This window comes from Brakhagea baltica (assembly GCF_052161605.1).
Classification (GTDB): Bacteria; Planctomycetota; Planctomycetia; order Pirellulales; family Pirellulaceae; genus JBKCUI01.
In genome coordinates, this window is sequence record NZ_CP197409.1 from 2,364,533 (window position 1) to 2,595,218 (window position 230,686).

General features: G+C 51.8%; 160 protein-coding genes, 3 tRNA genes and 2 rRNA genes (2 of these 165 cut by a window edge). 69 read left to right on the forward strand and 96 right to left on the reverse strand.

Annotated elements, in window-relative coordinates; genetic code table 11:
- A protein-coding gene (trhO, locus tag SH449x_RS08705) for an oxygen-dependent tRNA uridine(34) hydroxylase TrhO (protein WP_482380947.1) crosses the window boundary here: on the reverse strand, window positions 1-654 show its 5' end (the start). 1,173 nt of this gene lie to the left of the window's left edge; the window shows 654 of its 1,827 coding nt (coding positions 1-654); the start codon lies at window positions 652-654; its stop codon lies beyond the left edge, outside the window.
- Window positions 655-962: 308 nt separating this feature from the next.
- Between trhO and SH449x_RS08710 the strand changes: the two genes are divergently transcribed.
- Window positions 963-1,529: an RNA polymerase sigma factor gene (locus SH449x_RS08710; RefSeq protein ID WP_482380948.1), complete on the forward strand. Its 567-nt coding sequence runs from the start codon at window positions 963-965 to the stop codon at window positions 1,527-1,529.
- 48 nt (window positions 1,530-1,577) lie between these two features.
- On the opposite strand, the gene SH449x_RS08715 is transcribed toward SH449x_RS08710, so the two are convergent.
- Window positions 1,578-4,001, reverse strand: a complete 2,424-nt coding sequence (locus SH449x_RS08715; protein ID WP_482380949.1) for a PVC-type heme-binding CxxCH protein — start codon at window positions 3,999-4,001, stop codon at window positions 1,578-1,580.
- Window positions 4,002-4,117: 116 nt separating this feature from the next.
- Between SH449x_RS08715 and SH449x_RS08720 the strand changes: the two genes are divergently transcribed.
- Both SH449x_RS08720 and SH449x_RS08725 read left to right on the forward strand, forming a co-directional pair.
- Window positions 4,118-4,525, forward strand: coding sequence for a hypothetical protein (locus SH449x_RS08720; RefSeq protein WP_482380950.1), 408 nt, complete (start codon window positions 4,118-4,120; stop codon window positions 4,523-4,525).
- 946 nt (window positions 4,526-5,471) lie between these two features.
- Window positions 5,472-8,222, forward strand: coding sequence for a cation-translocating P-type ATPase (locus SH449x_RS08725; protein ID WP_482380951.1), 2,751 nt, complete (start codon window positions 5,472-5,474; stop codon window positions 8,220-8,222).
- A gap of 22 nt (window positions 8,223-8,244) precedes the next feature.
- Here the strand turns inward: SH449x_RS08725 and SH449x_RS08730 are convergent, their stop codons facing one another.
- Window positions 8,245-10,041 (reverse strand): hypothetical protein, encoded by a 1,797-nt coding sequence (locus tag SH449x_RS08730; RefSeq protein WP_482380952.1) that lies wholly within the window; start codon window positions 10,039-10,041, stop codon window positions 8,245-8,247.
- Window positions 10,041-12,131 carry a hypothetical protein gene (locus SH449x_RS08735; protein WP_482380953.1) on the reverse strand — a complete coding sequence of 697 codons (2,091 nt, stop codon included), beginning with the start codon at window positions 12,129-12,131 and terminating at the stop codon, window positions 10,041-10,043. Before SH449x_RS08735 ends, SH449x_RS08730 begins: the two co-directional genes overlap by 1 nt.
- 211 nt (window positions 12,132-12,342) lie before the next feature.
- Between SH449x_RS08735 and SH449x_RS08740 the strand changes: the two genes are divergently transcribed.
- Window positions 12,343-12,831, forward strand: coding sequence for a hypothetical protein (locus tag SH449x_RS08740; protein ID WP_482380954.1), 489 nt, complete (start codon window positions 12,343-12,345; stop codon window positions 12,829-12,831).
- A gap of 240 nt (window positions 12,832-13,071) precedes the next feature.
- Here the strand turns inward: SH449x_RS08740 and frr are convergent, their stop codons facing one another.
- Window positions 13,072-13,632, reverse strand: a complete 561-nt coding sequence (frr, locus tag SH449x_RS08745; protein ID WP_482380955.1) for a ribosome recycling factor — start codon at window positions 13,630-13,632, stop codon at window positions 13,072-13,074.
- A gap of 61 nt (window positions 13,633-13,693) precedes the next feature.
- A complete protein-coding gene (gene pyrH / locus SH449x_RS08750; RefSeq protein ID WP_482380956.1) occupies window positions 13,694-14,479 on the reverse strand; it encodes a UMP kinase in 786 nt (261 codons plus the stop codon).
- Window positions 14,480-14,647: 168 nt separating this feature from the next.
- On the opposite strand from pyrH, the gene SH449x_RS08755 reads away from it, so the two are divergent.
- Entirely contained in the window at window positions 14,648-15,391 is a 744-nt protein-coding gene (locus tag SH449x_RS08755; protein ID WP_482380957.1) for a hypothetical protein, read from the forward strand.
- 12 nt (window positions 15,392-15,403) lie between these two features.
- Here SH449x_RS08755 and SH449x_RS08760 read toward each other — a convergent pair whose 3' ends face one another.
- Entirely contained in the window at window positions 15,404-16,510 is a 1,107-nt protein-coding gene (locus tag SH449x_RS08760) for a hypothetical protein (RefSeq protein WP_482380958.1), read from the reverse strand.
- A 267-nt stretch (window positions 16,511-16,777) separates the two neighbouring features.
- Here SH449x_RS08760 and SH449x_RS08765 point away from each other — a divergent pair, with 267 nt between their 5' ends.
- Window positions 16,778-17,461 carry a transcription termination/antitermination NusG family protein gene (locus SH449x_RS08765; protein ID WP_482380959.1) on the forward strand — a complete coding sequence of 228 codons (684 nt, stop codon included), beginning with the start codon at window positions 16,778-16,780 and terminating at the stop codon, window positions 17,459-17,461.
- A gap of 92 nt (window positions 17,462-17,553) precedes the next feature.
- On the opposite strand, the gene SH449x_RS08770 is transcribed toward SH449x_RS08765, so the two are convergent.
- Complete coding sequence (locus SH449x_RS08770) at window positions 17,554-19,161, reverse strand: prenyltransferase/squalene oxidase repeat-containing protein (protein ID WP_482380960.1); 1,608 nt, start codon at window positions 19,159-19,161, stop codon at window positions 17,554-17,556.
- Window positions 19,162-19,437: 276 nt separating this feature from the next.
- Between SH449x_RS08770 and upp the strand changes: the two genes are divergently transcribed.
- From upp to SH449x_RS08785, 3 genes are all read left to right on the forward strand, one after another.
- Window positions 19,438-20,124 carry a uracil phosphoribosyltransferase gene (gene upp / locus SH449x_RS08775; protein ID WP_482380961.1) on the forward strand — a complete coding sequence of 229 codons (687 nt, stop codon included), beginning with the start codon at window positions 19,438-19,440 and terminating at the stop codon, window positions 20,122-20,124.
- A 272-nt stretch (window positions 20,125-20,396) separates the two neighbouring features.
- Complete coding sequence (locus tag SH449x_RS08780) at window positions 20,397-21,932, forward strand: DEAD/DEAH box helicase (protein ID WP_482380962.1); 1,536 nt, start codon at window positions 20,397-20,399, stop codon at window positions 21,930-21,932.
- Between the two features lie 215 nt (window positions 21,933-22,147).
- Window positions 22,148-22,561 carry a response regulator gene (locus SH449x_RS08785; RefSeq protein WP_482380963.1) on the forward strand — a complete coding sequence of 138 codons (414 nt, stop codon included), beginning with the start codon at window positions 22,148-22,150 and terminating at the stop codon, window positions 22,559-22,561.
- Between the two features lie 92 nt (window positions 22,562-22,653).
- Here the strand turns inward: SH449x_RS08785 and SH449x_RS08790 are convergent, their stop codons facing one another.
- Both SH449x_RS08790 and SH449x_RS08795 read right to left on the reverse strand, forming a co-directional pair.
- A complete protein-coding gene (locus tag SH449x_RS08790; protein WP_482380964.1) occupies window positions 22,654-22,989 on the reverse strand; it encodes an Hpt domain-containing protein in 336 nt (111 codons plus the stop codon).
- 90 nt (window positions 22,990-23,079) lie between these two features.
- Window positions 23,080-26,628: a PAS domain-containing hybrid sensor histidine kinase/response regulator gene (locus SH449x_RS08795; protein ID WP_482380965.1), complete on the reverse strand. Its 3,549-nt coding sequence runs from the start codon at window positions 26,626-26,628 to the stop codon at window positions 23,080-23,082.
- A 540-nt stretch (window positions 26,629-27,168) separates the two neighbouring features.
- Between SH449x_RS08795 and SH449x_RS08800 the strand changes: the two genes are divergently transcribed.
- Together SH449x_RS08800 and SH449x_RS08805 are read left to right on the forward strand one after the other, a co-directional pair.
- A complete protein-coding gene (locus tag SH449x_RS08800; protein ID WP_482380966.1) occupies window positions 27,169-28,164 on the forward strand; it encodes a hypothetical protein in 996 nt (331 codons plus the stop codon).
- 164 nt (window positions 28,165-28,328) lie between these two features.
- Window positions 28,329-28,919 (forward strand): hypothetical protein, encoded by a 591-nt coding sequence (locus SH449x_RS08805; RefSeq protein ID WP_482380967.1) that lies wholly within the window; start codon window positions 28,329-28,331, stop codon window positions 28,917-28,919.
- On the opposite strand, the gene SH449x_RS08810 is transcribed toward SH449x_RS08805, so the two are convergent.
- Together SH449x_RS08810 and SH449x_RS08815 are read right to left on the reverse strand one after the other, a co-directional pair.
- On the reverse strand, window positions 28,909-30,627 hold the full coding sequence (locus tag SH449x_RS08810) for an amidase (protein ID WP_482380968.1): 1,719 nt from the start codon (window positions 30,625-30,627) through the stop codon (window positions 28,909-28,911). The genes SH449x_RS08805 and SH449x_RS08810 overlap by 11 nt on opposite strands.
- A 288-nt stretch (window positions 30,628-30,915) precedes the next feature.
- The gene (locus SH449x_RS08815) at window positions 30,916-31,101 is read right to left on the reverse strand and encodes a hypothetical protein (RefSeq protein WP_482380969.1); all 186 of its coding nucleotides are present in this window, start codon (window positions 31,099-31,101) and stop codon (window positions 30,916-30,918) included.
- 216 nt (window positions 31,102-31,317) lie between these two features.
- On the opposite strand from SH449x_RS08815, the gene msrA reads away from it, so the two are divergent.
- The 3 genes from msrA to SH449x_RS08830 all read left to right on the forward strand — a co-directional run bounded on the left by msrA (window position 31,318) and on the right by SH449x_RS08830 (window position 36,159).
- Window positions 31,318-32,130, forward strand: coding sequence for a peptide-methionine (S)-S-oxide reductase MsrA (gene msrA / locus SH449x_RS08820; RefSeq protein ID WP_482380970.1), 813 nt, complete (start codon window positions 31,318-31,320; stop codon window positions 32,128-32,130).
- A 187-nt stretch (window positions 32,131-32,317) separates the two neighbouring features.
- Window positions 32,318-34,690, forward strand: a complete 2,373-nt coding sequence (locus SH449x_RS08825) for a PSD1 and planctomycete cytochrome C domain-containing protein (RefSeq protein WP_482380971.1) — start codon at window positions 32,318-32,320, stop codon at window positions 34,688-34,690.
- A gap of 23 nt (window positions 34,691-34,713) precedes the next feature.
- Window positions 34,714-36,159 (forward strand): DUF1501 domain-containing protein, encoded by a 1,446-nt coding sequence (locus tag SH449x_RS08830; protein WP_482380972.1) that lies wholly within the window; start codon window positions 34,714-34,716, stop codon window positions 36,157-36,159.
- Window positions 36,160-36,362: 203 nt separating this feature from the next.
- Here SH449x_RS08830 and SH449x_RS08835 read toward each other — a convergent pair whose 3' ends face one another.
- The gene (locus SH449x_RS08835) at window positions 36,363-37,781 is read right to left on the reverse strand and encodes an inorganic phosphate transporter (protein WP_482380973.1); all 1,419 of its coding nucleotides are present in this window, start codon (window positions 37,779-37,781) and stop codon (window positions 36,363-36,365) included.
- Window positions 37,782-38,211: 430 nt separating this feature from the next.
- On the opposite strand from SH449x_RS08835, the gene SH449x_RS08840 reads away from it, so the two are divergent.
- Both SH449x_RS08840 and SH449x_RS08845 read left to right on the forward strand, forming a co-directional pair.
- Window positions 38,212-39,135 (forward strand): dihydrodipicolinate synthase family protein, encoded by a 924-nt coding sequence (locus tag SH449x_RS08840; RefSeq protein WP_482380974.1) that lies wholly within the window; start codon window positions 38,212-38,214, stop codon window positions 39,133-39,135.
- Window positions 39,132-41,120: an FG-GAP repeat domain-containing protein gene (locus tag SH449x_RS08845; protein ID WP_482380975.1), complete on the forward strand. Its 1,989-nt coding sequence runs from the start codon at window positions 39,132-39,134 to the stop codon at window positions 41,118-41,120. Before SH449x_RS08840 ends, SH449x_RS08845 begins: the two co-directional genes overlap by 4 nt.
- A gap of 26 nt (window positions 41,121-41,146) precedes the next feature.
- Here SH449x_RS08845 and SH449x_RS08850 read toward each other — a convergent pair whose 3' ends face one another.
- Both SH449x_RS08850 and SH449x_RS08855 read right to left on the reverse strand, forming a co-directional pair.
- Window positions 41,147-43,837 carry a YncE family protein gene (locus SH449x_RS08850; protein ID WP_482380976.1) on the reverse strand — a complete coding sequence of 897 codons (2,691 nt, stop codon included), beginning with the start codon at window positions 43,835-43,837 and terminating at the stop codon, window positions 41,147-41,149.
- A 3-nt stretch (window positions 43,838-43,840) separates the two neighbouring features.
- Window positions 43,841-45,391 (reverse strand): hypothetical protein, encoded by a 1,551-nt coding sequence (locus tag SH449x_RS08855; protein WP_482380977.1) that lies wholly within the window; start codon window positions 45,389-45,391, stop codon window positions 43,841-43,843.
- Window positions 45,392-45,670: 279 nt separating this feature from the next.
- On the opposite strand from SH449x_RS08855, the gene SH449x_RS08860 reads away from it, so the two are divergent.
- The 6 genes from SH449x_RS08860 (at window position 45,671) to SH449x_RS08885 (ending at window position 55,581) form a co-directional block, all read left to right on the forward strand.
- Window positions 45,671-47,881 (forward strand): S1C family serine protease, encoded by a 2,211-nt coding sequence (locus tag SH449x_RS08860; protein ID WP_482380978.1) that lies wholly within the window; start codon window positions 45,671-45,673, stop codon window positions 47,879-47,881.
- Window positions 47,878-49,992 carry a hypothetical protein gene (locus tag SH449x_RS08865; RefSeq protein WP_482380979.1) on the forward strand — a complete coding sequence of 705 codons (2,115 nt, stop codon included), beginning with the start codon at window positions 47,878-47,880 and terminating at the stop codon, window positions 49,990-49,992. The genes SH449x_RS08860 and SH449x_RS08865 overlap by 4 nt, the downstream gene beginning before the upstream one ends.
- An 83-nt stretch (window positions 49,993-50,075) precedes the next feature.
- A complete protein-coding gene (locus tag SH449x_RS08870) occupies window positions 50,076-51,257 on the forward strand; it encodes a hypothetical protein (RefSeq protein WP_482380980.1) in 1,182 nt (393 codons plus the stop codon).
- An 11-nt stretch (window positions 51,258-51,268) separates the two neighbouring features.
- Window positions 51,269-53,221 (forward strand): hypothetical protein, encoded by a 1,953-nt coding sequence (locus SH449x_RS08875; protein ID WP_482380981.1) that lies wholly within the window; start codon window positions 51,269-51,271, stop codon window positions 53,219-53,221.
- Between the two features lie 611 nt (window positions 53,222-53,832).
- Window positions 53,833-54,030 (forward strand): hypothetical protein, encoded by a 198-nt coding sequence (locus SH449x_RS08880; protein WP_482380982.1) that lies wholly within the window; start codon window positions 53,833-53,835, stop codon window positions 54,028-54,030.
- A gap of 831 nt (window positions 54,031-54,861) precedes the next feature.
- Window positions 54,862-55,581 (forward strand): RHS repeat domain-containing protein, encoded by a 720-nt coding sequence (locus SH449x_RS08885; protein WP_482380983.1) that lies wholly within the window; start codon window positions 54,862-54,864, stop codon window positions 55,579-55,581.
- Window positions 55,582-56,553: 972 nt separating this feature from the next.
- On the opposite strand, the gene panC is transcribed toward SH449x_RS08885, so the two are convergent.
- Both panC and purQ read right to left on the reverse strand, forming a co-directional pair.
- Entirely contained in the window at window positions 56,554-57,417 is an 864-nt protein-coding gene (panC, locus tag SH449x_RS08890) for a pantoate--beta-alanine ligase (protein WP_482380984.1), read from the reverse strand.
- A gap of 47 nt (window positions 57,418-57,464) precedes the next feature.
- Entirely contained in the window at window positions 57,465-58,250 is a 786-nt protein-coding gene (gene purQ, locus SH449x_RS08895) for a phosphoribosylformylglycinamidine synthase I (protein ID WP_482380985.1), read from the reverse strand.
- Between the two features lie 171 nt (window positions 58,251-58,421).
- Here purQ and SH449x_RS08900 point away from each other — a divergent pair, with 171 nt between their 5' ends.
- Entirely contained in the window at window positions 58,422-59,303 is an 882-nt protein-coding gene (locus tag SH449x_RS08900) for a polyphosphate kinase 2 family protein (RefSeq protein WP_482380986.1), read from the forward strand.
- 106 nt (window positions 59,304-59,409) lie between these two features.
- Here SH449x_RS08900 and uvrA (SH449x_RS08905) read toward each other — a convergent pair whose 3' ends face one another.
- The 3 genes from uvrA (SH449x_RS08905) to SH449x_RS08915 form a co-directional block, all read right to left on the reverse strand.
- Window positions 59,410-65,802 (reverse strand): excinuclease ABC subunit UvrA, encoded by a 6,393-nt coding sequence (gene uvrA, locus SH449x_RS08905; protein ID WP_482380987.1) that lies wholly within the window; start codon window positions 65,800-65,802, stop codon window positions 59,410-59,412.
- 9 nt (window positions 65,803-65,811) lie between these two features.
- On the reverse strand, window positions 65,812-66,882 hold the full coding sequence (locus SH449x_RS08910) for an NAD(P)/FAD-dependent oxidoreductase (protein ID WP_482380988.1): 1,071 nt from the start codon (window positions 66,880-66,882) through the stop codon (window positions 65,812-65,814).
- Window positions 66,883-67,037: 155 nt separating this feature from the next.
- Window positions 67,038-69,980, reverse strand: coding sequence for a CHAT domain-containing protein (locus SH449x_RS08915; RefSeq protein ID WP_482380989.1), 2,943 nt, complete (start codon window positions 69,978-69,980; stop codon window positions 67,038-67,040).
- Between the two features lie 332 nt (window positions 69,981-70,312).
- Between SH449x_RS08915 and SH449x_RS08920 the strand changes: the two genes are divergently transcribed.
- Window positions 70,313-70,552 carry a hypothetical protein gene (locus tag SH449x_RS08920; RefSeq protein WP_482380990.1) on the forward strand — a complete coding sequence of 80 codons (240 nt, stop codon included), beginning with the start codon at window positions 70,313-70,315 and terminating at the stop codon, window positions 70,550-70,552.
- Between the two features lie 489 nt (window positions 70,553-71,041).
- On the opposite strand, the gene SH449x_RS08925 is transcribed toward SH449x_RS08920, so the two are convergent.
- From SH449x_RS08925 to SH449x_RS08935, 3 genes are all read right to left on the reverse strand, one after another.
- A complete protein-coding gene (locus SH449x_RS08925) occupies window positions 71,042-72,193 on the reverse strand; it encodes an IS110 family RNA-guided transposase (RefSeq protein ID WP_482378499.1) in 1,152 nt (383 codons plus the stop codon).
- Between the two features lie 195 nt (window positions 72,194-72,388).
- A complete protein-coding gene (locus SH449x_RS08930) occupies window positions 72,389-73,849 on the reverse strand; it encodes an alpha-amylase family glycosyl hydrolase (protein WP_482380991.1) in 1,461 nt (486 codons plus the stop codon).
- Between the two features lie 58 nt (window positions 73,850-73,907).
- The gene (locus tag SH449x_RS08935; RefSeq protein WP_482380992.1) at window positions 73,908-74,630 is read right to left on the reverse strand and encodes a metal-dependent hydrolase; all 723 of its coding nucleotides are present in this window, start codon (window positions 74,628-74,630) and stop codon (window positions 73,908-73,910) included.
- Window positions 74,631-74,883: 253 nt separating this feature from the next.
- Between SH449x_RS08935 and SH449x_RS08940 the strand changes: the two genes are divergently transcribed.
- The gene (locus SH449x_RS08940; protein ID WP_482380993.1) at window positions 74,884-75,762 is read left to right on the forward strand and encodes a CvpA family protein; all 879 of its coding nucleotides are present in this window, start codon (window positions 74,884-74,886) and stop codon (window positions 75,760-75,762) included.
- A gap of 5 nt (window positions 75,763-75,767) precedes the next feature.
- On the opposite strand, the gene SH449x_RS08945 is transcribed toward SH449x_RS08940, so the two are convergent.
- From SH449x_RS08945 to SH449x_RS08965, 5 genes are all read right to left on the reverse strand, one after another.
- Window positions 75,768-76,850, reverse strand: coding sequence for a DUF2891 domain-containing protein (locus SH449x_RS08945; RefSeq protein ID WP_482380994.1), 1,083 nt, complete (start codon window positions 76,848-76,850; stop codon window positions 75,768-75,770).
- 423 nt (window positions 76,851-77,273) lie between these two features.
- On the reverse strand, window positions 77,274-77,543 hold the full coding sequence (locus SH449x_RS08950) for a hypothetical protein (protein WP_482380995.1): 270 nt from the start codon (window positions 77,541-77,543) through the stop codon (window positions 77,274-77,276).
- 965 nt (window positions 77,544-78,508) lie between these two features.
- Entirely contained in the window at window positions 78,509-79,519 is a 1,011-nt protein-coding gene (locus tag SH449x_RS08955) for an acetyl-CoA carboxylase carboxyltransferase subunit alpha (protein WP_482380996.1), read from the reverse strand.
- A 55-nt stretch (window positions 79,520-79,574) separates the two neighbouring features.
- Window positions 79,575-80,477, reverse strand: coding sequence for a serine/threonine-protein kinase (locus SH449x_RS08960; protein WP_482380997.1), 903 nt, complete (start codon window positions 80,475-80,477; stop codon window positions 79,575-79,577).
- Window positions 80,478-80,647: 170 nt separating this feature from the next.
- On the reverse strand, window positions 80,648-83,782 hold the full coding sequence (locus SH449x_RS08965) for a PVC-type heme-binding CxxCH protein (RefSeq protein WP_482380998.1): 3,135 nt from the start codon (window positions 83,780-83,782) through the stop codon (window positions 80,648-80,650).
- Between the two features lie 251 nt (window positions 83,783-84,033).
- Between SH449x_RS08965 and SH449x_RS08970 the strand changes: the two genes are divergently transcribed.
- On the forward strand, window positions 84,034-84,693 hold the full coding sequence (locus SH449x_RS08970; RefSeq protein ID WP_482380999.1) for a DUF502 domain-containing protein: 660 nt from the start codon (window positions 84,034-84,036) through the stop codon (window positions 84,691-84,693).
- Here SH449x_RS08970 and SH449x_RS08975 read toward each other — a convergent pair.
- Window positions 84,617-85,231 carry a hypothetical protein gene (locus tag SH449x_RS08975; protein ID WP_482381000.1) on the reverse strand — a complete coding sequence of 205 codons (615 nt, stop codon included), beginning with the start codon at window positions 85,229-85,231 and terminating at the stop codon, window positions 84,617-84,619. The two genes, SH449x_RS08970 and SH449x_RS08975, sit on opposite strands and share 77 nt — an antisense overlap.
- Window positions 85,232-86,370: 1,139 nt before the next feature.
- On the opposite strand from SH449x_RS08975, the gene rpsB reads away from it, so the two are divergent.
- From rpsB to SH449x_RS08990, 3 genes are all read left to right on the forward strand, one after another.
- Window positions 86,371-87,147, forward strand: a complete 777-nt coding sequence (gene rpsB / locus SH449x_RS08980) for a 30S ribosomal protein S2 (protein ID WP_482381001.1) — start codon at window positions 86,371-86,373, stop codon at window positions 87,145-87,147.
- A gap of 114 nt (window positions 87,148-87,261) precedes the next feature.
- Entirely contained in the window at window positions 87,262-88,242 is a 981-nt protein-coding gene (tsf, locus tag SH449x_RS08985; protein ID WP_482381002.1) for a translation elongation factor Ts, read from the forward strand.
- Between the two features lie 268 nt (window positions 88,243-88,510).
- Window positions 88,511-90,244 (forward strand): RHS repeat-associated core domain-containing protein, encoded by a 1,734-nt coding sequence (locus SH449x_RS08990; protein WP_482381003.1) that lies wholly within the window; start codon window positions 88,511-88,513, stop codon window positions 90,242-90,244.
- A gap of 786 nt (window positions 90,245-91,030) precedes the next feature.
- Here the strand turns inward: SH449x_RS08990 and SH449x_RS08995 are convergent.
- Window positions 91,031-91,753, reverse strand: a complete 723-nt coding sequence (locus SH449x_RS08995; protein ID WP_482381004.1) for a transposase — start codon at window positions 91,751-91,753, stop codon at window positions 91,031-91,033.
- 770 nt (window positions 91,754-92,523) lie between these two features.
- On the opposite strand from SH449x_RS08995, the gene SH449x_RS09000 reads away from it, so the two are divergent.
- Entirely contained in the window at window positions 92,524-92,853 is a 330-nt protein-coding gene (locus SH449x_RS09000; RefSeq protein WP_482381005.1) for a hypothetical protein, read from the forward strand.
- A 638-nt stretch (window positions 92,854-93,491) separates the two neighbouring features.
- Here the strand turns inward: SH449x_RS09000 and rrf are convergent.
- From rrf to SH449x_RS09025, 5 genes are all read right to left on the reverse strand, one after another.
- Window positions 93,492-93,599, reverse strand: a 5S ribosomal RNA gene (rrf, locus tag SH449x_RS09005).
- A 101-nt stretch (window positions 93,600-93,700) separates the two neighbouring features.
- A 23S ribosomal RNA gene (locus tag SH449x_RS09010) occupies window positions 93,701-96,583 on the reverse strand.
- 597 nt (window positions 96,584-97,180) lie between these two features.
- A tRNA-Ala gene (locus SH449x_RS09015) sits at window positions 97,181-97,253 on the reverse strand.
- An 11-nt stretch (window positions 97,254-97,264) separates the two neighbouring features.
- Window positions 97,265-97,338: transfer RNA gene (locus SH449x_RS09020), tRNA-Ile, on the reverse strand.
- A 233-nt stretch (window positions 97,339-97,571) separates the two neighbouring features.
- Window positions 97,572-97,847 (reverse strand): ferredoxin family protein, encoded by a 276-nt coding sequence (locus SH449x_RS09025; RefSeq protein WP_482381006.1) that lies wholly within the window; start codon window positions 97,845-97,847, stop codon window positions 97,572-97,574.
- A 140-nt stretch (window positions 97,848-97,987) separates the two neighbouring features.
- Between SH449x_RS09025 and SH449x_RS09030 the strand changes: the two genes are divergently transcribed.
- Window positions 97,988-98,677, forward strand: a complete 690-nt coding sequence (locus SH449x_RS09030; protein ID WP_482381007.1) for an RNA polymerase sigma factor — start codon at window positions 97,988-97,990, stop codon at window positions 98,675-98,677.
- Window positions 98,678-98,702: 25 nt separating this feature from the next.
- On the opposite strand, the gene SH449x_RS09035 is transcribed toward SH449x_RS09030, so the two are convergent.
- Together SH449x_RS09035 and SH449x_RS09040 are read right to left on the reverse strand one after the other, a co-directional pair.
- Window positions 98,703-99,992 carry an adenylosuccinate synthase gene (locus SH449x_RS09035; RefSeq protein WP_482381008.1) on the reverse strand — a complete coding sequence of 430 codons (1,290 nt, stop codon included), beginning with the start codon at window positions 99,990-99,992 and terminating at the stop codon, window positions 98,703-98,705.
- A 114-nt stretch (window positions 99,993-100,106) separates the two neighbouring features.
- On the reverse strand, window positions 100,107-101,243 hold the full coding sequence (locus tag SH449x_RS09040; protein ID WP_482381009.1) for an aromatic ring-hydroxylating oxygenase subunit alpha: 1,137 nt from the start codon (window positions 101,241-101,243) through the stop codon (window positions 100,107-100,109).
- 209 nt (window positions 101,244-101,452) lie between these two features.
- On the opposite strand from SH449x_RS09040, the gene SH449x_RS09045 reads away from it, so the two are divergent.
- Window positions 101,453-101,965 (forward strand): hypothetical protein, encoded by a 513-nt coding sequence (locus SH449x_RS09045; RefSeq protein WP_482381010.1) that lies wholly within the window; start codon window positions 101,453-101,455, stop codon window positions 101,963-101,965.
- Window positions 101,966-101,992: 27 nt separating this feature from the next.
- On the opposite strand, the gene SH449x_RS09050 is transcribed toward SH449x_RS09045, so the two are convergent.
- Window positions 101,993-102,685: an orotidine 5'-phosphate decarboxylase / HUMPS family protein gene (locus SH449x_RS09050; RefSeq protein WP_482381011.1), complete on the reverse strand. Its 693-nt coding sequence runs from the start codon at window positions 102,683-102,685 to the stop codon at window positions 101,993-101,995.
- 260 nt (window positions 102,686-102,945) lie between these two features.
- On the opposite strand from SH449x_RS09050, the gene SH449x_RS09055 reads away from it, so the two are divergent.
- Entirely contained in the window at window positions 102,946-104,730 is a 1,785-nt protein-coding gene (locus SH449x_RS09055) for a tetratricopeptide repeat protein (protein ID WP_482381012.1), read from the forward strand.
- Window positions 104,731-105,120: 390 nt separating this feature from the next.
- Here the strand turns inward: SH449x_RS09055 and SH449x_RS09060 are convergent, their stop codons facing one another.
- Window positions 105,121-105,318, reverse strand: coding sequence for a hypothetical protein (locus SH449x_RS09060; RefSeq protein WP_482381013.1), 198 nt, complete (start codon window positions 105,316-105,318; stop codon window positions 105,121-105,123).
- A gap of 430 nt (window positions 105,319-105,748) precedes the next feature.
- Here SH449x_RS09060 and SH449x_RS09065 point away from each other — a divergent pair, with 430 nt between their 5' ends.
- The 3 genes from SH449x_RS09065 to SH449x_RS09075 all read left to right on the forward strand — a co-directional run bounded on the left by SH449x_RS09065 (window position 105,749) and on the right by SH449x_RS09075 (window position 109,183).
- Window positions 105,749-106,630, forward strand: coding sequence for a universal stress protein (locus SH449x_RS09065; protein WP_482381014.1), 882 nt, complete (start codon window positions 105,749-105,751; stop codon window positions 106,628-106,630).
- Between the two features lie 215 nt (window positions 106,631-106,845).
- A complete protein-coding gene (locus tag SH449x_RS09070; protein WP_482381015.1) occupies window positions 106,846-107,502 on the forward strand; it encodes a sigma-70 family RNA polymerase sigma factor in 657 nt (218 codons plus the stop codon).
- Between the two features lie 7 nt (window positions 107,503-107,509).
- Window positions 107,510-109,183, forward strand: coding sequence for a serine/threonine-protein kinase (locus SH449x_RS09075; RefSeq protein ID WP_482381016.1), 1,674 nt, complete (start codon window positions 107,510-107,512; stop codon window positions 109,181-109,183).
- Window positions 109,184-109,208: 25 nt separating this feature from the next.
- On the opposite strand, the gene SH449x_RS09080 is transcribed toward SH449x_RS09075, so the two are convergent.
- From SH449x_RS09080 to SH449x_RS09095, 4 genes are all read right to left on the reverse strand, one after another.
- Entirely contained in the window at window positions 109,209-110,030 is an 822-nt protein-coding gene (locus SH449x_RS09080; protein WP_482381017.1) for a sulfite exporter TauE/SafE family protein, read from the reverse strand.
- 26 nt (window positions 110,031-110,056) lie between these two features.
- Window positions 110,057-111,487, reverse strand: a complete 1,431-nt coding sequence (locus SH449x_RS09085; protein WP_482381018.1) for a rhodanese-like domain-containing protein — start codon at window positions 111,485-111,487, stop codon at window positions 110,057-110,059.
- 84 nt (window positions 111,488-111,571) lie between these two features.
- Window positions 111,572-112,168: a rhodanese-like domain-containing protein gene (locus SH449x_RS09090; protein ID WP_482381019.1), complete on the reverse strand. Its 597-nt coding sequence runs from the start codon at window positions 112,166-112,168 to the stop codon at window positions 111,572-111,574.
- Between the two features lie 176 nt (window positions 112,169-112,344).
- Window positions 112,345-113,625: a cation:proton antiporter gene (locus tag SH449x_RS09095; RefSeq protein WP_482381020.1), complete on the reverse strand. Its 1,281-nt coding sequence runs from the start codon at window positions 113,623-113,625 to the stop codon at window positions 112,345-112,347.
- Window positions 113,626-113,906: 281 nt separating this feature from the next.
- Here SH449x_RS09095 and SH449x_RS09100 point away from each other — a divergent pair, with 281 nt between their 5' ends.
- A complete protein-coding gene (locus tag SH449x_RS09100; RefSeq protein ID WP_482381021.1) occupies window positions 113,907-115,592 on the forward strand; it encodes a potassium channel family protein in 1,686 nt (561 codons plus the stop codon).
- Between the two features lie 20 nt (window positions 115,593-115,612).
- On the opposite strand, the gene SH449x_RS09105 is transcribed toward SH449x_RS09100, so the two are convergent.
- Window positions 115,613-116,437: a sugar phosphate isomerase/epimerase family protein gene (locus tag SH449x_RS09105; RefSeq protein ID WP_482381022.1), complete on the reverse strand. Its 825-nt coding sequence runs from the start codon at window positions 116,435-116,437 to the stop codon at window positions 115,613-115,615.
- 135 nt (window positions 116,438-116,572) lie between these two features.
- Here SH449x_RS09105 and SH449x_RS09110 point away from each other — a divergent pair, with 135 nt between their 5' ends.
- From SH449x_RS09110 to SH449x_RS09120, 3 genes are all read left to right on the forward strand, one after another.
- Entirely contained in the window at window positions 116,573-117,904 is a 1,332-nt protein-coding gene (locus SH449x_RS09110; protein ID WP_482381023.1) for a DUF1552 domain-containing protein, read from the forward strand.
- A gap of 66 nt (window positions 117,905-117,970) precedes the next feature.
- The gene (locus tag SH449x_RS09115; RefSeq protein ID WP_482381024.1) at window positions 117,971-119,098 is read left to right on the forward strand and encodes a ferredoxin family protein; all 1,128 of its coding nucleotides are present in this window, start codon (window positions 117,971-117,973) and stop codon (window positions 119,096-119,098) included.
- Between the two features lie 68 nt (window positions 119,099-119,166).
- Window positions 119,167-119,673: a hypothetical protein gene (locus SH449x_RS09120; protein WP_482381025.1), complete on the forward strand. Its 507-nt coding sequence runs from the start codon at window positions 119,167-119,169 to the stop codon at window positions 119,671-119,673.
- A gap of 34 nt (window positions 119,674-119,707) precedes the next feature.
- On the opposite strand, the gene argF is transcribed toward SH449x_RS09120, so the two are convergent.
- From argF to SH449x_RS09145, 5 genes are all read right to left on the reverse strand, one after another.
- Window positions 119,708-120,631, reverse strand: coding sequence for an ornithine carbamoyltransferase (gene argF, locus SH449x_RS09125; RefSeq protein ID WP_482381026.1), 924 nt, complete (start codon window positions 120,629-120,631; stop codon window positions 119,708-119,710).
- A gap of 7 nt (window positions 120,632-120,638) precedes the next feature.
- The gene (gene argB, locus SH449x_RS09130) at window positions 120,639-121,556 is read right to left on the reverse strand and encodes an acetylglutamate kinase (RefSeq protein ID WP_482381027.1); all 918 of its coding nucleotides are present in this window, start codon (window positions 121,554-121,556) and stop codon (window positions 120,639-120,641) included.
- A 216-nt stretch (window positions 121,557-121,772) separates the two neighbouring features.
- A complete protein-coding gene (locus SH449x_RS09135; protein WP_482381028.1) occupies window positions 121,773-123,332 on the reverse strand; it encodes an MFS transporter in 1,560 nt (519 codons plus the stop codon).
- A gap of 43 nt (window positions 123,333-123,375) precedes the next feature.
- Complete coding sequence (gene leuA, locus SH449x_RS09140; RefSeq protein ID WP_482381029.1) at window positions 123,376-125,037, reverse strand: 2-isopropylmalate synthase; 1,662 nt, start codon at window positions 125,035-125,037, stop codon at window positions 123,376-123,378.
- 200 nt (window positions 125,038-125,237) lie between these two features.
- Window positions 125,238-126,215, reverse strand: coding sequence for a UDP-glucuronic acid decarboxylase family protein (locus tag SH449x_RS09145; protein WP_482381030.1), 978 nt, complete (start codon window positions 126,213-126,215; stop codon window positions 125,238-125,240).
- Window positions 126,216-126,447: 232 nt separating this feature from the next.
- On the opposite strand from SH449x_RS09145, the gene SH449x_RS09150 reads away from it, so the two are divergent.
- From SH449x_RS09150 to SH449x_RS09160, 3 genes are all read left to right on the forward strand, one after another.
- Window positions 126,448-127,092 (forward strand): hypothetical protein, encoded by a 645-nt coding sequence (locus SH449x_RS09150; protein WP_482381031.1) that lies wholly within the window; start codon window positions 126,448-126,450, stop codon window positions 127,090-127,092.
- Window positions 127,093-127,551: 459 nt separating this feature from the next.
- Complete coding sequence (gene bcp / locus SH449x_RS09155; RefSeq protein WP_482381032.1) at window positions 127,552-128,028, forward strand: thioredoxin-dependent thiol peroxidase; 477 nt, start codon at window positions 127,552-127,554, stop codon at window positions 128,026-128,028.
- Window positions 128,029-128,042: 14 nt separating this feature from the next.
- On the forward strand, window positions 128,043-129,026 hold the full coding sequence (locus SH449x_RS09160; RefSeq protein WP_482381033.1) for an ABC transporter permease subunit: 984 nt from the start codon (window positions 128,043-128,045) through the stop codon (window positions 129,024-129,026).
- Between the two features lie 412 nt (window positions 129,027-129,438).
- Here the strand turns inward: SH449x_RS09160 and tnpA are convergent, their stop codons facing one another.
- From tnpA to SH449x_RS09175, 3 genes are all read right to left on the reverse strand, one after another.
- Complete coding sequence (gene tnpA, locus SH449x_RS09165; protein ID WP_482381034.1) at window positions 129,439-129,921, reverse strand: IS200/IS605 family transposase; 483 nt, start codon at window positions 129,919-129,921, stop codon at window positions 129,439-129,441.
- A gap of 335 nt (window positions 129,922-130,256) precedes the next feature.
- The gene (locus SH449x_RS09170; protein WP_482381035.1) at window positions 130,257-133,697 is read right to left on the reverse strand and encodes a protein kinase domain-containing protein; all 3,441 of its coding nucleotides are present in this window, start codon (window positions 133,695-133,697) and stop codon (window positions 130,257-130,259) included.
- 315 nt (window positions 133,698-134,012) lie between these two features.
- Window positions 134,013-135,017, reverse strand: a complete 1,005-nt coding sequence (locus SH449x_RS09175) for an AAA family ATPase (RefSeq protein WP_482381036.1) — start codon at window positions 135,015-135,017, stop codon at window positions 134,013-134,015.
- 267 nt (window positions 135,018-135,284) lie between these two features.
- On the opposite strand from SH449x_RS09175, the gene fhcD reads away from it, so the two are divergent.
- Both fhcD and SH449x_RS09185 read left to right on the forward strand, forming a co-directional pair.
- Complete coding sequence (gene fhcD, locus SH449x_RS09180; protein ID WP_482381817.1) at window positions 135,285-136,193, forward strand: formylmethanofuran--tetrahydromethanopterin N-formyltransferase; 909 nt, start codon at window positions 135,285-135,287, stop codon at window positions 136,191-136,193.
- A complete protein-coding gene (locus SH449x_RS09185) occupies window positions 136,190-137,644 on the forward strand; it encodes an excinuclease ABC subunit UvrC (protein ID WP_482381037.1) in 1,455 nt (484 codons plus the stop codon). Before fhcD ends, SH449x_RS09185 begins: the two co-directional genes overlap by 4 nt.
- A 119-nt stretch (window positions 137,645-137,763) precedes the next feature.
- On the opposite strand, the gene SH449x_RS09190 is transcribed toward SH449x_RS09185, so the two are convergent.
- Window positions 137,764-138,132, reverse strand: coding sequence for a diacylglycerol kinase family protein (locus SH449x_RS09190; protein ID WP_482381038.1), 369 nt, complete (start codon window positions 138,130-138,132; stop codon window positions 137,764-137,766).
- 18 nt (window positions 138,133-138,150) lie between these two features.
- Window positions 138,151-139,455, reverse strand: a complete 1,305-nt coding sequence (locus SH449x_RS09195; protein WP_482381039.1) for a hypothetical protein — start codon at window positions 139,453-139,455, stop codon at window positions 138,151-138,153.
- On the opposite strand from SH449x_RS09195, the gene SH449x_RS09200 reads away from it, so the two are divergent.
- Window positions 139,436-139,735, forward strand: coding sequence for a hypothetical protein (locus SH449x_RS09200; RefSeq protein ID WP_482381040.1), 300 nt, complete (start codon window positions 139,436-139,438; stop codon window positions 139,733-139,735). The genes SH449x_RS09195 and SH449x_RS09200 overlap by 20 nt on opposite strands.
- A gap of 38 nt (window positions 139,736-139,773) precedes the next feature.
- Here the strand turns inward: SH449x_RS09200 and SH449x_RS09205 are convergent, their stop codons facing one another.
- Entirely contained in the window at window positions 139,774-143,658 is a 3,885-nt protein-coding gene (locus tag SH449x_RS09205; RefSeq protein ID WP_482381041.1) for a PDZ domain-containing protein, read from the reverse strand.
- 330 nt (window positions 143,659-143,988) lie between these two features.
- Between SH449x_RS09205 and SH449x_RS09210 the strand changes: the two genes are divergently transcribed.
- On the forward strand, window positions 143,989-144,954 hold the full coding sequence (locus SH449x_RS09210; RefSeq protein ID WP_482381042.1) for a DUF1559 family PulG-like putative transporter: 966 nt from the start codon (window positions 143,989-143,991) through the stop codon (window positions 144,952-144,954).
- Complete coding sequence (locus SH449x_RS09215; protein ID WP_482381043.1) at window positions 144,938-146,170, forward strand: endo-1,4-beta-xylanase; 1,233 nt, start codon at window positions 144,938-144,940, stop codon at window positions 146,168-146,170. Before SH449x_RS09210 ends, SH449x_RS09215 begins: the two co-directional genes overlap by 17 nt.
- 283 nt (window positions 146,171-146,453) lie before the next feature.
- Here the strand turns inward: SH449x_RS09215 and SH449x_RS09220 are convergent, their stop codons facing one another.
- On the reverse strand, window positions 146,454-147,386 hold the full coding sequence (locus tag SH449x_RS09220; RefSeq protein ID WP_482381044.1) for a leucine-rich repeat domain-containing protein: 933 nt from the start codon (window positions 147,384-147,386) through the stop codon (window positions 146,454-146,456).
- A 242-nt stretch (window positions 147,387-147,628) separates the two neighbouring features.
- Between SH449x_RS09220 and SH449x_RS09225 the strand changes: the two genes are divergently transcribed.
- Together SH449x_RS09225 and SH449x_RS09230 are read left to right on the forward strand one after the other, a co-directional pair.
- Window positions 147,629-149,770 (forward strand): redoxin family protein, encoded by a 2,142-nt coding sequence (locus SH449x_RS09225; protein ID WP_482381045.1) that lies wholly within the window; start codon window positions 147,629-147,631, stop codon window positions 149,768-149,770.
- The gene (locus SH449x_RS09230; protein WP_482381046.1) at window positions 149,760-152,060 is read left to right on the forward strand and encodes an efflux RND transporter permease subunit; all 2,301 of its coding nucleotides are present in this window, start codon (window positions 149,760-149,762) and stop codon (window positions 152,058-152,060) included. Before SH449x_RS09225 ends, SH449x_RS09230 begins: the two co-directional genes overlap by 11 nt.
- A 67-nt stretch (window positions 152,061-152,127) precedes the next feature.
- Here the strand turns inward: SH449x_RS09230 and SH449x_RS09235 are convergent, their stop codons facing one another.
- Together SH449x_RS09235 and SH449x_RS09240 are read right to left on the reverse strand one after the other, a co-directional pair.
- On the reverse strand, window positions 152,128-152,346 hold the full coding sequence (locus tag SH449x_RS09235) for a hypothetical protein (RefSeq protein ID WP_482381047.1): 219 nt from the start codon (window positions 152,344-152,346) through the stop codon (window positions 152,128-152,130).
- Between the two features lie 46 nt (window positions 152,347-152,392).
- On the reverse strand, window positions 152,393-152,773 hold the full coding sequence (locus SH449x_RS09240) for an HU family DNA-binding protein (RefSeq protein WP_482381048.1): 381 nt from the start codon (window positions 152,771-152,773) through the stop codon (window positions 152,393-152,395).
- Between the two features lie 555 nt (window positions 152,774-153,328).
- Between SH449x_RS09240 and lpxB the strand changes: the two genes are divergently transcribed.
- A complete protein-coding gene (gene lpxB, locus SH449x_RS09245) occupies window positions 153,329-154,660 on the forward strand; it encodes a lipid-A-disaccharide synthase (protein WP_482381049.1) in 1,332 nt (443 codons plus the stop codon).
- Window positions 154,661-154,793: 133 nt separating this feature from the next.
- On the opposite strand, the gene SH449x_RS09250 is transcribed toward lpxB, so the two are convergent.
- A complete protein-coding gene (locus SH449x_RS09250; protein WP_482381050.1) occupies window positions 154,794-156,824 on the reverse strand; it encodes a DUF4139 domain-containing protein in 2,031 nt (676 codons plus the stop codon).
- 316 nt (window positions 156,825-157,140) lie between these two features.
- On the opposite strand from SH449x_RS09250, the gene SH449x_RS09255 reads away from it, so the two are divergent.
- Entirely contained in the window at window positions 157,141-157,659 is a 519-nt protein-coding gene (locus tag SH449x_RS09255) for a hypothetical protein (RefSeq protein ID WP_482381051.1), read from the forward strand.
- Here the strand turns inward: SH449x_RS09255 and ileS are convergent.
- Window positions 157,625-161,104 (reverse strand): isoleucine--tRNA ligase, encoded by a 3,480-nt coding sequence (gene ileS / locus SH449x_RS09260; protein WP_482381052.1) that lies wholly within the window; start codon window positions 161,102-161,104, stop codon window positions 157,625-157,627. The two genes, SH449x_RS09255 and ileS, sit on opposite strands and share 35 nt — an antisense overlap.
- 105 nt (window positions 161,105-161,209) lie before the next feature.
- Entirely contained in the window at window positions 161,210-161,686 is a 477-nt protein-coding gene (locus SH449x_RS09265) for a hypothetical protein (protein WP_482381053.1), read from the reverse strand.
- A 660-nt stretch (window positions 161,687-162,346) separates the two neighbouring features.
- Here SH449x_RS09265 and rny point away from each other — a divergent pair.
- Window positions 162,347-163,918, forward strand: coding sequence for a ribonuclease Y (gene rny / locus SH449x_RS09270; RefSeq protein ID WP_482381818.1), 1,572 nt, complete (start codon window positions 162,347-162,349; stop codon window positions 163,916-163,918).
- A 183-nt stretch (window positions 163,919-164,101) separates the two neighbouring features.
- Here rny and SH449x_RS09275 read toward each other — a convergent pair whose 3' ends face one another.
- From SH449x_RS09275 to SH449x_RS09290, 4 genes are all read right to left on the reverse strand, one after another.
- Entirely contained in the window at window positions 164,102-164,875 is a 774-nt protein-coding gene (locus SH449x_RS09275; RefSeq protein WP_482381054.1) for a hypothetical protein, read from the reverse strand.
- Window positions 164,872-165,558: an ECF-type sigma factor gene (locus tag SH449x_RS09280; protein WP_482381055.1), complete on the reverse strand. Its 687-nt coding sequence runs from the start codon at window positions 165,556-165,558 to the stop codon at window positions 164,872-164,874. The genes SH449x_RS09275 and SH449x_RS09280 overlap by 4 nt, the downstream gene beginning before the upstream one ends.
- A 450-nt stretch (window positions 165,559-166,008) precedes the next feature.
- Window positions 166,009-167,343, reverse strand: a complete 1,335-nt coding sequence (locus SH449x_RS09285) for a DUF1552 domain-containing protein (protein WP_482381056.1) — start codon at window positions 167,341-167,343, stop codon at window positions 166,009-166,011.
- 119 nt (window positions 167,344-167,462) lie between these two features.
- A complete protein-coding gene (locus tag SH449x_RS09290; RefSeq protein WP_482381057.1) occupies window positions 167,463-170,507 on the reverse strand; it encodes a DUF1592 domain-containing protein in 3,045 nt (1,014 codons plus the stop codon).
- A 323-nt stretch (window positions 170,508-170,830) separates the two neighbouring features.
- Between SH449x_RS09290 and SH449x_RS09295 the strand changes: the two genes are divergently transcribed.
- Together SH449x_RS09295 and SH449x_RS09300 are read left to right on the forward strand one after the other, a co-directional pair.
- Window positions 170,831-171,148, forward strand: a complete 318-nt coding sequence (locus SH449x_RS09295) for a response regulator (protein ID WP_482381058.1) — start codon at window positions 170,831-170,833, stop codon at window positions 171,146-171,148.
- Between the two features lie 24 nt (window positions 171,149-171,172).
- Window positions 171,173-172,357, forward strand: coding sequence for an FIST signal transduction protein (locus tag SH449x_RS09300; protein ID WP_482381059.1), 1,185 nt, complete (start codon window positions 171,173-171,175; stop codon window positions 172,355-172,357).
- A gap of 233 nt (window positions 172,358-172,590) precedes the next feature.
- Here SH449x_RS09300 and SH449x_RS09305 read toward each other — a convergent pair whose 3' ends face one another.
- Complete coding sequence (locus SH449x_RS09305; RefSeq protein ID WP_482381060.1) at window positions 172,591-172,959, reverse strand: Hpt domain-containing protein; 369 nt, start codon at window positions 172,957-172,959, stop codon at window positions 172,591-172,593.
- A 229-nt stretch (window positions 172,960-173,188) separates the two neighbouring features.
- Here SH449x_RS09305 and SH449x_RS09310 point away from each other — a divergent pair, with 229 nt between their 5' ends.
- The gene (locus SH449x_RS09310) at window positions 173,189-173,704 is read left to right on the forward strand and encodes an NYN domain-containing protein (protein WP_482381061.1); all 516 of its coding nucleotides are present in this window, start codon (window positions 173,189-173,191) and stop codon (window positions 173,702-173,704) included.
- An 82-nt stretch (window positions 173,705-173,786) separates the two neighbouring features.
- On the opposite strand, the gene SH449x_RS09315 is transcribed toward SH449x_RS09310, so the two are convergent.
- The 10 genes from SH449x_RS09315 to ccoN form a co-directional block, all read right to left on the reverse strand.
- The gene (locus SH449x_RS09315) at window positions 173,787-174,917 is read right to left on the reverse strand and encodes a two-component system sensor histidine kinase NtrB (protein WP_482381062.1); all 1,131 of its coding nucleotides are present in this window, start codon (window positions 174,915-174,917) and stop codon (window positions 173,787-173,789) included.
- On the reverse strand, window positions 174,914-176,242 hold the full coding sequence (locus SH449x_RS09320) for a hypothetical protein (protein ID WP_482381063.1): 1,329 nt from the start codon (window positions 176,240-176,242) through the stop codon (window positions 174,914-174,916). The genes SH449x_RS09315 and SH449x_RS09320 overlap by 4 nt, the downstream gene beginning before the upstream one ends.
- Window positions 176,243-176,407: a cbb3-type cytochrome oxidase assembly protein CcoS gene (gene ccoS / locus SH449x_RS09325; RefSeq protein ID WP_482381064.1), complete on the reverse strand. Its 165-nt coding sequence runs from the start codon at window positions 176,405-176,407 to the stop codon at window positions 176,243-176,245.
- The gene (locus SH449x_RS09330; RefSeq protein WP_482381065.1) at window positions 176,404-178,935 is read right to left on the reverse strand and encodes a heavy metal translocating P-type ATPase; all 2,532 of its coding nucleotides are present in this window, start codon (window positions 178,933-178,935) and stop codon (window positions 176,404-176,406) included. Before SH449x_RS09330 ends, ccoS begins: the two co-directional genes overlap by 4 nt.
- Before the next feature lie 4 nt (window positions 178,936-178,939).
- Window positions 178,940-179,848: a sulfite exporter TauE/SafE family protein gene (locus SH449x_RS09335; RefSeq protein WP_482381066.1), complete on the reverse strand. Its 909-nt coding sequence runs from the start codon at window positions 179,846-179,848 to the stop codon at window positions 178,940-178,942.
- On the reverse strand, window positions 179,845-180,324 hold the full coding sequence (locus tag SH449x_RS09340) for a FixH family protein (protein ID WP_482381067.1): 480 nt from the start codon (window positions 180,322-180,324) through the stop codon (window positions 179,845-179,847). Before SH449x_RS09340 ends, SH449x_RS09335 begins: the two co-directional genes overlap by 4 nt.
- 1 nt (window position 180,325) lies before the next feature.
- Window positions 180,326-181,903, reverse strand: a complete 1,578-nt coding sequence (ccoG, locus tag SH449x_RS09345; protein WP_482381068.1) for a cytochrome c oxidase accessory protein CcoG — start codon at window positions 181,901-181,903, stop codon at window positions 180,326-180,328.
- Between the two features lie 106 nt (window positions 181,904-182,009).
- On the reverse strand, window positions 182,010-182,618 hold the full coding sequence (locus tag SH449x_RS09350; RefSeq protein ID WP_482381069.1) for a cbb3-type cytochrome c oxidase N-terminal domain-containing protein: 609 nt from the start codon (window positions 182,616-182,618) through the stop codon (window positions 182,010-182,012).
- Window positions 182,618-182,806, reverse strand: coding sequence for a hypothetical protein (locus SH449x_RS09355; RefSeq protein ID WP_482381070.1), 189 nt, complete (start codon window positions 182,804-182,806; stop codon window positions 182,618-182,620). The genes SH449x_RS09350 and SH449x_RS09355 overlap by 1 nt, the downstream gene beginning before the upstream one ends.
- A gap of 3 nt (window positions 182,807-182,809) precedes the next feature.
- The gene (ccoN, locus tag SH449x_RS09360) at window positions 182,810-185,263 is read right to left on the reverse strand and encodes a cytochrome-c oxidase, cbb3-type subunit I (RefSeq protein WP_482381071.1); all 2,454 of its coding nucleotides are present in this window, start codon (window positions 185,261-185,263) and stop codon (window positions 182,810-182,812) included.
- A 588-nt stretch (window positions 185,264-185,851) separates the two neighbouring features.
- On the opposite strand from ccoN, the gene SH449x_RS09365 reads away from it, so the two are divergent.
- On the forward strand, window positions 185,852-187,267 hold the full coding sequence (locus SH449x_RS09365) for a sigma-54-dependent transcriptional regulator (RefSeq protein WP_482381072.1): 1,416 nt from the start codon (window positions 185,852-185,854) through the stop codon (window positions 187,265-187,267).
- A 45-nt stretch (window positions 187,268-187,312) separates the two neighbouring features.
- Here the strand turns inward: SH449x_RS09365 and SH449x_RS09370 are convergent, their stop codons facing one another.
- The gene (locus SH449x_RS09370; RefSeq protein WP_482381073.1) at window positions 187,313-187,987 is read right to left on the reverse strand and encodes a tetratricopeptide repeat protein; all 675 of its coding nucleotides are present in this window, start codon (window positions 187,985-187,987) and stop codon (window positions 187,313-187,315) included.
- 69 nt (window positions 187,988-188,056) lie between these two features.
- Here SH449x_RS09370 and SH449x_RS09375 point away from each other — a divergent pair, with 69 nt between their 5' ends.
- The 5 genes from SH449x_RS09375 to SH449x_RS09395 all read left to right on the forward strand — a co-directional run bounded on the left by SH449x_RS09375 (window position 188,057) and on the right by SH449x_RS09395 (window position 191,003).
- Window positions 188,057-189,247, forward strand: coding sequence for a hypothetical protein (locus tag SH449x_RS09375; protein WP_482381074.1), 1,191 nt, complete (start codon window positions 188,057-188,059; stop codon window positions 189,245-189,247).
- A 281-nt stretch (window positions 189,248-189,528) separates the two neighbouring features.
- A tRNA-Leu gene (locus SH449x_RS09380) sits at window positions 189,529-189,611 on the forward strand.
- A gap of 141 nt (window positions 189,612-189,752) precedes the next feature.
- Window positions 189,753-190,121 carry a 30S ribosomal protein S12 gene (rpsL, locus tag SH449x_RS09385; RefSeq protein WP_482381075.1) on the forward strand — a complete coding sequence of 123 codons (369 nt, stop codon included), beginning with the start codon at window positions 189,753-189,755 and terminating at the stop codon, window positions 190,119-190,121.
- A 77-nt stretch (window positions 190,122-190,198) separates the two neighbouring features.
- Window positions 190,199-190,669 (forward strand): 30S ribosomal protein S7, encoded by a 471-nt coding sequence (gene rpsG, locus SH449x_RS09390; RefSeq protein WP_482381076.1) that lies wholly within the window; start codon window positions 190,199-190,201, stop codon window positions 190,667-190,669.
- Between the two features lie 136 nt (window positions 190,670-190,805).
- Window positions 190,806-191,003: a hypothetical protein gene (locus SH449x_RS09395; protein ID WP_482381077.1), complete on the forward strand. Its 198-nt coding sequence runs from the start codon at window positions 190,806-190,808 to the stop codon at window positions 191,001-191,003.
- A 137-nt stretch (window positions 191,004-191,140) separates the two neighbouring features.
- On the opposite strand, the gene SH449x_RS09400 is transcribed toward SH449x_RS09395, so the two are convergent.
- Window positions 191,141-191,452 (reverse strand): hypothetical protein, encoded by a 312-nt coding sequence (locus tag SH449x_RS09400; protein WP_482381078.1) that lies wholly within the window; start codon window positions 191,450-191,452, stop codon window positions 191,141-191,143.
- Between the two features lie 230 nt (window positions 191,453-191,682).
- On the opposite strand from SH449x_RS09400, the gene SH449x_RS09405 reads away from it, so the two are divergent.
- Window positions 191,683-192,963, forward strand: a complete 1,281-nt coding sequence (locus SH449x_RS09405; RefSeq protein WP_482381079.1) for a nickel-dependent putative hexonate epimerase — start codon at window positions 191,683-191,685, stop codon at window positions 192,961-192,963.
- A 68-nt stretch (window positions 192,964-193,031) separates the two neighbouring features.
- Complete coding sequence (locus SH449x_RS09410) at window positions 193,032-194,279, forward strand: protein phosphatase 2C domain-containing protein (protein ID WP_482381080.1); 1,248 nt, start codon at window positions 193,032-193,034, stop codon at window positions 194,277-194,279.
- Here the strand turns inward: SH449x_RS09410 and epmB are convergent.
- Complete coding sequence (epmB, locus tag SH449x_RS09415; protein WP_482381081.1) at window positions 194,274-195,317, reverse strand: EF-P beta-lysylation protein EpmB; 1,044 nt, start codon at window positions 195,315-195,317, stop codon at window positions 194,274-194,276. The genes SH449x_RS09410 and epmB overlap by 6 nt on opposite strands.
- Entirely contained in the window at window positions 195,307-196,464 is a 1,158-nt protein-coding gene (locus SH449x_RS09420) for a lysylphosphatidylglycerol synthase domain-containing protein (protein ID WP_482381082.1), read from the reverse strand. The genes epmB and SH449x_RS09420 overlap by 11 nt, the downstream gene beginning before the upstream one ends.
- 197 nt (window positions 196,465-196,661) lie before the next feature.
- Here SH449x_RS09420 and SH449x_RS09425 point away from each other — a divergent pair, with 197 nt between their 5' ends.
- Window positions 196,662-197,645: a hypothetical protein gene (locus SH449x_RS09425; RefSeq protein WP_482381083.1), complete on the forward strand. Its 984-nt coding sequence runs from the start codon at window positions 196,662-196,664 to the stop codon at window positions 197,643-197,645.
- A 55-nt stretch (window positions 197,646-197,700) separates the two neighbouring features.
- Here the strand turns inward: SH449x_RS09425 and SH449x_RS09430 are convergent, their stop codons facing one another.
- Complete coding sequence (locus tag SH449x_RS09430; protein WP_482381084.1) at window positions 197,701-198,696, reverse strand: NAD-dependent epimerase/dehydratase family protein; 996 nt, start codon at window positions 198,694-198,696, stop codon at window positions 197,701-197,703.
- A 623-nt stretch (window positions 198,697-199,319) separates the two neighbouring features.
- Here SH449x_RS09430 and rpoB point away from each other — a divergent pair.
- A complete protein-coding gene (gene rpoB, locus SH449x_RS09435) occupies window positions 199,320-203,039 on the forward strand; it encodes a DNA-directed RNA polymerase subunit beta (protein WP_482381085.1) in 3,720 nt (1,239 codons plus the stop codon).
- A 240-nt stretch (window positions 203,040-203,279) separates the two neighbouring features.
- Complete coding sequence (gene rpoC, locus SH449x_RS09440; RefSeq protein ID WP_482381086.1) at window positions 203,280-207,680, forward strand: DNA-directed RNA polymerase subunit beta'; 4,401 nt, start codon at window positions 203,280-203,282, stop codon at window positions 207,678-207,680.
- Window positions 207,681-207,911: 231 nt separating this feature from the next.
- On the opposite strand, the gene SH449x_RS09445 is transcribed toward rpoC, so the two are convergent.
- The 6 genes from SH449x_RS09445 to SH449x_RS09470 form a co-directional block, all read right to left on the reverse strand.
- On the reverse strand, window positions 207,912-209,123 hold the full coding sequence (locus SH449x_RS09445) for a hydrolase (protein ID WP_482381087.1): 1,212 nt from the start codon (window positions 209,121-209,123) through the stop codon (window positions 207,912-207,914).
- 17 nt (window positions 209,124-209,140) lie between these two features.
- Window positions 209,141-209,821: a metallophosphoesterase gene (locus SH449x_RS09450; RefSeq protein ID WP_482381088.1), complete on the reverse strand. Its 681-nt coding sequence runs from the start codon at window positions 209,819-209,821 to the stop codon at window positions 209,141-209,143.
- 60 nt (window positions 209,822-209,881) lie between these two features.
- The gene (gene rph, locus SH449x_RS09455) at window positions 209,882-210,589 is read right to left on the reverse strand and encodes a ribonuclease PH (protein ID WP_482381089.1); all 708 of its coding nucleotides are present in this window, start codon (window positions 210,587-210,589) and stop codon (window positions 209,882-209,884) included.
- A gap of 72 nt (window positions 210,590-210,661) precedes the next feature.
- Window positions 210,662-211,453 carry an ABC transporter permease gene (locus SH449x_RS09460; protein ID WP_482381090.1) on the reverse strand — a complete coding sequence of 264 codons (792 nt, stop codon included), beginning with the start codon at window positions 211,451-211,453 and terminating at the stop codon, window positions 210,662-210,664.
- Between the two features lies 1 nt (window position 211,454).
- Window positions 211,455-212,282: an ABC transporter ATP-binding protein gene (locus tag SH449x_RS09465; RefSeq protein ID WP_482381091.1), complete on the reverse strand. Its 828-nt coding sequence runs from the start codon at window positions 212,280-212,282 to the stop codon at window positions 211,455-211,457.
- On the reverse strand, window positions 212,279-212,659 hold the full coding sequence (locus tag SH449x_RS09470) for a 4a-hydroxytetrahydrobiopterin dehydratase (RefSeq protein WP_482381092.1): 381 nt from the start codon (window positions 212,657-212,659) through the stop codon (window positions 212,279-212,281). Before SH449x_RS09470 ends, SH449x_RS09465 begins: the two co-directional genes overlap by 4 nt.
- A 113-nt stretch (window positions 212,660-212,772) precedes the next feature.
- On the opposite strand from SH449x_RS09470, the gene SH449x_RS09475 reads away from it, so the two are divergent.
- Both SH449x_RS09475 and SH449x_RS09480 read left to right on the forward strand, forming a co-directional pair.
- A complete protein-coding gene (locus tag SH449x_RS09475) occupies window positions 212,773-215,124 on the forward strand; it encodes a DUF1592 domain-containing protein (RefSeq protein ID WP_482381093.1) in 2,352 nt (783 codons plus the stop codon).
- Window positions 215,121-216,464, forward strand: a complete 1,344-nt coding sequence (locus SH449x_RS09480; protein ID WP_482381094.1) for a DUF1552 domain-containing protein — start codon at window positions 215,121-215,123, stop codon at window positions 216,462-216,464. Before SH449x_RS09475 ends, SH449x_RS09480 begins: the two co-directional genes overlap by 4 nt.
- Before the next feature lie 62 nt (window positions 216,465-216,526).
- Here SH449x_RS09480 and SH449x_RS09485 read toward each other — a convergent pair whose 3' ends face one another.
- The 9 genes from SH449x_RS09485 to SH449x_RS09525 all read right to left on the reverse strand — a co-directional run.
- Window positions 216,527-220,366 (reverse strand): isopeptide-forming domain-containing fimbrial protein, encoded by a 3,840-nt coding sequence (locus tag SH449x_RS09485; RefSeq protein ID WP_482381095.1) that lies wholly within the window; start codon window positions 220,364-220,366, stop codon window positions 216,527-216,529.
- Between the two features lie 189 nt (window positions 220,367-220,555).
- Window positions 220,556-222,070, reverse strand: a complete 1,515-nt coding sequence (locus SH449x_RS09490; RefSeq protein WP_482381096.1) for a BBP7 family outer membrane beta-barrel protein — start codon at window positions 222,068-222,070, stop codon at window positions 220,556-220,558.
- 330 nt (window positions 222,071-222,400) lie between these two features.
- Window positions 222,401-223,594 (reverse strand): 5-(carboxyamino)imidazole ribonucleotide synthase, encoded by a 1,194-nt coding sequence (locus tag SH449x_RS09495; protein ID WP_482381097.1) that lies wholly within the window; start codon window positions 223,592-223,594, stop codon window positions 222,401-222,403.
- Between the two features lie 26 nt (window positions 223,595-223,620).
- Complete coding sequence (gene purE / locus SH449x_RS09500; RefSeq protein WP_482381098.1) at window positions 223,621-224,142, reverse strand: 5-(carboxyamino)imidazole ribonucleotide mutase; 522 nt, start codon at window positions 224,140-224,142, stop codon at window positions 223,621-223,623.
- A 66-nt stretch (window positions 224,143-224,208) separates the two neighbouring features.
- Window positions 224,209-224,424: a hypothetical protein gene (locus tag SH449x_RS09505; RefSeq protein WP_482381099.1), complete on the reverse strand. Its 216-nt coding sequence runs from the start codon at window positions 224,422-224,424 to the stop codon at window positions 224,209-224,211.
- 42 nt (window positions 224,425-224,466) lie between these two features.
- Complete coding sequence (locus SH449x_RS09510) at window positions 224,467-225,249, reverse strand: Rpn family recombination-promoting nuclease/putative transposase (protein WP_482381819.1); 783 nt, start codon at window positions 225,247-225,249, stop codon at window positions 224,467-224,469.
- A gap of 88 nt (window positions 225,250-225,337) precedes the next feature.
- Window positions 225,338-228,205, reverse strand: a complete 2,868-nt coding sequence (gene uvrA / locus SH449x_RS09515) for an excinuclease ABC subunit UvrA (RefSeq protein WP_482381100.1) — start codon at window positions 228,203-228,205, stop codon at window positions 225,338-225,340.
- Between the two features lie 142 nt (window positions 228,206-228,347).
- Complete coding sequence (locus SH449x_RS09520) at window positions 228,348-229,196, reverse strand: alpha/beta hydrolase family protein (protein WP_482381101.1); 849 nt, start codon at window positions 229,194-229,196, stop codon at window positions 228,348-228,350.
- A gap of 77 nt (window positions 229,197-229,273) precedes the next feature.
- Window positions 229,274-230,686: the 3' portion of an Orn/Lys/Arg family decarboxylase gene (locus SH449x_RS09525; protein WP_482381102.1), read on the reverse strand. It continues 942 nt past the right edge of the window; the window shows 1,413 of its 2,355 coding nt (coding positions 943-2,355); the start codon falls outside the window, past its right edge — the gene reads right to left on this strand; the stop codon is at window positions 229,274-229,276.

Here is a 230,686-nt window from a genome sequence, read left to right on the forward strand (position 1 = left end):
CCCCCCCTCGAGTTGATACATGTTTTCGAATCCGAGCCCTTCCATGTAAGGACCAATCTTTTCACAGCGGATCCCACCGGTGCAAAACATCACGACTGGTTTACTCCGGACGTCTTCGGGGAGTTCGGCGGCAGCTTTGGGAAAATCGCGAAACGTCTTGAGCCGGAAATCGATGGCGTTCTTAAACGTACCCAAATCGGTTTCGTAGTCGTTTCGCGTATCGATCAATGTCACTTCCTTGCCCGAATCGAGCCAGGCTTTCAGCTCCTGCGGTTTCAGCTTGGGAGTCGCGTTGGGTTTGGGCTCGACACGGATGGCTCCGCGAGCGGTTTCCACCTCGAGCACACCTCCGACTCCGACCGGCACGATCTCCCGCTTGATCTTTACGACCATACGCTGAAAGGGCTGATAGTCGGTCAGGCTTTCCTTGACCTCCAGATTGTTAAGTTCTGAATGAGAGCTTTTGATGTAACTCAAAAACTCATCGATCGAAGCACGCTCGCCTGCAATGAACATGTTGATTCCCTCGAGGCTGATCAGGACCGTGCCACGCAACCTGAGTTCGTTGGCCAAGGTACGCAACTTGGTCCGCCTCTCCTCCAGAGAATCAAAGGGAAAATAGCGATACGCCGCGATGTTGACAATGGTTGGCATTCAGGTGGGAAACACGAGTAAATTGAGGGAGAGGCAAAAGAATCAGTTGAACAACCCGAGATTTTACCCAAAACTCACAAAACAGTGAAACGGTAGCGGAAATGGAGGGTTAGAACCGTAGTCTGCTCCATCCAAAAAAGGGAAAAACCCGTTAATCGGCACAATCGCTCCAATTGATGCTATTTCCCGGCTGGACCACGTCCATTTTTGATACCCCCTTTAGGCTTGCTCAATCGGGTGCTATCTTCATTTGCCAACTGTGCCCCTAGACACGCAGACGCAGTTGTAACTCCCGGGATTGCTGACACTTGAACGACGAAGATGAACTAATTGAACTGGCTCTAGAGGGAAACGGTGAATCGTTTGAAGTCCTCGTGCGCCGGTATCAAGATAGACTCTACACCGCCATGATCAGCGTCGTCGGGTCAACCGAAGAGGCGGAGGATGTGGTTCAAGAGGCCTTTATCCAGGCGTACCTTAAACTGGACACGTTCCAACGCCACAGCCGGTTCTTTACCTGGCTTTATCGAATCGCGTTTAACTACGCACTCGCCAGACGTCGAAAACGGCGTGGCCTAGCATCACTCGAGGAACATCGCGAGAACGCAGGCCAAGAGCCAACCGCAACGACGGAAGGCCCCGATGTTCGCATGCGCCGAAGCGAAGATGTCGAGCTAGTTCACCGAGCCCTCGCACTCCTCACGGAGGATCACAAAGCCATTCTCGTTTTGCGTGAGATGGAGGACATGTCCTACGAGGATATCGCCGAGGTGCTCGATATTTCGATTGGTACCGTGCGATCTCGGCTTAATCGAGCTCGATTCGCTCTCAAGGCACAGCTAGAGAAGTTTCCCGACTGGAATCCTGATCAATGATCGTTTTGGAGCGATTGCACCTCGCCCCAGAATCTCACGCCGTCATTTTCACTCCAAAAGCGATAGAAGATCACGTAGTTCTGCGAGCGTCAGGCTCTTGTACGCATCCTCCGGCATGATGGATGTTGTACTAGGCTCCTGAACCTCGATCTCGTCCAAAGACAACTCAAACGTTGAGCCGTCCGCTGCTAAATAGCGAAGATTCGTCCCAACGCCACCGGCATTCAGCTTCACCCCAACCAGTGATCTACCATCCGTCGTGAGAATTTTCCAAGGCAGATACAGCGGCCCGATCTCGCGAGCCGGATAGAGGATCGATTCCAAAATCTTCTTGCGCGTTGTAGTCCCCTTCAACGTGGCAAGATCCGGGCCCAATGAAGAACCTCGTCCGGCATAGGCATGACAGGTCGCGCAAACACTGCGTAGAAAGACACGCTGCCCGGCTTGAGAGTCTCCTCCACTCCCGACCGCAGACCACCAAGCATCGAAATCCTCGGGTGCTGGTAAACCAGGGGTAACCGGCACTGCATTCATAACGCGATCCCATTCTGCATGAACGTCTGGAGAAGCCTGCACAGACTCTCCTAACCCTTTCCATGCGGCCTCGATGTCACGCCTGCGCGCACTTAAGCCAGCGACCGCAAGAGCCCGGACACTCTCACTAAGTTTGCTATTCTGTGCGATATTTAACAGGCTCTTCGTCGAGTCTTCGGTGCGTCTAGTGGTTAATAACAGGACCGCTTGCGTTTGAACCTCTCCGTTAGATGCTGTCCGTACAAGCTCCGATAGACGAGACGTGCTTGGTTTATCCGCATTGGCGGGAAGAAAGCGAATCGCCATCGCCTTGATACCATCTGAGGAATTCGGTGATTCGATCGCAGCTGCCACACGAGCAATGCGAAGGGACACCTCTTTACCTGGCTCACTCAAGCTCTCCAAAAATGAAATCGCAGCAACGGTCTCCGAAAACTCCCATTCTTCAAGATCGGTTCGATCCAAATTGCTAATCAAACCATCCAGAAACCCACGATCCTCGGTCTCCGCGGAGAAGCGAATCGCCATTCGTCGTACGCTCGAGTCTGGCAAGGCGATGGCCGCTTGCAGCCTGTTGCGTCGCGTTGCCGAATGATCAACCGTCGGCTCAGCCCACTCTCGCCAGCGGCATGCCTGCAGCCACTCCATCATTTCCATCGGGCTACCGGGAGTTGGCATACGAAACAAGTCAGCCTTGCGCGATAACGCGACGATTCGCGTTTGAACTTTTTCTTTCGCGTCCCATGCCGGACTGCGAGGAGGTGCTGCATCGATAGCGACGTCCGATGCGGCTTGGGGCGATGCAGGGCCTCCTGGAGGGGTAACTTTCCACAAACGTCCCTTCGAATGAACCGAATAGCTGCGATCAACCCAATCGGTCATAAGAAATGAACCGTCGGGTGCAGTTGCTAATCCAACAGGTCGGAACAACGTGTCCCCTTGTATGGCAACCTGCAACGTGATCTGCGCTGGATCCAGCGGATTATCGTTGGCAAAGACTTCGAGCCGATTCTCTCCCCAGCTGGTAACCAGCAATGAGCCTCGATACGGCAGGATCGCACAAGGAGCCTCGCCAGTCCCTGCTTCCATACCGAGCGTGCCCGGCAGTTCTCCGTTCCAAGCGATAAGAGGATTCGTGCCAGCCCGACCAAAGCGAAATTGAAAGCCGTAGTCACCACCTTCCAAGACTCGAATCAATCGACAAGGAGGGCGAGAGTCAGGATCGTTGTCGACCGTCCAAAGATCGCCGCGAGCATCAAAGCAGAGCCCGAAGGGATTCCATAAGCCGGTCGCGAAACGTCTAAGCTCGCTACCATCCGGGTTGCAACAAAAGATATTGCCACCTTCACCACTTCCACTTTGCTCACACTGCTTACCAACTAGACGATACGTTGCACCGAAGTTCTCTCCCTGTCCGATGTAAAGTTTACTATCAGGCCCAACCACGATAGCCGACAATCCGTTGTGAGGATAGTTTGCCTCGGTTTCCAGAATCAAGATGTCGTCGACACTGTCTGCTCTACCGTCGTTGTTCTGATCCCGCAGCTTGATAAGCTTTGAACGAGAGACGACATAAAGTTCACCTTGGTGGAAAGCGATCCCCATCGTGGCGACTCCCCCCTCGTAAAATAGCTTCTGCTCATCGAGTTTGCCGTCACCATTGGAGTCGGTAAAACGATAGATACGATCTGATTTTGGGCCGGCATAGTCGTCAGGAGGAAAGTGCGTGTGGCTTTCGATGACGTAAAGTCTCCCTTGATCGTCAAAGCAACAACCGACGGGTGTCACCAAATCGGGTTCGGTCCGAACCGGCTCGATTTTCCATCCATCGATGAGAGAGCGTGGGGGATCAGCACAAGTTGCTTGCGTTGAGAAATCGAAGACGCCCTGCCATAGGAGGCAGCATAGAACCAAGATAGGGAGATGGGTGATTTTCATGGCTGGGATAATGGTTGCAAAGCGGGGCTCTTACGAATTCAGTCCTTCAGTATACACCATAGGGCTTTAGGAAATGAGTCCACCGCAACGGCAAGCAAGGTCTTCTAGAAATTCAAATGGCCTGCCTTATCAACGAGCAAATAAAATTGCTCCGCTATCGAGCCAGTAAGCATTGGAGTGACGATGTCCGTCGGCTCACCGGAGAAACCCTGGATAACGGGGTCACAGAATCGAGAACCTATTCCACCGACAATCTGTTAACGGGAATTTCTTACGGAAAAACCGGTACATCCATCGGGTCCCAAGGTTATAATTGCGACGTTAATAACAGCGAAACATCCGAGACCATTGGCGGAACGATGAGCGGTTACGGGTTCACTTCAGCAGGCACGAGCTACTTCGATGAACGCCGTGCGCAAGGCAGCGGGAACCGGCGGTACGATCCAACATTACCATCGCAACCAACAGTACTCCATCACCGCTATGACCACGTTCACAGAATAAGAGATAACACCAGTCAGTAATCCCCCCGCCCAAAGCGGCGGAAGAAGTTTGAAGGGTGAAGTTCGAAGTTTGAAGGAAAGCCAATCCTTTCGTATGCCGGATTTCCAATGGGTTTTTGGGTTTTCTATTGTCCCAATCGGGGCTCAAGCAAGCCATGAGATACCACTTTCGAGCACATTGCTGCACAGAATTCGGTCAGTTGCTCTCCACTGAGTTCATCTCATTGGAAGCACGACTGACAAGCTAGCCAAGACGTTCTCCCTCCCCCTTCCCTTCTGTCTCGCTTGCAGCGAGACAGAAGGGAAGGGGGAGGGACATATTGGGGGATCCGTTGCTAGCCTGTTAGTCATCGCTCCACCGACACGAGGTCGGGATGGAGGCGTTCTCGATCAGTTCAAAGCTGCTTACACGAGTGCATAAACACTCCAGTTGTGGGCAGGTGATCTTTTCGCCAACTTCGAGCTCACTGATCGACTCGAATTCTTGGCTCGTGAACCAACAATCTTGCAGCGTTAGTTGCCGCCTTATTCACCCTCCCGAGAAATTCGGGAGGGTCGAGTGGAGGAACGATCACGAGGGTATGGGGCTTTATAATCGCTGACTCGTCGAAGCCTTTAATGCATCGCTGTGCCCTTCACCCTCTCCGAGCTACGCTCGACTCTCCCTCGAGGGAGGATGAAGATGGCGTTTCGCATGATTGGATCTCCAATCCAGTATGTCCATCCTTCAATCCGATCAACTAACTCCCCCGGTCGCTCGTGCACCCATTCGTCGCAGGCGACCACGGGGCCGCATAACATTGCCCGTCACCCCGTACAGCTCTCGATGGTGCGTTTAGAATCCGCGAGCGTTCCGAACCACCCATCATTTTCTTTAACTCCTTGGCACCTAACTTGCGTGTCGGAGGGCATTTAGATTACAACCTGAGACCTTCTCAGCAATGCTCCCCAAGGAATAAGAGAGACCATGAGCCCTAGAGATACAGTTTTTTGGCACAGTGAGCCACTTGAGTCAGTTTTGCACAAACTGAGTGCGAACAAGACGGAAGGCTTGACGTCCGAAGAAGCCAAAAACCGATTGGGCCAGTATGGATACAACGTGCTAACCGGGAAGAAGCAGAACGGCCCCATCAAGCGTTTTCTACTTCAGTTTCATCAGCCACTGCTCTACATCTTGTTAGCAGCTACAGTCGTAACGGCCGCTCTGGGGGAATGGATCGACGCGGCGGTCATTTTTGGCGTCGTGTTCATCAATGCTGTGGTGGGATTTATTCAAGAAGGTAACGCGCTAAAAGCCATCGACGCGCTTGGCAAAACCCTGGTAACGGAGTCGACCGTTGTTCGCAACAACGCCAAAGTTCGGGTCGCTTCCTCCGAGATTGTTCCTGGCGATCTAGTCTGGTTACAGTCTGGGGACAAGGTTCCCGCCGATATGCGACTGTTTCAATGCCGAGATCTTCAAGTGGCCGAAGCTTCCCTTACTGGCGAGTCGGTGCCTGTACAAAAATCGATCCGGGACCTACCTCAAGACACAACCTTGGCCGATCGGACCAATCTAACCTTTGCATCCACCCTGGTTACATACGGACAAGCCTACGGTATTGTTGTAGAAACAGGTGACCGCACCGAAGTTGGGAGAATTTCGAAACTTATTGCGAGCGCAGACGACATACAAACGCCTCTTACCAAGGCGATCGCTAAGTTCAGCCATGTTCTCCTCGTCATTATTCTCGGATTCGCAGCGGCCTGTATTGCGATCGAGTTGTGGAGAGGCAAACCGGTGGTAGACTCGTTTATTGCCGCCGTCGCGCTAGCGGTTGCAGCCATCCCCGAGGGGCTACCAGCAGCGATCACAATCATGCTTGCTATCGGCGTAACACGTATGGCCAAAAGAAAAGCCATCATCCGCAAGCTTCCTGCTGTCGAGACATTAGGCAGTACCACCGTGATCTGTTCTGACAAAACAGGAACCTTAACGCAAAATCAAATGACCGTTAAGGAGATATACTCGGGTGGGAAAGCATATTCCCTAACAGGAACAGGATACAGTCCTGAAGGCGGGTTTCAACTCGACGGCCAGGACGCGCCTGCTGAGCAACTGGTAGGCTCAAATAGTGCCTTTGCGGAATGCCTAAAGTCCGGTTCGTTATGCAATGACTCCCAGCTGTTTGAGGCAGACGGAGATTGGTCTGTTCAGGGAGATCCGACTGAAGGAGCGTTAATTGTCGCTTCGACCAAATCAGGTTTGCATGAAACCACGTTATTTGAATCCTACCCGCGACTCGATTCCATTCCGTTTGAATCCGAGCACCAGTATATGGCAACTCTTCATTCCATAAAGGAGAAAGAGGGACGCGTCGCATACATGAAGGGGGCCGTAGAGGCGATTCTAAAACGCTGCAACTCCGTTATGAACGATCGAGGAGAGGCAGTTCCGCTCGATCGGGAACTGCTGCTTCAACAGGTAGAACGCATGGCCGCTGACGGGCTTCGCGTTCTAGCTTTCGCGTGTAAAGAATTTCCTTCCTCCACCGATGGCATCAATCATAAAGAGGTCGAATCCGGGCTCGTATTTCTTGGCCTACAAGCCATGCTCGACCCGCCTCGCGACGAAGCTATAACGGCTATCGATCAATGTCACGGTGCGGGTATACACGTAAAAATGATTACGGGTGACCACGTCAAGACGGCGTCCGCCATCGCAGATCAATTAGGTTTGTTAGGGCACAAGAAGCATGCTATGGCAACCATGACTGGTGCTGAACTAGAGGAAATCAAGGATGAAGACCTAAATAAAAAGGTAAACGACATCGCCGTGTTTGCACGCGTGTCCCCCGAACACAAATTGCGAATCGTGCGATCCCTTCAAACCTGGGGGCACGTGGTCGCCATGACCGGTGACGGCGTTAACGATGCGCCGGCTCTCAAGCAGGCAGATATTGGTATCGCTATGGGCAAAAGTGGAACGGATGTCGCACGAGAGGCTGCCGATATCATTCTCACGGACGACAATTTTGCTTCGATCGAAGCCGCAGTCGAAGAGGGACGGGGCGTCTTCGACAACCTTACCAAGTTCATAGTCTGGACCCTTCCGACCAACGTCGGCGAAGGTATGGTGGTGCTCTTGGCGATCCTTATCAATTCTGCGCTGCCCATTGCCCCTGTACAAATTCTATGGATCAATATGACGACCGCCGTCCTGCTGGGACTGATGTTGGCGTTTGAACCTCGCGAAAAAACCGTGATGTCTCGTCCACCAAGAAAGCCTAACTCCTCCATACTCAGCCAAAACTTGGTCAAACGACTGCTGTTCGTCAGTTTGTTGCTCCTGTTTGGTTCGTTCGGAGTCTTTCAATGGCTCCACGCCTATGTTGGTACCTCTCTTGCGGAAGCACAAACGGCAGCGGCCAATATCTTCGTCTTCGGAGAAATCGCGTACTTGTTCAATTGCCGATCTCTCGTTCGAAGCTGCTTTTCTCTCGGCTGGTTCACGAACATGGCTGCAATTTATGGGGCGATCACGATGGCGTTTCTACAGTTAGCGTTCACCTATATCCCAATCATGAATAAGATCTTCCACACCGCACCACTCGGACCTGACATCTGGGCCTTTATCGTGCTCTATGCCATCGCGATATTCGTGATCGTGGAAATCGAAAAGTACCTTGTCGGATACCTACTCCAGGGTGACACGTTCAAGGAAGCTTTCCACGAATAGTAAGCCATTTTTGAGAATGGCTCTACGAGTTTAGATTGACCAGAAACTCAGCATGATCGAGCAAGGGGTCGTCGAAATACAATCGAATGACCCCGCTTTGTTTCAAACTCTCGAGCAGCTTATGCTCTTCGGAAATCACCTGTTGCGAGATGCGTTTTACCTTACTGGATCGCTGAAACAAACTGAACGCGATCATGCTATAGATCAACAATGGAAAGAGTGACAATAACAAGCTAGTGAACAGTAGCGATGGGTTCAAGTGAAAGGACTCTAGGCTTGGGTTCGTCGACTTTAACGTGAGGGCCTCAGCGCTAGCGAAAAGATAGTGCTTATAAACTGCAAACACGGGTCCCAACAACAGCCCCCAAAATAGTAAGCTACCGATCAAACCAGCGATCTGCAAACTCCAACGTGATGGCTGAGCGCGATCGACGCACCATTCAAATGTGGAGCGCGCTTGTGATTGCAGCTCCTCAATTCCCGTCAACCGGAGACGCGTGTGCTCGGGATGCTCTTTTGAAATTCCTTTCTCTCCCCCCAAACGACTCACGCTTCGATAAAACGCGGCTTGAGCAGGCTCCAGTCTATCCTGCAACTGCTGTTCGATGCGTTGCCGAATCCCCTCGTTCAACTCGCGATGAGCATCGTTGGCTGCTCGCACATTCTTAGCCCAGGCCAGAAATGTTCCAAAGATCGATGGGACACTCCCTGCGAACGAGAGAAGCAATCGATCCCAAGCACCACTCGTCACCCCCAAAATGCTAACGATCGTTCGATAAGGAAACCAAATCGATCCGGTTTCGGTTACGAAGTGTGCTCGCATGCGTGACCGAATGGCAGCCTGCAAAATGGTCGGCGATCCGAGCACCGCCTCGAGAGCTTGGCCTGGCACCGATTCCGCCTCCGATTGAAGCCGACGCATGGCTTGAGCAAGTGTTGGAATCTGGGAGTGCAGTACAGCGGAAACCTTGGCCCTGAGCCGCTGCTCCGCCGCTGCGATACGATTGGCACGTGTGGCCGCTAGAGACTCTAGCGACTCATTGGCTAATCGAGAATAGATCTCCGTTTGCAACCGCCTGCCGGCTCGTGACTCATTCCCCGTGGATTCCCAATCTTCTACCAAAATAGGAGCCAAAAATCGCGTTTCAGGAGCCAACCGTCGCAGAGACAACTGAAAGGTTTCCAGATCCTTTGCCAGCAACTCTCTCGCGACCGGATCGACCTCGGAGTTCCAATCCACAACCTCGAATGTCGGTACACAATTCACGATGGGGACACATATCGCTCCCTCCGTAAAGAGAGCCAAACTGCCGATGATAGCGCCTCGCAATTGATCCCGTCGCACGACTAATAGCTTGATCGGGGATAGCGACATCGCCTCCTTCGCAATTTTCGCCGCGTCGCGATCGTCGTCGGTGATCCCTGGCGTATCGAGCAACATATAGTGCTGACCGAGCGTAAGCATCGAATCGGACTGACAAGGGAGATAGACCTCTTTGTTGTTATCGAGTCCCTCGGGGACGTTAGGCCCAACCCAGTACATCTTCGTCGTCGCTTCGCTTGACAGTACACCGCTCGGTAAGAGAGCTGCGACGCCAGCACTCTTAAGGAATTGGCGAGCGATCCATGTCTTGCCCTGCCCTTTTGCACCGACAATCGCGATGCTGGGCAAATCGGAGCCCCGCGAATTCATAATCGCATCGCATTGCGTTCGAAAGTGAGCACACAGCTCCGAGATCTGGTCGTGCACGACACCGCGTCCGATCAACGCCAAGGAAGCTTCTTCGATTCTAATCGCTAAGTACGTGGACGAATGCATTATCGAGTGTTTCGTAACGAGGTAAGGAGCGTTTGAATTTCTTTCGCAGCCGCGTCATGGAATGCCACAGATGACAGGCTAAGATCCGCAGAGTGGCTGCTGTGGCTACTCGCAGAGTCACGGGTGAGGCGAGCGATACTGCTGGCTGGTACTTCTCGTTTTTCGGAATCCATGTCGACTGTCACGGGATGAAGCTCGCCAGGCCGTTCCATCCCCACTTCGTCGCACAGCACCGCGACCAAATCCCCGTACTGTTGCCAAGCCGCTTCGGATTCAGCCACCCTGGGGACAGAGTCACCATTAATAAGAGCCATACCTAGTCCCGCCAATCCAGCACCGAGTAACTCTTGCAACGACGCAAAGACCAGGACGCTCGAGCCCCCAAAATCGAATGGCAAAGCGATCACAGCAACGAGCGGCGCGAAAAGGACCGCCGCAGGTGCCAGACCGGTCACAACTCGACGCTTCCAAGGCATGTTGTTCCAAATCTTGGCTGTGAATTGGTCGAGTTCTTGAACAATGATGGAGGTCTCACTCTCGGACTGAAAGCGATGGATTCCCCGCTGAATAGATTGAAGCAGTTCAGTTTTTCTCTGCTCGGAGTTAGCATCCGCAACGTCATCTAATCCCCAAACGCCCGACCGATCGATGCGAGCCAACGTTTTCAAGAACAACTCAGCCGTGACGATCCTCGCCTCATCCCCCGCAGCCCAACGGCCCCGAATATATTGTACTAGTCCAGCTGTCTTACCGGATATCCATTCGGGGAATCGTAGCCATTGCGACACATTGGCTACTTTTTCTTTACCGAACTCACCGATCCTCGCCACCCAACGACCAGGGGTAGCCCACCATGGTGCGGTTCGCTCTAGCGATTGTGAGATCTGTGCAACGATTTGTTTCGAAGCTTGCAATCGCAATGCATAAGGTGGATTAGGATCGCGAGAAAACTCCAAACAGGCCTGCGACAAAGTTTGCCTCATAGCGATTCTCTTCTTCGTGATCAGCTCTACTCGAGCCTTAATCGCTTGGACCGCCTCGCGCATATCGGCTTCGATTCTTGACAAGTGGGAATCGATCGAGCCATCGAGGAGTTGAGACTTATCGAGTTGCGAACCAATGTTCAGTAGCCAGTGTTCGTCGGGAATCGGCTGCGGAGGTTGTGCAACTGGTGTTCGGTCAATGCGAAAGAACTGCGGCAAGGATAACGCGTCTGGCCCCTCGGGAATCCGCTCGCGGTCAAGCGGGCCGTCAAAGTTGTAGGCCATGTAGACTCGTGACAGTTCTTCGCTTCCGTATAGTTTGTTAATCTCGGATCGAATTTCCTCTGTACTGTATCGTCTAGGAACGCGATTAACGGCTGCAATTTGTGGCGTGCCGGGCATCTGTTCCTTGAGGAGTCGAATCAGCTTGCTCACTTTCTCATCGTGCATCGCATTCGCGGGGAGCACGATCACGAACGAAGAGCAGAAGGGTGAAACCTTGGCTAAAAGTTGCAATCGCGTTTGAGCTACCGATTCGACATAGTCAGCCAGCCGATCCCGAGTGACTGCCATATCCAAACTAGGCAGAAGTCCCGTTTGGATATCGGGACAATCCATCAGCGCGATCCCCCATCGGTCCAGCAACGGGTCGAACCCGACCAGCGGGGATTGCATGGCGGAGTAACTCTTTGTCGTCCCATCCCCATTCTTGATGGCACGTGTATCCATAGCATTGTACTGGGACCAAGCGGTTTGCGGATCCGCGTCCAACAATTCGAGCGGTGCATTGAACACCGTGTTGAGCCGAGCTTGAATGCTGCCCCAAATGAGCGAGATCGACTTCCAACATTCCGGTAGCCAGAGCACAAAGCGATGGGTCCCTTGTTGATTGGAGGAACCGATCAAAACCCTAGCCCGATTCGATTCATGTAGAAAGGTGGAGACGAGCGAGCTTTTGCCAGCATTCAGCAACCCGAGAATGGCCAGGATAGGAGCGTTAGGAGCCTGGCACAGTAGCAAGGAGTCTGCCACCGACGCAGAGAGAGAGTCAGCCAGCGCGGAATCGGTTCGGTCGAGCAATCGGAGCGCATCAACAATTCCAAGCATTTGTGTTGGTTTTGAGGACGAGTCATGTTGCTGGGAAATGGACACGATACACCGACCCTCCGAGCCTCCCATCAGCCATTCTTGGAGAGTTTGGAGGTCGCTAGCAATTTTTGGAGCTCGATTTTGACTTGGCGACACGCCTGTTAATCCCTATCTTTCCAGTCGGTGAAGGAGCAGTGTCCCAAGTGTATCGAAAAATCACGGATCTCGCATGACTCAGAAACTGACGGTTAAGCCACTTCCATTAACGTTTCTCATGCTATTTTTAGTGTTGGGTCCGGTTGGTTTTGGAGTCTTTCTTTATTCTCGGTCGAAATACCTGGGAGAGCCGCCCCTTCCGGTGGAGATTAAATTTGGGACGCAGTGGGTGAATTCGGAGAAATTGGGTGAGCGGCTAGTACCGTGCATTACGATTCGGAACACATCAGAGAAAGCTTGGAAAAAGCTTTCGGTTGGGTTGAACGAGCAGTTCTACAATTTGGGTGGTATGGTGGTAGAAGCGGAATCGGAGGTATCCGTTCCGCTGGAATCTTTTATCTCGCGAAATGGTAGTGTCCGATTCCCGGTTGGAAATCGCCCCATCAAGCATGTGATTGTATTTGCTCAAATCCACACAGGCGCGAGGGGGGTAAGCGAGTTTCGAATCGACCCGCCTAACGAATCAACTCCTACCGATTGGATGCAACCAGTTTCGGAATAAGCTTCCCGAGAAGAACAGTTTGGGGTGAACAGTTTGGTGCCAGCCATTAACTCACAGCATCTTATCCATCGTGTGAGGGTTAAAGCCGATTGATAGACGTCACGGACCCGTTTCAAGGGTGCGATCGGCTCGCATTGTTCACGTGTTCTGCTAATCCCTCTCCAAAGCGTTAAGCCCAACGCATTGGATAATGAATAGCGCTATTCGATCCTCAGCTCATAAAGCTTGAATGCGTTGGCTCTACTCGTTCATGACGTCTGCTTCGCGGTTCTTTGCCAGTTCACCAACGGAGTTTTCATACTTTTTGGTCATCTCCTGGATCTCTTCTTTTGCCTTATCGCGATCGTCCTCGCTGATGAGCTTTTCCTTTTCGGCTGTTTCCACTGCTTTGTTGGCGTCTCGTCGCACGTTGCGGATCGAGACACGTGTCTCTTCCGCTAACTCCTTGATGCGAGCGACCAGTTTCTTGCGAACGTCAGTGCTCAACGCTGGGATGTTGATTCGAATAATGCGGCCGTCATTCTGAGGATTCAGTCCCAGTTCGCTCGCCACAATCGCCTTCTCAATATCTTTGATCGTGCTCGAATCAAAAGGACGAATAACGAGTTGCTGAGGCTCTGGAGCACCAACGCTTGCGAGTTGCTTTAGCGGAGTCGCTGATCCGTATACGGTTACCTTAACGGAGTCCAACAGACCAGGGGTCGCCCGACCCGTTCGTATGCCAGCCAAGTTGTTTTTAAGAACTCCGAGGGCCTTCTCCATTCGCTCTTCTGAATCCAACAGTACGTCTTCTACGGACATTTTCCAATTCTCCCGTTCGAGTAAGTAAGTATCAAGTTGCAATGAATCGAGTTGCAATGAATCATGTGGCGTTGATCAGAATCCGCTCACCGCTGTCGCTGCGCGGACTGATGCGAGTCCCCACCTTCTGGCCGCTCACCGCTTTGACAATGTTGCCTTCCTTTTTGAAATTGAAAACAAGTATCGGAAGCTTGTGCGTACGGCATTGCGCGATCGCTGTGGAATCCATGACCTTCAAATTCTTCTCAATGACGGTGTCGTAATCCAGTTCACGGTACAAAACCGCGTGCGGATTCTTTTCTGGATCGTCACTATAAACACCATCCACCCTGGTGGCCTTTAGCACAATGTCCGCATCCAGTTCGAGGCCGCGATTCGCCGCGCAAGTATCGGTTGTAACGAAAGGAGCACCAGTGCCGGCCGCCAAGATGACGATCCGCCCTTTTTCTAGGTGGCGAATGGCACGACGACGGATAAAGGACTCCGCGACTCCGTCCATTTTAATGGCGGACATCACCCGAGTCGCACAACCAATGTTCTCGAGAGCGTCTTGCAGAGCCAACGCGTTGATCACCGTGGCTAACATTCCCATGTAATGTGCGGTGGCTTCCTGAATCATCTCGCCACTAGAGCCCTTGAACTGAGCTCCGCGCAATATATTACCCCCACCTACTACAACGGCAATTTGGCAGCCTTTTGAGTGTGCGCTCTTGATTTGTTCGGCAATCGCGGTCACCTCGTCCATGCTGATCCCACGCTCCCCCGCATGAGCTAAACTCTCTCCGCTCAGCTTGAGGATAACTCTCCGATAAAACGGTCGACTGGAATCGCTAAGGTCAGCTGTCATTTGGGTCCACGAAAAAGGGATCGAATGGAGGGTACGCAGGAGTATCCCCTCTGAAAGTGTACATTACAACACGGGAACAAAAATTAAAGAATGTCCGTTTCGCTCAAATGGTATTTTTTGTCTAGAATGCACTTTTCCTAAGATTCTCTCGACGCAGAATTTGACTCGATGGCTATACAAGTTACCTGTCCAGGCTGCCTGGCGCGATTTACCGTAAGCGACAAATACGCAGGCAAAAAAGGGCCATGCCCGAAGTGCAAGAAAGAGATCGTCGTTCCCGATAAATCTCAGGAAGTCGTAATTCACGCCCCGGAAGCCGTCGGCCCCAAGGATTCCAAAGGGGTTTCCGTTCTCAAACCGATCAAACGGACAGAACTAAAGCTCACAGGGCTCCAAATCGGAATCGCAGCAGGCGTCACCGTGGCCTCGATCGCATTGGCCTTGGTCGTGCGATTTGCGATTGATACTCCCCCGGTACCGATTTTGGCCCTCGGAGCTATCGCCCTATCCTATCCCTTGTCATGGGTCGGCTACCGCTTTTTGCGGGATGACGAACTGGGCGGCTACATGGGCAATGAGCTTTACATTCGACTTGCTGCTTGCTCAGCAATTTTTGCAGTCACTTGGGGGCTCTATTGGTTTCTGGCCTACTACTTTGGGAACAATACGCTGGCCACCGTGAGCGGGCTTTCCTTCGCAGCCTTTCTTGTAGTCATGGTAGGCATAGGAACTGCTGGCTCGCTGGCTTCATTGGAACTCGAATTTGCTCAAAGTCTGATGCACTACGTTCTCTATTTCGGGGTAACTTTTATTCTGGCTTTGCTGTGCGGTGCCGAACTTGCGGAACCGCTATCTAGCTCTGAGGCCAAACCAAAGCCCGGAAAAGTCAACCTCGATCAACTCTACCGCTAGGCGAATCCAAGGTTACTTGAGTGTCACAAACTGAATGGCCAGTGCATCGGACATTCGCATAGAGTCGCCTGTTTCTCGCAACGATAACTTGCGACCAAACAGATAGCCGACTTCAATCGATCGAATACCGAACTTGCCGGCCCCTCGGGCTAGCCCCAGCAATACCCGATAGTCGCGATACGTTACAACATCCTCCGCACCGCCGGGCAACTCAAAATCCCAAGTGCCCCCGCCAAGACGCCCCGCAACATAGAACATCCGCCCGCTAGGCAATGCGAACTGCACCTTGGGACGAGGAAATACCAAATCCAGCCGCGCATTGGGCATCAAGTCGCTGTGGTAGCTTAGGCCGACGACTGGCAATAGCTTTATGTCATCTCGGTGCAGGTAATCTATTCCCAAAACCCAGTCGACCTCGGGAGTTGCGTGCAGCATCCCTACAAGGTGTCCAGGAAAGAAGACCCCTTCTCTGGCACTTCCTTCAAAATCACTGTTCACTGTGACGGTCGCTGCGCCGTCGTAGGAAATGAACTCGGACAGCCTGCCCCGATTTTGGTAGCCCATGGAGAACTGATAGAGTCGCGATGGCAAGTCGATCTGTTGCGGTCCCGAGAGGAAATGAAATGCATAACCAAGGTTTATGCCCCCACCATAGCCGCTTGCCATGTAGGGCGAGGACTCCAGCGTAGTCATCCCAAACCGATCCCCCTTATCTGGAATGACCCCGAAAAGATTTTCACCGGATCGGTAGTTGGTGTAACGAAAATGCTCGGAGGGACGAATTTTTGGTAGACGGACGCGAGCCAGGGAGCCCTCGAAGAGGGAAGGGATCTCCAGATCCTCGGTTTCTTTGCCTAGGTTTGTGAAAAGCCCATTCGACTCACCTTGAGAGCCAACACCGTCGATCTGCACCAAGCGTCCGACCTGCGTGGCCTCGCTATCTCGAGAGACAAACTGCAGGTCTTCATAAGAACGCCCCATGTCTCGCGATTCATAGATCGGCGACCCAAGCCGTTCGCGAAGCGTTTCGATAGCAGGCAAACCCTCTGCGCATGCCACCAAGGTGGAGGCGAAAACAAAGCCGACAAGCTGAGAGAACGTCAGAAATGAAATTTGCATGATCCATTCGGAACGCGGAACCATCTCGATCTCCTTGAGCCCGACCATGGGGCGTCTCTTTCGATTATCGGGATTGTGCCATCTATACTAAAGAGAATTAAAATGAAGCAAGATCGACGATTGACAGCATTCTCGAGGAGACCCTCGAATCGATTACCCTTTTTGCGTAGGATTGAAGTAGATGTTTGCCCAAACCTCCGATTAACTGGATTAGAGGATTACCCGAATTCCCAATTCTGCCCCGCTACTGCTGATCGAAGAAATAAAATGCCGTACCTAAAAGCTGAACCTTGTATATGGCCAGACAACCTCCTCGACGTTGCCTGCGAGGGGTTGGGTAGCATTTCCACCGAGGAAAGCCAAGCCGCCATAGACTCCTTCTCGGAGCATAGCCCCCAGGAAGCGGGGGCCCAGGAGCTTGTAGCCTCTAATAGCATCTCCACAGTCGAAGCCGACGACTACGACTTGGTGAAGTGGTTCGCCATCTATACGAAGCCCCGCTTTGAGAAGAAACTGATGCGGCAGCTTTATGAGTCGCAGATTCCGTTCTATGGCCCGATGATTTCCCGCAGGTTTCGTTCGCCCAGCGGTAAGTTGCGTCTGAGTATTGAACCACTCTTTCCCAACTACGTTTTCCTCCATGGAACGGAGATACAGCGATATACGGCTGTTTGCACAGGCAGCGTTAGCCGCTGGATGCCCGTCATCAACCCAGCAGAATTGATAACCGATCTCAGGCAGATTCATAACCTGATTCTGACCGACGCACCGCTCGCCCCAGAACTCAGGTTGCAACCCGGCCAAAAAGTTCGCGTAAAGTCGGGGGTCTTTAAAGGGTTCGAGGGGGTCATCATCCGACGCGAGAATCAAGTGAGACTGCTGATCGCTGTCCGTTACATGGGACGAGGCGCCAGTGTCGCACTGGACGACTGCCAGCTCGAGGCAATCTAGATTTATTGCCGACTCCGAATGAAGCTTTGCTCTGGCACTGATCGCAGAACCCTTCTGGTATGTTCAGCTAGAAAAAGCTAGCCCCCCACAACTCACAGCTGGAAATTATCTTCGTCCTTTTGCTCAGCATAAATGGGCAGGTAACGGTAGTAGACCTCGAGGATCATGGTTGCCATACAAGTCGTGTAGAACCGCCCTCCCTCGCTCGTACTGTGTCCGTCCTCCCAATACCAACTTCCCGTCGAGGGACCGGATTGAACTTGCATGCCCAAAAGTTGGTCTCGCATTTTTTCGTTCCATCGATCCCATTGCTCTCCCCCCACCTGCTTCATAACTTGGGTAGCATAGTAGTTGTAATAAGTATTTGAGGCGCTCGGTCCAGATTTGTCAAACTTGGCAACGATCGCCTTAAAGGCCTCGTTATCCTTTGGGAGCCCTGAGTACATGCGACAAAGCAAAGCACATGCAGTGCAGCTCGGGTTGTAGCCAGCCCGCGAATTCACCGAATTAAAATCGTAGTGATAAGCGGTGCCTCCATCCCATGCCATTTGATCCAAAAAGAAATTGGCCTTGCGAACGACGTTAAGGTCCACCGGTATCCCAGCCATGGCTGCGCTCTTGAGAGCCATCATCTGCCAACCAACAATGGATGTGTCCCCTCGCCCTTTAGGACTGTAATGCCATCCCCCGGTTTCTGGATTCTGCGCATAGGTGAGAAAGTTGATTCCGGCCTGAGCGGCTTCTAGCAGTGCTAAATCTCTCGTCATCCCGTAGGCTTCGCACAACGCGATGGTTGCAATCCCGTGCGAGTACATATCATCGGGACCTTGGCCGGCCCCTCCCACATACCAACCGAGCTGCCCGCCATGTGGTTTTATGTTTCTTATCAAGAAGCTCAAACCACCGAAAACCGTTTCTTTGTATTCACCCTCGAGATGAGTTTGCCCGGCCCCAAGAAAACACATCAGAGCCAATCCGGTAGCGGCATTGACGCTTTGCACTCGTCGGCCGGGATTGTCGGGGCCGTGGGCCAAGGACCAGGCGCCGGTTTGCTTATTCTGTCGATCCGCTAACCATTTGAGAGCCATCGCCACAGCTTTCTCGGTCGCATCGCTGCCACCAAACTTTTTCAATAGATCCCGCTTGGCTTCTCGCGACCGACCTGTCATGGCGGCCTTGATCGCGTCATTAGCACTAACCGAAAGTCCACTGGTTGGGGCAAGACTCTGCGTCACACTTGGCAGACTTATAGCGGGTGCCGTGACCGCAATCTCAGGAATCGCCAAGGACGAGGTGTCGGGCAACGTCGTTTCGGAGACCGCAGCCGGGGCTGGGGATTCTGCCTCGACCGGCTCGAGGCTCTCGCTCGACATCGCGACCGATTCCGCAACATCCAAGGAGTCGGACGAATCGAGGGCATCCGAGGAGGTCAGCATCAGCCTGATCTCCTTTTGGATCGGCTCTAAATGAACCGCTGCCAGAGTCAGAATAGCTGCCGTGTGAACGAGCATGCTGATCAACCAGCTTGGCATCGTCTTGAGAAAGCCTCGTCCTCTACCCTCAGAGCCTCGAGTCAGAATCTCACTCAGTTCCTGCTGGTGCAAGGATTCGTAAGTTGCCGGCTGAACAGCGAACTTCCCTGCAATCGAAGCATCGACATTCTGGTCTATCGATTGCACCGGTCGATTGCTTGTCGCCATGGAAGTCTCTTGAAAGCGGAAAAATGCTATTTCGAACAAGGAACGCAAAAGGCCTGGACACGAGGGCGACCTGAGCACCTTTAGGGCCGGCTTTGTGGATCGCAACGTCGCAAAAAAGGGTTGCTGCGAATTCTGTCGACCCTTCTTATAGTAACCGTTTTCGACCCGATATTGTACTCAGGACAACCTATTTTCCGATCGCTTCATCTCGAACCAATTGCGTCCTGACTCATTGGTCTCCATACTTAGCCTCGAATTATCCCTTCTTAGCCATGAATGAGCGCGGTATTCCTCAGCGTTCGAAATCCTGGCGCCGCATCAAAAATCATCATGCGAAAACGAGTCGAGTTAAACCATCCTCTAGCCCACCATCACTTATCGATCCTAAGGGATAGAAATACGCCACCTCAGTTGTTTCGAGTGCAAATCCACCTGATTTCGATGCTCCTGGTGGCGGAGGCGACTCGAGATTTAACACTCAAAGAATGCCGGATCCAGACACCCATTGAGGAGACAGTTGGCCAAAAACTCTCGCAGAGGATATCAATTGTCCCGATTTTGCGTGCCGGGCTTGGGCTGGTCGACCCAATTCTCCAACTCTTGCCGGATGCCGAGGTCTGGCATTTGGGGATGTATCGGGACGAAACCACCGCGCTGCCTGTCGAATACTATTGCAAGCTTCCCAAGGACGATCCGGCCGATGTTGGAATCGTTCTCGATCCGATGCTCGCGACAGGTGGCAGCATCCGCGTGGCTATCGCCGCTCTGAAACGGTGGGGTGTACCCGATATTCGTGTTTTGAGTGTCATCGCTTCGGAGGATGGAATCGCCGCCTTGCACACGGAACATCCCGACGTTTCCGTTTTTGTCGCCACAGTTGACCCGGTCCTGAACGACAAGAAATTTATTGTTCCAGGGCTCGGCGATGCTGGAGATCGAATGTTCAACACCCGGCATTCATGAGTTAAACCGCGCAGATTGCCACTTATAAATTCGTGTGATCTCAATTAAATTAATGCGTTAGGTAGTAGCCGACTCCAGAAGAGGCTACACACCGGAGGCAGCTCCTCCGTTTTGTCCGTCTCGGGCTAAAGCCCTTCGGCTTTTAGGCCGAACGCGGGATTTTTGAGTCTTGCGATCCCCGCGTCTTGTTTGTTTGTCTGAAAAAGGTTTTTGTGATTAAGACTTTCTCTGAGCTCGCGCTCATTCCGGAAATTGCTTCCGCACTTCGGAAAATGAACTATTCCGAACCCACTCCCATCCAAGCGGGAGCGATCCCTCCTTTGCTTGAGGGCAGAGATCTTCTCGGCTGCGCCCAGACGGGAACAGGAAAGACCGCGGCGTTCGGCATACCCCTCATTCAGTTGCTTCACAACTCGGGAGAAAGGCCAGTACCGAACCATCCCCTCGCATTGATCCTGGCCCCGACCAGAGAACTGGTTAGCCAAATTTCTGAGAATCTCGGCCTCATCGGTAAACAAACCAGGATCCGCCACACCATGATTTATGGCGGCGTTGGTCAACGCCCGCAAATCGCTGCTCTCTCGCGAGGTGTACATATCTTGATCGCCACGCCAGGTCGTCTGCTGGATTTGGTCGGCCAAGGTTACTTGAACCTCACACAACTCAAGCACTTTGTCCTCGACGAAGCCGACCGTATGCTCGACCTGGGCTTTATGCCCGACATTCAGCGAATCGTGCGAATCCTGCCTCGCCAGCGGCAATCTATTTTCTTGTCTGCTACGATGCCACCTCCCATCGAAGCACTCGCAGCTACGCTGCTGCAAAAGCATGTGACCGTCATGGTAACGCCACCTGCGACCACGGCGGAAAAGGTCAAGCAACGAGTCATGCACATCGAGCGAAGCAACAAACGAAAGTTGCTCGATCTAATACTGACAGACCCTAAAGCGTCGCGAGTTTTGGTCTTTATGAAGACCAAGCACGGTGCAGACCGACTTTACAAATCGATGGCCCAGTGCGGACTATCCGCTGATGGAATTCACAGCGGTCGTTCGCAGAATGCTCGACAACGGGTCTTGAACGCGTTTCGCAACGGCGAGGTCAGGATCCTCATTTCCACAGACGTCGCAGCCCGGGGGATCGATGTCGATAATGTTTCTCACGTCATCAATTACGACGTTCCTCACGACCCGGACAGCTACGTACACCGAATTGGTAGAACGGCCCGCGCGGGTGCCAGTGGCGAGAGTATCACGTTCTGCGATAGCGACGAATATACGTGGCTACAGGAGATTGAAAAGCTGATCGGGCAATCGATACCTGTCGATACCGATCATCCTTTCCACGCACCTGATGTTGCGGATGAGGAGATACAATTCTTCACTCGCAAGCAGACTCGCCCAACCTCGGGCCGCGGGAAAGGGGCAAAATCCAAGTTCGACTCTGGCACACCGAAACGGGGTGAGGGAGCGAAGAGGTCGACTAAGTCGAAGCGGAGTCCCCGTGAACAAGCTGGAAAAGGCGCACAAATAGCGGCACAAATAGCGACGGACGGTGCAGCAAGTGCAACGACCAAATCGGCAGACGCTCAGAAGTCAGGAGCACGCAAGTTTGTTGCAACCCGCACCGAGTCGGGCGCAACGAACGAGCGGCGAGCAAGCTATGAAGGGCGCGAGGAACGAGGGCCAGCTAGAAAAAAGAAAAAGCCTTCGGTCAAGAGGCGTCGTTCGCTTAGCGGAAAAGTGAAGAAGATCAAACTCATGGACGCGCCACGGAAACCATCCAAGTTCAGTTCCAAACGCCGCTAGACGAGCAAGAATCTCGCTTGGGAACCAATATCGGTAAACCGCTTGGACATCTGGATTGCACATCAAACACCATTGCTGCACAAAACCCATTCGTAATGCTGAGTAACACCAGAACGCTGGATACCATGCGATTCTGCTCATGGAGCTGCCCAAAAAACTTCGATAATGGTTAGAACAGGGGTTCGTCGATACTTGAGCAATGGAGTTTTGGTAGCATGGGAAATTTTGAAACAATTCGCATCCTCGTTGTGGACGATGACGAAGCACAACTGTCGCTAATCAGTCGCTGGCTGCAGAAATTAATGGATGAGAGCATCGAGGTAATCGCGACTGCAAATGTCAATGAGGCCATTGGCCGTGCTGTTGCGGGTGAGATTGACATTTGCCTAACCGATCTAGATATGCCCGAAAGCAATGGAATTAAGCTGTTAAAAGCAATCAAGGATGCGAACCCCTTGACGCCGGTGATTTTGATGACGGCGGTTTCAAGCCGGAATGCTCTCGAATCTTCGCTTGCTTTCGGGGCCGCGGATTACTTTTTGAAGCCTCTCAGTTGGCAAGATCTACTTAATTCGGTCAAGTTCCAGATTGCACGACTTAGACGATACAAGCTGGACTTTCCTACATGAGATGATGATCCTGCATCATCTCATGTGAACGCCCATTTTTCTAAATCTCATTCAGTACAGACGGACGCTGCAGCGCCATACAATTGACTTGCTCAACCGGCCGTCGGGGCGGGATCTGTCGTGACCAGTGAAAGCAAATCTGCGAATCGTAAGATTTGCTCACGAAGTTCGCTTAACTCGACACCGGCTCGCAGTTGTTCCTCCAAAGCGCGGGCCGCATCTGTCAGGCTCGGAAAGCCATAGCCCCCACAGGCTCCTTTTAGCTGATGGATGATCCGGGTCAATCTCTCTAGGTCTCGATTCTCCAAGCAATCTGTCAAAGATTGTTGGCGGTAAGGAAGACTGTGCACAAACTCGCGAAGCAAGTCGGTGAAGTCTTCGTCCGTTGCAAATAGTGAATGGATCTTGTATTCGTTCGATTTATTCATTTCTCAATTTCCCTTATGACGGAATGAAAGCCACTAAAATTTATCGATACGCGGGCGATCAAAATGTCCGGGCATTGGAAGATGGCTCGTTCAAATGGACGAGCGTAAAGCATCACTTACTCCTCCGAGTCCATCAACAATGACTCCCCGGCTGTGGCGCTTTGCCCAGCGCGAGCAAGTCTCGACTAGCTGCTGACGATCTATAGGCTTGCTCACGTGTTCGTCACAGCCGGCTTCGATACACATCGCAGCATCGCTAGCCATAGCATTCGCCGTGAGGGCTAGGATCGGTAATTGACAACCTTTGGCACGCAAAAGTCTGGCTGCAGAATAGCCATCCATTTCAGGCATCTGCATATCAGTTAGGATCAAATCAAAACGGTTCGGACTCATAAGCGCTCCTTCAATAGTTCCATCGACCGTTAGTGCCTGTATCGCCTCTTTGCCATTGGGAACAACCGTCACGTCAGCCCCCGCTTTTCGCAGGTGAAAGGTTATGAGCTTTTGATTGTCGATTCCGTCTTCAGCAAGTAGGATCTTTACGCCAAAGAGGGGAGTGTCCTGGGGCGAAACCGAGCCAGAATCGTTATTCGCAGAACTTTGTCGAATCGATGCACTATCGTAAGGAATAACTATTTCCTTCAAAGGAAGTGTGAATTGGAATTCACTCCCTTTTCCATATGTGCTGCGGGCAGTTAAATCGCCTCCTAACATCAAAGCTAGCCGTTTGCTTATCTGCAGCCCGAGTCCACTGCCACCGAATCGACGTGTCATAGTCGCATCCGCTTGATAAAATGCAGAGAAGAGTCTTTCCAATTGATCTGGAGTCATTCCAATACCAGTGTCGCGTACAACGAATTCCATCTGAAGATTCGGAGAGGAGGAGGTGTTTACTTCGAGCACCACTTCTCCTTGTTCAGTGAATTTAATTGCATTACCGAGAAGGTTCATCAGAATCTGTCGAATGCGTGTTGGGTCACTTTGGATGGCCCTCGGTATCGAGGGGTGGATGTGAACTCGAAGATCAATTCGCCGGTCCAATGCCTTTACCTTCATCAGTGCGATTACCTCTTTGATGATCTGCTCAGGGTTGGTAACAATGGATTCGACCTCCATTTTGTCTGCTTCGATCTTAGAGATGTCGAGAATATCATTAATAATGGAGAGCAAATGCTCTCCATTCCTTTTGATCGTATTTACGTACTCGATGCAATGAGTAGGCTTGTTGGGACTGGCAATTTCGTCAGCTAGTAAGTCTGCATATCCTAATATAGCTGTCATGGGTGTTCTGATCTCATGGCTCATATTTGCAAGAAACTGACTTTTCGCATCACTAGCAGCTTGAGCCTGCACCTTTGCGTTCTTCAAGGCTGTTATGTCGGTTCTAATAGCAAAGTAGCCTCGTATCTTTCCTTCGTGACTCAATAGCGGAGCAATCGTAGTAGCAACCCAATAGAGACGCCCATCTTTGGTTTTATTGCATATCTCCCCATGCCACGATTGCTTATTGGCAACCAGTTTAAAGACATTCCTCCAAAATTGTTTCGAATGCGTTCCTGAGTTTAGAATTCGATGGTTTTGGTTGATGAGTTCATTTCTAGAATATCCACTTATCTCGCAAAACTGATCATTTGCATAGAGAATTCGACCTGTCATATCGGTCTCCGCTACAATGGCGTGACGATCGACAATGGAACGATACATGTCTAGGTATCGCAAGGTTTCTTTCCGATCTGAAATGTCACGGACACTTGCTAGAAGAACAGGTTCGCCATCAAGCTCTAGCTTCGACACTAGTATCTCGGCAGGGAAGATTGTCCCGTCGACTCTCTCAAGATTCCATTCGAAACAGATATTTTGTGCTTCATGTGTTTGGGCGGGTGGCTCCGACTCTGGCGACTCCTGCGACTTGACTGTGTCCAGCCAGTCTGGATTTGCACTGTAAGCGTTTATATTCAATGAGCGTGTTGTCGACGACATTCCAGACAATTCGAAAGAGTATAAGAGAGCTTTGAATTTCCATAGATATGCGAGTTGATCTTTTGAAGAGATACCGAATATCCCAAGTGCCTTTTTATTGCAATCCAAAAAGTTCCCCTCGCTTAGAAGTAGGATTGCATCACTGCTTCCATCGAACACTGCCTGAACACGACTCGCATACGCTTGGGCTTTTCTTTCAGAGTCGACTCTATCAGTAATGTCTTCTGTGGAAACCACGGCATTGATTTTACCATCCCTCGTGCATGCCGTTGCAACCGATCGAAGCCATCGCTTGTTTTTCTGCGGGCAGTAAGGATACTCAATTTCGAAGCAGGGTATTTTGCCATTTAGTACCTGCTTGAAGCCTGAAATGACTTCTTTGCATGTAGATGGGGTCAACAGATCTGAGGAGTCAAGGATTCGGAACAGATTCGGATTGTCCATATCTGTAGGAAGATAGGACATCAGCGACATTTGAAACTCAATCCACCTTTTGTTTGCCTTGATGACATGCCCTTGTTGATCAATGATAGCCACCTTTGAGGTGAGAGCATCTAACGTCGATAATAAGACATCTTGCTCTTCGCGAATCTTTGACTCAATTTTTTTAAGTTCACTTATGTCTGTCTCCACCGCCATGAAGCCGACTACATTGCCCGTTTGGTCATTCAGCGTTTGTAGATTGATTTCGAGCCAATATTCACGCCCCGATTTGGCACGATTTTGAAGCTGGCAATTGATGGAAGTGCGTGAGCGAATCGCTCGGCGTATCTTGTCTATAATCGCTGGATCGGTCTTCTCGTACTGCAATAGATCTCCTGGTTTTTTCCCGATTGCTTCCTCAAAAGTGTAATCCGTGATCCGCGTGAATCCGGCATTCACCCATTCGATACGTCCATCGATATCAGTGATGATAACCGCATTGCTCGTCCGTTCCGCTATAACTGCCAATCGATGTTTCTCAGTCGTAATTCGTGAGAGCTCTTTGGATTTTGTTCGGACATCATAGATTACAAACTGAGTCAGGATGATCAGGCACCCTATAAATATGATGCCGAATGAAACGAATGTCACTCTTTGGAGCTTTTGGGAGCTTTCAACAAACAGCTGCCTGGTTCGGCCGACAATCTCGCCTATCTTTTGTGAGAATTGCTCTGTCTTGTTGCTGAGCCCTATTTGGCGTTCCACGTGATTTTGAAAGGGATCGCCACGCTTTGAGAAATGGGTTTCAATGGAATCAAGGATCTCGTCGCGGAGTTGTGAGGAGGTCTTCAACGAGGTTGCAAGCGGGTTGCTCTTATGCGATGAGAACTCCAAAAGTCTATTATTGAGTAACTCTCCTTCGACTCGGATTCGTTCTACTTTTTCGCTTAGCTCGATTGATGGAATGGCGTTGTCTATCGAATCTTCGGTTTCGATACCAACCAGTACTGCGATTTGAAACACCTGAGAGCGTTGGCGTTCGGCAAGATTAACCGTTTCTGCAAGGTCGATATTGTTTTCCGATGCGTGATACGCAAAGTACTCTAAGGCTAGGACAGAAAATCCGATTAGAAAGAAAACTACAAAAAAAGAACGGTTCAGATTCGAGACGGATTCGACGAACCTGGATTGGATTTCTGCAAAGGTAGGGCCTCTTTCGAGCCAGGCATCGGCCATTTAGCTTTTCGACTCCCATTGGTACCATAACGACTCAGACGCGACGATTCACTTTTTCTCTGGCGAAGGGGGCAAACTTCGTTACGATGGAGCATCGGCTGTGAATCTTCGCAATCAGTCCATTTATCGCAGCGAGCCCCGTTTTTGCATTCTTTGCACAGCCACCTTGGCATGTAATGAAAAAGTTTGATCTTCTCCAGCCAATTCGGCTAGCCAAACCAAATCAGCTAGGCGGGATATCCAGAAGAATCGAGCACCAACCCGAGAGACGATGTGCAAAAAGGGAACTAATTCTAAAGTGCTGGGATGCGACCTACTTACAACCTTACCTTTTTGCAAGCTAAGGAATATCGGTTTGAGCCCAATATCGATTGGCCAGGATGGTTTGCATCGAACGTTCATGCGTTAGAATATCGGTTCCATTAACCCAGTAAGGCTCCAGGAATGCACGGACAGCAACTTCGTTTTTTCAACCGTCACGGACAGAGTAGAGCTGCGATTTTCTTCGCGGTCTTTCTGGGTCTGCTACCATTTTTTCCAATGGGAATACATGCCCAGGAATGGCAAATTACCCAACATGCTCCTGAATCAAGTTTGCGAGGGATCGTACCCATAAACGACAATATCGCATGGGCATGTGGAAGTATGGGCACAGTGCTGCGGCTTTCCGATCGAGGGGCTAAAGCCACTATTCGCAAAGTGCCGGGGTTAGAACAAAGCGATTTCCGATCTATTTTTGCTTGGGATGCCTCACGATGTATTGTGGCAACTGCGGGCAAACCCGCTTGTATCGCGAAAACAGTTGACGGAGGGGTTACATGGAGAATCGTCTTTCGCAGCAACCTTTCCGAGACGTTCATCAACGGAATGAAGTTCATTGATAATCAACGAGGCATAGCCTTTGGTGATCCCATCCAAGATCGCTTGGAGATCTTCATCACGGTCGACGAAGGCTCCACCTGGATCGAGTTGCCACCCGATCGTTGTCCCATCGTGGAACCGGGAGAGGCGGGCTTTGCTGCGAGCAACAGCAGCATTGCAATCTACGATGAACGGGTCTGGATTGGTTTGGGAGGGAGAAATGGTATGGCTAGGGTACTACATTGTGCTATTTCAGATTTTCGATTTGGTAACTCTAACGAATGGAATTGGGAATCGATTGAAGTTGCTCCGATTAGGAGCGGTCCGTCGAGTGGAATTTTTTCTATCGCTCTGACTGACAATATCAGCTGGACGGTCGGTGGGAATCACCAACAAACCAACGGTCGCGACATGATTGCGGCCTTCAGTACGGATCGTGGTATCACATGGAAGAAGCCAACGTCATTGCCGCTGGGATTCCGCTCCAGCGTGGCATCGATTCCCAATCGACGTACTTGGATTGCGGTTGGCCCATCTGGAACCGACATCTCCAGGGATGGTCGTACATGGGAAGCGTTGAACAGTACTGGGTTTCACAGCGTCGTGACCACAAGTGCTGGTGCTATTTGGGCGTGTGGATCTGAAGGCAGAATTGGTCGCTTATCTCTGCCCTAGCTCGTGTCCGAAAAAAGGATAATTGTCTCGCCGGTCCAAAATGAACGGCTCAAAAAATCTGTATCTGCAACGGCTAACCTAGAGAAAGGAGTGCGGTGACAAGGGCTCGTTTGGTAATCAAGTTAGGTGGGTCAATTCTCTACTCGCAGCCAAATTGGCCACGAATGCTTCGACGGCTCATTGCGCAGCACGATTCGGCTGCGATCTCGCTGTTGGTCGGTGGTGGCGATATCGTGGAGGGAGTGCGATCGTTACACAAAGTCTACCCAAACTTGGACCAAGCCGCACTGCATTGGCACTGTGTAAACCTATTGAATACAACCTGCGAAATCGCTGCACAGTTGTTACCCGTCGATGGCGTCGTTCAAAGTTACGAGGATTTCGGAAGGTGGACCGGGGAGTCCCGTCCACTCACACGATGGGTCAAGGCTTCTTCCTTTTACTCTCCTGCAAACCTTGAAGATACGATTCCTCAACTACGTCTGGCGACTGATTGGAGCACAACCACTGATGCCCTGGCTGTATTGCTGGGAATCAAATGGCATGCTTCTCATGTTCTACTTCTCAAGAGTTGTGATGTGGACCAAGCGTGGAGTCTCGAGCAAGCTGCCGCGCTGGGGGTTATCGATTCCGAAACGCCTCGCATTGCTAAGCACTTCACGACTGGTTCGATTTCTCTAATCCCCTTTTTCGAGCCCGCACCACACCTCCCCAACGTAGTGGATCTCGTTAAGGAACCCCCACTCACCCAATAACCCCAAAGGGATGAGCATTCTGTATTTCTCGTCCAACAGCAAGCAGAATCGATTCGCTAAACATCTTGCCCGTGAGCACAACCGTATTGGGACGCTGGCGTCCCTCTGTATCGAATTTGGAATCAGGCGCACTAGGTTGTTCGGCATTGCTATCGTCGGCAGTTCTTCTAGTAGGCTCTACGCCGTAAGCCACAACCAAGCTTGGATGGCCGGTCAAATTCATTCGAGATAGGTTCCCATCCCCGACGAGTAAGTCAACGCTCGCCAAGTGAGTCTCGGTATCTTGGATCAAGGCAACTCGCTCTCTCATGCCGTGCAAATAATCGATCGCACGAACCCATTGCGCCCCGCGGTAGGAGGGCCCCCATTTGCCTAGTTCGCGATCTTCTGAGACAGTTCGAAACAATTGGTCATGAACCGAAGCCGCTTCAACCGACAGGGCATCCAACATGGCGATGGTAGGGGATTTTTCGAACTTGATTGTAACCAACTCCGCCCCTTGGTTTTCAAGCCATTCGGCAATGTAACGTTCCGCCCGCGATGGACGTTCGGTGACTCCCACTTTGAGTCCTTTGAGAGAAATATCAATAGGCCACTCAAATCCCCTTTCTACGACCGTTGGGTCTCGCTGGTCAACACCCAATAATTCGTTAAATACGACCGCACAGTCTTCAACTCGATTGGCGATCGGTCCGATTTTGTCCATCGACCAAGCTAGCGTCATACAGCCCGCTCGACTCACTCGCCCGAAAGTAGGACGCAAACCACTTGTCGCACACACACGAGTGGGAGAGACTATGCTTCCCAACGTTTCTGAACCCAACGCGAACGGACACAATCGGGCTGCCACGGCAGACGCGCTCCCGGCGGAGGAGCCTGAACTCCCTTGATTTGTGTTCCATGGATTCTTGGTTGTCCCACCAAACCATTCGTCCCCCCATGCCATGGTCCCCACACTCAGCTTGGCCAGCAGAATGGCGCCTGCTTTCTCCAGCTTTTCATAGACTGTGGCTGGCACCGACCACTCCCTATCCTCGTAGCGTCCAACCCCCCATGTGGTTGGCATCCCCGGCACAGCAATAATGTCCTTGGCCCCCCACGGGATACCATGCAGCACCCCACGATCTTTTTCCTCACGTAATTCCTGGTCCATACGCTTTGCAGAATCGATCGCGTTCTCGTGAAAGTTCACTACGCACAGCAGCGACTGATTGGCTACTCTCAATCGATCTAAGTAGAACTGTGTGATTTGCTCCGACGTGATAATTCCCTTTCGAATCCCGAGTGCCAGTTGTGGTATGGACCACTCGAGAATGTCGCTGATCTTGGTAAGTTCCGGCAAATCGACCATCTTTTTCCAGTCGCTGGAGCCTGCGGAGCTTGGGTACTCCGAGTCCGATGACTCCACGAAGAATGCTGGCAAGAACGCGAGAGGCATCGGCACGTCCTCACGGGGCGGGTTCTTGCGAAGCGGCTTTAAGCCTCGCAATCGTCGGGTCAATTCCTTGGCGACTTCCTCGCATTGCTCTCTCGTGAGATTCGCATCAACGATCCAGCTCGCTTGTTCGACCTGCTCGGCAGTCACAATACCATTGGCAGTCAGACCGTCGTCCTGGGCAATGATTGCTCTCTGGATGGCGGGGGAAAGAGACACGCTGCCGACCGTGCCGCCAGCAAAAATAGACATCAATGCCTGTCGTCGTTTCATCAAGTCACCTGTTGTCAACGAGCACTACTAACTATAAAAGCACCCAAGGGTGCGGTAACGAGCCAAAAATATCGCTCACCGCTCGCGATTATAGTCAGACAAGCAACAAGCTTGTTCGGCATAAATTCGGAAATAGTCAATCAACATGTATGGCCGTCAAGTGGAATGATCCACCGCTTAGAACGAGGCCGGCGAGTCCAACCGCGACAATCTCCCCTGGGCAAAACTTCTAGCTGAGCGGCAATTGAAAAGAGACTGGCCGACTTCGTATTGCCTCACGGGATACCATCAAGAACCGATAAAATTCCCGTCGCTGTCGTAGCGAACCAAGGCGAAATAAAGAAACACCACCAACAGCATCGGCAAACCGCAAAGCATTATCGGCGTCAAAAAAATAGACATTCCAACGGAGACGCCAGCGCAGATCACCCAGAGCCACCAAGTCTCTCGAAAGAAAACAGAAAATCTCTTCATGCTTTAGGCAGCCGATCTAAGCGGTAATGTAGGGAATGGGGAGCAATGTCGACCAGTTTTCATTTTACGATCGCCCCTGACTTGGTCCCAATTATCTAATGGCCTCGACCGCCCGCAATGCTAAAATGACCTAGACCCAGTCCTAAAGTAGAAGAATAGAAGACGGATTCTTTTTCAGAATCTGTTCGGTAACTTGTTGTGATTTGGAGGTTTCTCATGACTAGCATGCGTCTCGGCAACCTAAACTTACGAGAGTGCGGAATCGTTCGCCCGAGAAGTTCCTGTTCCTCAGGCTTTCCGGCCATTCTTGGCTATTGCATTTTCGCACTGACTCTGCTCGGTTTGATTTTCCCCGTCCGAGGAGGACCGGCCGAAATCGGAGTTCAAACGACTAATGACGACATGGGCTCCCAGAAAAAGGACCTTGAAACCATTACCCTAGGAGGGGGCTGTTTTTGGTGCGTCGAGGCTGTCTTTCAGAGGCTCGACGGAGTCATGTCAGTCGTGTCAGGCTACACGGGAGGGACCCTCCCCAACCCTACTTACGAAACCATCAAGTTTGGAGGCCATGCAGAGGTTGTACAAGTCTCCTTTGACCCGAGTGTAGTATCGCTAGAGCAAGTCTTCATCGTTTTTCTAAAGACGCATGATCCGACGAGTTGGCACAAGCAAGGCCCCGATATCGGACCTCAGTATCGCTCCGCTATTTTCTATCACACAGAAGAACAGAAAGAGGTTGCCGAGAAGATCATCAAAAAATTCACCGAGGAGCGAGTCTACAGGAAACCGATCGTTACCGAGATAACTCAGTTGGGAGTCTTCTATCGTGCCGAAGAATACCATCAGAACTACTACAATCGAAACCGAAACCAGCAATACTGCTACACGGTCGTGCGGGACAAGGTGAACAAATTCGAACGGCTGTTCAAAGAGTACTCCGTTACGAACAAGAAGAAGCAACCCGATAAGAAACAGGACGCAAAGAAGAATGAAGAGGCCAATAAAGAAATCGATTCACGCGGAAAGTAAGATTCCGATACATTTCTGTCCGAGGGCATAACTTCGCAATCGGGAATCATTCACCCTACAGCCCGCGAGCACCACTAGTCGGCGTTACTTTCCCTGCCAGGCCTACAAAGGGAGTTTGTTGCACGCTCGCTTTGTGGTTATGCTAGAATGGTGTCTTTTTTATCGCTGCCTAGGAGAAGTTTCATTGATGATAGGGTTCCCTAACCAGACGCCGCAGGTTTCGGTGAATCTACCGCGTCTGTGGCTCATATTTCTGTGCTTTGCATGGTGCCCTAGTCTGCTAGGCGGTGATTCCCAAGAAGTCTCCTTTCGTAACGATGTTTTGCCAATACTCTCCGAACGTTGCTTCGCTTGTCATGGCTTTGATGCCGAGTCTCGGCAGGGGGGGATTCGCCTGGACACCTTTGAGGGGGCAACAGCTGAGGGGGATTCGGGTGAGATTGCCATTATGCCTGGCAATCCTGAGGAGAGCGAAATTCTACGGCGAGTGCGTAGCTCTGATGAAGATGAGGTGATGCCTCCTCACCACCTCGGCAAATCTCTCACCGCAAAACAAATTGATATTCTCGAACGATGGATCGCAGGGGGGGCAGCTTACGAAGCTCACTGGGCGTTCGAAGCCCCGACTGCGGTGGAACCACCAGAGTTAGAAAACCTCTCCCACCCGATCGACCGTTTCATTCAAGCAAAGCTTTCCGAACAAGCCATTGCACCTTCCCCTAGGGCATCGGCCTCAGTACTTATCCGACGGGTCTATCTCGATTTGCTGGGGTTGCTCCCAAGCCCCGAGGAAGTTCAAGCTTTTCAAAAGGATTATCAAGCGGACCCAGACCTAGCCTACAACAATCTGTGTCGCGCGTTGCTAGGCAGCCCACACTACGGAGAACGCTGGGGCCGATGGTGGCTGGATCAAGCTCGTTACGCAGACAGCAATGGCTATTCCATTGACTCACCTCGCGAGATTTGGTCCTACCGAGATTGGGTGGTAAACGCATTCAACAAGGATATGCCGTTTGACCAATTTACCATTGAGCAATTAGCTGGCGATTTGCTTCCTGACGCGACACAATCGCAAAAGATAGCGACCGGCTTTCATCGCAATACGCAGATCAACGAAGAAGGTGGAATTGATCCAGAGCAGTTTCGAATTGATAGCGTGTTCGATCGAGTTGCGACCACCGGCTCGGTATGGCTAGGACTGACCGTTGGCTGCTGTCAATGCCATGATCATAAATTCGATCCCATCAGCCAGAAGGAATACTTCGAGCTGTTCGCATTTTTCAACAACCAAAACGAACCTTCCATGCGAGTCTATCGCGAAGGAACCAACGTGCCCGAACTGAAAAACCAACTCGCGAACGCAGAAACGGAGATCGATGCTTACGTGGATCAACGTCGAGCAGGTTTGGAATCCTGGGAACAAGGTCTGACGGGGGAGGAACGCAAGAAACAACCGGGCTCGATTCAAGCGATCCTTAAGAAAGAAATTAGCAAACGATCCAAAGGAGATCTGAGGGACCTCTACAATCATAGTAATGGAAAGCTAGACGAGGAGTTTCAGGCTAAATTCCAAGCCTACCAGAAGCTCAGCAGCGAGGTTCGCGGTGAGACATCGACCCTCGTTCTTGAAGAGCGCAAAGACCCTCGCAAGACCCATGTTTACATCAAAGGGGATTTTACGCGTCCCGACGAAGAGGTGGGCTGCGGTACACCCAGCATACTGCATCCTTTGCGTGCAGCGTCGGACAATCCGAACCGGCTTGATTTAGCCAGATGGATTGTGGATCACGAGAATCCTATCACCGCACGAGTCATCGTGAATCGCGTGTGGCAGCAGTACTTCGGACGAGGATTGGTAGAAACAGAAAGCGACTTCGGCACGTTAGGGACTGTCCCTACTCATCCTGAGTTGCTCGATTGGCTGGCTTTAGATTTCCAACGAGACTGGAGCTTGAAGCGATTGCACAAACTGATTCTGTCGTCGCACACATACCAGCAGAGTTCTGATTTTCGATCCGATTTGGTCGAAGTTGATCCGAATAATTATCTTCTGGCCAAGCAGCAACGCTTGCGATTAGACGCAGAGATTGTTCGCGATGTCGCCCTGTCAGCGAGCGGGTTGCTTGCTCCGAAACTGGGTGGGCCCCCAGTGTTTCCCCCCATCCCGGACGGCGTCATGAATCTTGGCCAAGTCAAGCGGGCTTGGAAGGTGAGCACCGGGGAGGATCGCTATCGACGTGCTCTCTATACCTTTGTTTATCGAGCGACACCCCCTCCCTCATTGAGCGTTTTCGATGCACCTGAAGGACTGAGTACTTGCACAAGAAGGGCGAGGAGCAATACACCGCTCCAAGCCTTAACTTTGCTAAACGACGCAGGCTTTTACGAGTTTGCAGAAAGTCTAGCCAAAATCATTGAACGCGATGGGCTGGAGATAGCGTTCCAACGCTGCTTATCCCGCGAGCCAGCCATTGATGAGTTAGAGGTGTTGAGAAAGCTTGAGCCACTTAGCGCCGCGAGAGTGCTACTGAACTTAGACGAAACCATGACCCGAGAGTAGTTACGGAACGAGGATCGAAACAGATGATGAATAACCAAGATGACCTCGTAAGCATGTCGCGCAGGTACTTGTTCCGTCAATGCGGAATAGGTGTAGGCGCTATGGCTCTCGGTACCTTACTCGGCAAAGATGGACTCGCCAGCGAGCTCACCAATAACGCCATGTCTCCCAAGCCACCCCATTTTCCTGCCAAGGCGAAGAGTATCATTTTTTTATTCATGGCGGGTGGACCGTCGCAACTGGAGATGCTCGACTACAAGCCCAAACTCTACGATCTCAACGACCAGCCGATCCCACAAAGCTACATTGAGGGAAAGCGTTTTGCGTTTATGGATAGCAGCCACCGCATCAATCTGCTGGCCCCTAAACGCCAGTTCTTTCAGTACGGTGACAATGGCACTTGGGTAAGCGATCTGCTTCCGTACACAGCCAAAATCGTGGATGACATCACGATTGTAAAAACCTGCAAGACAGATTTGTTCAATCATGCACCTGCCAAGCTCTTCATGAATTGCGGAACGGGTCTATTCGGTCGACCCAGCATGGGTGCCTGGGTCACCTACGGACTGGGCAGCGAGTGCCAAGATCTGCCCGGATTCGTTGTTCTGCAAAGCGGACCGCGAGGTCCCCGAGGTGGTTCGGTTCTATGGGGTAGTGGCATGCTCCCCACCAGTTATCAAGGAGTCCCGCTGCGGAATCAGGGGGATCCGATTTTGAATTTGTCGAATCCCACAGGTGTTGATCCGATGATGCAAAGACGCGTGGTCGATTCCGTCAAAGAACTCAATGCCAAGCGTCTTCTGCGGACGGGAGATCCCGAAATCATGACCCGAATCAATGCCTACGAGATGGCCTTTCAGATGCAAACCAGTGCGCCGGAGTTGATGGCGACGGAATCCGAGTCTCAGGAAACGCTCGACTTATACGGTATCAAAGATCCCAAAGAGACCACATTCGCGAGAAATTGCTTGCTGGCGAGGCGGCTTGTGGAGCGAGGAGTCCGATTCATACAGTTGTATCATACGAATTGGGATCATCACGGCGGTCCCACGGAGAACTTGGAAAAGCATCTTCCAGAAGTTTCACGAGACATCGATCAAGCGTCAGCTGCATTGGTTTTAGACTTAAAGCGACGTGGCATGCTGGAGGATACGATCGTCGTCTGGGGAGGGGAGTTTGGGCGAACCCCGATGGGTGAAGTGCGTGAGTCGACCGGTCGCAACCATCATATCGATGCCTTTACGATGTGGTTTGCTGGTGGTGGTTTCAAGAGCGGTTGTGTCTATGGTGAGACGGATGAACTAGGTTTTGCTCCGATTGAGAACCCGTGTCACGTCCGAGATATCCACGCCACGTTATTGCATCAATTGGGCCTGGACCATCATCGTCTTTCCGTAAAGTTTCAAGGGCTCGATGTCAAGCTAACAGGAGTCGAAGAGGCCCATGTGCTGAAGGATATTCTCGCATAGGTGTAAACCTGGTGGGATATAGTGTTCAATGAACGTCGATTAGTGTTCCCATCAAAACGGCCAACGGCATCGAAACGAATGTCCGATAGTTTCTCCTGATTTTGCACTAATTCCGTCAAAAGTCGAAAAAAACAAGCTGAATACTATACAGACTCAGTTCGGTCAAAACTTTCTCCATCCTGAGGCGAAAGGAATGCTGCCTGCTATTTCGTAAACAAATATCCGACTGCAAAGATCCCTCCAGCCAGCCCCATGCAAATGGGCAGCGTCAGGATCCATGCCATCGCAATCTTCTTGACCGTGGCCGATTGGATCCCGCTCTTATTGGCAGCCATCGTTCCTGCTACCCCGCTAGAAAGTACGTGTGTCGTGCTGACCGGAAGCTTGTAGTAAGTCGCCAAGCAAATAGTAACGGCTGCGATCAACTCTGCCGTCATCCCTTGAGCATACGTAAGGTGCGATTTACCAATCTTCTCTGCGACAGTTACCACGATCCGTTTGTATCCGATCATAGTCCCAACGCCCAAGCAAAGTGCCGTCATGAAAATCACCCAGAGTGGCACGTACTGCACTGCACTATCTAGCACCTTCACTTCAGCTTTACTCCCCACCGAAACAAGCTTAGCCGCGTCGTCCGTATCTGGTATCTTCAATTTGCTCAGTCGCGTGATCGACTGTCGAACAACCCAGCGATCGTCTGCCGCTAACTGCGAGAAAGAAGCGAGCCCCTGAAGCTTTTCATCCAAGACTTCAAAATCTGTTGAAGTCCCTTTGTCAGACGCCTTCGTAATCAGCTTTGACATTTCCGCTTCTGGCAACCGATCTTTGATGGCATGGGCCGCATCGAGTACTTGAGCCGGCGAGACACTCTTCTCATTGGGATGTAACGCATAAAGAGAAGGCATAAATCCAATCAGAACCAACATCAAGAGCCCCATACCTTTTTGCCCGTCGTTGGATCCGTGAAAGAAGCTAACTCCTCCGCAAGTCAGCCGAATCGCCCATTTGATCCAGCCCGGTGGGACGTCTCCATCAATCGGCGGTTCGTAGAGGCGAGGTTCACGAACCAGCGCCTTCATCAAGAGCAACAAACCACCCGCCAACAGGAATCCAATCAAGGGTGAGAGCAACAATGCGAGCCCGGTATCGGTTGCTTTGTCCCAGCGGACGCCGCTTAAATCACCTTCGCTCAACAATCCGTGTGCAATCCCCACCCCGATGATGGAACCAATGAGCGTGTGCGAACTGGAGACAGGTAGGCCGACATACCAAGTACCGAGATTCCAAATAACGGATGAAGAGAGCATCGCGATCACCATAACTAACGCCAGTTGTGGCGAGCTGTCCACCAGCTTCTCTACCGGCAGCAAATTCACAATTCCAAAGGCGAGACCAGTCCCCCCGAGCAAGACCCCTAGAAAGTTCAAAAAGCCAGAGTACACCACTGCGTGATTGGCTTTCATGCTGCGAGTATAAATGACCGTCGTAACAGCGTTTGCTGTGTCATGAAAGCCGTTTATAAACTCGAACCCAAAGGCTATCAGGAGGGCAACAAAAAGAAATACCAGCGACAGGATCGGCAGTTGCGAGGCTGTTTCCCAGAAGGACATACGTATTCTCATCAGCGACGGTCGACAGTAATTTCACCTCGCTACGAAATGACATCAATCACTGCCTCTTTCCAAGGCAAGATGGTAAACGATATGCCAGTCGTGTCTATTGCTTACCCACCCCCCTCCCCCCCTAAAAAATCATTAAGAAATGGTTAAGATACTCCCTCCAAGCGTAGTGGGTTTGAACTGGAGAGGTCTCAACGGCTATTTTCTTGGACGGAAAACCCTCGGACTTTGCAGTAAAAACCCCACAGCCCACGGTAGAACACCTCAATAAACACCAGAAATCCCTCGCTTTTGCTTGCGATGAGCCAGTCGAGTCTCCGATCAAGATCGCTTGCCGATCGCTAGCTGGTGTACAATTCGCTCACACATCCTCTCAAAACGTGACCTTGGCGTCTTCGCAGCCTTCCCTACACAATATCTAACATCCAGCACCATGGGCCATTCGTACTCCGGCATCATCCCCCCCCTCGTCACCCCCCTCAAATCGCGAGATCAGATCGATCGCGACGGTCTCGAACGCCTACTAGACCACGTTATTGGTGGAGGCGTCCATGGCATCTTTGTCCTGGGAACCACGGGAGAGGCCCCCAGTCTCAGCTACCGACTACGTCGCGAGCTGGTGACATTAGTAATGAAACAAGTGGCTGGTCGAGTCCCCGTCTTGGTCGGAGTGACGGACACCTCCTATGTCGAATCGGTCGACCTCGCCCGACATGCCCAGGAGTCCGGAGCTGACGCGGTTGTCCTTTCCACACCCTATTACTTTCCAGCTGGACAAACCGAGCTGCTCAGCTTCATGGAACATTTGCTGGTCGATTTGCCACTGCCACTGGTTATCTATAACATGCCCAGCCTGACCAAAGTCTGGTTCGAGATCGACACCATCGTCAAGCTCGCTCATCACCCAAAGATCATTGGCATCAAAGATAGTAGCGGTGACATGAACTACTTTGAACAAGCTGTTGCGCTCAAGAAGATTCGCCCCGACTGGTTTGTTATGATGGGACCAGAAGCGATGCTAGTCCCCTCTTTGGAAAAGGGTGGAGATGGCGGAGTTAACGGCGGTGCCAATGTTATGCCGAAACTCTTTGTCGAGTGCTACCAAGCGTATGCAAGTGGCAATCTGAATCGAGCTGCGGAACTGAACGCCTTGATTCAGACATGGCAGTACGTTTACGAGATCGGCAAATACGCTTCGAGACACATCAAGGCGACCAAGTGCAGTCTCTCCATCCTCGGGATTTGCGACGACTTTATGGCGGAACCATTTAATCGATTTCTACCACCAGAACGCTTGCGAGTAGATGGGATTCTTAAATCGGTCATGGAGGAACTGAAAGGGTTGGTTGCGACATGAAACTCCTAAGAGATGGCTTTAGCGACTTAGCGATACGTGCGGTATCTGTCGCAATGCTTTTTGCATGTTACCCTTGCGCGTTGCAGCCATCTTATGGACAAGAGCTTAAGCCACTAGAGTATAACAACCCAGGTTTGGTCGTAGACTTGGGGGTTGGGCTTTGGGCATGGCCGATCCCTTGGGACGTCGACCAAGATGGTGACATGGACTTGATTGTCTCTTGCCCCGACAAACCTTCTAACGGAGTATGGTACTTTGAAAATCGGCAGGGGGACACCAAGCTGCCTGTGTTCGAACCTGCCAAAAAATTAAGTGGCACTGTTCACTATGTCATGCCCAGCTACGTCGATGATGGTGTTCGCATCTTGTCACCAGGAGTCGAATACGATCGTTTTTTGTCGGTCGGCATAGACTCAAAGAAAAAGCTCCCGATCGAGCCTGCGTTTCACAAGCCATTGGGAACACAACCCAAGGGCCCAAAGGTGCGTCACAACCAGTGGCGGTATGTGGATTTTAACGGCGATGGACGCCTGGATCTGACCGTTGGCATTGAGGATTGGAGCGACTACGGCTGGGACGATGCCTGGGACGCGCGTGGCAACTGGACCAACGGGCCATTACACGGCTGGATCTACGTTTTTATCAACAAGGGGACAACCGAGCAGCCCCAGTACGATGCTCCGTTCCGTTTGCAAGCTGCCGGAAAGGATCTCGAAGTTTACGGCTGTCCGTCTCAGAACTTCGAAGACTTTGATAATGACGGAGACTTAGATTTAATCTGCGGGGAGTTTCTGGATGGCTTCACCTACTTCGAAAATATAGGGAGCCGCCATGAACCGATCTATGCCGAGGGGGTAACCATTAGGGCTCGCGATGGGCAGCCATTAAAGATGGATTTGCAAATGATTGTGCCGATTGCCTTCGACTGGGACCGCGATGGGGATTTTGATTTGATTGTCGGCGACGAAGATGGGCGGGTTGCTTTTGTCGAGAACATTGGACTTGTCGGCGGTAAACCGACCTTTGAAGCGCCGGTCTACTTTCAGCAATACGCCGACACCCTCAAATGCGGTGCCTTAGCCACACCGGTTGGAGTTGACTGGGATGGGGATGGTGATATCGACATCGTCTGCGGGAATACAGCTGGCTATATCGAATACTTTGAAAACCTGAGCGGTCCAGGAGTGTTTCCGCCCAAATGGGCTAGACCGGTGCGGCTCGATTCCGAAGGAGAAACGTTTCGCGTCATGGCTGGCCCCAACGGCAGCATCCAAGGGCCGGCAGAAGCCAAGTGGGGCTATACGACTTTGAGCGTTGCCGACTGGGATCACGATGGATTGCAAGACATTGTATTCAACTCCATCCTGGGAAAAGTATCCTGGATGAAGAACACAGGATCCGTGGGTTCTCCTAAGCTGTCGAAACCGATGCCGATTGAAGTCGAGTGGGTCGACGACCAGCCCGAATTGGCTTGGGGGTGGCTCAAGCCGACAGGCAAGGAGTTACTGACGCAATGGCGTACGACTCCGTGCGTCTTTGATGTGAACCGGGACGGACGAAACGACTTAGTGATGCTCGATCACGAAGGATACTTGGCGGTCTTTGAGCGTTACGAACAAGACGGAGTCTTGCGTTTGCGAGCGCCAGCGCGACGGATTTTAGAGCAAAATGGTGCGCCGATGCGTTTAAATGCAGGTGAAGCTGGCAGGAGCGGGCGTCGCAAGCTTTCCATAACCGACTGGAATGGAGATGGGTTGTTTGATTTGTTATTGAATTCGGCGAATGCGGATCTATGGGTACAGACGGCGGAGCGATCGGGAGCTTGGCACATGCAACGGATTGGACCACTCAACGAGCGAAACATCGAGGGTCACGATGTTAGTCCAACGACGGTAGATTTTGACGGGGACGGCATCCCCGACTTCCTAGGCGGTGCCGAAGACGGCCGCCTTTACTATCTTAAAAACCCAAGAAGCAGTCAGTAGAGTCTAAAAGTTCGAACCATTTGGTACTATTTTGGATCTTCGATCCTTAGGATCCAATCCAGCAAATGGTACTGGATACCGTCAATCTCGATGACAATACGGACATCATACAGCCCTAATTGCGCTTGCTTGGGGATGAAGCTAATCGTGCCAGAGTTTTCGTTTATCGTCATACCAGGAACCTTCCTCACCAGAACGAACTTTGCTTTCCACTCCTGTCGAAGAGTTACTTCAGGCGTGAATCGCAACTCGTCTCCTACTTTTACAACATTTGGTGGTTTGCTATCTGGGCTTAGAGTGGGGGTCCAATTCGCTGGTATCCGAGGTTTCGATTCCTCCAGCAATGGGTTGTTGTCCGACGACTGCTCAGCAACCAATGCTGTATCCATTTGCACAAGTTGTTCGTTGGTTCCGCAGGGAATCATCACCCAGCCTCGCTTTCCTCGTAGCGACTGCCGGACAAGCAAAACCTCTCTTCCTGGAACGTAAGTCAACTCGCCCGTTAATTGGTTAGCGTCGATCCCCCGGCCGATCTCCCTCGCGAGATAGAATTTTTCGAATCGGATAGTCCGGAGAACCCTGTTGCTACGACGTTCGATGTATAGAACATCCCAGGAGTAATCTTCGGCCGTGTTCCCGGGCTTTATTGCTGCTGACAGAAAAAGGTTATGCTCTGGGATGTGGTTAAAAATGATACCAGGGATCGTGGCAATGTAGGACTTAAGATCTCCTGAGAAAAGCAATGTCTCATGCATGTATGAGGATGAATCTGACTTTCCGGCATTTGCATTTCTGTTCTTAGTGGAGACAGGAATTAAAACGTTCTTCTTATCGTCGGTAAGAATGGCTCGACCATGGTCTTGATGTTTTCCCAACCCCAATCGAGCGAGTTCCGGGAGAATGTCCAAACTGGTGAATTTGCCGGAATTGATAGCAACGAGTCGTGGAATAGCATGAGGACTTGATTTTTCATTCTGCTCGATAGCAAGTCCTGCCCCCAAAGGAAAGATGTAGTTCGTGGCCCTTGCAGTTGCAACATGAAGTGGGGAGCTATCCGGCTTAAGAAAATAGAGCCTCTCAATCGACCACTCGTCATGCCCCCAAATAGACATCACGCTACCATCGGGACCGCGACCAAGCAAACGTTTGGGGGCGAAGCTCGACGCATCCGAATCCCAGATCGATCGGATGGAAGAAGTCATTTTCTTCTCCGAATGCAAATCGATAAATGTAACGACTCTACTTTTGTTGGAAGCGACGACCAAAGAATCGGCATCACACCAAATCGAAACAGGATCCGGGGGGACGGCGATAGTTCGCTCAATCGTAAAATCAGTTGTATTCAAAACATAGACGTTAGGATCTGACTCTTGGATTAAAAACACGTGAGTTCCATGCGGATGACTAACCGCCTGGAGTGGTTCAGCGTCGCCTAGCGTTAAAAAGCTCGTTTGCACAAAGATTGTTTCTGAGGGAGGTGACGAGGAGTCTGAAGCTTTCTTTTCGACCTGTTTGAAATTGGGAGAAAACGGAGTAGGGAGCGAAACTTGTGGCGTTTGCTTTCTGGCTTGCTGCTCTGCGTATTGGTGTATTCGTGCCTCAAGTGTCGCGACCAACTTTTGTGAGTAAGGGCCCTGCGAAATTCGGTTTAGTTGCGCCACATCCACTCGTACCCCAGGGGAACTTTCGGAAGCATCGTCTTTCCTTTTGCTGGCCTTTTCCGTTTTTCGCAGCATTCCTGCACTGGAAACAAGATAAGGGCCGTCCTGTCGTTCTCCCCGACTACCTTTAATGATTACATACCCTGACAAAGTACTATCTCGAGATTTTAATGACAGCGTTTGAAAATCGACGTTAGCTTCAAAGCCACCATCAGCTTCTCTTCGCTCGAAAGGTATGAGTATCCGTTCTCGCTCGGATTGGTCGGTGGAGGATTTCCAGGCCTCGAACTGCACGGAAGACACGTTTTTGATGGGATCGGCCAAGGTGAGCTTTATCGTTACGACATTCTGGTTCGATTCCGATGGTACGCATTCGAAGCTTGAAACGAATCCAATAACTTCACGCTCAATCACGGAGCATGGTACAAAGCTTCCTTCCGAAGATCGTGAACGCATCCCCACAAGCTTACCGGTCGTGGAGACGACGAGTAATGGGCGGATCCTGGATGAAGATGGCTGCTCAAAAGAGAATCCTAAAATTTCACCCGATACATGCCGTTGGAGTTTACTCAACGTCGCCGATTTCCATTCGAATTGTGCGTTTTCATTTAACTGAACGCAATAGACAGTATCACCATTCTTGAGTTGCGAACCATCTTCGATCTGCAACAATCCAACCTTCTCGGGTTCGAGTAAATTTACAAAGGCGGAGCTGTAACTTGTTCCTGCGGAAACGATTCGGGCCGCAACGGTTGGTGAATTTCCGAGGGAGCTTCCGAGTTGATTCGCCAGTATCACTTCCATACGTTTTCGTTTACTTCGTTCCAGCTCTTTTGCGATCTCAAGTCCATGAAACACCGCGATATCCTCGAAAATCATTACGCCAATGTCGGCGGATGCAGGATTAGTCCCTCGGAATAGGATCGAATCTTCAACCCGTTTTCGAAGATCATTGGATGGCGAATCCGTCGTGCCTTGCAAGGCATGCACTGTAGGTAGTCCCCCCCAAATACAGGCCGTTGTAAGCAAGACGTGAAGGCACATTCTGCGCAACATAAGCTATTCCTCGATGACTTCGAAAACCCATTGTTTCAACTGAACTTGTTGCCCGTCAACCTTACAGGAGATCTCGGCTCGACACTCTCCAACATTAACAGCGTTAGGTACGAAAACGAGTAAACCAGAATCGGTACTTACTTTCATACCGGGAGGACCTTCGACAAGAACGAATGTTGCTCGACTGGACGATGGAAGATTCTCCATATCAAGTTTCACTTCGAATCTGGTGCCAACTTTAATGCGACTTGGTAGAGTTGTTCGCAACCTTGCAGCAGCATTTGACTCTCCAGTAACAGCCGACTTCAGGAGTGGTCCACAACGAACATACCACCACTGCTTGGAATCTCGAACTTTTGCTTTAAAAAAGAGCATTTCATGCCCCGGCACATATCGGAAATCCAAATGAGAACGAGGCAGCGACCTAATGTCATCCGTTTTCCCAAAGCTGACTATTCGAAGTAATTCCATAGTGACTGCATCGTAAAAATGGATACTAAAGTCTGGCGCAGATTGGCCGGGTCTTATGCGAGGCGTCTCCACCGTTAGCAGCATACCATTGGACTCTTGGATTGCGAGCCCCGTGAGCCTACCATACTGTGAATCCAAACGTTGGCTAAGAACAAAGGTCTCGGTTTGATCACCATCGAATGCTCTATCGGGAATGGATACATATCGAGGCAACAGACAGAGCTCGCTGTCTCGTGCTAAGAATATGGTTCCGTGGTCTGTTTTCGTTGATGGAAAGAGGCGTGCTTCCTTGCGCAAATTTCCGATGACTTCTGAACGCACAAAGACGGGCCCATAGCTAGGACGAAACAACTCGCCCTGAAAAGTCAAAACCGCACCATCGCGAAGAAAACAGCACGAATCCATCGGAGCATATCCATGGTACGATGCATTTAGATTTTCGCCAATCAAATACACGTGTCGCTCTGCATCCTGATAAAACGTATCCGATCTCCTCCATAGCGTGATCAGCGATCCGTCGGGAGCTCGACCGACAATCCTACTGGGAGCTAGATCGTTAGAATTCTTGACCGTCGCCGCAAAGGTTGCTTCCAGACTGTCGACATCAAAAAACGTAACCACTTTAGATTCATCACAAGCCACTGCGAGGCGACTGGAATCGCACCAGAGACTGACGGGATAACGTGGGCAAACAACTTCTGCAACTTGTTGAAAGTCTTCAGTCGAGAGCACCTGGATGGTCGATTCATTTTGAATGATGACAAACAAGAATTTACCATTTGGACTCGGACACATATCCAAAACCTGCTTGTCGCCTAAGCGGAACGGCTCAACCGCACTACTTGCGTATTGATAAGCCGTTCCTTGTTCGGTGGTAAGAAGCTTGGATGGCAATTCTTTTCGCTTTGATTCAACGACTTCCACTTTTGGAAGGATCGCGGGATTCTTAAACCTCTTTTCCAATTCTTGAGTAATGGATGGGGCCAAGGTAACATCAGAGGCTTCTTCAGGCTCTTGACACCTCGCGATATTCGCAACAAGAACGAATGCGATTGTGACCGCTATTGATGAGTGTCTACACATGGGGAGTTAGCTCGTTGGTTCGGCGCGGCGTGGCTAGGTCAATCAAGCTGTGGACATCCGCCACCCTAGACTGTTGTAATGTATCACAGCGTTAAACTGTTCGCGAGAATTTTTTGTGAATTCAGCCCAGGGTGAAAAGAGAGCATTTCAGTCTCGTCTTAGATAAACGAATTGCATCCGAGGTAGACGGGTGCCCAAGAGCCGCTTGGAATCTTAATCTAAAGACATTATAATCAGGGACTGGGTAGCCAAATATGCCGGTCTAAACGGGAGCCAAATGTGTCTTTATCCTTTCCGCCGCTTGGCCTGACAGCGTTGTCGTTCGCCCTATGCCTTTGCTTGGTATGGATAGCGTCTGCTGCGACTTTGGATTGCCATGCTCAGGAAATCAATGTACCTCACATCAAAGAGGTCACGGTATTCATCAAGGCCGACAATCAGTGCGGGTCGGGATTCTTGATCGAGAGATGGGATTCTGGCGGATTGATTGCGACTAATGCTCACGTTGTTATGGGAGACCAATGCCCTAAAGATTTAGAAATCGTTTTCCACAACGGTCAGAGTTCGGAACTTAAGTTGAAAGGAAAATTGATGTCTTGCGATCCTATTGAAGACATTGCCTTGATTCAAGTTCGTTCGGAAAGGTTACCAAAACCACTCGAAATTGCCGCAGTCGAAAAACTTGAGGAGTTGCAAACGGTCTTCTTCGCGGGATTTCCATTGGGCAACCGACTTAGCACGGAGAGGCAATCCAATCCAGAGGTGACCGTAAGCACCGGAAAGATCTCCAGCCTTAGACGCCGAATCATTGCCCGAACCAACACGATCCAAATTGACGCTAGTGCATATCCTGGTAACAGCGGTGGACCGCTTCTTAATTCCGATGGGATGGTGATCGGAATTATCACCGCCAAAATTGAAACGACGAGTATCGTCTTTGCGCAAACGGTAGACAAGCTATTAGACAGAGTTCGCGGTGCAGGCGTATGCGTCGGAGTTGCTCGACTTTCGGGTGATTCATCAAGGACAAATCGTTACGTTTTGAGAGGCCTGTTATCGGATCCTTATGGACGGCTGAAGTCGGCGGAAGTTCGGGTTATCAACTCGCAAGACATCGAAAGATTAGCTCCAACTCTTTCGGAAAAGGATTCCTGGCCGATATTCCCTAGCTTAAGTGTCTTACCAATTGATTGGCAGGGTGTCTTTTTTCGAAGCCAAGAGTCCTTTCTGGCGGATCAATTTGCTAACGTTGTCTCTGGCACGTCTGATTTTTCCAACACGACCGTCCAGATTGTCTGTAATCGAAAAGATGATTCTCAGTTTGTTTCACCTCCAATGAAGATTACAAACTTACTCGACGACGGGACGTTTCGACTGAATCGGTCGAAGGATGTGCCCGACGAAAAAGGACAGGAGATCCCATGGCCGAGCTATAAATCTGCCTTAACCGGACCGAGCGACTGGGAGGACACCATCGTCGAAAGGGAAAGCCCAGAAACCGCGTTCCACGTTGGCCAAACAAAGACAACTAGCATCCTGTCAGCTTCGATCGCGACCTCTCCCCTGATGATTAACGGAATCGAATTTAGAAAAATTCCAGTAGTTGGTCTCGACGTCTTACCCAACTTGCTCTGGTCCGCTGACGGAAGGTATTTGTTTTGGCTAGAACGCAATGGAACCTTGAATCGGATAAACTATCCCGAGGGAGATGACTTGCGATCAGTATCCTTTGGCGACCCTGCTACGTCATTGGCGATCTGCAAACAAGGAGTTGTTGTCTCCGCTCCAAAAAAACGCTCGGTGTTTTTGGTTTCTCCTACCGAACTGCGAGTCGAGAAATCTATCACCGACCTACCCGATCACACGCGGATGTTGGCCTCACCAACTATCAATTTAGTCTGGCTCGAAACACACAATGAGCAATTGAGATGTCTTCGTCTGGACTTCGAAGATGAAAAGTCACGGGACGTCTGGGAACCATTTCATGGGTTGGAAGCAGGAGCCGATACAAAGTTCGTTCGCCAAAAAGAAGTACTATATGGCGATGGCCCCGAAATTGTTTTTTACCGGTTAAAGAACGGCGTCCTTCCACAAGTTCCAAATTTTCGTTTACCGCCCCCAATATCAGGGCAATCGGTCCGAATCGAGTTGAGCCCGACTGCAGACAAGGCAGTGATGATGTATTACGATGATCTGGCTAAATCCAATGTACTCAGAATGTATAGTACTTTGGCTTGGGAATCGCCCGTTTGGGAAACAAGACTGGATGGTGCAGTAGTGCAGTCATTTTCTGTGGCTTGGGACAACATGTGGGTTCTAGTTGCTCTCCAGGACCGAAGACTCCATTCGTTTCAAGAAGCACAAAACCAATGGGCCGAAATCAGATTACCAAACGGCAAACAAGAGGTTCTATGTATTTCCCCCCATCCGAACTCTCAAACGCTGGCCGTTCTTACGTCACGGGGGATTTACTGGGGAGCTCGGCCATGAGTTCCGAGTGGAATGACCATGTGTCCGTGAAAGGCACTACTTTTCTAACCGCCGTTACATCGATCCTGATGCTTCTTGGTTGTTCGGGACAAAACGCCCCTTCATCAAAGGTATCCGATTCCCCTGCCACGAACCAATCTCTAGATCTTGTGGAAGAATTGATCTTCAAAGCGATTGACAGAGCTGAACTGTCCCAACTTGACTCCTTGCTGAGCCCCCCCCACATAGAGAATCAACAGCTCATGGACGATGCACTGATGAGGGCTATTGCTAGTGGCGATATTGCATCGGTCAGTTTGATCATAAAACGAAGCCCGGTCAGAAGTGAGGTGCGCACAAATTCGCAGGTGCTCAAGAGGGCGATCAAGAACAGTAGCATACCGGCTATGGTGTTGCTTCATCGCGCTGGGCATCGATGCGATCCAAACCTCATCGAGGGAATTCTGAATCTGACGGAATTAAGTTTTTATCGACGAATAGGTGGCGTTGGTGCCTTTCGAGCACCAACGCTCGAGGATATTCAATACCTTGGTGAGGTTATCGAGACAGAGCTACCCACCAGTGGTCGATTGGCATTCTGGAAGAAACTTGTAGCCACGGATCGCCCTGGGGACTTCTTCGATTACTGGATAGAATGGATGGCAAAACTGCCGGACGATATAAGAGTTATCGCAGCCGATGACTTGAGTCGTCTTTTATCGTCGCCTCAGTTCCAGCCGAGCGGAGCGGCTTTCCCGTTTTCGAATCTCAAGGACGCAACTAATAAGGCAAAGTTGGCATTGCTCTCTGCTTTGGTGAACAGACCATTACTCCAATCGCGATTTTCAGGGGAGCTTCAAGATGTTGGGCTAGAGGAACTGGATTTGTTTCCGTTTCGATCGGCTGAAATTGAAAGAAAATGGCCGGCGCTATGGGAATTGGCCCGAGGGTCAAAACTGAACACAGAAGAGGCTTGGGTTCAGTCTATAAAGAGTGCCATCGAGAACAAAGTAAACGATACATCGGGCGAAACGGAGAAGTCTCGCAATGTGTACGACCAAATGCAAGAATGGAAGACGACTTGCCAAGCGTACTTTGACACGCCAATTACCAAAGATTCCAATGGCGGAAACGCGCTGACCTTTGCATTAAGTTTTGGTCGTTTAGATTTGGCTCAGTGGCTGGTGGAACACGGGGGCACTACCTTCAAGAGACCGATCCCAGCCGCCGCTGCTACGTTCCTGTACATCGAATTCGACGAACAGTTCAGTGACCAGGAGCTAAATAAGTTCTTGAGTAATCCCGCAAGCAGTAAAGTACGGTGGCTACCGAATATTGATGGAGACGTGGAACCCTACAACCCTTTTTTCCATGCGATCCTGCGCGGCTCGGAACCAAAACTTCGTCGGCTTCTCGAGCTGCGGGCAGCTTCCCATGCATTCGATGAAACCTTCCTAAAAACGATCCAACAGTTTGCGATCGACCAAAATCGCCCAGACATAGCCAGAAACATTTTGCTCAGCCAGAAACTAGATTCTCGTCTATTTACCATCATTTTGAATCATCAACCTGATGTTCTACGTGACTTAATACTGAGAGACCGTGAATCGCAAAAGCTTTATTTCGAATCGTTTGCTACTGCGTTAGTTTCTCTCGCGCGAGCAGGCGACCTGACGCGAATACTAGAGGCATTTGATCTCTACTGGCTCGTATTTGACTTAAGAATATCGAGAGAGCTAGATGCTGACGTGGATTTCGCTACTAGCTTTGTACTATTGAAACACTCCTTTTATGAGAGCAGAATCAACCAACCCACAAATCCAGAGCTTCGCACGCTCGTCATGTTAGAAAAGACGAACGCTATCGAGGCCGCATTCAAGCCGCTTGTTGTCGAGGCGATTAAGAACGCTAGTGTGCTTGAACATTTGATGAACGAAGGGGTCCCCGTTTCGATTGATTGTCTCGATTTGATTGTCAAATCAGAGCGACTTGATTCGCTACGCGTGTTACTCGCGAACAGGGATTGGTGCAGAAAATACTCAGACGCAATCCAAAATTCCTACCGATGGTCGGTCCGAAACGAAAAATTGGATTTGGCCAACACCTTCCAAGCGTTTGGACAGTCCGATTAAAATAGGATCTGGTTGTTCATGGCACTAGAAAAATGACTCCAGAACGCAGGATATTCGAATGAAACCCCACAGGATTCTCTTTGATGATTGTAATTTTTCGTAGCATTAACGCAGTGTATTCTACCTTTAATCTACTTGCGTCTATCCTGTGCGGCATGATTGCTGCTACACTTTTTGATGACGGAGTCGCAAAAGCTCAACAAGAACGTCCTCGTAGCGAATCGTTTAATCAGAAAGATGTAGATTCGATCTTGGTACCCGTAGATCATAAGATTGATTCCTCCTATGCCTCGGAATCGATCACGATTGGTGGTTTCTCTATGCGGCGATTCTTTCCTCCATTCGATTTCGTACTTGCTGAGAAAAATGACCAGCGAATTCCCTTGTCAGGATTCATGAGTTGGTCCGGCGATGGCAATCTTTTTTTCTTTGGACACAACCGGACCATTGCCTGCTTCTCGTATCCGGAAATGACAGTGAACAGAATGATCGAGTTCCAATCGGGAATGAAAGCGATTAGGATAGCCTCAGAGGAGGCAATCTTCTTTTCCTTGAAAGCACGTATTCAGACCGATTTTTCGTTTCAAGCGAACCAATCCAACCAAGGAATATCAGCGGCAGACCTGTATTCGATTGTTTCCACAACCGAACACCCTGGCTACTTCCAACTATCAAGGGCGGCGACAATACAAAAGCTGCAACATTTCACGAATTTGAATGAGCCACCAACAAAGATAGCAGACCTTGATGTTGGTTTATTTTCGTCGTTTTCCATGTCAACTCATGGAGGATTGTTGCATGTTGAGGATAAAGAATCCCACCACTTCTTCCGTCTGAAACCGGGCTTAGAACGCCTTGGAAAATTAGACAAACCCACCAATGACTCCGACCATTCCTGGCGAGAATCGGTCTTTCTCAACGAGTCGGGGAAACTGATCGTCATGCTCAAATGGAACGAAAAGAAAAAGACAAGCGGTACGAAACTTACTGTTGTTTCACCTAATAGCGGACTGAGCGTTATGTCTGAATTGGATCTGAATTGTCCGGCAATCGCTGCTGCATACTCACCATTGCACAAGTCCATTTTTGTATCCGCGAACGATGGGTCATTCTGGAGGATAGTACCGAATAAGGAGCCTAGTCAGATATTACTGGAACCTTTTGAATTGCCCGGCACCCCTTTTCCAATCCTGCATATGGCCGTAAATCCCGTGCATCGATGCGTTGCATGCGTGGGAAAAGATCGAGTCATCTTCATCGAATAACAGGTAGATTCATGGCTAGTACGGACAAGTCGAAAACGTCAACTAAAGCGAACCTCTTCGTTTTGCTGTCGATCATGCTATCCCTTGGGGCTGTCTACCTTATTCGTGAAATCGGGATTCGTCGGCAGGCAGCCTCTCTCCAAAATGAAGAGCTTTCGCGGGCGCAAGATTATGAGAAACAGCAAAAAGTTGACCAAGCAATCCAAAGCGCAACGCTTGCTTGCGACTGGGAAAGAACGCAGTCGATCTTACTTACGCATTCCGAGGACCGAAAAGTTATACGTCGTTTGCTGGAATCGGCTATCAAAAATGACTGCGACGAATTGGTTGGGCCGATCTTAAAAAAGGTACCTTATTCTGATGCAGCAGACGAATCCCCCCTGCTTTCGTATGCTTTCACCAACAATGCAGGACAACAGATAATAAGAACGCTACTCGATGCGGGTTTTTCCCTTCCCTCTAATGAAGCTGCGCGTTGGTTTGCGAAGCGAAAGGATTTTGGAATAGATTTACTGAAGCTGTCGAACGGGATGGTAAACGGGCTTGATGTAGGCCGATACTATTCTGAGTTGCCTACTGAAGATCGTTATGTATGGAACGAGCTCATTACTAGTTTCCAAGAGCCTTATCGTGCCGGGATGGCAATCGAATGTTTTAGGAGAACAATTTCAGAAAAAGATATAAGTCCTTTAGTCCCACTCCTGCCGTATGTGTCAACCTTTGATCTAACCCAATATCTCAAGTCTTCTATCATGACCAAGCGGGCTGATCGTGCTAGGTATTTGATGCGACAACCTAAGGTTTTGGAGAGCCTGACTGCTGAGGAATGCTGGGCTTTGAATGAACTAGTGCCCGGTGCATCCGAGTCTTTTTCTCCTGAAGCGAACCGTGCATTCTTGGAATTGTCCTGGCAAAAGGCCGTTGTTGATTTGGCAAAGAATCGTCGTATTCGTAATTTTTATCAACTCGCAAAACAGCAGCCTGAGCTGATCCAATTACCGGTGCAGAATCAGCAGACTGCGATCGAAGTTTTGTTTCAAGCACAGTGTTTCTATGGGGTAGAACTCCTACGTCGATGGGGAGTTCCATTGACCACCAAAATGAAAATATCCGAGGAGTATTTATTCTTTCAGGCTTGTCTTAATGAGGATGAAGAGCTCCTCGAAGAAGTGTTCGAGGATAGTGGAACGGCAATAGCCGTATTTGCCAGAAGACCACAAGTCTGGCCATGGGACGAAGACCGCTGGCTACAGGACGATGAGCCGTTAATTCCACACTCGGCCGTAGAGCATGTATTGCGTCGATCCAAATTGGAATTTGCGCAAGTCTTCGTTGAAAAGCTCGGTGATCAATCTACCGCCGACTTATCAGGTTTGATCGGCGATAAGGATTTTCGCTCCGATCACGTTCGATTCGTGCTTGCTGCTAAGCTAGTGTCACGCCAAACCGCCCGAAACTCTCTGGACCAAGGGGAAAAATTTATTGCTTCATTGCTTACAAGTGGCATGAGCTTCCGCGAGGCGTGCGAAATCGAAGAAGTTGCGCAAATCGTCGACAGAAACTTGAAGGCACTGATAAAGCGTGCCCTGATATCTGGGGACGAGAGTATGGCCATCGAGGTTCTTCGGCGTCTCAAAATCGATTTTCTGGAAAAGCATCAATCAACTCCATCCGACAAAATGGCCTCGATCGCTTGGAACCAGTTATCGAACAACCCTGACGGTTTGTATCTCGCGGCATGGAGTCATCCTCAATTAATCAATCGTCTTGCAGTCGAGGGCTTCTTACCCACAGGTAACATGATCCAAAAGGCGTGCGATGACGCCCGTCCAGACATACTCCAAATCCTTCTAACAAATCCTAAGGTAGTTCGAGACAATCGCGAGTTATTGGTCCGTTTGACTTCGATCTTCAAGCAAAATGAAGCCATCCACGCACTTCTAGTGAAAACTGTATCTCCTTAGCGGTGTCACTTAATGCTGGATCCCGAGCCTCTTGGCCGATCTGGACTTTTATAATCTTTACGACGATAATGGTTCTCTGATCCAGCGGACGCGCAAGTCGGATGGATCGTACGAAATCTACACTTGGAATCATCGGGGCAAGATGACTTCGGCTACCGCCTACTTCGAAATTCCAACTCTTTGAAGATGATGCGTACGGCGAGTTAGTAAAGAAGATCCCACGCACCGTATCCCAGGAACTCCTAGCCGCCACCAGCGGTTCCGGCGGTCCACCGTCCAGCACCTACAACCCCTACGCTCTCAAAAAGCCGCGATTTGACTCATGTCGGACGAATACCAAGTATCGATGGCTACCAGCAATCCAAGCGGGTATGGAGGTAGAGAGGCAAGCCCCCTCCGTCGCTTACTTTTGGGGCTATTGGATTTTAGGGTTCTGGGACAGCCCATTACCGGCCGTGTCGAGAACCAAAACCATTGCCAATACAGTCGACAAGACAAAAGATGCCCACTAGGTCGTAGGAGCGGCGAAATTGCCCAAGATCGCGAAGCATATCGCCGAACAAGATGGTAGACTTGAGATTCCAAACAGTGGATAATGGTTGAGTGATGAGATGAAAGGATTCAGAGACGGCGAGATCATTCCCGATTCGGTACTTGCGCGATTGTCGAGTCGTCGGCGCATCAACACAAGAATTATCAAAAATGAGTGGGCTCATGAGATCCTTGAGAAGACTGGCGATGTGGCCCAGTTTACGCGATTCAAGGATGGAAGCGCTGCGATCTCACTACGGCCAAACGCTACGCGTTAGAATTGATCAAGTACTACCGCAAGCTATACAGAGACTAACCTAACCAACTGTACTTGGGGTACCAACACTGCCGTCCTTAACAGAGCTACTGTCGGCGTCAATAGGGATGTCGCTATCCATGATTCGCAACTCTCTTCGATCCGTAGGAACCAAATGTCGGCAGCGCCAACGACACGGTTCCTGCCCCCCCGTCCCTTTTTCGTTTCTCGAATACACCTGCGACTACCACAACCGCGTTACCAAGGTCAAGCAACACTCCTCCAGCGGTAATTTTCTCACCTCCACCAAGACCTACCTCGACAACCATCTTTGTGCGACACCGACCCCATCGACAGATCAAAGCTACTCACGCGAGTGCACGAACACTCCAATTGTGAGCAGGTGATCATTTCGCCAACTTCGAGCTCACTGATCGAAGCGAATTCTTGGCTCGTGAACCACCAGTCCTCCAGCGTGAGTTGCCGCCTTATTCACCCTCCCGAAGAATTCGGGAGGGGCGAGTGGAGGAACGATCACGAGGGGAGGGTGCTTTAGGTAGGGCTAACCGGTCGGAACCGTTATGCGATGCTGTGCGGTTGCCCCCTCTCCAATTCGGCGCTCGACTCGAAATTGCGTAGGAGCCGAACACGGTACAAAGGCATAATGATGAAAGGCAGAATGATGACAGGGGCGGTGAGCAGGCGGTCTTCAGGGCGGGGATGATCGTGAACGGACGCCCCCACATTCGCACTCTAGATTCCTGAGATCATTTTGCCTTTCATCATTCTGCCTTTTTGAATCCTGCTGCTGATTGTTTTGACTTGAACTCAATGAGACAAAGGGGCTGTTGTAGTGGATGAGGCAACGAGTCCCTTTGCACTGGAGACCGCCTGTTCTTACACCAATAGGACTCCTGCCGTATTCGTGCCAAGCGGTCGGGCCTCGTTGGATTTTATTGACTCGCTGACCACGACTTACACCGCGCATGGTCAACGTACGATTCTAAACGCCAGCGGAACTGTGCTTACGAGTTCTGAGGTTGGTAATCGGTATATCTACACAGGTCGTGAATGGGATGGGACCGTTGGTCTCCATCACTTCCGTGCCAGATGGATGAGCCCGCTGGCGGGTCGGTTCTTGGGAAGAGATCCAATTTCAGCAATGCAGTCTATCAACAAGTACCGGTACGTACGTGCGAAGCCGTTTTCTATGTTGGATCCATCAGGCATGATTGAGATTGATTGTTCTTGCAGTTGTGGTATTGAGGGACATGGTGGAAGGATTACTGAGAGTCATGAAGAGAGTGGCACAATTGATTGCCAGGTATCAGGCCAGCGTTGTTGCCAGGATTGGTGTGAAGCGCTGGGGCGTGATGAGCTGGGTACCCTCGTGGGCGGTAAGTGTACCCTGACACGTATTGGGACATTTGTAAAGGTAACTTCTGCTGGCCCTGACGGTGAAGGGCCAGAAATCCCTTGCTCAAAGAGTGCATGTGAGCAAGTATGCTCGGACGCTGAATTCATCCAGGCCGGTGCTTGTGCGGGAGGGTGCATCTTCACTACAGTAGGGTAGCCGAAATGTATGGCCGCATGCCTAACCTTAGTTTATTTGGAAAACATTGCTTGTAGAAATATTTGTAGGAGATGCACCGATCCATAATCGAATCTTTATTTACTCAACAATGCTAGTTACGTCGATCGTCGCATGCATTCTTGGGCGACTTGTGGGACTCCTTTCAGGAGATCAGGTGGGAAATGTATCCGGCGCGTTGCTGGTTGCTTTCTTTATTTGGAATCTTCTAAGGACAGAAAAATTCCAAGAAAGACGCACACAGAATAAGAGATAGACCCAGTCAGTAATGCTGCCGCCCAAAGCGGCGGAAGAAGTTTGAAGGGTAAAGTGGGAAGTTTGAAAGAAAGCCAATCTTTTCCTTATAGGATCTCCAACGGTGTTTTGAATTTCCTATCGTTCCGATCGGGGCTCAAGCAAGCCATGAGATACTACTTTCGAGCACATTGCTGCACAGAATTCGGTCAGTTGCTCTCCACTGAGTTCACTCAGTTGAAGCACGACTAACAAGCTAGACACGACGCACTCTCGTCCCCCTTCCGTCTCGCCTGCGGCGAGACGGAAGGGGAAGGGATATAATGGGCGGATGCTGCTAGCCTGTTAGTCATCGCCCCACCGACACAAGGTCGGAATGGAGACTTTCTCGATAGCTCAAAGCTACTCACGCGAGTGCACGAACGCTCCAATTGTGAGCAGGTGATCGTTTCACCAATCTCAAGCTCACTGATCGAGGCGAACTCTTGGCTCGTGAACCAACAGTCCTCCAGCGTGAGTTGCCTTCCTACTCACCCTCCCGAAGAATTTGGGAGGACCAGAGTGGAGTTTACGATCAGGAGGGGAGGGGGTTTTAGGATCGCTGACCAGCCGGAGCCTTTATGCGATGCCGTGCCTTTCACCCTCTCCTCGCTTCGCTCGACTCTACCTCGAAGGGAGAATGAATGCTGTAACTTCCCATGGCCTGACAGAAGAAAATCTCTACGATTCTTCCGGGCGATTCGGTATTAAAACGGAGTTGTCGATCAGACGTGTTGCACCCAGCCTTGCGGCGAGGATGGCGACCGACAGGCTTTGAATGAGGGAAACAGGCTCGAGAGTTTCGGCATCGATCACCTTCGCATAATCGATTTTGTCGACAGGCCCAGCTTGTAGCTGTTCGATCATGGCCGATTCAATTGCGCCTGCATCCCGTTCGCCGCCAGCTACCAGTTCTTGGGCTTTGTTTAACGCTCTCGACAAACTCAAAGCACGCTGTCGCTCCTCGGGGCTCAGATATCGATTACGGCTACTCATGGCGAGTCCGTCTGATTCGCGGATGGTATCGCATGTTTCGATGCGAATAGGCAAATTCAGATCCTCGACCATGGCTCGAATCACCGCGACTTGCTGATAATCCTTTCTACCAAAGTAGGCGATGTGGGCCGGGACCATCATGAAGAGCTTGTGCACAATGGTCGAAACACCTCGAAAATGTCCGGGTCGAATCTCCCCCTCCCAGAGTTTGGCTACTTGGGGTGGCTCGATATAGGTAGAGTGCCCTGCTCGATAGATTTCATCAGCTGCCGGAACGAACACATAGTCGCACCCAACCCGAGAAAGCTTTTCCAAATCCGACTCAAGGGTGCGAGGATACTTGGAGAAATCTTCATTCGGTCCAAATTGTGTCGGATTTACGAAGATCGTAGCGACAGCCACCTCGCAATCTTGTTTGGCCCGGCTAACGAGCGAGAGATGCCCCTCGTGGAGTGCTCCCATCGTGGGGACAAGCCCGACAAGCCTATTCTCATGCCGTTCAAAGTCGATCAGCGAATAGATTTCTAATGGGGAATGGATGACACGCATGTAAATTTGCGCTTTCGTGTGCTATCAAGCTTACTAGGAGGCACGCATTACGCGAAATAAGCCACCGCGTTTTGGAACAGTTTCAATCCCTCTCCGAACTCAGGTTGTGTGTCGCGACGAGTCCATTGCGGGTGATTGGTGGGGAACAAGTGCCTCTCGGGGTGAGGCATCAAACCAAAGATCCTGCCTGTGGAGTCACAGATTCCTGCTATATTACCCTCCGCGCCATTCGGATTGGTTGGGAAGCTCAATATGTCTTCGCTGGTTTCCCCCTCAGGCGAGCAATAGCGAATGGCCAATTGCCCCTGATCGTTCAAGCTCCGGCGGCTTGCTTCATCTCGGAACAAGAATCGCCCCTCAGCGTGAGCCATAGGAAGATAGATTTGGTCGATGTCTCGGAGAAAAACGCATCGATCGCTAGTTGGCTTAAGATGGACCCAACGGTCTTCGAATCTTCCTTGTGCATTCCAAGCCAAAGTTGCTGGCGGAGTCGACTCGGATTCATCAAAGAAAATCCCGAGCCGCATCATAATCTGGAAACCGTTGCAGATTCCGAGCACCAAGCGATCATCGTTTCGAAAAGACTCCAGCATCTCACCGAGGAAAGTTTGAATCTGGGTCGCTAAAATTCGGCCAGCAGCGATATCGTCGCCGTAGCTAAAGCCTCCCGGAAAGCAAAGCATCTGGAAGGTCGACGCCAAGGCCGGATTTTCAATCAGTTGGTTGATGTGCAATCGAACTGGTTCTGCCCCGGCAAGCTCGAACGCGTAGGATGTTTCCACATCGCAATTGGTGCCTGGAGCTCGGAGTACGAGAACGCGGGGTTTAGCCATTCCTGCTGGTTCTTTCGACGAAAAATCGGTGACGATAATAAAGGCATGTTTACACGCTAGATTGCGATTCTAACTTGCCCCCTGTTCCCGCCAAGTGCTTATATCCGGTACCATGAGCGGAGGTGATGATACAAGGTCATCATTTTTCCACGTGACAAGGGATAAATCGCGATGAAAGACCATCAGTTTGATGCTTCTGTATTTCGGGTCCAAGAAGGCAGCTCGGTCGATTTGAGCAAAATCTCAACCAAGGCGGACAGGGATTTTCTCAGCAAAAAACAATCAGTCGAAGCCCTGGCAGCCGACAATGAATTTTTAACCGAAGCCCAGGAACTTCTGTTTGCCGAGGGAAGCCGCTCGGTACTGATCATTCTTCAAGGAATCGATGCGTCTGGCAAAGACGGGACGGTACGGCACGTGATGAGGGGAGTGAATCCGCAGGGGTGCCGAGTGTTTAGCTTTGGTCCCCCAAGCAAAGAGGAGTTACTGCACCATTTTCTATGGCGACCGATGCGATTCTTGCCCGCGCGGGGAATGATTTCCATTTTTAATCGCTCCTACTATGAAGAGACGCTTGTCGTGCGGGTTCATCCGGACCTGCTCGAGCCTCAAAAGCTGCCGCCCGTGAAAAAACTCGACGACCTTTGGAAGACTCGATTTCACGAGATCAACAACTTTGAAAAAACGCTCGTGGACAGCGGAACGACGATTCTCAAATTCTTTCTGCATGTCTCTCGAGAGGAACAGCAAAAGCGGTTACTCGACCGATTGCTCACCCCCGAGAAAGCTTGGAAATTCAATCCACGGGATATCGAGGAGCGAAAGCACTGGCTCGACTACCGGGTCGCATTTGAAGAGGCCATCTCAGCCACGAGTACGAAACACGCACCGTGGTTCGTCATCCCAGCGGATAATAAGTGGTATACGCGAGCTGCGATCGCTGACATCATTTCCAGCGAGCTCGAATCCTTGAACTTGCAATTTCCTGTCGTGTCGGAATCGCAACAAGAAGAGTTCCAAGGCTACATTGAAGAGCTAAAAAAGGACATTTAGGGCATGGGTTTTCTCGAACCCAATGACCAATTGATGCATCTCCGGCGTGCTGTATTGTAGCGGCATCGCATAGCGATTTGTCACGGTCAACATGAATAGTCCGGGCTTAACTACTCCTCTTCGACTTTGCTTTGACGGTAGATTTGGTCCGATTTCGAGATGGTGCAGCAGGCTTAACCTTGCCACCATCTCCGGTATCAACTCTCAAGGTCGATTGTGCTACGAACGCAGCTAAGGCTTCGCCGGTGTAACTTCGGTGCATCGGCTGTTCCATAGGAATCGGAATTGTCACGGCTGTATTCTCGTCCTTTTTCCCCTTCGATTTGGCTTTAGCTTTCTTGGCTGGCTCAGCAACCTTGAGCGAATCCTGGGGGGAAGAGCGATATCGATAGTGGTGTGCGTACTCAATCAGCTTTTTGGTGGGCCCCGCGAACACGACTTGCCCTCCCGCTTCGCCCGCTTCCGGTCCCATGTCGATTACCCAGTCGGCAGTCTTAATAACGTCTAAATTATGCTCAATCACCACGACAGAATTTCCTCGATCAACCAACGATTGAAATACATTCAACAACTTCTGAATGTCGTCAAAGTGGAGCCCGGTGGTGGGCTCATCGAATAGATAGATCGTGTTGCCCGTAGCGGGGCGACACAACTCAGCAGCAAGCTTGACTCGTTGAGCTTCTCCACCACTCAACGTCGGTGCACTCTGCCCCAATGCCAAATAATCGAGCCCCACATCGCAAAGAACACCTAGCATCTTCTCGACACGCGGCACCTCACACAACAACTCCCTGACCTCGCTGATCGACATAGTGAGGATGTCGCTGATGCTCTTACCGCGATACTTGACAGCCAAGACCTCTTCGGTGAACCGCTTGCCTTGACACGCATCGCACTCAATCCAAACATCTGGCAGAAAATGCATAGGTATGCAAATTTGCCCCATTCCCTCGCATTTCTCGCAACGACCGTTCGGGACATTAAAACTAAAATGACTAGGTCGCATCCCACGCGATTTGGCTTCCGGCAAGCGTGAGAACCAATCTCTTATGTGGTCAAACACCCCGATGTAAGTCGCAGGGTTACTCGACGGCGACATACCTAGCGGCGATTGATCGACCCGCAAGACTTTGTTGACCAGATTCCTGCCCTCCACCGCGCGGTGCAATCCCGGCATACCTTCGCTCTTGAAGAAATGATTGCAGAGGGACCGGTAAAGGATGTTGTTGATGAGGGTACTTTTTCCACTTCCACTCGGGCCCGTAACAACGCAAAAACAGCCCAGCGGTATCGAAACATCAATGTTCTTCAGTGAATTCTCGTGGGCTCCCAGGATTCGTATCCACCCTTTAGCCGGCTTTGCGCAGTCTGTCCAATCGCTGCGCATGGCCTCAGTGGCCAGCTCATCATCGAACTGGATTCTTGGGTGCACTGCGGTGTTGATCAAGCGTCGTCCACTCAGGAACGGACCGGTCACAGAATTCGGATCCTGCTCAATCTCGGCTGGCGTACCCTTGGCAACGATTCGACCTCCGAGGATTCCCGAACCAGGCCCGAAATCGCACAGCAAATCGCTACTCTCGATGACGTCTCGATCGTGTTCGACGACCAGCAGAGTATTGCCGAGATCTCGCAACGATTTGATGGCACGAATAAGCCGTTGGTTGTCGCGTGGATGAAGCCCAATGGTTGGTTCGTCCAATACGTAGAGCACGCCGCTCAAGCCGCTACCGAGTTGACTCGCCAAGCGAATTCGCTGCGACTCTCCGCCACTGAGCGTGTTCGCAGGTCGATCGAGGGTTAAGTATTCAAGCCCGACATCCACTAAGAACTTTAGTCGCTGAGAAATCTCTCGATGGAGCTCGCCTGCGATCTTCTTCTCCCGGGCTGTCAATTTCCACCCCTCGACCATTTCCCAAAGTTCTCCGATGGGGCGGTGGACAATATCGATGATGGTATGGTCTCGAAAGCGAGTGAAGGCTGCTTCCGGTCGCACACGAGAACCACTGCATGCAGGGCAGGGCCCCTCGCGCATCCACAAGACGGATCTGTTTTGCCTCATCCCAGCCAAACTGGATTGATCTCGATCCAAGGCTTCGAAGCATCCCTTATACTCGAACGAGAAGTAAACAGACCGTTCGTTCTCTAATCCTCGCAACTCTGATTCTTCCGCTCCCTCTGCTTCGAGATCCATACGCAGGACGCGGATCATCCGATTTGGCAAACCACAAAGCAATAGGGAACGTTTACTGAAGGGGAGTTCACCAACCGGAATATCCCAGTCAATACCTGTTTCGCGACACAACGCCCGCAGCATGGCTCGAGACAAAGGTATGTTCAAGTTGGGCCACAATAGGATACCGCCGCCCCGCAGCGGCTTGTCCATGTCGAGGACAAGGCTCGGATCGGTTCCTTGTTGCGTGCCTAACCCCTTGCAAGTTTCGCACCAGCCTATCGACGTATTGAACGAATAGCTGTGCGGTGAGAGGGGCTGAAACGAGATCCCGCATTTGTTACATGCTAGGAAGAGGGAGTGTGTCTCGATATCCCAAAACATTTCCGGTAGAGTCTCGTCAGCATGCGCAACTTGTAGCACTCCATTGCCAATCGTCAATGCTGTCGCCACGCTGTCGGTGAGTCTCTTGCGATCCATTTTCTCCCACTGAAGACGATCGACTACTATTTGAATGTCGTTGCGCGACTTGGCTTGAATCGTCGGCGCGGAATCGATCTCATGGGTCTTGCCATTGATTCGGACTCGTACAAATCCCTGCTGCTGAAACTGCTGAAGAAAATGTTCTTGACTCGTGGTTCCGTTCCAAGCCACCGGGGCTAACAGAACGGCTCGTCCCGACTTGGTTTTGGCTTGCTCCAAGATACGGTCGATGATTTCATCGCTGGTCTGCGTTCCTACAGGTTGATCACACTGGGTGCAATGCATCTGTCCCATTCGGGCGAACAGGACTCGCAAGTAGTCATAGATTTCCGTGACCGTCCCCACCGTACTGCGAGGCGTGTGAGAAAGATTACGTTGCTCGATGGCAATCGCTGGACTTAGACCATCAACTCTTTCCACTGCCGCTTTAGGCATCTGACCAACGAATTGCCGAACGTAAGGGCTGAGGCTTTCAACAAATCTACGTTGCCCCTCCGCATAGATGGTATCCATTGCCAAGGAAGACTTACCACTCCCGCTATGACCGCAAAAAACCGTCATTTGGTTTCGAGGCAGCACCAGGTCCACGTCGCAAAGATTATGCTGTTTTGCTCCTACGACATGTATATCTTGCATCAGCTCTGCAGGGTCGATCGTAGCGAGCGTGCCTGCAATCGGTGGCTGAGTCCCGTTTTTTGTCTTGGCCTTAGACGTTTTCTTTTTGGCTTTACCGTTCTTGGAGGTCACCGCATATTGATGTTTCTCAAAGTACTTCGCCAAGGCGATACCCGTATAGGACTTTGGATTGGCAGCCACCTCTTCTGGGGTCCCCGTGCAAACGATCCGGCCCCCTTGCTCTCCACCCTCGGGGCCTAGATCGATAACCCAGTCCGCCGCTTGAATGAGATCCAAATTGTGCTCGACAACAATGACGGTGTTACCTAAATCCACGAGGCTCTGCAAAACTCCGAGCAGCAAATCTATGTCGTGAAAATGCAGCCCCGTTGTTGGTTCATCCAATACGAATACCGTCTTACCAGTCGAACGTCGACTCAACTCTTTCGACAGCTTAATTCGTTGCGCTTCACCGCCGGACAAGGTCGGTGAGGGTTGCCCGAGCTTCAAATAATCGAGACCGACATTGCTGAGAGTCCGAAGCTTCTCCACAATTTTTGGAAAGGCTTCGAAGTGAACCAGGGCTTGTTGAATATCAAGATCTAAACAATCCGCAATCGATTTGCCTTTAAATTCAACTTGTAACACTGGCCGTGAGTAGCGTTTTCCCTCGCAAGCGGCACAGGGAACCCACAAATCGGCTAGCACCTCCATGTCGATGCGACTTGCTCCGTGCCCTTCGCATGCGGAACATCTTCCGGCATCGGTATTGAAACTGAACGTGCTGGAGGTAAAGCCTCGTCGCTTGGCTTCCGGGAGCTCTGCGAAAAGATCCCTTATGACGTCGAAAACTTTTACATAGGTGGCTGGATTGCTCCGGGGCGTTCGACCAATAGGACTCTGATCGATATCGATAATCTTGTCGATAAACTCAAGCCCCTCGATAGAATCATGTTTGCCTGGCTCTTGTTCCGAATTGTGAAGCACCTTGCGCAATGCAGGAGACAAAATATCGGAGACCAAGGAGCTCTTACCGCTCCCACTTACCCCTGTCACGGCGATAAAGCACCCCAGCGGAAATTCAACCTCGACCCCTTTTAGGTTGTTGTGAGCTGCATTTTTGACCACAATTCTTTTGCCATCCGCAGATCGTCGCACCTCGGGGGAGCGAATGGTTCGACGGCCGCTTAGAAACCCACCCGTGACGCTCTCAGGGTGATTGGCAATGTCCTCGATGGAGCCCGCTGCTATGAGCTGACCACCTTTGACACCCGGACCAGGACCAAAATCGACAATGCTATCGGCGATGCGAATCGTATCTTCGTCATGCTCGACCACGATCAACGTGTTGCCAAGATTGCGAAGTCTGGTCAACGATGCCAGCAACCGATCATTGTCCCTGGGGTGGAGACCAATGCTCGGTTCATCCAGCACGTACATGACACCAACCAAACCTGATCCAATCTGACTGGCCAAGCGAATGCGTTGCGATTCGCCCCCCGACAAGGTCGGTGCGGTTCGGTTGAGCGACAGGTATCCGAGCCCGACATCCTCCAAAAATTGTAGCCGTGCTCTCACTTCCTTGATCGCTTCGTGCCCAATCTTTTCGTTGAGTTCGCTCAATTCCAAATAGGCCATGAAGTCTCGACATTCCGAAACCGTCAGGCCTGAGAAACGATCGATCGACAGCCAGGGTTCTTTAGCAAATCGCTGCGCCGAAGTTCGCAATCGAATCGATCTTGCTTGTCCGTTGAGACGGGCTCCTTGGCAACTCGCGCAAGTCGTAATCTGCATGTACTTTTCGTACTGCCGGCGTGCTATCGGATTCTTGGCCGATCGGTACGCATCCAACAACTCAGGAATGATTCCGCTGTAATCTTCGCCATGGCTAGCTCGCCCTTTGGCTTTCACAGCCATTCCGTGGTAGCCGTAAAGCATCCAGCGTCGCTCTTTTTCTTCGAGATCCTCCCAAGGTGTAGAGATTAAACGGCCGATGGGAATCCTCTCGCGAGTCTCTATCACACCTGCGAAGAGACCGATCGATCGACGGTACCAGCGAGTCATCTCCGTTTGTTTGCCGATCAACTCGATTGCGCCGTTACGGATCGATTTCTTTGGATTCGTTACCAACAGACCTGGGTCAAACGAGAACGATTCCCCCAGCCCCTCGCATGTCTTGCAAGCCCCCTGAGGGGAGTTAAAGCTAAGCATTTGCGGCGAAGGAGGTTGGAACGAACAACCACACTTGCCGCAAGCGTAATGGGAAGAAAGGACAATGTCGGCTGTCGAATTTTGCTCCGACTCTGCGGCAGGGCTGATATCATCCTCTGACGCTACGTCCGATTCGTTATCTGATTCGTTGTCCGATTCTTGGGCTGTTGCCTTGCTCGATTTCTTTTTGGTTGCTTTTTTCTTTTTCGCAGTTGTGGAAGTGACAGACTTTTTCCCAGCGACTTTTGAAGAAGTCTGTTTTGGCTTCGATTCGGCTGTATTGAGCAGTTCCGATGGGGCTAAAAGGATTGTTCCTTCACCGAACCGGAGTGCCGTGTCGACCACTTCCATGATTTGCTCTCGGCTCGCCAGATTGGGTTCCAAGCGATCGATAACCAACTCGATGTTGTGCTTGGAATAGCGGTCTAGAGTGGGGACAGCATCGAGCGGGAAAAGCTCTCCGTCGACTCGGGCTTTGTTGAACCCTTGTTTTCGCCAGTCTTCGAAGAGGTCTCGATACTCACCCTTTTGCCCACGAATGACGGGTGCCAAAAATGAGTACGCTCGCCCTGGTGGTAACTGCAAGATCCGCTCAACGATTTGGTCGCGTGTTTGCGGAGAGATCTCTACATTGCAGATGGGACAGAAACCCGTTCCGACGCGGGAAAAGAGAACACGCAAAAAGTCGTGGATCTCCGTAATCGTCCCAACGGTTGACCGAGGATTGTTGCCGGTCGATTTCTGACTGATCGAGATCGCAGGACTTAGGCCGGAAAGATAATCGACATCCGGCTTCGGCAGCTGTCCGACAAACTGCCTCGCGTAGGTCGACAAGCTCTCTAGATAGCGACGTTGTCCCTCCGCATAGAGCGTATCGAAAGCCAACGAACTTTTACCGCTGCCGGATACACCGGTAAAACAGATGAGTTGGTTTCGCTCAAGCGTTAGATTGACGTTTTGAAGGTTGTGCTCCCGAGCGCCACGCACGACAATCGGGAGTTCTTTGGTACCCTTCATATTCGGAATTTAGTGTACCCCAGCAGCTCCGAGGTAACGTTCCGCATCGAGAGCCGCCATACAGCCAGTGCCAGCTGACGTGATCGCTTGTCGATAGTAGTCGTCAGCAACATCTCCAGCCGCGAAGACACCAGGTACGCTTGTTATGGTACGGTAGGGTTGAGTCCATTTGACATAACCGCTCGAATGCGTTTCGACTTGCCCCCCCAAGAACTTGGTATTGGGGGTATGTCCGATCGCCAAAAACACTCCGGAAGTATCTATGACCGAGGTTTCGCCAGAATCGACATTTTTGACGCGAACGCCAGTCACCCCAACTCGAATGTCGTCAGCATCACCGAGAACTTCTTCGACCACGGAGAACTTGACCAACTCGATTTTCGAGTTCGATAACGCGCGATCCTGCATGATCTTCGAAGCACGCATCTCGCCTCGTCGGAGGACCATATAGACCTTCGATGCATACTTCGTCAGGTAGCTCGCTTCCTCGACAGCAGAGTCACCACCACCGACCACGACTAGAGGCTTGTTGCGAAACCGAGGCAGTGCACCATCGCAAACCGCGCAAGCACTCACTCCTTTGTTGCGGAAGACTTCTTCGCTAGGTAGCCCCAGATAATTGGCGCTGGCACCCGTCGCCAAAATGACGGTGTGGGTTTGGAAGTCGCCGTTTTCGGATGTTGTCAGCTCGAGTGGCTGGCCACTGAAATCGACGCTTACCACATCGTCGCTGATAACGCGGGTTCCGAAATTTATGGCTTGTTGTCGCATGAGCTCCATCAACTCAGGCCCCGTGACCGCGTGGGGATGCTCTTCGATCGGGGGTAGCATATACTGGCGGTCTTGGGAAATCGCCGACTCGAGGAATTCCTTTAGCTTGCCTGATGGGAAGCCAGCATAATTCTCGACCTCAGTGGTTTGGGCCAACTGCCCCATGGGATACCGTCCCATCACGCGGTTTTCCTCCGTCGCCGCACCTTCGAAAAGCAGAGGTTCCAGGTTGGCGCGAGCGGCGTAGATGGCAGCGGACCAGCCTGCGGGACCACTTCCGATGATGATGCACTTTTCGACTTTACTCATTTAAAACTCTGGAAAAACTGGAATACGAGAACGATTTCATGCCTCCGCAACTCCCAAATCGTTCGAAGTGTGAGAGGCGATTCGGAACGGAGATCTTGGTTTTTACATGTTGTAACGGAATCCACGAACTCCGAACAGTGTAAGCCCGACGTCAATCACTCGATCGAATCCCCGATGTTCAAGTAGCTCGCCCAGTAAAGCGGCAACTCACCCGAAAGAATTTCTGCTGCACCAACCTCCTTAGGCCCCCTGACCTCTCTCGCCACGCTCAGCTCCTCGGCCCACAAACTCGCGACCGCCCGTTGCCAGGCTTCGCTCCAAACGACGGTCCCGCCGTAGTCTCGCATGGCATCAGCTAAAATGACCATACTTTCGCCACCTACAGCCCAGCGTGAAACCAGCATTTGCTCCGTCCCTTGGGCTGCCAGCGACAACGAAAGCCGTCGCCATGCGTCCCCGGTGGAGCTAATCGCATCTGGCCGAAACTCTGCCCCCATCAACCAAAAATGCTTAGGAGCCCCCCACGGCAACTGATTCCAGCTCGCGAGGGCGCTTTCATTCATAGCCGTATCGATCCCCAGAACGATATTGTTAGGATCGCTCCAAGAGGTCTTCAATAGCGAGATCATCACCGGCGTCACCGTCTTCAGCAGTCGAGAGGGAATCGCAGTTTGCACCCCGACAGTGTCAACGATACTCACTCCTGCCATGCTACCAACTCGGCTGGCGACCGTTTTCTGAGCATCAGGTTTGGATGCTAAAAAGCTCGGGGTCTGAAGTACAGTGCCCCTTTCCTGCGACGGCTTGGACTGCATCAAAAGTGTGGCGGAGCCCAAGGTTGGAAGGTAGACAATGGGGTGATTCGCGATAGCTGGCGTTTTGCCTGTCGGCGTCGCTTCGAGCAACAACTCAAACGGAAACAACCAAAGCTCATCGTCAGGTATTACAACCCAACGCGCAGAAGCGGTCAACTGCTCCCATTGAACGTCAGGAATAAGCACCTTTCGGAAACTTTCCAAGTCGGACTCCAATGCAGAACCAATCGTTGGCTCCCCATCTTGAATCGATTTTGAAATCCCTTGTAGCTTGGCACGCCAGTTGGCTTCTTGGCCAACGCTCCACGCTGTCCACTTTCCACCGACTCTCATCAAGGCTTTGATCGACTGCTCACTTGCAGCGAACAACAGTATGGCGTCGTCCTCTCGAAGCACGGAATCCAGTTTCGGCAAATCCAATCGCGGCGGAAAGCTCGTTGGAATGTACAATGGGCTGACAGCATGTCCCCACAACAGTGCTTCCTGAACCGTGGCCAGCTTCTTCGTGGTTTCCCATTTCTTGCCATCTTCACTTGTCCAGCGGCGCGTATCGAGCTTGTTAGGTGAGGCAAAGTTGTCGACTAGTCCGCGCATCTGGACTGCATTCTGGCTGGCGTTCCCTAGTTGACGCTGAAAAGCCAACACATTGCTCTTAACAGGCTCAGCGAATCTTTCTGCAGAGATGTTGACGATGTGGCGAAACTCCAGAAGCCGGCCATTTAGAACGCTCTCTTGTCGGAATCGCTCGGAAAACAGCAAGTCAATCACCGCAACCTTCGCTTCTTCGTCGTTACCAGTTATCGTCCTTTGTACGAGCAAATTGAGTGGATCCGATTTGTCTGCAATGAGAAAAGCCAATTGCTCCTGAATATGCGTTCTCCAGCTTCCTGCCGCGTCAGCTTGAAGCAACCGACTCAGAATCCCCAGGCCTGCTTCGTCCGTTACGATCCCCTGGTCCATTAACCTCGTTAGCAGCCGGGTCTGATATAGGATGGGGCTGCCGACATCCAGGTTAGAATCCCCGACAAACGGGATTAAACTCTCCTCGAGCTTTTGCAATCCTACCGCGTAATCCCCCTCCATGAGGGATTGACGCGCCGCAGCGTAGTCAACGACTGCCTCCATTTTTGGTAGGAGCACTTGCTTGGGCAGCAACATGGTGGTGGCAACCGAAGATTGCCTCTTCATCGTCGCGACATCTGCCCGTAGAGCCAATTGCCGTACCAACTCCACTTGGCAACGGATGGCGACTAAACGACTGCGATCCGTTCCATACTTGCTCATCTGCTGCAACGTTCTCGCGACCGCATTCTGATCAAGATCGGAATGAATCACACATTTTGACCACAACTCAATCGCTTCTTCCCAGTGCATCATTTGCTCTGCCTGGGCGGCGACCAAAGAAGCCTCCAACGCAAAGCCTTGAGCCGACTTCAAATCGTTGTTCGCAATCGCCAAATCGCATAACGACAACAGAGCGACCGCTGAAAGCCCGTAGTCTTGCCCTGCTGGCAGCGAAACCACCCCTTTGATCGTGGTAGAAGCTCCCGCTGATGCTTCAAATGGCAACTTTGCTAGCGACTGGCAGAGTGAAAGCGATGTCTTTAGCGTATCGCTCAGAGTCACATCTGGAGGAACGACAAACGCCTGGGGCAGGGCAGGGGAGAGGGGGTTCAACGAGGCCAACTCGCCTAACAAATAAGTGCGCCGACGAAGCGCAATCGATTGACAACGAATTATTTCGATCGCATCCACTGGGACCATTCTTGGGGACGTACCCGCTGGAGGCGTTGTCAGTTCGAGCAATAGTTCGCTGCCACCTAGAGGTATCTGCGCCAGTTCCGTTGGATTCCAGAAATCCGCTCCGCGACGGTTCTCTCCACCCCAGTTGATTTCTCGCGATCGCATCTCCGCTTTCCCGGTTGGCTTTACGCTTAGCATCGAAGTCCATTTGGAACACTGCGTGGAAATCGCTAAGGCTGCGTCATACTGTTCCATCGCCAAACCAATGCGTCCCTGAGCCCAAAAGCATTCGCCCAACATCACGAGCGGAGGAATGCTATCTATTCCTCGCTGGTTCTTGGACGTGCGTGACTTTTGCAATGCGGCATCAAATCCGATGATCGCTTGCTCGGTCTGCCCGTCCTCGAGTAGATCCAGCGCGTTGTAGTACTCCACTCTCACCAAGTTTGCGCCGACTCGCTCCCCTTTTGGCTTAATCTTGGGAGCCTGAGCAGGGCAGGGCAGGGGGGGTGCGCAAAGCACGGCAATTATGGCTAGCATTACTGCTGATAACTTAGCAGGCCATTTCGCCGAACAAATACCTGAGTGCCGGGGCAGGGCAGGGGAGAGGTTGCTCATAAAATTCTCATTCAACAGGGATTCAAGAAATGCGAGCACTTATTATGACCAACAAAGCGGCACGAAGACAGCGGATTCAACGGCACAACCTCTACACTTTATCTCAAGTGATCAAACGAAAACTCCGATAATCTCCACCAGTGTTCGGCCTCGTGAGATTTGCGATAGGCTGTTTTCTTGGGATATTTCACGATTGCCCATGAGTTAACACAGTTCCACGTCAGTGTTTTTCGAGCTGCGGAGTGACCAGGAAAATGTCAAAAAAGAATCTCGGCCTTAAGCTGTCTTTAGCCGTTGCAAGTGTGGGAATGATGGCATTGAGCACTGGCTGCCAAGTTCACGTGGCCGGCCAGACACTTCCCAGTGCTTACTACCTGGAAGACGATGTCCAGTACTTCCCAGCTGGCCCGGAAAACAAACTCGCTAACGAAACTGCCGCATTAAAGGCGTCTCGCGAAGAGTACAAGGCTCGCCAAGCGGCTGGCGGTCGCTAGTCTCTAGTAGCCAATTGAAGAGTTCGTCAATTACTTCGCATGGGCATCGCCCTGCACTGAGCAAAATCGTTTATCCGCATGGGCATCGCCCTGCGCCGAGTAAAATCGTTTAACCGCATGGGCATCGCCCTGCGCTGAGTAAAATCGTTTAACCTCTATGAAAAACGGATAACGTCAAGTAGTCGTGAACGATTTTTTTCGCGGAAATGCTCAGTGTTGTTCCATTCGGTAATCCCCTTCCTCTATCCGAGCATCTCCCAGTTATGGGATAGCCCATTTGGCTGTTTTCGAAAGAGGGAAAGGCTGCCCCATCCGCAGACGAGCCCCATGTTGATTGTGGCCCAGGTTAAACTCGAGCTCACCTTTCCCCGAAGATCACTGAATGTCTTACTGAATTTTTCCTTGATTAAATCGTTACGCTTACTAACTTAAAAAACGCCTGGTGAAACGGAGTGTGGCTCTGCTGGGAAGCAACCTCACAAGGGATAATCAGGTCAGGGCGGGGGAATCTCGTCGAGCCTGAGGAGCTTTCTTCAGGCTCTTTTTCTTGGGTGACGGCTCGGATTTAGATGAGATTCTATCGACCCTGCCATCCCTTAAAAAATCCATGTTCGGAGTGAAGTCCGCTCTCCAAAGGTGAAACAACTTTCGCACCCAACGATTGGCCACAGCAGCCACGGCCACGTTGCGGTGTTTGCCCTGCGAGATCAGCGAGTAGGCCAGCTTTTGCCAGGACTCGTCATAGCGAATCAGACGGTGTGCTAACTCGATCAACAAGCAACGCAAGTCTGGATTACCGGCGCGGATTAAACCCGCATCGGCTTGCCTAGCACCACTGCTGGCATTGCGAGGTGTCACACCACAGAAACGGGCCAACTGCTTTCCTGTCAAGAAGCGGTCGACACGGCCAATCTCAGCCCTCAACGTCACAGCTGTGATTAGTCCAACCCCTTTGAGCTTAAGAAGCTCGACAATCACAGGATCGTCTTTGGTTTGTTCGGAGATTTGCGCCTCGGTCGCTCCGATGCGTTCGGTCAAGGAATTGAGCTCTATCAGGTGGTCTTTGAGCACCCATTTGTCCGAAGGACTCAGTGAGGCTCCTTGTTGTAGCCACGCCAACCAAGGCTTGCTCCAAGCCGTAACAGGCTCTGGACACTTAACGCGATTCTCGCGTAACAAGCCACGGATGCGTAGCTTGGTTTCAGTGCGTCGTTTGACTAATTGGCCACGGTGCCGCACCAGTCGGCGCAGTTCACGCAGATAGCTGGGAGCTAGCCAAACCTTGGGCAGGTAGTTGACGCGTGATAGATCGGCAAGCATTTGTGCATCACCGAAATCGGTTTTGTCAGGAGAGCGTTTCATGCGGTTAACGTAACCGGGATGGGCTAACTGAACGGGCAGGTTGTATTGCGTTACCAGCTCGTCGGCTAAGTTCGCAGCTCCGCAACACGCTTCCACACCAATGCGAAGAGGGGTACCGAACTGGGTAAGGGTACTAAAAATCAGAGGTGTAGAATTGGCGACCGAGCGGTTGAGAAGTTTCTTGCCATCCTGGTCCAGAACGCAGACTTGCACGGAATCTTGATGGTAATCTAACCCGGCGAACACAGGAATTTGCGGGAAATCTAGAATTTGCGACATGATGGAACTTTCAGGGATTTGGGATAGAATGGAAGCAACTTGCTGCACCACAAGGATTATGGGCTAACTGCTCGATTGTAATTCGAGGTGCAGCAAGTTGCTTTTTCATACCTATCCGCATGGGCATCGCCCTGCGCTGAGTAAAATCGTTTAACCGCATGGGCATCGCCCTGCGCTGAGGTCTCTCGAACCCGCTCAAGCATCGATCTCTTCGAGGACTTGAAAGCCCCAGGGTTGTAAGTCGACGAGCAGCCCTGGATTGAAAAGCTCTCCGCGATGTATCTCTCGGCGATCACCCAGAAACCAATCTCGCAAAACAACCTCGCTGACAAAAGTGCGATCAATCGAAACACGCACTCGCGCCGAAGCTGGCAAATCCGAGAAGTTGACAGCCACGATCAAATGCCGCCCATCGGCACCTCGCCAGCGAAAACATATAACCCGGACGTACGACTCATCTGCCGGCCACGCGGGCTTTGCATCTAGCAGCAACCATTTGCCCTGGCGAAAAAAATCTTCCTTCAGCAAGTCTAACAAACGCTCGTAAAAGGATTGAATACTCGGCTGCACTTCTTCTTTAGGCCGACGGATCAGATGTGGTGAAATCTTGACCCGCCTTCCCTCGAGTTGCCCCTCATAAAAAAACTTCATGCCCGGAGCAAGATAGTTCACCACAGCAGCAGCTTTGTGCCTCGCTTCACTCATGGTCGCACAAGCTCGCTTTTCATCATGATTTTCTAGAAAACGAGCCAAGCGTTCTTGATAGTCGAGCTCAGCTAGCAGATGCAACCTGACGGTCTCCGCCCCTTCGTAAAGGACTCGATCGTACATTCGTTTGTCATAGCAGTAATCGAATCCAAGCTGCTGTAGATCCCATTCGCGATCCCAATAGACCTCCGCCAAAAAGCAAAACCCGGGATACTTGGCTTTGGTTTTTTTAATATTTTCTTCCCAGAAGGGCAGGGCAGGGGGGCCCCAAGTTCTTTGAAATACATCGGGTAGGATCAACATCGCCACATCGCATCGCACGCCATCACATAGCTCCGCAATGCGTTCCAGCTCGCGAGACATTAGCTCAATGGTTTTGGGATTCGAATAATCCAGTTGCGCCGTATCCGGCCAGCCATCGAAGTGCGGATCCCTGCCATGCGCGAGTATCTTACCCGTGTAAGCCGTGTAGAAATTCAATGGCTCCGAACGCAATTGCTCGGCAGAGCCGGACACAAAACACTCAGGATGCGACTCGATCCAAGGATGATCGATCGCCATGTGGTTAGGAACAAAGTCAAGCATCAGTCGGAGGTTGCGATCCCTCAGCCGCTTTCGAAACCGAGCTAAAGCAGCGTCACCGCCAAGCTTCTCATGCGTTCGATAGTCCACAATGGCAAAGCACGATCCCTGAATGTCGTCATCCTTCAGATCGGGCAAGGCGGATTCATTCTCGTGACGCCACGCTCGGTTAGATCTCGACACTTCTCGGGCGGCAACACCTGTTTGCCACACGCCAAGCATCCAAATCCACTCAAATCCCTTGGCCTGCCAACTATCGAGGATATCGTCCGGTATGTCGTCCAAGCCAGCTGGCTTACCAAGCTGTGCGGACAACTCCGTCAATAGAGCGCGTGTATTTATTTGATAAAGCGTAGTACTTCGCATGATCGAATCAGGTTGGAGGAAGAAGTCTATCGCCTATTGTAGTCGCTATTTTGCAGAGCTAACGCCGAAACATTTGTAGCGTATGCTCCTGAAAAGTCTGGAGCCACTTCGCCGCTGAATCAGGGTTTGCGACTTGATAACCAAAGTACCCCATCAACCCTTCGTCGCTATACGCTAACCCCATCAGCGTCATAAGCAAAGCGTAAATAAACAAGTTAGCCGGCAGCCGATTCCCCCAGAATTTGAGAGCTGTCCCAAAGCTGTGTTTGTAGCGATAACGCCCGCGTCGAAACTCAACAGACCAGATTTCATCCAGCAAAATGTGAGACATAAAGCCCACGAATACCGCCACAGCCTTGAAGAGCCGCAAGCTCACATTATCACAGGACGAAGCTAGAAATGCGACGATAGAGACGGACAGGGCCGCAGGCAGGCTATGCCACATTCCTCTATGGACCGTGTAACGCCGGAACATCTCGGCGACGACAAAGCGAAGCAAAAAATAGACGATAATGGTAGAAACCACCATGACTTCATGACTAAGCCCCATCCGACGAAATCGCTCTACCATCAGCATCGGAATGATAGCACAGGAGAACGCGACGGCCTCCCTGAGAGGAATCCCCGAATCGCTGTCCAGATCAGGCAACATGCCACTGACGCTGCACAATGCACAACCGATGATGCAGCTTTCTATTGGCATTCCGGACTGATACCCGCCAAGCCCATACAAAGCACCAGCAATGGTACTTACGGTCATGTGTGTTCTGAAATCAGCCATCCCAGGAACCTCGTTCGCTAAGCAAATTATTTTTCTTCCGGCATCGCTTTAAGAGCATCTTTCGTGCAGGCCGTAACCGGATCCGCCTGCGCCGCCACAAACTGTCTCTCGCGGCAGTCATACCAAAATCCTTCTCTGCAACGAAAGGTGAACCCTCGATCTTTACCCCGATCAAGCTAGGTTGCTATAGTCCAATGAGAGATACCTGAATCCTTGCGGGGATAGCTATCGCACCACTAACAATGCTAGCAAAATGCAGACTTACGATATTTTGATGCTGATTGTATTAGCCGGCGCCACGATCTTTGGTGGCATCAAGGGCTTTGCATGGCAAGTTGCCTCGGTCGCTTCGATCGTAGCGAGCTATTTCGTTGCGTATACCTTTCGCAATGATGTGGCCAAGATGATCAACGCCGATCCGCCCTGGAATCTTTTTCTAGCGATGCTCCTTTTGTACTTCGGATCGAGCTTTGCTATCTGGATGGTGTTTCGTTTTGTAAGCTCGTCAATCGACAAAGTAAAGTTACGGGAGTTCGACCGTCACTTGGGCGCAGGCTTTGGTTTTCTCAAGGGAGTTCTCCTCTGCCTCATCATCACTATGTTTGCCATGTCGCTACTCGGACCGAATCAACAACAACGGATTGCAAACTCCAGAAGCGGCTTCTATATCAGCAAGCTCCTTGCGAACGCTGGTGGCATTTTGCCGGGAGAGATCAAGCAAGTGGTTGGGCCCTACATCGACAATTTCGAACAACGTTTACAACAAGGCCAATCAGGCCAGATTCCACCGGGCGAGCTGGTCACCACCCCCGGCAGCGAGCCCAGGGCAGGGCAGGGGGGGCTGCTAGAAAATCTGGGGCGCTTCGCTGACCAGCAAGGATTTACCAACTCTTTTGGTGGTTTCACCCAACAACCAATCCAGCCCTCGAGCGGACTCCCGAGCAGCGGGGCAGGGGGGCAATCAACGGGCAACGCATGGGAATTCGGAGGTGGCAATTTTAATCCTCCTAACCAAGGCTGGGGCCAATCTCCTTACCAGCCGGGCATCAACCCCGGCACCCCCAATCCAAATATCCCCAACCCAAACATGAACAGCGGAGCAGGGGGGGGATGGCCGATCCTTCCTCAGTAAGGCAGCTATAGGCTCGCATACGCAACGAAGGTGCCGAGCCAATGCTCCCCTTCGTAGTGACCGCTGAAGACATACTGCAAGCCGGCCTGTAAATGCTCGCGATACGAATCCTCGAGCAACTTTTTTCGAGGATCTCCCGAAGGCAACCGATTCGCAATCCCTCGCATGCACCACGCTCGCGACAGATTCAAACCGGCGAGGTGCACCAGCTTGCCATCAGTAACATCGCTCACCTCCACAGGCACGAGCAGCCGACAATCACTACCCTTCTTTAGGTCCGGCAAGAACTCAGAAAGCCATGCAGCAAACTCAGCTTGGGGCAATATGCGAGCCATCAAATCGGCTTCGTTGAGCGAGGGAGAGAAAAAGTCTTCCCCCGAAGGCTCAAAGCTGGTGTTGTAACGAGAGTCACTTCCGTAGTACTCGATCGCACGCTTTTCAATAAGATCCACAAGCTCTTTGTCGCTCACAATTTTGGCATAGTCGTAAATCTGCCCGAGAGCAAAAGCTGTATCGGGATGGACACCGGTACGGATGGGATAGCTAAGGCGAGGCAAGTAGCCCTTGGTAAGCTCCACGATCTTTTGCTCAAGAGGAACGACCGCCGCACGCCACTTCTTGGCTTGTGAATCCTCAAAATTGTGCAACTCGGCCACCAGCGTTAAAAACCATGCCCATCCGTACATTCTCTCAAACGATTTGTTGTCATGTCGCCCAAAGTACTCCGCCTCAGCGGTCAGATTCTCGAGAGTCAGGCTTCGGCCAAGGATCTCGCGAGACGCTTCCGCGCGCGAGTGCTCCGGATTGGTTTTGAGAAGCCGAACCAACATCCAATGTCCATGAACACTGCTATGCCAATCAAAGCATCCATAGAAAGCGGGGTGCATCTGCTTGGGGCTGAGAACATCTTGCTCGCCGGTCATCACATTGGACGGTTTGTTCGGATATTCACGCTCGATACCGGACAAGGCAAGCTCAGCAAGCTGTGCAGCTTGCTCATTCTCAATCGACTGCGCAAAGCTCACGGGGCAAGCGAGGATTAGCAAGCCGGCAAGGCTTAGGGAAAAACGGAACCAAATCGAATACATAAAAGGGACTCAATCTTCGGGGACGAAACACAGGACCAGCATATCTTACCCGAACCGCAGAGAATCCGTCAGCATTTTGGAACCCCAATCATCAGCAGAGCAGGGGACTGCCGCCGGCAAAAGCCCTGTGCGGCAGCATCCGGATCGGCACTCCGAGGAGCGAAGATCATAAAACTGAGCACCGCGCTCTGAGCGAACAAGAGGGCACCGATCCTGCCATCCCACTCTGAATGAACAAGCACGAACCTGGGTGGAACGCTCCGAGGAACGAAGGGCGTGCTGCCGTCAACTCGCCCGCCGCACACAGATCTGCCCCCACCATCGCGCAGCGATGCCAATAGTAGCGGAACGGGCGCCAGCCCTCCGGTAGGGCTCTCGGACTTTCGCCGCCCATCAACTCCGTCAAGCAACTTCCCCTTCCCATCATTTGGTTTCGCGTCGCCGCAGGCGACTCCCGGCCTCGCTAAGCATTGCATCATTGCCCACCACCCGACGCCCCATGCCGTCACGCCCCCATAGGCCAAAGCAAACCCAGCCCCAAAACCCCAGAACACAACGTCCGATAATGTTGATTATGTTCGGTTTGAGATGCGGTTTTACCAAGGATTTTAGAGGTTCCTGGGAAAGCCAGGGTTCCGCCCGCAGCGTGACGACTGGTCTGCCGCCAGCTTTGAGGGCCGACCGAAATGCCATTCACCGCCAATCAAAGACGAACTCGAAAGCCAGGGTTCCGCCAGACAGCTAAAAGCGAGGCCGGCCCGCAGCACGGCTCAAACGACAGCATGCAAAAAAAGTCCCAAGGTGACGGCCCGTATCTGAGCTGGATCGATCAAGAGGGGGTTGATCTAAAGACTAAAGACTTCTCCCTGTGCCATTGCGGTCGGTAGTGGCCGGGGGAAGCAGGGAGCTTTAACAAGATCCACTACGGCGTGCCCCCCCTGCCCTCACAACTACTCACGCCCCCTACCCTAAACCTCTCGCCTCGGTTCGTCTCCGCCTGCCCAGCCGAACGGCCAGGCTTGACGAAGCAGTGGAAGCCGAGGTACGCCGGGAGGTTGTCGATCGCATCCAGACACTCCCGTTCGCAGGGATCAGGCACGAGCTGCCACGCCCTCGCCCCCAACTGTGCACAGACTACTCAACACGAAAAGCTCCGTCCATCGGCATGCTCCTGCTCATCAGCAAACTCCCGGCAACACGCCACAAAACACCCGCGGAGAACAGTCCACGAAACCGCAATAATCACACCCACAGATAATTCCCGGGCAACTTGCCCAAACGGAAGATTTTAAAAGCGATCGACTGCCGAAGGATCTCATCACAAAGAATCTTGAGATCAAGACCCGAGCGATCCACTCCAAAGAGAGCAGGGCGGTCAAAACCATCGCTATAAGACAACCTCCATCAACACATCCCACAGATGCCCAAGGGGAGCGCCCAACAAGCCCTGGAACGGCTCCTGGCTGAGGGGCTGTCGAAAGATGTATGTCGAAAAATACCGTATGCATCTTTCGACACACATCTTTCGACAGTTGCATCCTGAATCTGCGCAAAGCTTCCCATCTGCCCCCCTGCCCTGCACTTCGCGCCGGCCGCCCCCTGCTCCACCGCGAGATGGCAGTGTGCTCAATGAGATCAGCTATCTTGTCCAATCGAGCCTAGTTGGTGATCACCACGCCTCTTGTAGCCTGAGTCCCATCCTCTAGTTGCTCTAGATAAGTCCCCATCCGTCGGAACTTTTCGTATCGATCCGTAGCCAACTCGTCAGGAGACATGGCTTGCAACTCAGACAACGTGCGGGTCAAGTAGCTCTTTAGCCTTGAAGCGGTCAAGTAATGATCCCGATGAGCTCCACCCAGCGGCTCTTCGATAACGTCGTCTACCACACCCAGCCTGGACAAATGCGAGGAGGTAAACCGCAAAGCATCAGCCGCTTTCGGCGCGAACTGATGGCTCTTCCACAGAATCCCCGCGCATCCCTCTGGACTAATGACCGAGTAGTACGCGTATTGAAGCATTGCAATCCTGTTTCCGACTCCAATTCCCAACGCCCCACCGGAGCCCCCTTCGCCGATAACCACGCAAATGATGGGCACTCGCATCTGGCTCATCAAGAACATGCTCTCAGCGATCACTTGAGCTTGCCCTCGCTCCTCAGCTCCGACCCCTGGATATGCACCCGGCGTATCGATAAAGCAGATAATCGGCAGGTTATATTTCTCGGCCATTTTCATTTTCGCCATCGCTTTTCGATAGCCTTCAGGATGAGCGCATCCAAAATGACAAGCGGTACGCTCTTTGTAGGTTCGCCCCTTTTGGTGACCAACGACCATGACTTTCTGACGCCCAAGTTTGGCAAACCCCGTGAGCATGGCACGATCATCGCCAAAGAATCGATCCCCGTGGAGCTCAATGAATTCGTCAAATGCGAGATTGAGATAATCTCGCGTGTAGGGGCGGTCTTTGTGACGAGACACTTGAACGATTTGCCAAGGGCTTAGCGATGCATAAATGCCTCGAGTCGTCTCGGTCCACTGCCGGCGCAGCGCGTTGATCTTTTCCTCTTCCTCAGGGGTATGGCTCGCATTCTGCTCCAAATGCCTAAGCTGCATTTCAAGGTCATGCATCGGCTGTTCAAATTCGAATCCAGGAGGAGGTGCGTCCATCATTTTTTTATGCTTAAACTAAAAAGTAGATTGAGATCAAGTAAACCAAAACAGCTGGCTAAGTCGGTGCCTCGATGCGTCCACCGCCAGTAAAGTCGTCGAAGATGTTGATATCTGGAATGCGAGGTGGCTTCTTAAAAATCGGAGTCGCCCGAATGTTCTTTAAGACATCCCACATGCTGTCGGGCCGATCCTCCGGCTTCTTTGCCATGAGTCGCTTTAGCAAGTTATTAAAATCGGGTGAGACATTATCGTTATTTACCAACACCGAAGGGATCTGAGCCGAAAGGTGCTTGCTAAGAAGCTCATTAGGACTAACACCGGTGAAGGGGGGCTTGCCGACCAACAACTCATAGATCATGCACCCGAGCGAGTAAATGTCGCTGCGTCCATCCAGTCTTTGACCTCGAATTTGCTCGGGGGACATATACGATCGCGTCCCTTCGACTTTGCTTCCGCCTCCAAAGAATCGGCCGATACCCGTCTTGACCTTCTTGGCGATTGTAAAGTCGATCAACTTCACCAGCCAATCTCTTCCCAGCAGCAAGTTGTCCGGCTTAACGTCGCAGTGCACATATCCTTTGCTGTGAAAGTAATACAACGCTTCGACACTCTGCTCGACAATCGATTGCATTTTAAAAGCAATCGGCTCAGGGCCACGTCGCAACGCTTGCTTCAAGTTCATTTCACTAAACAGTTCGAGAACCAAAAAATGAAAGCCTGACTCGACGCGATACTCGACCAGCTTGATGATATTTTTGTGGTTCAGCGTGCAAGCAATTTCGTACTCATGCTTGAGGAAGCCAATCTCCTCTTTGTTGCCCAGCTGCTCAGGACGGATAACCTTGAGCGCATAGCGGTTCCCATCATCCTTGACTGCCTCCCAAACTTGGCACGTACTGCCGAGCCGAATCAAGCGTGTCAGCCGATAAGGACCTAAAAAATCTCGCGATTTCGACATCAATCCGCCTTGAATGACAAGCGGACCGTTGCCCCCCTGCCCTGCCCTGAAAAGTACCTAAAAGTCGTAAAAACCGAGGTAATGCCGGTTTGAAGATCCTCAAGCCTAGCAACACCATCCAGGTAGTACTATAAGCAAAATCCCCCCAGGCGGAAAGGTTTATCTGAGGCCTATCTCGACCGCAGAAGGTACGCGAGCAGGTCAGCCATTGCCTGTTTATCAAGCTGGTTTTCTAGCCCTTCTGGCATGAGCGAGGTCCGCGAGCTTCTCATTTCGACAATCTCCGAACGGCTAACCGTGTCTCGAAAACCTCCTCCACGAGTCAGAGTTACGCTGTCCGACGTTTCCGATTCCAGCATGCCGGTCAGGGTCCTGTCATCGCTCGTTAGGATGTTGTAGCTCAAGTACATCGGGTTAACCTCCTTGTTCGGATCCAGCACATGCTCCAAAATCGCCTCCGCACCGCGATACCGAAAGGCTGCCAAGCTGGGACCAATTTCGTAGCCCGTGCCGTCGAGTTGGTGGCAGGCAGAACAGGCCTTCAAAAAGTGCTTTTTCCCTTCTACATGATCCCCAACCAAAGCAAGCGATTCGCGGTAGTCATCGATAACTGCCACGCGATCCTGCCTGTTGACAGAAAGCCCCCCTGCGACCAAGTACCTTACCCGTTGACTGGGATGATTCTGTAAAGCCAACCGCTGGGAAGCCGAAAACTCCTCCCAAGCCAAATCTCCTTGCTTGACTCTCTCCAACAAAATGCTGAGCCACTCCTCTCGCCGGATGAGCATGTCAATCACGCGAGACCGCACCTGTGGAGAAAGCACGCGTACCTGATCCAGCGTCCCGGTAGCGACCAACTCGTTTTGGTACCGCCCCAAAAACTCCAGTGCAGCCATTTGCAACTCGAGCGGACTCGAGGGAAACAACGACAGACATTGCCTAATGACCTCTCCCTCCTCGGCCCATCTCATCTCCTTTAACGCTTCCAGCCGTTCGGCAATCGGACGGTCGGAGTCAAGAAGCACTTGCACGGATCGCTGTATCAACATCTGACTCTGCCGAAGCAGTTCGGGATAGCTCTTTAATAAGTTTGCATCGTATCGAAATCGCTCTGCCAGCCCCATGAGCACCCCTGACATTACAGCTTCGTCAGAAAGCGTGATCTGCTCGGAACCACCCTCGATGGAAAGCCCCCCTGCCCTGCCCCATTCTTTGTCCAGGGCTGTTAACGCATCTTCCATAGCTACGCGAGCAAAACAATACCCCAACAACTCCCACGACTTTGCGGACGCTTTTCCGTCCTCTCGTTTATTGCTTCCCCCCTGCCCCGCCCCGCGAGCCAGCATTCGTTCGCTCAAGTACTCCTTCATGAACGCTTCTGCCACCGATCCAACTAGATTCCCAACAGCAGCCCTATTCGCATCCCTGTTTGCCGAAGCGTGAAACGACATCGCATCGCTCGACACACTTGTAAGCAGTTCGCGGATCGACTCCGACCGAGCAGAAGAATCGTCAGCAGTCTCTGGAAGCAAGCTCATCGTCAAAGCCAACTGAAATCGGACTCGTTCATCCGAATCACTTGCTAGACGATACAGTTCCTGCCGAACCGTAAGGTTGCCTTTCGCAGGCGCCTCGAGTAATCGTATCGAAGCGATTCGAACCTCCGGGTCTCTATGCATGAGCCAAACATCGAGCTGGGCAGGAATCCGCCCCGCACCTGCCAACAAACTCAAGCGATCCAGCCCCCCTGCCCTGCCCTCTTCCGAAAGTGGAAATGCCTCAACGGCGTTGAGGACTAGCTCCCTCGCTGCCGCATCAGATGAGCCAGAGAGTTTTTGGTGGAGTAATCGGCGCGCCGTTTCACGATGCCATCCGTTGGGATGGTCTAAAGTCTCCACCAGCCTCTCCAACGAATAGGCACTCAAATCATGGCTGTATTGCACCGATCGGCCGGCTTGCCGCACGCGATAGATACGCCCCTTGTCGCGTCCACTCGTTAAATCAATGTGCTGCTTAATGGAAGCCGGCAATGATTGGGGATGCTCAACGACTTCGCGATAGAAGTCAAGAATATAGAGACAACCGTCCGGCCCATTCTCGATTTGCACCGGGCGAAACCATACATCAGAGGATGCGATAAACTCCGATTCCGCATCGATACGATCCCCTTGCCAGCCGATACCGCTACGAGAGAGTCTCTTGCGATGCACCAGATTGCTTCCCACATCGGCAACAAAGACTTGCCCATACAAGTCAGGCATTTGATCTCCTCGGTATACCATAACACCAGTTGCACCGGTGAAGTAGCCGCTCGCTCGTCCGCCCCCTTCCAACAATCCGGGAGCAACTCCCGACAAACGTAAATTCGTGCGGAGAATTCGCCACGGCTCGACATCGCTTAACCGGAACACCTCGGCTTGCGGGCCGTCGGTCGCGATGCTTCGTCTCGCTGGTGGCAAAGGAATCAGTTTGTTGCTGGCTTCGTAACGTTGCTCATAGAAATATTCCTGGAGATTATCGCTGTTGTGACAAGTAAACCGATTGCTATACACATCGAACGCCATCCCATGCTGCCCTCCACCAAACTCGGAACGCAGATCGAGCCTGACCGGATCGAAGGAAAAGTCGCGACCATTAACTGCTAAAGGTTCAACATCTAGCTGCGCCGAAGTCTGGATCGATCCGCCAGAGACACTGGTCTGACCATAAATCCGATTGTCCAATCCCCAGCGAAAGCTGTTTACCAAGCCTTGTACGTTTCCTCGCCCAAAACCCGTAAAGATGGTCTTTTTGACATCCGCGACACCGTCACCGTTGGAATCCTTCAAGAAAAGAATATCAGGTGCTGCCGCCACAAAAACACCTTGTTCAAAGCAAATGATGGCTGTCGGCCAGGACAAACCTGACGCGAACACCGTACTGGTTTCGTAGAAACCGTCACCGTCTTCGTCCTCCAGTAGCTTGATAACCCCCAAGCTTTCTGTGGCTTGCTCGGAGTAATCGATCATCTCTACCACATACATGCGTGATCGCTCGTCGAAAGTGATTGCAACAGGATCAACCACTTGAGGCTCGCACGCGACTAGCTCGAGCTCGTAGCCAGGCTTGAGCACCGTTTTCTTCATGGAATCCATCGCTGACAAAGGGGGGATTCTTGGCAGTTCGCTCGCGAAAACAACTTGGTCGGGAGCGGTTTGCCCCCCCTGCCCTGCCCCGCCGAGCCCCTGACCGGTGGACACGTTAGCAACGCCCAGACAGAAAACAAAACTAGTTACGAATCGCAAGAATGTGTCGTGGAATATCATGAGTCGTCATAACTTCGGTCGGTGGGATCCACACAAATTGGAGTGTGCACCTCTATTCTACGACAGAACTGGGATGCAATTCGGCTTTCGCGCGGGGAGCCGGCCGAAAAAGTGGGGTAAACTACAAACGCCCCGATTGGTGACTTTTTGGGCCTGGGTTATTGGTTAGAAAGCTCGATGCCATCGAACCTTTGTCGACTGCCATTCCGTGGAAATCTTTTGTTAGGCACACGAACGAAAACCGAACCGCCATGTCAGAAATGCTCCCACGTTCCGTTTCCTTCCTCAAAGCAACCGCAATCGGGGGGCTCGTTTTTCTACTACCTATCGTGGCTGTCGCTTTCGTTCTCAGCTACGTGTTTCAGGTAGCGCAGCAAACGTATAAAGCAATCGACCCTTTGCTTCCCGATTTTTTTCATTCGAGCTTTGGTGTTGCGGTGCTCTTTTTAGGGGGCGTTGCAGGGGTTGTCGTCGCATGCTTCGCCTCAGGCCTTGTCGCAACCAGATCGATCGCCAGAGAAGGCAATCAATGGATCGAAAACAATCTTCTAAAGGTATTTCCCAAATATGCGATTTATAAGGAATTGCTTGCGGGCACGCTCAGCGGTGACCTGCATTCTCCCACGATGAAGCCGGTCTACATCGAGCATCAGGGCTATCTGCGGCTCGCATTTGAGACCAATCGTCAATCAGATGGCAGGGTTACTGTCTATATGCCCGGTTCGCCAGACCCTTGGAACGGATTCTTGGCTCTCGTACTTGCCGATCAGGTTAAATCGGCGGGTCTTTCCTTTGCCGAAGCGGTCAGTCAGTTGGAACAGATGGGGCGTGTCACTAATTCTTCTTTCGAGGAACAGCAATGCGATCAACCTTCGGACTCATCTCGTCATTCAACTGGCGGTAACGGTTGATCACTGCTGGTTTCGTTACAACAGGCGGCGGTTCTACCACGACTCGCACGTCGTCATCGTGCGGAGTCGGCAGCAATTTTGGCCGCGGGGCAACACCGTCGACCGTGCTGATTCTCAGCGGGTTGGCCATCTCACCGGAGGACAAACGCACACCGTTCATGCGATCTCGTTTGCCTCTCCAACTCGCATCATCTTTGAATGGGTCGATCAATACGTCAGGGATCTCGTCCTGAGCTTCAGGCAAGGCCGGTGGAAGTATTGGAGTCGAGAGCTCGCGAGGTCGGGTTTCAAAGTCATCGGAAGGAGTCGGAATCAAATTTGGACGATCGCCGACGGAATTTCCGTGATTGCTGGGGAGTGGAACGGGTGGAGACAGAGGCCTCGAAAGTCGGCTATCCGTAGATTGTGGCGTGCTTGTCTCCAAAGGTGGAACCTGGGGAGCAGGTGCAACAACTGGTTTTTCCATCCGAGGTGCCGCACCCGGCTGGTCACTCAGCTTTCCTAATGCCTGAAGATCCTGAGGCTTGTCCGGGAACATCGGTGCACCCTCGTGGCCCCCATTCGAGCCCCCCTGCCCTGCCCTGTCATTCCGTGTGGAGTTCTCGGTTGTAAAGGGTTGGCCAAATGTCGCACCCTGCCTGCGTGATATTGTGTCGGACACACCGAATGGGACACTAGGTCCGCAACCACAAGCCGGAATGCCAGCTCCTCGACTATAACCAAGGGATTCGCACCCAGAAGTCGCCGCACCCGCAGCGTGATGGTTCGCTCCCCCAACGGAGCAGCAAGCACAAGAGCTATTCCCCGACGCTTCGTATTCGATCTGGTCGCCGATTTGATCGAGCCGGCGGAGAATCTTTTCCGCGAAAGAAAGTGAGCGTGGACGAACGCAGACGGCGGTTGGAACTGCCGGAACTTTTCCAGGGTTTTGGGGGATTCCGCAACCGCAACTTGAACAAGACGACTCCACTCCGCACGTTGGAAACGGCTTATCACAACTCGAAAAGGCCTGTTGCCCGTAGGTCGTCGAAGGCAAGGACACGAGGACTGCAAGGGTCGACGCCGCACTAACTGCTTTGAGCAAACTAGCGAAGTGACGACGTCGCAACAGGGATTCTTGTGGCACGGTCATTCGAGTCTTTCACCAGGTAGAATGAAGGAATTCATGGCCAGGGAATGTCGATGCCGCACGGCATAAACCAGGAAATCTCACCCCCTTCCTAACAAGTTATCGAGTCGTTGCGGTCGGAATCCTCAGAGCTTTCCGAATAACCAACAGACTTTGCCCAGACTGCCTATTTTCCAGACCAGATAAAGGTGTCTCCGTCACGATCCATCAAAAAATGTGGATCACCAAGTGCGACTCGAGTCCTGGCAGACCAAGTTCGAGGGTCCGGACAATGGTTGGCGCTCATTGAAGGGCCTTGCACAGGGAAGTTGGAGGAAAAAAGGGATCGGAAATTGATGCTAAACCGGTAATCCGCGACCTGATTTTCCATTGACGGAAACAGCCCATGTCCGATACTTTCGATCTTGAAGTTTTACGGGCGGGACAGTCTCGCTCGTGCCACACATAAACGCATCGGAAAAAACACTGAAGGGCTAAGCGAAAGCAAGCCCTGTGCCCTCTCTTGGCCGGGAGTCGCATGGTGAGGATGCAAAGAAAGAGGAGTCATTATGGCCAACGAACTAGTAGAGAAACTTATCGAAGCTGGTGCACACTTTGGGCACAGGGTTAGTCGCTGGAACCCGAAAATGGAGCCGTACATTTACGGCCGCAAGAATCTGATTCACATCATCGACATCCGCGAAACGCTTCGCGGCATGTTGCGAGCGAAAAAATATCTGAGCCAAGTCACCGCTCAAGGATCGCTTGTATTGTTCGTTGGGACCAAGCGTCAGGCTTCTGAAGTGATCCAGCGAGAATCGACTCGTTGTGGAATGCCGTTCGTTAGCGAGCGATGGCTAGGGGGAGCATTGACCAACTTTCGTACCATTCGCGACCGAATGAAGAGACTGGACGAGCTGGAGGCTATCATCAACGGAGAGGGAATCAACGGTTATTCGAAGAAGATGCAATCGTCTCTCAATCGAGAGTACCGAAAAATCTACCGCAACCTAAATGGTCTTCGATTGCTTAACCGGGTTCCCGAGTGCATGGTGATCGTCGATCCCAAGAAGGAAAAGAACGCCGTTCGCGAGGCAAAGGCCTTGGGGATCACGACGGTCGCTCTAATCGACACCGACTGCGACCCGACACAGATCGACCTCCCGATCCCAGGTAACGACGACGGTATTCGCTCGATCGATTTGATCATCAAGCAACTAGCCGACGCGGTTTTGGCTGGTCGTGCAGAAAATCCAGAACAGCAAAAGAACGTAGCTGCTCAAGGTGGCGCGACTCAAAGTGATATTACGGCCGAGATGGCAGCCAAGGCTGACGCGATGGCTTAATCGCCAGTTTCGCCTGAATCGCTTCTTGAATAACAACAGCACGTCGGGCTCTCGAGCTCGACGTCAGTTTTTTACAGGCCAGTTTTTTCAATAGTTTTTGAGGAATAACAAACGATGTCGACGATTTCAGCAAGTGATGTAGCAGAACTACGCAAGCAGACTGGCGCAGGTCTGATGGACTGCAAAAAAGCTCTCCAGGAGTCCAATGGGGATTATGAAGGAGCGCTAGACTACCTTCGTAAGAAGGGCCAAAAAGTCGCGGAGAAGCGAGCGGATAAGTCTGCCTCCGAAGGGTGTGTTGTTACCGCCCTCGATTCCACCAAGACCACCGGCGTCGTCATGGCTCTGTGCTGCGAAACCGACTTCGTTGCGAAGAACGACGGCTTTATCGACCTTGCCAAGTCCTTGGTCCAAATGGCTCTCGACAACAAAGTCGAAAATGCAGAGCAACTCGGAGCACTTTCTATCGACGGCATGACCGTGGCTGAGAAGCTTGTAGATCAAACCGGCAAGACCGGTGAAAAGATTGTCGTATCGGAACTCTACAAAGTAACCGGTGAAAAGCTCTCTAGCTACATCCATGCGGGAAGCAAGATCGGCGTTCTGCTTTCCTTCAAGGATGGCGGCAAGGCTGGCGGAGACGAGTTCTTCCGAGGTGTTGCCATGCACATCGCCGCGATGAAACCCTCCATTCTGAACTACACCGAGTTCGATGCTGAGTACGTCGCAAAGGAAACAGAGTCCATGATCAGCCAGATCAAGATTGAGAACGAGGACCGAGCACGACTGGGCAAGCCTCTCAAAACGGTTCCACAGTTTGTCAGCCGGCTGCAACTAACCCCTGAGGCAATGAAAGCAGCCGAAGATGCGATCAAAGCAGAACTCCAAGCTGAGGGCAAACCGGAAAAGATTTGGGATAAGATCGTGCCAGGAAAGCTGGATCGGTTTGTTGCCGACAACACCCTTCTCGATCAAGAAAAGTGCTTGCTCAATCAGTTCTACGTTCTGGACGAAACGAAGACCGTAGACGCGGCCGTCAAAGCCTTTGCCGATGGAGCTGAGATCGTCGAATTCAAACGCGTTGCGATCGGCTAATCTTCGGCGTTAAAAATTGATTCCAAATGAACCGAGCTTAATCGCTCGGTTTTTTTGTGCGTCATTCTAATGGTCTGCGTTCCCGAAAGACCACTCCGCCGTGTTCGAAGGAATCTTGCTCATTGTCAGCGAGCAACTAGAAATGCCCCAGTAACGAGCAAATAGGAATTGACCCAACCGCTACGATTCCCTCGGACGAGTCACCTATCAAACCACTTGGCTCATCCCACGTGGAGCCATCAGCCCCGCACTGCCCCCTATCGCAGGCTTGGGAGGAGTCTCCCTTTCGAACGCCATCGCCAAACTAGCCCAAACCACCGCCAACGGCGGAGCAGGCATCACCTTTAGCGCCACCGCTCCCGGTCGCGTTACCGTCGTCATCAACTCCGAAGACGAAATCAGCTTCTCCATCGCCGATGCGGCTGGCCGCACCGTCATGAGTGACAAACTCAACAATTACCGAGGCTCAGGCTCCACCGCCCTCAATACCCTGGCCACCTGGTCTTGCACCGTCCACGACGCCACCACCAGCCTGAGCGGCTTCGGAACCGTCCTGGTCACCACTAGCGTCGACTCCCTAGGTAAAACCACCTCGACCTGGACCGACGGTGCAGGTCGCACCCTACGCAGCATCGATCAACTGGGCAAAGTCACCACCATGACTTATGACCCGATCGGCAGGAAAGCCACCGAATCCCTCGCCATCGCCAGCCGAACCTACACCACCACAAGCGAATACAATTCGCGAGGCGAACTCACCAAAGTCACCTATCCCGACAGCTCCATCTCCGAGCGAACCTACCACGACACTGGAGCCTTGCACCTGTTGAAACTGGACGGTTCCACCATCAGCACCAGAACCTACGACGACGGTCGCAGGCTCACCGGAGAAACTCTCGGAAACGGGGTCACGGGAACCAGAACCTATTCCACTGATAATCTTTTAACGGGAATTAAGTATGGAGGAACCGGTACTGCCATCGGGAACCTGAGTTATACTTGGAACGCGAACAAGAACAAAACTTCCGAGACCATTGGCGGAACAATGAGCGGCTACGGGTTCACTTCAGCAGGCACGAGCTACGACGACGAAGATCGTCTCACAGGCTATTCTCGCGCCAGCGGAACCTTCACCCAAGCTTGGAACCTAACTCCAGTTGGCGACTGGAACAGCATAACCACCAACGGCACGGCGCAAAACCGCACCCACGGCCCCACGCACGAGCTCCTCACCGCCGCAGGCCAAAACATCACCACCGATGTGACAAGCTTGTTTGGCTCTTTTTCCTTACACCTTAATACTTACACCTTACCACCTACTACATTCGCCAGCTACATCGACGAACCCGTCGTGCGCAAGGCAGCGGGTACCGGCGGCACCATCCATTACTACCATCGCAACCAACAGTACTCGATCACCGCTATGACCACGTCGACTGGCGCAGTTGCAGAGCGATACGCGTACACCGCGTATGGTCAACCTACGATCCTAAACTCCAGCGGAACTGTGCTTACGAGTTCTGCGGTTGGTAATCGATACACATACACAGGTAGAGAATGGGATGAGACGCTTGGCCTGCATCACTTCCGTGCTAGATGTATGAGCCCATTGGCGGGGAGGTTCTTGGGAAGGGACCCGATTGGGTATGCAGGGAGCGAGTGGGCGTTGTATGAGTTTATTGATGGAAGAGTGATGGTGCTGACTGATCCAGCTGGGCTTACAGCCTATGAGGCCCCGGTTCTAGAGCGCGCTGTCGTGAATAATCCGCCGGTTGGAAATCCGCCGGTTGTGAATCCTGGAATCGGCGGGAGAGTCTGCAATACCGTTAAGTTTTGCGTAAAATGGGGACTCAGGGGAGCTGGGGTCGTCGGTGTTGCATGTACCACTGTTGTTGACGCGTCTAAGCAGCGTGACTGCCTAATTAACGCACAGGGGCCATTGCTACGTACAAGAAGCAAAAGTCAGACTCGAAACTCTAGATCACTGTTTGGATCTCGGTGATAAAGATTCAAAAGCGCGTTCTGACTTTTGTAAACACTTCGACGATTGGTTCACAAGGAAATTATGTTATGAGGCTGCGAATGGTAGTAAAAACTTTTGGAAAAATTTCTGCTGGGCACGCTATCTCCCATGATTAGGGGTCCGTTTGCATCGACACGGTTTGAATGTACTTACGAGCATGGAGCACACTTCATCTCTGAAGCTGTTTTTCATGATATCGATGAGGTAAAACTAGGTGACTCAGTAACTGAGGCTTATTTATCGCTATCGTTCGAACCATTTTTCGCATTGGATTCTATAAAAGGTGTGGATTCAATCCATGCGATCTGCATAGGGCTCGAACTTTTCCGTAGGGCTATTAAAGCACACGTAGACAGTGGCGGAAAGATTTTTTATCCAGGGGGAAGAGTGTCGGTTGATCCAGAGAGTTGGGGCATTATTCGAATCGAGTAACTTAGATATAATATTGTTCACAGAATAAGAGATAGACTTAGTCATTAAGGTCTCCGCCAATTGCGGTCGGGCGGAAGAAGTTTGAAGGGTGAAGTTGGAAGTTTGAAAGAAGGCCAATCTTTTCCCTATAGGATTTCCAAAGGTGTTTTGGATTTTCTATCGTTCCGATCGGGGCTCAAGCGAGCCATGAGATACCGTTTTCGAGCACGTTGTTGCACCGAATTCGGTCGTTAAAAGAGGGTTTTTGGCTTTCAGCGAATACGATCCAAGCGGTCGCATGAGGATTGCAACTTTCCTTGAACTTCGGGCATTGTTGTGATCAATGCAATGCACTTAATTCTCCGGCAACGGTAGTTGGACCATCGATAGCTCAAAGCTACTCACACGAGTGCACGAACACTCCAGTTGTGAGCAGGTTATCGTTTCGCCAACTTGGAGCTCACTGATCGACGCGAACTCTTGGCTCGTGAACCACCAGTCCTGCAGCGTGAGTTGCGGGATCCGGAGCTGTCGACTGGCGGCGAGTAGGATCTTATGTACCTTGTCATCCATCGTCGTGTAGATCACCGCAAAGAATCGCATCCAATGATAGATCTTTGAGATATCATTCTTCGTATCCCACGGGCTTCGATATTCCGTGAACTCCATCTCGCGCTGACCACATTGTTTGCACTTCGGTTTACTCAGTGCCTTGATGGCTTCGCTACGCGGCGCTTGATTCTCGCGGATTTGATACTCTGCTTCTGAGATACTCTCTTGAAGGAGGGTTCTTGTGTTTCTTACCCCGTCGGGATCGTCGATCTCACGTTGTTCCCGTTTGGCTTGTTCGATCGCTGCCCGGGCCTTGCCCACCATGGCCGTTCGATCGCGACCACTAAAGAGTCCTGCGTATCGCATGCGTCTGACTTCTGGTGGGACGATATGCTTGAGGAATCTCGCAACGAATTCATCCCCCGACATCGTTTCCTTTTTGTAGACTTCTTCTCGGTAGTCCCATTGGCTGATGGTGACGTTCACAGAATAAGAGATAGACTTAGTCAGTAAGGTCTCCGCCAATTGCGGTCGGGCGGAAGAAGTTTGAAGGGTGAGGTGGGAAGTTTGAAAGAAAGCCAATCTTTTCTTTATAGGATTTCCAAAGGTGTTTTGGTTTTCCTATCGTCCCGATCGGGGCTCAAGCGATCCGTGAAATACCGTTTTCGAGCACTTTGTTGCACCGAATTCGGTCGTTTGCTCTCCACTGAGTTCACTCAGTGGAAGCACGACTAACAAGCTAGCCACGACGGACTCTTCCCAACCCCTTCGCTTCCGTCTCGCCTGCGGCGAGACGGAAGCGAAGGGGTTGGGATATAATGGGGGTATGCGTTGCTAGCCTGCTAGTCATCGCTCCACCGACACAAGGTCGGGATGGAGGCGTGTTCTTGACTCGTGAACCACCAGTCCACCAGCGTGAGTTGCCTTCTTATTCACCCTCCCGAAGAATTCGGGAGGACCAGAGTGGAGGGACGATCACGAGGGGAGGGGGCTTTAGGAATGCTGACTAGTCAGGGCCTTTATGCATTGCAATGCCTTTCACCCTCTCCGAGCTGCGCTCGACTCTCCCTCGAAGGGAGAGTGAATGCCGTAACTTCGCAAAGCCTTGTTACAGCATTGCTCTTCGTCGTCTTCTACCATCCTGGTATCGCTAATCGCGGTCCCTTGGGTCAGCGAGCAACAAGAAATGACCCAGTAACGAGCAAATAGTAATTGGCCCGTTTTGCAATTACATCAAAAAACAAGCTTCTGAATTCAACCTCCCCTCGGAAAGAATCCTGCCCAAAAATCAAGCCATGGACTACAGACGTGGTATACCCTGCCTGCGACGCCATGTCGCCTCAATCAAAACAAAATCCCAGCGTCTTGCCACTGCCACGGTCCGCTTCGAAAAACCTCCGGGAAAAAAGCTCAGTGCAACTGGGGGGCATGTTGGCAAGTTCCTCGACGCGACTGGCAACTTGATCGATATTTACGTCTTTGTGATCGTTCTGAGCTCCTCTCGCCAGACGTTCATCCGCTTTACAACCAGCATGAAGATCCCGCCCCTTAACGAATCCCACGAGAAAGCATTCGAATACTTTGAGGTCGTACCCCACATGATCCTCTACGACAACATGGCGTAAGTCCGTTCCGGGCCCAATAAACTCAAAACCACGTTTCCGATCCGTCTTCAACATCAATTCCTGTACCTAGCCAGGATTCCTCGAGAGTCTATCAAGAACGCGCTGGGGAAGCTCTCGAGATAATCTCGCCCACAACGGCACGAGAACAACTCGACAATGGGTCAAAATTATTTGCTCGTTGCCCCTGCTCTCGGGTGGCCTGAAAAAACTCCAGAACCGGCAATAATTCTTTCAACTCGTCTTCGCTGTGTTCGTGCGAATGAATAACTCAGTGACACCATTGATCCAGGAAACCCGCGGTCCGGAGCGACTCCTGCGGCATGTTGTACTTTCAAAATTCTACCGTATGAATCACGATCGAGTCCAGTAACACCTTACCCGATTCCTTAAGACTCCGACTGATCAGGGATCTAGAAGCCTCCCGAACAATTCGCCCAAGCAAGTCGCACGAACTAAAACGTTGAGAATACGTCGACAGAACTGACACCGATTCGTGCAATTCAGAGAACGAACGTCAAGCACTCAGACCTTAACCAAATCGTGGGAAACCGATGGAAAAAAGAAACGAAAACTACGGGACCGCCGAAACCTATGGACGTAAAAAAAGCTCCTTGAGTAAACTCAAGGAGCTTTTTAAAAACCGGCAATACCTACTTTCGCACTGGTGGGCACTATCATCGGCTCGAAAAGCTTAACTACTGTGTTCGGTATGGGAACAGGTGTGCCTTTTCGATATGGTCACCGGGAGAGTGTCATACCGCCGTTAGGCAAGTATGACACATGTTGGATTGGTAAATGCACGCATTATAGTTCATTGGTCTTAGCGTTGATTGAACGCAAGATACCAATGGTCAAGTGTTCGTCCGTTAGTAATGGTAAGCTGAACACGTTACCGTGCTTACACATCCATCCTATCAACCTGGTAGTCTACCAGGGGACTTTCGCTACAAGTAGCAACGAAACCTAATCTCAGAGAGGGCTTCACGCTTAGATGCTTTCAGCGTTTATCCTTTCCGTAGTTAGCTATCCAGCCGTGCCACTAGCGTGACAACTGGGACACCAGAGCTACGTCCAACTAAATCCTCTCGTACTAAAGTTGAACCTCTTCAAGTTTCGTACGCCCACGGTAGATAGGGACCGACCTGTCTCACGACGGTCTGAACCCAGCTCACGTACCGCTTTCATTGGCGAACAGCCAAACCCTTGGGAGCTTCTACACCCCCAGGATGCGATGAGCCGACATCGAGGTGCCAAACCGCCACGCCGCTGTGGACGCTCGGTGGCGATAAGCCTGTTATCCCCAGAGTACCTTTTATCTGATGAGCGATAACCCTTCCATTCGGAATTACCGGATCACTAAAGCCTACTTTCGTACCTGCTCGACTTATTTGTCTCGCAGTCAAGCACCCTTATACTTTTACGCTCTTTGCCTGATTGCCGACCAGGCTGAGGGTACCATTGCGCTCCTCCGTTACATTTTAGGAGGAGACCGCCCCAGTCAAACTGCCCAACTGACAATGTCCTAAGCCCTGATTCAAGGGACAAAGTTAGAATTAAAATGAATCCAGGCTGGTATCTCAACGTTGGCTCCCTGATGACTTGCGTCACCAGTTCAAAGCCTCCCAGCTATTCTGCACAGAACACATCTCAACCCAATATCAGCCTACAGTGAAGGTTCATGGGGTCTTTCCGTCTAGCCGCGGGTATGTGGCATCTTCACCACAACTACAATTTCACCGGGTCGGTGGTTGAGACAGTGCAGCAGTCGTTACGCCTTTCATGCAGGTCGGAACTTACCCGACAAGGAACTTCGCTACCTTAGGACCCTCATAGTTAGGGCCGCCGTTTACTGGGGCTTCGGTCGCCAGCTTCGCTTTCGCTAACCGCCTTCCTTAACCTACCAGCACCGGGCAGGCGTCAGACTCTATACCTCCTCTTACGAGTTCGCAGAGTCCTGTGTTTTTGATAAACAGTCGCTGCTGCCGATTTTCTGTGGCCTACTTTCGTAGGCGCCCCTTATCGCGAACTTACGGAGCCATTTTGCAGAGTTCCTTAACCACCGTTCTCCCGAGCGCCTTAGAATTCTCTTCTCACCTACCTGTGTCAGTTTTAGTACGGTCGACCTTGCTTTAACGTTTAGAAGCTTTTCTTGGACACCCTTCCACACACTTCGAGATCTTAAGTGCTCTCGTGATCCTGTCTTGGTTTGTGCCCGGCGGATTTGCCTACCAGACGCCTCATCAGGACCAACGGACATTTCTAATCGTACCGCTGTATTTTCGGGTGCCGTCCCTCCATCACTTCACAAGGCCGGCGAAGGAATATTAACCTTCCATCCATCGTCTACGCCTTTCGGCCTCGACTAAGGTACCGGCTAACCCTGGGCGGATTTACCTTGCCCAGGAAACCTTAGGTGTTCGGCGAACAGGATTCTCACCTGTTTAATCGTTACTCATTCCGGCATAATCACCTGATGGGGCCGACAACGCTCCTTACGGTACGTCTTGTATCTCCCCATCAGCGCTCTCCTACCGATCCTTACGGATCCCGTAGCTTCGGTGTTCTATTTACTCCCGTTCATTATCGACGCAGAATCTCTCGACCAGTAAGCTGTTACGCACTTTTTAAATGGTGGCTGCTTCTAAGCCAACATCCTGGCTGTCACAGAGATTCAACTTTCTTAGTGACTGAATAGAACTTCGGGACCTTAGCTGACGGTCTGGGTTGTTTCCCTCTCGACCATGGAGCTTATCCCCCACAGACTGACTCCCGAGATAATTACAACGGTATTCGGAGTTTGGCTCAGTGAGGTACCCAAGGAAGGGCCCCCATCCAAATCAGTCTCTCTACCCCCGCTGCATAGTGGCTCGAGGCTATCCCTGAAAATATTTCGGAGAGAACGAGCTATCTCTGTGTTTGATTAGACTTTCACTCCTCCCCACAGATCATCCCATCGGTTTTCAACCCAAATGAGTTCGGTCCTCCACGCAGTTTAACCCACGCTTCAACCTGTCCATGGGTAGATCACACAGTTTCGCGCCTAGCGCCCGCAACCTAATCGCCCTATTCAGACTCGGTTTCCCTTTGGCTTCGGCCCGTAAGGCCTTAACCTGCTGCAAACGCTAACTCGCCGGATCATTTTGCAAAAGGCACGCCGTCACACTTTTAATAGTGCTCCGACCGCTTGTAAGCACACGGTTTCAGGTTCACTATCCTCCCCTAGCAGGGGTTCTTCTCACCTTTCCATCGCTGTACTGAGTTCACTATCGGTCATTGAGGAGTATTTAGCCTTGCGGGATGGTCCCCGCAGATTCAGACCAGGTTTCACGTGACTGGCCCTACTCAGGTACCACTCGGGAGGCGCTCAACTTTCGCTTACCGGACTGTCACCGTCTATGGTGTATCGTTCCAGATACTTCAGCTAGCTGTCGCTTTGTAACTCCCATATGAATGGCCCTACAACCCCGAGGAGGAAACCCCCTCGGTTTGGGCTGATCCGCTTTCGCTCGCCGCTACTTACGGAATCGATTTTTCTTTATTCTCCACCAGGTACTTAGATGTTTCAGTTCCCTGGGTTTGCCACGCACACCTATGTATTCAGTGTACGCTAATTCGGGTATCTCGGGATCACAACCTGTTTGTCGACTCCCCCAAGCTTTTCGCAGACTTCCACGCCCTTCATCGCCTCTCAATACCAAGACATCCCCCGTGCGCCCTTAATAACTTGACCATCGGAATCTCATGCTCAACCGCATCCAGCAGAAATCTGCCGCACCCGGATGAACCAATCCCAATTTCTTTAACCCTGTCTGCCAACTGCGATTCACATCGCAACCAACACCAGAGTCGCCTATCCTATATTGCGCTCAATCAAAACGGTTCAATTAAACTCATACTGAATAATCAGCAAGCGTTCTTCTCAGAACCGGTTGAAATTACATCTCGCATAGTTTACCATGGCCGGAAAAACCAAGGCTCCCTACACGAATAAGATGCCATCTACCAATCCAACCAAATTGTCAAAGATCAATCTCGCATCCGTCGTTTTGCCGTTTGCGAGGGGGAGTAATCTTAAGTGCTCTTAACTTTGGTGTCAATCGCGTTTTCGATTTTTTTCTCCCATCCCTTTTTCGGAGACAACTTTCACGACAACCAGAATCGACTCTTAGTCGACCCTGGACATCGCCTCTGTTGCCACCCGCCCGAACCAAACTCATCCGCGTCTTGCGACTGCGTTTCGCTTGTCCCGGTCAAGGGAGCGAGAATCATCCAGATTTCCGACTCGGCCGCAAGGCCTATTTTTCAAAAATCTTTCGGATGATTCTAGTGGAGGTGAAGGGACTTGAACCCATGACCCTCTGCTTGCAAAGCAGATGCTCTCCCAACTGAGCTACACCCCCAAAAGTCTTAGTGCGCGTGCCTGGATTCGAACCGGGGACCTCGTCGTTATCAGCGACGCGCTCTAACCAACTGAGCTACACGCGCGGTACCAAACCTTTGGTTCCTGGTGCGAAACCAGGATCGAGAATGGTATCGATCTGTTCGCACCTGTCAACGCATTTTCTTCCGAAGTGACCGGTGTTTTTAACCACCCTCATTTCCGAGCCCTAGGTATCGACGCGACAAACCCAGGGCTTTAACAATACTTGCACTTTCCGAGCGACTTCTTGCCGGCGACGGCTAATAACCTCCGAAAACTCAAATTCGCTCATCCAAAACTAGTCGACCAACGGTTTTTTCTTCTCTGTGATCACCTTGCATTGCGGTGCCATGTCTGCGTTCATCTGGATATAGTCCTTCCACTCGTCCGGCACGTTGTCTTCGTGATAGATCGCCTCCACTGGACACTCTGCTACGCATGCCTCGCAGTCAATGCACTCGTCCGGGTGGATGTAAAGCATCTTTTCACCCTCGTAAAAGCACTCGACCGGACAAACTACTACGCAATCGGTATATCTACATCCCACGCACGGCTGGGTTACAATGTGCGCCATCTCTCTTCCTCATCGTTCTGCTAAGTCGCTGAAAATTCCCTGCAACGGTTCGGTCGCTCTCACGACACTTCCCGACCTTAAAACACTACTGTTATAGCATATTTTCGGCCTGCTCGGCATGGTAGGCAGCCGGAAACCAGGTGTCAAGAAACCGATTCTGCTTGCTGTCGACCCCGTACCCACCTAATATTGAAGAAATCTGGCAGGATCACTCCGTTTCCGACGCTCCTATTCCTTTTCATCCTAAGGCTTCACCGGTGTCTCTTTCCAACCTCGATCGCGACCTGCTGGAACGATGCCTGAATCGCTCTCCAGATGCCTGGAAAGACTTCTCCGATCGATTCCTTGGACTGATCCTGCACGTGGTCAACCAAACCTCCACGTCCAGGAACTTACAAATCACACCGGAATCTCGAGACGATCTGGTAGCCGAGGTCTTTCTCTGCCTGCTCGATAGAGACTTTGCCACCCTACGCCGTTTTCGCGGGCAAAGCTCCTTAGCGACCTACCTAACGGTTGTCGCACGCCGAATTATCATTCGCCGATTAGCGCAGCTCCGGATACCTGCCTCCCTATCCGATCAGGATCTCGCCTCATTAGAATCACCAAGCCCCCAATCGCTCTCAATGGAAACGCTATCCCTGGACGACCGGGAAACCCTCGAAAATTCCTTGCAGAAGCTCTCCAACGACGAGGCCCGCGCGATTCGCATGTTCCATCTCGAAGGCCGTTCCTACCAAGAAATCAGCTCCGAAACCGGCATCCCCCCCCACAGCTTGGGCCCATTTCTCTCGCGAGCACGAGAGAAAATGAGATTGCAATCGGAATAAAACAGACGATCAGTCTTAGAGGCGATCAAATCAAAAAGATGGTCTGCTCGCGATCTGGCCCCACCGACAAAACCCCGATCGGCACCGACACCAACTCGCTGATTCGATCGATATAACGCCGCGCATTAGCCGGAAAATCCTCTAGTCGCCTTACGCCCGACACGTCTTGTTGCCACCCTGGCAACGTCTCATAAATGGGCACGCAACGCCTCAAATCCTCGGCGGAACACGGAAATTTCGTCGTCCTCTGCCCTTCGATTTCGTATGCGACACACACCTGAACCTCGTCAAAATGACTTAGAACGTCCATCATCATCAAGGAAAGATAATGGCATCCGCTCAGCCGCGACGTGTATCTCACCGCCACAGCATCAAACCATCCGCAACGCCGAGGCCGCCCTGTGGTGGTTCCGTACTCTCGGCCAATATCACGGATTTTTTGACCCGTTTCGTCGTTTAACTCGGTCGGAAATGGACCTCCGCCCACACGAGTGGAATACGCCTTGGCCACCCCAATAACATTCGTGATCCAACGTGCCGGAACCCCAGAACCGGACGAAACTCCTACTCCTGACGAATTGCTGCTGGTCACAAACGGATAAGTACCGTGATCGATGTCGAGCAACGAGCCTTGCGCTCCCTCCATCAGTAATTTCTTGCCTTCGTCCACCGCATCCAATAAATAATTGGTGGTATCGGCTGTCAGAGGCCCCAAAACGCGATTCCAAGCTCGACACTGCTCAATGATTAACTCCGCGTTTAGCCCCTCCAAATCGCTTGGATCTGCTATGGCTCCCAGCACCTCTCGCTTGGCGGCAACCGTATCACGAACCTTGGCCTCCATCTGATCGCTCAGCAAATCGGTCAGCCGAAACGCATGCGTTCGCCCCACCTTATCGCGATAACAAGGCCCGATCCCTCGGTTGGTCGTTCCAATGCTTTCTCCCGAAACAACCGCCTTGTTGGTGGCCTTATCCTCAACGAAATGCCAAGGCATCACGACGTGGGCTCGCTCGCTAATCATCAAATTCGAACGTGGATTCACCCCGCGGCTCTCCAGCCCCTCCAACTCACGGATCAGCATATTGGGCTCGATCACCACCCCCGGAGCAATCACATTCTGTATTTCGGACGACAAAATTCCCGATGGAATATGGTGAAGCTTGTAAACATCTTTGCCGCTCACAACGGTATGCCCTGCGTTCGCTCCTCCCTGATATCGAACGACGATATCGTGGCGTGGGGCCAGCAAATCCACTAGCTTACCCTTTGCTTCATCACCCCACTGCAGACCAATCACGCAAGTTGCAGACACTATTTTCCCCTTCGAGAGTCGCTTGAAACACGGTTAAAGGTTAGAGTCTCGACGGAATAACCGGTTTGGTCAAGGAGCCTGCATTCACAGCACAGCTTCCAAAGAAAATGGAGCTTAGCAAGTCTCAGATTGGTGATATTCCCTGAGGTAATAACGATCCAATGCAGCTGCCATGCTCTCCCGATTTCCATAGGGGCCCGGCTCATAACGAGAACTTTGCACTCCACGCTGCGTTAACTCAGACACCCGCCAGTCCTCTCGATTGGTTCGATCCCAAAATTCGATAGCGTCTCCTGGTTGAAATCCCGGCTGTGTTGACGCGTCTTTGTGAAAAAACCAGTGGCACTCGATCGCGGTCTCAATCGGCGAAAGGGGGGTCAACCAATGAATCATGACGTAGTCGGGATGCAAGGAAAGAAGCATCTGGGGGAAGCAAACGTAATAATAGACCCTTTGTCGCAACTCGGTGCCCAACCCCTCCAGATAGACTCCACACCGTTCCCCTGAACAGGTTAGCGAGCCTCCTGCCTTGCGAATATCCATATATCCACCCAGCACGGGTCCATCGAGCAAATCGTTTCCTCCCGACGTCGGCGGCGACAATGCGATCAACTGCGGGTGGACTGGCGCGCAATGGTAACACTCGCTGTAGTTCTGCAAAATCATTTTCCAATTGGCTGCCACTCGGTAATCACGCTGGCCGCACCGCACCAATTCCCCGATCCCCCATGGGCCTAATCGCCCCGAAAGCTCCGCATAAGCCCCCTGCAAAGGAGGCGGCGATGCTCCCAAATGCACCCAAACCAACCCGTGCATGGTCGCCAAGGAAACGGGATGCAAGCCGTACTCTTCCTTGGAAAAGTTTTCAAACTCTTTCTCGTCCGGGACTCCGATTAACCGCCCATCCAATCCGTACGTCCAAGCATGATAGGGACACTGAATGCTCTTTCCGAGTTTGCCACACTTCGTATCAGTTAACTGCGTTCCTCGGTGCCGGCATACGTTAAAATGTCCTCGCAAGACACCGTCGGTACCTCTCATAACCAGAATCGACTCGCCTGCAACGTTGATATTGCGGTAGGCGCCTTGATCTACGAAGTCCCCCTCGTGGGCAATGCAAATCCATCGATTGCGAAAAAGGACGGTTTGCTCGCGACGAAAAATCTCCGACGACAGGAAATAATCGGCTGGCAATGTCCTCTGCCCCCGCGCCCCGACCTCTGTGCTTGGTAAAAAAGACTGCGTATTCAAATTCGAATCACTCCTGCAAAGGGGCTATCAACAAACTGGTCAGAGCATTCTAGGCGGATCTCTCCAGCTACCCAGACCGTGAGTTCTAACTTAGTGAAAGAATCCCCCGCAAGGCATGAGATTTGCCCCGTCATGTGGTACAAGATCGTGGTCCGGCACCTCGAGGACTCCTAAAGACCTCCATCCACATTTCCATAAGGCATTTTATCATGCAAAATCGAAATCTGTTACTTTCTGCGGTCACTGCATTGATCACGGCAGCGGTTGTTGCAACCGGGCCCAGCAGTGCTCACTCTGACGACAATCGTGATCGTTTGATGACACAAAAGTCGCAGTGGCAAGCGGCGTGGAACTTGCCCAAAGATGGCAAAGCGGTCGTTCGGGACGCTTCGGGCAGGATGCAAGGCACGATTGTGCGGTCTGGCAACGCAGTCACCTTTCGCGATGGCTCGGGCCGGGTGACTGGTACCGCGTCCGTTACCGATCATCGCGCTACGTTTCGCGATTCCAACGGACGAGTCGTTGGCACATCATCGACCGAAAGAAATCGCACCACCTTTCGCTCCGATCAAGGCCGAACGCTCGGTACTGCCAGTCAGTCCACTTCCAGAACGACTTTTCGCGATAGCAGCGGGCGCGCAACTGGTTCTACAATCAACAGCGGGTCGCAAACCGCGATTCGCAACGGATCGGGTACGAAAACTGGCTCTATTGGTCGATAATCCGCAATGCTTGAGCGATGCTCATGACTACGCGACTTCTTGCTCGTGAATCCGTTCGCAAATCATCCTTAGGGAAGCCTCCAGGTCTCCCGTCGCCGTCTTAAACGCGTCGGCATCGATCGTTAAGGGAGCACCGAGAACGACAAGCGGTGCACCGTACGAGGGGCAGGCGATCGCTTGTTCCAAACTCAGCCCGCCTACGGCTTGGACGGGGACTTTGACAGCGTTCACGACTTCTCTAAGTTGATCGAGCGGGCTGGGCATTCGCTCCCCGCGGGCCGCGATCCCCCTCCGTTCGTCGTACCCGATATGGTGGATAATGTAGTCGCAACCCAGGTCTTCCAGCCATTTCGCCCCGGCGACCATATCGTCGCTGATCATATTGTCCCCCATGACTTTGACACCAAAATCCCGCCCCGCCTTGACCACACAGCGAACGGTCTCGGCATGGGCACGAGCCATTACCACTACGTGCGTCGCCCCCGCCTTGGCCATCATTTCTGCCTCGAGGTAGCCTCCGTCCATTGTCTTAAGGTCTGCAACAATCGGCACATTGGGAAAACGAGATCTCAGGGCTCGAATACCATGCAGCCCTTCGGCAAGAATCAACGGTGTGCCGGCTTCCAGCCAGTCCACCCCGGCCCGCATCGCCATTTCTGCCGTCTGGAGGGCTTCGTCGATGTTGGTAAGATCCAAAGATATTTGAACAATCGGCTTCATAGGTTCCTTCAGTTTCCGGCTATTTTGAGGTTTCAGTTTCCAACGTAAAATCGACTCGCCAACTCTCATTGTTCCAATATGAGCCCCTAGCGATATTTCGAATTCTAAGGTTTTTAACGCAGACGTGTACGATGTCGGAGGGTAAGTTGGATGCCCAGGTGGACGAAAACCTGAATTACATTTGCATCTAGCTGGCAAAGAGCCAACAATGGTGGTGGTAAATCTGTACTTCTTCATGCCAGCAAGCCCTCGAGACATCCGTGAGCAATTCCGACACACCAGACATCGAATCCCGTCGGCAGCGCCTCGAACGAGTTCAAAGCGTCCGCAACCTCTGGTACTTGAACCCAATCGACCTTGCTTCGGCTAGCCTGTCGTTTCTTTCCGATTGGTGGAACACGCGAGATTGGAAAAAGCTTGCCATCATTATCCCGCCATTTTTGCTCCTATTTGGACTTGGGAGCATGGTTTTAGCCGGAAAATTGATGCAGAAGACTGTGTTGATGGGATGGTACCAGAATCAGTCGCAAAAAGTGGTCGATGAGATCGTTGAAGTCCGTAACGAATCGAAAGATCCGGCGCCGGAGCAAATGGCAAAAGCCGATCTGTTGCTAAGCAGGATTTTGCAACTCGGTGCCGGCAATCTCCCCTCCCGCTTTTTTGTTGCCCAGCAAAACATCGTTATCGGGCGACTGGATGTTGCCAGGTCCATTATTAGCCAAATTGCACCAGAGAACCGACCCGGACTGGCCGAAGCACACGCCTGGATGGCACGAGACCTCGTTGCCAGGGCAACAAAAGGAGAATCCATTTCCATGGAGGTGTTGCGGCATCATCTGCAAAACTCTCTCGAACGATTCGACTTGAACTTTGAGCCCGCTCTCTACGAGGTCTATGCCTCGATGCTAGACAAAGAGAATCGGTACAACGAAGCAGCGAAGCTATTGGTTAAAGCAGGCGAGATAAATCCGAACCTCCAGCTCAGAGTCATCGATTACCAAAAACAGAAAGGCTTCAACAACCAAGCAAAGGGGAGTGCCGATGCGATCATCGCCAAAGCGGAAGCGATGATCAAGAATACCAAGAATGATCCGGCTGACATCGCCCGCGAAGTTGTGCTGGCGGCCCGCGCATACACCATGACGGACCGCTTTGATGAATCCATAAATTTTCTCACGGCTCATCCACCCACGGATTTAAATATGGCCGATTGGAGAAGGACATTCTCAGAGAACTTCCGAGCAAAGTTTCGGAAGAGCTTGGCCAGAGAGGGAACTCAGGTACAAGTCAATTTGAGCTTTCTTTCGAACGCCATAAAAGCGGATCCTACAAACTTATCGATCGCTGGCGAAATCAATCTGCTAAGTGAAATCGGACTCGCGGCGACTCCTGAACAACGCAAGGTCTTGATTGACTTGATGGCTCAGCAAGGCAATTCCCTCGCCCCCAAAATGGTTCTTGCTCAAGCAGCTTTGAAAGAAGACCGATTGGACGAGGCAGTTCGATATTATGAACTTGTCCTAGCAGAGGCTCCCGACTGCATTGTCGTTTTGAACAACCTAGCCGCGATCTATTCCAAAAAGCCCCAGCCGAATCTCGATAAAGCTCTGGAACTGATCGAAAAAGCCATTGCGTTGAACCCTAGTGTTGCAGAATTTCGAGACACAAAAGCTGACATCGAACTCCTTGCAGGCAAGAACGACTCGGCCGAATCCGAGTATCTCAAAGCGCTCGAGCTCGCACCGGCCTTGCTCACCACAAGGGAAAAACTCATAAAGTTCTATGTCAGTACAGGAAACCAAACCGAGGCAGATCGCCAACAAGAGATCTACAATAAGGTTAAAGAAGAACTAGAACGGTTACAGACCCTAAGGGAAAAGGAGTTTGCGGATCGCAAAGCGGCGGAGGAGGCCAAAGAGGCCGAACGACTCCGCATGCTCGAGGAACGAATCAAACCAAAGGAATCGCAAGCTGAGGAATCCGACCAAACCTCGCAGGAAGCGAACGCTCAGAGTTCAACCTCGGACGACAAGGTCGATTTGTAGTAGCCATTTGGGGGTACCATGGAATCGATCAGGCTTCTTTTGAGTAGTCTCCTCGCAATCCTTGCGGCTGGATTGGTTGCCTATGGTTTTTGGGAATTACTTGGGACCATATCTTTTATGGGAATTCCGGACGAAGAAATAAAGTAACCGTTCACGGCCTTCGGCCGTGAACGGTTACTAATGGTCGCAATCCTACTCCTACTCAGCCTTCTGCGGTACTCCTACTCAGCCTTCTGCGGTACTCGTACTCGATTGGCAGGCGATTTCGAGTACGAGTACCATTTCATTGAGTACGAGTACGAGTCTGGGAGAACCGTGCTGGTAACCGGCTAGAATGGGCCTCAATAGGAAGGGCTGGCCTGTATATTTAGTACGGCTGGCTTAGCCGTGTCAGCTAGGCGCGGGCTGTCCAGCGAGCTTGGCCGTGATCGATTCTTGAAGAAACGAGAAAACACTGCGGTTCTGCTTCTTGCACGTCGCAATCATCGTCCACATTCGTTCGTGATATCGCATCCCTGCTTCACTACGAGTGCCTTGGGTTATACGACGATCAATCACGCACTGACGGATCTCCGACAGAAAACGCATGTCCCGTATCAAGTGAGCCCAACAGTATTGGGCCTTGATATGGAAATTCCAGGCAAATGAGCATTTGGCTGAAAAGTAATCGAAGTTCGTTGATCAAATCGTCCCTGCTGTCCCTCCTTGGACAATAGCAAAATCGACTAAACTAAAGCACTAGCAAATTGGACCCGTGAACGGTTACGAATTTGCGAGGGTCGAGTGATGGAACGAATACCTACCACTACACAAACGAGCTTATGCTGTCACACTCCGACGTGACAATTCAGCACACCGGTCCCGCATGACTCTGTTTTGAAGCGACGCCGATGCCTCCGTTTTCGGTCCAATGGTTGTGGTACAATCAATACCCGCGACCTCGACCACACTTTGATTCCATTGGCACGGATCTTGCCCTACAGGGTCGCTGAATTGACTCGCTTCCCGGAGAAAAACAATGAAAATCCTAATTACGACCGATGGCTCGAAAAATGCAGAAAATGCAGCCCAACTCGTGGCACGGCTTCCGCATGACGAACGGCTCGACATCACGATTCTCTATGCCAATAACTTGGTCGACTTTCATGGCGTGCACACCGCCGCCGAAGTACTACAACAATGCCAAGACGAGGAACGCAAACGTGGCGCTGACTCCTGTCTAAAGATCGCCAAAATGTTCGACGGTAGCGACTCGATCGTTGAGACAAGGATCATTGAGGGACACCCGAGCGTTACCATCGTCCAACAAGCCGAGGACCTCTCTGCTGACTTGATCGTGATGGGGGCTATCGGGCAATCCAGACTTGAGCGACTCGTCCTGGGGAGCACGAGCGACTTTGTAGCTACACATGCCCCTTGCTCCGTGCTGATTGTACGGCCCCAGTTGGTCGAAGAACTCAAGATGCACGAACCGAAAGTTTGCATCGCTTACGATAACTCGGAACCTTGCAAAGCAGCTATCGAGGGCTTCTCGCAGTTCGCTTGGGTCAAGAAAACAGCAATCGATCTGCTGAGCATCATCCCAACACCATTCATTTACTCCGACATTCCGATCCAGATTGATCGCTCCGCCAGTCAACAGACGGCAATGGAACAGCTCGAGCTGGGAGCATCACTCTGCTCCAAGCTTTCCGCCAAGGTGAAAACCCACCTTATTGAATCGGACTACGTCGGAGATGGAATTGTTAAGTTCGTCAAGGAACACTCTTCGGATATGGTCGTGCTCGGAGATACCGGCCGAGGACTCCTCGGCAGATTCTTTCTGGGAAGCGTTTCTCGTTACGTCCTGCGACATGCAGACTGCTCCGTTTGGATCGGACGAGTGAAGAAAGGGAGCTAGGCCCCCATCTGGTGCCAGTTAACTTAACCTAATACTGCGTCTACCAGACCCAATCGGGAATTAAGTAGAAATCTAACTCGTTGCCGGCGAAGCATTTGCGCTGCAACGATTTTTTTTCTTTCCAAGCGAGCGCTGGGAAATGTAGCGAGTATGGACAGCGAGCTAAACTATAGTGTATCAATTTCCCAAAACACGTCGAAATACCATGTGTAACGATGTCCAAATCGATCTGGCCAGACGGTGAAGTCACCGCAGAACTATTAGTCAATATCAAGGATGGCGCGACTGACGCGGTAGACCATCTGATGGATCGCCACCGAGACTCGCTGCGGCGAATGATCCAGCTCCGACTCGACCAACGCTTGAATCAACGCATGGACGTGAGCGACGTGATTCAGGATGTTCTCATCGAGGCGAATCGGAGGCTGCGCGAGTATCTGTCCAATCCCGTGATGCCATTTCACCTTTGGATTCGCCAGATTGCAAAGGATCGCATCATCGATGCCCATCGACGGCATCGGGTTTCAGCCAAACGGAGCGTGGATCGAGAGCAACCTCAACCAGGTAAAGGCCCTCCGGATCAATCGACGATCGAGCTGGCCAACCAGTTTCGAGACGGTTCGTTGACCCCCGCTGCTGCTGCCACGCAAAAAGAACTTGCCCAACAGGTCGAAGCCGCCGTTCATCTGCTGAAGGAAAAAGATCGCGAAATCATCCTGATGAGACACTATGAGCAACTCGATAACCAAGAAATCGCTCAAGTGCTCGGTTTGACCGAACCGGCGGCCAGCATGCGTTACTTGAGGGCGCTCAAACGTTTGCGAGGAATCATGGAGACCTTGCCTCCTTTGCAAGGCTATTTGCCGGAGTAGCCGCCTGATGTCCCAGTTTTACTCCGCGAGCGAGGAAGAAGACGATCTCGAGTCAGCAGAAATCGACGAACGCCTCGCCGTAATCGTCGCCGGCTTGGCAGACCGCCATCAGCTGGGGGACTCGATCGATATCGTCGAGGAATGCAAACGCTATCCGGAATTCGCTGAAGAGCTGCGATCCCTCTGGGGAACCATTGTCGTGACCGAAGCAGTCGGTGCTGTCGAGGCCGTCGCGATTCGATCCGGGAGCGACAAAGGTTCAGGCACTTGGCAATTACCACTCCCCTATCAGTTCGGAGACTTTGAGATTCGCGAGCTTCTCGGTCGAGGGGGTATGGGAATCGTCTATCGAGCTCAACAAATCAGTCTTGATCGAGAAGTTGCGATCAAGATGATTCTCAAAGATCAACTAGCAACCCAGCAAGATCGACAGCGTTTTTTTGCGGAGGCACGTGCAACGGCCAAGCTTGAGCATCCTGGAATCGTACCTGTCTATGACGTTGGAGAAATTGATGGTCGTCCTTACTTCGTCATGAAGCTTATCAAGGGTCGGACACTTTACGAATTAATTCAGGATGGCAACGTTACTCCCAGGATAGCTGCTCGCTATATGGAGCAGATCTGTCGCGCAGTCCAGTTCGCCCACGAACGCGGTATCGTGCATCGAGATATCAAGCCTTCGAACATTCTTATCGATGAAACCGGTCATGCGAGACTGACCGATTTCGGATTGGCCAAGGTAAGCGACTCGATGGACTCCCTGACCAAGACGGGAGTGGTGTTGGGGACTCCGACTTACATGAGCCCCGAACAAGCGAGTGGTCGCCTGGGCCCCATCGGTCCTGCCTCCGATGTATATTCGCTCGGATCGGTGCTTTACCATTCTATAACAGGACGACCACCATTCATTGGCAAGAACCCGGTCGATCTCGTTTTTAAGATCTTGGAGCAAGACCCACCCCTTCCCCGCGTTCTCGCTCCGCATGTGGATCGCGATTTGGAGATGATTGCAGTCCGAGCATTACAGAAGCCTCAGGATCTGAGGTATCGGTCTGCCGATGCGATGGGAGACGATTTGCTGGCCTATTTGAGAGACGAACCCATCTCGGCACGATCCGGTCAATTCGCTCAGATCATCGCTCGATACTTTCGCGAAACGCATCATGCTCCCGTCCTGGAGAACTGGGGTTTACTTTGGATGTGGCACTCTCTGGTGCTCATCTTAGTTTGCGTGCTGACGGAGATTCTCCAATGGAATGATGTCAACCGGTGGACTTATCCTTTGCTATGGACGGTCGGTTTAGGTGCCTGGGCAGGAGTCTTCTGGGCCTTGCGAAGAAGAATGGGGCCAGTAACTTTTGTCGAAAGGCAAATCGCACACGTTTGGGGAGCAAGCATGATCGCTATCGCTTCCCTCTTCCCTATCGAATGGGCTTTGAATTTGCGTCCGTTGCAACTCACTCCGTTGCTCGGGGTGATAAGCGGCATGATATTCCTAATCAAAGCTGGCATTCTAAGTGGTGTGTTTTATATCCAAGCCGTATGTCTCTTTGCGACCACGGGGCTGATGCTGGCCTACCCTTCTGTTGCCCATCTGATCTTTGGGGCCGTCGCAGCCACCTCGTTCTTCGTTCCAGGTTTGAAGTACTACAAACAGAGTTTAACCAACACCGATCCGTAGCGAGCCATCTTACCCCTGCTACGCTTCAAAACGCGAAACTCTTCAGTACAACAAAAATAGCAACCATCAGAATGGCAACCGCGAAAGTCTTTTGTAGCCCCTTGCCATGAAGCCGAACGGACAACGCAGTCCCGAGCAGCAGTCCAAAAATGCTACCAACCGTGAAGATAGTCGTAGCCTCGATCGGAATGGTTCTGCCTGACATCAAATGGCCAACCGTTCCCGATATGCTGATGATAGTAATGATAAACAGAGAGGTTCCTATAGCTCTTTGCATTCCCATCGATGCAAAGGAAACCAACGCTGGCACGATGATGAATCCACCACCCACGCCAAACATACCGGCCAAAATACCAGCTCCAAATCCGACTGCTCCTAAAAGCATCGCACAAGGTGAGGTTATCCTGAGCTTTCCATCCAAAGATCGTTTGCAAACTGGTCCGCTCTCCTCAACGGATCGATCAGGTCGTTGATATTCATGCGTGATCGAAGCCGTCCACATCTTGATGGCGATCACCAGCATCAGACCTGAGAAAAGAGCCATCAATAGCAACTCGGAGACTTGCCCTGCGATCAATGCTCCCAGCGGGGCTCCTAAGATTCCCGCCACTGCAAAGACGGTTCCTGTGGCAAACTCAACTTGCCCAGCTCTCGCTCTCTGCAAGAATCCTAACGCACCGGTGAAGCCAACGGTTATAAGAGAGACTCCGATAGCTTCGCGGGGGGGTAATCCAAGACCATAAACCAATAGTGGAACAGCAAAGATTGCTCCGCCACCCCCGGTCAGCCCTAAAGAGAGCCCAATGACACTACCAAACAATAACGTTAGGGTGGCGGCGAAAATCATGATCGATCCGATCTCACAAGGAGCTCTTAACTGGACAAGCTACAGGACTCACTATCCGCAGCCTCCGTGGGGAGCCCGGCACTCTTCCAGCCGTTGATCCCACCGGTCATATTGGTAACTTGAAAACCCGCTTTTTGAAGGACACTCGCGGCGATCGCGGACCGTCCACCACCTAAACACTGCGTGACAATTGGCTTGTTCTTATCAAAACGCTCGATTTCACGGGCTATTTTTCCTAAGAAGCAATGCGTTGCACCTGCGATTCGCTCTTCGCGATACTCGGTCGCCGCACGTACGTCCACCAACTGCACCGCCCCGTTTTCTATAGCCGGCTTTAGGCTAACGGGAGACTCAGATGGATAGCTTTCTGTCATAGCGATTTGTATCGCCGCATCATCCAAATCGTAGAACATGGTGACCCGATCAATGCCGATCGAACGCAAGCCTTGCAATGCCGACTCGAGCGCTGATTGCTTAACAAACAACGCGGCCGGTTGGTTGTAATCCACCAGAAAACCAGCCCATTGTACCAGCGATCCCAGCGGTAGGTTCAAAGCCCCTGGCACATGATTTGTCGCAAAGCTTGCAGAATCTCGAGTGTCGAGAAGTTGACCATGCTGTGCTGTCTGCTGGATACTCGAAGCAGGTGTTGGTTGTACTTTGGGCAAATTGCGTATGAGTTCAGGCCCCTCTTTGTTGACTCGCTTCATAACGGCAAAGTAGAACGGTGTTTCAGGTTGGTCGGACAGAATATAGTCGACGAACTCTTGCTCCGTGCGCGGTTTTAAGGCTGGATTGAATCGCTTTTCGTAGCCAACGGTTGACGACGGAATCGCCCCCAGTCCCTTACCGCAGGCGCTACCTGCTCCGTGAGCGGGCCAAACCTGCAAATGATCTGGCAAAGCCATAAACTTATCGACGGAATGATAAAGCTGGCGTGCTCCCGATTCCGCGCTGCCGACGACGCCTGCTGCGGTTTCCAGCAAATCGGGACGACCGATCGAGCCCACAAAGACGAAATCGCCTGTGAAGATCCCCATAGGTTCGTTCGCACCTCCCCCTTCGTCGGTAAGGACAAAGGAAATGCTTTCCGGGGTATGACCTGGAGTGTGCATCACCTCGAGCTTGATTCGCCCGACGCTGATAACATCTCCTTCCTTAAGAAGCTGGCTATCGTGCTTCGAAGCGAACTGATACTTCCAGTTTGAGTCCCCTTCGTCGGATAGATATAGCTTGGCTCCAAGCCGATCCGCTAGTTCCCGCGATCCCGACACAAAATCGGCGTGGATATGCGTCTCGGTGGCAGCCGTTATCTTTAATCCCTCGGCTTTTGCTGCTTCGATGTAAGGCTCTATATTGCGACCTGGATCGATGACGATAGCTTCCCCCGTTTTTTGGCAACCTACCATGTACGAAGCATGTGCTAGTTGTTTGTCATAAAAATATTTTAGTAACATTACTTGGGACTCCCTGTTTTTCGATATTTGGACAATATTGTATCTGAATTTACTGCAAGATCCCACCGGCTATTCGATACTAAATCATGAGCAGCAGGTAGGGGGTTGTGGGACTTGATTCGCGGGTGCATCGACTTGTTTATCTGGCTCAGCAACTTGGTTCCAGGGCATTCGTGCCAGCAGGACTCCCATGGCGCAGGTATTTGTTAATCCAGAAAAGGTTAATCCGGCGCCTACAGCTAAAGACAGCAAGAGCCAGTACTGATTCGACAGGAAGATGGCGAGCAAAACGCCGCTCATCACGAGTGTTCCCGCGATAATCTGGACTTGCCCCTGAAGCGGGATCCCCTTTTTGCCACGGGTTACTGCCATCCCCTCACGAATACAAGCCATGGTACCACCCTCGACGTTAACAACGTTGGAATAGCCCGCCTCCAGAAACTTTTGGCAAGCTTGTCCGCCGCGAGCACCCGAGCGACAAACGATGTACAGCGGTTGGCTCGAAGCTCCGTTGCGAGACGCCATGACTTCTTGTGGATTCAGACGATCCAGTGGGACATTTTTTGCGATGTTGATGTGAACCTCTCGGAACTCAACCGGAGTCCTCACATCAATCACTTGAAGCTTTTCTCCGTTGGCAATTAGCTTGTTCAGCTCTGTGGCTGTGATAGTTTGGCTCATTATTACGAACTCCCTTGTGGTTTACTGGAAAACGACTCCGGCAAGAATTCCCATCTAGCAGTCCAATTCTATGCCTCACTAGTACAGATCCCTGAAGACACGAATAGTTACAAGCACGTACAGGATTTTTTCGTTCCCCAACCTTCCCATTCGATTAACTTGGGAAATATAAAGAGTTACTTGGGCTCAGCAATCACCCTAGAAGATGGAAATTGTCCACGCACAAGCCAGTCGAAAATGGGAGAGGCCATCAGGGTTGTGATGACGGCCATGATCACCAGGACCGCAAACAACTCTTCGGAAATAATACCTCGCTGGAGCCCGATATTGATAATTATCAGCTCCATCAAGCCGCGTGCGTTCATGAGAGTTCCGATCCCCATGGCTTCCCGATTCGGCAAGCCCGTCGCCAGAGCCGCAAACCAGCATGCGATTCCTTTGCCTGCAATCGCAGCCAACAACACAAGCATACAATAACCCCACAGATCCAGGCTATTCAGCAACCCGATCTTCGTATTCAGCCCGGAATAGATAAAGAACAAAGGCAATAGCAATGCTACCGTTAGCGGCTGGATGCGTTGGATTAGCTGATTGGCCATAAAGGTACGTGGGATCGCAGCTCCCATAATGAATGCGCCAAACACCGCGTGGAGCCCAATCAGGTCCGTGAACCAAGCCCCCAGAGACATCAGCACAATCCCCACCACAACACCCGTTTCCGTCAATCGCTCACTCTCTAGCATGTACTGTTCCATCCGCGATAGGAGGGGACGAATACACAAGAGCACGACCGCAACGAATGCAACTCCACCCGCGATATTGACAATCGCTGCCGATGTATTCATATCAAAACTCGCTAATACAACAGCGAGCAAGCACCAGGCGGTCGCATCATCGATCGCCCCAGCTCCAATGGCAACGGTTCCCATCGTCGTGTCAGACAATCCCTTGAAGTGGATGATCCGGGCTAACATAGGAAAAGCCGTAATACACATCGAGGCACCGAGGAACAGCATCGCCTCAAACGTTGAGGTCCGCTCTGGGAACAAGTTCGTGTGGTTGTAGAAAAACCAACCCAATCCAGCTCCTAGCAAAAAAGGGGCGACCATCCCAGCCATTGAAACCGCGATCGAACACCGGAGATGATGACGGATGATGTCCATCCGAAACTCCATTCCCACGATGAACATGTAAAGTGCGAGCCCCAACTGCGAGGCAGGAAATAGGTAACTTTGGGTATCGCGAGTCGTCTGCGACCGATCCCAAGGGAAGACCCACTCTTGATACTCGGGCCAAAAATAGCCAAAAAACGAGGGCCCAAGCAGAACACCAGCAATCATTTCTGCTACTACTTGAGGTTGCCCAAAACGCTTCGCTACTAGCCCCACTATCCTACAAAAAGCGAGAATAATCGCGATCTGGGCGAAAAATTGAACCGCCAGATGAAGATTATCCATTCCGAAACCCCAGTGTAATCAATGCAAAAAGCCCTATAAATGCTCGTCGTGTATGGTAATCCTGCATCAAATACCTGTCCAGACAAATATTGTTGCGACAACAAACCTGCGTTCGTAGGGATACGTCTGGCCCGGCGGTCGAGCTAGCAGCCACCCTGAGCGGGAATCGAGCCCACTCCTACCGCTACAAGACTGTCGCCACAGAAAGGCTGCCGATACCATACATTCCCGTTAGACTTCGTAGAATCTAAGTCCCATAACCACGAAACCTTATTGGCCTGATGAAGTCATTTGCCATCGTTGCGAGCTTTCTCGCCAACCCATCTCGTCGGCGGAATCTAATGTCGCTGGGGAAATTGGTGCTCAGCTTTATCATTATGGTAATGATCTACACCGCCCTGTTTCACTATTTGATGCGATTGGAGGGGCAAGAGCATTCGTGGATTGCCGGTGTCTACTGGGTCATAGTTGTTATGTCCACCCTGGGCTTTGGGGACATTACGTTTCAATCCGACGTCGGCCGATTTTTCTCAATCGTGGTGCTTCTCTCGGGCTCCGTCTTTGTGTTGATGCTACTACCGTTCATGTTCATCCAGTTTTTTTACGTTCCTTGGCTGGATGCTCAGGCCTCGGCGCGTGCTCCGCGCGAGCTACCGAGCAAAACTTCCGGGCACGTTATCTTGACCGGCTTTGGATCCGTCGAGCAATCCTTGGTCCGCATGTTTCAACGTGCGTCCATCAGCTATACGATCCTGGTTAACGAACTGAACGAAGCCCTCTTGCTGCACGACGAAGGGTTTCGCGTCATGGTCGGGGAAGTCGATGATCCCACAACGTATAGCAAAGCCAGAGTCGAGCAAGCCGCGATGGTTGTTGCAACCCAGCGAGATACCACCAATACGAACATTGCCTTCACCGTCCGTGAAATCTCCGAAAAAGTATCGATCGTTTCGTTAGCATCCGCCGCAGCATCGGTCGATATTCTTGGCATGGCCGGATGCAATCATGTTTTGCAGCTTAGCGATATGCTCGGTCAGTCTTTCGCCCGGCGTGTTTTTGGCCAAGACGCGCGCAGTCTAGTGGTGGGTGAATTTGGTGATTTGCTAATTGCAGAAGCGTCTGCTGCCGGCACACCAATGGTAGGTCGAACGTTAAGTGAAATCCGTCTCACCGATCACGCCAAGGTCAGCGTCGTGGGAGTTTGGAATCGTGGCGAGTTTGCGATAGCTGGCCCTGAAACAAAAGTCGAAACGAGCACGATCATCCTGATGGCAGGTACGAGACAGGAGCTGGATGAGTACGATAGCTTGTTCTGCTTATACCGCCGACAAGAAGCATCGGCGATCATTCTGGGAGCAGGTCGAGTGGGACGAGCCACAGCCAAAGAACTCGGCGTCCTTGGCACCACCTACAAGATCGTCGATCGAAATCCGGACCGAATTCGCAATCCGGAGCATTACGTTCTAGGTGATGCGGCAGAACTCGAAGTCCTGGAGCGTGCTGGCCTCATGCAGAGCTCTTCTGTAGTCATCACAACGCACGATGATGACGTTAACGTTTATCTTGCCCTCTACTGTCGCCGCTTACGGCCCGATATCCAAATCTTGGCGCGTGCCAATCAAGACCGAAACGTATCGACCCTTCACCGTGCCGGTGCGGATTTTGTGATGTCATACGCTAGCACCGGTGCTAGTAGCATCTTCAACATCTTCCGGCGCGGCAGTTCCATACTTTTAGCCGAAGGGCTGGATGTATTCAGGGTCCCTGTCCCTTCCTCGTTGGCTGGAAAGACTTTGGCGCAATGCCAATTCCGACAACGCACCGGCTGTAACGTCGTTGCCATCGAATCGGAGGGGCACTTTAACGCCAAACTACTACCAAACTCGGTTTTGGAAAAAGGTGCCACGCTGGTCGTCGTCGGCGATGCCGAATCAGAAGCACGCTTTTTTGCTTCGATTGCAGAGTAGTGCTTAGGGCTATCCAATGACTAAGCCCGCGAAGTTTGGATTGCAGACCGCATATAGGACAGGCTCTCGGACAAAATCTTCTCGACGCCCGGTGAATAATCGAAAACCTCGACGCTAACCCAGCCTTTATAACCTATCTCATCTAAGGCTCGGAACAGCGGCACGTGATCGACCTCCCCCATACCAGGTCCTAACAGATTGGGATCGTTGGCATGATAGTGAATCAGAAGATCCGCATTTTCCCGAATCACGTCCTCAATTGGTTTCCCCTCGCTGCTCATGGCTTTCACGTCGAGATGCAAACGGACTTGTTCGCTATTAACCATTTGGATTAACTCACGAGCTTGGTGAGCATGATTCAAGAAGTTGCCTTCCTGAGGCCCCAGTGGCTCGACCGCAATGCGAACTCCTCGCTCCTCAAGTGCCGGCACGACTTGTTTCAAAACCTCGGTGGCATTCTTAGTGGCGTGTTCATGTCCCATTTCGGGTGGAAAGTTCCTTTGAAGCGGTGAACCAAGCACCATGACGCTTCCGCCGAGATCACTGCAGAGCTGCACCAAATCCCGAAGGTACACAGCGGTGCGATCACGAATTACCTTGTCATCGGTAGTCAGGTGATAGCCATTGGTTTTGGCTAGCAACCAGTGCAATCCTACAACCTCCAAGCCAAACCTTTCAGCAGTCTTACGGTAATGATCTCGGGCCGCAGATGTCACGGCATTCGCATCCACTCCGAGAGTAAACGGTGCAACTTCGATTCCTGTATATCCATGTTTGACCGCAGCCTCAAAGCCTTGTTCGATGGGCCAATCGCCAAATGTTTCGTTGCAGATCGCAAACTTCATTATGTTTTGTACGCTCCTAAGGGTGATTCGTTTGCTAAAATATAGGGCATGAGGTTGGGTAACGCGACCTCCCTTGCGGCACAGAGACATTTCATTTGTTCCAGAACCCCAAATCGCCCCCAATCGGAGGTAGGCTTGACATTCTCCATTTCGAGACGCACCACCCTTCGCGGTCTGGGAGTTGCGTTGAGTTTACCGCTTCTGAATGCCATGCGTCCCCTCAAGGCGGCCGATTCTCAGTTCAAGCCTTGGTCCCGTTCGCAGGTTGACCCAGCACCTCGCGCAATATTCTGCTATGTCCCTAACGGTGTAAACATTCACGAGTGGATTCCAGAAGCGACCGGCGGAGATTATTCCCTGTCCTCCACACTCAAAGTTCTCGAACCCTACCGATCTGAGTTCAGCGTCATTAGCGGCTTAGGACACCCGCACAGCGAGGGTGGTCACTCCGGTGCAGATACTTGGTTAACGGGAGCGGACCTTAAAGCAGTTCCTGGGAAAGACTATGCGAACACCATCTCTGCCGACCAAGTGATCGCGGAGCAGATTGGTAAAGAGACTCGTTTCTCGTCGCTACAATTGTCGGATCAATCAGGTACGGGATCAGCAGGTCACTCCCACACCCTCTCCTTTGATCGCGCCGGAACTCCTCTTCCGGCCGAGAATTCTCCTCAGAGATTGTTTCAGCGTCTGTTCGTACCTGATTCCGCCGAAGACAAGAAAGCTACCCTGCAACGATTCCACGAACGCCGCTCGATCCTGGACAGCGTTCTCGGCGAAGCCAATCGCTTGAGCAAAAGGATCGGTAAAGAGGATCGAGAAAAGCTCGACCAATATCTGACGAGCGTGCGGCAAACGGAATTGCGAATCGAGCGTATGGAAAGCTGGATTGATCGCCCCAAACCGTACGTTGATCGAAAGGATTTACAACTCTCATCGAAACCCGGCGACGGGCATGATCGACCGATGTGGTTGGATGTCATGCTGGAGCTGTCCTACTTGGCCTTTATCACCGATTCGACTAGGGTCATCAGTTTCGAATGGTCGCGTGAAGCAGGCGGCTTTGGAGGAGGTGGTGAGAATCACCACGAACTGTCTCATCACGGCGGAGATGCTGGCATGCTGGACAAGCTCGCCGCGATTGACCGATTCCACGTAAGCCGGCTCAAGCGATTTCTCGAGTTTTTGGCCACGACAGGCGAGGGAGAGGGATCGGTTCTGGATCATACCGTGATTGTGTTTGGCTCCGGTATGAACAGCGGAAAAGGAGGAGAGCATTCTCCCAAGAATCTGCCGTTGCTTGTGGCTGGTGGCAAACGCCTGGGAATTCGTCATAATCAGCATTTGGGATTCGATCCCGAGCGGCACCCACCCTTTTCCAACGTGCTCCTGACGATTATCCAGAAAATGGGAGTTGCTGAATCATCGTTCAGCGATTCCACTGGAACACTGACCGGGCTCACTTGACCCGGTTGAGAGCATCCTCGGATCCTTAGTTACTTTTACACGATAAGACTCAGGCATTAACTCCAAATGATTCGCGAAAACCACGGACTATTGGTCGTAGTGTCCCAAGGCCAGAGCCGAAGCCCCGAGAAACGAGAGCTCGAGGACGGAATCGCCAGCATGGCTGCTGCCTTGCCCAGCACGATATCCATCGTCGTGCCGCACCTGTACGACTTGTCGCAAGACAGCGAGAGTCTCAAGCGGATGCGAGAGTGGAAAGGTCCGATGGTTCTGCTGACATGGCTTTTCGACCGAGCCGCGTTCTGGGTCTTGGATCGCATGGATGTGCGTGGCCAATTCGGACCCGTTGAGCTTAAGAATCCTGACACATTGCTCGAAGATGAGAACGAAGACGGTGACTCAGAGGGGGATGACGACGAAAAGGCTTCGGATCGCGTCGCCAATATCTACGCTCGACCGGACCGCAGTATCTACTCGATCGACCTTCGTTCCAGCTCATCCCTTGCAGATTACGAAGCGGAGTTTCGCAGAATTCTTGAGCTGGAAGATCTGCAAAGGGATTCGGAGCGAGTCACTCTATCGCTGGATCGGTTTTTGAATCCAACGAATACTACCGCACTGTCGGCCAGTTTAGCAGGCGCCCTAGAGCAACCAGTCGCTCACGATGCTCCACTCGGGATCGTTCCCATAAGAATCGACGAGCATCCCACGCGACGGTGGTACCCCGTGATCGACTACAGTCGCTGCACCAATTGCATGGAGTGCATCGACTTCTGCTTGTTCGGAGTTTATGGGGTCGACAGAGCGGAAACGATCTTGGTAGAGCAGCCTGACAATTGTCGCAAAGGTTGTCCGGCTTGTTCTCGCGTATGCCCTGAGAACGCCATTATTTTCCCTCAGCACAAAACACCTGCCATCGCAGGTGCTCCCGTAGAAGCGGGTGGTGCCTTTAAGATCGACTTGTCCAAACTATTCGGTGCACCGGAGAGGAACGAGGATCCCGCTGCCGCCGCTGCTCGCGAAAGAGATGAACAGTTAATCTTAGCAGGACGGTCCGCCGTCGGACAGGCAACCTCGGCTTCTCTGGCCACGTCAACTCCGGCGACTGCAAATGCTACGAATGCATCTAAAGAACCTAAGGCCAAAGATGCGCTCGACAATTTGATAGACCAATTGGATGACCTCGATCTATAAACCTCTCCAAGTCTTCCCTCCCTATGTCTTCCCTCTCCAGCCAATCCCTCTCCGTCAATTCATTCTCCATGCGGCCCACGTTTCAAGTGGTCCTGCCGGTGGCGAAGCAAGAGCTTCAACAACGTATTCAAGAGCGACTCATCTCGGAGACTTGGAACTGGGAAAGCTACACGTTTGACGGGTATTTCGAGATGCATGTCCCAACCAAAGAGCTGCGATGCTGGTCACCGCATCTTTCGATTAGCATGGACGACATGCAGGGTGAAACTCGGATCCACGGACGTTTTGCACCTCGCCAACAGGTCTGGACGTTGGTTTGGGTTCTTTACCTGGCTTTTGTTTTCACCGCCCTTTTTTCTTTGCTATTTGCCTTGTCATCCATGCATGCCAAGGATAACGAGTGGCGTTGGATTTGGGTCTTCTGCCCCGCATCGATTGCAGGAATCATCCTGCTGTATCTCGTTAGTTTTATAGGCCAGAGCTGGAGCTCCGATCAGATCCAATCCCTGCAAACCCAATGGGATCGATTGATAGATCTGGCAACCAGACAGGCAGCGGAATCAAAGGAATCGTAGCCAATCAACGTAGCCAGCCAACATTCTCAGCACGCTACAAGATTCCATTCTGCTGAGCCAACCAAACTAGCAACCCTTTTTGCAGGTGCATGCGATTGCCTGCTTGCGGGAAGATAATACTAACGGCAGAGTCCATGGCACCGTCGGTGATCTCCATGCCACGGCGGGCAGGTAGACAATGCAGAATCTTGCAGTGCGACGGAGCCAGCTTCAGCAGTTGCTCGTTGACCTGGTAAGGACGCAGATCGGAGTTTCGTTTCTCCGCTTCAGCTTCTTGTCCCATACTAGTCCACACATCGGTGTACAAGAAATCAGCACTTCGAAGCATGGAAGCAGTATCGGAGCTTTGTTCAAAATCGACCCAGCCAGCATGTTTCTTGACTCGGTCGATCAGATCGGGTTGGAACTGGTATCCCTCGGGAGCCGCCAAACGAAACTTAACTCTCCCCATAGAGCAAGCGGCGAAAAGCGAGCGAGCCACGTTATTCCCATCCCCCACGAACGTGAGCTGCTTGCCCTCAACGGTGCCTGTCACCTCTTTCATGGTCATGAAGTCGGCCAACGCTTGGCAAGGATGAGATTCATCCGTGAGACCGTTGATGATCGGTACGACGTTGTACGAAGCGAGTTCGTTTATGGTGCCTTGCGAAATGGCGCGACACACGACGAAATCACAGTACTCGGCTAGAACTCGAATGAAGTCACCAATCGACTCTCGCTGTCGCCATCCTACATCGCCGGTTAAGAAGAGTGCCGAACCTCCGAGCTGTGCCATCCCGGCTTCGAAGCTAACCCGAGTTCTGAGGCTGGCTTTCTCAAAGATGAGAGCCGTGGTCCGGTTCTTGAGCAAATCGGGGCGTTCCCCCGCCAAGTACTTCTGCTTGATGGAGGCAGCCAAATCTAGGATGCCGTGAAACTCGTCAATGTTGAGGTCTAGAAGAGATCTTAGGTGTTTCATTTCTCATTCAGTTCTGTGTGATTCTGGTTGAGGGAGCATTACGAGCGGGAACGATCTCGGTTCCCACTCCTGCCGTTGTGTAAATTTCTAAAAGCAACGAATGGCGCAGTTGACCATCGATGATGTGAACTTTGCCAACACCTCGATTGAGGGTTGCCAAGCAAGCCTCCACTTTGGGAATCATCCCTCCAGCGATCACGCCTTCATCGATGAGCTGCCTCGCTTCTTGTGCGGTCAATGAATGCAGTACGCTGTCGGGATCATTCTTGTCTTTGCGAACTCCGTTAACGTCGCTAATGAATATCAGTTTCTCTGCACCGAGAGCCTCGGCAACCGCCATTGCAGCGGTATCCGCATTGACATTGTATTTTTGGCCATTGTCGTCGATGCACATCGAGGGGATCACGGGAATTTGCTCGGTATACGTAAGGGACTCAATCGTTTGCCGATCGACCTTGGTTACGTGTCCTACGAAGCCCAAATCCAATGGTGCGCCATCGTCATCGAGAGAGAGCTTTTCCCCGAACAATACGTTGGTCGTTCGGAAATTGAGGTTCATGGCTCGTCCACCGAGTCGCTCGATCTCGTCGGCGATGTACTCGTTGGTTTCGTAGCCGAGAACTCGCTCGACAATCTCGAGCGTCTTCGCATCGGTGTAGCGACGCCCTTTGATCCAGACAGGTTCGATCGCCGCCGCCTCCATCGCCTTGTTAATCGACGGACCACCACCATGGACGACGACGGGCCTCATTCCCACGGTTTCCATAAAGATGATGTCGAGCAACGTATGTCGCATGGCATCGGGATTGTTCATCAACGAACCACCCAGTTTTATGACCGTCGTCTTTCCACGAAATCGGCGGATCCACCCCATGGCTTCGATCAGCGTATCTGCCTTGGCAATTGCTTCGAGTGGGGCCTTCATGTTGAATCCTACAAATCCGCAGAAAACGAGTTAATAAAACTAATAAAGCCGTCGCATTAGGAGTCGATACGACGGCGGGAAATAACGTGTTTCGGCGAGGTAGGGGCGGTCATCTTAGACCGTTCAAAAAATGCCGAAAAAACCGACTAGTCTAACAAAATTGCGTGATTGGTCAACTTGGTGCACCTTATCCGTTCTGGTCACAGTCACGGATTCCTACAAAATGGGCTTCGAGGCATTGATTCCCAAAGCACAGAATCCCGCTACGAAGAAACTGATCGCACAAACGAGAAACACAGCCGCGTAGTTGCCATTGCTCCCCAGGGTAGATGCGAGCAACAAGGGGATTAGTTTTGCATGCAACGCTGCCCCGAAGTTCCCCCACATGTTTCCCCAGCCAAAAATTGAACCTGTATTACGGCCCCCGATATCCTGCATGATCGCCCACAACGACGGATTTCCCACATCGGTCATCAATGAGACGACCGCACAGCAAACTACGACCAACCAAAGCGATCCTCCACCTATGCACATCAGATACGCCAAGCCCGCCACGAAGCTTGTAGAGGTCACAGGTAAAATTCGTCCTAGTCTCAGTCCAAATCGTCGTACACTCCAGTCCGTCAATCGGCCACCTGCAAACTGCCCAATCATTCCCATGGCGAGAATCACAGAAACCATCAGCGCACCTCTCTGTTCGGGAACTTGATGAGCTTCCTTCAGGTAAGTTGGGAGCCATGTCACCAGAAACGCCCACCCCATGTTGATGCAAAACTGAACAATCGCGTTGAGCCAAAGACTGGGACTCTGACAACACTTTATCGTTGCGGTACCAATCTCCTTAAGCATGGGACGGGTATCATCGATTGGCTCTCCAATCAACTCCCGCTCAGAAGGGTTGCAATCTGGATGCTCGCTAGGCCTGTCTCTTACGATCCAAAAGTAAGCAGCGGCAACTGCAAGTCCGACTATCGCATACACCCATAAGGTGACCCGCCAACCACCTATGTGAAGGATCAGAAACATGGTCAGAAAGGGAGCCACTGCACCTCCCAACCGTCCGCCAATCGAGATAAACGAACTCGCCTGTCCCCTTTGCCCTAGTGGAAACCAGCGTCTCACAATCGAACTGCTCGTGGGGTAAGCCCCCGCCTGAGCTAAGCCGAAACCGAGCCTCGCCCACAATATGCCGGTCAAGCTAAACACGGAACCAGAAATACCTGCCAACAACGACCAAAGCAGAATGTAACCCGTTAACGCACGCCGCGCTCCTAAACGATCTCCAATCCATCCGGCCGGAATTTGCAGCAGAGCATAAGTAAAAAAGAAAACTCCCATGATACTACCGATCTGCTGCTTCGATATCCGTGCAAATCCAGCACTTCCTGTCGATTCCACTCGTTCAAGCAATCCCAACGCCTCGCTTTGCGTTAGTCCGTCCGCAATCGTCATCGGTGCACGGATTTGTTCGGAATCTACCCTGATGAACTGCGACAATGATCCCGCATCGCCAATGCTAGACAGCTCCACAGAAAAACGGGTGGAGGGAGCTGCGAGCAACGCTGAGTCCTGTAGAAACGACTCCGATTTGACTATTTCGGGCATCGAGTTGCGAGTCAAATACAGCGAGAATGCCATCAAGACACTGACCAGGATAATCCGAAACCTTACTTGTGTGGCAGGCACCGAATCCGAAGTGGTGCCGATAACGGTATCCCGATCTTTGGTCATCGATTCGTACTCTCTGGAACGAGCGATGCGAACCATGATTCGCATCGCTAACTCCGAAGCTTGGAAATGACCAAGCAAAAAAGGTAGGTTAATTGGGGATGGCCAAGCTCCTGTTGATCGCGGCCACCAAAGCCTGCAACGATGCTTTCGTGATCGATTTGTGTTGCCCAACTCCGAACAGTTCCTGGCCATGTGGTGTTCTGACTAGTATATAGGCAGCCGCCATCGAATCGCTACCAGACTCCATGGCATGTTCATGATAATCGAGGATATCGCAAGAGAGCCCGTGCGAATCCCTCATCGCATGAATGAAGGCATCCAGAGGACCAAAGCCCTGCCCCTCGACGTCCCCCTTCTTCTCTCCATAGGAAACCGAGAAACGATACCGCTCTTGATCTTCGTCCAGGCACTCGATGGGAGTAAAGCTCGCTAATTGCAGCGTGCACGGTGGATTAACGTACGTGCTCAGGAATTTGTCAGCTACCTCGCGGGCAGCGATCTCTCGCCCTGTTTCGTCAGTGATTTTCTGAATAACTTGACTAAACGCAATTTGGAGCCTCCGTGGCAGCTGAAAGCCAAGCTCGCTCTCAACGAGGAACGAAACGCCACCTTTACCAGATTGAGAATTGACCCGAATTACAGGATCGTATTGCCGCCCAATATCTGCCGGATCGATTGTAAGGTAAGGAACCTCGAACTGCTCTTGTTTGGTTTCTTGCATCGCCGCATAGCCTTTCTTGATCGCGTCTTGGTGGGATCCAGAAAATGCTGTGAAGACCAGATCGCCGGCATACGGCATGCGCTCGGGGACTTTCAGTTCGGTGCAGAATTCTGCAACGCGACGTATCTCTTTCAAGTTCGAGAAGTTCAGCTTGGGATCGACCCCTTGGGTGTACATGTTGAGCGCCATGGTCACGATGTCGAGATTGCCTGTGCGCTCTCCATTTCCAAACAACGTACCTTCAATGCGGTCTGCACCAGCCATCAGCCCCAACTCGGACGCTGCGATTCCTGTACCTCGATCATTGTGCGTGTGCAGAGAGATGAGCGTCGACTGCCTCGGTTTGAACTTGCGGCAGAAGAGTTCGATTTGATCGGCGTAAACATTCGGAGTCGCGAGCTCTACCGTGGAAGGCAGATTGATGATGGTTTTATTGCTCGGGGTTGGCCGCCAAACATTGCAGACCGCTTCGCATATCTCCACGGCATAATCGATCTCCGTGCCGGTGAAACTCTCGGGCGAATACTGGTAACGAACCGATCCAGGGGGACATGCAGCCGCCAAAGAACGAATGCACTCGGCACCCTCGATCGCCAAATGAATGATCTCTTCGCGAGTCGCTTTGAACACGACCCGTCGCTGAAGCGTGGACGTTGAATTGTACAAGTGAACGATAGCCGATTTCGCTCCCTCAATGGCTTGGAACGTCCTCTCGATCAACGGGCGGCGAGCTTGCACGAGAACTTGGATCGTGACATCATCGGGGATCAAGTTGCGTTCGATTAGCTCCCTGACAAAGGTAAAGTCGGTTTCGGATGCGGCGGGGAAGCCCACCTCGATCTCCTTGAAGCCAATCTTGACGAGAGTTTGGAATAGCTCGTGCTTTTTGGCCGGGCTCATCGGGTTGATCAAGGCTTGATTGCCATCTCTGAGGTCGACCGAGCACCAGATAGGGGCCTCGCTGATAACGCGATTCGGCCACATGCGATCGGGAAGATGGATTGGGGGAAAGGGTACGTACTTTGCCATTCTGAAATCTACCTAGGTCAATAAAAAAACCCTGAGTCTCGACTAACGAGCTTCAGGGTTTGGTGTGTTAAAGGAATAAAAAAATCCAGCAACCCCGGCTCGCTTTAGACGAGTCGAAGCAGTAGAGCGGTAAGGTTTTGCAAGCTGGAATTCTTCATAGTCACTAGACTAGCTCGCAAATTCTGGTTCGTCAACGGAGATCAGCTATAGTTCGGTGTTGGTGGTCGATATTGATCCAAATCGATCGATTTGAACCACCGGATCGTTCGCTCCAGCCCATCTCGCAAGGCAATATTCGGCTCCCAATTCAATTGTTTTTTGGCAAGCGTAATGTCTGGTTGCCGCCGGGAGGGATCGTCCGGCGGTAAAGGTCGCTTCTCCAAGCTGACTTTGGCCCCGGTCAGTTCCACGACTAGCTCCGCAAGCTCCCGAATCGTAAACTCCCCTGGGTTGCCTATATTCACAGGCCCAATCAACCCATTTTCATTGTTCATCAGCCGAAAGATGCCTTCGACCAAATCATCTCGATAGCAAAAAGACCGCGTCTGCTGACCTTCGCCGAAAATGGTAATCGGCTGCCCCTGAATCGCCTGACGTATAAAGTTCGAGACGACCCGGCCATCATAAGGGTGCATGCGTGGCCCATAAGTATTGAAAATTCGAACGATGCGAATATCAACCTTGTTCATACGGTGATAATCCATGAACAACGTCTCAGCCACCCGTTTCCCTTCGTCGTAACAAGAACGAATTCCAATCGTGTTTACATTGCCCCAGTAGGATTCTGGTTGCGGGTGTACGAGAGGATCACCATAGATTTCACTAGTGCTAGCTAATAGGATTCGGGCACCGCATCGTTTTGCCATCCCGAGCATGTTGATGGAACCCATGACCGACGTTTTGATCGTTTTGATGGGGTTGAACTGGTAATGGCCGGGAGCTGCCGGGCACGCCATGTGGTAGATCTGATCCACCTCGAGGAAAATCGGCAGGGTAACGTCGTGGCGGATGAGCTCAAAGTTGGGGCGACCGAGCAAATGCACGACATTTGACTTTTGAGACGTGAAGAAGTTATCGAGGCAGATAACATCGTGCCCCTCCTCCACTAGTTTCTCACACATGTAAGATCCCAGAAAACCAGCTCCTCCCGAGACGAGGATCCGTTTTACCGCTGCCATTGGCTGTCTCCAAAGCTCCACCCGTTTAGGGGGAATTGCGAATGAAATTTGCTTCTACACGCCGTAGCCCTACAATGGTGTCGGAAATTCCGGTTATGTTCAAACCGGAGCGTACCCCACAGCGTATACTCATGGATTCTAAGGATTATGCAGCTTGGAAGCGATTGCAGTTTGCTGCCAAAGTTTGCTGAACATAACTCCACTTTCTGTCCCATCTCTTGGAGAGTTTTTGATGAAGGTTCTGAAGCTAAGTTTGATGTCCGCCATCCTAATGTCTGGTGGATTTGCTATCGCTGGCGATGAAGGCCAGTGCGATGCCAAGTGTGCTACCGAGTGCAAGGCCTGCCCGGTAACCGAGGGAATGGCAAAGTTGCCACAACTCGTCTACAAAGTCGGTGATGAGCAAGCTTGCTGCGAAAACTCTGCCAAGTCGATGGCAAAGAGCACCGGCAAGCCCGTGAGCTATGTTGTTGGCAAGGAGTCGTTTGAGTGCCCAACAGCTGCTTTTACTAGCTTGGTCGAACAAACTGAGAAGTTTGTAGCCGCCTACGCAACTCCGAAGACTTGTGATGTTTCCGGCAAGACCACCGTTGCAGGCGAAGCACTGACCTGTCCAGTCGCTGCTGGCGAAGTTGCGACCAAAGTCAAAAAGGCCATGGAAGCCGTTGCCGTCTCCTACAAAGTAGGTGATAAGACCTCGACGTGCTCGGTAGAAGCCAAGACATTGGCGGAGTCGACCAAGGCCAAGACGATCTACGTCGTGGACAAAGAAGAAACCGAATGCGAGATGACCGCTCGTCTCAACGTCGCGCGAGCCAAGTACAAGGCAGCTTTGATGGCGATGGCTCCCGTGGCTGCTACCACACCAGCCAAGTAGCAATAACGCTGCCTTAGCCAAGATCTATTGATTCTGCAAGGTGGAATCAATCTCGGCCCTATCCACAAGCACCGCAGCCTCACCGCTGCGGTGTTTTCGTTTTCAGGCTCAGAAATCCTGATCTAGGCGGCAACTGAGTAATAGTCAATCCGAGCCTCCTTTCAACAGAACAAAGATTCCGCAGGCTTGCCCTGCGGAGTGTCAAGTTTCTCGCTAAATTGATGATTCGCCCAGCCTTCTCGCTCATCCAGGTTCGGCGGCGAAGCCGCCGAACCTGGATGAGCGAGGAATTGAGTTACCGCCGCCTATTTAGCAAGAAACGTAACTATCCCCACGGCAAGCGTGGGGCATTTCCACAAAATGGGCCAATTGGCTGGTCAACCAGCTAAACTAGCCTACCGACATTGCCCGTGATACAACTACGTTTCCCCAAGACACTTACAGGACCTGATAAAAACTATGAGCGATTGGTTAGAAGAAGGAACAAAAGCCCCCGCATTCACTGCCTTAGCTGACGACGGCAAAAAGGTAAAGCTATCCGATTTCAAAGGAAAGCCGGTGGTCCTCTACTTCTATCCCAAGGATGATACGCCTGGCTGCACCAAGGAAGCGTGTGCGTTTCGGGATCGCAGCGAAGAACTCAAGGCCTTGGATGCGGTCGTCTTGGGCGTGAGCTGTGATGATGTAAAGTCTCATGGAAAGTTTCGTGACAAGTATCAACTCAACTTCCCTTTGCTCTTTGACGAAGAGCACAAGATTGCTGAACTCTATGGAGCTTGGCGAGAAAAGAACATGTACGGCAAGAAGAGCATGGGCATTCAACGAAGCACGTATCTGATCGACAACCAAGGCAAAGTTGCCAAGGTCTGGAAGCGCGTCAGCGTGGACGGTCACGACGAACAAGTCCTCGAGGCGCTCAAGGCCTTAAACGCTTAATTAAGCACGCCTACATGTTTCGAATCTTGATCAAAAAGTATGTGCACGAGTCGTTTCTTCTTTGGGGCGCGTGCGCAGTGATTCTTTTCGCGTTCCCGTGGGTTCGAATCTGGACGGTTAGCCAGTTCGAACTAAGCAGCTTTGCCTCGTTGCTTGAGCAGTTCAAAGCCTTCGAAAAATTTTCACCAGTACCATTGGAGCAATTTCTCACCTACCAAGGTATGGTGGGATTCACCTTTGATGAACCCGTGTTGTTACTTTGCGTTCTGGTTTGGTGCATTGCACGCGGTTCCGACGTGGTAAGCGGAGAATTAAATCGGGGGACGATGGAACTGCTGTTGGCTCAACCCGTTAGCAGGAGCAAAGTGTTTGCTGCACACGCGGCGGTAACGATTACAGGCTTAGCGTTACTGTGCACTCTGTTTTACCTGGGGTTATGCTTGGGAATTCAAACCAATTCTACCCCAGTCTCGAAGGGAGGCTTCTGGAGTTTGCCATGGATTGGTTTGCAGATCGACAACCCACTTGTCAAGAAGACCACGGAGCTCGTACCCCTTCGACAGTTTGTGAATCCCAGTCTTTATATTTTGCCGACGATTAATCTCTTCTCGCTTGGTTTTGCCGTTTTAGGTTTAAGTGTATTTTTCAGTGCGCGCGATCAATACCGTTGGAGGACGATTGGAACGGTGATTGGTATTTACGTGCTCCAGTTGCTTTTGTTTATTCTGTCCAAGTCGACGGCCCAGACCCATTTCTTGACCCCGTTCACATTTTTGGCAGCATACCAACCGGACTGGATAGTACAGCGAGTATCTAACCATCCTGAGACCGCTTGGCATTGGTTTGGACCTGGGGACTCTAGTCGGTCGGGAGCCGACTTTCTCATGAGTCGATGCGAGCCATTGGCGTTCATAACGATCTTGTTAGTCATGGGGCTAAGCTGTTATCTATTGGCCTGGAACAAATTCCGAACCAGAGATCTCCCCGCCCCCAACTAGTTGCTACCGATATTACATCCCTACGGGACGAACCGGATTGAATGCCCCGTAGGGGCAAAATGTCGGTAGGAAAAACAAACACCGCGCCATCCACCACGCCCCGTAGGGGCATAATGTCGGTAGGAGAAAGCAAACATCGCGCCATCCGCCACGCCCCGTTAGGAGCAAAATGTCGGTAGGAGAAAGCAAACATCGCGCCATCCGCCACGCCCCGTTAGGGGCAAAATGTCGGTAGGAGAAAGCAAACATCGCGCCATCCGCCACGCCCCGTTAGGGGCAAAATGTCGGTAGGAGAAAGCAAACATCGCGCCATCCGCCACGCCCCGTTAGGGGCAAAATGTCGGTAGGAGAAAGCAAACATCGCGCCATCCGCCACGCCCCGTTAGGGGCAAAATGTCGGTAGGGGGCTCGGTTAATGGACATCCCCTTGATCGTACTCGATCGGAACGAACGAATATCGTTCTTCGAACGGGACCTCAAATTTCCGAAGTAAATTATGGTATTCGTTGATGAACGAGACCTTGCGATGGTGTTCCTTTTGGTTTTCGATGTATTTCACCACGCTCGGCACTTGAGAGCGACTGTAGGAAAAGGCGCCAAATCCCTCCTGCCATTTGAAGTGAGCTCGGATCCAGCCTTTTCTGTTAATCCATTGGGAGGAATCCCCTTTGATCGCTTGCATCAGATCGGACAACGATTGCGATGGTCGCATCCCAAAGAAGCAATGGACATGATCTGGCATCCCATTGATACAGATCATTTTGTGGCCATGGTTTTGTACGATGCCGGTGATGTATTTATAGAGTTCTTCTTGCCACGAATCGCGGATCAAGCATGCACGTTCTTGGACGGTAAACACAGCATGAATATGGATTTGGGTGAATGTGTTAGCCATGGATTCCCTCGGGGAGTGGATAAGGTAGGATGGTTAATCATTCCATTGTATCGATATCCGTGGACGAGGCGTCAGACATTGCGTCCCTACGGGACGCGAAAGGGCGGAGGAGGGGACATTAGTGCTACCGATATTGCGTCCCTACGGGACGAAAACAAAGATGCGACGCTTGCTGGCTAACGACATTGCGTCCTACGGGACGAACCGGTTTGGATGCCCCGTGGGGGCAAGATTTCGGCATGAGGGGGCGATCTGAGGAATGCAGAGGGTGATCGTTCTCCACACCCTTCGTTCCTAAGGATGTGCCACCCCAGCTCGTCCACTCGACGGGTTATCTACGTTCCACCATCTGGCAATCGCTCGATCGTCATTTCTCCTTCAATGACGTGGGGAAGTTCTCGCATGAGCCAGTTTCCCTTCCCGAGAAATCCCCCATACCGTTTTTGCTGTGGCTCTTGGTTCTTTTCCGAGTAGGAACATCGGCCGCTTTCCAAATTCCAGCATCGAAGTACGCCCGAATCCGTCAAGGTCATCAACGTTCGACCCGTTGAACTGAAACTCACATCCGAGACGGTTTGCGTATGGGGAAACTTTAAATTGGTTAATCTATTTCCTCCCTCATCCCAAACGTAACACCCGCCATAGCTGTCCGACGCAGCAATATACCGCCCATCACGCGAGCTAGTGATCCTACGGGGAAGACTGACCAGATCAAGCATTCGTTGCGGCCCCTCGGAACTCTCATTCTTCCAAGAGAATATGGAATAACGATCATTCCACCACCAAATTTGATTCACTTCACAGAAATGCACAGCACTCACCTCGCGGGCGGGAAACGATTTTGTAACCTCCTGACTTCCCCAGCGAGAGAACCAAACCTCCTCGGTGCTAGAGTCGTATCCTGCAATCCATTGACCATCGCCCGAAACCATAGGCAATACCAATCGTCTAGCTCTCTCGATCGGATGGCTTCCCTTTGACAAGGGAATCTCTCGCCATCCTGCGGAAAGATTCATGGCAAACTGATCGTTGGAATCGACGATCTCTGCAATCGCACTAGAGGAAAGAAGGCGCAAACGATCCGGACTGGCGAGAAACATACCGTGCGGGCCCGCACGTCCAATCTGCACGTTATCCACACCTTCAGCAATAACAACTGGCTGCGCCATAGCTCCTTCAACGTACGCTTTGACTTGTCCTTCTGATTGCAGAAGAATCAGTAAAGGTGTGTTTTTCATTGACCTTTCTTCGTGTAGATCTGGTTGGCCGAGATCATCCCAGAAACAAACCGAATTCCAAATAAGTGGTGAATCGACTTTAAAGGTCGCCGACTTGCCGGTTGTGTCCACGGAATCGATCCCCCAGGCTTGGACTCGCCCTGATTTCGAGAGGGTGACGAATTCGTCTAAAGTTGAGTTGAATAGGAGCCCGTAAATGCGTTCGTTCTCAGCAGTCCAAGCGTTTTCGAGAGCGAGCTGTCCAACCCCAGAAACAGAATATCGGGCAAATGCATTATGCCGACCAACCATCAAGATTTGTGCTGGTGTACTGCGATCCACCGAGACTATATCTTCGTTGGCTGGCGACATGCCAGCAGAGCTATGCATCCACTGAACTGATGCGGGTGGCTCGGGTAACAAAACGGATGACAGCACTTCCCCCTTCCGTAGATCGGCTATTGAAAGGTAGAAATCAGGCGTCGTACATGCGGCCCAAATTTTTTCGGGATGCATAATAACCTGATCAACAGCAACCCTTTCATTCGGTTGGTTTTTCGAATCAACGAGGCGAATCGATTGCTGGATTTCGAAATCTACGGCATTTACAGTCAGTAGGTGTCTCGAATTTGTACCAGCCAGAAATGTCTGCTCATCCGGCCCCGGTGCTACGGACGTAATGTCGAACTCTAGGTTCGTTGATCGATCGAAGATCGCGGCACGTTGAAGCTCGGGGAGGACACGGCGCAAAGAGTCGGTCTGTTCTGATTCGCGAGCCCCTGCGGAGGTGGGCAGAGATCTCTCTGCATCGGATCGAAGAATTGGTCCGACGTAAACACGATCGTTATTGCCAAATACTACAAGCTTATTTAACGCTGAAAACAGAAGGATATCAAAGGCTTTCACGCCTGGATCTGAAAGCTTGGTTGTCGAAAGCAACTTTCCTTGTACAAGATCCCAATTTTGCACAGTTCCGTCATCGCTGGAGATCCACGCATCGGACGGATCTGTCGTCCAGGCGATTGCATTGACATCCGAATCCCCGATGGACAATACGGTCTGGCTTGTCCGTGACTCTGGATCAATACAAATGACTCGACCATTTGCCCCGCCCACATAGTACCTCCGCGTGTTTGGATCCCATCGACCAACGTATAGTGGATGATCGAACGCGGCGAGAACGGTACCTGTCCTGCTCGTTTGCTGTCGGAGGAGAAACCAATCGACATCGCGGTGTCGCACTAGAGGCGAAGTATCGTCGTACCTATCCAGAATAGCTCGAGCAGCGATATGATTTCCGGCCTCGATTTCGTTGGCTGCCTGGTTTAGATCCGAGACATAGATAATCTGTTCGTTGCGAAAATTCGCATTTTGTGATGCTTCGAGAGCCGCAGTTAGTTCCGTGTTGCGACTATCCAATTCGGAATTGAAGTGTTGCAATTGCCGATAATTCCAAAGGAGCAACATCGCAGCGGAAACAACCGCAAAGATCAGCGAACAAGCGGCACCCGTTTCCCATGCGTGCCGTTGCATCCATCGGAACGATCGAATCATGATCGGAGCTCGACGCGCGAGAACTGGCTTGTTAGACAAAAATCGTTCCAGGTCTTCTGCAAATCGAGTTGCTGTTGCGTAACGATCCACCGGTTCTAACGCCATGGCTTGCTCACAGATGGCGATCAAATCTTTAGGAACCGATGCCAATTCCGTTAGTGGCGTGTAGGTTCCGTCCTTAATTTGCTGAATCACATCGAGGAATGTGGCCCCCTCGAAAGGCTTCCGGCCATTTAGGAGGCAATACAGAATACAACCTAGAGAATAAATGTCAGATCTCTCCGAGTGTGATGCACCGAATTTGTTTAACAATTCAGGTGGGGCGAAGGTGATCGTGCCGACGAATCCATCTTGAGATAGGGACAAGGTGTCCTGGTCAACGTTTTTCGCCAAGCCGAAATCGGCTAGCTTAGGACAGAAGCTGAGGTCGCGGAATGTCCGCGATCTATCCAGTAGGACATTGGAGGGTTTGATATCCCGATGCAAAATGCCGTGTGAGTGCGCGGATGACATTGCCTGCAGGATTCCCAGAACAATCGTGGCAGCTTGCTTTGCGTTAACGCCATGAGGATGTTCCTCGAGGAATTCTGCTAACGATTCTCCTTCAACAAACTCCATAACCAGAAACGGTGGACTCTGTTCAAGTTGCAGGTCATAGAGTGTGACAATATGGGGATGCTGAAGGATGGAAAAGGCCGATGCTTCACGCCTTAGAATTTCGGATTTTTTCTGGTCCGATATCAGTGTGCTAGAGGCAGCTCCAATCTCAGATCGCAATACCTTTAAGGCTACATGTCGGCTGGTTTGGTGATCGTAAGCTTTGTAGACATTGGAGAACCCCCCTGTGCCAACCAGCTGGAGGGACTCGTATCGCCCTGCAAAACGAGACAATTTCTCTTGTGAGAGCGACGGCCCGGAATTAGCCACCGGGCGAGGACTGTTAGACTCGGGAGTCGAGCAATCAGGGATTTCGGTGAAACGTGTATCGTCGGCAGGCGATGACATGAAAATTAACAACAATCAAAACGGGAGGGGGCGGACTGGGTCCATGGTATCCAACGGAGTTGGCCGGAACATAGGCGACGGGACGACCCTGATTATACCAAGACCTTTCTCGCAGGAAACGAAAATGGTTGTAACAAAAAAAGAGTACCGAACGTCAGGTGTTCCTGCCGACATTAAGTCCCTACGGGACGAACCGGATTGAATGCCCCGTGGGGGCATAATGTCGGTAGGAAGAAAACAAACACCGTGCCATCCACCATAGCGACACCATTTCGATCATGTTGATGTCGAAGGCTAATCTATTCCTGCTAGTTTCTATACATCAGATCGTTCTGGAACCTTTTCGAGTACATCTAGCAACACTTGATCGGTTTCAATCCCTTCCGCTTGAGCTTCGAAGTTGAGCAGGACTCGGTGCCGTAGCGCAGGAAGATAGACACGCCGAATATCTTCAAAGCTGACGTTGAATCGACCGTCCAGCAATGCTCGCACCTTGGAAGTAAGTGCAATGGTTTGAGCCCCCCGTGGGCTGGCTCCCCAGCGAATGTATTGGTTCGTGACGTCGGGTGCAAGCGTACCACCAGGATGCGTTGCGAGGATTAGCCTGGCAATGTAGTCTTGCACGTGTTTGGATAAAATGACCTGTCGCACTAGCTTCTGCCAATGCACAATCTCTTCGCCGTCCATTACTTTTTCTGGAATGACGGTCTCACCTTTCGTCGTGCGTTCGATGATCGTGTTCAGTTCCTCGCGTGTCGAGTAACCGACAACTAACTTGAATAGAAATCGATCGAGTTGTGCTTCCGGGAGAGGGTAAGTCCCCTCCTGTTCGATGGGGTTTTGAGTCGCGAGCACAAAGAATGGTTTTTGTAGTTCGTACCGATGCCCAGCAACGGTTACCGTCCCCTCCTGCATAGTTTCGAGCAAGGCCGATTGCGTTTTTGGTGTCGCGCGGTTGATTTCGTCTGCTAGGCAGAGCTGGGTGAAAAGGGGCCCTCTTTGAAATTCGAACGATTTCCGGCCGTCGTTCTCCACGATCAAATTGGTCCCGAGAATATCAGAGGGCATCAAATCGGGCGTAAACTGGATCCTGTTGTAATCCAAGGATAGGGTCTCGGATAACGTGCGAATGAGCATCGTCTTGCCCAAGCCCGGGACCCCTTCGAGCAGACAATGCCCCCCGACAAACATGGCCGTGAGGACGCCATTGACAATTTCTTCGTGCCCTACGATGACCCGTCCGACTTGTTCACGCACAGCGGCGTAACGGGTGCGGAATCGCTCTGCTTCTTGTTGAATAAAATCGCCAGGGCTGTTCATGTCAGGGGTATCTCGTCGGAATTTTGATAGCGAATTGCTAAGCTCTAGGAACTTTGCTGATGTGCAGGGATTGTAGCACACCCAGCAGGAGCTTGGTATCGTTTGTCAGTTCGCCTAGAGACGTCGCCCCTGCCATGTAATCGGTGCAGCGGCCCCCGTACAGTGGTCTCCGTGCAGCGGACTCGGCAGATTGGACATTACCACTACAATGAACGTATCTCATTGCAAACAACTGCTCCCAAAAACCAGAAAGTCGACCATCACCCGATGGAAATTAACGGAATCGAGATACTAGATACTTTCGCTGAGGCGTTCGATATGACCGCCACCCGTGTTATTATCACCGCTGCGGAGTACGCTTGGGCGAATCGTGCTGCCGAGGCAATGACTGGTTTTGCAACCAGCGTGATCGGTTGTGGAGTCGAAGCCGGTATCGAGGGGGATCTGCCTCGTGAGCTCACACCGGATGGACGACCAGGCGTTTCGGTTTTGCTGTTCAGTATTTCAGGGAAAGAGCTCGAAAAGCAAATCGTTCGCCGGGTAGGACAGTGCGTTTTGACATGCCCCAGCACCTCGATCTTTGGAGCCATCGCAAGTGAAAAACGGATCGCGATGGGGTCCAGTGTCCGCTACTTTGGAGACGGCCACCAAGTCTCCAAAAAGATTGGAGCGGAACGGTACTGGAGAATTCCCGTCATGGATGGTGAATTTGTCTGTCAGGACACGATCGGCCGCGTTAGCGCCGTAGGAGGTGGCAACTTCTTGGTGCTCGCGGACACGATCCGGGGTGCATTGCACGCTTGCGATGCAGCGGTGGGAGCGATTCGCCAAGTGGAGAACTGCATTGCACCTTTTCCTGGCGGTGTTGCTCGCAGCGGATCTAAAGTTGGCTCCAAGTATCGGTTTCTTCATGCTTCGACCAACGATGCGTTTTGCCCAACCTTGCGGGATCAATCCCGGTCGATGGTACCGGATGAGACGAGCGCTGCGCTCGAGCTCGTGATCGATGGCCTAACCCCGGATGCAGTGGCCGAAGCGATGCGAGTCGGCATCCTGGCGGTCTGCGACGTTGGGGCGGAGCTTGGTGTTCGCCAAATCACTGGCGGCAATTACGGTGGCAAGCTAGGAAAGCATCACTTCTATCTCAGGGATGTCCTAAAGAACGATCTATCATGATGAACGACGATAAAGGATGGGATGCTCCGTCCGAGTCGGAGGAGCTGGAGCTAGAGCCAGCGGAATCCAATCTGGACGAGCATTTGGTAGAGTCCTCGCCAGACGTGCTGCGGCGCATCGACTTGTTGATGCAGGATAATTTTGGATTCCGGAAAGCAGCCGAAAAGGTCAAAGAGTTCCCGCAGTCCCCCGGTGTCTACCTGATGAAAGATGTTTCGGGAGTCGTCATCTATATCGGTAAAGCGAAAAATTTAAGGTCGAGAGCGAGCAGTTATTTTCACGCAGCGGCTGCCGAGGAAATTAGAACAGCGGAATGGATTCACGAGATTGCAGATATTGACTTCCTGGCATGTGCGAGCGAGGTGGACGCGTTGCTGACCGAGAACCGCTTGGTCAAAGATATCCAACCTCGCTACAACAAAGATTTGAAAGACGACAAGACCTTTCCTTATCTGATGATAACGACGCACGAGGATTTTCCTCGGGTCGAAGTAACGCGTACGCCGAAGGACAAAGGTGCAAAGCTATACGGTCCCTTTACCAGCGCCGGCCAATTACGAGGAGCTTTGCAAGTCTTGCAGCGGGTGTTTCAGTTTCGAACTTGTTCACTGGATATTGAAGAGGAGGATCCGCGTTGGAAATGGTTTCGACCGTGTTTACTCGCATCGATAAAGCAATGCACTGCACCATGCAATCAGCGTATTTCCAAGGCCGATTACAAACGGTCCATCAAGCGACTGCAAACGTTTCTTGATGGAGGCAGCGAGAAGCTTCTCAATCAAATGAGAGCAGAAATGCTGGAAGCTTCTTCGAAGCTAGACTTTGAGCGAGCGGCGCGACTGCGTGATGAGATTCGACTTCTCGAAAATTTAGGGGACCGAGGCGACATTGACGCCCATGCCCAGCCTGAAGTTTTTTATGTTGATCCGAAGAAGGGGATGCGAGCGTTGCAGCGGGTCTTGAGAATGGATCGTGAACCACGCGTCATCGAGGGGATCGATATTGCTCATTTAGGTGGGAACGACACCGTCGCATCGCTGGTTCAATTTCTAGATGGACTACCCTTCAAACCAGGCTACCGTCGTTACAAGATTGCAGGGGTGAGTGGGATCGACGACTTTCGCAGCATTCATGAAGTTGTATCGAGACGATTTAGAAAGCTTTCCGATGAACAAGATGCATTTCCGGATCTGTTGATGATCGATGGTGGCAAGGGGCAATTGAACGCAGCACTGGCCGCGTTTCGCGACCAGGAAATCGAGCCTCCTGTCCTGATCTCACTGGCGAAACGAGAAGAGGAAATCTTTCGCCCTGGTGACAGCGAACCTATTCGACTCGGCCGGCAATCCTTTGCGTTACGTCTATTGCAGTACGTGCGCGACGAGGCACACCGATTCGCCCAGCACTACCACCACATCCTGCGTCAGAAGAGTACCTTTGACAATGAATAGAATGCTGCGTTTTTGGGGAATCTCATTCATTAGCGAGAAACGTGAGGCTCCGCAGGGCAAGCCTGCGGCATCTCCCGTGGCCCGGCTTAAGTTCAATGCCAGTTTTTACGGACTCACACTCAGTTCTCTATTGCTCGCAGCACCAGAGGTACGAATCGAATGAGCCCGATTGTCGCGCTGGTCAAGGCTGCGAGCACCACGGCTCCCGCCGCAAGATCTTTGGCGTCTCGGATCAGCTCGTCAAAATCTGTCGTTACACGATCCGCAAGTCTTTCGATGGACGTATTCATCAACTCCGTGATAAATACAAGCCCGACGCACAAGCACAACCAACACCAATCCTCAAGACTTGCCTCAAGAACAATACCGGTCGCAACAACCACGAATGCAGCGAAGAGATGAAATGTTCCATGGGTCTCATGCCGAACGAGCAAGTAGATGCCTCGAAACGCATTCGCAAAGGCTTTCCATCGACTCCTGTATTGCATGCGTCTCCCGGCATAGGCTCAGCGGACCATGGAATTGGATATTCCGGATTGAGTAGGGTCGCGGTAGTTGTCTACCGGACTAAAGCCCCAGTTGGCGTTGTTCGGTGTGTAAGTCGGTGTTTGCGGACGAAAGGTCAGACCATTCGAACTAGCTGGGTTTCCGAAAAGGGGAATCGATACCGGACTGATGGGTCGGAACATGCTCCCGCCGGTCGTCGGACTACTCCACGCGCTCGGATTCGAGGCCACGTAACTAGCCCCGGAGGTCGATGGAGTCAGCCCGGACCCAAATGAGGACGATTGCCCAGCCGCTGGCTGTGCGGCCGTGTACGCTTGATTGTAATTTTGGATCGGCCCCGCTTGATAGAGCGGCCCCGTACGATTGAAAAGACCGCCGAAAGGATTGGATGCCGTTCGATTTACTGGCTGGTTCCAGCCAGGAGCTAATCCAGCATTAGGATTCGAATTGTTAACAAATTGATTCCCCGAAGCATTTCCCTGAGGCAAGGCATAGCTTTCGGTTCCCCATCGATTGCCGTAAAAACCATTGTTGCTGGCGGTCGCATTATAGGGGACGTTAGTGAGTGCTGGGGACTGCTGCTGTGGGGCATAGTAGGGCGCAGGCGCATTGGCAACCCATGAGCCGTAAGGTTGATTGTTGGCTTGCATCGGACGAATTGGAGGCGGTTGCTGTGCGGCCCCGGAAATGTTGGGAGCTGTGGGGGCGGTCGCAGTCAAAGCCGTTGTCGGGGCTAGGGGGCGGTCGGCATACTTGGGAACCCGCTCTTGTTTGACCACCATTTCCGGAATGTACTTGGTGACTTCTTTCTCGACATACTTTTGGTAGGTGATCGGTTGGTTGGTTTGATGGTAGCGTGGTTGATACTGAACCAGCGGAACATATTGCCAATACTGTCTCGGTGCAGCAAACGGATTTAGCGTGGGAACTTGAACGGGTTGCAATTGGTACGTAACGACGGGAACATACTCGACTTGGGTGGTCGTCTTGGTTTCTTGAACCCATTCAGGGACGTATTGTCGCTCAACGACCGGTTTGTATTCATACTTGGCGACTGGTACCGTTTCGTATAGGACATACCGACCGTACATTTGGCCCGAGCGAGGGTCGACGTAGGTCATGACCGGCGTTTCCGGCTGAAATGAGTTGTTGCCCTGCGGGATTGCACCTGAGGATCCGTTTCCAGTAGTTTGGTCGGGAGCTTGCCCACGGGAGCTGCCCGCAGAGAGCAGCATGGCCAGGAAAACAAGGAGTAGAGATTGAGAAAATACAGGTGTTTGTATTGTGAGTAATGAACGACCCATTCCCCAATGGCTCCTTGCCGTGCTTCGATGTCCTATCACTTTCGATCCGTTGCGCGATGCATCTCCCGAACTGTGCCAAGCCCTTAACGAGCTTGCGCAGCATGGCGATCTTTGCAACAAACTGGGTGTTACAATTTCCTCGGTTTCGCCGCAAGGTCTAGTTAACGCTAGCAATACCTGGTTCTACGAGCGGCGGGACTCCGTTTTGCATTTGATGCCGGATGAAGCGATCTCGATTGCTGAAATTATTGCAAAAGAAAGCCCGACTCCAGAATCCTGAAGCCGGGCTAAGTCTTAAGTTCTAATACAATCGTGAAATCAGTCGATGTTGCTCAAAGAAGCAGAATCGATATCTGATTCCTCGTCCTCTTCTTCGTCGTTTGCCTCAACGTCACCCATCCACAACTCGTACTCGACATCTTCGCTGGCGACCAGCTCGGACATGGAGGTGTAGTTTGGATCGTTGACCAGCCTGAGTTCGTGTGCTAACTCCTGGCCATCCACAGTCAAAGTAACTTTGTAGGTACCAGAGGTCGCAACAGCAGTACGGCCGAATGCTGCCGCTCCGCCACGTTGCCCTGCTGCTGGCCCACCAGCTCCTCGCTCGCGTGGCGGAACGATGGTCAAGTCCCAACCAACGCGATGCAGCCCGGCTTCTCCTGGTCCTCGAATCTCCCGAACGGTTTGACCGAGTGCGTTAGAGATCTTGATCGAGACTTCTCGCGATCGCTTCGGAAGAGAGTAGTAGATCGACGCACCGCTCGGTGGGTTTTCACCTACAAAGGCACGGTTTGTGCCACCTCGCGACGGTTCCCGTCTCCATCGAATTGCGGTGTTCGGCTTGTAGAGAGTTGCTTTCTCTAGCTGAGTTTCCGCGAACTGATGGAGTGCAGAGATGTCGGCGATCCACAGGCTACGACCGTGAGTTGCCACGACAACCTCGCCATTGTTGGGATGGAAAGCAAACTCATGCACCGCCACGGACGGCAGGTTCGAATTCAGCGAGTTCCATAGTCCACCTCGGTTCACGCTGACGAACGCAGCGAACTCCGTTCCAACGAAGAGCACGTTTTCGTTGAAGGGGCTTTCTCGCAAGCATCGAGTTGAGCCCCACGGAAGATTCGCACGAATCGAAGTCCAAGTCTTACCGAAATCTTCTGACACAAATACGTACGGATCGTCGTCGTTGGATCGGTGACCGTCGAGTGCCACGTAGACACGTCCATCAGCAAACTTCGATGCTTCGATGGTCGCAACCCATCGCGGTGCAGGAATGTTGAGTCCAGCCCGAATGTCGACCCACTCATTGCCACCATCTTTGGTCATCCACAGAGCTCCATCGTCGGTCCCGACGTACAAGACGTTCGGATTTCTTGGCGATTCGGCGAGAGCTGTAGCGGAACCTCGTTTGGTGAGGGTGATTTCAGGAGAAATGATTTGGAGATCATTGCCTCGATCCATCGACTTCAAAACGTGGCTGCCCGCAGCGTAGAAGACCCGCGAATTCGCATTCGACAGGATGAAGGGCGTGTTCCAATTGAAACGAATCGAAGGAGCTCCCTCAACGCGTGCTGGTCGGATGGAAGCTTGTTCGCCTGTTCGCATATTTCGTCGCCTCATCGCTCCACCTTGGCTGGTGGAGTAAACGAGATCCGGATCGTTAGGATCGACGCGGCACATGAAACCGTCGCCACCACCGACACTCAACCAGTCTTCGTTTAGAGGTCCTGAACCGCTGAGTGACATCGATGGGCCGCCCCAAGTTCCATTATCCTGCAGTCCGCCATACACATAGTAAGGGTACTTAGGTGCAATCGCGACGTGATAGAACTGTCCAAGAGCGAGTGTATTGAGATGGTCCCAACGTCCACCGCGATCATAGGTTTTGTAAACACCACCATCGACTCCGATGATCATGTGCTTGCCGTCTTTAGGATCGATCCAAAGAGCGTGACCGTCGGCGTGAACTCCACGTCCCAAAGTCGCTGCAAAGGAGATACCACCGTCGGACGATTGATACTGAGATACTCCCAGTAGATAGACGCGAGAATCATCGTTCGGATCGACTCGAATCACGCTAAAGTACATGGGCCGATCGTGGAGGCTGTTGACGCGTATCCAGGATTCCCCGCCGTCGACCGATTTGTAGATCCCGCCGTACTCATATCCCTTGGCTCCCTGCATGTCTTGGACATTGGGAGATTGTCCGCCAAGAGATGCGGAGTAAGGTCTTGTTGGACCAGGTCGTTCCGCGACCACGACGTCGATCTCTTTGACTTCGGTCGCACGTGCGACGCTAAGTTTGAGCACATCGCCAACCTTGAGGTCACGCAAGGATTCGGTGAACGCTCGGTAAGATTCGAGCGATTTACCGTTGATCGACTTAACGATATCGCCAGTAAGCAAGCCAGCTTTCTCGGCAGGCCCATCCTTAGTGATCTCCGTGAGGATAGCTCCACCGCCACGAGCGTTTTGTCCTTGAACGCCGACATAGACGCTCGGTTGAGTTTGCTGCTGTTGTTGTTGGCGTCCGGATCCCTCAGGAATGTCGCGGACTTCCATCGTCATTTCGACTTCTTTCTCTTCCTCACCGCGAGTGAAGGCAACCTTAACCTTGTCGCCAACCTTCTTCGCAGTCACAGCCGCGACCAGACTATCCCAGGATTCCGGCTTTGAGCCGTCGAAACTGGTGATGACATCGTCGGCTTGCAGTCCAGCTTTGGCGGCGGGGCCCTCCGGGGTTACGCGGGTTACTTTGACACCATTCTCATCGTCCTCACCAAGTCCACCAAACCAAAGCGTATTAGCGGCTTGCGTTGGTGTAGCACCGGTTCGTGAAGCGAGTGTGAATTCCAGATCCTTAGACTCTTCTCCTCGTTTAATCTTGACGGAGAACTTGTCGCCGGCCTTCATATCTCGAATCCTACCCAAGATATCGTCGAAGCTCGCGAGAGGATTCTCTCCCATGGATTCCAAGACATCGCCTACTTGCAGACCGCCGCGTGCAGCTGGGCTGCGAGGATAGATTTGCGTCACGACAACTTGTCCGTCGACATCGGCTCCCACCGCACCCCACAGTACGTTGAGTCGCGGAAGTCCCTTGCCGATATTTTCGCAATCAATAACCGCATAGAGAATGTTGGGATCTTTGCGGTACCAATCGATACCGATCCGCCCCATTTGGCTCGTAGGCAAGCCCTTGGTCATCTTGTTCCAGGACTTACCGCCATCAGTGGTTTTATAGATGCCGCTACCAGGCCCCCATTTGCGGATAGGATCGTAGCCATCATAGCCATCTGGCTTCGGCACTTCTGTGCCTGGCCAGCTATCGAAACCGTCTCGGAGCCGTTCCCAGGCGGTGATGACCAGCGTTTCAGGATCGTTCGGATGGAATTGCATTTCGAGCACACCGGTTCGGTCGTCGATGAAGAAGACTCGTTCCCAAGTGGCCCCACCATCAGTGGTCTTGTAGACGCCTCGCTCATCATTGGTGCCGTACAAACGCCCTAGTGCACCGATGTAGACAGTGTTAGGATCTTTAGGGTGGATAAGAACTTCACCGATTTGGAACGTTTCCTTGAGCCCCATGTGCTTCCAGGTTCGCCCACCATCGGTGGATTTGTAGACGCCGTCGCCGTAGCTTACCGAGTTACGAGGGTTGTTTTCCCCGGTACCGACCCAAACGATGTTGGGATCGCTGGGAGCGACTGCTACAGCTCCGATGGAAACTGTGGACTCGCGATCGAACTGGATTTGGAATGATGTTCCATTGTTCGTTGTCTTGAGCAATCCCCCCGAGGCAGTGGCAGCCCACCACGTGCTTGGATCAGCTTCGTATACGGAGAGGTCTACGATTCGACCACCCATATTCGCGGGGCCGATATTTCTCCATCGAATTCCTTTGAGCCAATCCTTGGAAAGTTCCCCGCCCCAAACCTTGGCAGCGGAGTCGGACTCAGCTGGTTTTGCCCCTTCGTCTTTCTTTTCGACTGACTCTTCCTTTGGAGGAGTCGTTGCACCGCCCTTAAGATCGGTGATTGCTTTTGTTAATTCCTGCAACTGCTTTTCGATCTTCGAATAACGATCGTCAGTCGTTGAGGCTTGCTCGGCAGGTTTGTCCTGTGCCGAAACGTAATAGCCTGAAAACACGGTATTCGCAGCCATTACCGCACACAGCATTGCGGTAACGCTCCGACGTTTCATTCGCCAATTCATCGTGATGAAGTCTCCACGTGGATAAAGTGACGCGACCCGGGGAGAGCGAAGATCCGGTGCGTCTGAACAATGACACTCTAGCTGGAGGAGAGAATCCAGGTCATTATTCTGGTCGTAATTTTAGGCACTATCAAGCATGATCCCCGCCTAGACCGCCAATTCCGAAAACAAAGCAGTGGAAACTCGTTGAATATTGAAACGTTCCTGGTTGCGAGGGGGCTTCTTGCAAGTCAGACTGGTGGGTAGAGGTCTTGGGATCCTCGACCAGAGACCACCGTGCACCAATGCGTGCTTTCTTCAACGTTTTTAGGTAGGTCCATGTCGAAACGCTACATCCTCCGGCGAGCCCACGCAGGATTCACGCTGGTCGAGCTTTTGGTAGTTATCGCCATAATTGCGATTTTAGTCGGTCTATTGTTGCCCGCAGTGCAAGCGGCCCGAGAGGCTGCCCGAAGGATGCAGTGCCAAAACAACCAAAAGCAACTCGGGCTGGCCGTGCTGAACTTTGAGTCGGCCTTTCGATACTACCCGGCATCAGGCTGGACTCAACAGTCGCGAACCAATCCTCTCGGCAAATTTGTGGGGTGGCGGGTTGGCATTCTTCCCTATCTCGAGCACTCCAATGTTCAGAGTTTGTATCGGTTCGATCTCAACTGGTGGGAAGATACGAATCTTGCTGTAGCCAGCATTCCCCTGCCCGTCTTTTTTTGCCCGAGCACGCCAGACCAACCTCCGGTTCTCTCCGCAATCCCGAAACCTCCACGCCCGGCCCTGACGATCAACACTCCGCTGGGACGCACCGATTACGAGGCGATCCAAGGTGTGGCGGCCGGTCCGGTGAATCCGCAGCTTTATAACAATTCGAATCGCTTTTCCGTTATGCATCGCAACTCGATGAATTCCCATGCCTCGATTACCGACGGCACCTCAAACACAGTCATGGTAGTGGAAGCCGCCGCTCGCCCAACGGTTTATCGCGGACGTAGAGCGAGAATGGATTTGTTCAACGACCAGGGGATCGGTTGGGCGGACAGCGAGGGAGCATTCAGTTTGGATGGTGCCAGCGCCGATGGATCGCTGGAGGGGTGCGGACGAACAGCAGGCTGCAACACAGCCATGAACGTAAAGAACGACAATGAACAGTATTCGTTCCATGTTTCCGGGAGCCACTGCTTGTTTGCAGATGGGCACGTTCAATTCCTGAACCAGAACATCTCACTCGATGTCATGGCGGCCTTGTGCACCAGAGCAGCAGGTGAAATAATTGATGATCTCGACAATTAATTCGCCGGTCGCGATTTCGTTATGCTACCGGTCTTTTTCTCTTCTGATCGGTTGCCGCATGATGTTGATTCACTCTGTTTTTCGTCCGCGCTGGATTTCGTTTGCGGCCTTATGCCTTTTGGGAACCTTGCAGGTAGCCAGCACTGCCGTGGCCCAGTTAAGGGACGCTGCTCACAATTCCCTTACGCTTCGCACTGCTGTTGGTGATCGCTACAAAATCGGTGTGGGGGTTAGCGACAACATCCCAACCCGAATGAACGATTGGGAATTGCTCACAACACAGTTCCAGATCGTCACGCCCGAGAACTCGATGAAGCCGCAGGGCATTCAACCTAGGGAGGGAGAGTTCCGGTTCGAAGAATGCGATCGCTTCGTTCAGTTCGCCAAATCGAAGGGCTTAGAAATCGTAGGACATTGTCTTGTCTGGGCCAAGGATGATCGCACCTCCGAGTGGTGGCTCACCGAAGACGGACAACCAACGAGCAAAGAAAAGCTGCTCGAGCGACTGAAAACCCATATCGATACCGTGGTAGGACGCTACGGTAACGATGTGACGATGTGGGATGTCGTCAACGAAGCTCTTGAGGACGGGGACGGTAGCTACCTCCGAGACTCGATTTGGACGCGGGTCACAGGCGAGGAGTTCATGGTAAAGGCTTTTCAATGGACACGGGAAAAAGCCCCCAAAGCGTTGCTCATTTACAACGATTACAACAACGAATACCCGGGTAAGCTTGAGAAAACGCTGAAGCTTATACGAAGCTTGCGTGAACAAGGTGCCCCGGTCGATGCCTTGGGTATCCAAGGACATTTTGAGCTCGACACTATCAGGTTCGATGCTCTCGAGAATCTTCTGAATCAATGCCGAGAAGAAAAAATTCAGGTCGTCATTTCTGAACTGGATATCGATGTCGTCCCCCGCTCTCGATGGTGGGCCGACGGCGGCAAGTACCGAGATGAGATGTCGAAATTGGACCCCTACAAAGATGGTTGTCCGCCAGAGATTCTGCAAAGACAAGCGGAGCAGTACGCCAAGCTTTTCCAACTATTCAACAAGCACTCGGACGTCATAGCGAGAGTCTCATTTTGGAATCTGCACGACGGTGAAAGCTGGCTGAACTACTTTCCATGGAACCGAACCAATCACCCGTTACTTTTCGATCGCCAGGGGCAAGCGAAACCTGCCTTTGAGGCTGTATTAGAGACCTTGAAATAGGCAGGGCGCCATCACGGTCGGTATGATTTATGGGAACAGTAATCTTCGCCAATCAACGCTTATCTTAGATATTTCACCCCGCTGGGGTGAAGAGGAGGTTCTGGGCTTCGCGACCTACCGACATTTTGCCCCTACGGGTCGTGGCGGACGGTGCGATGCCCGTTTCCCCTACCGACATTAGGTCCCTACGGGACGAACCGGATATTGCGGCGTTGGCCTACAGACATTTTTCCCACATGGGGCATTCGAACCAATTCGTCCCGGAGGGATCTAATGTTTCACATCATCGCTTGATTCGAAGTGATTTATTCGACTTCAGCAATAACTCTACTGCCTCTTCGCTGACCTGCGTGTCATTGATGATCAAGTCCTTGAGGGATGCAAGCTGACTTAGCTGGGAAACCCCAGCATCTGTGACCTGGGTTTTGCCCAAGTGAAGAAACTCGAGTTCCTTTAACCTTAAAACATGCGGGATCACCGAGTCATCTATACCACGGATGTCGTCCAGGTTTAGACGCTTTATGGGCATACCCGCCAAAAGCGAAATGCCATCGACCGTTACTTGAGTCCGTAGCAAATTCAAATCGTCGATCTTGCTCGATGCGATCACCTGCAACGCCCGATCATCGATCTGATTCTCACCTAGATCTAACGATTTAAGCTTTGGGAATCGCGAAAGATTCTTCTCGATGCCTTGCAAGGTAACTCCGGAAGCTCGCAGTTTGAGCTTGACGATCTCTCCCGGGGCGAGCGAGGCCAATGCCACATCCCCCGCACTCGAGTTCAACAGGCCAAACTCTTTGAGCTTGGTTAGCTTGCCGAGATGCACTAAACCTGGACCTTGGATCGTACAGCCTTGCAAGGTCAACGCACCGAGCGATGGCAACTGGCAAACGACTTCAAGAGAAGCGTCAGTGATCGATGGACTTCCTAGACTGAGATTTTTGAGCTTGCTAAGCTTTGCGAGTGACAGCACCCCGGCATCGGTGACTTGGTTGCATCCGGATAGATCCAAAAGCTCCAGTTGCGATATCTTCCCTATAAGCTCGAGCTGCCCATCGGCTATCTCAGCGTTGTTGATGCGCAGCCGTTTCAACTTCGTTGATTCGGAGAGGGTCGAAATGGTCTCCGGATCGTAAGTGGCTTTATCTAGCCGGACTTCTTCTTGATCAGCGAGAGTATCGTCCGACCACGCTGCGAAAGAAATCGAACTCATGCACAAGGCGATAGCGAGTCCCAAAAACGACAACCGAATAGGGCGCGAGGAGGTAAAACGCTCAGGGCAACTATTTGACATGACAAGCAAAGTTGAAAGTTGGAGGCAGAGGAGATGGTTGGTGGGGCACAACGGGCAGAAGATGAATACCCGTGGATTATACACTGGGAAGAGATCCCCTTCATGGTATCATTTGGTTAGTAGTGGTTGGATTGGATTCTTGTTCCTTAACGGTTTGATTTATGGTAATCCAGGGTTTTCTAACATCCGGTCGCTGGCAGGCATTGGGCGGCTTCGTTCTGTTTTTTTGCATCGGGCTCATTTCTCTTTCGGCTCAGCCCGCAAACGCTAGCGATCCGAGCGATCTGAGCAAGGCAGTGCTCGGGCCGGGATGGAGCCAACCAGCTTTAAGCGGCGAGCTTTGCAATTGGGATTCTTCAGCCAAAGCCCACGTCGTCTGCGTCCTGGGTTGCGAATGCCCGGTCGCCAGATTCTACGCTGCAAAACTCCAATCGATCGCCGAACAGTATGAGCCACAAGGGGTTCGGTTCGTCGGGGTTATGGGACTCCTGCAAGACAATGAACCCAAGATTCGCAGCTTTGTGAAAGATACCGAAATCTCGTTCCCCATGGTTCGAGATGAAAACCAAAGGCTACTTACTCAACTGCGAGCAACGCGAACGCCTGAAGTGTTCGTACTGGATGAACGCGGCACGGTCGTCTATCGCGGACGGGTCGATGATCAAATGGCACCAGGTGTAAAAAAGAATCAAGCGACAACGCAAGAACTGGTTGATGCTCTCGACGCTGTCGTCAAAGGGCACCCCATTCCAACTCCCAACACAACAGCCGCTGGATGCCTAATCACTTTCGCGAAGAACGATTCCGGCCCGAGTACAAAACAGGATGCAGCAAGAACGGATGCGGAGCAACAATTAGCGTCGGAAGCCAAAGCCAAGATGGATACAGGTGTCAGCGCTCCGACCTATGCTGGCAACGTGGCAGCAATTTTTAACAAACATTGCTACGATTGCCACCGACCGGGTGATATTGGTCCGTTCGATATTTCCAACATTGATGAGATCCAAGGATGGGGGGAAATGATTGTTGAAGTGATCGAGAATGGACGTATGCCCCCATGGCACGCCAGCGCCGAGCATGGCGAATTTCGAAATGCGCGTGTGATGTCGGCAGAGGAAATGGATCTGGTTAAGAATTGGGTATCGGCAGGCTCACCCCTTGGGAATTTGGACACACTGCCCGAGTTGCCTGAAGTCAAAACGGGTTGGCAATTGCCCAAGGAACCTGATCTGATTGTGGCTATGAGAGAAACGCCGTTCACGGTTCCGCCCGTCGGGACCGTTGAGTACCAGTACTTTGTCGTGGATCCAAAATTGACCGAGGATCGCTGGATCACTGCGGCACAAGTTATCCCAGGGAACGCCACGATCGTTCACCATGCGATTGTGTTCATTCGACCACCCGATGGGGAACAAATCAAAGGCGTGAGTTGGCTAACATCGTTCGTACCAGGACAGCGGGCAGCTGAGTATCCAGCCGGGTACGCTCGCAAGGTCCCTGCGGGGTCCAAGTTTGTGTTTCAGATGCACTACACTCCCATCGGAAAAGTCCAGCAAGACATTACCAAAGTCGGACTCGTATTTGTCGATGCCTCGGAGGTAACTCATGAGGTTTCAACAATCGCAGGAATCGATCAGTCGTTTGAAATCCCGCCTTATGCGGAAGCCCACACCGTTCGATCAAAAATATCACTACCGAGGGGGAATTCTAAGGTGCTCGTCGCGGCACCCCACATGCACCTACGAGGCAAATCCTTTCGATTGACTTCCGTAACGAAGCGAGGAACCGAAGAGGTTTTGCTCGATGTGCCACGATACGATTTCAATTGGCAACATGCCTATGAGTTCGCTACACCTGTCGATGTGCGGGAGCTTGAATCGCTCGAGTTTGAAACGTCTTATGACAATTCCGAGGGTAACCCCTTTAATCCCAATCCCGCCGAATACGTCATGTGGGGCGATCAAACTTGGGAAGAGATGGCTGTGGTGTTTTTAGATGTCGCTACCGAGATTCGTTCGCGGGCCGATTCTGCTTTAGACACAGCACAGACCATTCCGGCTGCGATTTTTCGAGGAGGGCTAGCGGTAGATCAGACCGAGAAAAAGGAACCTTCGGAAAAAGCTGTTAAGTTCGCTGAGGATTTTATCAAGCGATTTGATCGCAATGGAGATGGTGTTGTCAGCCGAGCGGAAGTCAGCGACATCGTTCGTCGGTACTCTTTTAACCAGATCGATAAGAACGGTGATCAGTTGCTAACACGCGAAGAATTGATCGAGGCTGCTGAGGGGCAACGTGCACGATAGCAACCTAGGTCTCTCGTCTCGCATCTTCCGTAGATTCATCGATTTCCCCAAGACGGGTGTCTTCGTGCTTGCGATGATGACGCTGGTCTCAATCGGTGGATACGTCTATCCGACTTGGCCAGGAGATATCATCCGATGGTTCCAACAGGAAGAACCCGAACCAGAACAAGACGATGGCTGGCGAAGCTCTCAGCAATCCAGGCGTTCGTCGCGCACGAGAAGCATCGGACGGGAGTCGTTTGGTAACTCGCACGCGGTGGTTGTTATCAAGACCCCCGATCTGTTTACTATGCAGGGAGCGGCTGCTTACCGACGCATTGTTGAAAAGCTCAACGAGCTCGATATCGTCTCCTTTGCGCGATCGATCGATGAGTCCCCGCCACTCAACATATTCGGATTAGCGGAACCGGTTTTGCCTGTGGGGCAAGCATCGGTGCAGCGATTTGCTGCTGCGAAAGAGAAAGCATTACGGAATCCACTCATCGTAGGCTTTACGCTGTCCCCTGACGCCCAGACCGTCTTGATTGAGGTTGTGTACAACTTTATCTTCGTGCAAGAAAGCGCGGACCTCACCAAACAGTTGATTGAAACCGCCAAGACGGTAGTGGCTGAATTTCCTGAGATCAAGATGGATATCTCGGTCACAGGTTCGGTGCCATTCTACGATCTGGTCCAGAGAAACAACCGCAGCAATGAACGCACGTATCAGTTAATTGGCTATTCCATGATTTTGACCATGGCCTTTATTCTATTTCGAGGCTTTGTGGTCGTTATCGTGGTGTCGCTAGCTCCTATCGCAGGAGTGATGTGGACTCTAGGATTGCTAAGGTATTTTGGACTGGATGACAATCCCTTTAGCTTTGTTATCGTACCGGTGTTGTTGAGCCTGGTCGGCTTTACCGACGGCGTCCACATGATGGTTCATATTCGTTCCAAGCTACAGCAGGGGTTATCGCCTCGCGAAGCCTGCCAGCAGACCTTGGAGCAAGTGGGCTTGGCATGCTTTTTGACATCCCTTACGACAGCGGTCGGCATGGGATCGTTGCTTTTCGCGCATCATGCTGTTGTGCGCGAATTTGGGATGTCCTGCATCATCGGTGTGTTTTGTACTTGGATCTCGGTCACGCTGGTCATTCCATTGGCCAGCCAGACTCGCTTTGGAAAACGGCTGGGTAGGAATTCGCAACGGGATTTTGTAGACCGATCTTTGGGGCAGCTCGGACCTTTGGTCCGCTTTTGTTTGGCACGGAGTCGTTATATCTCGGTAGCAGCGATTGCCACGCTGGTCTTATTCGCATTGGCTGCTGGAACTCTCAAGCCAGATGATCGCAAGTCTTCTGCCCTTCCAGAGGGAAACGAAATTCGAACCGCGCTCGATCATCTCGATACATCCATGGGAGGGCTGGATGTTTGTCGGGTGAACGTTAATTGGTTGGACGAGGATCGTTCGGAAGAAGAGGTTGTGACGCTGCTGGCTACGCTCGATGGACTGTTACGCCAAGAGCCACTTATTGGGCATCCTCTTAGCTTGCCCAGATTGCTCGAGGCATTGCCCGGAGAAGGAGAAGCTATCGACAAGGTTTCCATGATCGATCTTCTACCGCCACCACTGAAACTGACCCTCTACGATCCAGAGAATCGGAATGCAACGATTCTATTTCGGGTTCAGGACCTCGGGTCTGCACAATACGCGCCGACCTTTGAGCGTTTGGAGAAGAATTTCAACGCGTTGAATGATGCCAAAACCAAGATTCGAATGGAAGGAGATCCCGTCTGGCGATGGAGAGATCTTTATCGGATCGTAACCGATCTTGTAGTGAGTTTGGGAAGCGCGTCGCTGGTGATCTTTGTCATTCTTGGCATAGCTTTTCGATCAGTTCGAATCGGACTCATTTCAATCATTCCCAACATGATGCCATTGCTAGCCGCAGCGGCTTGGATGGCGATCAACAAGCAGCCACTCGAAATTGTGAGCGTATGTTGCTTCACGATCTGTTTGGGAATCGCCGTGGACGACACGATCCACTTCCTGTCCCGTTATCGGTTCGAGCTATCGCGAACCGCGAACGTAACAGATGCCATAGAAAAGGCATTTCAAGAGGTCGGGACGGGATTGATGATGACAACAATCGTGCTCGTGGCAGGCTTCGCTTCGGTACTATTCAGCGACACCAAAGATTTTCGAGTCTTCGGTAGTCTCGGAATGATTACACTAGCCACAGCGCTGTTCTGCGACTTATTCTTCTTGCCAGCGATCCTAAAGACCTTCGACAAACCGCAATCCCCGTAGTGGAAGTTGTTAAACTTCCCTCCGCACAGTAGTGGAAGTTGTTAAACAACCAACCGCACCGTCTCAACTAGATAACACCGCCGTGCACGCGATAAGGGGTCGCATGCGAAGGCATATCCAAGAACCAGAAACGCTCCCATTCTTGAACGATGGATCGCATGTTTTCCGAGGTGTAAATCAATTGTTCTGCACGCTTGGCAGGCCTAGCAGAGTAGATTGGCAATGCGCAACCAACCGACGGCATCGTGCAAGCCAACAAAAGCAACCATCCTAATCGTCGTCGCATTTCCCTATCTCCGTAAAGTCTCGATTCCTGGTGTACCGGCGAGAGCTTAGTCCACAGCGGTACTATCGTTACTGTCAAATTCATCATCACCTACACCTAGTTTTCCGGACGCAATATCGTCGCGGATCCTTTGTGCTAGCGATGTCCCTTCGATGGTCATGACCCGTTGTTCCATGATCTTGCCCGGCTTGAAGGTGACGACGAACTTTTCAGGAACCTCAACCTGACGGCCGGTTCTTGGGTTTCGCGCCTTCCTCGCTGCCCGTGTCCTTACCTGGAACACGCCGAAGTTTCGGAGTTCGATTCGTCCTTCCTCTTCCAACGTCTTGATGATCGCGTCGAACGTGCGTTGAACGACGTCTTTGATCAGATGTTGGTTGAGGCCTGTCTCGTCGGAAATCGTTTTCACGATCTCTTTCTTCGTCACGGCAACACTCCTAATGGTCGGGTTGAAACCTAAGTCCTTATTGGGACACGATTTAAAACCAGAGTCTAGGATTGCTTTGGAGCTTCGTCAAGGCAATTGACGCCACTCCAGACCGCAACGTCCGAACATTCCGTACAGAGGTTTTCGGCATCACGACCCCTAAAGTTGACCAAAACTGCAAAACCTGATGCAGAAGTTGCGGAACTTTCTGACTTTGTTAAGCAGAACTAATTTCGGATTGTTTGTCGACCATTGCATGTCGGAACAGCTAAAGCCCTGAACCGCTGGAATTTCGGTCTTCCTTCACCTTAACCAGATTCCGCCCCTTTTTGATGCTGGTCAGTTTTGGACTAGACCGAGCAACGGCAGGATGCGAGCGATCTTGGTGAAGGCCTAAGGCAATAAGCCACGCTAATAGAATGGTTTCGGTTCGCCAAAGTTTATTTCTCTTCGCTAAACGGAAAAACCGTCAGCTCATTCCGTTCATCTTGCCTTGGTTACCCACTTTCTCGTATATCAGAAATTTGCACCGAATCCTTTAACCCAAGCTGTCCGATGAATCAAATCGAGCACATCGACTGCGCTCAAAGCGTTGACTGTAATCAATTCGATACATGCGAGCTCATCCCAACGGTGAGCCCGGAAGAGCAGTTCATGGGAAAGCGATTTTTCTTCTCTGTGGGAGAACCTAGCGGTGACTTGCACGCTGCGAATTTGATTCGCTGCATGCGTGGCTTGTCTCCCGGGTCATCGTTTCGCGGTTTTGGCGGCCCCAAGATGATTCAATCCGGGTTGGATCTAGATTTCGACTTAACCAGCATGGCGGTCATGGGTTTTGCCGAGGTGCTCCCCAAGTTGCGAGAGTTCTTTCGCTTGGCGGACAGAGCCGAACAGAGTTTCGCCAACGGCGAGGTGGATGGCGTTATCCTGGTGGACTTTCCTGGGTTTAATTGGCATATTGCAAAACGAGCAAAGAAGTACGGGCTCCCTGTATTCTATTATCTACCACCGCAACTTTGGGCGTGGGGTGGATGGCGAGTTCGCAAGATGCGCAAGTACGTGGATCACGTTTTTTGCAATCTTCCTTTCGAGACCCCGTGGTTTGAGAAGCATGGCGTGTCGGCGACGTTCGTCGGCCATCCATTCTTCGACAGCATAGCACAGCAACGACTCGACTCTCGATTTATAGAGCGGCACCGCCGGAACGATCGCATACAGGTGTCGGTCTTGCCTGGATCGAGGGATCACGAAGTCAAGCACATCTGGCCGCTTCAATTACAAGTGATTCGTCAGTTGGCACGCCGATTCCCCAATGCAGAATTCATGGTGGCAGCCCTTAAGGACTCGCATGCTCTATGGTGCAAGAGCCATTTGACAGAGCAAGACAGCAAGCTGCCGATATCGATCTTCGCGGGCAAAACCAGTGAGATCCTCGAGGCCAGCGATTGTACCCTTATGAAGAGTGGTTCCGTTTCTCTTGAGGTGATGGCAAGAGGCAAGCCCGCCGTCGTCATGTATCACTTGAAGCGATCAACCTACTATATGGCTAAGGCGCTGGTGAAGATTGACAGCATGTCATTGCCCAATCTGATTGCGAGTGAAAAATTACTTCCGGAATCGCTGTCTTATGGGTCACTCGATTCCGCCTCTTCCAAACGCTCGATTGCGAATGTTGTGGCGGAGATGTGTACGCTAATTGGTGATACACAGGCACGGCTCGATCGGCGAAAAAGGCTACTCGACTTAGCAGCAGAATTCGCGCAGCCTGGGGCCAGCTACAACACCGCTAAGCTCATGTTGCAACGAATGTCTGGCTCCTCTGATGTCACGCTACCGATCGATGAATCAGCGTTAGCACCTCTGCCAACGCTAAAGCGTGCCGCATAGGAATTCGACAGTCCGACCGATTGACGAGATTACTGGCCACATCCTTCCATTCGCAATATGAGGACTGCAACAGTTCTCGCTTCTTGCGTTCACGAATAAGCTCTCACTATTAACCTATCCTGTTTTTGCATCCTCATTCGGGAAAGGCATCGGTACCAAGTCTCCGCTGAAGTTTCTGAGCGTCGCGAGCTTTTGAACTTTTAGGATCGGTATCGGCATTCATCATCCCACCCATGCCTCCCCCCATTCCCCCCATGCCGCCGCCCATGGACATCGTATCAAGGCTGTACATGATTTCCTCTAACTTGTTGATGTCAGTAACAACTTCCTGGAACGCTATGTTCAACTCAGCCGATTTGTCATAGACCAATGAGTACGAGTACTTATGGTCAAACGCCTTGGCCCCAAAACAGGACTCGGGTATCTCGAGATCCCATCTTAGAACGTTCCGGGGAAATAGGGTTCTGCGATAGAGCGGGTCGGAACTCAGCTCTGGGCTTGAGGGCGAGTATTCTGCGGTCGCTTCGCGTTGTTCAACGGGCAGCGGCATACGTTCCAGAAGCCTTAGTTTTATGGAGTGGTTGTAGTAGTTCGCAACCACCACTTTGATCGAATGCTCCTCGCGAGTATTGCCACCTTGCATTTCTCTTGATTTCCCTATCAACTCGCGGCGGGTGCGAACGTTAGCATCGGCTCCCAATCCTATGAAGAAAGGCTGTCCCGACGGAGTGGATCGCAACGATGTATGTCCAACGAACTGTTGGTCCTGGTAAACGAGCACCTTGCCATCTAAAAGTGACAGGTCTGTCCCCTCGGCGAAGCTGGCTTCGCGGTATGCAAAACTAGATAGAAGTGGTGCGGCTACATGGGAGATCGATCCATTTAACTCGCGTGATGCCGCCTCGATCGTTTGGGCCGAATCACGGCTGTTTAATGAAATCGGGCGAGCTACGATGAGGGAGAATTCCCCTAACGGCTCGCTAGCATCCGATGCGAGCAAGGCCATGCGTTGAGGCGAGTTCTTAAGCTCCGCTTCTTGCAGCAGAATGGCGCGTTGATTCCGTTCCAAGTTGCTCTGCCCAAAGTAATCCAAGCTCCAGGATTCTTTCAGCTCCTCTGCGAGTTCTAAGTCGATTTTAGCATTTTGGTCTACCAGTTCCTGAACTGTGCCTTTGGATTTTCCAGCCGTTTTCGATTCTGTTGCAAAGGGAAAATCATTGGGGTCAGTAGCCGTTCGGTACGTTCGCACTTGCAAGGGGATCAACGTAGGACTCTCGTTGAACGATTGAGCATTTTGGCTAGAAAGCCTCAGGGTTACATCTTTCCAATCTTCGCCAGAATTTTGGATGATCTTGGGAGTCACCTGAAGCCTGAACGAATTCTTTTGTGAATCATAGTGCAAGATATAGTTTGGCTCCCAATAGCAGCCCCCAACAAAGTAGGAGATACGGACTTTTCCATCGGACGCCGTATTGTTCCGAACTCTTACCTGGAGTTCGTAACGCTCCGAATTTCGCTGTTGTTCAGCTTGGATTTTTTTAGCGAGTCTGGTGATCGATTCGTCGACTTCTCTCAATCGCTGAACGGCTTTTTCTTTCTCGTTACTCAAGCTCACTTGCTTGTTCAATCCATAATCTAGAATCCCGGTCAGAGCTTTGGTGTCGAGTGAGCCACGATGCAAATCGCTCGCCCCTTGCAGCCTGCCGTAATCGAGTGTCCGATCTAGGAAAAGCAATTGTTTTTCCATCACGCTGACTTGTACATGAAGCGCTTCCTTTTCAACGAGCAACTGACTTTGTTCTGCTCGAAGAGTTTGACGCAGAGTCTCCCTTTCGGTCGGATCTTTTTCTTGAGTCAAAACAGAATCTAAATCGAGCCCGTCGGATGCCGTTGCATGGACGGTGCTCAGAATCACTTGCTCTGGTAACGTACCAAAATGCAACACTTGAGTGTCTGGTTCTACTGGTACATCGATCTCCTTCGTGATCAAGGCCATTCTAGGAAATAGCATGACATCGGTCATGGCTGCATATGTTGCAGGCAGCAAGGTTGATGCCTCGGTGTCAGCGTCCAGCTGGCCAATGGCATCGTGATGGCCTAGGATGCAGACTGCGAAAAACATAGCAGGCAACCGCGTTAGTGACGTCGTTTTCCAATCAGACATGGGTGTTCCCCTGGGCTAGAACTGAGTTCAGAATTGCAACAAATCTTCTCTAAAAGGCGTATGAGAGACGAGAGGACGCAAACAACGTGCCGTCATGAAAAAAACGAGGTGGGCAAAATCCAAACTTCTTTTCGAAGCAATGGGGGGCCGATCGATTTCGGACCGAATTCTCAAAAAATTTGCTTTTCGCTTCGCTGTTCGATAAGCTGATACGTACATCCTGTGTGGTTTCATGCCACGTTCAACCAGATTTCATTTGACCCTTGGAGGCTGTTGCAACCAATTCTTTAATCCATTCCCTTATGCGAGGTGGAAAATGACGACTCATGTGGCGAAGATTGTAAACTATGCGTTCCTTCAAGAGCTGAAGGAAGAGAATACGCCCCTTTGGGAGGATGTCCTCCTGCTCGGAGCCTACGGGCAAGAGCCTTTTTCCTGCGATTGGATTGAACAGAACGCGGGTGCTTTATTGCGGCGACTGCGAGACCGGCTAGCAGGCCAATTTCGTATGGAGGAGACGTTGGCATACATCCCCTCAGACGGAGCTTTGCAGTCAAAAGATGTCACCAAAGCTCTAAGCCAACACTTGCAAATTCTTTTGCATTGCGTCGCCCTGAGTGAGAAGTGCGATGATTTTGAATACTCCGGCAAACTCTACAACGAGACCTACGAAATTTGGAAAGAAATGCGCACCCTGTATGATGAAATCATGGAGCATGAATCACTTGAGAGACGCATGCTCAACTTGTTTATTCAGGACGAAGACCCACCGCCGAGGAATTCTACAGAGCGTTATCATGCTACACATCAGTCCTCAGTCCCAATTGAATGGTAACCTCATCCAGTTCGACTGAATCCATTGATACATCCGAAGGAGATGCTCCCCAGTTTAATTGCAGGGTTAGCGTCTCCTGACACACGAATTGCTCATTTTCTCTAATCGCGGAACGGATCGAGTCTGTCGCTCCGTCGATCCAGACCTGGATGCGATCGGTGAAATTGCAGTTTCGCTTCTTGCGGAGATCTTGGATCAATCGAACAGCGTCTTTGGCAATACCTCGGCGGATTAAACCCTCGTTTAATTCCGTATTCAGAGCCACGACGGCCAGCTTGCCTTGCGCAGCCGCCCAGCCTGCTTTGGCTGTTAGCCGAACCTGAATGTCTTCGCCGTCCAATTCCAATACCGTTTCACCGAGGCTCAGCGTTATTCTTCCCTTTTCCGTCAGTTCCGCCAAAAGCCCAGCTCCGGACGATGCCCCCAGGACCTGCTTTAATTGTGGCAAGAGCTTACCGACCTTGGGTCCGAGTCGTCTGAAGTTTGGCTGCACTTGATATTCAACGAACGGGCTGGTACCGCTTGCGTAGTGAATCTCATCCACGTTAAGTTCTTCACGGACGATGTCATCATGCTGCTTGAGCCAATCAACGTGCGCATCGCTGGCGAGCGTCACCTCAACCCTCTGCAAAGGCTGCCGTACTTTTAGCTTAGAGTCCATTCGGGCCGAGCGTCCCAGCGAGGCGATCTCGCGCAGCAAACTCATTCGTTCGCTCAATTCGGGATCGGGCTCAATGAAGCCCTCGGCTGATTGGCCAGTTGGCATATCGCACAGGTGGACACTCTCGCGAACGCCAGAAAGGTCTCCCTTTAAATGTTGCCACAACGTTTCAGCCAAAAACGGCGTAAAGGGAGCGATCAGCTTGGCAATGACCACGAATGTCTCATATAGAGTCCAGTAAGCATCCAATTTGTCGGTAGACGCTTTGTCCGCAGCCCAGTAACGTGATCTGCTGCGGCGGATAAACCAGTTGCTCATCGCATCGACCAGTCCATGCAGTGTTTGGCAAGCGCCGTAGCTATCGTATCGATCCATTTTCTCCACGACCGAACGGCATGCGGCCGATAGCTCGCTCATCATCCAACGATCGAGTTCGCCACGTTCCGCGATGGGTCGATAGGTCGGGGCTTGCGCAAACTCCTTGCCAACCAATTGATCCAGCCCGGTTTTGATTCCCGCAGGTCCCTGGAATCCATCGATTTCGGCATAGATTGAGAAAAAGCTAAACGAGTTCCACAATCGGAGAATGAACTCCGAGATGCTGTCTCGAATCGCACGCTCGCTGTAAAGAATTGAGTTCCAAGGTGCTTGATTAGCGAACAAATACCAACGCAATGCATCCGCACCATACTTGTCGAAGATCTGCTGGGGGCTCGGGTAGTTGCGAAGCTGCTTTGACATCTTACCCGTCTTAACAACATACTCGGTGCCGCATGCTGCCTTAGCCTCTTCCTCGGTCAAGAAACGTTGCTTTCCGTCCTTGCTTTCGTACCATTCGGTGAGCATTAAACCGAGAACGATGCAGTTCTTGAAGGGATGCGGATACTGCTGCGATGTAGGATTGTTTTTACTATTGCTTTCTTGACTACCGTCTTGGTCGCCGAAGAGCATCGTGCTGATAGCGAGCTGGCTGTAGAACCAACCTCGAGTTTGGTCGATAGCCTCACTAATGAAGTCTGCTGGAAACTGGCTCGCAAATTTTTCTTGGTTCTGGTGAGGATATCCCCACTGTGCAAAGGGCATGGCTCCGCTGTCGTACCAACAGTCGATGACCTCGCTAACCCGCTGCATCCTCGCCCCCTTTGCGTAGGGGGAGTCATAAGTTACCGCATCGATATAAGGCTTGTGAACTTTGAGATCTTCTACGAGAGACGGATCGGCCATCTTTGCGTCCTGCCAAACCTCTGTTCCCGCAACTCCGGGCTTAGCCACTAACTCTTCGTACGAACCGATCGCTTCCATGCGACCCGTCTGGCTACAAACCCAGATGGGCAACGGGGTGCCCCAGTAGCGTTCGCGAGAAAGAGCCCAATCGACGTTTGATTCAAGAAAATTCCCGAAGCGGCCTGGACCGATATGTTCGGGTAGCCAGCCTATCGTTTTGTTGTTGGCCAGCATCGCATCGCGAAATTTGGTCGTCCGAATAAACCAGCTTTCGCGCGGATACTGAATCAGTGGATCATCGCTCGCTCGCCAGCAGAACGGGTAATCGTGGAGGTACTGCTCCTGATGCCAAAGCTTTCCCTTGTCTCTCAACGTTCGCTGGATCGGTTTGTCCGCATCTTTAACCCAAACACCTTCATGTTCTGGAAAATCGCTAGTAAACTTCCCGTTGGGGCCTACCGCACATAGCAAAGGTGGCACCCCAGGTGCATCGAATCGTTCACGCTGTGCCACTAGAACTTCGTAGTCGACTTCCCCGAACGCAGGAGCCAAGTGAACCAGTCCTGTACCGGAATCGATGGTCACAAAGCCGGCCGCGACAACTCGCCAACATGGTCGTTCGGTACCGCCCGACTTGAGCGGAGCAGGAGCGTTACCCATCTTGGAGGAATAGCAATCAAACGGTGGCTCGTAGGTCAGCCCAATCAGATCAGTCCCTTTCACGATTTTGGCAACACTCAGTTTGCGTTTGGTTTTTTCGGAGAGGGACTCGACTAGATCCTTGGCCAGGATCACTGTTTCATCGTTCCCTTCTTCAGTGCAAAACGCGTAGTCCAAGCTTTCATTAACAGCTACCAATTGGTTGCTTGGCAATGTCCATGGTGTCGTGGTCCAAATGACCAGCGAGGTTTTATCACCACCAGCGATGGGGAACTTCACATAAACGCTGGGGTCGGCAACTTGACGGTATCCCTGTCCAACTTCACCTGAGCTCAACGCGGTACCGCCCTGCGCCCACCACCAAACGATCTTGTGCCCTCGATACAAGAGATCCCGATCAAATAGATTTTTAAGAGACCACCAAACGCTTTCCACGAAACTTTGGTGATAGGTGACGTAGGCCTGCGAAAGATCGATCCAGAATCCGAGCCGTTCCGTCACACGCTCCCATTCCTGCATGTACTTCCAGACGCTCTGCTGGCACCTTTGTATGAACCCTTCGATGCCGTAGGTTTCAATCTCGTCCTTGCCGTGAATCCCAAGCTCTTTACAGACCTCTACCTCGACGGGCAAACCATGAGTGTCCCACCCACCTTTCCTTTCGCAGTGGTACCCCCGCATGGTCCGATAGCGAGGAAATAGATCTTTGATCGCTCGGGTAAGGCAGTGTCCGGGGTGAGGCATACCATTTGCAGTCGGCGGCCCCTCGAAGAATACGAACGACTCCCCTTGCTTGCGGAGATCTAGACTCTTCTGGTAGGTGTCGTTCTCCTTCCAGAATCGCAGAATGCTTTCTTCTTGCTGCGGAAACTTGGTGTCTTGCTTGACGGCACGAAACATGTTTAAACTCGAAAAAATGTTTGCCAGCCCGATAGGGGCTGGAATCGAAAGAAACCAGAAAAGCAACCTAGTCCTGCAAGCAATTCGCTCCTAGGTGATTAGCAATCAGACATCGTCTATTGAGGTATCAGTCAAGTCTGGATCGACATCATCATCATCGTCGGACTCGACAGGGAACCCGTCGTCCTTAGGTTCGATTTCATACTCGTCGTCTAGCTCTTCCTCAAAGTCGTCGTCGAAATCGTCGTCGAAGTCTTCTTCATCGAAATCATCGAACGGGTCGGGCTCATCCTCGGATTCAGGCACGACCTCTTCGTCATCCTCTGCCGGTTCGTCCTCGACATCATCATCGTCGTCATCCCAAGCGTTTCGTACGGGAGTCGGGGCCTCGGTTTGCAATGCTAGTTCAAACCAGTCCGGCTGTTGGTTGTCTCCGTCGACGATGCGTCGTGAACCACCTGCCTCCAACGCCAGAGGACATCGAATGGTCGCCAATTCCTCGTTGGACGGCTCGGATTCGAACTCGACAGCATAGGGAAGGTCGAGCAATTCGGTTTCAGGAACTTCAACGAGTGCGTTCAAGGGAGCCACCATCGAAAGTAAAGTAAATGGAAGCCAGCCGCGCGTCTGGCCTTGTCAAAAGTGTAAAAGGTGCTCGCATCGGTGCAGAATGTCAACGTCTGTTGCCCCCTACCCTTACGGGACCTACAACGTTGTTTTCAGCTCGATGGGACTGTGGTAGGATACGCCAAAGCGGATTATCCGACTGTTTGGCCCCTTAACCTTTCGAAAACGCACCAAAAATCACTATGGTTCTTGCTGTTTTCTCAATACTTTACTGCTTTGGCTTGATTGCCGTCCTCAGGACTGCTTCTGCTATCGCAGTTAGGATTTACCGGAAAAAAAGAGGTTTGGAGCCAGGCTTCTGTGTTAAGCAGTCGGTCCCTTTTCGCTCCCTGACGGGGGAAGCGTCGGAGTTCTTTACGGCCCAATTCTCCCCGTTTGCAGCCCACTGCCTACCCTTCGTAGCTCACCGCCCGATCGACAAGCCGTGGCGCCCCCACTGCGATGGTAGCGAATACCAAACTCGAAACGCTCGACTGAAAAACATCACCATACTATCGAAAAGAAAGCAAAACCGTGACCTATGCGATCTATCCATTCTGCCAGTTGGATCCCATACCTCTGGAACCTGGCGCACCCGCTTGGCTTGAAAACCTGCCCTCCCTCGGGGGCTACCTGATTTTTGCGGCGGACGCTGAGCCTGGTTCCTCATCGACCTATTTGTTTCTTGCCATCGGGCTAGCTGTCGGGGCAGGAGTGGCTTTTCTGATCAATTTTTTGATGGGAAAGGATGCCAAGTCACAATCAAAGCGGCTGCTGGAACAGACCAAACTCGATTGCGAGAACTTGGTCAAAACGGCTGAAATCGAAAAGAAGGAGGCTTTGCTACAGCTCCAGAGCAAATTCGACAAAGAGAACCAAAAGCAGAGAGATGAACAGCGAAAAAAGGAGCTGGAACTAGATAAACGCGAAGCACTCCTCAAGCAGTCGACGGACGATCTGAAAAAACAGGAACGGTTTGTTGAAAACAATCAACGCAAACTCTCTGAAAAAATCGAGGATGCTCAACGCAAAGTTGACCAGTACAACAAGCTGATCCAGCAACAACAAGCCGATCTGCAACGCGTGACCGGGATGTCCAAAGACGAAGCTCAAAAGCAATTGCTCACCGTCCTGGAACGCGATCTGCAATCCGAAATGGGCTCGGTCATTCTCAAGCATGAAAAGCGGATCAACGAAGTCCTGCAGCAGAAAACGCAAGATATTTTGCTTACGTCCATGCAGCGGTACGCGTCATCGCAGACGGCGGAAAGTACCACCAGTACGGTCGACATTCCCAACGACGAAATGAAAGGGCGGATTATCGGTCGGGAAGGTAGAAATATTCGGGCTTTCGAAAAAATCTCGGGCTGCGACTTGATCATTGATGACACTCCAGGGGTTGTGATTGTTAGTGGCTTTGATCCCGTCCGACGCGAGATCGCTCGGGCATCGATGGAAAAGCTCGTAACCGACGGACGTATCCATCCGTCCCGAATCGAAGAAATTGTTGCGGCGACGGAAACCCAAATCGAAGCCTTTATCAAACGCAAAGGTGAAGAGGCTGCCCAAGAGGTGAATGTCCATGGACTCCACGAACGAACCATCAACATGCTCGGCAGGCTTCACTTCCGGACCAGCTACTCGCAAAATGTTCTACGCCACAGCGTCGAAGTTGCCTTTCTGTCTGGAATGATGGCGGAGATGATCGGCCTCGACCCAACACTCGCTCGCCGGGCTGGGTTGCTACACGACATTGGCAAAGCCGCTGACCATGAGCTAGAGGGAGGGCACCCCAAGATTGGTGCCGACCTTCTCAAGCGAAACGGCGAAAACGATATCGTTGTGCATGCCGCTCTGGGACACCACGACCAACTAACGACCGAATATCCCTATACACTTCTCGTTGCAACCTCGGATGCATGCAGCGCATCCCGCCCAGGTGCTCGCCGCGAATCGCTCGAACGCTATATCAAACGGATGGAAGAGCTCGAAACTATAGCCAAGGGGTTCCATGGTGTGGAGCAAGCATTCGCCATTCAAGCGGGAAGGGAGTTGCGTGTTATCGTGGGTGCTAAAAATACGGACGATTCTGTTGCAGCCAAGATATGCCGTGATATTGCTAAAGCGTTTGAGGAACAACTCACGTACCCTGGCGAGATCAAGGTTACCGTGGTTCGAGAGTCTCGTTTCACGGAAACAGCAAGATAAGGTGTTTTCGGCGAGAGCCATCATGCATTAAGTCTCAAGCCAAAAAAGCGAAACGGCCCGAGTAGGTAAAACCTACTCGGGCCGCTTGCCTAATCCTGCCCCTCCCCTCTCGCTGTACGAAGACATCGCCATGCGTAAACGCCGAGCGGGGTCGGGCGCGAGGGGCATTCTTGTTTCTGCTGTCTACCAAACCTCCAATCGAAGCCGGCTAGAACCAACATCGAGCGTTACCGGTAGCAGCAATTGCTGTGCAGAACCAGGGAGTACATCAACTCCGTTGATCCCGAGTATGCCCTGCGAGCTGATATTGACGATCAATACTCGATCAATGGCGACACGAGTTATTCGAACATGTTCGCGAGAAACGCCAGGTTCCTCATTTTCCGCAACAAGCAACCGTTGGCTTTCGTTCGATAGCCAATTGCTGTTTCGCTCCTCCTTTGTACGTCTCCCTGCAATCAGTGGCGTTTGGACCATCACTCTCGGGGATTGCGATTGGGACACGACTTTCCCCTCTCTCGCAACCCACATAGGCGCATGTTCGTCCAAAGCACGAACTAAACGCTCACTGAGATCTCCGATTTCCGGAAACCGGTCGACGAATTCTGCAATCGTTGGCGGATTACCCCAACGACTCCTCGCCAGGAACTCGGATTCGATCAGCTTCAAAACATATTCTTGCGACTCGCCCAACTGCGGAATTTCGCGGAGGTAGTGCTCAACGCTGTGCGGTTTTCGATCCGCTTTCGAACCAAGCATGGGAAACGCACTTGCCTCGGCGCTGTAGCCGGCCACTCGCCATCGCCACTCCGAATCTGCCGCTAATACCTCCGATACCGAATTCAGGTCGTCGCCATCACCGACAGAATTCAAAAGCTCTGAAACTGGCAAAGGACAACGATTTTGCCAACCGCGATCAACCAGCTCAAGAATTTCTATTACACCTGCCTCGCTCATTGATTGTTACCCATCTCTTGCTGCCAAATGCCCGCAATACCTTTAAGCTGCCTTTGCACCGTTCGAATGCTTATCTGCAACATGTCCGCAATTTCCGAATTGGAATGATGCTCCAGCCTTAACAACAAAATCTGCCTCGCCGTTTCGTCTTCAATCAGTCCCAATAATCGATCCAACAAATCCGACCACTCTATCTCTTCTCCCGGCGCCACTTGTTTGGCATCCGGCACTTTTGCCGCCAGTTCAGCATTGCAATCGGAATCGTTCTCGTCATCCGGGTTCGAGTTGTTCAAACTCAAATGAGCAAGTCCGCCCCCCCGCTTCGAGGCAAGCAATCCTTTGTAAACATCGTTGATGTGACGGGCCGCCATCAATTTGAGTAGCCGCCAAACGCTGTTGGGGCAATTCAAATCAAACTCTTGGTCCACAAACGCGCGCCGGAAAAAACTTTGCAAGGCTTCACTGGTTAAGTCGCTGGTGTCGTTCGCCAGACGTGGCATCGACTCCACCTTGCGACGCACCGCCGCTTTGAGCTTCGGATAAAAGGTATTCCAAAGCTCCTCGTGAGCAGAGGAATCGCCCGACGAAGCCGCGAGAAGCATGCGTTGAATATACTCCGACTGTTTTGGCCCCATTAATCCCCTATTCTTGGCTTCCGCAACGCCTACGTAATACTTATCCAACACTCCAAACCGTGAATCTCAGCAAACTGCGATCCCGTGCCAAGTGCGGGGGCATACTACTAGAATGGATTTTTTGGGCCTAGCCGCGACACTTGCATACCAAAAATGTTGCCGTCATCGGCCATCACTTGGTAACTCCCCGGGATAACCGAACAGGGCACTAAGCACCAAGGGGAAATAACGCACCGCAAGAAGCCCTACAAGGAACCCAAAACACCACACGTTAGAATTGATCGGCAAGCTCCACCCTTGGATGGAGAATTGAAAAATTTCCCAAAATTGCGGCACACCGATGTCACGTTTGACCGCAGATCATCAGCGGCCAACGCAAAACGTCAAAAGGCAAGCGGCTAATGAAGACGTTCCCGATGTAGTGGGATTCGCCAGAATTGTGGCCTCTCTGACATGCTGTCACCGCGAAAACACACTCCTCGGCGAAGACAGCGAGTACTACAGCCCGGCTAATTGCTGCTGGGCGTCGCCAAATTCGCTGGACTCGGCCCCCATGCGATTCATCAAAGACAGGTAGAAACTGCAAAGTTTGCGTTCGTTCTCCGGACGATCGCCATATTCGAGCACTCGGCCGGTCTCTAAATTGCCCCCCAATCCGCCGAGCGTCAGCAATGGGACCCTGGTCGATTCGTGCTTGCTGCCGGACCACATGTTGTTAAGGAACATCAGGCACGAGTGATCCAGTACCGTCCCAGCCCCCTCCTTCATCGAATCAAGCCGCCCAGCTAGATAAGCAAACTGAGAACAATAGTAGGTGGTTACTCGCTCCCACTCGTCCGACAAATCATCGTGCGATGCGAGATGGTGAGGCTTGGAGACGTCCAAGAATGGATAGAAGAGTCCCGATATATCTCGACAAAGAAGTAGCGATGCAACTCGAGTGCGATGAGTTTGGAACGCTAGGGCAACAATGTCGCACATTAGCTTCATGTGCTCTCGGATATCTTCCGGCAATCCGTTATCTGGTCGAGTCATGGTCACCAAAGATCTACCCTCCTGTACACGATCCGACGCTTTGGTAACTGCGTTGCGCTGGCGTTCCACCCTTTTTTCAATTTCGCGAACGCTCGTCAAATACTCATCCAATTTGGTTTTGTCGCTCGCGCTAGCATCTCGCTCGAGATCTTTAGCGTCCTCCAAAATTCGATCGAGTATCGATTTATTCCTTTGGTTACCTCGATTTTCGAACAAGCTATCGAAAGCTAGAGAGGGATATACCTCCATCGGAACCGGTGATGTCGCGTTTTGCCAAGAGATATGAGAACTGTAGGCCATGGAGAAATTGGTTTCGTGATAGCCTGTTGTAGGCTGCTCACAACCGAGCACCAAGCTCGGAACAATATCCTCAGCCCCCAATGCATTCGCTATGGCTTGATCAACGCTGATGCCACCACGTAACTCTGCCCCTTTTTTCAAAGCAGCTCCCGACAAGATATTGCCGGTTTGCCCCGGGTGAATGCCAACCCCCGTAGCGTTCTTGTTGAACAACCCGTTGATCACATTCAATTTCGACTTTAACGAATCAAGCGGCTGTAGACAACGACTCAATTCCATCTCGTCACCTTGCCCTTTGGCCCACCAGTGATTCGGATGGATACCGCAAGCCATAAACAACACACCTATCCTTTGCGGCAGAGCACTAGCATCATCAGGCTCGTCAGTCTGCCCCCAAACCGGAATCGATTCGAGCCATGGCAAACCTGCTAGCACTCCCGCGCCCCGAAGCCAGCGACGACGAGTCAATTTTTCCGTTCGGCTTTCTTCTGTACTCATGAAATTGGCTCCGGTTAGTTATGGTAAAGCTGCTAGCTGTTCTAGTTAACGAAAAATATTCTTTGGCGTTCGATCTGGCTCAGGCGTCTATCGGCTTAGCTACCCATTGCCTAAGCCCCCTATCGCAGGCTTCCACCCGCCAAAGGTGCATTCTGTGTTAGGCTCCCCCGCTTGTTCAAAAACTGAGGGCTTTCGATTAAATGCTCCCATGCGATCCTTACTCGATTATCGTTTTCCCGAAGGCGTTCCATCAGCTCTTCAACCAATAAATCATCGGACACAACGAGGGTGCGACCAAGTGAATAAGCGACCAAATTTTCACAGAAAGTCCTCCTGAACTCATCAATGCGAGTCGTGAGGATGTAATCTCTCAATCCTTTCCAACCTTCGGCTTCCGTACCCTCAGGCATCGTAGCTGCTGACGAAACCTCTCGCCCGGCAAGGTCCAGTTTCCGAGGTCGACCGATCGGATCGAACCCCTCCAGTAGCAAGCCGGCGGAATCGAATCGATTATGGCATGCCGCACAGCTAGGATGATCGCGATGTCTAGCCAGCAATTCTCGAAGCGTTAAATCCCCCGTGTCATGCTCAGAGTCAGGTAACTCCGGAACGTTAGGAGGAGGGGGCGGAATCTTTTCTCCAAGCAGTTTTCGAACGACCCAATAGCCTCGCTTCACAGGACTCGTTCTTAATCCAGGTGAGTTTTGCGTCAAGAAAACCCCCATGGTCAACATACCGCTACGATTTGCACCCGAAGCCCCATCCAATCGCACCCAAGCGTCCTTGTCTAGAACGTCTCCTGGCCACTTCAGACCGTAGAACTTTGCTAAGACAGGATTGACGACTACGTGATCTGCTGCGATCAACTCGTCGAGCGAACCATCGCGCTCGACAAGATCCCAAAAGGTTTCGATCGGCTCCCGAGCCATGGCTGATCGTATCTCGTCGTCAAAGCTAGCGAAGCGATCTCGATCGACACCGTTGTGCGATTCAAATCGCCTAAAGTCGAGCCAATTTCCAAGGAACTCCTGCATCATTCGCTTAGACCGAGGATCGCTAAGCATTCGGCTCGTGTGCTCGCGCAGCTGTTTTGGTTCCGTTAGATTGCCTTTAACAACAGCCTCCATCAATCGCTCATCAGGCCCGCTTCCCCACAAAAAGAAACTCAACCGCGAAGCGAGCTCTAGGTCGGTGAGCGGTTTGCGTTCAGATGCATTCGTTCGTAAATCCCACCGATACAAAAAGTGAGGGGAAACCAGAATCGATGCGAGCGTATCTTCCATGGCGGACCGATGGTCGGCGGCTGGCAGCTTGCGAGACACGTTATAAAACTCCCTTATCGACTCTTGTTCTGGCTCACTTAAAGTTCTTCGAAACGCTTTTGATGCAAATGCGATCAGTGCACTCACTTGTTTCGGCTCGTTTTCAAGAAGTTCCTTTTCCAACCCGCGAATTTGTCGGTTCATATCCTCGAAGTGAAATTCGACCGCTTCAACCACCTGCGGGCTAGGCTTGCCTCGCTTCACCTTTTCTAAAAATAACTCGCCAAATTGGCGAATCTTCTCTTCTGAGTTGGCATCCTTGTCCTCAGCGCGAACGAACTGAAACTGAGGTTCACGGATAAAGCTTGATTCTGCCCGTTCGAACCAAATGAAGCCAGCATACTGACGGATGGGCGTTAAAGCGATGAGCTCGAGCTCACGCCAAAGCTGGTCTAATTCCTTGTTGCCAGCCTCATCCAAAATGAGGTTGCACAACGGTTGATCATCGCGAAAGTATCCCATCATGCTGTGAAATCCAGCGCTGAGAAGCCTTCCTTTACTCTCGATGTTACCTTCGTTTGCATAGTGTCGACCTCTCTCGATAATCATGAAAGCGTCGGGGAAGATCTCGCAAAACTTCTCGTAAGACGCCTTGATCTCGTCGCGATGCTCAGCCAGATGCTCGCGATCTCTTTCCAGAAGTATCGCGAACGACGATGGCCTCCCTTCCTTGGTGCCAGCACCATCTTGATCATCGCCCCCCTCGTTCTCGAGCTCCTCGAAAATATCTTGCCGACAAGATTGCCTCAATCGAGCAACCTCGCGATTTCGCCACAGCACCAAAGTTTGCGACCCCTCATGAAGCCCCCTAGTTCCCTTCAAGCTAGGCACCGTCGGCGCGAGCTTGGTGCGGTACTCGGAAATAAATTTGCCTAAGGACCTTGCCGCACGGTTGGCATCAGCCTCGGATTCGCAGACGAAAACTTCAGACCGCCAGCGTTCGCCGATTTCCCGCATCGGGCCAAACGAATGTGATTTATCTTGTAGTGCGGCGGTAATCATCGCAAGATACTTGGGACTAAGCCCGCGCCGTGCGGCGACCTCAACGACCGAGTCGCTTGATTTCGCAATGTCCCAACAAGCCAGAAGATACGAAGAAATTTTTGTTGGTTGCTGTTGGTAAAAGTCTACGATCCGCTGAACGCAATACTTGTCCCGATCCGTTTCGGTAACGACCGGATAGGGTGCGAATCGGATTCCTTCCGGGACTAACAACATGTGATCAGCAACGAATCTAGCTGCATCGAGATACTTCGTCACCAACGCCGGCGTCATGGTGAGCGATTCCGCCGAGTTGTCAAAACCAGCCTCGTTGGATGGATCGATAGGAAACGAGCTCGTTGGACGGATGTCCTGTCCCGTAAGATCTTGGATGACGTAGTTATATTCTGAATGATTGAGTCGTCTCATCGTGACCATACCAGGGTCGCCGCGATTCAGAGACGCTTGTTCAGCGCGAAATTGTTTTGTCCACTTGGCCAACTGATCGATGTCTTCTGGTGAAGGTCGATCGGATTGGTCTGCGGGGGGCATATCTCCGATAGTCACCCGAGAAACCAAGAATTGCCAGCTATTCAGCAAAGCGCCAACGTGTTCGTGCTGATAGAACTCGGTCACATCGAATTTAGCCTCTGGTTCCTCGCCACTATGACACGATTCGCAGTGGTTTTTTAAAAAGGGAACAATGGCACCATAAAACTCTTGATGAGTATCAGGCAGCTCGGAGTTTTGGGTTGCTTCTTGTAAGTATAGCGCATGCAGTCTCAGGGGACAGACGCAGAAAAGAATGGCAACGGTCATCGCACAAGCAACGATTCGGGCGATTCCAGCGATCTGATACATGAAATGCTCCAACGAACGTTCTACTAAGGAAAGGCCTGGAGTCGTAGGGACAAACCAGAATAATTTTGAGGTGGGAAAACGAATTATACACTGTGAACCGGTCGAGTGTCCAAAACGATTCCGAATTGTCGCATCAATAGCGTTTTTCGCAAAAACCCGAAGTTTTGTTTCGCTTCTGGACCTTGCCTAAGGCGAGAGCTGCGATTGGCTTCTGCGAGGAGCGCTTATCCTTGTAGCGATTTCAATTCGCTCTACAATACCACCGACGTCTCCCTTCCTCTAGCAATCGAGCTACCGTGATCGTTTTACTGACTAATGATTTGATGTTCCAATCGAAAGTGAGTGGTGCGGTGCGCAATGCCGGTAAGCAGTTGATAGTCGATCGATCCGTGGAACGGCTCGTAGAAAGAGCCGACGCAAATTCGGTCAAGCTTGTTTTGATCGATCTTTCACTTCAACCGCTGGACTTGACGCATGCGGTTGCTTCACTCAGGGATAGCTTTGGCAACGCATCGATTTTGGCATTTGGTGCACACGTAGATGTTGCTCGATTGGAGGAGGCTCAGCGTGCAGGTGCGGACTCTGTGTTGACGCGAGGTCAATTCGACCGCGACATGAACGAAATCGTACAATCCGTTTAGTGACCTCGCAGGGAGACTGCTGTAATGGCTTGTTCATCAGGGGTCGCATCGGCAAATTCCGTTTTAGTCGCTATTCGAACCGCGTTCGAAAGAGCTTCGGAGTTGTTGCGTGCACCGGCACAATTCGCGTTTGTATTCGCAAGTGGTGATTCACTCGTGGATAAAACCGCCGATATCATAGATCTATGGCAGGATATCTCGGGAGGGATTCCTTTTTTCGGTGGTTCCGCAGAAAGTGTTGTCGGGACGACGATCGAGCTCGAAGGAGGCTGCGCCGCCTCGGTCATGCTAGTCAACGAAATGGATTCGTTACCGAAAACTTATGAATTGGAGTGCATTAAAACGCCGGATGGACCATCCGTCATGGGAATCTCCGAAGAACTGCTTGCGGAGCTGCACGGAGGACTCATGGTGGTCGCTTGCCCCGTTTCGTTTTCTGTTGAATTGCTAGCATCAGCATTGGAATACGAAAAGAGCTCACCGCGAGATGCCGTGGTTCCCATTCTAGGTGGGTATTGTAGCAGCCAAGATTGGCAAAGTCCGAGCATCATGTTTTGTGGAGACCGCATCCTGTCTCGAGGGGCTGTCGCATTGACGTTGCCACGGTCTTGGAGCTGGCAAACCGTCATATCGCAAGGATGTCGTCCGATCGGAGAGCCATTGGTCATTACACAGATGGAAGACCAAGCGATCGTAGCATTAGGTGGCAAGCCTGCTATGAAACAACTCAGAGAGCTTTATGAAAAGCTACCTACGCAAGAGCAAGAAATGGTATCCAATTCGCTGATGGTCGGACGTGCGATTAGTGAATACAGCGAAACTTTTTCCCACGGTGAGTTTTTGATTCGTGCTGTACAAGGTATCGATCCATCAAATCAGGGTCTCATTGTGACCGACCGTTTTCAAGTAGGACAGACTATAAGATTTCACGTTCGCGATGCCGATGCCGCAACATCTGACCTGCAACACTTACTCAAAGTCTTTCGTGATTCCCAGGAGCAACCGCATGGTGCGTTGCTGTTCACTTGCAATGGACGCGGCTCTCGCATGTTTGATGTGGAAAGCCACGATGCAACGATTGTTGATAGCTACCTACCTAATTTACCGCTAGCTGGTATATTTGCGGCAGGCGAGTTTGGTCCGATCGCAAACCAGAACTTGGTTCATGGTTTTACCGCAGTACTTCACTTGCTCAAGAGGATGGCTTAAAGTCGCCGAGAACATCCCTTGCTACAGGGAAATTCCAAAACACCCCAGGGACGGGACAGGTTTAGCCACGGATGGCATTTTTCAGAGCTATCAATCTCAGTGCTTCTGAACAGTACCCATCGAGCGGACTATTGCCCAGCGATTATTGCCCAGCGACTATTGCTCAGCGACTATTGCTCAGCGACTATTGCTCAGCGACTATTGCTCAGCGACTATTGCTCAGCGACTATTGCTCAGCGACTATTGCTCAATGCCTCGCGTTGCAGATAAGCAGATTGTGCCAACAATTCGACTTGGTACCGCATGAGATCGATCTCGGCGTTCAATTGTCCTATTCTATTACGACGTGCAGACTGTTCGATCTGAACTGCCGACTGTCGCAGCAAATCGATCCCGCGTAGCTTGGCACTGGATTTCAAACGATACGCAATACTAGCAACAGCCATCGCATCATGGCGTCGGGTATGCCGGTCGAGAGATACCATGTCGTCCTGTAGGTCTCGGATAAAGGACTCCAGTTCGTCAAAAGCAGCATCCACATCCCCTCCATGTTGGCAGATCAGATAATCAAACTCCGCGAATCTAACATTCGAATTGTTCATGTGGTTTTCCGAGAATAGGAGCCAGTAAGGGATACTCATTGCGAAAAAGTAGAACACGGGCCCGCTGGATGGATAGGTTCCTTAGTTTTGTGGTAATTTTTAACGAACAAGCAATCGATAAGGCCGTCAGATCCGGTACAACCATACTGGTCTCGCTCCTCCTCTATGCTCAACTGTCCAGGCACGGTCGCTCGCTAGAAAAGAAAAACGAAAATCGCTCGAGGCTGCTATGACGAACCGACTTCCCAACATAAGCACTTTGATCGATGGCTATAACCTGATGCTTGGAAGTGTTGTGAGCCCAGATGCAAAGCGTAAAAGAACTTTGCACGACGCTCGACTCTACTTTCTAAGTTGGCTAGAGTCCAAACTGCCTCCGCAAGAGCGAACCAACGTGTGCATAGTTTTTGACACCGCGCACAATGCAGCTCACGATCAACAGACGGCTTTCCATGGAATGAGAATAATCTATGCAACCTCTCACTTGTCGGCAGATGAGTGTATCCAGTCGCTAATCAGAAACCATCCGTCTCCTTCAAAGCTAACCGTAGTTTCGTCTGATCATCAAATTCAGCGGAACGCCAGAGCCCGAGGGGCGAAGGCTATTGACTCCGAGGTTTGGATCGAGCAACTGAATGCCCCACCAACCGATAAAGAACGTGACCAACCGGCTGGACTCAACGATTCGGAGAAACCGGATAGAGAAATCAACACCAAGAAGTGGCTTGAGGAGTTTGGGTTCTAGAAACGCTGAGTCGATCAACCTACCAATCCCAAAAAGTGCGCCCCAAACACATCTTCCATCGCGCACGCATTCGGAAGATGAGCTAAGCCGGTAGCTCAAAAATAATCACCGCCCCACTGGCGTTTGGAGGCCGGAACTCATCACCCCCGACGTACAGACGACCATCATGTGCCTCGACGATCCGGCGACTTATCGCCATCCCTAGCCCCGTTCCCTTCGTTTTCGTGGTGTAGAACGGATCGAAAATTCTCTGCGTTTGCTCTTCGTCTAAACCAGGTCCACAGTCCGCAATCGCAACCTGCACCGAAGTCGAAACACCGCTGCGTATCTGTCGACATACGACTCGAACCATGGAACCTCTCGGGGAGACGAATAAGGCGTTCTCAAAGATATTTCGTAGAACCTGTGAGATCTTGTCGGGGTCGCAGTATACAGCAGGACAGTCGCCACAATCCACGTCCATTTGCACATCCAACGCCTTAGATTGATCCTCCAAATTTGCCCACGTTTGCTGACAGAGCTCAGCCAGAGTATGCCGCGTCTTCCCCAGTTGAATCGGAGCCGCATAGCTCCGCACTTCTTCATAGAGAGTCTGAAGCTCTACGAGCGCCGAGCGAATTCGCCGGACTAAATCCTTTTGGTCTGGCAGAGAATCTAGGTCAAGGTCCAGCATATCCAAACATGCTCGCGAGCGCTGCAACGCATTTCGACTCTCATGAGCCAAACCTGTTACCATCTGCCCGATGGCTGCAAGCCTCTCACTTTGGATTAAACGCAACTGGGCGTCTCGCAGCTCGGCTTCGGTTTGCTGCCGTTCCGTCATGTCACGCATGATGCCGGTATACAACACTTGATCGTCTATCTTGACTTCACTGATAGCCAAATCCACGGGGATCAGCGTACCGTCCACCTTTTGTCCTAAAACCTGACGACCAATGCCAATAATGTTACGCTTTCCCGATTCCTGATACGTATGGATGTACTGATCGTGACGTGAGCGGTCTGGCTCGGGCATTAGCATGGATACATTTTTGCCGATCAAGTCGCTCGGCTTATAGCCAAACAATTTCTCTATAGCCCGATTGGCGTGCATGATGATGCCGCGATGATTGATAGTGACAATCGCATCAACAGCCGTGTTGAGGATAGCATTGAGTAACGCCGTATCAACACGGCTTTGCGCTTCTGTCTCCAACTGATTCCCATCCGTCATTCTGCCCCCTCAAGCCAACCTGGTTTCAACTCTTCTAACATGCTGACAAGGCGCGATCTTTGATCGGAATTTAAACTGACTCCTTCCGGAGTGTTAATGTATTTCACTAGAACCTCGCTCATGCGATTCTTAACATACTGCATCACAGGGGCAGGCAACCCATCAAAGTGACTCGACAGAATCAAGAAGCTGCACCGATTTTGGAATAGATACCTCGACAAATCCAAATCTCGAAACGAACGCCCCTGAGAATCGCGAGGGCCGAGACCTTCAAAATCCGCTCGATATCGATCCGATCCCGCAACGGTATCCGTCAATTCAAACTCATCCGCGAACAAAAGAGCCTTTAGAAGCTCTTCTCCTACCGACGCAATCCGCCGCTTGGTCGAATCGCTTACGAAATCTTCTGCTCGTCCCAATGCGTGGTTCATCGCTTTATCTAGGTGAGTCGCTTGTCGTGTCTCGTAATTGGCTCGAGTGATTAGATTATGGACTCGAGTTTGATGTTCCAAAACCATGAGAGCCACAATGTCGCTCTCCAAACTCAGATAGCCACTCCGACTAACTTCACTCGGTAATTCCGTCAGATTAGCTCCTCTCTCGACATCCAAGCCTTGAGGATCCTCACGCTCCAAAGCAAATACGTTTCCCATATGACGCATCGAACCATGAGTACCTGTTACATACCAACCACCCCATCGCTGCAGAAACGGACTGCGATGATCGGAAACATAGCTCGAAGAACCACTCCGGGGGCGGCCTGCTTTATCGGGGTAAACCGATCGAACGAGAACACCTGGTACTCGCTCCGTACGGGTCGTTGCGTGGCAAGATAAGCATTGCCCTCGATCCCGTATGATCGTGGGGCTAACAGGTGCATCCTCGGAAAGCCGCGACGGTAACTCTAACGTATAAAAGACCGAACCCAACTGATCGTCGATAGCAGTCAACTCGATGACGTTGCTCCCCTGCACAAAACCCACGTAACAGTCTTCATTGAAAAAGATAGCCCGAGGTTTGCGGGGAGTGATGTGATTGATCTGCAAACTAGTCTTGGAGAAGACGAGACACTGCGAAGATACGGGAACTTCCAGTAGCTCCAGTAGCGATGTCAGATAGTTTCCCTTTTCGTCCGGGATAAGCGATTTGCTGCCTGACTTGATGTCTTGCCAGAGGATCGCAACCCGATCGTGAGATGGACTGTCGTAGTACGAAACGGGGGGATTTTCAAAGTCATCTCCCGATATCGCTGCACGTGGTGCTGATACCACCAATAGGCACGCATAAAAAACGATAGCCAAGCTGAGAGGAACTGGCTTCTTCATTTACTTTCGTGTCTCGCTTTTCAGCTCCGAATCGTCGTTCAGGATTCGCATCGATTCGGAATCCAAGTCATCGTATTGGCCACTCTTGATGCAATAAAAGCAGCCGATCAGGCCCAAAGCTCCTAGGAATAACGCGGCCGGTAATGCTATGTACAGTACACTCATGTTCGTTTCTCCCAAGTCTTCTCACGGCGTTTAGTAAAGGTTCTCGCGTTCATCGCTAACACCAAAACAGAGACTCCGCTCAAGGGCATGAACAGGGCCGCAGTCAGCGGATGAATCAGACCGCTCATGGCGAGCGATATCGTAATGGTGTTGTAAAGAAGCGAGACTATGAAACAATTGCGAATCGCTCGAATGACTCGCTTCGATGCGAGAAACAATTCTAACAACGAACTCAAGCGAGGATTGGCGATATAGATGGGTGCAGCCGCCAACGATTGCTCGGTGTTTCCGCGCACAGCGATACCTATATCAGCCGCAGCCAAGGCCGCTGCGTCGTTGACTCCATCACCGACCATTGCAACTTGAAGCCCCAGCTCTTCGCGACTTCTGCGAACCATTGCCAATTTGTCTTCAGGGTTTTGAGCCCCCAGAACGGTTTCCAACTCGACACCTTGATGACGAAGCGACTCAGCAATTCGTTCAACAACCTGCGGATGGTCACCAGATAGGATCCCTAGCTTCCAACCGAGTTCCCGTAGCGACCTCAAGGTGTCGACGGCATCGTGTCGAATGGCATCTCCCACGGCGAACAAACCAACGACGACATCGTCTGTTGCGACCCAGATCGCCGACTGGCCACGATGAGCGATATCAGCAGCTTGCGTCCGCCATCGGTCTGGCACCGTGATACCACATCGTCTCATCCAAGCTTCATTGCCAATGGACAAAATGGCATCGTCGATCGCGCCGCCCCGGACCAACCCCCGAACACCATAACCTTGTTGCTGAACAACATCGGTGGCTGTAATCGTTTCGTCCTCGTCCTCATAAGCTTCTGCATAATCTACAATTGCCGTCGCTATGGGATGATATACCGATCGTTCCAAGGCAGCGATGGCGGGAAGCCAGTTCTCCTCACCAAACCAATGGTGAACATGCACTCGCCCCATAGTAATCGTGCCTGTTTTATCGAGCCATAACATCCCGGGCTTGGCGAGCTTTTCAAGGCATTCTCCCTCCCGAATCCAGATCTGTTGTCGTGCAGCACGGCCCAGCGCGATCGTAACAACCAACGGAGCCGCGAGCGCCAATGCACAGGGACAAGCTATGGTTAGCAATGCGATCGTATGCCCTGTCGCAGTCCCCACACTGGCCATGACACTCCAGCCGATAAAGGTCAGGAGGGCTAGCGTCAAGACGATTACAACAAACCACCGGCTGACTCGATCGGCTGCTTGTATCCACGGTGTTCGATAGGTGGTAGCATCTCGCACCATCGCCATAAGACGCCCCATGCGACTCTCATCGCCCGAGGCCGAGACTTGCATCTCCACTCGGGACGTTAGATTCGTGGTTCCCCCTACGACCAAATGACCAGACGCGACCACCACGGGCTGCGTTTCCCCAGTCAACAGCGACATGTCGATCGTGCTCTGGCCTGTGAGAATTTCACCATCAGCAGGAACGATTTCGCCTGGCTCAACAATCGCGACATCTCCTGCCTTTAAACGATTGGCTGGGATAATGGCTACGGTATCGTCCGGGCCTTTCTTCTTGGCAATATTGGCATGCCAGCGCAGCAATCTGGTCATCGAAACTCGGGCTCGTGATTGGGCTCGGAATTGGAGATAACGACCTATGCGAAGCAGCAGCACAAAAGAGGCGAGTGAATCAAAATAAACGTGCCCGACCCCTGAATAAGCACCGTATATTGCGCTCGCAGATCCAATCAATAGAGCAATCGCGACAGGAATATCGATGTGCGGTGTCTTTGACTTGATAGCAGCCCATGCGGTCTGAAAGAAAATTCTGCCGGGAAAAGCCGCCGACAATAAACCAAGACCTGCACCGACCCATCGCAAAAAGTATTCGTTATCGCTCGAAATGCCTGTAGATTCCCCCGCGTAGAGAGCAACGCCGATCCACATCGCATTGGCCGCAAAAAACGCGGCGGCAGCCAGAGCCATCCAGTGCTCACGCTGCTTGAGGGTTACTTCACGAGATTGCTCTTCGTCGTCTTGCCACGGGGCCAATTGATAGCCGATCTTTGATAGACGAGAAGCAACCCGAGCGACCGTAGTTTGCAAGGGATCATAAATGAGCTCGACTGAGTTGTCACTTAATCGTACGCGAGCACTGTAAAGCCCATGAATAGTCGGTTGCAAACGCTCGATTAACCAGGAACACGCGGCACAATGCATACCTTCGACCGATAACCGTACGCAATCAAGTCCACCGGGTAGATGGTTGACTCTGACTCCTGCTGCATCCAAGTCGTACAACACAGCATTGCGTTGCTCGGACTCCTGCACACCGAGCGAGCTACCAGTATCGGTGCGGAGCGTGTAATAGTCCTCTAATCCCATCTCGTGGATCAACGCATAAGCACCCATGCAGCCATTACAACAAAATGCTCTTTCTGCACCTTGATTCGAACTGCCGTGCGATACCGTCGACCGAGCCGGTGCACCGCAATGGGCACAAGGTACTGTGGTTTCCTTTTTTTGGGGTCGTCGATTAAGAGTCATTAATCTACCGGCCTCTTTCGGACTGTTCGGATTGACAGCAGGGCAAGCCTGCGTTGATTAGAATGCGAAGTCGATTCAATCGCTCAGCACCCGTTTCCTGTTCCGAGGGCAACATCAAATGGGAATTCCTCTCGTCTGGATTTATTGTTTCCTTGGCGGATGCTTGGTTGATAAAGGTCTTGGGAATGGGCAATTCAACAGCCGATCTCGCGACCATCAGGTAAATCCCCATGGTTAGAACGCATAGTGAGGATACCACACCAGTCGCTCCTCGCCATCGATCTCCCAGCAATCGCCACCCCATTACCGACAAGGAAAGGAGCGGCAACGTACCAATCCAAAACGAGACCATCGTGGCGATCGACATCGCCGTGGATGTTGAAGCAGCGGCTGTCAATACGAAGAGGTATAACCACCCGCACGGCAACAAAGTGGTCGTTAATCCCCAGCCGAACGCGCTCTGCCACTTAGTTCTCTTAGGCAATTGAGCCCGAAGTTTGGCTAGTTGCATGCTCCAAGCATAAACCCATTTTCCATGCTTGGCGGAACCGCTTTGGAGTGCAAAGCGATCTGGAGATAAGGCCCCCAACAATCGTATCAACCCGAGGCCGATGAGAATGACTCCCACCCAAAGCCCCAACGACTGAAACCATTCCCATCGACCGAGCGAACTTGCCAAAAAACCGACCGCCAACCCCATCGCCACGTAGGTAAATAGCCTGCCGACATGATAAGCCGTCATGCGTCGGAACGAGTCGAGCTTGGTTCCCAGGTTGGCTTGTTTGCCGCTCTCCATGGTTCCGGATGCCATGATGGCGAACGGACCACACATTCCGACGCAATGCAACGAACCGAGCGCTGAGGCAATCGCTGTTGCACCAAGCAACTCTAACGCGCTGCCCCAAGAAATCATAATCGACTCTTCCAATCGATTTTGCGTTCCAACCAAATGGACTTATCTCCCGCAAACCCGGCGAGCTCAATATGCCAAAAGCCTGGCTTTGTCATCTGAATCGCTGCGGTATAGAAACCGTCTTGCTCCTCTAACTCGACTCGCTGCTGCTCAGCAACTCGGGTGAAGTGAAACACCTCGATCGTCCACTTGAGATTTGGCACATGAGCACCTTCGCTATCGGTAATTCTTAGAACGATCGCTTGGTCGGTCGACTTCTCTTGATCGATATCAACCGAATAGCCTGTCTCTCTAAAATGCTTGAAGTCTCGTTGACGGTCCGACCATTGAACCGAACGTTGCCCAAAACCCGGAATGGACCGAAAGGAGGGATCGCCTGCCGCCATAGTAATAGCCACCACAGCGATCGTGATATCAATCGCAAAGAAGCCAAGAATCATCGAGACCCAGAAGCGGCGGGAACTTGCTTCACTCATATTATTGTGGTCCTAGTAGTTTAACAGAGAGATCTCGAGTCGCTTGGTTATCGTCTTGAACGGTGAGAGTTGCATTGGCAAAACCTCTGCCAGTTGTCATCGAGATAGGAAACTTAACATCCACCAAAGCCAAAATCGTTTCGCCTGGTTCTAGCTTAAGCTTTTCGCCAGCACTCCACTGAGCGGCAATCTTGGCATCGCTTGGAACCAAGACATACTCTTGAGCGGTTTGACTTCGGTTGACGAGGCGAACTTTGAAATTGTTTTGTACTTGTTTGTTCTCAAGGATCGAAAACGGCGACCCTCCCCCACGGAACACTCTCGCGTCGAACGCAAATTTCGTGGAGAGAACGTAGACGAACAAGCCTGCCAAAACCGTGATGAGAACGGAATAGATGGCCGTTCTGGCTCGGATCCACTTTTGAGGCTTGCCTTCAAGCACATCTTGACTGGTGTATCGAATCAATCCAATCGGCAGACCGACTTTCGTCATCACAGTATCGCAAGCGTCGATGCATTGTGCACAGTGAACGCATTCGAGCTGCAAGCCGTTTCGAATATCAATACCAGTCGGGCAAACTGCTGTGCATCGACCGCAATCAATGCAATCGCCAGCCGTCGGAAGATTCAGCGTTGCGACTCCATCATTAACGCCCTTGGTTCGTTTTCCCTTCTTTCGCGGCTCACCCCGGTTGGTGTCATACGCAACGATTAGAGAATTTCGATCCAACATCACAGACTGAAAGCGACCATAGGGGCATGCGATCATGCAGAGTTGCTCGCGGAAGTAGAGACCATGAAAGGTCATGGCGGCAGTGGAAGCGAACATAATCAGAAACGCTACGGGATGCTGAGTCGGAGTCATTCTCATCCATTGAGCCAAGCGATCCGTGCCTACAAAGTAACTGAGAAACACGTGCGCGATGAGTCCGCACAAAATCACATAGACGAAAAATCGTGCCACCTTCATCGGACCACTTAGCGGTTTGCGACCTTTTCCGCCTCGCCCTACTGTCCTATCGAATAATCGATCAATAGGACGAAACACGTATTCCATGTAAACGGTATGTGGGCACGCCCAGCCACACCAAACACGGCCCGCGACGCTAGTCGCAAGCATGACCGCGAAAAACGAGCCCAGCATGAGACAAGCCAACAGCGGAGTGTCTGTCGGATAAAACGTATGCCCAAGGAACGTAAATTGTCGCGAAGCAATATCAAGCAGCACGTACGGCTTGCCGTTAATGCGCAGATGCGGCAAGATCACAAAGAATGCGATCAACGCATAACCAACGATACGTCGCTGATGCCAATACTTGCCCATCGCCAGTGATGGCGTGATCCAACGCCGTTTACCGTCCTTCGCCAAAGTCGGCAAAACTTGTTCCTCTGGTTGTAGGATCGAGCCCGCGTTTCCAGCAGGCTGCCCCCCAAGGTTCGCTCCGTCCATCGTGGATCGGATCGCAGCGGAATCGTTTTGGCATGCCCCCTCTCCCTTGCAGTTACCGCACCCGACGGAGCATGCCGCCATTCTGGCTTGTGGTGAGGTAACTATAGGAAGATGATCTGTTGTACTCATGGTTTTTATTTCCCACCCCGGATTCAATATGTATTCAGGGTGAGCCTGTGTTTGAGGTCCTTGACTTTGGGTGCTGATATCTTTGATATCAGCACACCTGCATCGGTTACATTTTTTCTTCGGTTTCGCGTGGTGCCGTCGGCCATGGTGGGATAGGGCTACCATCTGGTCCCTTAGCGTTCGGAGGATTGGTGCCGCGCAAGCTGGCCACGTAAACAGAAACCAAAATCACATCGTTTTGGTGCGAGAGTCTCTTATTCCAAGCGGGCATCGCCCCGCCGGCTAACCCTTCGTTGACCACCTTGATGATATCGGTCAGGGATTTAATCGCCTTGAAATGCTCATCGCATAGATTCGGACCGACATTGCCGCCCCCCTCTGGACCGTGGCACGACGTACAGTTCGAGCGAAAGATCGATTGGCCGACATTCACCCATTTGGGATCCTGAAGATATTTGATCATCGTGGCTTCGTCCGGCGTCAAGTCCCCGATTTCCTTGTACTGCTTCTTGGTGTTTTCACTCAAAGCCGTTTCGAATTGATCGGCCACGGAGCGGCCTGCCTGGCCGCCATGGTAGTACATCAAGTAAAACGGTGATGCGACGATAGTCACCCAGAAGAGCCACTTCCACCAACCGGGAAGCGGGTTATCGTATTCCTGAATTCCATCGTAGCTATGTCCTACGGGAGGTTCTTTGTTAGTTAGCGTCGACATTAAACGTTCGGTCCTTTCCGAGGATCAACGACATGATCTTGTAGGGGTATATTACTGAATTGTTTCGCGGATTCGGGGCGGAGTTTCCAAGCGCCCCAAATGATGGACAGGAATGCAACCGCGAACATGACGACGGCTACCTCACCAAAGAACGAATAATCCAGCCAGGATACTACTTCTTTTAACATGATCTATTCCGCTTTCTTGTCCGCTTGAACAACAGCAATCGCTGAGTCAAATTGTGTGTTAATGCCCGCCGTTGGTAGTTCCGACGATTCCTCGCTTGCAGGAACAGCCTCCGGTTCCGCAGCGGCCTCCTCCGGTTCTGCAACCGCCTCGTCCGTTTCCGTATTAAACAAATCGGTACCCATTCGCTGCAAGTAAGCGATCAGCGCGATGGCTGTCGATTCCTCCAGCAAAATCCCTTCATAGGTCACTGGACCGCCTTGGGAAATGATCTCCGCTGCGATTGCCTGAGCTTGTGTTCGAGCGATCTCTTCAGCGTTGGTCAACTCCTCTTCGTAGGGAGCCCCCAGGAAGTGCGCGGCCCAAACTCGCTTCGGAATCTCCTTGTAGTTGAGCTTCTCGCTGAGGAGATGACGATACGGAGGCATCACAGACCCCGGCGAGGTCTTTGCAGGATCCTCAAAGTGTCTCCAGTGCCAGAAGCTGCTTTGCTTGCCTCCTTCACGAGCCAAATCGGGACCGATTCGACGAGACCCCCATTGGAAAGGTCGATCGTAAATGAACTCACCGGCTTTGCTGTAATCAGGAGGATAACGTAGCGTTTCCGCCACCATCGGACGAATCATTTGCGAGTGGCAGTTGTAGCACCCCTCAGCAACATAGATATCGCGACCAGCCAGTTCGAGCGGCGTATAAGGCTTGACCGAAGGGATCGTAGGGATATTGCTTCGAATCAAGAACATCGGAACGGCTTCGAACAAGCTGGCGATCGTAACCGCCAGGGCTGTTAGAATGGTGAATCGAATCGGCAATCTTTCCCAACGTCGGTGCCAATCCATCTTGGCAAAGGTTTCGACCTTGGCCGCAGCTTCTACTACCGGTACACCCTTGAGGTCCGAAGGTGGCAACGGTTGATCGACATAGTGCTTGCTCAATCGAGGAGCAGCATGAACATGGACCTCATACTTGGCAGGTCGGTTCATCCAAGTCATGAAGGCGTTAAGGCCTAGCATCAAGACCCCAGCTACATAAAGCAGACCTGCGAATACCCGCGCCCACCAGTAAGGAACAATTGCCTGCACCGTCTCTACGAAGTCGGGATACTGCAATCGGCCTAGATCGTCCATGGCTCTCCACATAAGCCCTTGGGTGATTCCAGCGACGTAGATCGGAATGATGTAGAGAAGAATTCCAATAGTACCAATCCAGAAGTGCCATTCGGCTAATTTCTGGCTCCAGAGCTTGGTCTGGAACAAACGTGGTAGCAACCAATAGATCATGCCAAAGGTCATAAAGCCGTTCCAACCGAGAGCACCGGAGTGAACGTGAGCGATCGTCCAGTCCGTGTAGTGCGAGAGAGCGTTCACACTCTTCACAGAGAGTAGCGGACCTTCGAATGTTGCCATGCCATAAAACGTAATACCGACGACAAAGAATTTCAGGACTGGATCGGTTGTCACTTTGTGCCAAGCGCCTCGCAGCGTCAGCAACCCGTTGATCATCCCCCCCCATGACGGCATCCATAACATCACGCTGAACAACATGCCAAAGGTGCTAGCCCATTCAGGCAGTGCGGTGTAGTGCAAGTGGTGAGGACCGGCCCAAATGTAAATAAAAACCAGAGACCAGAAGTGAATAATACTGAGCTTGTAACTGAAGACAGGGCGTTCGGCAGCCTTAGGAAGGAAGTAGTACATCAATCCCAGGAACGGAGTGGTCAAGAAGAACGCCACGGCGTTGTGACCATACCACCACTGCATCAGTGCATCTTGAACGCCTGCATAGACCGAGTAGCTTTTCCAAGCACCGATCGGAACCACCAGATTGTTAAAGACGTGTAGGATCGTCACAGTAACGATCGTTGCAATGTAGAACCACAACGCGACGTACATGTGTCGCTCACGACGATTCCACAAAGTCATCAAAAAGTTACCACCAAAGAAGACGAGCCACACTACAGCGATGGCCAAATCGATGGGCCACTCCAGCTCAGCGTATTCCTTGCCCTGAGTAAATCCGAGCGGCAAGGTGATCGCGGCCGCGACAATAATCGCTTGCCATCCCCAAAAGTGCAGTCGGCTCAGCAGATCGCTCCACATGCGGCACTTGCAAAGTCGCTGCGTGCTGTAATATACCGCCGCAAAGATGGCGTTCCCTGCAAACGCGAAGATCGCCGCGTTGGTGTGAACCGGTCGCAGCCTTCCAAACGTAAAGTATTGAGCGATGGCCGGATTGATCGATTCCAGGAGACTCGGCATGACGAGCAAAAGAGCAACAATTACCCCGGCTGCCGTTCCTACGATCCCCCAGATAATCGTCGCAATCAAAAACAGCCTGACGATCCCGTCGTCATAGCTAAAGGTCTCGAGTGCCTGCGTTTGATATTCCGAAGAGGTGGAAGATTCGGGACCTCCCGTGTTGCGGTCCGTCGATGGAGGAGATTCTTCAGCTAATGACATGAGTTCTTAGATCTTGAATGAGGGGTGTTTATAACGATGGCGACGTGACATGCAATCGACGTGCCGTTTTAAAAAGACAAATCGCCGCACCAACCAATTTGGAAACCAGTGGATTTCCTTGCCGCCTGAACAGCGGGTTCAGATTTTATTCGGTTTATGGTTCCACAGCCCTTGCCATTGCCGTGCGGAAGCGATCTGGTTTCCAGGTAGGTGAGATCAATTGTCACACCCAGTGGAAATCATTTTCCTTCGCTGCATGCAAGCTAGTGCGTCACAACCTGACGCAGTGACAACTGTGCCAAATTGAGCCAAACCTGCACACCTTGTCAATATCCTTCTTGCAGTCCTAGCGTTGCTTGAGTTCTCGCGATGCGTGGCCTCGCTGAATTCTAATGCAGATTAATGCGAGCCCGGACCATTGGAAAACTTCAGGATCAAGTCATGGTGCCGCCTTTGCTAGCAAAAAGTAAAATGGATGATTTGAAATAGAAGTAACTGTTTAGGTACTCTTTTTGCTGCTGGGGGCTAGCTTGCACGCGCTCAGTTTGAGGGCTAACCAAACCGTATCAGGACCAGTAACGAACACCTATGGTTTTAGCACCACTTTCGGAACCAATTGATCTGCTCTTGGTCGATGATGAACCCGACTTTTTGGAGCCGGCGTGCCGCTTTTTTCAACGTCAGGGTTATCGTGTCGTTGCGGCCGCCAATGCGGAGCAAGCGATCAGCGTCCAACAAAGCCAGCACTTTAATGTGGCAATTGTCGATCAAAACATGCCTGGCATGAATGGGTTGGATTTGATCAATCGGCTTCACCAGGAAGACCCCGAGCTAAAGATCATTATGCTGACGGGAGCAGGAAGTATTGGCTCCGCAGTCGAGGCGATGAAACGAGGAGCGGTCGACTACTTGTCGAAACCGTTCGGACTGGATGAACTTGACGTGCTTCTGCGGCGAACAGCCAAGGCGATCGTCTTGGAGAAGGAGAACATTTTCCTAAAGCGCCAGCTCAACGAGCAGAATCGCACCAAGCCGCTCATCGGAAATTCATCAGGGCTGCAAGAAGTTAAGCGTCTCATTGCACGCATCGCCCCTAGCGACAAGCCCGTTTTGATATTGGGCGAAAGTGGCACGGGAAAAGAGCTTGTCGCTCGAGCGATCCATGCTCAAAGCGGGCTATCAGAAAAACCCCTCGTGGTTATCAATTGCGCCGCACTGCCGGAATCCCTTTTGGAAAGTGAACTCTTTGGTCACGAGAAAGGTGCCTTTACAGGAGCCATCGATGCGAAACCAGGGCTGTTCGAAATTGCCGATGGCGGGACGTTATTTATCGATGAGTTTGGAGAATTGGCTGGTGGACTTCAAGCCAAACTGCTTCGCGTGCTTGAGGACGGCTCCATGAGGAGAATCGGTTCGACCAAGGAACGAAAAGTAAAAGTTCGCTTGATCGCAGCCACAAATCGAGATCTCGCCAAAGAGGTCGCCGAAGGTCGTTTCCGCGAAGACCTTTTTTACCGAGTCAACGTTCTGTCGATCAAGATTCCGCCATTGCGTGAAAGGTTTGAGGATATCCCACTTCTGATTCAGCATTGGCTGGGAGAAGACTGGACACTAGGGCCAGGCGTGAGTGAGCTATTCAGCAGGTACGCATGGCCAGGAAATGTCCGGCAGCTTATTAACGCCCTGGAGCGAGCCAAGATTCTGTCCGACGATCATCGAATCGATCTAGCGAATCTTCCTTCCGAAATCCACACGACCAATAATTCGCCGACGATTCCCGTACAGGACCTTGTCCCGGAGCTACGTATTGGTGACGCAATTCCCTTGGAGTCTCTGTCTCATCGGCATGTCACAGAAGTATTAAAACGAAACCGTGGGAACAAGACCAAAGCTGCCAAAGAGCTTGGAATTGCGCGTCGAAGCCTTTACCGAATTCTTGATACGCTAGCCGCAAAAGAAGAGTCGATCGACAGATCGGTGGACGCTCCCGCCTCTGCTAAATAGCATCCCTTACGGGTATTGCTAAAGAGGATCCCAGCAAGATCGACGTTAGTCGTCGGTTAGGACTGACATCGCCGTACGAGCGGGTTCCCAATCGGGGTAGATTCGAGCTGCTTCCAGGTAGCATTCCATGGCTGCACCGTCATTGCCAAGGTGCCAGTAGCATTGCCCGAGCGCCACGCATGCTTGATAAGCGTAACAGTCCAGTTGCAACGCTCGCTTACAATCGTCCGCGGCAAGCTCGATGCTGCTATGGGTAAAGTGAATCCAAGCCCTCAAATAGTAGACGTCGCTTCGCCCTTCGGTTTCTTCCGCTAGATGGTTCGCCAGATCGATGGCTTGCGTATAAGAACCGTTCGCAAGCAACTGCTCGACCTCATAAGCCGTTTTGCGATGCCATGGACTCTGCGTTCGGTAGCAGATAGCTCGGCGAGCTTCATCGGCACTCGTACGAACGCTTCGAGATTCGTCTCGGAGGAGCGCCCCCAACGGCTTATAGTGAGATTCCGTTCCTAAATAGCGTAATGCCCAGGCGGCGGCGCGACGAGTCTCAGGTAGACTGGAGGCTAGCAATCTTTTGAGGGTTGCGGAATCGTAAACTTCCCGAACGCGATCCACCCAATACATAGGCGTTCGTCCACCTACCGTCGAGAGTACAATGGTGTGGTCATCGCCAATGGTTTGAGCGAGGTAGCTTTCGAAATAGTCGTTTATTTTGGTCATGCAGTCGTTACCTTTTCAAAACCTATGCCTCTAAGACTTCGATCTGCGAATCCCATTAAAAGTTCCGTCATGTCACCGTTCGACCATTTCACTCTAATTGCCAAAACTTCCGTTCGCAACGGTTCTCTACCTCTTGTTTTCAACTTCGACAAGTTGCGGATTACTTGCTTGACATGCTCCGTTTTCCTATTCCAAGTCGCTATGGGAGCCGTGTCAACAAATGGCCAACACCCCATGCTTAGCAAAGAGTTCATCGCAACTTACCAACGCTTACAGGCACCATGGTCTCAGGATATCGATGCAACGGCGGAGGAAGTGTGCAAGGTCGTATCGACTGCTTACAACGTTCCCATTTGGATCGATATGGGCTTACCCCGTGATCGCAAAGTCAGCCTACCCAGCAAGCTGGAAACGCTCGACGAGATGCTTTCCGATTTAGCACAAAAGCTTGATGGTGAACTTGTGATCTTGGAGGGAACCGTTTTGTTTTTGCCAATCGAAATTGCCCCGCGTGTGTCGGCGCAATACTGGCGAAACAAGAGCACATCCTTGGGTTTGATCTGGAGCAGGCCATCGCAGCCACCGTTCTCATGGAATGCTGGGACGAGTGCACAACAAATTGCCATACAACTCAATGCTCTGGCCAAACTCGACGCATCTTGGCTCGAGCTCGTCGCTCGAGACCTTTGGCCGGAAAGGCGATTTGAGAAACAGAGCTTGCTCACCATCGCCACCTGCATTCTTAGCAGTATGCGTCTTGAGGTCGATCTGGGAGCCAAGCCCCCCAACGTTCGAAGCCTCGATGGCGACATCGCGACCAAACACACCATCGACTGGACCTATGCAGCGGATCAGCTAAAGCGATTGGGTGACGACCATTGCAAGTCATGGAAGAGAGAACATCCCGACGTAGAAATCAAGACCCAAGACAGAACTTGGATCATCACGGCGACACCAGCAGAGCATATGCGGCTGATCGGCCCGTTGATTCCGAAAGTGAAGTACCAAAAGCCGAGCTCGGAAGGAGCGGTGTATCAAGGCGAACTGCGGGGGACGCTGGGTAGCGCCCTGGATGCGATCGCGAAAACTGCCAACTTGCAGCTATCCCCTTGGCCTCTGCCAGAAGCAGTCGCAAGGCGAGAGATCCAGATCAGCTACAACCGGGCCACCATCGACGATATCCTGGCGGAGCTCGGCAAAGCCGGACGGCTCAAGATTGAACGGAATGGCAACCAGTGTGTGCTCACGATCCTGGATTGATAACCGCCCCCTTCGTTCCTCAAGATGTGCCACCCCATCCGTGCTCTCTGGTTTACCATCGTTTTGTCAGGCCACCCTCGGCCAATCGTCCTAAAATTAGCCCTGCTACTGCAATGCGTCCCGAGATCACAAATTAGTTGAAACGAAACTTGAAAACTACCAGAAAATCCGGCGTTGGACTTGCCGATGCTATGGTGGGATTAGTACACTTTCCGTCCCGAATTTTGTGAAGGTGCGTAAACTCTTTCGCAATCGGGGCTCAGTTTGTCCTGACAGTTCATGCCAAAGTGGCGGAATGGCAGACGCGCTGGACTCAAAATCCTGTGTCCTCACGGACGTGTGGGTTCGACTCCCACCTTTGGTACTTGATGTTCGCACATGGGTCGTTCCTAGGTGCGGCGATCACGTTGGGTAACCAAACTGAGCAAATTGGCAGACCTGGCAAATAGGAAGACCTGTTTGTAGAGCAGGAACATTAGTAAAGCAGAGAATAAAAGCATAACCTATGCCGACCATTAATCAGCTAGTTCGACGCAACCGAGTCGTTCAAAGAAAAACCACAAAGAGCCCCGTTCTTGAGCGTTGCCCACAAAAGCAAGGCGTTTGCTTGCTCGTGCGAACGATGACTCCAAAGAAACCAAACTCGGCTCTTCGAAAGATCACTCGGGTGCGTTTGAGCAACTCAAAAGAAGTGACCGTCTACATTCCTGGCGAAGGGCACAACCTTCAGGAACACTCGATCGTTTTGATTCGAGGCGGTCGGGTCCGTGATCTTCCAGGGGTTCGCTATCAAGTGGTTCGCGGTTGCCGCGATACATTGGGCGTAAACGGACGTAAGCAGTCCCGCAGCCGTTACGGTGCTAAGAAGGCTTAATTTGATGGCCCTCCCAAGATTCGGGCGGGCTAGCTAAACCAGCAAAAACAAAACAATCGATATCGGATAAACGACAAATGGGAAAGATTACTGCCTCCAGAACCTCGCTGAAACCAGACCCGCGATTCAATTCGCTGTTGGCCTCGAAATTCATCAACTGCTTGATGTACGATGGCAAGAAGACGACCGCCCAAGGTGTCTTCTATGCAGCACTTGAAGAAATCGCAGAGAAGGTAAAGGACCGTCCTTCGATCGAGGTTTTCGAGCAAGCGATCGAAAACGTAAAGCCTTACATCGAAGTTCGTTCGAAGCGGGTTGGCGGTGCGTCTTACCAAGTTCCGATGCAAGTGAACAAGAACCGTCAGCAAAGCTTGGCTTTCCGCTGGGTTTTGGAAGCTGTTCGGAGCAAGAAGGGCCGAGCGACCCACCTCAAGCTGGCAGATGAACTCATGGCTGCTTACCGAAAAGAAGGCGCGGCGATCACCAAGCGAGAAAACACTCACCGCATGGCCGATGCCAACAAGGCGTTTGCTCACTTCGCATGGTAGTTCAACCTGCCGCGTGAAATTAAAAGTCAACGAAACGGGGTCTCATCAGCCCCGTTTTTTTATTGCGCAGTTGCGAAAGCTGAAAAAGCTGCCGGTTCAACACGTAGGACGAAACAAGGCTTTTCGTTGTTACGGCATGACCCAATTCCCAGGGCTGGCCCTCGGCTTTGCTGCGGGAGACATCGGAAATCCCGAAGGCACGACCTGCGGATGGTTAGGCTTCTCGCTAAACCCGGGATCGCCAACCCGACCTGCGAATCCCGCCGACTCGATCGGCGGATCGTTAGGTTTCCGGTTCGTGGGGCAGGTCTGGCTAGTCGGGCCGGAAACGTAACGATCTCCAGGGCGAGCCAGGAGCATTCTTCGGGAGGGCTGTTGGCGAAGGATGTAGCAAGAACCATGAGGTTCACCTGGACAAGCTAGGTGCATGACCAAGCCCCTCCTTGGATGGCCTGACGACACGGTGAAGTTTTAGGTAGTCTGGGTGTGGCAATAATAGCCATCCAGGAGGCAATCGAAATATTCGTTCTCGCGGATACGTTGCCATAAGTCCTGATGCTTGTCCCGTATCGCACCCCAACGCCGACGCTTGAATGGATGGGCTTTTGCAATCTCCTGGACAATCGCTAAGAATTGGAGAAATGCCTCGTTTTCAACATCCTGCAGGGCTTCCATCGTCCTGATGTTACGCTCAGATATTCTCGATGGGTTGAGAAACCCGTACAGAGTTTCTACACCTTGCCATAATCGGCGCAGCTTGATGCTTTCTGCTTTTGGCCTCATTTCGCTCTCCCGACAAATACCTTGTCCATGAATGGTGCTGGCCGAGCTAAGGACAATGCGTTCATAGAGCGACTCTGGCTTTTGTGTTCGAACTGGAAATAGACATGAGCCGACTGGACGTGCGGGCTAAATCATCCCTCGAAATAGGACTACGGACAGGGACTTTCGCCATCAGGGAGAATCTGGGAAGATACCTTAGAACAAGCCCTCGTTTCTCTACTACAACCAATATGACCATTTATTTTTCCCGAGGATCCAAAACTTCGATTCTGGGCGAACAAGACTATCTCGATGCGATCGACGCGATTTTGGCTGCCCGCGGGCCTGTTCGCAAGGTGCTGGCCGTTCCCCCGGATCACACTCGCTTAGACTCCCAGGCCGGTCCGATCATGCACACCGTTTTAAAGCGACTGGGCAAATCGCTGACGGACGTGATGCCTGCCTTGGGAACCCACTCGGCGATGAACGAAGAGGAACTGACCAAAATGTTTGGTGATTTTCCTCGCGATTTGATCCGCGTTCACGACTACAAAAACGATGTCGATACGCTCGGATATGTCGATGCGGAGTTCGTTACGTGGGCGACCGAGGGGCATTATCGAGATGCGTGGCCGGCTCAAGTCAACAAGATGATTTCACAGGGAGACCACGATCTCATACTCTCCATCGGGCAAGTTGTTCCGCACGAAGTCATCGGCATGGCCAATTACACCAAAAACATCTTCGTTGGCACCGGGGGAAGCGCTGGGATTGACGGCAGCCATTATCTAAGTGCTTTGTATGGAATGGAACGCATTATGGGGCGGTGCGACACGCCTCTACGCAAGATATTGAATCGTGCAGCCGATCTGTTCATTAAGCATCGTCCGATTGTTTACGTTCTAACTGTGGTCGAATCGACCCGCGAACATGGTCCCGTCGTTCGAGGTCTCTATGCAGGAGATGATCATGACGTCTTTACCGTGGCAGGTGAGTTAGCAGCCCAAGTCAATTGTTTTCGAATCGAACGTGCTCCGAAGACGATTGTAGTGTGGATGGATCCCGCTAAGTACAAGAAGACTTGGGTGGCGAACAAATCCATCTATCGAACTCGCATGGCGATTGCGGATGGTGGGCGATTGGTTGTTATTGCGCCCGGGGTTGCCAGATTCGGAGAGCACGACGATGTCGATAGCCTGATTCGCAAGTACGGATACCGAACCACGCTGGAAGTGGTTGAGATGGTTGCCAAAAATGCGGATCTTCGAGCCAATCTATCGACCGCGGCTCATTTGATTCATGCTTCGCCGGAGAATAGGTTTCGAGTGGAATATTGCACCAACAAGCTAACCAAAGAAGAGCTTGAGTCGGTTGGGTATTTCCAGGGGGATCCCGATCACGCGATGGCGGAGTACAACATCGAGAGCATCAGCGATGGTTGGTATACAAGTCGGAACGGAGAAGAATTTTACTTCATTCGCAATGCAGGTCTCGGACTATGGATGCATCAGAATCATCCTCATGCCTTTTAGTTATCCATTGCGCCGTTCTTTCGTTCTGAGTTTCCTGACATTTCATACCAACAAAATCGACTTGAATCGTGTTTGAAGCCAAAAATACTCAGCGTGCCATCGTCCGCATCGGCTACGACGGACGGGTGTACAAGCTGTTCCAGGGGCCCGAGGCCAAGACACGTTTTGAGACGGAGTGCAAAACGCTGCTCTTTCTCGAAGACAAGAAGTGTCCTTTTGTACCCAGATTGCTGGATTGCAATCCCGATAAGCTCGAGATCGTAACCTCGAATTGTGGGGCGAGAGTCGAGCACATGGGGGAGGAGCGTATCAAAGAGATCTTTGCTGAGTTGGAAGCCTATGGTGTCAGGCACGATGATCCTTTTTTGCGAAACATCACCTATCGTGCCTCGGATGGACGGTTTTGCGTTATCGATTTCGAGTTTTCTACCATTCTCGATCCTTCTCAGATCAGCTCTGACAACGAAGCGTCTGGGCAAGTCATCAAGGAGAATCCGCGAGACATACAGTGGAGTGCGATGACGCATGTGGGCAAGGTAAGGCCCAACAACGAAGATCGATTTCTTGCCATGTTGGTGGACAAAAAGGGAGTACGCTATCTAGGCAAGCAGGGGGCGATGAACACCAAGGATGCGGATTTGCTGTTTGCCGTAGCGGACGGCATGGGAGGAGAGCGATCAGGCGAGTTGGCGGGAAAGCTTGCGATCGACAATATCACGCGTATTCTGCCGCAGGCTTATTTAAATTGTGATCACCACTTGGAGGACTCCGGGCTCGAGGTACTGAAGAATTTATATGAAGCCGTGCATAGCGAACTGGTAAAGCTCGGATCTTATGATCCACTTTGCTTAAACATGGGCTCAACCTTAACCATGGTATGGATCCATCGCTCTCTGGTGTTGTTTGCTCATGTTGGTGACTCGCGTTTGTATCGGCTCGGGAAAGCCGAAAAAGAAGGTCGTCGGCTGATACAGGTCAGCGAAGATCATTCCTTTGTGGGGTGGCTTAGGCGTTCTGGGAAGATCAATGAGCGCGAGGCTCGCACGCACCCGAGAAAGAACGTATTGGCCAAAGCGTTGGGAGCAGGTAACCAATTCGCCGAGCCGCAGGTCGGCGCTTTTGTTCTCGAACCTGGAGAGACATTGGTACTGTGTACCGATGGCGTTAACGAGGGGCTCTGGGATCGCGCGATAGAGGAGCTCATACTGTGCCCTGACTCCGAGACGGTTGGTATCACTCCGGCGCAGCGAATCGTTCTGTCGGCTGTTAATGAATCTGGCAAGGACAATACGACGGCTGTGGTTATACAGTCATAGCAGGGACGTTTTCGATTTGGGCAGAGTATCCCCTTCGAGATTTGCCCGATCCTGAACAAAACGAGGGACGGCGTATCCTGGGAGCGTTTCTCGCAAGTGCTGCATTAGCTCGATACCGCGAGATAGCGGTACCATGAAGTGAGCCGCGCCAGCCACTTGATCCAGCATGTTGAGGTAATAAGGGACTACTTGAATATCGACTAAACGCTCGCAGAGTTCTGAAAGTGCTGATTCCGTGTCGTTCACCCCCTTTAGTAGCACCGCTTGGTTTAAAACGGTGGTTCCTGACGCTTGTAATCGCTTCACACTATCTGCGACCTGAGCGTCGATCTCTTGAGGGTGGTTGATGTGCAGAACGATCCATTTAGAGAGTCGCGATCGATTTAGCATATCGCAAAATTCCCTGGTGACTCTTTGAGGAATCACGACTGGCATACGAGTATGAATTCGCAATCGCTTCACATGTGAGATCTCTTCTATTTTTTGAACCAGCTCTTCTAGAAGTGAGTCCACAATAGTCAGCGGGTCACCGCCGGAAAGAATTACTTCGACGATCGTATCATTATTCTGGATATAGTCCAGTGATGCCTGCCACTGCTGGAGGCTTTTGGGGGCGGTTTGGTAGGGATAGTGCCTGCGAAAGCAGTATCGGCAATGCACACCGCAAGCTCCGCTGGTAATCAACAGCACTCGGCCTGGGTACTTGTGCAAGAGCCCAGGTGCCGCTTCGAAACGAGTATCCGCCACGGGGTCAGTGACGAAACCAGCAGCATCGACATTCTCCGATTCGATTGGTAGCACTTGGCGTAAAAGCGGGTCTGTGGGGCTTCCTTTCTTGATGCGGCTAAGGTACTCGAGTGGAACGAAGACGGGAAAACTCGCGTTTTCTAGTCCTTGGACTTCCTCGCTCTTGAGGTTGAGAAGGGTAAGTAATCGCCTCATATCGCGGACCGCAAGCTTCATAGCTTCTTGCCACGAGACAACCTCAGATTCTCCGCGAAGATTTATGGGGTTGTGATTGTCGACGCTACATGCCATTGAGCATTTCCGGTGGGCGTTTACCAATACGGTGCTCGTTGTATAGAAAGATGAGTCCAGCACCAATCACAGGCAGGAAATAATAGACGATTCGGAACAGGATGACGGCAGCGAAGACCTCGGCGCTAACCGCGTGGGGCAGGAACCCGAGCAGTACACCTTCGAGGATGCCGTACCCACCCGGAACGTGAGAAATTACGGCTCCGATCTGCGCGGTCACGTATGCGATCAATACTGTCGAGAAATTGATTTGGTCTTGTCCTGGACCGATGATATCCGGCGGCATGAGCGAGTAGAGAACAGTGCTAGCGAGAAGAAAATCGCCCGCTGATACACAGAGTTGCATCAAGGATAATTTGAAAGGAGGCAGTGCCACTTCGAAGTCACGAAACCTGATCGGTTTGCGCACCACCAAGCAAGACAGCAGGTACCCGGCAACACACGACAGGAAAATGTAGCCCCACGTTGCGGGTGGCAATTGCAACATGTCTAGAGTTTCCTCCGGAAGCCGGATGGGGAGTACGACAAACGCGATCCCCGCCAGCAGGAACAAACCCAACCAAAACGTAATGGACAGGATTGAGACAAAGGCGATGATTTCGAGAAGTGAGAAGCCCCAACTCGAATAAAGTCGATAGCGAACGGCGTTTCCACCTAGCAACCACCCGAACACATTTCCGCACGAGTAGCCCACGATTGCTCCCGCCATGATCTTTCGCATGGGCAATTTTTTCTTTAGATGCCGAACTGCGATCCAGTCGTATCCCGTGAGTACCAGATAGTTCAAGATGGTTAGCAGAATGGCTATCACGAAGTGATACCAAGGAATGTTGCTAATAGCGAGCGTAATCTTCTCAAAGGTAACTTCCTGACTTTGAAGTTTGCGTTTTACAAACCAGATTGCGACGCACATGATAGCGAGGATCGCCGTGATTTTCGCAGACTCTCCGAGTCTACTGACTGTTCTTCCCGGCTGCACTTGCGGCGTCGAAGCCAGTGCCGTCGAAGCCAGTGCCGTGGCAGCCAGTGCCGTGACAGATTGTTTCGCGGAATCATTTTCCGCAGATGTTTGGCTGGAGGGGGCTCCGCCCAGCGGATCTGTTGGAGTGTTCCCGTCTGGAGCTGGGGAGGAATTGAGGTCTGACAACGCGTTTCCTGCAGAATCAGTGTGTATATGGTGGGGGCGAGACGGCAGTCTTCCCTAAGTGTTAAGTTACGCAAAACGGGGGGACTTTGGTAGCTCAAACGAAAATGCCGTTTAAGAGGATTTAATGGTCCGATAGGAACCAAGGGGCTGAAAGCCTGCCTATTCCCGTGACCCTCAGACTAGTTTTCGGTTCTGCCATGGCCATTCTCAAATTAAAACTAAGCGCGTTATTAAGCCTAGGGGTTTGCCTGCTGGTTCCAGCCAACCTCATGGGGCAGTATGCCTCGAACATAGTAGTTCCAGGAACAGGTACCCATCTCACGCAAGTCGGCGACGATTTCGAGGATGAGTCGTGGTCGTTTGTCTTCAACAACCCGAAAAGTAGCGAGGATATTGACAACAACCAACGACAACCCTTGGGGCAATCTGTGAACAAGCGTTGGTACGAAGGGGCCAAGCGAGGGCACCCCGATGTTGTCCAGCGGGTATCGACGCCGCCGGGGGGGCTTCCGGGTAGCGAGGGTTCGCTACTTCTCAAGTCACTTTACACCGGCATTCCTAATCGGCCGAGTGGAAAGATGCACCAGGACGATTTCATATGCAACGTGCAGTATCGGATGGGGGGAACTGTTCCCGTTTCCCAGTCGCCGAACATGACGACGCGTGTTTATCTGCCTCCCATGGACGAGTGGGAGCGGCGAAACGGACCGCACTTCGCCTTTCGAGCTGCCGTTGAGACCACCATCATAGACAACAAGAAAAAGTCTCTTTTCTCGTCGAGTCAAAAGAAAGATGAAATCTACTGGCCTGGCCTTTTCATCGTCCGCGACACGAAAAAGGAAGACGGTAGGGCAGTTCCTTACGCATACTTTCGCGTGAGGGCTGACCGGCGCGGAGGAGATTTCGAAGGGCCTGAGATTCCAGTTATGGGTTGGTGGACGCTGGGAATTTCCTTTACTCCAGATGGTCTTGTTCATTACTTTGCCAGACCAGGCGTCGAAGAGTTGACCCGAGAAGACTATATCGCCACAGCCATGCCTTACGGGTACAAGGCCGAGAAGGTGCGTTCGTTCTTCTACAACGTGGTCAATGGCGACAACGGTAGAGACTGGTCGACGGATTGGATTATTGACGATCCAAAGTTTTACGTGATCCGAAATGAACGCATGGCCAACCGGTAGACGCCAGGTAGCCTTTAGCGAGAGGCGAGGTTGGGAGCCCACCCTCTCCCGACTCTTAAGGTTTCAAGAATTTTCGTAGGCGGAGCCATTCAACGGCATCCCTAAGAGATTCTGTGTAGGGCCTGGAGGAATAGCCCAATTCGGTTTCTGCCAAGCCTGAGTCATAGAAGTGAAACTGTTGTGCCATTTCGATCGCAGCGGAATTGAAATCCGATTCCTGGTTGCGAAATCGGTTAGACAAGTCGGCTAGAAGTTTGCCGACGACCTGCGCCGGCTTTCGCATCGCAATGAGAGGCGGTCGAGTCCCCAGTCCTCTCGCGATCTGGCCCCAGAGTTCCAGATAGGTAACGTTTTGCCCTGCGAGAATATAGTGCCGCGACGTAGCTCCCTTCAAGGCGATCCGCAAAATCGCCTCTGCCACGTCTCGCGGATCGCAGACAGAGCAACCACCTGCGGGAGCCCAGGGACGAAAGGTTTGCAGGGCTGCGATCATTTTGCCGCTGCTCATTTGCCAGTCGTAGGGACCGAGCATGAAGCCAGGGTAGACTGCATAGCAATCGTCGCCGCGTTCGATCGCTTCGTTGCAGACCCGCTGAGCTGCTTGCTTTGAGACGACGTAGCTGGAAGGAGTCTGAATCCCCCCGGTTGACCGCTCGTTGGCTGGCAGTTCTCTGGTTCCGAGAGGCAGGCAGTTAACCGTGGAAACGTGGACAACTCGCGTTTTGGTTCTGCGAGCCCACTCGATCAGCCTTCTAGTGCCAAGTTCGTTGACTTTGAGAGACTCATCCAGATTTTTCCAACCGATGTGGATTTTGGCAGCCGCATGGATCACCGCATCGAAACCGGTATCGGCCAGGAGGCTAGCGAGGTTGTCGTCTGTTATATCTGCTTGGATATGTTCGCCTTTCAGTTCGCAAAGTGACGGATGTGATTTAGGGCTCCTCGCGAGCGTAGTGGTGTGGATTCCTTGGCTGATAGCGAGTCGAGAAATGTTGTTTCCCAACAGCCCAGTGGCACCGGTCACGAGAATTCTGCGGATTTTGTCACTCATACTATCTGGAAGGCTGGGGAGTTTGGGCTGGTTGGGCTCGAGTAGGATCGACTCTCCCCTGCAAGCTAGTCTAGTGCCAGAGAAAACTTTTCTGACAAAAAAAGGCAAAAAAGCGTCTGTTGGTCTACCTTAACAATACGGTATGGCTACACTATGCGCGTGGACGTCGGCTCGGTCGAAAATTTGGTGGATCAGCGGCACGATTTTTCGTGTCATTGGCTACCCTTCTGCACTTTGAGGGGAACTAGAATGTATGGATATGCAGCTTCGGCTCTTTGCTTTTCCCCGCTGCACCCCACTCCCACGCGAGCGACCGAATCCACGCGAGCGATCAAGCCCATGCGAATGGTCGCAAAATCCACGCACCCACATCTGCTCAAAGTAGAACAATCTATTTCCCTAGAAATGTCTAGACCACGAATGTTTCGGAATCAACACCTCCCGTTTTCGAAGAAATGGTACGGAGTGTGTCTGCGGAAATCAAATCTGATTTCTGGCGGAGATTCGAGAATTCGCGACAGGATCGGGGCTCTCTGGCCCACCAGATCTGTTTGCTGAGTGTTGTTACCAATAACAGCGATTTCCAGACTTTTTTTCCCTAGCTCGGTTTGAGTTTTATCCTAATGGCAACATCCTCGAAGAGACGATTGCAAACCACCACAGTTCGTTTGTTTGGGTCTGGCCGCAGCCAGTTTCCCATCCCGAATTTGACAACGCTGCAAACGGTTTCGTACGAAGCGTTTTTACAAGAGGATATTCCCTCGGACAAACGGAAGAACCAAGGTTTAGAGTCCGTATTCCGAGAGATTTTCCCGATCGAGAGCTACGACAAAACGGTTGCGCTCGAATACATCAAGTTTGAACTCGGAAAGCCTCGTTATACCCCAGAGGAATGCCGTCAACTCCGTCTAACGTACGGCAAGCCGCTCAAAGCTTGGTTCAGACTCAAGCGGGATCAACCGTTAGAGGAAGAAGTCTACCTGGGCGATATTCCCATCATGCTGGGTGGCGGTGAGTTTATCATCAACGGTGCGGAACGTGTCGTTGTCAGCCAGTTGCACCGATCCCCTGGTGTGGACTTCGTCGAAGAAGCCGAGGGGACTTCTGATCGCAAGCTGCCTTCTTGCCGCGTCATTCCCGAGCGTGGTAGCTGGATCGAAATCAACATTACCAAAAAGGACTCTTTGTCTGTTCGTATTGACCAGAGCGGTAAGTTCTCCGTCATGACGTTGTTGCGGGCCATGTCACCAAAGCTGAGTACGGACCAAGATCTGATTAAGACGTTTTACGCCACCGAAGAGGTGAAATTGGCTGGCGCGAAGAGTGTCGCCAAGATTGAGAACATGATTGCCGCCGACGATGTCGTGTTCCCGACCGGACACGAGCGAGCGGGCGAAATCATCATCGAATCAGGTCACAAGATCGGAAAGACCGTTGCGGAGGCGATTTGCGCTGCAGGTGTCAAAGAGATGTTGATTATGGAAACGCCTCGCGTTCCTTACATTCTTAATTCGCTTGCTGAAGACAACACCAGCTCGCACGAAGAAGCGTTGTTGCGAATTTACCAACGGCTTCGTCCAGGCAACCCGCCTGCTTTGGAAAAAGCTCGGTTGCTTTTCCACGAGAAATTCTTCGATATTAATCGATATCGGCTAGGTCGCGTTGGTCGCTTCCGAGTTAACCGCAAGCTGGCGCTCAGTGTTCCTGAAGATGAAATGGCACTCCGTCCCGAGGACTTGATTGCCTCGATTCGCTACCTAATCGATTTGTTCGACCCAGATTCGACTGCTCGATTTGACGACATCGATCACTTGGGTAATCGACGTTTGCGTACCATCGACGAACTGGCATGTGAAGAACTCCGAAAGGGTTTCCTGAAGCTTCGCCGCACCGTGCAGGAGCGAATGAGCCTCAAGGAAGTGGAGGACATGACGCCGCGATCTTTGGTCAATCCAAAGAGCATCAGTGCGGCGATCGAGTACTTCTTCGGTCGAGGCGAGCTTTCGCAGGTGGTTGACCAAACCAATCCGCTATCGCAATTAACGCACGAACGTCGTTTATCGGCTCTCGGACCTGGTGGTTTGAACCGTAAGCGTGCCGGTTTCGAAGTGCGAGACGTTCACATTTCTCACTACGGTCGAATCTGCCCGATTGAGACTCCGGAAGGTACGAACATCGGTTTGATCAGCTCTCTTTCGATCTACGCAGGCGTGGACGAATATGGATTCTTGGTCACCCCGTACCGCAAAGTTAAAGACGGAAAAGTGACCGACGAAGTGGTTTGGCTGCGAGCGGACGAGGAATCGGACGCTTACATCGGCCCCGCTGACTTGGAGATCAAGGACGGAGCGTTGGTTTCCGGTCCAGGCCTGATCGCTCGTCACCGTAGCGACTTCGAGATCGTGACCCCTGACGTGGTCCATTATATGGATATCGCCCCCAGCCAGATGATCGGGGTTTCGGCAGGTTTGATTCCGTTCTTGGAGCATGACGACGCGAACCGTGCGTTGATGGGCTCTAACATGCAACGTCAAGCTGTTCCGCTTCTAGTTGCAGAACCACCGATTGTTGGAACTGGCCTCGAGAAAGAAGTGGCAGCCAACAGTGCGATGGTGGTTCGAGCCAAGCGAGCAGGCAAGGTGACCTATGTCGATGCATTGAAGATCGAAATCGGTACCGACGTCTACCCCCTCAAGAAGTACCAAGGTCTCAACGAACGCACCTGCTTGAACCAGCACCCGATCGTAAGTTTAGGCGACAAGGTTGAGAAAGGTCAAATCATCGCTGATGGAGCGTCGACCCACTTGGGCGAGCTCGCTTTGGGACGTAACGTTCTAGTCGGATTTATGTCGTTCGACGGATACAACTACGAAGACGCGATCATCATCAGTGAAGAGTTGGTGAAACAAGACGTTTATACCTCGATCCATATCGAAGAGTTCGATGTCGAGATTCGCGAAACCAAACTGGGACGAGAAGAGTTCACCCGAGACATTCCCAACGTTAGTGAAAAAGCGTTGAGAAGTCTTGATGAGAGCGGCATCGTTCAGGTCGGTACCTACGTGAGACCTGGCGATATCCTGGTAGGCAAGGTTTCGCCAAAGAGCAAAACCGAACTAACGCCAGAAGAGAAACTGCTGCACGCCATCTTCGGTCGGGCTGGCGAAGACGTGAAGAACGATTCGCTTGAAGTCAGCTCTGGTGTTGAAGGAATCGTCATCGACACCCAGAAGTTCTCCCGACGCATGAGCTTGTCCGAAGAGGAGCGAAAGGAATTCGAGAAGGAGCTCAAGCGAGTTGAGACCGAAGGCAACAGGGAAGTCTCCATCGCATTTGCAGCTTTCGCGGAAGAACTCGAAAAGGCGATCGGTGGTAAGCTGACCGACGAAGACGGAACTCCACTAACCGGTGGTCAAGATCCGAAGTTCATCGCGGAAAAGGCTCAGACCTTTAACCTTTCTCGCTTGTTGAATCGCCTCGACGCTGGTCTTCATGCCGAAGTGAAGAAGGTCCATAAGAACTTGTGGCCGACCGTCGAGGAAGCACTCGATGTACGCGACAGACAGCTCAACAGCATGAAGCGCGGCGACGAGCTGCGAAGCGGCGTGTTGCAAATGGTCAAGGTTTACATAGCGACCAAGCGGGTCATCAGCGTAGGTGACAAGATGGCTGGTCGTCACGGTAACAAGGGGGTTATCTCCAAGGTGTTGCCAGTGGAGGATATGCCATTCTTGCCGGACGGTACACCGATCCAGATCATGTTGAATCCGCTGGGGGTTCCTAGCCGGATGAACGTGGGACAGATTTTGGAAACCCACCTTGGTTGGGCAGGTGCAAAGCTTGGCTTCCAAGCCATCACTCCAACATTCGACGGTGCCAGCGAGCAGGATATCAACCAGGCGTTGGCTGAAGCTGATCTGCCGAGCCACGGCAAGATCCGTTTGTTCGACGGACGAACCGGAGAACGAATGGAGCAAGAAACCACGGTTGGTTACATCTACATGCTCAAGCTTCACCACTTGGTCGATGATAAGGTGCACGCACGAAGCACAGGACCTTACTCCCTTATTACGCAACAACCTCTCGGTGGTAAGGCTCGTTTTGGCGGCCAGCGATTCGGGGAAATGGAAGTTTGGGCATTGGAAGCATACGGTGCAGCTTACATTCTCCAAGAATTGTTGACGGTAAAGAGCGACGACGTCGAGGGGCGTACCAAGATCTACGAATCTATGGTCAAGGGTGAAAACACCTTGGAAGCCGGCACACCTGCCAGCTTCGACGTTTTGACCAACGAAATTCGTGGTTTGGCTCTCAACATGCGGCTTGAGAAGAGACGGCTCTAGTCCGAAGACTTGATGCGAAAGGCCAAGAAGATCGCGAACACATATCGAGTATTGCGATTCTCTTGGTTCGAACTGCGAGCGTTATGCTCGCAGCAAAGAAAACTGAAGCGTGGAAAAGATCTCGATCTTTGAGACGCGAAAATCGAATCCAACCAACATATCACATATCAGGCAACCTAAGCTCCGATCATCACTGGTGTGACGACAATAGCTTGGGCCGACCCCAGGGAGTACTTCGTAATGGCCAATGCGGAAGCCACCTACGATCGCGTTAATGACTACACCTCGGTCAAGATTTCGTTAGCTCGTCCTCAAGATATCCGATCGTGGTCGTTCGGTGAGGTCAAGAAGCCGGAAACGATCAACTACCGAACGTACAGACCAGAGAAAGACGGTCTTTTCTGCGAACGGATTTTTGGCCCGGAAAAGGACTGGGAATGCGCTTGCGGCAAGTACCGGGGCATGAAGTACAAAGGGATGATCTGCGACCGTTGCGGTGTTAAGGTCACTCACTCCCGCGTACGACGAAAGCGAATGGGGCACATTGAGTTGGCTGCTCCAGTGGCTCATATTTGGTTCTTCAAAGCCATGCCGAGTCGTCTTGGTAATCTTCTTGAGATGAAGACGACCTCGCTGGAAAAGGTGATTTACTTCCAAGACTACGTGGTCACCAACGCAGGCACAACGGATCTGCAAGTTCAACAGTTGATGACTGAGGAAGAATACCGAGCGGCTCGAGCTCAGTACGGTGATGGCTTCGAGGCTGACATGGGTGCTGAAGCTGTTCGAAAGCTGTTACAAGGCTTGGATCTTGTGAAGCTTTCCGAAGAACTGCGCACCGAGTTGGCTGAAACCAGCAGCAAGCAACGCAAGAAAGATTTGATCAACCGACTTAAGCTGGTCGAATCGATCCGAGATAGCGAGAACCGTCCAGAGTGGATGGTTCTGGATGTCATTCCGGTTATTCCTCCGGATCTCCGGCCGTTGGTATTGCTCGATAGTGGCAACTTTGCAACCTCCGACTTGAACGACCTCTACCGTCGGATCATCAATCGAAACAATCGTCTACGCAAGCTGGTCGATCTTAATGCACCAGAAGTTATCATCCGAAACGAAAAGCGGATGCTGCAACAATCGGTCGATGCGTTGTTCGACAACGGACGTTGCAAGCGGCCCGTTTTGGGCAGCAGCAACCGACCGCTGAAGAGCTTGACTGACATGATCAAGGGTAAGCAAGGTCGGTTCCGAGAGAACTTGCTCGGTAAGCGAGTCGACTACTCCGCTCGTTCGGTTATCGTGGTCGGACCACGGCTTCGATTGCACCAATGCGGGCTTCCCAAGAAGATTGCTTTGGAGCTGTACCAGCCGTTCATCATTCGCAAACTGAAAGAACTCGGGCATGCTGACACCATCAAGTCGGCTAAGAAGATGCTCGAGCGAAAAGATGAAGAGGTTTGGGATATCCTGGAACAAGTGATTCGCAATCACCCGGTTCTCCTCAACCGAGCACCGACGCTTCACCGAATGGGTATCCAGGCGTTTGAACCAACGTTGGTCGAAGGCAATGCAATTCACTTGCACCCATTGGTTTGCAAAGGCTTTAACGCTGACTTCGACGGTGACCAGATGGCAGTTCACTTGCCACTCTCGATCGAGGCACAAGTTGAGGCTCACACGTTGATGATGAGTACCCACAATATTTTTGCACCGAGTAATGGTAAACCCATTATGAGTCCTTCGCAGGACACGGTTATGGGTTGTAACTACATCACCCAGCAGCTCCCTGATCAAAAGGGTGCGGGGATGATCTTTGCGACCACTACCGAGGCTGAGTATGCATTCCAACAAGGAACCATTGCTCGCCATGCGAAGATCAAGGTTCGATTGCCTGGATGGCGAAAAGTCAAGGGAGATCCAGACGGCAAGCGAGGAGTGATAGTCGAAACGACCTTTGGTCGCATTCTCTTCAACTCGATTCTTCCAGACGGCATGGATTTCTACAATCAAGCCATGAAGGGGAGCGATTTGGCGGGCGTAATTAGCGACTGCTATCAGCTACTCGGTCGCCGTGCGACGATCAAGTTATTGGACGACATGAACCAACTCGGTTTCCGCGAGTCAACCAAGTCCGGACTGTCCTTCGGTGCAGACGACTTGTTAACACCAGAATCGAAGACCAAGCACATTGCGGATGCTGAAAAGAAGGTTATGACCTTCCAAAAGAACTACCTCAAGGGGGTTATGACACCTCAAGAGCGTTATAACCAAGTTCTTGATGCTTGGACCGCCACTCGGGAATTGATCACCAAAGACATGTTGGTTGCGATGGAAAACGATAACCATCGCGGTGATTGGTACATCAACCCGGTCTTCTTGATGGCATCCTCCGGTGCACGGGGTGGTATCGAACAGATTCGCCAGTTGGCCGGTATGCGAGGATTGATGGCGAAACCGACCGGTGAAATCATCGAAACGCCGATCAAGTCGAACTTCCGAGAGGGATTGTCCGTTCTCGAGTATTTCAGCTCGACTCACGGGGCACGAAAAGGCTTGGCGGATACGGCACTCAAGACGGCTGACTCGGGATACTTGACCCGTAAGTTGGCTGACGTGGCGCAAAACGTGGTTATAACCATGCAAGATTGCGGCACAACGCAAGGCATTACCAAGGGGACGATTTACCGAGGTGAGAAGGTCGAAGTTCGTTTGGCCGATTCGATCATTGGTCGCGTCAGCCGTCAGAACATCGTCAACTTGATCACTGCCGAAACGATAGTTCAAGAGAACCAGATGATCACCCGCGAGATCGCGCGTCAGATCGAAGAGATGGGCTTGGAAAAAATCCAAGTTCGTTCACCGATGACTTGCGACGCTCCGCTGGGAGTTTGCCGAACCTGCTACGGTATGGATATGAGTACCGGTGCGTTGGTAGAAGAAGGAATGGCGGTGGGAATCATCGCTGCTCAAAGTATCGGTGAACCTGGAACGCAGTTAACGATGCGTACGTTCCACCAAGGTGGTGCGGCCAATACGACCACCGAAGAAAGCGATATCAAGGCGAAGAAGGCCGGTATTGTTAAGTTCATGAAGATGCGGTCCGTTACCAACGACGAGGGGCACGATGTGGTGCTCAATCGAAATGGTGAGATCGTGGTTGTCGATCCTCGCGGTCGAGAACTGGAACGATACGAGGTGCCATCGGGTGCACGATTGGCTGTCAAAGAAGACCAAGAGATCGTCAAGGGGCAGACCTTGTGCGAATGGAACCCTCACAAGATTCCAATCTTCTCGACCGCTGGCGGTAAGGTTTTGTTCGTTGACGTGATTGAAGGCGAAACCCTCAAGCTCGAGAAGGATCCTAGTGGAAACTTCCAACGAAGAATCATGGATTCTCGCGGTAAGTTCCACCCGCAGATCGTGATCGAAGACGCGGATGGCAAGGCTCTCGATGTCCACTATCTTCCTGAAAAAGCCGTTATTTTGGCAATCGAAGGGAAGCAAGTGAATCCGGGAACGGAAATCGCTGAAATGCCTCGTGAGGCTACCGGTGTTCGAGATATCACGGGTGGTTTGCCACGAGTTACAGAAATCTTCGAAGCGAGAAAACCAAAGGATCCGGCTGTCGTGGCCGAGCTTGACGGTACCGTGGAGATTTCCAAGGATCGTAAACGTGGCAAGCGGTCGATCATCGTTCGCAGCGAAAGTGGCGAAGAAGTTGAACACTTGGTGCCACCAGGAAAGCGGTTCCTGGTTCACTCCGGTGACATCGTCAAGGCTGGCCAAGCGTTGGTCGACGGGCCATTGGTTCCGCACGACATCCTACGCGTCAGCGGCGAAGAAGCTGTGCAGCAGTATCTCGTTCACGAAGTTCAGCAGGTCTATCGCCTCCAGCGAGTGGAAATAAACGATAAGCACATCGAGATCATCATTGCTCGCATGTTGCGTAAGACTAAGATCACCAGCGCTGGCGATTCCAGTCTGTTGTCTGGTTTGGTTATGGACCGGTTTGAGTTCAAGAGAGTAAACGATCAGCTGTCCAAGTGCGTGAAAATCACCGACCCAGGTGACACCGAATTCGCGTTGGGAGCGATTGTTCCACGAGACGCTTTCGATACCTCGAATACCCAGGTGGAGGGATTGGGTGGAAAGCCTGCTAAAGGCAAGAAGCCGAAGCCAGCTCACGGCGAAGTGCAATTGTTGGGTATCACCAAGGCAGCGGTTCAAAGCAACAGCTTTATCTCGGCGGCTAGTTTCCAAGAGACCACCAAGGTATTGACCGAGGCGGCGCTTGCGGGCAAGGTGGACCGATTGGTGGGTCTCAAGGAGAACGTCATTCTTGGCCACTTGATTCCAGCTGGAACAGGTTTCCGGATTTTCCAAGATTCCGAGGTCAGCTACCGACGCGAAGCTCTCGAGGACTTGGTCAATCGAGGAACGACTGCGGCCGAGGAAAGCTTCCCGCTGCTTAACCAAGCACCGAAGCCAGCCGAGGAACCGGTGGTTCCCAATCCATCGGTTGTGCTCCCAGCAGTTCCGAGTTTAGAGGATTTGATGACGCCACCGAGCGAAGAGTCGCCATTGAGCGAACCCGCTGTTGCACCAGATCCCATCACGGAATCGCGTGCAACTCCAGAAGAGTAGTCCTTGATTATGTCTCAGGACGACTTTTAGTTCGAATCAAATGAGGCCTCTACCAGGGGCCTCTTTTTTTGTTTAAACGGATTATGTTCGGAGTCGTAGGTTCTGGTGCTGATCGTTGAACCGTCCAGTTTGAGTTGGTGCAAGGCTCCGGTGTCGTGGTAGGTTCGCTCGGAGATGGAGCTGTCGAGATCGGTGACTTTGATGAGTCGATTTCCATTTCCTATTCGATTATCAGCATGTTGCGTCTTTCAGCATCAAGCAGCTGAGATGCGCTTTGCGGGGCAAGCTCGAAAGTCGAATCCACTCCTGATCGCTATGCAGTAAATCTCCCTCAGGTCCAAAGGTGTCGACGTTTGGTAAGCCCAGACCCGCGAGCTTGTTCCCATCGCTGGCACCTCCCGAAATCTTCCAATGGATACTTTCACCGATCTCAGAGGCAACGCTTTCGATTCTGGTCATCCAACCCGATGTTGCCTCATCGATCGTCTTCGGTTTGGCTACGATTCCACCCTCGATCTCCACTCGAAATCCTTCTTCAGGTCGGTCCCATTCCTTCTGAATTCGCCCCATTTCCTCTTCAATCCAAGCCTGTTCGGTCGCATTGGAAACCCTGGCATTGACTCGTAGAACGCACAAGTCGGGGACGACATTCACGGCATCTCCTCCGCGAATGCGACCAATGTTCACTGTCACTCCGGGGTGGATTCCATTCAACTGGTTTATTGAGTTTGCGATCTTCGCCGCATGCAGAATGGCATTGCGACCAGCATGAAAATTGCGGCCAGCATGAGCGGCTTTTCCTCTTACGATTACGACGAAGGAACCCGTTCCTCTACGTTCAGACACCAGCGAGCCGTCGGGCAACGTTGGCTCATACAGCATGGCAAAGGAGAACTCAGAAGCAATTTGTTGCCAAAGTGACATCGTAGCGGGTGAGCCGATCTCCTCGTCGGGGGTCAATATCGCAGACACTCGAACGCGATCCATATCCAAAAACTTCATCGCCCCGAGCAGAGCCCAACGGAGCACGATGACACCCCCTTTGGCGTCGATAACACCAGGTCCGCACATTCGTTCATCGCCATCAACCTCGTATCGCATGCATTCTTGAAATGGACTCTCCACCCCGTAAACCGTGTCGTAATGAATGCTCATAAGAATGCGGGGCGATGAACTGGTTGTATCATTTCCCGTCCAATCCCATCGGAGAGCTTTATGAGTACGACTCTCGATGCGGCATCCCAAATCATCCAGGCTGCTCCAAGTGGGTAAGCTATACTCCTGGAATTGCCATCCGAGATCCGAATAGAGCTCCTTTAGCCATGTGGCGGCACGTTCCAGACCGATTAAATTGCTCGATCCAGAGGAAATATTGCATAACGATTCGAGCTCGTCCGCCATCTGGGGTTGGTGATTGTGAAACCAATCCTTTATTTCATTCATATGAATTCACCGAAGTTTTACTTGGGTTGTGGATAAAGAGACTTGCCCGTTTCATCAAAGTCAAAGTAGGCGAGAGATCCCAAGCAGATGAACCGCGTACCTGAAGGATGTTGAAAAACGTAATTCTTGTGGTGGTGACCAAAAAACCACCACTGCGGTGCATGATTCTCAAGCATTCGTTGCAGCAACCGATTGGTTCGGCTCAACGGAATGTTTTCTTTCAACGATCCGACAAAAGGCAACAATTCCGTTGGGCAATCGTGACTGACGACAACCTTGGGTTTCGCTGTGACATAAACTCTCAGAGCAAGTTCTTGCTGTACATCATCCAGTTCTTCCTCGTACCACCAATTTAGTCCTTCGATACGATTCGGCCGATCGATGCTCGCCGCCCCTCGAACGTAAAAAAAGGAGAAGTCATCGTCGACCAGCGGAAATTGATGAACGCCAAAATCCCCTAGAAAATGAGGGGTTCGTTTGGGCAAGTTGTCATGGTTTCCGGCGATGACGCGGTGCCGACTGGATTCGACTAGTACCAAGTCGGTATAGTCCTGGCTCAAGTCTCCGACTTGTATGCTGTAGCGTGCCTCCTTGGTAAGCCCCAGATAGCTGCGTCCTCGTACATTGGGATCTCGCCAGATGAGCGGCATGAATCGACGATCTTTGTCGCGATCTGCACGTCTAGTGCGTGGACGCATTCGACCGTGTACGTCACCTATGATGCGAATATGTACGGAGGGTTCGGATGCAATCAACTTTTAAGAGAACCTCCAGCCTGCACCGAGCGCGTTCTTTTGGATTTCGGTCAATCTTTTTATCCCGAGCTTGGCCAACGATAAGAGTATTCCTAACTCTTCGTCATCGAACGTCGCCTCTTCTCCGGTTCCTTGTATCTCCACAAAACGTCCTTTGCCGGTCATCACGACATTCATATCGACATCAGCTTTCACATCTCGCGCGTAATCGAGATCGAGAGTTGCAGTTCCGTCCACCATGCCAACGCTGATGGCGGCCAAGCTGGATGAAAGTGGATACCGTTCGAGCGGACAGTCCGCAAAAGCCGTATTAACAGCGTCGACCAAGGCGATGAACCCACCCGTTATGGCAGCCGTTCGGGTCCCTCCATCAGCTTGCAAAACATCGCAGTCTATGGTCAAAGAGCGTTCTCCTAGTTTGTTTAAATCCGCTATCGCTCGAAACGAACGGCCGATCAAGCGTTGAATCTCGGTCGTCCGTCCGTCGACCTTGCCGGCTCTTTCTCTCGATTTTCGCGGAGAAGTACTACCGGGCAACATATTGTATTCTGCGGTGATCCAACCTTTACCGCGACCTGCCATCCATTCGGGCACACGGTCCTCAAGAGAAGCCGTGCAGAGCACGACAGTGTCACCACACTGATACAAAACGCTGCCGGCGGTCTTGTTGGTGAAGTGGCGTTGAATGGATACTGGTCTGATGTCCTGCATGCAATGGCTCGCAATGGGCGAATGGTGATACTCTGACAAAATGATGGTTTCGAGAAGTCTCGTCGATCGATTCTAGCGGTTTCCATCAGATTCGAAACCGACACCGTGAGTCCAACGCCGGAAAACGGTCTTATTCAGGGCTTGGACAACTAGTAACAGCGCGAGCCCGAGCAAGGTGCAGGTCATGACTGCTGCGATCATAGAGGCGGTGCGTAAATTAGCTTGGCGGGCAGTAATGATCGTGCCGAGCCCCTCGTAAGCTCCGCGATCCCCGACAAAAAATTCTCCAATAATGGCTCCAATGACGGCGAGCCCGCAACTAATCCGAAGCCCTAAGATGAGCTGCGGGATGGCGGCTGGGATTCGCAGCTTCATGAGAACTTGCAAAGTCGAAGCCGATTGCAATTGAAACAGATCGCGAAAGTTTTCGTGAATGGAAAGTAGGCCGCTAGTCACGTTGCTGATGACGGGGAAGATACTGATAATGGCAGCTACCAATACGACGGTTCGAAACTCGTTTCCAAACCAGAGAATAAGCAGCGGGGCGATGGCCACGATAGGCACGGTTTGCAGGAAGACTACGTACGGATAGCACGAATTCCGGATCCAGCTCGAAAGGCTAAAAATTACGGCAACGACGAAGCCGATCACTCCGCTGGCCAACAATCCAGCTGCAGCCGCCTGGATCGTAATCCAGGCACCTCGTAGAAGTATCCATCGCTCGTCTACGAATGAACGGAAAACATCTTTCGGAGGAGGCAAAACTACTTTGTGAATCTCAAACCACCGAACAGCCAAATCCCAAAGGAAAAGTACCGATAGAAAAACCAAAGCAGGTGCAAGGATCCTTAGGAGCTTATGCATGCTATGCCTGCTCTCCTTCGGCCACCGATTCGAATAGCCTGCACGAAACCACGCCATAGATGTCAGCGAACAAGCTGCTGGACCGAAGTGCCGCATTGCGAGGCTCCGTGAAAGCAACGGGGATGGTTGCTGCATTCTTACCTTTCGCCATGATGCAAATCGAATTGCTGAGGTAGACCGCTTCGGCGATGTTGTGCGTCACGAAGATGACAGTACACCCTTCGGTCGCAGCTATTTTGAGCAGAAGATCATTGAGTCGCGACCTAAGGACATCGTCCAGTGCGGCAAAGGGTTCATCCATGAGGAGCAACTCAGGCTTGGTAGTCATAGCCCGAGCGATGGAGACTCGCATTTTCATGCCGCCCGACAATTGCGAGGGCCTCTTTAGCCAATCGCTCTTCAACAACCCCACTTGATTCAGCCAATGTTCGCTGGCCTCTCGGATCTCAGTTTTGGAGCGTTCTTTGCGAAGCTCGAGCGGCAGGCGAACATTTTCCATAACGGATCGCCAAGGAAGCAAAGCCGACTCCTGGAATACGAACGACATCTCAGCACGCAGTTTGTCACTCGACCGGTTTGTTTCGACGTTGCCCGCGTTTCTTCCTGAGATGCTGATCGTCCCGGAATCTGGTTCAAGCAGACCAGCAATAACCCGGAGAACGGTGCTTTTGCCGCAGCCACTCGGACCGAGCAGCGTGACAATCGAAGCTCGATCCACCTCTAGATCGAGTCCTCGCAACACAAGTTGCCTTGCACCGGTTTTGGTCGGGAATGCGACCTCGATTCCTCGGCATTCGACATATCGCTCGGGAAAAGCCTTGCTGATCATTCGTTATTTTTGGCGTCCGCAAAAGAGGTCGCTAATAGCGAGTCGATTTTCGCGGCTAGGATGAAATCATTTTCGCTAAGACCGCCGATCGCATGGGTGGTTAGTTCAATCCGCAGGTGCCGGTAACCAGTCAAATGCAAATCGGGGTGATGGGCCTCGGACTCCGCCAGGTTCGCAATCGCATTGAGAGCCTCGAGAGTACGGACAAAATCCCTGAATCTTACAGACCGAACGATCCATTTTCCTTGCTCGACGAGTTTCCAGCCTGCGAGCGATTTGATCTGCTGTTCGGAGAAGTCTAACGGACAAGCGTCCACGCCACCTTCGCAGGGGACACATTTCTTGGTTTCTAGCGTTTGGGCCGATTGGATTTGCATACTTTTCGCTCTGGAATTAGCGTATTTCGTTTGTTTTTAGGGTGACTTGCGGGTACTTTTCGGTGTAGCGGCCCGCTTTCATGCAGTGATTCTTTCCCCTAGACAACGATTATATGCCAGGAGCTCAAGCCATACAGCATTTGAGATTTTCCGTCTCAGTCTTTTATTTTCTCATTCTGTCAACCGGCTTTGCGAGTGGAACGGATTGGGAAAAAAAGGACAAGGAGTTTTCGTCTGCGATTCGGCCCATTTTAGAGGCTGCCTGTTTCGACTGCCATAGTGGACCTGAAGCGAGCGCGAACTTGTCGCTCAATCACTTTGCTGATACGAAGTCGATCTTTAAGAAGCGGCGAACTTGGGAGACGGTCATTCAGCGGCTTGAGATCGGCGACATGCCTCCTGCCGACGCCGAGCCAATGTCCAAGGAGGATCGACAGAGGGCAATCGACTGGATCCGCTCTGCCATCAACGACATCGAGTGCGGACTCACTCCCAATCCAGGCAGCATTACGCTCCGCAGGCTCAACAGGCTGGAATACCGCAACACGGTTCGGGATCTATTTGGTATCGACTACAAGCCAGCCGCATCGTTCCCTGGGGACGATGTTGGGTATGGATTCGACAACATAGGCGATGTTTTGAGCCTGCCGCCGCTTCTCATGGAGAAGTATCTGATGGCAGCGGAGGAGATCACCCAACAGTGTATTGCGGCTCCCGAGCCCGGACCAGTTTTTGAGTCTCCGATCAAGCTATCCAAGTTGACTGCGAACCAGGGAGGCAGATGGGATGGGAACCGATTTATGTTTTCCTCTGATGGGCAAATTTCTTTTGAAGAGACTTTTCCTTGGCCAGGTACTTACCAATTGATCATGACAATGGGGGGGACGCCGGGCGGCAACGAGCCACCTCGGGCGCAAGTTACTGTTAATGGCAAGAAGCTAAAAGTCGTGGATGTCGAACCACTCGCCAACGAAGAAGGAAAAGTTTATACGGTCCCCTTTCGAGCTGTAGCCAAGAAACCGGTCAAAATTGATATCGCCTTTATCAATGATTACTACGTGGAAGCCAAGGACGGTCGTCCTGCGGTAGATCGTAACTTGATCATATACGACGTCAAACTCAATGGTCAACAGCCATCCAAGCCGATCCTCGAGAGTCAGCTAACAGCTTCACATAAGATGATCATTCGCGATACGCCCGTCGGAGGAATATCGGTTCGCGAGGCTGCCATGAACTGCTTGCGCCCGATTGTTAGTCGTGCCTTTCGTCGCCCCGTGAGGCCCGAGGAGCTGGAGCGGCTAGCGGGATTGGTGCAAACTACTGTAGATGATGGGGATAGCTTTGAAGCAGGAATACAACTGGCTCTCCAAGCGGTCCTCATATCACCTCATTTTTTGTTCAAGGTGGAGTCGCCGGCGGAAAAGACTCTCGCTGATTATCCGCTGGTTACCGATTATGAGCTAGCAACGCGCCTCAGTTACTTTCTGTGGAGCTCAGCTCCCGATTCGGAATTGCTTTCGCTTGCAACTCGCAATGAGCTTAGAAAACCTGCGGTGCTAGAGGCACAAATCAAACGAATGCTTCTGCACAAGAACTCGTCTCGATTTGTCGAGAGCTTTGCTGGGCAATGGCTAACGCTTCGCAAGTTAGATGACTTCAAACCAAACGAAAATCGATTTCCTCAGTGGAACGATGAGCTGAGAGGGCTTCTCAAGCAAGAAACCTATCGGCTGTTCCAACACGTCATGCAAAACGACCTTAGCGTTATGAGGTTGCTGGATGCCAATTTTACTTTCGTAAATGACAAGCTCGCCAAGTACTACGGGATACCAGGTGTCGAGGGAGCCGAGTTTCGGATGGTTTCTACCAACGGGCACAAACGGATGGGGCTTTTGACACAAGGTTCCATTCTGGCGGTTACCAGTAATCCAACCCGAACCAGTCCGGTGAAGCGAGGCAAGTGGATCTTGGAGAACTTGCTCGGAACTCCGCCTCCTCCCGCTCCACCTGGAGTTCCGGAGCTTGAGAAAACCGAGCTCACGGGAACCCTGCGGCAGCAGATGGAGCAGCACAGAGCCGATCCTGCTTGCGCTAGCTGCCACAAGCTGATGGACCCGCTTGGTATGGCCCTGGAGAACTACGATGCGATCGGTCGGTGGCGGACGCAGGATCGCGGGCAGCCGATCGATACTCAAGGTGAGTTGCCCAATGGAGAGACTGTGAATGGGCCTGGGGATTTGATTCGAAATTTGCGTGAGAAGAACGCCGAACTATTCGCGAGGTGCTTGGTGGAAAAACTCATGACTTACGGATTAGGACGGGGATTAGAGTACTACGACAAGTGTGCCGTGGATAAAATCATGGTAGCTGTGGAAAAAGAGGAATATCGCTTCTCGAGTTTGATATTACAAATCGTGCTGAGCGATCCGTTTCAACGCAAAGGGGTTAGGGAGATAGAGCTATGACTAGACAACCACTAGATCGACGCACGGTATTGCGAGGCATCGGAACAGCGGTCAGTTTGCCGTTGCTCGAAGCAATGCTTCCCACCTCAAGAGCGATGGCAGCCAGTGCCAAGGCTCCGGCCCGGATGCTCTTTCTCATGGTACCCAACGGAGCTCACATGCCGGCTTGGACACCAAAGAGCACGGGAGCGAATTACGAGTTGACACCCATTTTGGAACCGTTGTCGAAACATCGAAAGCATGTGTCGATATTGTCCGGTCTTACTCTCGACGGTGCGAGAGCTCATGAGGATGGTGCGGGGGATCACGCCCGGAGTGGTGCCTCGTTTTTAACTGGGAGCCATCCGAAGAAGACCGACGGTGCGGATATTAGAAACGACGTTTCGGTGGATCAGGTTGCGGCGGAGTTTCTGGGCAAGGAGACCAAATTTGCATCCTTGCAACTCGGGTTGCAAGGATCCGCTCAGTCAGGGAACTGCGACTCAGGCTACTCGTGTGCCTATTCGAGCAATTTGTCATGGCGAACAGAGTCGAGTCCCTTGCCCAATGAAACCGATCCAGGAGCCGTGTTCGATCGGTTGTTTGGGGCCCCCGAAAAAGTCACAACGAATCACAATGCATCCCGGCAGTCGATACGGCGAAAAAGTGTGTTGGATCTATCGCTGGAGGATGCCAAATCACTTCAAGCCAAGCTGGGGGCAGCCGACAAGCGAAAACTTGATGAGTATCTGTATGCCGTCCGTGATGTAGAGAATCGGGTTGTGAATGGCAATCGGCTGCGAGTGGGGGAAAATGGAGTCCCCAATGTTTCACGACCGGCGGGGATACCAAGGGACTGGAGCGAGCATTGCAAGCTGATGATGGATATGGCGGCGTTAGCAATCCGGGCTGATGCGACGAGGATTTTGACGTTTATGTTGGCGAGGGAAGGAGACAACGATCCCTATCCACAAATCGGAGTTCCAGAGGGGCACCACGATCTTTCTCACCATGGAAAGAGTGAAGAGAAGCAGGAGAAGATTCAGAAGATCAATACTTACCACGTCCAACATCTCGCCTACCTGCTGGACAACTTAGCCGAGGTAGACGAGGCAGGTCAGTCGTTTCTGGATACCAGCATGATCGTTTATGGCAGTGGCATATCGGATGGTGATCGCCATAACCACGACGATCTTCCGATTTTGCTCATCGGCAATGCAGGTGGTGCCATCAAAAAGGCGAGTCATTGGTCGTACCCCGCAGATACGCCACTTTGCAATCTGTATCTCTGGATGCTCAAGCAAGCCGGTGTGCATACCGGACGGTTTGGCGATAGCACCGGCGTGTTGGAGTTGGGTTAACTCCAACACGAAAAAAGGGTGATGTAAATCACCCTTTCTCGTAGTCAAAGCAACGTCTTCCGTTATTGCGGCACTGGTGGCGACGAGGCCAGGAACCAACGTTTCGATAGTTGGATCACTTCACCAAAATTATTACCGATGGAGTCACCAGTCAGATTGATACTCGCGATCTGATTTACCGAACCTGTTCCCGTGGGTACCCCCCCAATTGTCCCTACATTGGTAGCAAAGGACATGAAAAGATCTGGTTGGGTTTGAATGACGGTATAGGTGCCGATCGGTAAATCGTTGAAGCTATAGGCTCCCGAGTTATCGGTCGTCGTCGTTCGGTTGACTGGATCGCCTGCGAGGGAAGTTCCAGAAATCTGGACCATGACGTTGGCTATTCCGAGATCACCACCATCCCGGATTCCATTCTGATTCGCGTCGAGATAGACAAACCCGGACAAATCGGCTGTAGTAAGCACCGATGCGGAAGCAGTCGCAGTGTTATTGGTCGTATTGGTTTCCCCCGCTGCTGCAACAGTTACGGTGTTGGTCAAGGTTGCACCGTTGGGAGCATCATTATTCACAGTCGCTGAAATGGTAACGGTAGCAGATTGGCCTGAGCCGAGAGATGCTATCGAGCCAGATACAACCCCGGAGTTGTTAGTGAAGCCAGGGGAAGCGGACTGGAAGGTCATTCCAGTTGGTAGGGTGTCGGTAACTGTTACGTTTGTTGCGGTCGATGGACCGGAGTTGGTCACCACGATCGTATAGTTGACCACTTGGCCACGAGCAACCGTATCGACACCGTCGGATTTCGTTACCGTAAGATCAAAGTCCCGATTGACTTGCGTCGTTTCCGAATCTGTTACCCCGGTGGTATTATCTGGCGAAGACAATGTAGCAGTGTTTGTCACTTGGCCAGCAGCCGCGCCCGCTTCGGCTCTAACGACCAGAGTGATGAGAGCTCGGTTCGTGGTTGAGTTACCGTTGGCTAACAACGTTCCAAGGTTGGCCTCGAGTCGGTTGGTCGTTTGGTTAAACGTCACCGCTCCGTTTCTTGGAGTTGCCTCATTGATCTCAAAGGTGCCGCTGACAAAGGTGATGCCAGTAGGCAAAGGATCGCTGAATAGAACGTTAGGAGCGTCGGCGCTGCCGGAGTTAAAGGCGGTTACGATGTACTGGAAGTTTGCACCACCCGCGACGACAGGATCGGTCGAGTCGGTCTTATCGATGTTCAAGGTCACGACTCGGTTAAGCGTATCGGTGTCCGTCGCAGAGTTAGGACGCCCCGGGGTTTCAAATTCGGGATTGTTCGCCGTGACTGTCACAGTGTTAACGATATTGCCCGTTGCGTTAGCGCGAACGGTAGCTACCAACAGGATCGTCGCTGTTTCGCCGGACGCTAGCGTCGGTATCGTAGCCGTGTAAGCTTGACCGTTGGCTGATCCAATGTCGTTACCGTTTCGTGTCGCGGAGACAAACTGCAATTGATTTGGCAAAGTATCTGAAATCTGCACATTGGTTGCGTCGCTTGGACCGTCGTTGTTCACCGTGATCGTGTAGGTAATCGTTTGGCCGGTGGTGACCGATGCAACTCCGTTGTCTTTGGTGATCAGTAGGTCATAACGTGGCTGTACCGTGACATCGATAAAGGAAACGTCATTGCTAGAGTCGATATCTCGGAATCCGGTTAGCCCCACGACATTGATCGTAGCGGTGTTCCGTTGGCCAGGTGCCACGGTCGCAGCAGCAGTGACAGTGACGGGAATGTCAACATCAAGCGTTTGACCAGGAGCGATGGAGGCTATCGTCCATACAAGATCGTTTGGTGCGACTCCCAGTGCCACACCCGCAGGCAGAGTGCCGGCGGTAAATCCTGGTGGAAGATCATCGAAGACTTCAATACCTGTGACCGTAACATCGCTATCGTTAGTTAGGCTTAAGCGATACGTGAGCGTTTCCCCGAGTCCGACGGTGGTAGCACCGCCGACGATTGTCTTGACAATTTCAAGATCAATATCAGGAATGACCGTGGTAGTCGCTTGCGCGGTGACAACATCGGTTTGATCGCTATCCACCGCGCCCGTGTTCACGGTACCACTAACGAAGGTTCCGCCGACCGTAGCAATGATTGTCAAGACCGCAGACTGACCTGCATCTAAATTGAAACCTGAGGTTGAGACTGTACCGGCGACGTTGCTCGCATCCTGGACCGCTCCACCGTTGACGATATAAGTTGCTGACAGCAAAGTTAGTCCGGTTGGTAACGCATCGCTGATGACTGTGTTTGTCGTGGTCGAGGGACCATTGTTGGTGGCTGTTAGAGTGTAGGTCAACTCTTGGCCAACATTCACTGGATCGGGCGTGTCAACTTTGGTCAGGACTAGTTCTGCGTTGGTAAACCCAAAATCAAGAGCGAGGTTCGTATTCGGGTCGGTATCACCATCGTCAATCGGCGCTGAATTCAAGACGAGTGTCGTAGAGGCAACCACGACTCCGCCAGCCGCAACCACACCTTGGTTTGCATTATTGGTGTTGGCAGGACCATTCTGAATGGCAACTCGATGGTTCTCAAGAGGTTGTCCGACCCCAAATTCCGTCGCGGGTATAACAACTAAGTAGTCACCTGGAACAAGATCGTCGAACAGGTAAGCTCCCGCTAACGATGTAGTGGTGAATTCAATAAATGTATCAGTACCTGGTTCAAAGGTGCCGTTTCCGTTGACGTCGTTGTAGAGTTCGACTCGAACGTTAGCAATTCCCGAATCCGAACCATTGAATACCCCATCACTGTTCGTGTCGAGGAAAACAAGGTTTCCGATCGACATGAGTGGATCGTTCTCCAAATTGGCTGTCAAGACAGTCGGCTGTACGCTCTGAACGACAGCGACCGTTGCTTGCAATTCTACCACACCATTCACCAAGACTTCGATTGCACCGATGCTGTTGAAGTCTGCACCTGCTCCGAAGTTAGTGAACGAGGAAAACGGGACAAAGATATCGACTAAAGTTACACTCGAAGGAATGTTTATCGTGGTTGAGGAAAAATCTGTTGCATTCGTGTAGATGAAAATATCTGCCGTGGCACCGGCCTGGTCACCACGTGTCTGGATATGGAGTCCTGCGGTGGCGACATTTCCGTTCAAGGAGACTCCGCCGAGGCCTGTGTGGCTGAGAGTGTCAGGATCGCTATCACCATCGTACTGGATTATAGCTGTACCCTGGACATCGAGGCCGGAATTAATTGCCAGTACATTCAGCCCCGGAAGCACTTCGACGGAAAAGGATTGCGCTCCTCCCACAAAGGTTGCGCTAATGTCCCGACGCCCGCCCAAAACCTCGGGAGCCGCTAGAGAGAGACTTGCATTCGGGGTAACACCATCGACCGTAACCAACTGCGCCGTTGTATCAAATGGATCAATGTTCTGAACGGAAACGCCAGCACGGTCACCCGACGTGATCGTAACGCTCGCAGGAGCAGGTGGGGTAAGCCCAGCAACAGCTTGCTGCCGAACAAAATACACTCCCTCTGTCAAGGTATTCGCTGGTAACAATCCTCCAGCTGCGACGCTTGCAAACGAATATTCGCCAGTTACGGCATTGGAGGTAATGGTCGCTACAAGTGTATCGACCGCATCGTTGAAGATACCATCCCCATCGTCCCGAAATAGCTGAATTGTCGCGTTGCCAACGATGGCATCTACACCATTGTCGTAGCTATTGTTTCCATTCGCGTCGACGAACGAGACCCCAGAAATAACTGCCAGATCGATTGCCATCAAGGATCGACCTTCGAGCGACTCCAAACGTAGCGACCGTCGGAAACGCTCTTGTCTTTTCTCAATACCGCGGGAACGATTCCTTTTGCTCGATGAAACAAAAGAGGAAACAATTCGTTGAATCAATCCGGCCATCTGCGGAACTCCAATCAAGTACACTAATCCAACGCGGTGCAAAACTCTAGCGATGGGAATCTTTAAGTACGTGATCGGAAAATCTCGGAGGTAATCTTACGCGAAGTCCTCCAAAGAACTCCGCTTTTTCTCAGTGTTTGCTCGAGTGCAAACGCTAGCTTTCATTCTGCCCTACCAATTTCATTTGCCCTACCAGCGGTACTCGCCGCCGATGTTCATCCCCTGAATCCAGTAAGGTGTGTCTCGGTAGACAAACCGAGGATCTAGGAAATTGTTCTGGACGGGATTCTCGGGAGGCAACAGATTTGGGTTGACCGAGGTGTCCATTTGCTCTCCTGCTCGCACCACATTGCTCCAGTAGATAAAGGAGTAGCCTGCTGTGAGCCTCATTCGTTGGGTCAATTGATAGCCTAGCGTGGCTCCTAGCTCGGGGACAACGCTGAACTGGTCTCGCTGATAGGTGCCGATGTTAGTGCGTTGTGCTAGCAATCCACCTTGCTGTGCTGCCCCATTATTGATGGTGGTGGATCCATCGATCATCACCGTTTGCCTAGTGTTACCCAACCCGAGCCTCATCAGAGTATCGAGCGACCAGTAACCCTTGCGACCTTGCCACATAACGCCCAGCTCGACTCCATTAAATTGATTGCGTGTCTGGAAGTTGTCTTGGATCAAGAAGCTGCCTGCGGGCGAGACCCCCGTGAGGTTTTCCCGAACCCCCATCGTGTCATCCAGTTGGAAGTATCTCCAGCCCAACGTTGCATCAAAGCGACTTTGAGCAGGCACCGGCCCACATGTTAAGCGAGAAAATCCGCAACCACTGTCGCAGCATAACGATCGTCGGAAGCGGACAGCGGCGCCACGGAACTGCGATGTCGCGTCAACCTGGACCCGACCTGCCACAACTCCAGGGAAAGCGACCAACTGTGCATCCTCACGCCCTGTCGTTACGTTGTAGAAAGGTCGGGCTAGTATAGGATTTCCGTTCGAGCTTAGGTCAAAGCTTTCACGTGTTTCAGCTGTACCAACGTACTCGCCTTCGATTCCGAGTTTGGGATTATTGACAAACCACCATCCGAAGCGAACTCGCATCCCGTTCAATCGATCGGTCAAAACATCATTATTTCCACCGAAAAGGGTCGTGGCATTGGGAAGTACGCCTGCTGCGGCTTGCGCAGTTCCCGCAGGTGAGGTTGTCACCAACGCGGGGGTGTCGACTCCTCGCTGGTACCACATCAGATATTCCACGTTTACCCAACCATGAGATGGTAGAGCCAAGCAGAGGATCCGACCATCTAGACCATAAGGATCGCAGAGATCGAAGCCGAACGGGGTGCCGCAGGTAAGCCCACAGCTGTCGCATCCGGAAACTCCGCAGGAACCATCGCTGCAGCCACCGATTGCTGCCAAGCCCTCATTGGGATCGTAGTATTCGTCAGCGTAGACTCGCTCAGGCTCATCGGAGTAGAGGACTACTCCATCGTCAATCGGCTCTTGCAGCAGGCTGCGCTCAGAAACCAAGCGGCCCGGGCTTCGTAATGTCGGGGATCCTGGTCGAGGCACGGAGCTCGTCCGTGTCACAGTGCCGGATTCCGAAGTTCGAATGGTTGGGCTAGCAACCACTCTCCGCGTCCCTTGGCTCTGGCCAAATGCAGTCCCCCCTGCAATCGTCGCTACGATCAAGAGTGCGAGTAAGCGATTCACGACTTTCACTTCCCATATTGGAGTTAGTCTCTGCCATTGATTTGCTATCAAGACAGAGCAGTAAGCGTCACGGTTAAGGAGATTCCAACCGTCCTCCAGTCGTATCGACAGCCTCGCCCCTAAACTTAACCCTTTCCGTAAAAATTCCGTAAAAAGAAAACTCGCCCTATTCGAAACAAACCTCCCAGACCACCTATGCTAACGGTTTATTCTCGCTAGCAAAGTTGGCTAGCATTTCGTAGTACATATAAAAGGCTGATTAGCACCGAAAAGCCCTTCCGAGCGCGACAAAGTTTGCTCCGTAAGGAGTGATGCGTTCACCCCGTTTCTCTAGAACAAATGCGGTTGATCGAATCGCATTTTGGCGCGGACCTCGACCGCTTTTTGCGCTGCCACTTCAGGTGTCTCTGCTAGGATCGTGAGGTGCCCCATCTTGCGACCCATTCTCGCGGAGTGCTTGCCGTACAAATGCAAGTGGCAATTCGACTCGCTCAACGCCGCAGAGTATCGAGGTTTGTCCTCACCCCATAAATCTCCCAGCAAGTTCGCCATGGCTGCGGGGCTTATCAAGTCGGTGCACCCAAGAGGTAAATTGCAAATCGCGCGAACCTGCTGCTCGAACTGACTCGTCTGACAAGCCTCGATGGTCAAATGACCAGAATTGTGCGGACGCGGGGCGATTTCATTGATCATCAATCCTCCATCCTCCGTCACGAAGAACTCGACGCACAACAATCCTTCGAGCATCAACGTCTCCGCAACCCCTCTCGCGATCTCTTGAGCACGCGGCTGTAATTTCAATAGCTCGCCGATGGGGGGGCAAGTCGTCACGTCAAGAATGTGATGCGAATGCGTGTTGGTCATCATCGGATAAACGGCTATCTCGCCTCGAGGTGATCGAGCTACCAACACAGAAGCCTCCGCCGCATACGGGATCCATTTTTCCGCAATCACAGGCTCGGGACCTAGCAATTCGAGCGCATCGTTGGCTTGCATCTGGCTCGAAACTTTGCGTTGCCCCTTGCCGTCGTACCCCCAAGTCGTCGTCTTTAAGACCAGCGGCCAGCCGAACGATTCCGCAGTCGGTAGGACTTCTTGAACCGATCGCATTTCACGAAACGGAGTGACCGGAAATCCTGCATTGGAGAGTGTTGTCTTCTCGCGAATGCGATGTTGCGACACAGACAACAATCCAGCTCCCGGGCGGACGGGCACAATCTCTGCAGCTCGATTGACAGCTTCAATGGCAACGTTTTCAAACTCGAGCGTGATGCAGTCGACTTTTCGAGCGAAGTCTCGCACGGCAACGGGGTCCAGATAGTCTGCGTGAATGGTCTCTGCAGCGACATGCGAGGCTGGCGAGTCGACCTCATCTGTAAACACTATCACTTTGTAACCAAGTCGCTGTGCAGCTTGAGCAAACATTCGCCCTAACTGCCCACCACCAAATACCCCCAATGTCGAACCGGGCTCGATTACCTTTGTGTCCGATGCGGATTCGGATGGCTGTGTCGGAGTTGTCATAGTTTTTGGCTTGGCTTTAGGAGAGCTTAGATTTTTGGCGTCGCGAGGATATGGTTCGCCATCACCGACTCGGTCTGTGTCTTTAGAAAATCTGACATTCGTTGCAACAACTCCGAGTCTGAGGTCGCCAGAATTCGGACCGCGAGCAAGCCTGCATTTTTGGCGCCCGCCACTCCGATGGCCAAGGTCGCGACCGGAATCCCGCCTGGCATCTGGACGATGCTGAGGAGTGAGTCGAGGCCTTGAAGCGATTTGCTTTGCACAGGAACACCGAGAACCGGCAAGGGAGTGCATGCGGCGACCATGCCCGGCAAATGGGCTGCACCACCGGCTCCCGCAATGATGACCCTTAAACCTCTCGCCGCAGCCTGAGACGCATATTCGGTCATGTAGTGAGGGGTTCGATGAGCCGAAACGACACGAGCTTCGTACGGAACGCCAAACTGATCCAGGATCGTGCATGCCTCCTGCATGGTAGCCCAGTCCGACTGCGACCCCATGATGACCCCGACCACGGCTGAAGTGGGAGCAAAAAGCGATGGATCCATGATGCGTTGGCTCTTGGGTTGGGGGAGAGTGTTTTGTTGACCGAACGGCCTGCCTACCCCCAAAGCTTAATCGATTTGTCGTTTCCCCATAGTCGAGATTTGTAACCGTTCACGGAGTGAACCGTTGTGCTGAATATTGATCAGTGGGAGCAAGGAGAAACTTGATGCGGCGAGAAACGTAAACTTTACCTGGGCAAGCCAAGTGCATTCCCAATCTTGTCGGATCGGCGGAGCGATCCGCGACAATCGTCGCTGACCGCTCCGTCGGTCAGTTGCCGCCATGGAGCGTATAAATAGAGAGGGCCAAAATATCAGTAGACGTTCCTAAATTGCTTTCCGCTCACGCAGTTCAGACTGCAATTCGGTCGAAATCTGCTGGAGTTTCTCCAGTGATTGCGATTTCAATTGCGACTCATCGGTCGGTGCTCTTCCCAGAAGCCCCTCTAAGGTACGAATCAGCTCGATCTTACCTTCGAACTTGCCCTCGATCTCGCCCTCCGTTCGCGAAGCGTTAATGACCCATTGCCGGTCCCGGCGGGCTTTTTCCGTTGCATCGTACATTTGCTTGTCCTCTGTAACTCGTTTGATAGACACCAGGGATTGGGTGGCTTGCTGAAACTCTTCGTCCGGAAAAAGCTTCATCAGCTCTTCCTCGGTGTACTTATGGGCGTGCAGTAACCAGTACAGCCAACGCTCCAGAGTACTAGCAGTCGCCAGATCGCTCTCTCCTAAATTATACCGTCCCATTTCCAAAATGTGAAATTCCATCGTATCCTTCAGGATACGATTGGTTTCTTGGTCCACCAAGCGAAACGCATGATGCACCCGATCGGAATCTTGCCACAAAGTCCCTTCTAGCAAGCAAATAGCAAAAACCGGTTTCAATTTCGAGTAGTCGTCCCCTGATTTCAGCTGCCCCGAGTAGAGTTCGCATCCATAAAAAACAATCCTCTGAATCAACCCGAGATGGACCTCGAGTTGCATCTCAATATCGTAGATGTTTCCATCCTGATCGACCGCTTTGATATCGAGCACCGATAGTTTGTCTTCGTAGAAGTCTTGATAGTCAATGGAGGCGAAAACCCGGGTAGGGAGATGTGTGGCTATTTGGCCTTTCTAGATTTCAACCAAAACTCAGGCCTTGTCCCTTTACTCGAACAATTCCATGAACGGCTACTCGAGATTTATAGCGAAATCATCGACCGGAGGCCCAACCGGATCGCATAATCGTCCCCCCCAGCGGTCCTGCCCCTGGTCCCAGCGAAATTTCGTAGTCTGCGGCCTCGATGAGCTGATGGTTGTGCTCGATGACCACAATGGTTTGCCCTCGCTCCAGCAAACTTTCAAGGCATTGGATCAGCTTTTCGATATCTGCAAAATGCAGCCCTGTAGTCGGTTCATCCATGACGATTAATTCCTGTTTTGCCCCGCCGTCCGACTTTCCGAGAATGGATGCTAGTTTGAGCCTCATCGATTCTCCCGCCGACAAAGTCCCTAGACCTTGACCGAGCGGCAAATACCCGAGCCCAATTTCTCGCAACAGCTTGAGCCGGTCTCGAATGGTCTCTTCACCTCGGAAAAAATCGAAAGCCTCATCGATGCTTAACTGAAGAACTTCATGAATGTTGCGATCGCGATAGGTTACCTCAAGAACTTCCGTTTTGTATCTGGTTCCACGACAATCGACACAAGGGAGCGAGATATCGGCCACGAACTGCATTTCCACCGTTGTGAAGCCGAGCCCCTCGCAAGTAGCACAACGGCCTTGTTCGCTATTAAAACTAAAATGGCTCGCGGTAAACCGCTTTCCTTTAGCAAGCGGAGTGTCGGCAAACACGGCTCGAATTCCATCGAACGCTTTGCAGTATGTGGCCGGAGTGCTGCGGGTCGATCTAGGGATAGGTGACTGATCGATGGCGATGCATTCGGAAATGCGGTCTTCCCCTTGGAGGGACTCGTAAGGTAGCGGGTTCGCTTCCTTGTCACCTGTCGTTTTCTTGAGAGCTGGCACTAGCGTCTCGAGAAGTAGACTGCTCTTGCCCGAGCCACTCGGACCCGTAACCACCGTCAAGCAACCTAGAGGAATCTCGACACTGGCCTGTTGGAGATTTCTTCCGCTAGCACCATGCAGTTTGAGCCAATGCTTGGCTTCCTGGAGCTTGCTCCGCACATGATAGTCGCCGCGCAAGCATCGACCGGTCACGCTCTTTTGCTTAACAAGCTGTGAGTAGGAACCGTCAAAGACAACCTCTCCTCCGCGTGTGCCAGCACCAGGTCCGATCTCAATGATTCTATCGGCGAGCGTGAGCATGGCGGGTTCATGCTCAACTAAGATGACGGTATTGCCGCGATCGCGAATGTTTAAGATCGCCTTGGAAACTCGAGCCACATCGTCAGGATGAAGCCCCACGGTAGGTTCATCAAATACATAGAGCATGTCGACTAAACTGGAACCGAGCAGGCAGGTCAAATTGACTCGCTGCGCTTCCCCTGAACTAAGCATGTGCATCGGGCGATCCAACGAAAGGTATCCGAGTCCGATATTCACTAAGTACTCCAACCTCTTCAGCAACTGCCGCTCTGGTTCCGAAGCATTGTATTGAGCATGCGCTTCGGACACGCTAAAAACTTTGCTTGCAGGCAGCTCTTCTCCAACGGCATTCGCACCTCCTGTTGCTGAAGGGTCTTCGCTTTCCTGCTCGGTGGTGTTGAGCATGGCCACCAGTTCGCTCACGGGGAGGCTGCAAATATCGGAGAATGTTTTTTCCCTCCAACGATATGCCAAGGATTCCTTGGACAATCGCTTGCCGCCGCATGTTGGGCATTGATGATAAGAACGCCACCGGGACAAGAAAACTCGAACGTGCATCTTGTATTTGTGCCGTTCGAGCCAAGCAAAGAAGCCATCGAGGCCACCAAAGTGCCGCTTAGGCACTCCCTTTTGAATCAAGCTCCAGTGTTTGGCGGTGAGTTTCGCGACTGGCACGTCGACAGGAATTCCATACTCTGGAGCCAGGCTCAGCAACTCATCCAATTCATGCGAGTAAGCTGGTGTCCGCCAGGGAGCAATGGCCCCTTCACGTAGAGACAGAGAGGAATCAGGAACAATCTTGGATTGATCCAATTCAATCACTTCTCCGAACCCCTCGCATTCTGGGCAAGCTCCCCGGGCATGATTCGAGTTGAACAAGCTCGCGTCTGCCTCTTGGAAATCGATATTACAAGAATCGCAGCGGCAGACCGTTGAGAACGAGTGGAGCGAGAATTGGCGACCGTCTATCTGCAGGCTGCCTGATGCCGACTCCATCAGGACCATCACCTGAGATGGTTGATGTAGGATGCACTGATCGTAACTTGACTGAATCGACTGACGCCAGCGCTCATCGATCGTACCGTTCCATGACAATCGATCGACAATCACAGTTGCCTGCTTGGTGAGTTGAAACACCTGGACCATTTCGGAACGATCTGTATCACCTAAGTGAACAAACCGATCACCAACCAACATTCTCACGAACCCCATCGATTGCAAATCGGCGAGAAGCAATGCCAGTTCCTCGTCACTCTCCCAAGTGCACGGGAAACCAACCATAGATCTAGCCGATTCTAGTGAACGAAGCTCTGCGAGAATCGACTCGGGTGTGAAGGACCGAACAGGGGCACCGCAAGAGTGACAGAACAGTTTTGCTTTGCTGGCGAACACCATCCGGAGATGCTCGAGTATCTCGGTAGCTGTTCCGACAGTGCTGCGATTGTTTCGAGCCCGACTGTCTCGCGTTACGGCGATACTCGGCGGGAGTGGCTCAAGTATGTCGAATCTTGGCTTTTCGACACGCTCGAGAAATTGCCGGGTGTACGCCGAAAAACTCTCGATGTATCGTCGTTGTCCCTCGGCGTACAGGGTGTCGAAAGCGAGCGAAGACTTGCCACTGCCACTGACTCCACAGATTACTGTTAGCTGATGCAACGGGAAGTCGAGATTTAGTGACTTCAGATTGTTCTGCGTCGCCCCTCTTAATTGAATGACGGGAGCTCGGTTTGTAGTGGTTGTCTTCTTAGCCATGCAGTCAGATTAGGAGAAAACGCCAAGAAGACTAGTGGCTTGAACTAAAAATACGCATCTGCATTTGCTTATGCGACCGGCAAATAAAAACTGCCGAGTCAATTTAGGGACGCATCGAGCAGCGATGCCAATAGTAGCGAAATCATTTCGCGCCAGCTTTCGCCCATTCGATCCCAGATTGGACGAGACGAGATTCGCGAAAGAAACCTTCCCAAAAACTATGCCCTTGCCCAGGAGCAACGATGAGTTGGACCAAATCCCCGAGCCCCTGGGCCTCATAGATTTGTTTTAAGGCCAGAGAGTTAGGTTCTAAGGGAACAACGGTGTCCTGGTCACCGTGTATGATCGCAACAGGGATTTTCGCGAGGGCCAAGGTTTCAGCCCGCTGGATCGGATTGAATTCCTTGATTCGTTGCTCGAGTTCTTGTGGAGTCATTCCGTAAGCAGGAGCGGCCGCTGCAAGTTTGGGGTAAGTGCGAAAATCGTACACGGGATAGATGCCGATAATACCGGCAACCTTATCGGGATGCGTGATAGCCCAGCTGCTTGCCCAGAGCCCCCCTCGGCTTCGACCAAACAAGCATGCTTTTTTTGCAAAACTACGATTTGCAGTGAGTTCTTCGTAGAGTGCGTTCATGGCGGGATGACTCAGCGGGCTACCGTAAGCTTCTCCAACATCGACTCCTGCGACCGCAATTCCGGCAGCTAGAAACGATTCGTGCATCCAGCGCTCCGCTTCGTCGGGGTACGCGGGCAGCGTTGGAGAATACATGATCCAAGGCTGAGGGTTCGAACGTTTTGATTCTTCGGGGAGAAATACAAAAGCTGGTCGATCCAAGACGGTGAAGACTTCGCCAGGCAAAGAAAGCTTGCCTGGAGCACCGCCCCCCTGACCACGAACCGCTGACCACGGAGTTGACAGGCCTGCGAGAATCAACCAACAGGCGATGCCGAGCATTCGGTAGCCGATGAATCCACGAGCAACGATCAAGGTTGAGCCTCGCGTTATGGGAAGGAATTGAAAGTCGGGGAAAGTGCCAAGCTACTGCCGCTACGGTTGGCCAATAATCAGCGACCGATGGTTTCCACCTCAAGTGCATCCAGGTGGTTGTCTTCGCTTGGTTCCAGTTCGCTTGCCGATTTCGCACTCGGGGCTGAACCAAACTTGGCGCGGACACAGTCCACGTAGTATCGCATTTTCCCGTCCCGCTCTTCTTCCACAAGTCCATGGATATCGGTATCGAATCCTGGGAACATTGCGTTGAAATCGCGAGCAAATTTCAGATACTTGACAATGGTCTTATTAAATCGTTCGCCTGGGATGAGAAGCGGGATACCTGGTGGGTAGGGAGTCAGAAGGACTGCCGTCGATCTACCCTCCAGATCGTCGATCTCTACGCGATCGATCTCGCCGTGCGCCATCATGGAGAATGCTTCGGAGGGCTTCATGGCTGGTTGCATCGGAGACAAGTACATCTCGGTGGTTACGCGAGCCACGTCGTTTTGTTTGTACATGTTGTGGATGCGTTGACAAAGATCCCTTAGCCCGACTCGTTCGTACTGGGGAAACTGTTGGCAGAACTCGGGGAGAATCTTCCACATCGGTTGGTTCTTGTCGTAATCGTCCTTGAACTGCTGCAAGGCACTGAGCAACGTGTTCCACCGACCCTTAGTGATGCCGATAGTAAACATGATGAAGAACGAATACAAACCGGTCTTCTCCACGATAACGCCATGCTCGACCAAGTATCGAGTCACAATGGAAGCAGGGATACCTGTTTCGGCAAAGTGCCCCGTCACGTCAAGCCCCGGAGTAATGACCGTTGCTTTAATCGGATCTAGCATATTGAAGCCAGAGGCAATGTTTCCAAATCCGTGCCAATCGTCACCGGTCTTGAGAACCCAGTCCTCTCGTTCCCCGATTCCGTCCTCGGCCAGCTGCTCCGGTCCCCACACTTTGAACCACCAATCAGCCCCCCATTCTTCATCGACCTTGCGCATCGCACGTCGAAACTCGATTGCTTCCATAATCGATTCTTCTACCAATGCCGTCCCGCCCGGCGGTTCCATCATGGCAGCGGCCACATCGCAGGAAGCGATGATGGCATATTGCGGAGAGGTCGAAGAGTGCATCAGATAAGCTTCGTTGAAAGTATGCTTATCGAGTTTTTTATTCTCGGGCTCGCGTACCAAGATCTGAGACGCTTGTGAGATCCCAGCCAATAGTTTGTGCGTCGAGTGGGTCGCAAAGATCATCGACTCTTTGGGTGCAGGGCGATTCGGCCCAATGGCATGCATATCTTTATAAAAATGATGGAACGCAGCATGCGGTAGCCACGCTTCGTCAAAGTGCAAGGTACCGATTTGCCCATCGAGCATACGACGCAGTTCTTCTACATTGTAGATGATGCCGTCATAAGTACTCTGGGTGATGGTAAGGATACGCAGCTTGCGTTCAGGATGTCGCGCCTGGGCCGCTTT

What these genes read in the sequence shown, in the direction of transcription:
- SH449x_RS08715 (WP_482380949.1), bottom strand. Translation starts at nt 4,001, where the DNA reads ATGAAAATCACCCATCTCCCTATCTTGGTTCTATGCTGCCTCCTATGG.
- SH449x_RS08720 (WP_482380950.1), top strand. Translation starts at nt 4,118, where the DNA reads ATGGCCTGCCTTATCAACGAGCAAATAAAATTGCTCCGCTATCGAGCC.
- SH449x_RS08725 (WP_482380951.1), top strand. Translation starts at nt 5,472, where the DNA reads ATGAGCCCTAGAGATACAGTTTTTTGGCACAGTGAGCCACTTGAGTCA.
- SH449x_RS08730 (WP_482380952.1), bottom strand. Translation starts at nt 10,041, where the DNA reads ATGCATTCGTCCACGTACTTAGCGATTAGAATCGAAGAAGCTTCCTTG.
- SH449x_RS08735 (WP_482380953.1), bottom strand. Translation starts at nt 12,131, where the DNA reads ATGCTTGGAATTGTTGATGCGCTCCGATTGCTCGACCGAACCGATTCC.
- SH449x_RS08740 (WP_482380954.1), top strand. Translation starts at nt 12,343, where the DNA reads ATGACTCAGAAACTGACGGTTAAGCCACTTCCATTAACGTTTCTCATG.
- frr (WP_482380955.1), bottom strand. Translation starts at nt 13,632, where the DNA reads ATGTCCGTAGAAGACGTACTGTTGGATTCAGAAGAGCGAATGGAGAAG.
- pyrH (WP_482380956.1), bottom strand. Translation starts at nt 14,479, where the DNA reads ATGACAGCTGACCTTAGCGATTCCAGTCGACCGTTTTATCGGAGAGTT.
- SH449x_RS08755 (WP_482380957.1), top strand. Translation starts at nt 14,648, where the DNA reads ATGGCTATACAAGTTACCTGTCCAGGCTGCCTGGCGCGATTTACCGTA.
- SH449x_RS08760 (WP_482380958.1), bottom strand. Translation starts at nt 16,510, where the DNA reads ATGCAAATTTCATTTCTGACGTTCTCTCAGCTTGTCGGCTTTGTTTTC.
- SH449x_RS08765 (WP_482380959.1), top strand. Translation starts at nt 16,778, where the DNA reads ATGCCGTACCTAAAAGCTGAACCTTGTATATGGCCAGACAACCTCCTC.
- SH449x_RS08770 (WP_482380960.1), bottom strand. Translation starts at nt 19,161, where the DNA reads ATGGCGACAAGCAATCGACCGGTGCAATCGATAGACCAGAATGTCGAT.
- upp (WP_482380961.1), top strand. Translation starts at nt 19,438, where the DNA reads ATGAGCGCGGTATTCCTCAGCGTTCGAAATCCTGGCGCCGCATCAAAA.
- SH449x_RS08780 (WP_482380962.1), top strand. Translation starts at nt 20,397, where the DNA reads ATGAACTATTCCGAACCCACTCCCATCCAAGCGGGAGCGATCCCTCCT.
- SH449x_RS08785 (WP_482380963.1), top strand. Translation starts at nt 22,148, where the DNA reads ATGGGAAATTTTGAAACAATTCGCATCCTCGTTGTGGACGATGACGAA.
- SH449x_RS08790 (WP_482380964.1), bottom strand. Translation starts at nt 22,989, where the DNA reads ATGAATAAATCGAACGAATACAAGATCCATTCACTATTTGCAACGGAC.
- SH449x_RS08795 (WP_482380965.1), bottom strand. Translation starts at nt 26,628, where the DNA reads ATGGCCGATGCCTGGCTCGAAAGAGGCCCTACCTTTGCAGAAATCCAA.
- SH449x_RS08800 (WP_482380966.1), top strand. Translation starts at nt 27,169, where the DNA reads ATGGGAATACATGCCCAGGAATGGCAAATTACCCAACATGCTCCTGAA.
- SH449x_RS08805 (WP_482380967.1), top strand. Translation starts at nt 28,329, where the DNA reads ATGCTTCGACGGCTCATTGCGCAGCACGATTCGGCTGCGATCTCGCTG.
- SH449x_RS08810 (WP_482380968.1), bottom strand. Translation starts at nt 30,627, where the DNA reads ATGAAACGACGACAGGCATTGATGTCTATTTTTGCTGGCGGCACGGTC.
- SH449x_RS08815 (WP_482380969.1), bottom strand. Translation starts at nt 31,101, where the DNA reads ATGAAGAGATTTTCTGTTTTCTTTCGAGAGACTTGGTGGCTCTGGGTG.
- msrA (WP_482380970.1), top strand. Translation starts at nt 31,318, where the DNA reads ATGACTAGCATGCGTCTCGGCAACCTAAACTTACGAGAGTGCGGAATC.
- SH449x_RS08825 (WP_482380971.1), top strand. Translation starts at nt 32,318, where the DNA reads ATGATAGGGTTCCCTAACCAGACGCCGCAGGTTTCGGTGAATCTACCG.
- SH449x_RS08830 (WP_482380972.1), top strand. Translation starts at nt 34,714, where the DNA reads ATGATGAATAACCAAGATGACCTCGTAAGCATGTCGCGCAGGTACTTG.
- SH449x_RS08835 (WP_482380973.1), bottom strand. Translation starts at nt 37,781, where the DNA reads ATGAGAATACGTATGTCCTTCTGGGAAACAGCCTCGCAACTGCCGATC.
- SH449x_RS08840 (WP_482380974.1), top strand. Translation starts at nt 38,212, where the DNA reads ATGGGCCATTCGTACTCCGGCATCATCCCCCCCCTCGTCACCCCCCTC.
- SH449x_RS08845 (WP_482380975.1), top strand. Translation starts at nt 39,132, where the DNA reads ATGAAACTCCTAAGAGATGGCTTTAGCGACTTAGCGATACGTGCGGTA.
- SH449x_RS08850 (WP_482380976.1), bottom strand. Translation starts at nt 43,837, where the DNA reads ATGTTGCGCAGAATGTGCCTTCACGTCTTGCTTACAACGGCCTGTATT.
- SH449x_RS08855 (WP_482380977.1), bottom strand. Translation starts at nt 45,391, where the DNA reads ATGTGTAGACACTCATCAATAGCGGTCACAATCGCATTCGTTCTTGTT.
- SH449x_RS08865 (WP_482380979.1), top strand. Translation starts at nt 47,878, where the DNA reads ATGAGTTCCGAGTGGAATGACCATGTGTCCGTGAAAGGCACTACTTTT.
- SH449x_RS08870 (WP_482380980.1), top strand. Translation starts at nt 50,076, where the DNA reads ATGATTGTAATTTTTCGTAGCATTAACGCAGTGTATTCTACCTTTAAT.
- SH449x_RS08875 (WP_482380981.1), top strand. Translation starts at nt 51,269, where the DNA reads ATGGCTAGTACGGACAAGTCGAAAACGTCAACTAAAGCGAACCTCTTC.
- SH449x_RS08880 (WP_482380982.1), top strand. Translation starts at nt 53,833, where the DNA reads ATGAAAGGATTCAGAGACGGCGAGATCATTCCCGATTCGGTACTTGCG.
- panC (WP_482380984.1), bottom strand. Translation starts at nt 57,417, where the DNA reads ATGCGTGTCATCCATTCCCCATTAGAAATCTATTCGCTGATCGACTTT.
- purQ (WP_482380985.1), bottom strand. Translation starts at nt 58,250, where the DNA reads ATGGCTAAACCCCGCGTTCTCGTACTCCGAGCTCCAGGCACCAATTGC.
- SH449x_RS08900 (WP_482380986.1), top strand. Translation starts at nt 58,422, where the DNA reads ATGAAAGACCATCAGTTTGATGCTTCTGTATTTCGGGTCCAAGAAGGC.
- uvrA (WP_482380987.1), bottom strand. Translation starts at nt 65,802, where the DNA reads ATGAAGGGTACCAAAGAACTCCCGATTGTCGTGCGTGGCGCTCGGGAG.
- SH449x_RS08910 (WP_482380988.1), bottom strand. Translation starts at nt 66,882, where the DNA reads ATGAGTAAAGTCGAAAAGTGCATCATCATCGGAAGTGGTCCCGCAGGC.
- SH449x_RS08915 (WP_482380989.1), bottom strand. Translation starts at nt 69,980, where the DNA reads ATGCTAGCCATAATTGCCGTGCTTTGCGCACCCCCCCTGCCCTGCCCT.
- SH449x_RS08920 (WP_482380990.1), top strand. Translation starts at nt 70,313, where the DNA reads ATGTCAAAAAAGAATCTCGGCCTTAAGCTGTCTTTAGCCGTTGCAAGT.
- SH449x_RS08925 (WP_482378499.1), bottom strand. Translation starts at nt 72,193, where the DNA reads ATGTCGCAAATTCTAGATTTCCCGCAAATTCCTGTGTTCGCCGGGTTA.
- SH449x_RS08930 (WP_482380991.1), bottom strand. Translation starts at nt 73,849, where the DNA reads ATGCGAAGTACTACGCTTTATCAAATAAATACACGCGCTCTATTGACG.
- SH449x_RS08935 (WP_482380992.1), bottom strand. Translation starts at nt 74,630, where the DNA reads ATGGCTGATTTCAGAACACACATGACCGTAAGTACCATTGCTGGTGCT.
- SH449x_RS08940 (WP_482380993.1), top strand. Translation starts at nt 74,884, where the DNA reads ATGCAGACTTACGATATTTTGATGCTGATTGTATTAGCCGGCGCCACG.
- SH449x_RS08945 (WP_482380994.1), bottom strand. Translation starts at nt 76,850, where the DNA reads ATGTATTCGATTTGGTTCCGTTTTTCCCTAAGCCTTGCCGGCTTGCTA.
- SH449x_RS08950 (WP_482380995.1), bottom strand. Translation starts at nt 77,543, where the DNA reads ATGGCATTTCGGTCGGCCCTCAAAGCTGGCGGCAGACCAGTCGTCACG.
- SH449x_RS08955 (WP_482380996.1), bottom strand. Translation starts at nt 79,519, where the DNA reads ATGATGGACGCACCTCCTCCTGGATTCGAATTTGAACAGCCGATGCAT.
- SH449x_RS08960 (WP_482380997.1), bottom strand. Translation starts at nt 80,477, where the DNA reads ATGTCGAAATCGCGAGATTTTTTAGGTCCTTATCGGCTGACACGCTTG.
- SH449x_RS08965 (WP_482380998.1), bottom strand. Translation starts at nt 83,782, where the DNA reads ATGATATTCCACGACACATTCTTGCGATTCGTAACTAGTTTTGTTTTC.
- SH449x_RS08970 (WP_482380999.1), top strand. Translation starts at nt 84,034, where the DNA reads ATGTCAGAAATGCTCCCACGTTCCGTTTCCTTCCTCAAAGCAACCGCA.
- SH449x_RS08975 (WP_482381000.1), bottom strand. Translation starts at nt 85,231, where the DNA reads ATGTTCCCGGACAAGCCTCAGGATCTTCAGGCATTAGGAAAGCTGAGT.
- rpsB (WP_482381001.1), top strand. Translation starts at nt 86,371, where the DNA reads ATGGCCAACGAACTAGTAGAGAAACTTATCGAAGCTGGTGCACACTTT.
- tsf (WP_482381002.1), top strand. Translation starts at nt 87,262, where the DNA reads ATGTCGACGATTTCAGCAAGTGATGTAGCAGAACTACGCAAGCAGACT.
- SH449x_RS09000 (WP_482381005.1), top strand. Translation starts at nt 92,524, where the DNA reads ATGGACTACAGACGTGGTATACCCTGCCTGCGACGCCATGTCGCCTCA.
- SH449x_RS09025 (WP_482381006.1), bottom strand. Translation starts at nt 97,847, where the DNA reads ATGGCGCACATTGTAACCCAGCCGTGCGTGGGATGTAGATATACCGAT.
- SH449x_RS09045 (WP_482381010.1), top strand. Translation starts at nt 101,453, where the DNA reads ATGCAAAATCGAAATCTGTTACTTTCTGCGGTCACTGCATTGATCACG.
- SH449x_RS09050 (WP_482381011.1), bottom strand. Translation starts at nt 102,685, where the DNA reads ATGAAGCCGATTGTTCAAATATCTTTGGATCTTACCAACATCGACGAA.
- SH449x_RS09060 (WP_482381013.1), bottom strand. Translation starts at nt 105,318, where the DNA reads ATGCGTTTTCTGTCGGAGATCCGTCAGTGCGTGATTGATCGTCGTATA.
- SH449x_RS09065 (WP_482381014.1), top strand. Translation starts at nt 105,749, where the DNA reads ATGAAAATCCTAATTACGACCGATGGCTCGAAAAATGCAGAAAATGCA.
- SH449x_RS09070 (WP_482381015.1), top strand. Translation starts at nt 106,846, where the DNA reads ATGTCCAAATCGATCTGGCCAGACGGTGAAGTCACCGCAGAACTATTA.
- SH449x_RS09075 (WP_482381016.1), top strand. Translation starts at nt 107,510, where the DNA reads ATGTCCCAGTTTTACTCCGCGAGCGAGGAAGAAGACGATCTCGAGTCA.
- SH449x_RS09080 (WP_482381017.1), bottom strand. Translation starts at nt 110,030, where the DNA reads ATGATTTTCGCCGCCACCCTAACGTTATTGTTTGGTAGTGTCATTGGG.
- SH449x_RS09085 (WP_482381018.1), bottom strand. Translation starts at nt 111,487, where the DNA reads ATGTTACTAAAATATTTTTATGACAAACAACTAGCACATGCTTCGTAC.
- SH449x_RS09090 (WP_482381019.1), bottom strand. Translation starts at nt 112,168, where the DNA reads ATGAGCCAAACTATCACAGCCACAGAGCTGAACAAGCTAATTGCCAAC.
- SH449x_RS09095 (WP_482381020.1), bottom strand. Translation starts at nt 113,625, where the DNA reads ATGGATAATCTTCATCTGGCGGTTCAATTTTTCGCCCAGATCGCGATT.
- SH449x_RS09100 (WP_482381021.1), top strand. Translation starts at nt 113,907, where the DNA reads ATGAAGTCATTTGCCATCGTTGCGAGCTTTCTCGCCAACCCATCTCGT.
- SH449x_RS09105 (WP_482381022.1), bottom strand. Translation starts at nt 116,437, where the DNA reads ATGAAGTTTGCGATCTGCAACGAAACATTTGGCGATTGGCCCATCGAA.
- SH449x_RS09115 (WP_482381024.1), top strand. Translation starts at nt 117,971, where the DNA reads ATGATTCGCGAAAACCACGGACTATTGGTCGTAGTGTCCCAAGGCCAG.
- SH449x_RS09120 (WP_482381025.1), top strand. Translation starts at nt 119,167, where the DNA reads ATGCGGCCCACGTTTCAAGTGGTCCTGCCGGTGGCGAAGCAAGAGCTT.
- argF (WP_482381026.1), bottom strand. Translation starts at nt 120,631, where the DNA reads ATGAAACACCTAAGATCTCTTCTAGACCTCAACATTGACGAGTTTCAC.
- argB (WP_482381027.1), bottom strand. Translation starts at nt 121,556, where the DNA reads ATGAAGGCCCCACTCGAAGCAATTGCCAAGGCAGATACGCTGATCGAA.
- SH449x_RS09135 (WP_482381028.1), bottom strand. Translation starts at nt 123,332, where the DNA reads ATGCGAATCATGGTTCGCATCGCTCGTTCCAGAGAGTACGAATCGATG.
- leuA (WP_482381029.1), bottom strand. Translation starts at nt 125,037, where the DNA reads ATGGCAAAGTACGTACCCTTTCCCCCAATCCATCTTCCCGATCGCATG.
- SH449x_RS09145 (WP_482381030.1), bottom strand. Translation starts at nt 126,215, where the DNA reads ATGGCAGCGGTAAAACGGATCCTCGTCTCGGGAGGAGCTGGTTTTCTG.
- SH449x_RS09150 (WP_482381031.1), top strand. Translation starts at nt 126,448, where the DNA reads ATGAAGGTTCTGAAGCTAAGTTTGATGTCCGCCATCCTAATGTCTGGT.
- bcp (WP_482381032.1), top strand. Translation starts at nt 127,552, where the DNA reads ATGAGCGATTGGTTAGAAGAAGGAACAAAAGCCCCCGCATTCACTGCC.
- SH449x_RS09160 (WP_482381033.1), top strand. Translation starts at nt 128,043, where the DNA reads ATGTTTCGAATCTTGATCAAAAAGTATGTGCACGAGTCGTTTCTTCTT.
- tnpA (WP_482381034.1), bottom strand. Translation starts at nt 129,921, where the DNA reads ATGGCTAACACATTCACCCAAATCCATATTCATGCTGTGTTTACCGTC.
- SH449x_RS09170 (WP_482381035.1), bottom strand. Translation starts at nt 133,697, where the DNA reads ATGTCATCGCCTGCCGACGATACACGTTTCACCGAAATCCCTGATTGC.
- SH449x_RS09175 (WP_482381036.1), bottom strand. Translation starts at nt 135,017, where the DNA reads ATGAACAGCCCTGGCGATTTTATTCAACAAGAAGCAGAGCGATTCCGC.
- fhcD (WP_482381817.1), top strand. Translation starts at nt 135,285, where the DNA reads ATGGAAATTAACGGAATCGAGATACTAGATACTTTCGCTGAGGCGTTC.
- SH449x_RS09185 (WP_482381037.1), top strand. Translation starts at nt 136,190, where the DNA reads ATGATGAACGACGATAAAGGATGGGATGCTCCGTCCGAGTCGGAGGAG.
- SH449x_RS09190 (WP_482381038.1), bottom strand. Translation starts at nt 138,132, where the DNA reads ATGCAATACAGGAGTCGATGGAAAGCCTTTGCGAATGCGTTTCGAGGC.
- SH449x_RS09195 (WP_482381039.1), bottom strand. Translation starts at nt 139,455, where the DNA reads ATGGGTCGTTCATTACTCACAATACAAACACCTGTATTTTCTCAATCT.
- SH449x_RS09205 (WP_482381041.1), bottom strand. Translation starts at nt 143,658, where the DNA reads ATGAAACGTCGGAGCGTTACCGCAATGCTGTGTGCGGTAATGGCTGCG.
- SH449x_RS09210 (WP_482381042.1), top strand. Translation starts at nt 143,989, where the DNA reads ATGTCGAAACGCTACATCCTCCGGCGAGCCCACGCAGGATTCACGCTG.
- SH449x_RS09215 (WP_482381043.1), top strand. Translation starts at nt 144,938, where the DNA reads ATGATCTCGACAATTAATTCGCCGGTCGCGATTTCGTTATGCTACCGG.
- SH449x_RS09220 (WP_482381044.1), bottom strand. Translation starts at nt 147,386, where the DNA reads ATGAGTTCGATTTCTTTCGCAGCGTGGTCGGACGATACTCTCGCTGAT.
- SH449x_RS09225 (WP_482381045.1), top strand. Translation starts at nt 147,629, where the DNA reads ATGGTAATCCAGGGTTTTCTAACATCCGGTCGCTGGCAGGCATTGGGC.
- SH449x_RS09235 (WP_482381047.1), bottom strand. Translation starts at nt 152,346, where the DNA reads ATGCGACGACGATTAGGATGGTTGCTTTTGTTGGCTTGCACGATGCCG.
- lpxB (WP_482381049.1), top strand. Translation starts at nt 153,329, where the DNA reads ATGAATCAAATCGAGCACATCGACTGCGCTCAAAGCGTTGACTGTAAT.
- SH449x_RS09250 (WP_482381050.1), bottom strand. Translation starts at nt 156,824, where the DNA reads ATGTCTGATTGGAAAACGACGTCACTAACGCGGTTGCCTGCTATGTTT.
- SH449x_RS09255 (WP_482381051.1), top strand. Translation starts at nt 157,141, where the DNA reads ATGACGACTCATGTGGCGAAGATTGTAAACTATGCGTTCCTTCAAGAG.
- ileS (WP_482381052.1), bottom strand. Translation starts at nt 161,104, where the DNA reads ATGTTTCGTGCCGTCAAGCAAGACACCAAGTTTCCGCAGCAAGAAGAA.
- SH449x_RS09275 (WP_482381054.1), bottom strand. Translation starts at nt 164,875, where the DNA reads ATGAGCGAGGCAGGTGTAATAGAAATTCTTGAGCTGGTTGATCGCGGT.
- SH449x_RS09285 (WP_482381056.1), bottom strand. Translation starts at nt 167,343, where the DNA reads ATGAGTACAGAAGAAAGCCGAACGGAAAAATTGACTCGTCGTCGCTGG.
- SH449x_RS09290 (WP_482381057.1), bottom strand. Translation starts at nt 170,507, where the DNA reads ATGTATCAGATCGCTGGAATCGCCCGAATCGTTGCTTGTGCGATGACC.
- SH449x_RS09295 (WP_482381058.1), top strand. Translation starts at nt 170,831, where the DNA reads ATGTTCCAATCGAAAGTGAGTGGTGCGGTGCGCAATGCCGGTAAGCAG.
- SH449x_RS09300 (WP_482381059.1), top strand. Translation starts at nt 171,173, where the DNA reads ATGGCTTGTTCATCAGGGGTCGCATCGGCAAATTCCGTTTTAGTCGCT.
- SH449x_RS09305 (WP_482381060.1), bottom strand. Translation starts at nt 172,959, where the DNA reads ATGAACAATTCGAATGTTAGATTCGCGGAGTTTGATTATCTGATCTGC.
- SH449x_RS09310 (WP_482381061.1), top strand. Translation starts at nt 173,189, where the DNA reads ATGACGAACCGACTTCCCAACATAAGCACTTTGATCGATGGCTATAAC.
- SH449x_RS09315 (WP_482381062.1), bottom strand. Translation starts at nt 174,917, where the DNA reads ATGACGGATGGGAATCAGTTGGAGACAGAAGCGCAAAGCCGTGTTGAT.
- SH449x_RS09320 (WP_482381063.1), bottom strand. Translation starts at nt 176,242, where the DNA reads ATGAAGAAGCCAGTTCCTCTCAGCTTGGCTATCGTTTTTTATGCGTGC.
- ccoS (WP_482381064.1), bottom strand. Translation starts at nt 176,407, where the DNA reads ATGAGTGTACTGTACATAGCATTACCGGCCGCGTTATTCCTAGGAGCT.
- SH449x_RS09330 (WP_482381065.1), bottom strand. Translation starts at nt 178,935, where the DNA reads ATGACTCTTAATCGACGACCCCAAAAAAAGGAAACCACAGTACCTTGT.
- SH449x_RS09335 (WP_482381066.1), bottom strand. Translation starts at nt 179,848, where the DNA reads ATGATTTCTTGGGGCAGCGCGTTAGAGTTGCTTGGTGCAACAGCGATT.
- SH449x_RS09340 (WP_482381067.1), bottom strand. Translation starts at nt 180,324, where the DNA reads ATGAGTGAAGCAAGTTCCCGCCGCTTCTGGGTCTCGATGATTCTTGGC.
- ccoG (WP_482381068.1), bottom strand. Translation starts at nt 181,903, where the DNA reads ATGAGTACAACAGATCATCTTCCTATAGTTACCTCACCACAAGCCAGA.
- SH449x_RS09350 (WP_482381069.1), bottom strand. Translation starts at nt 182,618, where the DNA reads ATGTCGACGCTAACTAACAAAGAACCTCCCGTAGGACATAGCTACGAT.
- SH449x_RS09355 (WP_482381070.1), bottom strand. Translation starts at nt 182,806, where the DNA reads ATGTTAAAAGAAGTAGTATCCTGGCTGGATTATTCGTTCTTTGGTGAG.
- ccoN (WP_482381071.1), bottom strand. Translation starts at nt 185,263, where the DNA reads ATGTCATTAGCTGAAGAATCTCCTCCATCGACGGACCGCAACACGGGA.
- SH449x_RS09365 (WP_482381072.1), top strand. Translation starts at nt 185,852, where the DNA reads ATGGTTTTAGCACCACTTTCGGAACCAATTGATCTGCTCTTGGTCGAT.
- SH449x_RS09370 (WP_482381073.1), bottom strand. Translation starts at nt 187,987, where the DNA reads ATGACCAAAATAAACGACTATTTCGAAAGCTACCTCGCTCAAACCATT.
- SH449x_RS09375 (WP_482381074.1), top strand. Translation starts at nt 188,057, where the DNA reads ATGTCACCGTTCGACCATTTCACTCTAATTGCCAAAACTTCCGTTCGC.
- rpsL (WP_482381075.1), top strand. Translation starts at nt 189,753, where the DNA reads ATGCCGACCATTAATCAGCTAGTTCGACGCAACCGAGTCGTTCAAAGA.
- rpsG (WP_482381076.1), top strand. Translation starts at nt 190,199, where the DNA reads ATGGGAAAGATTACTGCCTCCAGAACCTCGCTGAAACCAGACCCGCGA.
- SH449x_RS09395 (WP_482381077.1), top strand. Translation starts at nt 190,806, where the DNA reads ATGACCCAATTCCCAGGGCTGGCCCTCGGCTTTGCTGCGGGAGACATC.
- SH449x_RS09400 (WP_482381078.1), bottom strand. Translation starts at nt 191,452, where the DNA reads ATGAGGCCAAAAGCAGAAAGCATCAAGCTGCGCCGATTATGGCAAGGT.
- SH449x_RS09405 (WP_482381079.1), top strand. Translation starts at nt 191,683, where the DNA reads ATGACCATTTATTTTTCCCGAGGATCCAAAACTTCGATTCTGGGCGAA.
- epmB (WP_482381081.1), bottom strand. Translation starts at nt 195,317, where the DNA reads ATGGCATGTAGCGTCGACAATCACAACCCCATAAATCTTCGCGGAGAA.
- SH449x_RS09425 (WP_482381083.1), top strand. Translation starts at nt 196,662, where the DNA reads ATGGCCATTCTCAAATTAAAACTAAGCGCGTTATTAAGCCTAGGGGTT.
- SH449x_RS09430 (WP_482381084.1), bottom strand. Translation starts at nt 198,696, where the DNA reads ATGAGTGACAAAATCCGCAGAATTCTCGTGACCGGTGCCACTGGGCTG.
- rpoB (WP_482381085.1), top strand. Translation starts at nt 199,320, where the DNA reads ATGGCAACATCCTCGAAGAGACGATTGCAAACCACCACAGTTCGTTTG.
- rpoC (WP_482381086.1), top strand. Translation starts at nt 203,280, where the DNA reads ATGGCCAATGCGGAAGCCACCTACGATCGCGTTAATGACTACACCTCG.
- SH449x_RS09445 (WP_482381087.1), bottom strand. Translation starts at nt 209,123, where the DNA reads ATGAATGAAATAAAGGATTGGTTTCACAATCACCAACCCCAGATGGCG.
- SH449x_RS09450 (WP_482381088.1), bottom strand. Translation starts at nt 209,821, where the DNA reads ATGCGTCCACGCACTAGACGTGCAGATCGCGACAAAGATCGTCGATTC.
- rph (WP_482381089.1), bottom strand. Translation starts at nt 210,589, where the DNA reads ATGCAGGACATCAGACCAGTATCCATTCAACGCCACTTCACCAACAAG.
- SH449x_RS09460 (WP_482381090.1), bottom strand. Translation starts at nt 211,453, where the DNA reads ATGCATAAGCTCCTAAGGATCCTTGCACCTGCTTTGGTTTTTCTATCG.
- SH449x_RS09465 (WP_482381091.1), bottom strand. Translation starts at nt 212,282, where the DNA reads ATGATCAGCAAGGCTTTTCCCGAGCGATATGTCGAATGCCGAGGAATC.
- SH449x_RS09470 (WP_482381092.1), bottom strand. Translation starts at nt 212,659, where the DNA reads ATGCAAATCCAATCGGCCCAAACGCTAGAAACCAAGAAATGTGTCCCC.
- SH449x_RS09475 (WP_482381093.1), top strand. Translation starts at nt 212,773, where the DNA reads ATGCCAGGAGCTCAAGCCATACAGCATTTGAGATTTTCCGTCTCAGTC.
- SH449x_RS09480 (WP_482381094.1), top strand. Translation starts at nt 215,121, where the DNA reads ATGACTAGACAACCACTAGATCGACGCACGGTATTGCGAGGCATCGGA.
- SH449x_RS09485 (WP_482381095.1), bottom strand. Translation starts at nt 220,366, where the DNA reads ATGGCCGGATTGATTCAACGAATTGTTTCCTCTTTTGTTTCATCGAGC.
- SH449x_RS09495 (WP_482381097.1), bottom strand. Translation starts at nt 223,594, where the DNA reads ATGACAACTCCGACACAGCCATCCGAATCCGCATCGGACACAAAGGTA.
- purE (WP_482381098.1), bottom strand. Translation starts at nt 224,142, where the DNA reads ATGGATCCATCGCTTTTTGCTCCCACTTCAGCCGTGGTCGGGGTCATC.
- SH449x_RS09505 (WP_482381099.1), bottom strand. Translation starts at nt 224,424, where the DNA reads ATGGCGGCAACTGACCGACGGAGCGGTCAGCGACGATTGTCGCGGATC.
- uvrA (WP_482381100.1), bottom strand. Translation starts at nt 228,205, where the DNA reads ATGGCTAAGAAGACAACCACTACAAACCGAGCTCCCGTCATTCAATTA.